The organism is Halomonas aquatica (assembly GCF_040196335.1).
GTDB classification, from domain to species: Bacteria; Pseudomonadota; Gammaproteobacteria; order Pseudomonadales; family Halomonadaceae; genus Halomonas; species Halomonas aquatica.
This window is the reverse complement of the sequence record NZ_JBEGCJ010000005.1, coordinates 1-227,784: the sequence shown is the minus strand read 5'-3', so window position 1 is coordinate 227,784 and position 227,784 is coordinate 1. Positions and strand designations below refer to the sequence as shown.

Annotated in this window: 211 protein-coding genes, 4 tRNA genes and 1 pseudogene (1 of these 216 only partly in view); 129 read left to right on the top strand and 87 right to left on the bottom strand. The window is 64.7% G+C overall.

The features are described from left to right. The 3 genes in view from ABE960_RS12255 to sppA are tightly spaced (at most 22 nt apart) and all read left to right on the top strand, a layout consistent with a single transcriptional unit that may run on beyond the window. Positions 1–278, top strand: partial view of an RluA family pseudouridine synthase gene (locus tag ABE960_RS12255; protein ID WP_349762564.1) — the 3' portion only. The gene continues 670 nt to the left of window position 1, outside the view; 278 of the gene's 948 nt are visible here — the last part of the coding sequence; its start codon lies off the left edge, out of view; the stop codon is at positions 276–278. A gap of 11 nt (positions 279–289) precedes the next feature. After that, positions 290–940 (top strand): HAD-IA family hydrolase, encoded by a 651-nt coding sequence (locus ABE960_RS12250; protein WP_349762563.1) that lies wholly within the window; start codon positions 290–292, stop codon positions 938–940. Positions 941–962: 22 nt separating this feature from the next. After that, positions 963–2,045, top strand: coding sequence for a signal peptide peptidase SppA (gene sppA, locus ABE960_RS12245; RefSeq protein ID WP_349762562.1), 1,083 nt, complete (start codon positions 963–965; stop codon positions 2,043–2,045). 28 nt (positions 2,046–2,073) lie between these two features. Here sppA and ABE960_RS12240 read toward each other — a convergent pair whose 3' ends face one another. Then, positions 2,074–2,688, bottom strand: a complete 615-nt coding sequence (locus tag ABE960_RS12240) for a Maf family protein (protein ID WP_349762561.1) — start codon at positions 2,686–2,688, stop codon at positions 2,074–2,076. A gap of 119 nt (positions 2,689–2,807) precedes the next feature. Between ABE960_RS12240 and ABE960_RS12235 the strand changes: the two genes are divergently transcribed. From ABE960_RS12235 to ABE960_RS12160, 16 genes are all read left to right on the top strand, one after another. After that, positions 2,808–3,335: a YceD family protein gene (locus ABE960_RS12235; RefSeq protein ID WP_349762560.1), complete on the top strand. Its 528-nt coding sequence runs from the start codon at positions 2,808–2,810 to the stop codon at positions 3,333–3,335. Positions 3,336–3,367: 32 nt separating this feature from the next. Then, positions 3,368–3,538 carry a 50S ribosomal protein L32 gene (gene rpmF / locus ABE960_RS12230; RefSeq protein ID WP_349762559.1) on the top strand — a complete coding sequence of 57 codons (171 nt, stop codon included), beginning with the start codon at positions 3,368–3,370 and terminating at the stop codon, positions 3,536–3,538. Positions 3,539–3,576: 38 nt separating this feature from the next. Further along, a complete protein-coding gene (plsX, locus tag ABE960_RS12225; protein ID WP_349762558.1) occupies positions 3,577–4,698 on the top strand; it encodes a phosphate acyltransferase PlsX in 1,122 nt (373 codons plus the stop codon). A 5-nt stretch (positions 4,699–4,703) separates the two neighbouring features. After that, positions 4,704–5,675, top strand: a complete 972-nt coding sequence (fabD, locus tag ABE960_RS12220; protein ID WP_349762557.1) for an ACP S-malonyltransferase — start codon at positions 4,704–4,706, stop codon at positions 5,673–5,675. A 30-nt stretch (positions 5,676–5,705) separates the two neighbouring features. Beyond that, positions 5,706–6,449, top strand: coding sequence for a 3-oxoacyl-ACP reductase FabG (gene fabG / locus ABE960_RS12215; RefSeq protein ID WP_349762556.1), 744 nt, complete (start codon positions 5,706–5,708; stop codon positions 6,447–6,449). Between the two features lie 132 nt (positions 6,450–6,581). After that, on the top strand, positions 6,582–6,815 hold the full coding sequence (gene acpP / locus ABE960_RS12210; RefSeq protein WP_008956801.1) for an acyl carrier protein: 234 nt from the start codon (positions 6,582–6,584) through the stop codon (positions 6,813–6,815). Positions 6,816–7,014: 199 nt separating this feature from the next. After that, the gene (gene fabF, locus ABE960_RS12205; RefSeq protein WP_349762555.1) at positions 7,015–8,253 is read left to right on the top strand and encodes a beta-ketoacyl-ACP synthase II; all 1,239 of its coding nucleotides are present in this window, start codon (positions 7,015–7,017) and stop codon (positions 8,251–8,253) included. Positions 8,254–8,273: 20 nt separating this feature from the next. After that, the gene (gene pabC, locus ABE960_RS12200; RefSeq protein WP_349762554.1) at positions 8,274–9,095 is read left to right on the top strand and encodes an aminodeoxychorismate lyase; all 822 of its coding nucleotides are present in this window, start codon (positions 8,274–8,276) and stop codon (positions 9,093–9,095) included. A 12-nt stretch (positions 9,096–9,107) separates the two neighbouring features. Then, complete coding sequence (gene mltG, locus ABE960_RS12195) at positions 9,108–10,112, top strand: endolytic transglycosylase MltG (protein ID WP_349762553.1); 1,005 nt, start codon at positions 9,108–9,110, stop codon at positions 10,110–10,112. 19 nt (positions 10,113–10,131) lie between these two features. After that, complete coding sequence (gene tmk / locus ABE960_RS12190; protein ID WP_349762552.1) at positions 10,132–10,785, top strand: dTMP kinase; 654 nt, start codon at positions 10,132–10,134, stop codon at positions 10,783–10,785. After that, positions 10,776–11,777, top strand: coding sequence for a DNA polymerase III subunit delta' (locus ABE960_RS12185; protein ID WP_349762551.1), 1,002 nt, complete (start codon positions 10,776–10,778; stop codon positions 11,775–11,777). Before tmk ends, ABE960_RS12185 begins: the two co-directional genes overlap by 10 nt. Positions 11,778–11,790: 13 nt before the next feature. Beyond that, positions 11,791–12,126, top strand: a complete 336-nt coding sequence (locus ABE960_RS12180) for a PilZ domain-containing protein (RefSeq protein ID WP_349762550.1) — start codon at positions 11,791–11,793, stop codon at positions 12,124–12,126. A gap of 57 nt (positions 12,127–12,183) precedes the next feature. Continuing rightward, positions 12,184–13,029: a TatD family hydrolase gene (locus ABE960_RS12175; RefSeq protein ID WP_349762549.1), complete on the top strand. Its 846-nt coding sequence runs from the start codon at positions 12,184–12,186 to the stop codon at positions 13,027–13,029. A gap of 33 nt (positions 13,030–13,062) precedes the next feature. Next, complete coding sequence (locus ABE960_RS12170) at positions 13,063–13,641, top strand: DUF1285 domain-containing protein (protein ID WP_349762548.1); 579 nt, start codon at positions 13,063–13,065, stop codon at positions 13,639–13,641. After that, positions 13,632–15,869: an ATP-dependent helicase gene (locus ABE960_RS12165; protein ID WP_349762547.1), complete on the top strand. Its 2,238-nt coding sequence runs from the start codon at positions 13,632–13,634 to the stop codon at positions 15,867–15,869. Before ABE960_RS12170 ends, ABE960_RS12165 begins: the two co-directional genes overlap by 10 nt. Next, positions 15,866–16,696, top strand: coding sequence for a sulfurtransferase (locus ABE960_RS12160; protein WP_349762546.1), 831 nt, complete (start codon positions 15,866–15,868; stop codon positions 16,694–16,696). Before ABE960_RS12165 ends, ABE960_RS12160 begins: the two co-directional genes overlap by 4 nt. 93 nt (positions 16,697–16,789) lie before the next feature. Here the strand turns inward: ABE960_RS12160 and ABE960_RS12155 are convergent, their stop codons facing one another. Next, the gene (locus ABE960_RS12155; protein ID WP_349762770.1) at positions 16,790–18,433 is read right to left on the bottom strand and encodes an electron transfer flavoprotein-ubiquinone oxidoreductase; all 1,644 of its coding nucleotides are present in this window, start codon (positions 18,431–18,433) and stop codon (positions 16,790–16,792) included. 397 nt (positions 18,434–18,830) lie between these two features. On the opposite strand from ABE960_RS12155, the gene ABE960_RS12150 reads away from it, so the two are divergent. From ABE960_RS12150 to ABE960_RS12110, 9 genes are all read left to right on the top strand, one after another. Then, entirely contained in the window at positions 18,831–19,598 is a 768-nt protein-coding gene (locus ABE960_RS12150; protein WP_349762545.1) for an electron transfer flavoprotein subunit beta/FixA family protein, read from the top strand. Then, positions 19,595–20,533, top strand: coding sequence for an electron transfer flavoprotein subunit alpha/FixB family protein (locus tag ABE960_RS12145; RefSeq protein ID WP_349762544.1), 939 nt, complete (start codon positions 19,595–19,597; stop codon positions 20,531–20,533). Before ABE960_RS12150 ends, ABE960_RS12145 begins: the two co-directional genes overlap by 4 nt. A 349-nt stretch (positions 20,534–20,882) precedes the next feature. Further along, positions 20,883–21,494 carry a superoxide dismutase gene (locus ABE960_RS12140; RefSeq protein WP_349762543.1) on the top strand — a complete coding sequence of 204 codons (612 nt, stop codon included), beginning with the start codon at positions 20,883–20,885 and terminating at the stop codon, positions 21,492–21,494. A gap of 205 nt (positions 21,495–21,699) precedes the next feature. After that, positions 21,700–22,491, top strand: a complete 792-nt coding sequence (locus ABE960_RS12135) for a DUF3450 domain-containing protein (protein ID WP_349762542.1) — start codon at positions 21,700–21,702, stop codon at positions 22,489–22,491. Further along, positions 22,488–23,873: a MotA/TolQ/ExbB proton channel family protein gene (locus ABE960_RS12130; RefSeq protein ID WP_349762541.1), complete on the top strand. Its 1,386-nt coding sequence runs from the start codon at positions 22,488–22,490 to the stop codon at positions 23,871–23,873. Before ABE960_RS12135 ends, ABE960_RS12130 begins: the two co-directional genes overlap by 4 nt. Next, complete coding sequence (locus ABE960_RS12125; RefSeq protein ID WP_349762540.1) at positions 23,857–24,390, top strand: MotA/TolQ/ExbB proton channel family protein; 534 nt, start codon at positions 23,857–23,859, stop codon at positions 24,388–24,390. The genes ABE960_RS12130 and ABE960_RS12125 overlap by 17 nt, the downstream gene beginning before the upstream one ends. After that, positions 24,383–24,790 (top strand): ExbD/TolR family protein, encoded by a 408-nt coding sequence (locus ABE960_RS12120; RefSeq protein ID WP_349762539.1) that lies wholly within the window; start codon positions 24,383–24,385, stop codon positions 24,788–24,790. Before ABE960_RS12125 ends, ABE960_RS12120 begins: the two co-directional genes overlap by 8 nt. Then, a complete protein-coding gene (locus tag ABE960_RS12115) occupies positions 24,787–25,569 on the top strand; it encodes an energy transducer TonB (protein WP_349762538.1) in 783 nt (260 codons plus the stop codon). Before ABE960_RS12120 ends, ABE960_RS12115 begins: the two co-directional genes overlap by 4 nt. 4 nt (positions 25,570–25,573) lie before the next feature. Next, a complete protein-coding gene (locus ABE960_RS12110) occupies positions 25,574–26,722 on the top strand; it encodes a hypothetical protein (protein WP_349762537.1) in 1,149 nt (382 codons plus the stop codon). Here the strand turns inward: ABE960_RS12110 and xthA are convergent. Then, positions 26,719–27,552: an exodeoxyribonuclease III gene (gene xthA / locus ABE960_RS12105; RefSeq protein ID WP_349762536.1), complete on the bottom strand. Its 834-nt coding sequence runs from the start codon at positions 27,550–27,552 to the stop codon at positions 26,719–26,721. The genes ABE960_RS12110 and xthA overlap by 4 nt on opposite strands. After that, positions 27,552–27,800: a hypothetical protein gene (locus ABE960_RS12100; RefSeq protein ID WP_349762535.1), complete on the bottom strand. Its 249-nt coding sequence runs from the start codon at positions 27,798–27,800 to the stop codon at positions 27,552–27,554. Before ABE960_RS12100 ends, xthA begins: the two co-directional genes overlap by 1 nt. Before the next feature lie 168 nt (positions 27,801–27,968). On the opposite strand from ABE960_RS12100, the gene rhlB reads away from it, so the two are divergent. Together rhlB and dinG are read left to right on the top strand one after the other, a co-directional pair. Next, a complete protein-coding gene (gene rhlB, locus ABE960_RS12095; RefSeq protein ID WP_349762534.1) occupies positions 27,969–29,243 on the top strand; it encodes an ATP-dependent RNA helicase RhlB in 1,275 nt (424 codons plus the stop codon). 6 nt (positions 29,244–29,249) lie between these two features. Continuing rightward, positions 29,250–31,394 (top strand): ATP-dependent DNA helicase DinG, encoded by a 2,145-nt coding sequence (dinG, locus tag ABE960_RS12090; RefSeq protein WP_349762533.1) that lies wholly within the window; start codon positions 29,250–29,252, stop codon positions 31,392–31,394. A gap of 95 nt (positions 31,395–31,489) precedes the next feature. Here the strand turns inward: dinG and ABE960_RS12085 are convergent, their stop codons facing one another. Continuing rightward, the gene (locus ABE960_RS12085) at positions 31,490–32,569 is read right to left on the bottom strand and encodes a 3-deoxy-7-phosphoheptulonate synthase (RefSeq protein ID WP_349762532.1); all 1,080 of its coding nucleotides are present in this window, start codon (positions 32,567–32,569) and stop codon (positions 31,490–31,492) included. A 305-nt stretch (positions 32,570–32,874) separates the two neighbouring features. On the opposite strand from ABE960_RS12085, the gene rpoE reads away from it, so the two are divergent. The 11 genes from rpoE (at position 32,875) to ABE960_RS12030 (ending at position 43,361) form a co-directional block, all read left to right on the top strand. Continuing rightward, complete coding sequence (gene rpoE, locus ABE960_RS12080; protein WP_349762531.1) at positions 32,875–33,480, top strand: RNA polymerase sigma factor RpoE; 606 nt, start codon at positions 32,875–32,877, stop codon at positions 33,478–33,480. A gap of 200 nt (positions 33,481–33,680) precedes the next feature. Next, positions 33,681–34,388, top strand: a complete 708-nt coding sequence (locus ABE960_RS12075) for a sigma-E factor negative regulatory protein (RefSeq protein ID WP_349762530.1) — start codon at positions 33,681–33,683, stop codon at positions 34,386–34,388. Between the two features lie 53 nt (positions 34,389–34,441). Beyond that, positions 34,442–35,389, top strand: a complete 948-nt coding sequence (locus ABE960_RS12070; protein WP_349762529.1) for a MucB/RseB C-terminal domain-containing protein — start codon at positions 34,442–34,444, stop codon at positions 35,387–35,389. A gap of 74 nt (positions 35,390–35,463) precedes the next feature. Further along, the gene (locus ABE960_RS12065) at positions 35,464–36,894 is read left to right on the top strand and encodes a DegQ family serine endoprotease (RefSeq protein WP_349762528.1); all 1,431 of its coding nucleotides are present in this window, start codon (positions 35,464–35,466) and stop codon (positions 36,892–36,894) included. A 178-nt stretch (positions 36,895–37,072) separates the two neighbouring features. Beyond that, positions 37,073–38,890: a translation elongation factor 4 gene (lepA, locus tag ABE960_RS12060; RefSeq protein ID WP_349762527.1), complete on the top strand. Its 1,818-nt coding sequence runs from the start codon at positions 37,073–37,075 to the stop codon at positions 38,888–38,890. A 14-nt stretch (positions 38,891–38,904) separates the two neighbouring features. Then, positions 38,905–39,708, top strand: a complete 804-nt coding sequence (gene lepB, locus ABE960_RS12055) for a signal peptidase I (RefSeq protein WP_349762526.1) — start codon at positions 38,905–38,907, stop codon at positions 39,706–39,708. Between the two features lie 84 nt (positions 39,709–39,792). Continuing rightward, positions 39,793–40,497 (top strand): ribonuclease III, encoded by a 705-nt coding sequence (gene rnc, locus ABE960_RS12050; protein ID WP_349762525.1) that lies wholly within the window; start codon positions 39,793–39,795, stop codon positions 40,495–40,497. Beyond that, entirely contained in the window at positions 40,494–41,393 is a 900-nt protein-coding gene (gene era, locus ABE960_RS12045) for a GTPase Era (RefSeq protein WP_349762524.1), read from the top strand. The genes rnc and era overlap by 4 nt, the downstream gene beginning before the upstream one ends. Before the next feature lie 19 nt (positions 41,394–41,412). Further along, entirely contained in the window at positions 41,413–42,114 is a 702-nt protein-coding gene (recO, locus tag ABE960_RS12040; protein WP_349762523.1) for a DNA repair protein RecO, read from the top strand. Positions 42,115–42,180: 66 nt separating this feature from the next. Then, on the top strand, positions 42,181–42,987 hold the full coding sequence (gene pdxJ, locus ABE960_RS12035; RefSeq protein WP_349762522.1) for a pyridoxine 5'-phosphate synthase: 807 nt from the start codon (positions 42,181–42,183) through the stop codon (positions 42,985–42,987). Beyond that, positions 42,984–43,361 carry a holo-ACP synthase gene (locus ABE960_RS12030; RefSeq protein ID WP_349762521.1) on the top strand — a complete coding sequence of 126 codons (378 nt, stop codon included), beginning with the start codon at positions 42,984–42,986 and terminating at the stop codon, positions 43,359–43,361. Before pdxJ ends, ABE960_RS12030 begins: the two co-directional genes overlap by 4 nt. On the opposite strand, the gene ABE960_RS12025 is transcribed toward ABE960_RS12030, so the two are convergent. Beyond that, positions 43,301–46,030: an ATP-binding protein gene (locus ABE960_RS12025; RefSeq protein WP_349762520.1), complete on the bottom strand. Its 2,730-nt coding sequence runs from the start codon at positions 46,028–46,030 to the stop codon at positions 43,301–43,303. The two genes, ABE960_RS12030 and ABE960_RS12025, sit on opposite strands and share 61 nt — an antisense overlap. 118 nt (positions 46,031–46,148) lie before the next feature. On the opposite strand from ABE960_RS12025, the gene cysM reads away from it, so the two are divergent. Genes cysM through ppc form a run of 5 tightly spaced genes read left to right on the top strand, consistent with a single transcriptional unit; the run spans position 46,149 to position 54,281 of the window. Beyond that, positions 46,149–47,045, top strand: coding sequence for a cysteine synthase CysM (cysM, locus tag ABE960_RS12020; protein WP_349762519.1), 897 nt, complete (start codon positions 46,149–46,151; stop codon positions 47,043–47,045). 1 nt (position 47,046) lies between these two features. Further along, positions 47,047–48,495: a TRAM domain-containing protein gene (locus ABE960_RS12015; RefSeq protein WP_349762518.1), complete on the top strand. Its 1,449-nt coding sequence runs from the start codon at positions 47,047–47,049 to the stop codon at positions 48,493–48,495. Then, positions 48,488–50,764 carry a GTP diphosphokinase gene (relA, locus tag ABE960_RS12010; RefSeq protein ID WP_349762517.1) on the top strand — a complete coding sequence of 759 codons (2,277 nt, stop codon included), beginning with the start codon at positions 48,488–48,490 and terminating at the stop codon, positions 50,762–50,764. Before ABE960_RS12015 ends, relA begins: the two co-directional genes overlap by 8 nt. Continuing rightward, positions 50,761–51,636 (top strand): nucleoside triphosphate pyrophosphohydrolase, encoded by an 876-nt coding sequence (gene mazG / locus ABE960_RS12005; RefSeq protein WP_349762516.1) that lies wholly within the window; start codon positions 50,761–50,763, stop codon positions 51,634–51,636. Before relA ends, mazG begins: the two co-directional genes overlap by 4 nt. Continuing rightward, positions 51,633–54,281, top strand: coding sequence for a phosphoenolpyruvate carboxylase (gene ppc / locus ABE960_RS12000; protein WP_349762515.1), 2,649 nt, complete (start codon positions 51,633–51,635; stop codon positions 54,279–54,281). Before mazG ends, ppc begins: the two co-directional genes overlap by 4 nt. An 86-nt stretch (positions 54,282–54,367) precedes the next feature. Here ppc and ABE960_RS11995 read toward each other — a convergent pair whose 3' ends face one another. The 3 genes from ABE960_RS11995 to ABE960_RS11985 are packed head-to-tail and all read right to left on the bottom strand — an operon-like array spanning position 54,368 to position 57,879. After that, positions 54,368–54,955, bottom strand: a complete 588-nt coding sequence (locus ABE960_RS11995; RefSeq protein WP_349762514.1) for a hypothetical protein — start codon at positions 54,953–54,955, stop codon at positions 54,368–54,370. Between the two features lie 59 nt (positions 54,956–55,014). Then, on the bottom strand, positions 55,015–55,950 hold the full coding sequence (locus ABE960_RS11990) for a ketopantoate reductase family protein (protein WP_349762513.1): 936 nt from the start codon (positions 55,948–55,950) through the stop codon (positions 55,015–55,017). A gap of 18 nt (positions 55,951–55,968) precedes the next feature. Then, positions 55,969–57,879 (bottom strand): DNA topoisomerase III, encoded by a 1,911-nt coding sequence (locus ABE960_RS11985; RefSeq protein WP_349762512.1) that lies wholly within the window; start codon positions 57,877–57,879, stop codon positions 55,969–55,971. 119 nt (positions 57,880–57,998) lie between these two features. Between ABE960_RS11985 and ABE960_RS11980 the strand changes: the two genes are divergently transcribed. Both ABE960_RS11980 and ABE960_RS11975 read left to right on the top strand, forming a co-directional pair. Continuing rightward, complete coding sequence (locus ABE960_RS11980; RefSeq protein WP_349762511.1) at positions 57,999–59,231, top strand: ABC1 kinase family protein; 1,233 nt, start codon at positions 57,999–58,001, stop codon at positions 59,229–59,231. 76 nt (positions 59,232–59,307) lie between these two features. Further along, positions 59,308–61,137 (top strand): SEC-C domain-containing protein, encoded by a 1,830-nt coding sequence (locus tag ABE960_RS11975; RefSeq protein WP_349762510.1) that lies wholly within the window; start codon positions 59,308–59,310, stop codon positions 61,135–61,137. 9 nt (positions 61,138–61,146) lie between these two features. Here the strand turns inward: ABE960_RS11975 and ABE960_RS11970 are convergent, their stop codons facing one another. Further along, positions 61,147–62,508, bottom strand: a complete 1,362-nt coding sequence (locus ABE960_RS11970; RefSeq protein WP_349762509.1) for an AmpG family muropeptide MFS transporter — start codon at positions 62,506–62,508, stop codon at positions 61,147–61,149. 196 nt (positions 62,509–62,704) lie between these two features. Here ABE960_RS11970 and rfaH point away from each other — a divergent pair, with 196 nt between their 5' ends. The 3 genes from rfaH (at position 62,705) to ccoM (ending at position 64,056) form a co-directional block, all read left to right on the top strand. Beyond that, the gene (gene rfaH / locus ABE960_RS11965; protein ID WP_349762508.1) at positions 62,705–63,247 is read left to right on the top strand and encodes a transcription/translation regulatory transformer protein RfaH; all 543 of its coding nucleotides are present in this window, start codon (positions 62,705–62,707) and stop codon (positions 63,245–63,247) included. A gap of 45 nt (positions 63,248–63,292) precedes the next feature. Then, positions 63,293–63,799, top strand: coding sequence for an FKBP-type peptidyl-prolyl cis-trans isomerase (locus tag ABE960_RS11960; RefSeq protein ID WP_349762507.1), 507 nt, complete (start codon positions 63,293–63,295; stop codon positions 63,797–63,799). Positions 63,800–63,927: 128 nt separating this feature from the next. After that, positions 63,928–64,056, top strand: a complete 129-nt coding sequence (ccoM, locus tag ABE960_RS11955; RefSeq protein ID WP_349762506.1) for a cytochrome c oxidase subunit CcoM — start codon at positions 63,928–63,930, stop codon at positions 64,054–64,056. A gap of 114 nt (positions 64,057–64,170) precedes the next feature. On the opposite strand, the gene ABE960_RS11950 is transcribed toward ccoM, so the two are convergent. The 5 genes and pseudogenes from ABE960_RS11950 to ABE960_RS11930 form a co-directional block, all read right to left on the bottom strand. Further along, positions 64,171–64,659, bottom strand: coding sequence for a transglycosylase SLT domain-containing protein (locus tag ABE960_RS11950; protein ID WP_349762769.1), 489 nt, complete (start codon positions 64,657–64,659; stop codon positions 64,171–64,173). Positions 64,660–64,837: 178 nt separating this feature from the next. After that, entirely contained in the window at positions 64,838–66,547 is a 1,710-nt protein-coding gene (locus ABE960_RS11945) for a proline--tRNA ligase (RefSeq protein ID WP_349762505.1), read from the bottom strand. A 162-nt stretch (positions 66,548–66,709) separates the two neighbouring features. After that, positions 66,710–67,888, bottom strand: a pseudogene (locus ABE960_RS11940) (vWA domain-containing protein). A gap of 3 nt (positions 67,889–67,891) precedes the next feature. Further along, positions 67,892–68,746: an AAA family ATPase gene (locus ABE960_RS11935; protein WP_349762504.1), complete on the bottom strand. Its 855-nt coding sequence runs from the start codon at positions 68,744–68,746 to the stop codon at positions 67,892–67,894. Positions 68,747–68,873: 127 nt separating this feature from the next. Continuing rightward, positions 68,874–69,770 (bottom strand): NAD(P)-dependent oxidoreductase, encoded by an 897-nt coding sequence (locus ABE960_RS11930; RefSeq protein WP_349762503.1) that lies wholly within the window; start codon positions 69,768–69,770, stop codon positions 68,874–68,876. Positions 69,771–70,318: 548 nt separating this feature from the next. Between ABE960_RS11930 and ABE960_RS11925 the strand changes: the two genes are divergently transcribed. Next, complete coding sequence (locus ABE960_RS11925; protein WP_349762502.1) at positions 70,319–72,694, top strand: DNA polymerase II; 2,376 nt, start codon at positions 70,319–70,321, stop codon at positions 72,692–72,694. Between the two features lie 42 nt (positions 72,695–72,736). Here ABE960_RS11925 and ABE960_RS11920 read toward each other — a convergent pair whose 3' ends face one another. Together ABE960_RS11920 and ABE960_RS11915 are read right to left on the bottom strand one after the other, a co-directional pair. Then, the gene (locus tag ABE960_RS11920; protein ID WP_349762501.1) at positions 72,737–74,527 is read right to left on the bottom strand and encodes an ABC transporter transmembrane domain-containing protein; all 1,791 of its coding nucleotides are present in this window, start codon (positions 74,525–74,527) and stop codon (positions 72,737–72,739) included. Between the two features lie 12 nt (positions 74,528–74,539). Then, positions 74,540–76,804: an EAL domain-containing protein gene (locus tag ABE960_RS11915; RefSeq protein WP_349762500.1), complete on the bottom strand. Its 2,265-nt coding sequence runs from the start codon at positions 76,802–76,804 to the stop codon at positions 74,540–74,542. 197 nt (positions 76,805–77,001) lie between these two features. Between ABE960_RS11915 and trxC the strand changes: the two genes are divergently transcribed. Further along, positions 77,002–77,439: a thioredoxin TrxC gene (gene trxC, locus ABE960_RS11910; RefSeq protein ID WP_349762499.1), complete on the top strand. Its 438-nt coding sequence runs from the start codon at positions 77,002–77,004 to the stop codon at positions 77,437–77,439. A gap of 187 nt (positions 77,440–77,626) precedes the next feature. Here trxC and ABE960_RS11905 read toward each other — a convergent pair whose 3' ends face one another. The 6 genes from ABE960_RS11905 to ABE960_RS11880 all read right to left on the bottom strand — a co-directional run bounded on the left by ABE960_RS11905 (position 77,627) and on the right by ABE960_RS11880 (position 83,820). Further along, a complete protein-coding gene (locus ABE960_RS11905) occupies positions 77,627–79,894 on the bottom strand; it encodes an EAL domain-containing protein (protein ID WP_349762498.1) in 2,268 nt (755 codons plus the stop codon). 510 nt (positions 79,895–80,404) lie between these two features. Further along, positions 80,405–81,409 carry a nucleoid-associated protein YejK gene (yejK, locus tag ABE960_RS11900; protein ID WP_349762497.1) on the bottom strand — a complete coding sequence of 335 codons (1,005 nt, stop codon included), beginning with the start codon at positions 81,407–81,409 and terminating at the stop codon, positions 80,405–80,407. Between the two features lie 90 nt (positions 81,410–81,499). Then, a complete protein-coding gene (locus tag ABE960_RS11895; RefSeq protein WP_432765368.1) occupies positions 81,500–82,270 on the bottom strand; it encodes an ABC transporter permease in 771 nt (256 codons plus the stop codon). A gap of 3 nt (positions 82,271–82,273) precedes the next feature. After that, a complete protein-coding gene (locus tag ABE960_RS11890; protein WP_349762496.1) occupies positions 82,274–83,212 on the bottom strand; it encodes an ABC transporter ATP-binding protein in 939 nt (312 codons plus the stop codon). Further along, entirely contained in the window at positions 83,205–83,411 is a 207-nt protein-coding gene (locus ABE960_RS11885; RefSeq protein WP_349762495.1) for a DUF6494 family protein, read from the bottom strand. The genes ABE960_RS11890 and ABE960_RS11885 overlap by 8 nt, the downstream gene beginning before the upstream one ends. 130 nt (positions 83,412–83,541) lie before the next feature. Further along, positions 83,542–83,820, bottom strand: coding sequence for a peptidylprolyl isomerase (locus tag ABE960_RS11880; RefSeq protein ID WP_349762765.1), 279 nt, complete (start codon positions 83,818–83,820; stop codon positions 83,542–83,544). Positions 83,821–84,014: 194 nt separating this feature from the next. Between ABE960_RS11880 and ABE960_RS11875 the strand changes: the two genes are divergently transcribed. The 8 genes from ABE960_RS11875 (at position 84,015) to ABE960_RS11840 (ending at position 93,907) form a co-directional block, all read left to right on the top strand. Beyond that, on the top strand, positions 84,015–84,356 hold the full coding sequence (locus ABE960_RS11875) for a YbjQ family protein (protein WP_349762494.1): 342 nt from the start codon (positions 84,015–84,017) through the stop codon (positions 84,354–84,356). 214 nt (positions 84,357–84,570) lie between these two features. Beyond that, positions 84,571–86,043, top strand: coding sequence for a class I SAM-dependent DNA methyltransferase (locus ABE960_RS11870; RefSeq protein WP_349762493.1), 1,473 nt, complete (start codon positions 84,571–84,573; stop codon positions 86,041–86,043). After that, positions 86,040–87,290: a restriction endonuclease subunit S gene (locus ABE960_RS11865; protein ID WP_349762492.1), complete on the top strand. Its 1,251-nt coding sequence runs from the start codon at positions 86,040–86,042 to the stop codon at positions 87,288–87,290. Before ABE960_RS11870 ends, ABE960_RS11865 begins: the two co-directional genes overlap by 4 nt. Continuing rightward, the gene (locus ABE960_RS11860) at positions 87,287–88,294 is read left to right on the top strand and encodes a virulence RhuM family protein/type II toxin-antitoxin system death-on-curing family toxin (protein ID WP_349762491.1); all 1,008 of its coding nucleotides are present in this window, start codon (positions 87,287–87,289) and stop codon (positions 88,292–88,294) included. The genes ABE960_RS11865 and ABE960_RS11860 overlap by 4 nt, the downstream gene beginning before the upstream one ends. Positions 88,295–88,412: 118 nt before the next feature. Continuing rightward, complete coding sequence (gene hsdR / locus ABE960_RS11855) at positions 88,413–90,821, top strand: EcoAI/FtnUII family type I restriction enzme subunit R (protein ID WP_349762490.1); 2,409 nt, start codon at positions 88,413–88,415, stop codon at positions 90,819–90,821. Positions 90,822–90,915: 94 nt separating this feature from the next. Beyond that, the gene (locus ABE960_RS11850) at positions 90,916–91,542 is read left to right on the top strand and encodes a hypothetical protein (protein WP_349762489.1); all 627 of its coding nucleotides are present in this window, start codon (positions 90,916–90,918) and stop codon (positions 91,540–91,542) included. Between the two features lie 207 nt (positions 91,543–91,749). Beyond that, a complete protein-coding gene (locus tag ABE960_RS11845; protein WP_349762488.1) occupies positions 91,750–92,370 on the top strand; it encodes a GDSL-type esterase/lipase family protein in 621 nt (206 codons plus the stop codon). A 217-nt stretch (positions 92,371–92,587) separates the two neighbouring features. Continuing rightward, the gene (locus tag ABE960_RS11840) at positions 92,588–93,907 is read left to right on the top strand and encodes a carboxypeptidase-like regulatory domain-containing protein (protein WP_349762487.1); all 1,320 of its coding nucleotides are present in this window, start codon (positions 92,588–92,590) and stop codon (positions 93,905–93,907) included. Between the two features lie 100 nt (positions 93,908–94,007). Here the strand turns inward: ABE960_RS11840 and ABE960_RS11835 are convergent, their stop codons facing one another. The 6 genes from ABE960_RS11835 to ABE960_RS11810 form a co-directional block, all read right to left on the bottom strand. Next, entirely contained in the window at positions 94,008–96,737 is a 2,730-nt protein-coding gene (locus ABE960_RS11835; RefSeq protein WP_349762486.1) for a cation-translocating P-type ATPase, read from the bottom strand. A gap of 237 nt (positions 96,738–96,974) precedes the next feature. Further along, positions 96,975–97,796 (bottom strand): PEP/pyruvate-binding domain-containing protein, encoded by an 822-nt coding sequence (locus tag ABE960_RS11830; RefSeq protein WP_349762485.1) that lies wholly within the window; start codon positions 97,794–97,796, stop codon positions 96,975–96,977. After that, positions 97,793–99,439, bottom strand: a complete 1,647-nt coding sequence (locus tag ABE960_RS11825) for a PEP-utilizing enzyme (protein ID WP_349762484.1) — start codon at positions 99,437–99,439, stop codon at positions 97,793–97,795. Before ABE960_RS11825 ends, ABE960_RS11830 begins: the two co-directional genes overlap by 4 nt. Before the next feature lie 244 nt (positions 99,440–99,683). After that, a complete protein-coding gene (locus ABE960_RS11820; RefSeq protein WP_349762483.1) occupies positions 99,684–101,075 on the bottom strand; it encodes an MFS transporter in 1,392 nt (463 codons plus the stop codon). Positions 101,076–101,205: 130 nt separating this feature from the next. Then, on the bottom strand, positions 101,206–101,529 hold the full coding sequence (locus ABE960_RS11815) for a hypothetical protein (RefSeq protein ID WP_349762482.1): 324 nt from the start codon (positions 101,527–101,529) through the stop codon (positions 101,206–101,208). Positions 101,530–101,596: 67 nt separating this feature from the next. Beyond that, positions 101,597–101,986, bottom strand: coding sequence for a gamma-glutamylcyclotransferase family protein (locus tag ABE960_RS11810; protein WP_349762481.1), 390 nt, complete (start codon positions 101,984–101,986; stop codon positions 101,597–101,599). Between the two features lie 182 nt (positions 101,987–102,168). On the opposite strand from ABE960_RS11810, the gene ABE960_RS11805 reads away from it, so the two are divergent. Beyond that, positions 102,169–102,450 (top strand): DUF503 domain-containing protein, encoded by a 282-nt coding sequence (locus ABE960_RS11805; RefSeq protein WP_349762480.1) that lies wholly within the window; start codon positions 102,169–102,171, stop codon positions 102,448–102,450. Between the two features lie 37 nt (positions 102,451–102,487). Then, entirely contained in the window at positions 102,488–103,216 is a 729-nt protein-coding gene (locus ABE960_RS11800) for an aspartate racemase/maleate isomerase family protein (protein WP_349762479.1), read from the top strand. A 57-nt stretch (positions 103,217–103,273) separates the two neighbouring features. Here the strand turns inward: ABE960_RS11800 and ABE960_RS11795 are convergent, their stop codons facing one another. The 3 genes from ABE960_RS11795 to ABE960_RS11785 form a co-directional block, all read right to left on the bottom strand. After that, the gene (locus ABE960_RS11795; protein WP_349762478.1) at positions 103,274–103,621 is read right to left on the bottom strand and encodes a putative quinol monooxygenase; all 348 of its coding nucleotides are present in this window, start codon (positions 103,619–103,621) and stop codon (positions 103,274–103,276) included. A gap of 163 nt (positions 103,622–103,784) precedes the next feature. Next, on the bottom strand, positions 103,785–104,225 hold the full coding sequence (locus ABE960_RS11790; protein WP_349762477.1) for a DUF411 domain-containing protein: 441 nt from the start codon (positions 104,223–104,225) through the stop codon (positions 103,785–103,787). A 56-nt stretch (positions 104,226–104,281) separates the two neighbouring features. Then, positions 104,282–105,001: a Spy/CpxP family protein refolding chaperone gene (locus ABE960_RS11785; protein WP_349762476.1), complete on the bottom strand. Its 720-nt coding sequence runs from the start codon at positions 104,999–105,001 to the stop codon at positions 104,282–104,284. Between the two features lie 257 nt (positions 105,002–105,258). On the opposite strand from ABE960_RS11785, the gene ABE960_RS11780 reads away from it, so the two are divergent. Beyond that, the gene (locus tag ABE960_RS11780) at positions 105,259–106,227 is read left to right on the top strand and encodes a YbgA family protein (protein ID WP_349762475.1); all 969 of its coding nucleotides are present in this window, start codon (positions 105,259–105,261) and stop codon (positions 106,225–106,227) included. A gap of 15 nt (positions 106,228–106,242) precedes the next feature. Here the strand turns inward: ABE960_RS11780 and ABE960_RS11775 are convergent, their stop codons facing one another. Next, positions 106,243–107,109, bottom strand: coding sequence for an SDR family oxidoreductase (locus ABE960_RS11775; protein ID WP_349762474.1), 867 nt, complete (start codon positions 107,107–107,109; stop codon positions 106,243–106,245). Between the two features lie 154 nt (positions 107,110–107,263). Between ABE960_RS11775 and ABE960_RS11770 the strand changes: the two genes are divergently transcribed. The 3 genes from ABE960_RS11770 to frdD all read left to right on the top strand — a co-directional run bounded on the left by ABE960_RS11770 (position 107,264) and on the right by frdD (position 109,096). Continuing rightward, a complete protein-coding gene (locus ABE960_RS11770) occupies positions 107,264–108,499 on the top strand; it encodes a methyltransferase (protein ID WP_349762473.1) in 1,236 nt (411 codons plus the stop codon). 88 nt (positions 108,500–108,587) lie between these two features. Then, the gene (locus ABE960_RS11765; RefSeq protein ID WP_349762472.1) at positions 108,588–108,731 is read left to right on the top strand and encodes a succinate dehydrogenase/fumarate reductase transmembrane subunit; all 144 of its coding nucleotides are present in this window, start codon (positions 108,588–108,590) and stop codon (positions 108,729–108,731) included. Continuing rightward, a complete protein-coding gene (gene frdD, locus ABE960_RS11760; RefSeq protein WP_349762471.1) occupies positions 108,731–109,096 on the top strand; it encodes a fumarate reductase subunit FrdD in 366 nt (121 codons plus the stop codon). The genes ABE960_RS11765 and frdD overlap by 1 nt, the downstream gene beginning before the upstream one ends. A 52-nt stretch (positions 109,097–109,148) precedes the next feature. Here the strand turns inward: frdD and ABE960_RS11755 are convergent, their stop codons facing one another. Further along, the gene (locus tag ABE960_RS11755) at positions 109,149–110,120 is read right to left on the bottom strand and encodes a ChaN family lipoprotein (protein WP_349762470.1); all 972 of its coding nucleotides are present in this window, start codon (positions 110,118–110,120) and stop codon (positions 109,149–109,151) included. A gap of 26 nt (positions 110,121–110,146) precedes the next feature. After that, positions 110,147–110,572, bottom strand: coding sequence for a secondary thiamine-phosphate synthase enzyme YjbQ (locus ABE960_RS11750; RefSeq protein WP_349762469.1), 426 nt, complete (start codon positions 110,570–110,572; stop codon positions 110,147–110,149). An 8-nt stretch (positions 110,573–110,580) separates the two neighbouring features. Here ABE960_RS11750 and ABE960_RS11745 point away from each other — a divergent pair, with 8 nt between their 5' ends. The 4 genes from ABE960_RS11745 to ABE960_RS11730 all read left to right on the top strand — a co-directional run bounded on the left by ABE960_RS11745 (position 110,581) and on the right by ABE960_RS11730 (position 113,434). Next, on the top strand, positions 110,581–110,811 hold the full coding sequence (locus ABE960_RS11745; RefSeq protein WP_349762468.1) for a hypothetical protein: 231 nt from the start codon (positions 110,581–110,583) through the stop codon (positions 110,809–110,811). 121 nt (positions 110,812–110,932) lie between these two features. Beyond that, on the top strand, positions 110,933–111,532 hold the full coding sequence (locus ABE960_RS11740) for a LysE family translocator (RefSeq protein ID WP_349762467.1): 600 nt from the start codon (positions 110,933–110,935) through the stop codon (positions 111,530–111,532). Between the two features lie 61 nt (positions 111,533–111,593). Continuing rightward, on the top strand, positions 111,594–111,776 hold the full coding sequence (locus ABE960_RS11735; RefSeq protein ID WP_349762466.1) for a hypothetical protein: 183 nt from the start codon (positions 111,594–111,596) through the stop codon (positions 111,774–111,776). A gap of 14 nt (positions 111,777–111,790) precedes the next feature. Next, positions 111,791–113,434: an MBL fold metallo-hydrolase gene (locus tag ABE960_RS11730; protein ID WP_349762465.1), complete on the top strand. Its 1,644-nt coding sequence runs from the start codon at positions 111,791–111,793 to the stop codon at positions 113,432–113,434. 133 nt (positions 113,435–113,567) lie between these two features. Here the strand turns inward: ABE960_RS11730 and ABE960_RS11725 are convergent, their stop codons facing one another. Both ABE960_RS11725 and ABE960_RS11720 read right to left on the bottom strand, forming a co-directional pair. After that, positions 113,568–115,160, bottom strand: coding sequence for a BCCT family transporter (locus ABE960_RS11725; protein WP_349762464.1), 1,593 nt, complete (start codon positions 115,158–115,160; stop codon positions 113,568–113,570). A gap of 129 nt (positions 115,161–115,289) precedes the next feature. Next, complete coding sequence (locus ABE960_RS11720; RefSeq protein WP_349762463.1) at positions 115,290–115,790, bottom strand: lactoylglutathione lyase family protein; 501 nt, start codon at positions 115,788–115,790, stop codon at positions 115,290–115,292. Between the two features lie 94 nt (positions 115,791–115,884). Here ABE960_RS11720 and ABE960_RS11715 point away from each other — a divergent pair, with 94 nt between their 5' ends. From ABE960_RS11715 to ABE960_RS11640, 16 genes are all read left to right on the top strand, one after another. Next, complete coding sequence (locus ABE960_RS11715) at positions 115,885–116,754, top strand: LysR family transcriptional regulator (RefSeq protein WP_349762764.1); 870 nt, start codon at positions 115,885–115,887, stop codon at positions 116,752–116,754. 208 nt (positions 116,755–116,962) lie between these two features. Beyond that, positions 116,963–118,033, top strand: coding sequence for an ABC transporter substrate-binding protein (locus tag ABE960_RS11710; RefSeq protein ID WP_349762462.1), 1,071 nt, complete (start codon positions 116,963–116,965; stop codon positions 118,031–118,033). Beyond that, positions 118,030–120,954: a bifunctional diguanylate cyclase/phosphodiesterase gene (locus ABE960_RS11705; protein ID WP_349762461.1), complete on the top strand. Its 2,925-nt coding sequence runs from the start codon at positions 118,030–118,032 to the stop codon at positions 120,952–120,954. Before ABE960_RS11710 ends, ABE960_RS11705 begins: the two co-directional genes overlap by 4 nt. Then, positions 120,935–122,698, top strand: coding sequence for a DUF7125 family protein (locus tag ABE960_RS11700; protein WP_349762460.1), 1,764 nt, complete (start codon positions 120,935–120,937; stop codon positions 122,696–122,698). Before ABE960_RS11705 ends, ABE960_RS11700 begins: the two co-directional genes overlap by 20 nt. Continuing rightward, positions 122,695–122,991: a thioredoxin domain-containing protein gene (locus ABE960_RS11695; protein ID WP_349762459.1), complete on the top strand. Its 297-nt coding sequence runs from the start codon at positions 122,695–122,697 to the stop codon at positions 122,989–122,991. Before ABE960_RS11700 ends, ABE960_RS11695 begins: the two co-directional genes overlap by 4 nt. Positions 122,992–123,022: 31 nt before the next feature. Then, the gene (locus tag ABE960_RS11690) at positions 123,023–123,994 is read left to right on the top strand and encodes a sensor domain-containing diguanylate cyclase (protein WP_349762458.1); all 972 of its coding nucleotides are present in this window, start codon (positions 123,023–123,025) and stop codon (positions 123,992–123,994) included. Positions 123,995–124,717: 723 nt separating this feature from the next. Beyond that, entirely contained in the window at positions 124,718–125,008 is a 291-nt protein-coding gene (locus ABE960_RS11685) for a DUF1330 domain-containing protein (RefSeq protein ID WP_349762457.1), read from the top strand. A gap of 75 nt (positions 125,009–125,083) precedes the next feature. Then, entirely contained in the window at positions 125,084–125,563 is a 480-nt protein-coding gene (locus tag ABE960_RS11680) for an MAPEG family protein (RefSeq protein WP_349762456.1), read from the top strand. A gap of 203 nt (positions 125,564–125,766) precedes the next feature. After that, positions 125,767–126,969, top strand: a complete 1,203-nt coding sequence (locus ABE960_RS11675) for a tetratricopeptide repeat protein (protein WP_349762455.1) — start codon at positions 125,767–125,769, stop codon at positions 126,967–126,969. A 126-nt stretch (positions 126,970–127,095) separates the two neighbouring features. Further along, positions 127,096–129,297: an OsmC domain/YcaO domain-containing protein gene (locus tag ABE960_RS11670; RefSeq protein ID WP_349762454.1), complete on the top strand. Its 2,202-nt coding sequence runs from the start codon at positions 127,096–127,098 to the stop codon at positions 129,295–129,297. 452 nt (positions 129,298–129,749) lie between these two features. Next, the gene (locus ABE960_RS11665; RefSeq protein ID WP_349762453.1) at positions 129,750–130,652 is read left to right on the top strand and encodes a GGDEF domain-containing protein; all 903 of its coding nucleotides are present in this window, start codon (positions 129,750–129,752) and stop codon (positions 130,650–130,652) included. A 395-nt stretch (positions 130,653–131,047) separates the two neighbouring features. Beyond that, positions 131,048–131,377 (top strand): DHCW motif cupin fold protein, encoded by a 330-nt coding sequence (locus tag ABE960_RS11660; protein WP_432765367.1) that lies wholly within the window; start codon positions 131,048–131,050, stop codon positions 131,375–131,377. A gap of 463 nt (positions 131,378–131,840) precedes the next feature. After that, positions 131,841–133,556: a putative bifunctional diguanylate cyclase/phosphodiesterase gene (locus ABE960_RS11655; protein WP_349762451.1), complete on the top strand. Its 1,716-nt coding sequence runs from the start codon at positions 131,841–131,843 to the stop codon at positions 133,554–133,556. Positions 133,557–133,644: 88 nt separating this feature from the next. After that, on the top strand, positions 133,645–133,944 hold the full coding sequence (locus ABE960_RS11650) for a YciI-like protein (protein WP_349762450.1): 300 nt from the start codon (positions 133,645–133,647) through the stop codon (positions 133,942–133,944). A gap of 97 nt (positions 133,945–134,041) precedes the next feature. Continuing rightward, on the top strand, positions 134,042–134,776 hold the full coding sequence (locus ABE960_RS11645) for a hypothetical protein (protein WP_349762449.1): 735 nt from the start codon (positions 134,042–134,044) through the stop codon (positions 134,774–134,776). Between the two features lie 238 nt (positions 134,777–135,014). Continuing rightward, positions 135,015–135,215: a hypothetical protein gene (locus ABE960_RS11640; protein WP_349762448.1), complete on the top strand. Its 201-nt coding sequence runs from the start codon at positions 135,015–135,017 to the stop codon at positions 135,213–135,215. Positions 135,216–135,441: 226 nt separating this feature from the next. Here ABE960_RS11640 and ABE960_RS11635 read toward each other — a convergent pair whose 3' ends face one another. Further along, a complete protein-coding gene (locus tag ABE960_RS11635) occupies positions 135,442–136,242 on the bottom strand; it encodes a methyltransferase domain-containing protein (protein ID WP_349762447.1) in 801 nt (266 codons plus the stop codon). 778 nt (positions 136,243–137,020) lie between these two features. On the opposite strand from ABE960_RS11635, the gene ABE960_RS11630 reads away from it, so the two are divergent. Then, positions 137,021–137,263, top strand: a complete 243-nt coding sequence (locus tag ABE960_RS11630; RefSeq protein ID WP_349762446.1) for a hypothetical protein — start codon at positions 137,021–137,023, stop codon at positions 137,261–137,263. Positions 137,264–137,561: 298 nt separating this feature from the next. Here the strand turns inward: ABE960_RS11630 and ABE960_RS11625 are convergent, their stop codons facing one another. The 9 genes from ABE960_RS11625 to ABE960_RS11585 all read right to left on the bottom strand — a co-directional run bounded on the left by ABE960_RS11625 (position 137,562) and on the right by ABE960_RS11585 (position 148,104). Next, the gene (locus ABE960_RS11625; RefSeq protein ID WP_349762445.1) at positions 137,562–138,461 is read right to left on the bottom strand and encodes a hydroxymethylglutaryl-CoA lyase; all 900 of its coding nucleotides are present in this window, start codon (positions 138,459–138,461) and stop codon (positions 137,562–137,564) included. A gap of 150 nt (positions 138,462–138,611) precedes the next feature. After that, positions 138,612–140,663, bottom strand: a complete 2,052-nt coding sequence (locus tag ABE960_RS11620) for an acetyl/propionyl/methylcrotonyl-CoA carboxylase subunit alpha (RefSeq protein WP_349762444.1) — start codon at positions 140,661–140,663, stop codon at positions 138,612–138,614. After that, positions 140,660–141,541, bottom strand: coding sequence for an enoyl-CoA hydratase/isomerase family protein (locus ABE960_RS11615; RefSeq protein ID WP_349762443.1), 882 nt, complete (start codon positions 141,539–141,541; stop codon positions 140,660–140,662). Before ABE960_RS11615 ends, ABE960_RS11620 begins: the two co-directional genes overlap by 4 nt. A gap of 7 nt (positions 141,542–141,548) precedes the next feature. Beyond that, complete coding sequence (locus ABE960_RS11610) at positions 141,549–143,156, bottom strand: carboxyl transferase domain-containing protein (RefSeq protein WP_349762442.1); 1,608 nt, start codon at positions 143,154–143,156, stop codon at positions 141,549–141,551. 12 nt (positions 143,157–143,168) lie between these two features. After that, entirely contained in the window at positions 143,169–144,338 is a 1,170-nt protein-coding gene (locus ABE960_RS11605; protein WP_349762441.1) for an isovaleryl-CoA dehydrogenase, read from the bottom strand. 239 nt (positions 144,339–144,577) lie between these two features. Then, complete coding sequence (locus tag ABE960_RS11600) at positions 144,578–145,519, bottom strand: sodium-dependent bicarbonate transport family permease (protein WP_349762440.1); 942 nt, start codon at positions 145,517–145,519, stop codon at positions 144,578–144,580. 237 nt (positions 145,520–145,756) lie between these two features. Continuing rightward, positions 145,757–146,560, bottom strand: a complete 804-nt coding sequence (locus ABE960_RS11595) for an ABC transporter substrate-binding protein (RefSeq protein ID WP_432765375.1) — start codon at positions 146,558–146,560, stop codon at positions 145,757–145,759. 117 nt (positions 146,561–146,677) lie between these two features. Next, the gene (locus tag ABE960_RS11590) at positions 146,678–147,403 is read right to left on the bottom strand and encodes an ATP-binding cassette domain-containing protein (protein ID WP_349762438.1); all 726 of its coding nucleotides are present in this window, start codon (positions 147,401–147,403) and stop codon (positions 146,678–146,680) included. Next, positions 147,400–148,104 carry an ABC transporter permease gene (locus ABE960_RS11585; RefSeq protein WP_349762437.1) on the bottom strand — a complete coding sequence of 235 codons (705 nt, stop codon included), beginning with the start codon at positions 148,102–148,104 and terminating at the stop codon, positions 147,400–147,402. The genes ABE960_RS11590 and ABE960_RS11585 overlap by 4 nt, the downstream gene beginning before the upstream one ends. Before the next feature lie 115 nt (positions 148,105–148,219). Between ABE960_RS11585 and ABE960_RS11580 the strand changes: the two genes are divergently transcribed. After that, positions 148,220–149,113: a substrate-binding domain-containing protein gene (locus ABE960_RS11580; RefSeq protein WP_349762435.1), complete on the top strand. Its 894-nt coding sequence runs from the start codon at positions 148,220–148,222 to the stop codon at positions 149,111–149,113. On the opposite strand, the gene ABE960_RS11575 is transcribed toward ABE960_RS11580, so the two are convergent. From ABE960_RS11575 to ABE960_RS11540, 8 genes are all read right to left on the bottom strand, one after another. Further along, entirely contained in the window at positions 149,103–150,323 is a 1,221-nt protein-coding gene (locus ABE960_RS11575) for an MFS transporter (protein WP_349762434.1), read from the bottom strand. The two genes, ABE960_RS11580 and ABE960_RS11575, sit on opposite strands and share 11 nt — an antisense overlap. A 103-nt stretch (positions 150,324–150,426) precedes the next feature. Beyond that, a complete protein-coding gene (locus tag ABE960_RS11570) occupies positions 150,427–151,533 on the bottom strand; it encodes a pyridoxal phosphate-dependent aminotransferase (RefSeq protein WP_349762433.1) in 1,107 nt (368 codons plus the stop codon). 66 nt (positions 151,534–151,599) lie between these two features. Beyond that, positions 151,600–152,532 (bottom strand): DMT family transporter, encoded by a 933-nt coding sequence (locus ABE960_RS11565; RefSeq protein ID WP_349762432.1) that lies wholly within the window; start codon positions 152,530–152,532, stop codon positions 151,600–151,602. A 7-nt stretch (positions 152,533–152,539) separates the two neighbouring features. Next, entirely contained in the window at positions 152,540–153,934 is a 1,395-nt protein-coding gene (locus tag ABE960_RS11560) for an FAD-binding oxidoreductase (RefSeq protein WP_349762431.1), read from the bottom strand. A 99-nt stretch (positions 153,935–154,033) separates the two neighbouring features. Continuing rightward, on the bottom strand, positions 154,034–155,647 hold the full coding sequence (locus ABE960_RS11555; RefSeq protein WP_349762430.1) for an ABC transporter ATP-binding protein: 1,614 nt from the start codon (positions 155,645–155,647) through the stop codon (positions 154,034–154,036). A gap of 24 nt (positions 155,648–155,671) precedes the next feature. Further along, on the bottom strand, positions 155,672–156,508 hold the full coding sequence (locus ABE960_RS11550) for an ABC transporter permease (RefSeq protein WP_349762429.1): 837 nt from the start codon (positions 156,506–156,508) through the stop codon (positions 155,672–155,674). Continuing rightward, positions 156,505–157,482, bottom strand: coding sequence for an ABC transporter permease (locus ABE960_RS11545; protein WP_349762428.1), 978 nt, complete (start codon positions 157,480–157,482; stop codon positions 156,505–156,507). Before ABE960_RS11545 ends, ABE960_RS11550 begins: the two co-directional genes overlap by 4 nt. Positions 157,483–157,554: 72 nt before the next feature. After that, positions 157,555–159,108, bottom strand: a complete 1,554-nt coding sequence (locus ABE960_RS11540) for an ABC transporter substrate-binding protein (RefSeq protein WP_349762427.1) — start codon at positions 159,106–159,108, stop codon at positions 157,555–157,557. A 162-nt stretch (positions 159,109–159,270) separates the two neighbouring features. Between ABE960_RS11540 and ABE960_RS11535 the strand changes: the two genes are divergently transcribed. From ABE960_RS11535 to ABE960_RS11445, 19 genes are all read left to right on the top strand, one after another. Next, entirely contained in the window at positions 159,271–159,957 is a 687-nt protein-coding gene (locus tag ABE960_RS11535; protein WP_349762426.1) for a GntR family transcriptional regulator, read from the top strand. 87 nt (positions 159,958–160,044) lie between these two features. Beyond that, on the top strand, positions 160,045–160,824 hold the full coding sequence (locus tag ABE960_RS11530; protein WP_349762425.1) for a helix-turn-helix transcriptional regulator: 780 nt from the start codon (positions 160,045–160,047) through the stop codon (positions 160,822–160,824). Between the two features lie 166 nt (positions 160,825–160,990). Then, positions 160,991–161,134 carry a hypothetical protein gene (locus tag ABE960_RS11525; RefSeq protein WP_349762424.1) on the top strand — a complete coding sequence of 48 codons (144 nt, stop codon included), beginning with the start codon at positions 160,991–160,993 and terminating at the stop codon, positions 161,132–161,134. A 12-nt stretch (positions 161,135–161,146) separates the two neighbouring features. After that, entirely contained in the window at positions 161,147–162,181 is a 1,035-nt protein-coding gene (locus tag ABE960_RS11520) for a histone deacetylase family protein (RefSeq protein ID WP_349762423.1), read from the top strand. A 26-nt stretch (positions 162,182–162,207) separates the two neighbouring features. Next, positions 162,208–162,564, top strand: a complete 357-nt coding sequence (locus ABE960_RS11515; protein WP_349762422.1) for a RidA family protein — start codon at positions 162,208–162,210, stop codon at positions 162,562–162,564. Between the two features lies 1 nt (position 162,565). Continuing rightward, entirely contained in the window at positions 162,566–163,507 is a 942-nt protein-coding gene (lhpI, locus tag ABE960_RS11510; protein ID WP_349762421.1) for a bifunctional Delta(1)-pyrroline-2-carboxylate/Delta(1)-piperideine-2-carboxylate reductase, read from the top strand. Beyond that, positions 163,504–164,649: a class II histone deacetylase gene (locus tag ABE960_RS11505; protein WP_349762420.1), complete on the top strand. Its 1,146-nt coding sequence runs from the start codon at positions 163,504–163,506 to the stop codon at positions 164,647–164,649. The genes lhpI and ABE960_RS11505 overlap by 4 nt, the downstream gene beginning before the upstream one ends. A gap of 46 nt (positions 164,650–164,695) precedes the next feature. Next, positions 164,696–165,664 (top strand): branched-chain amino acid transaminase, encoded by a 969-nt coding sequence (locus tag ABE960_RS11500; RefSeq protein ID WP_349762419.1) that lies wholly within the window; start codon positions 164,696–164,698, stop codon positions 165,662–165,664. 85 nt (positions 165,665–165,749) lie between these two features. Then, positions 165,750–166,790, top strand: coding sequence for an Lnb N-terminal periplasmic domain-containing protein (locus ABE960_RS11495; RefSeq protein WP_349762418.1), 1,041 nt, complete (start codon positions 165,750–165,752; stop codon positions 166,788–166,790). A 145-nt stretch (positions 166,791–166,935) separates the two neighbouring features. After that, the gene (locus tag ABE960_RS11490; protein ID WP_349762417.1) at positions 166,936–168,033 is read left to right on the top strand and encodes a hypothetical protein; all 1,098 of its coding nucleotides are present in this window, start codon (positions 166,936–166,938) and stop codon (positions 168,031–168,033) included. Further along, positions 168,030–168,614, top strand: a complete 585-nt coding sequence (locus ABE960_RS11485; RefSeq protein WP_349762416.1) for a hypothetical protein — start codon at positions 168,030–168,032, stop codon at positions 168,612–168,614. The genes ABE960_RS11490 and ABE960_RS11485 overlap by 4 nt, the downstream gene beginning before the upstream one ends. Position 168,615: 1 nt before the next feature. Beyond that, complete coding sequence (locus ABE960_RS11480) at positions 168,616–170,352, top strand: OmpA family protein (RefSeq protein WP_349762415.1); 1,737 nt, start codon at positions 168,616–168,618, stop codon at positions 170,350–170,352. Then, positions 170,349–170,816: a hypothetical protein gene (locus tag ABE960_RS11475; protein WP_349762414.1), complete on the top strand. Its 468-nt coding sequence runs from the start codon at positions 170,349–170,351 to the stop codon at positions 170,814–170,816. The genes ABE960_RS11480 and ABE960_RS11475 overlap by 4 nt, the downstream gene beginning before the upstream one ends. Before the next feature lie 35 nt (positions 170,817–170,851). Then, a complete protein-coding gene (locus ABE960_RS11470; RefSeq protein WP_349762413.1) occupies positions 170,852–171,727 on the top strand; it encodes a hypothetical protein in 876 nt (291 codons plus the stop codon). Further along, complete coding sequence (locus tag ABE960_RS11465; protein WP_349762412.1) at positions 171,727–172,266, top strand: hypothetical protein; 540 nt, start codon at positions 171,727–171,729, stop codon at positions 172,264–172,266. The genes ABE960_RS11470 and ABE960_RS11465 overlap by 1 nt, the downstream gene beginning before the upstream one ends. Before the next feature lie 4 nt (positions 172,267–172,270). Continuing rightward, entirely contained in the window at positions 172,271–172,981 is a 711-nt protein-coding gene (locus tag ABE960_RS11460; RefSeq protein WP_349762411.1) for a hypothetical protein, read from the top strand. Beyond that, positions 172,981–173,628: a hypothetical protein gene (locus ABE960_RS11455; protein WP_349762410.1), complete on the top strand. Its 648-nt coding sequence runs from the start codon at positions 172,981–172,983 to the stop codon at positions 173,626–173,628. The genes ABE960_RS11460 and ABE960_RS11455 overlap by 1 nt, the downstream gene beginning before the upstream one ends. Further along, positions 173,625–174,767, top strand: coding sequence for a PASTA domain-containing protein (locus ABE960_RS11450; RefSeq protein ID WP_349762409.1), 1,143 nt, complete (start codon positions 173,625–173,627; stop codon positions 174,765–174,767). The genes ABE960_RS11455 and ABE960_RS11450 overlap by 4 nt, the downstream gene beginning before the upstream one ends. After that, positions 174,764–175,396 carry a PASTA domain-containing protein gene (locus tag ABE960_RS11445; protein ID WP_349762408.1) on the top strand — a complete coding sequence of 211 codons (633 nt, stop codon included), beginning with the start codon at positions 174,764–174,766 and terminating at the stop codon, positions 175,394–175,396. The genes ABE960_RS11450 and ABE960_RS11445 overlap by 4 nt, the downstream gene beginning before the upstream one ends. Positions 175,397–175,654: 258 nt before the next feature. Here the strand turns inward: ABE960_RS11445 and ABE960_RS11440 are convergent, their stop codons facing one another. From ABE960_RS11440 to ABE960_RS11425, 4 genes are all read right to left on the bottom strand, one after another. Further along, on the bottom strand, positions 175,655–176,389 hold the full coding sequence (locus tag ABE960_RS11440; RefSeq protein WP_349762407.1) for an RNA methyltransferase: 735 nt from the start codon (positions 176,387–176,389) through the stop codon (positions 175,655–175,657). A gap of 255 nt (positions 176,390–176,644) precedes the next feature. Next, on the bottom strand, positions 176,645–178,288 hold the full coding sequence (groL, locus tag ABE960_RS11435) for a chaperonin GroEL (protein ID WP_349762406.1): 1,644 nt from the start codon (positions 178,286–178,288) through the stop codon (positions 176,645–176,647). Between the two features lie 63 nt (positions 178,289–178,351). Continuing rightward, complete coding sequence (locus tag ABE960_RS11430) at positions 178,352–178,645, bottom strand: co-chaperone GroES (RefSeq protein WP_071941560.1); 294 nt, start codon at positions 178,643–178,645, stop codon at positions 178,352–178,354. A gap of 214 nt (positions 178,646–178,859) precedes the next feature. Beyond that, positions 178,860–179,384, bottom strand: coding sequence for an FxsA family protein (locus ABE960_RS11425; RefSeq protein WP_349762405.1), 525 nt, complete (start codon positions 179,382–179,384; stop codon positions 178,860–178,862). Positions 179,385–179,603: 219 nt separating this feature from the next. Between ABE960_RS11425 and ABE960_RS11420 the strand changes: the two genes are divergently transcribed. After that, the gene (locus ABE960_RS11420) at positions 179,604–180,365 is read left to right on the top strand and encodes an SDR family oxidoreductase (protein ID WP_349762404.1); all 762 of its coding nucleotides are present in this window, start codon (positions 179,604–179,606) and stop codon (positions 180,363–180,365) included. Between the two features lie 105 nt (positions 180,366–180,470). Here the strand turns inward: ABE960_RS11420 and ABE960_RS11415 are convergent, their stop codons facing one another. Beyond that, positions 180,471–180,761: a ComEA family DNA-binding protein gene (locus ABE960_RS11415; protein ID WP_349762403.1), complete on the bottom strand. Its 291-nt coding sequence runs from the start codon at positions 180,759–180,761 to the stop codon at positions 180,471–180,473. Positions 180,762–180,975: 214 nt separating this feature from the next. Between ABE960_RS11415 and pyrF the strand changes: the two genes are divergently transcribed. Further along, the gene (pyrF, locus tag ABE960_RS11410; protein WP_349762402.1) at positions 180,976–181,677 is read left to right on the top strand and encodes an orotidine-5'-phosphate decarboxylase; all 702 of its coding nucleotides are present in this window, start codon (positions 180,976–180,978) and stop codon (positions 181,675–181,677) included. A 7-nt stretch (positions 181,678–181,684) separates the two neighbouring features. On the opposite strand, the gene lapB is transcribed toward pyrF, so the two are convergent. From lapB to ABE960_RS11395, 3 genes are read right to left on the bottom strand one after another with little or no spacing between them, the layout of a single operon-like run. Continuing rightward, positions 181,685–182,866, bottom strand: a complete 1,182-nt coding sequence (gene lapB, locus ABE960_RS11405) for a lipopolysaccharide assembly protein LapB (protein ID WP_349762401.1) — start codon at positions 182,864–182,866, stop codon at positions 181,685–181,687. Further along, positions 182,867–183,172 (bottom strand): lipopolysaccharide assembly protein LapA domain-containing protein, encoded by a 306-nt coding sequence (locus tag ABE960_RS11400; protein ID WP_349762400.1) that lies wholly within the window; start codon positions 183,170–183,172, stop codon positions 182,867–182,869. 51 nt (positions 183,173–183,223) lie between these two features. Continuing rightward, positions 183,224–183,586 (bottom strand): integration host factor subunit beta, encoded by a 363-nt coding sequence (locus tag ABE960_RS11395; RefSeq protein ID WP_349762399.1) that lies wholly within the window; start codon positions 183,584–183,586, stop codon positions 183,224–183,226. Between the two features lie 136 nt (positions 183,587–183,722). Here ABE960_RS11395 and ABE960_RS11390 point away from each other — a divergent pair, with 136 nt between their 5' ends. Both ABE960_RS11390 and ABE960_RS11385 read left to right on the top strand, forming a co-directional pair. Further along, the gene (locus tag ABE960_RS11390; protein WP_349762398.1) at positions 183,723–184,016 is read left to right on the top strand and encodes an FAD assembly factor SdhE; all 294 of its coding nucleotides are present in this window, start codon (positions 183,723–183,725) and stop codon (positions 184,014–184,016) included. Then, positions 183,976–184,374, top strand: a complete 399-nt coding sequence (locus ABE960_RS11385; protein ID WP_349762397.1) for a protein YgfX — start codon at positions 183,976–183,978, stop codon at positions 184,372–184,374. Before ABE960_RS11390 ends, ABE960_RS11385 begins: the two co-directional genes overlap by 41 nt. Positions 184,375–184,380: 6 nt before the next feature. Here ABE960_RS11385 and nadB read toward each other — a convergent pair whose 3' ends face one another. The 8 genes from nadB to ABE960_RS11345 form a co-directional block, all read right to left on the bottom strand. Then, complete coding sequence (gene nadB / locus ABE960_RS11380; RefSeq protein WP_349762396.1) at positions 184,381–185,985, bottom strand: L-aspartate oxidase; 1,605 nt, start codon at positions 185,983–185,985, stop codon at positions 184,381–184,383. Next, complete coding sequence (locus ABE960_RS11375) at positions 185,966–187,126, bottom strand: FUSC family protein (RefSeq protein WP_349762395.1); 1,161 nt, start codon at positions 187,124–187,126, stop codon at positions 185,966–185,968. The genes nadB and ABE960_RS11375 overlap by 20 nt, the downstream gene beginning before the upstream one ends. A gap of 58 nt (positions 187,127–187,184) precedes the next feature. Beyond that, a tRNA-Leu gene (locus tag ABE960_RS11370) sits at positions 187,185–187,271 on the bottom strand. Positions 187,272–187,303: 32 nt separating this feature from the next. Further along, positions 187,304–187,377, bottom strand: a tRNA-Cys gene (locus tag ABE960_RS11365). Positions 187,378–187,495: 118 nt separating this feature from the next. Then, positions 187,496–187,570, bottom strand: a tRNA-Gly gene (locus tag ABE960_RS11360). A gap of 60 nt (positions 187,571–187,630) precedes the next feature. Next, on the bottom strand, positions 187,631–188,182 hold the full coding sequence (pgsA, locus tag ABE960_RS11355) for a CDP-diacylglycerol--glycerol-3-phosphate 3-phosphatidyltransferase (protein ID WP_349762394.1): 552 nt from the start codon (positions 188,180–188,182) through the stop codon (positions 187,631–187,633). Positions 188,183–188,248: 66 nt separating this feature from the next. Further along, a complete protein-coding gene (gene uvrC, locus ABE960_RS11350) occupies positions 188,249–190,063 on the bottom strand; it encodes an excinuclease ABC subunit UvrC (protein WP_349762393.1) in 1,815 nt (604 codons plus the stop codon). A 70-nt stretch (positions 190,064–190,133) separates the two neighbouring features. After that, the gene (locus ABE960_RS11345) at positions 190,134–190,781 is read right to left on the bottom strand and encodes a response regulator (RefSeq protein ID WP_349762392.1); all 648 of its coding nucleotides are present in this window, start codon (positions 190,779–190,781) and stop codon (positions 190,134–190,136) included. 226 nt (positions 190,782–191,007) lie between these two features. Here ABE960_RS11345 and ABE960_RS11340 point away from each other — a divergent pair. From ABE960_RS11340 to ABE960_RS11325, 4 genes are all read left to right on the top strand, one after another. Beyond that, a tRNA-Ala gene (locus tag ABE960_RS11340) sits at positions 191,008–191,083 on the top strand. Positions 191,084–191,479: 396 nt separating this feature from the next. Further along, positions 191,480–192,082 (top strand): nitrilase-related carbon-nitrogen hydrolase, encoded by a 603-nt coding sequence (locus ABE960_RS11335; RefSeq protein ID WP_349762391.1) that lies wholly within the window; start codon positions 191,480–191,482, stop codon positions 192,080–192,082. A 136-nt stretch (positions 192,083–192,218) separates the two neighbouring features. Further along, complete coding sequence (locus ABE960_RS11330; protein WP_349762390.1) at positions 192,219–193,322, top strand: DUF4236 domain-containing protein; 1,104 nt, start codon at positions 192,219–192,221, stop codon at positions 193,320–193,322. Positions 193,323–193,422: 100 nt separating this feature from the next. Continuing rightward, positions 193,423–194,529 (top strand): Glu/Leu/Phe/Val family dehydrogenase, encoded by a 1,107-nt coding sequence (locus ABE960_RS11325; RefSeq protein WP_349762389.1) that lies wholly within the window; start codon positions 193,423–193,425, stop codon positions 194,527–194,529. Between the two features lie 80 nt (positions 194,530–194,609). Here the strand turns inward: ABE960_RS11325 and ABE960_RS11320 are convergent, their stop codons facing one another. The 4 genes from ABE960_RS11320 to argF all read right to left on the bottom strand — a co-directional run bounded on the left by ABE960_RS11320 (position 194,610) and on the right by argF (position 198,381). Beyond that, positions 194,610–195,659, bottom strand: coding sequence for a proline racemase family protein (locus ABE960_RS11320; RefSeq protein WP_349762388.1), 1,050 nt, complete (start codon positions 195,657–195,659; stop codon positions 194,610–194,612). After that, a complete protein-coding gene (locus tag ABE960_RS11315) occupies positions 195,656–196,792 on the bottom strand; it encodes an alcohol dehydrogenase catalytic domain-containing protein (RefSeq protein ID WP_349762763.1) in 1,137 nt (378 codons plus the stop codon). Before ABE960_RS11315 ends, ABE960_RS11320 begins: the two co-directional genes overlap by 4 nt. A gap of 265 nt (positions 196,793–197,057) precedes the next feature. Next, positions 197,058–197,363, bottom strand: coding sequence for a hypothetical protein (locus tag ABE960_RS11310; RefSeq protein WP_349762387.1), 306 nt, complete (start codon positions 197,361–197,363; stop codon positions 197,058–197,060). A 97-nt stretch (positions 197,364–197,460) separates the two neighbouring features. Further along, positions 197,461–198,381: an ornithine carbamoyltransferase gene (gene argF, locus ABE960_RS11305; RefSeq protein ID WP_349762386.1), complete on the bottom strand. Its 921-nt coding sequence runs from the start codon at positions 198,379–198,381 to the stop codon at positions 197,461–197,463. Positions 198,382–198,574: 193 nt separating this feature from the next. Between argF and grxD the strand changes: the two genes are divergently transcribed. Beyond that, the gene (gene grxD, locus ABE960_RS11300) at positions 198,575–198,925 is read left to right on the top strand and encodes a Grx4 family monothiol glutaredoxin (protein ID WP_349762385.1); all 351 of its coding nucleotides are present in this window, start codon (positions 198,575–198,577) and stop codon (positions 198,923–198,925) included. 148 nt (positions 198,926–199,073) lie between these two features. Here grxD and rnt read toward each other — a convergent pair whose 3' ends face one another. Further along, positions 199,074–199,739 carry a ribonuclease T gene (gene rnt, locus ABE960_RS11295; RefSeq protein WP_349762384.1) on the bottom strand — a complete coding sequence of 222 codons (666 nt, stop codon included), beginning with the start codon at positions 199,737–199,739 and terminating at the stop codon, positions 199,074–199,076. Positions 199,740–199,899: 160 nt separating this feature from the next. Here rnt and ABE960_RS11290 point away from each other — a divergent pair, with 160 nt between their 5' ends. The 3 genes from ABE960_RS11290 (at position 199,900) to ABE960_RS11280 (ending at position 202,866) form a co-directional block, all read left to right on the top strand. Then, entirely contained in the window at positions 199,900–201,120 is a 1,221-nt protein-coding gene (locus ABE960_RS11290; protein WP_349762383.1) for an argininosuccinate synthase, read from the top strand. A 65-nt stretch (positions 201,121–201,185) separates the two neighbouring features. Then, positions 201,186–201,503: an HlyU family transcriptional regulator gene (locus ABE960_RS11285; protein ID WP_349762382.1), complete on the top strand. Its 318-nt coding sequence runs from the start codon at positions 201,186–201,188 to the stop codon at positions 201,501–201,503. A 232-nt stretch (positions 201,504–201,735) separates the two neighbouring features. Next, positions 201,736–202,866: a DUF294 nucleotidyltransferase-like domain-containing protein gene (locus tag ABE960_RS11280; protein WP_349762381.1), complete on the top strand. Its 1,131-nt coding sequence runs from the start codon at positions 201,736–201,738 to the stop codon at positions 202,864–202,866. A 9-nt stretch (positions 202,867–202,875) separates the two neighbouring features. On the opposite strand, the gene ABE960_RS11275 is transcribed toward ABE960_RS11280, so the two are convergent. Genes ABE960_RS11275 through ABE960_RS11260 form a run of 4 tightly spaced genes read right to left on the bottom strand, consistent with a single transcriptional unit; the run spans position 202,876 to position 208,279 of the window. Beyond that, the gene (locus ABE960_RS11275; RefSeq protein WP_349762380.1) at positions 202,876–205,641 is read right to left on the bottom strand and encodes an ATP-binding protein; all 2,766 of its coding nucleotides are present in this window, start codon (positions 205,639–205,641) and stop codon (positions 202,876–202,878) included. 6 nt (positions 205,642–205,647) lie between these two features. Further along, entirely contained in the window at positions 205,648–205,842 is a 195-nt protein-coding gene (locus ABE960_RS11270) for a hypothetical protein (protein WP_349762379.1), read from the bottom strand. Next, the gene (locus tag ABE960_RS11265) at positions 205,839–207,908 is read right to left on the bottom strand and encodes a 3'-5' exonuclease (protein ID WP_349762378.1); all 2,070 of its coding nucleotides are present in this window, start codon (positions 207,906–207,908) and stop codon (positions 205,839–205,841) included. Before ABE960_RS11265 ends, ABE960_RS11270 begins: the two co-directional genes overlap by 4 nt. After that, complete coding sequence (locus tag ABE960_RS11260; RefSeq protein ID WP_349762377.1) at positions 207,908–208,279, bottom strand: response regulator transcription factor; 372 nt, start codon at positions 208,277–208,279, stop codon at positions 207,908–207,910. The genes ABE960_RS11265 and ABE960_RS11260 overlap by 1 nt, the downstream gene beginning before the upstream one ends. A 209-nt stretch (positions 208,280–208,488) precedes the next feature. Between ABE960_RS11260 and ABE960_RS11255 the strand changes: the two genes are divergently transcribed. Both ABE960_RS11255 and ABE960_RS11250 read left to right on the top strand, forming a co-directional pair. Further along, the gene (locus tag ABE960_RS11255; protein WP_349762376.1) at positions 208,489–209,166 is read left to right on the top strand and encodes a glutathione S-transferase family protein; all 678 of its coding nucleotides are present in this window, start codon (positions 208,489–208,491) and stop codon (positions 209,164–209,166) included. A 120-nt stretch (positions 209,167–209,286) separates the two neighbouring features. Next, a complete protein-coding gene (locus tag ABE960_RS11250) occupies positions 209,287–210,222 on the top strand; it encodes a sulfurtransferase (protein WP_349762375.1) in 936 nt (311 codons plus the stop codon). Between the two features lie 91 nt (positions 210,223–210,313). Here the strand turns inward: ABE960_RS11250 and ABE960_RS11245 are convergent, their stop codons facing one another. The 5 genes from ABE960_RS11245 to metG form a co-directional block, all read right to left on the bottom strand. Beyond that, complete coding sequence (locus tag ABE960_RS11245) at positions 210,314–210,583, bottom strand: hypothetical protein (protein WP_349762374.1); 270 nt, start codon at positions 210,581–210,583, stop codon at positions 210,314–210,316. 62 nt (positions 210,584–210,645) lie between these two features. Further along, complete coding sequence (locus tag ABE960_RS11240; RefSeq protein WP_349762373.1) at positions 210,646–211,404, bottom strand: YdcF family protein; 759 nt, start codon at positions 211,402–211,404, stop codon at positions 210,646–210,648. Positions 211,405–211,492: 88 nt separating this feature from the next. After that, on the bottom strand, positions 211,493–212,128 hold the full coding sequence (gene nth / locus ABE960_RS11235; RefSeq protein WP_349762372.1) for an endonuclease III: 636 nt from the start codon (positions 212,126–212,128) through the stop codon (positions 211,493–211,495). 7 nt (positions 212,129–212,135) lie between these two features. Further along, positions 212,136–212,951, bottom strand: coding sequence for an RnfABCDGE type electron transport complex subunit B (locus ABE960_RS11230; RefSeq protein ID WP_349762371.1), 816 nt, complete (start codon positions 212,949–212,951; stop codon positions 212,136–212,138). Positions 212,952–212,960: 9 nt separating this feature from the next. Next, on the bottom strand, positions 212,961–214,997 hold the full coding sequence (gene metG / locus ABE960_RS11225; protein ID WP_349762370.1) for a methionine--tRNA ligase: 2,037 nt from the start codon (positions 214,995–214,997) through the stop codon (positions 212,961–212,963). 425 nt (positions 214,998–215,422) lie between these two features. Here metG and ABE960_RS11220 point away from each other — a divergent pair, with 425 nt between their 5' ends. Then, positions 215,423–216,121: a TVP38/TMEM64 family protein gene (locus ABE960_RS11220; RefSeq protein ID WP_349762369.1), complete on the top strand. Its 699-nt coding sequence runs from the start codon at positions 215,423–215,425 to the stop codon at positions 216,119–216,121. Here ABE960_RS11220 and thiI read toward each other — a convergent pair. Next, positions 216,118–217,602 (bottom strand): tRNA uracil 4-sulfurtransferase ThiI, encoded by a 1,485-nt coding sequence (gene thiI / locus ABE960_RS11215; RefSeq protein WP_349762368.1) that lies wholly within the window; start codon positions 217,600–217,602, stop codon positions 216,118–216,120. The genes ABE960_RS11220 and thiI overlap by 4 nt on opposite strands. Positions 217,603–217,759: 157 nt before the next feature. After that, positions 217,760–218,041, bottom strand: a complete 282-nt coding sequence (locus tag ABE960_RS11210; protein WP_349762367.1) for a hypothetical protein — start codon at positions 218,039–218,041, stop codon at positions 217,760–217,762. A gap of 435 nt (positions 218,042–218,476) precedes the next feature. Here ABE960_RS11210 and ABE960_RS11205 point away from each other — a divergent pair, with 435 nt between their 5' ends. The 6 genes from ABE960_RS11205 to ABE960_RS11180 all read left to right on the top strand — a co-directional run. Next, a complete protein-coding gene (locus ABE960_RS11205; protein WP_349762366.1) occupies positions 218,477–220,702 on the top strand; it encodes a TolC family outer membrane protein in 2,226 nt (741 codons plus the stop codon). A 111-nt stretch (positions 220,703–220,813) separates the two neighbouring features. Beyond that, entirely contained in the window at positions 220,814–222,985 is a 2,172-nt protein-coding gene (locus ABE960_RS11200) for a type I secretion system permease/ATPase (protein WP_349762365.1), read from the top strand. Further along, positions 222,985–224,412 carry an HlyD family type I secretion periplasmic adaptor subunit gene (locus tag ABE960_RS11195; RefSeq protein WP_349762364.1) on the top strand — a complete coding sequence of 476 codons (1,428 nt, stop codon included), beginning with the start codon at positions 222,985–222,987 and terminating at the stop codon, positions 224,410–224,412. Before ABE960_RS11200 ends, ABE960_RS11195 begins: the two co-directional genes overlap by 1 nt. Before the next feature lie 128 nt (positions 224,413–224,540). Continuing rightward, complete coding sequence (locus tag ABE960_RS11190; RefSeq protein WP_349762363.1) at positions 224,541–225,035, top strand: response regulator transcription factor; 495 nt, start codon at positions 224,541–224,543, stop codon at positions 225,033–225,035. Positions 225,036–225,163: 128 nt separating this feature from the next. Then, positions 225,164–226,615, top strand: a complete 1,452-nt coding sequence (locus tag ABE960_RS11185) for a retention module-containing protein (protein ID WP_349762362.1) — start codon at positions 225,164–225,166, stop codon at positions 226,613–226,615. A 255-nt stretch (positions 226,616–226,870) separates the two neighbouring features. After that, the coding region (locus ABE960_RS11180; RefSeq protein ID WP_349762361.1) for a retention module-containing protein at positions 226,871–227,784 on the top strand (914 nt) is incomplete at its 3' end.

Sequence of the window (227,784 nt, the reverse complement as noted above, 5' to 3'; positions counted from 1 at the left end):
TCGACAGGGTCACCCTGGTCGAGGCAGAGCCCGTCACCGGGCGGACCCACCAGATCCGTGTGCATGCGGCCCATGCCGGCCACCCGCTGCTGGGCGACGACAAGTACGGCAGCCGAGAGAGCCAGCGCCTGGCGGCAGGGCTCGGCCTCTCGCGCCTTTTTCTGCATGCCGCATCGCTCAGCTTTCCCGAGCCTACCAGTGGCCGCCCCGTGCAGATCAGGGCCCCCCTGCCCGACGATCTCGAGGCGGCGCTCACTCGCGCCCGCCAGTCCCGCTGACAGGAGGCTTCATGCGCTACCGACTGGCCATCTTCGACTGGGATGGCACCCTGATGGACTCCATTGCTCGTATCGTCTCCTGCATGCAGGCAGCCTCTCGTGATGCCGGCTGGGGCGAGGTCGAGGCGGAGGCGGTACGCAACATCATCGGCCTCGGCCTGCCCGAGGCCATTGCCACCTTATTCCCTGGTATCGACGCCGAGCGTGCCGAACGGCTCAAGGCTCGCTACGCCTATTATTTTGTCGAAGGGGACACGACTCCCATGGTCTTCTATCCGGGGGTCGAGAGCGGCCTCGAACGGCTGCGACGCCGCGAGGGCCAGCGGCTGGCGGTGGCCACTGGCAAGAGTCGCCGTGGCCTGGATCGCATCTTCCGCGAGAGCGGAAGCGGTGACTGGTTCCATGCCAGCCGCACCGCCGACGAGACTCTCTCCAAGCCCCATCCCCTCATGCTCGAGGAGCTTCTCGCCGAGCTCGACGTCGAGGTCGGCGAGGCGGTGATGGTCGGCGATACGGAATATGATCTTGAGATGGCCAGGGCGCTGAACATGGACCGGGTCGCGGTGACCTGGGGGGTGCATGCCCCGGCCCGGCTGTCCGCCAGCCGTCCGGTGTTCACCGCCTCGGCGGTGCCCGAGCTCTTCGACTGGCTGCACGGCTAGCACACCAAGGGACAGCAATGCCATGAGTGATGACGACAAGCGAGACGACCGCTGGACGACAGGTCCGGAGCTGACCCGGGAGCAGGCGCGCCTGGCGCGCCAGTCAACGAGGGCCGATGCCTCCATGCCACGTGACGAGGACCCCGAGACGCTGCGCGAGCGCCAGCGCCTCGTCCAACTGGAGATGATGGACCGCTGGATCGGCGGTGTGCTGGCCGAGCAGCGTCGCTCGCGCCGGTGGAAGCTGTTCTTTCGTTTCTTCTTCATCCTGCTGATCCTGGCCTCGCTTTCCACTACCTTCTACGGGCTCTTCATCGCCCCAGGGGCCGGCGCGCCCGCCGAGCCGCACCTCGGGATCGTCGAGGTGAAGGGCGTGATCGACAGCGAGTCGCCGGCCAGCGCCGAGCGCATCATCGAGGGTCTCGAGCGGGCCTGGAAGGCCGAGAAGGCCCAGGCGGTTGTGCTGCACATCAACAGTCCCGGCGGCAGCCCGGTGCAGTCCCAGCGCATCTTCGATGCGGTGATGCGGCTGCGCGACGCCGGTGACAAGCCCATTATCGCGATGATCGAGGATATCGGGGCCAGTGGCGCCTACTACGTGGCAGCCGCGGCCGACGAGATCGTCGCCGCCCCGGCGAGCCTGGTGGGCTCGATCGGGGTGATCCATGCGGGTTTCGGCTTCGAGGAGGCCATCGGTCGCCTCGGAGTGGAGCGGCGAGTCTTCATAGCCGGAGAGAACAAGGCTTTCCTCGACCCTTTCTCCGATATCGCCCAGGTCCAGCGCGAGTTCTGGCAGGAGGTGCTGGCCACCACCCACCGGCAGTTCATCGGCGATGTCCGCAAAGGGCGGGGTGATCGTCTGGCCGATGACGAGCGGCTGTTCAGCGGGCTGATCTGGAGTGGCGAGCAGGCCCTGGAACTCGGCCTCGTGGATGGGCTCGGCAGCCTGGATACCCTGGCGCGCCGCTTCGAGGGGGCAAAGTTTCAAGACTACACGCCGCGCCTGGCCCCCCTGGAGCGGATCTCCCGTCAGTTCGGCCGGGTCGCCGCCGAGTGGCTGGGCGCATCGTCGGCCACCTCGCCGGTACGCTACCAGCTCAACTGATGGTGACACGCCATAAAGGAGCAAGCGATCAGGAGGCTCCTTGCTGCCGGGGTGAAACCCGGTCGCGGGGAGGATCCAGCCCTGCCTCCCGCAGCATCTCGCAGAGGCGGATCAATGGCAGTCCGACGAGGGTGTTGGGGTCGTTACCCTCGAGTCGCTCGAACAGCGCGATGCCCAGGCCCTCCATGCGAAAGCTGCCTGCACAGTCCAGTGGCTTTTCTCGCGCCACGTAGGCCGCGATCTCCGTCTCGTCGAGGCGGCGGAACACCACATCGTAGCTCTCGTGGCAGACGCGGTGTCGGCAGCGCCCCGTATCGATCAGCGCCAGGCCGGTGAGAAAGCGCACCCGTTGGCCGGAGAAGCGGGCCAACTGGGCACGGGCACTGGCCTCGTCGCCGGGCTTGCCGAGGATCTCGCCCTCGAAGAGCGCCACCTGATCGGAGCCGACGATCAGGTGGTCGGGCCAGGCCTCTGCCAGCCGCTCGGCCTTGGCCAGCGCCAGGCGATGCACCAGGGTCTCCGGCGCCTCTCCAGGGCGAGGCGTCTCGTCGATATCGGGACTCTCCCAGGCATAGGGGAGATCGAGGCGGTCGAGCAGTTGGCGCCGCCAGCGAGAGCCTGAGGCGAGGATCAGACGGGGCATGGGGCCTCCTTCGCAACACGTCGTGTGGGGCGGGTGGGCGAGGGCGTCGCCTGGCCATTGTAACCCGGGGCGATGGCGGCTTTGACAGGGGAAGGGGGACTGCCTATCATTGCGCGCCTATGTTGACCTCAAGACTCCCCGGCAGGGTCGAGCCCTACAAGCTCGCGGCCCGCGCCGAACACCTGGAAGGCCTGGTGGCGCTCGCCGAGCTGGCACGACTCGAAGAGGAAGTCGGCGCCCAGACCGGCGATGGTCAGGTGTGGCTGGATTTCGCCATCGATCCCCAGGGACGCCGGGAGATACGCGGTCACCTGGAGGCGGAGCTGCAGTTGCCGTGCCGGCGCTGTCTCCGACCCATGGCGCAGCATGTCGAGAGCGATTTCCGGCTGGGAATGGTGACCAGTGACGACCTGGCCGCCGAGCTGCCGAGCACTCATGAACCGGTGCTGGTGGAGAACGAACAGCTGAACCTGCTGGTGGTGGTCGAGGATGAGCTCATCCTCAGCCTGCCCCAGGTGGTTTACCACGACGAGGCCGAGTGTCCGGTCTCGCGCGACCAGCTGAACAGCGGGGAGTCGACCGATGAGTCGGTCGACTCCCCGGCGAGCCCCTTCGATGTGCTGCGGCAGATCAAGGGAAAACTCTGATACATCCTCGTTTCACTCTGGAGTGAGAACCCATGGCAGTTCAAAAGAACCGCAAGACCCGTTCCAAGCGCGGAATGCGTCGCAGCCACGACGCCCTGAGCGCTGCAGCCCTGTCCCAGGACAAGGAGACCGGTACCACTCACCTGCGTCACCACGTGGCGCCGGACGGTTTCTATCGTGGCCGCAAGGTCGTCGACGCCTGAATCGATAGCGCCTCGGGTGGTAATGGCTGGCCGTTGACATGCTGATCGCCATCGATGCGATGGGCGGTGATCTGGGCCCCCGGCCGGCCATCATCGGCTCTGCCGAAGCGGCCAGTGACGACCCCGATCTCGTCCTTCGGTTGTTCGGCCCCGCCGAGCTGCTGGAGGATGAGATATCGCGCCTGCCGCGGCAGCTTGCCGCGGTGGCATCGCGTCTGCAGGTCAGTGACGCCCCCGGGATGGTCTGGCAGTCTCAGCGACCCAGTGAGGCGCTGCGCCACGGGGCCGATACCAGCATGGCCAGGATGTTGGGCTGCATCGCCGATGGCGACGCCGAGGCCGGGGTCAGCGCCGGTAACACCGGCGCCTTGATGGCCCTGGCCCGGCGGGCGCTGGGGACGGTGGCGGGCATCCCGCGACCGGCCATCAGTACCGCCATTCCCACTCGTGACGGGGGGCGCTGCTATCTGCTCGACCTCGGCGCCAACGTGGAAGTCAGTGCAGCGCGACTCATCGACTTCGCCCTGATGGGTGAGGTCATGTCTCGCCATGTGGACGGCCTGGAGGCGCCGCGAGTGGCGCTTCTCAACGTCGGCGTCGAGGGCACCAAGGGCACTGGCAGCGTGCGGGAAGCCGATGCCTGGCTGCGTCAGCATCCTGGCATTGCCTACCTCGGATACGTGGAAGGCGACGGGATCTTCAGCGGCGCCGCCGATGTGGTGGTCTGCGACGGCTTCGTCGGCAACGCGGTGCTCAAGGCCAGCGAGGGCCTGGCGCGGCTGCTGGTGGGGCGGGTGCAGGCGACCTTCGAGGCCCACTGGGGCAGCCGCCTGGTAGGACTGCTTGCCCGTCCTGCACTGCGTCGCCTCAAGGGTGAACTCGATCCCGTCCGCTACAATGGTGCCAGCATGCTGGGCCTGGCAGGTATCGTGATCAAGAGTCACGGTAGCGCCGACGCCATGGGGTTCCGCTTCGCTGTGCAGCGGGCGGTGAATGAAGTGAGTCGCGACCTGCCCAGCCGGCTGGCCGCTGAGCTGGACCATCGTCGGTCCTCTGTCGATTCGGCCGCCGTCGGTCGAGTCGAGAGCGGATCCAGGCCCGAGGGGCCGATCCTGCCGGGTGCGACCGGCATCGACGACAGTCAACAAGCGCAAAGGTGATCGACATGACACAATCCCTTGCCCTCATCTTTCCCGGGCAGGGCTCGCAGCAGATCGGCATGCTGCGCGAGCTGGCAGAGCGCTACAGCGTAGTGCGCACCACCTTCGAGGAAGCCTCCGACGCCCTGGGCTACGACCTCTGGCAGGTGGTGCAGGAGGGGCCTGCCGAGTCGTTGAATGCCACGGCCTGCACCCAGCCGGCGCTGCTCACCGCCAGTGTCGCCATCTGGCGCGTCTGGCAGGAGCTTGAGGGCCCAAGGCCCGGTGCCATGGCCGGCCACAGCCTGGGCGAGTACAGTGCCCTGGTCTGTGCTGGCGCCTTGACCTTCGCAGAGGGCGTGCGGCTGGTGAAGCTGCGTGGCGAGGCGATGCAGGCGGCGGTTCCCGTGGGCGAGGGCGCCATGGCGGCGATTCTCGGCCTGGACGACGAGGCCGTCGAGCAGGCCTGTGCCAGTGCAGCTGACGGCGACGTGGTCGCCGCGGTCAACTACAATGCCCCGGGGCAGGTGGTGATCGCCGGGAGCAAGGCGGCGGTCGATCGTGCCATCGTGGCGTGCCAGGAAGCCGGGGCGAAGCGTGCCATGCCGCTGCCGGTCTCGGTGCCGTCTCACTGTGACCTGATGCGTCCGGCTGCAGAGCGTCTGGATGCGGCCATGGATGAAGTCGAGTTGCGCTCGCCGCGCTACACGGTCTACCAGAACGTCGATGCCCAGGCCCATGCCGACGTGTCGACCCTGCGCACCCGTCTGGTCGAGCAGCTTTATCAGCCGGTACGCTGGACCTCCTGCATCGAGGCGATGACCGGCAAGGGTGCCGAAGTGTTCATCGAGTGCGGGCCGGGCAAGGTGCTCACCGGGCTCAACAAGCGAATTGCACGGGGCAGCAGGGGGCTGGCGGTCAACGACCCGGACAGCCTCTCCGCGGCCCTCGAACTGGCCAGGGAAGCCGTCGACCAGTCACCGTCGGCCAATGGCTGATCCATCTCTCGGACCTAGACGGAAGAGACCATGACAACCGAGCGTAGAGTCGCCCTGATCACCGGGGCCAGTCGCGGCATCGGCCGCGCCATCGCCCATGAGCTGGGCCGTCAGGATCGCATCGTGATCGGCACCGCGACGAGCGATGCTGGAGCCGAGCGGATCGGTGCCGACCTCGCCGCGGCGGGCATCCAGGGGGCTGGCCGCAAGCTGAACGTCACCGACCAGGCCAGCGTCGATGCGCTGGTCAAGGCGGTGACCGAGGAGTTCGGCGCCCCCACCATCCTGGTCAACAATGCCGGCATCACGCGCGATAACCTGCTGATGCGCATGAAGGAGGACGAGTGGGACTCGGTGATCGACACCAACCTCAAGTCCGTCTATCGCGTCAGCAAGGCCTGCCTGCGTGGCATGACGCGGGCTCGCTTCGGGCGTATCGTATCCATCAGTTCGGTGGTGGCCACCATGGGCAATCTTGGGCAGACCAACTATGCTGCCGCCAAGGCGGGCATGGAAGGTTTCACCCGGGCGCTGGCCCGCGAAGTCGCCTCGCGTGCCATTACCGTCAATGCGGTGGCCCCCGGCTTCATCGCCACCGACATGACCGAGTCACTTCCGGAAGAGCAGCACAAGATGTTGCTCGGCCAGATTCCCCTTTCACGGCTCGGTGAGCCCGAAGAGATCGCAGCGGCGGTGGGCTTCCTGACCGGCGAGACGTCGGGCTATATCACCGGCGAGACCCTGCATGTCAACGGTGGCATGAACATGCGTTGAGGCCCTCGGGGGAAGGCGGTTGCGCCGACCTCGGGGCGTCTATAAACTACTCCGCAGCTTCCGGCTAGCGGATCTGGAACCTTAACGGCTGGTTTTCTTAACGGCCAATGTGAACGACTGGAGTACGTCATAATGAGCACCATCGAAGAGCGCGTGAAGAAGGTTGTTGCCGAGCGTCTGAACGTCAAGGAAGAAGACATCCAGAACTCCTCTTCCTTCACCGAGGACCTCGGCGCCGATTCCCTGGATACCGTCGAGCTGGTGATGGCGCTCGAAGAGGAGTTCGATACCGAGATTCCCGACGAGGAAGCCGAGAAGATCACCACCGTTCAGGAAGCCATCGACTACGTTAACGCCCACCAGTAAGGTGGCGGTCGATACCGCTTGCTGAGGCGTCCGGGGCCAAGGCCCCGTGGAGAGCCGTCCTGCTGTGGCAGGACGGCTCTCGTGCTATGTGCGACGGGATCTTGCCGAGCCCTCACAGGTCGGGGAGACTCGGGTATAATGCGCGCAATGACGACCCCGGAGTGGGGTCGTGTCACCAAGGTTGTCTGGAGGAAAGCTGATGGCTCGTAGAAGGGTTGTGGTGACCGGACTGGGTCTGGTCACGCCGGTGGGGAATACCGTGAAGGAGAGCTGGTCCAGCATTCTGGCTGGCAAGAGCGGTGTGTCTCCCATCGAACACTTCGATGTCAGCGCCTTCAACACGCGCTTCGGCGGGTCGGTGAAGGACTTCGACATCAGTCCGTATCTCAATCCCAAGGAAGCCCGCAAGATGGACCTGTTCATCCAGTATGGGATGGCGGCGGGCGGACAGGCGATTGCCGATGCCGGGATCGAGTGCACCGAAGAGAATGCCGATCGCATCGGCGTGGCCATCGGTTCTGGGATCGGTGGCTTGCCGATGATCGAGCACAACCACAATGCCCTGCTGAATGGCGGGGCGAGAAAGATCTCGCCGTTCTTCGTGCCGGGTTCGATCATCAACATGATCTCCGGCAACCTGGCGATTCAGCATGGCTTTCGCGGGCCCAATATCGCGATCACCACTGCCTGTACCACCGGGACCCATAACATCGGCTACAGTGCCCGCACCATTGCCTATGGCGATGCCGACGTGATGGTCTGCGGTGGCGCCGAGATGGCGACCACGCCCCTGGGCCTCGGCGGTTTCTCGGCGGCCCGGGCGCTGTCCACCCGCAACGACGACCCGGCCTCGGCGAGTCGCCCCTGGGATCGTGACCGTGATGGTTTCGTGCTCTCCGACGGTGCCGGTGTGGTCGTGCTCGAGGAGTACGAGCAGGCGAAGGCCCGTGGGGCGACCATCTATGCCGAGCTCACCGGCTTCGGCATGAGCGACGATGCCTACCACATGACGGCGCCGCCGGAAGACGGCCGCGGGGCCGCCAGGTCCATGCGCAATGCCATTCGTGATGCCGGTATCGATCCCTCGGCCGTCGACTACATCAATGCCCACGGCACTTCGACCGCCGCCGGCGACTTGGCTGAGAGCCGTGCCGTCGAGCAGGTAATGGGTGAGGCCGCCAAGTCGGTGGCGGTCAGCTCCACCAAGTCGATGATCGGCCACCTGCTGGGGGCCGCCGGTGCCGTGGAGGCGGTGTTCTGCGTACTGGCGATCCGCGATCAGGTGGCCCCGCCGACGATCAACCTGGACACCCCCCAGGAAGGCTGCAATCTCGACTATGTGCCGCATACCGCTCGCGAGATGAAGATCGACGTCAGCCTGTCGAATTCCTTCGGCTTCGGCGGCACCAACGGCACGCTGGTCTTCACCAGGGTGTGACTCCGCGGAGGGGGCAAGACGTGACAGCTGAGGCGGCGGAGAACGGCTGGCCGTTGGAGGACCGTGGTGCCGCTTTCGGTGATGGCCTCTTCGAGACCGTGCTGGTGCGCGACGGCGCTCCCCTGTTATGGGAACAGCATCTGGCGCGCCTGGCCCGAGGCTGCCGGATGCTGGGGATTTCCCTGCCCGCTCGGGAGCATCTGGAGCGGCCGCTGGTTGATGCCGGCGAGGGGCTCTCGGTCCTCAAGCTGATCCTGACCCGCGGTAGCGGCGGTCGTGGCTATGCGCTCCCTGACACCTCCGAGCCCCGTCTGCGTTGGCGACTGGCGCCCTTCATGCCCAGTCCAGAGCGCTGGCGCCGGGGGGTACGGGTGCGCCACTGCCGCTTGCGGCTGGGCATCCAGCCGGCGCTTGCAGGGCTGAAGCACCTCAATCGACTCGAGAATGTCCTGGCCCGGGCCGAGTGGTCCGATGACGACACGGCAGAGGGTCTGCTCAGCGACAGCGAGGGTCGTCTGGTGGAGGCAACCTGCATGAATCTCTTCTGGCAGCGTGACGGCATTCTGGAGACACCCAGGCTCGATCGCTGCGGCGTGGCCGGCACCCTGCGGACGGTCCTGCTTGATCGCCTGCCAATCCGCGAGGTCGATGCCTTCCCCCAGTTGCTGGAGCAGGTCGAGGCACTTTGGCTCGGCAATTCGCTGCAGGGAGTCTGGCCGGTAGCCTGGCTCGATGATGCGCAGGGCCGGGCAGTTCAGCGCTGGTCCATCGGGCCGCAGCATCGTCGCCTGCAGGCCGTCGCCCATGATGCGCTGGGCTTCCCATCCCGGCTTGATGACTGAACGAGGAAACGCATGCTGCGTCTGGTGAAAATCCTGCTGGTCCTGTCCGTGCTTGCGGCCGTGGCGCTGTTTGCTGGCCACCGTTACTGGCAGTCGCGACTCGCGGCCCCCATCGCGATAGACGAACCGACTCTCTACGAGGTGCCGGTCGGTGCCGGCTTCCATCGCGTGGTCGGTGAACTGGCCGAGCAAGGCATTCTCGTCGAAGACTGGGCTTTCCGCCTGCTGGTCCGCCTGGAGCCCGAGAGCCTGCCTGCCCTGCGTCCCGGGGAGTACCGGCTGATGCCCGGGATGAGTGGTCGAGAACTGTTGGCTCTGCTGGGCAGCCATGAGGTCGTCACCTATCCGTTGACCATCCCTGAAGGTTGGACCTTCAGTCAGATGCGCGAGGCGCTCGATGGTGCCCCCAAGCTTGCGCACCGCACCACCGGACTCAGTGACGCCGAGGTGATGGCGCTGCTCGACCGCGAGCAGCGCCATCCCGAGGGCTGGTTCTTCCCCGATACCTATCGCTATCACAAGGGGTTGAGTGACCTCGTGATCCTGCGTCAGGCCCTCGAGCGCATGGAGACTACCCTCGAGACCATCTGGGAGACCCGCGACGAGGACCTGCCGCTGGAGAGTGCCTACGAAGCGCTTATCATGGCCTCGCTGATCGAGCGCGAGACCGGCGCGCCCGAAGAGCGGCCCCAGATCGCTGGCGTCTTCAAGCGTCGTCTGGAGCGGGGCATGCGCCTGCAGACCGATCCCACCGTGATCTATGGCATGGGTGAGCGGTATGAGGGCAATATCACTCGGTCTGACCTGCGCGAGGCGACACCCTATAACACCTACGTTATCGATGGCCTTCCCCCGACGCCGATTGCCTTGCCGGGACAGGCTGCACTGGAAGCCGCCGTGCAGCCGGCCGAGGGCGAGACGTTCTATTTTGTCGCGCGGGGCGACGGCACTCATCACTTCTCGCGTACCCTGCGCGAACACAACAACGCGGTGAACCGGTATATCCGCAATCGCTGACCACGGAGTGGCATCCGACATGACCGAGCGTGGACGATTCATCACCCTGGAAGGTGGTGAAGGGGTGGGGAAATCCACCAACCTCGCCCTGGTGGTCGAACACCTCAGGGGCCATGGGCACGAGGTAGTGGCGACCCGCGAGCCCGGCGGAACTCCCCGGGCGGAGGACATTCGCCGGCTGCTGCTGGACCCCGTCGAGGAGGAGCCCCTGGCCCCCGATGCCGAACTGCTTCTTGTGTTCGCCGCCCGGGCCCAGCACCTGGCGAGGGTGGTGCGACCGGCGCTCGAGCGAGGTGCCTGGGTGGTCTGCGACCGATTCACCGACGCCACCTATGCCTACCAGGGCGGTGGGCGCCGCATCGAGGCATCGCGCATCGCCGAACTCGAGGCCTTTACTCAGCAGGGTCTCGAACCCGATCTCACCCTGCTGCTGGACATGCCCATGGCCGCCGCCCAGCGGCGCCTCGACGAGCGACTCCATGGCCAGGGTGAGACCCGCGACCGCTTCGAGCGCGAGCGCGCCGAGTTCTTCGAGGCGGTGCGCCAGGCCTACCTCGCCCGTGCCGCCTCGGCCCCCGATCGCATGGCGGTGATCGATGCCAGTGCCGACCTCGAGGAGGTCAAGGCCGAGCTGCTGGCCCGTCTGGACGAGCGGATGGCGACATGGCGATGACCCCCGTCGAGGTGCCTCCCCCGCTGCCCTGGCTGATGCCGCGCTGGCGCGAGCTGGTCAGGCTGGCCGAGGCCGGACGACTGCCCCATGCCCTGTTGATCTCGGGAGCTCACGGCATCGGCAAGCATTCCCTGGCCGAGGCCCTGGTGGCACGCACCCTATGCGCCTCGCCGGGCGACAACGCCTGCGGCCGCTGCCACGCCTGCCATATGCTGGCCTCGGGTTACCATCCGGACCTGCTGCGGGTAGAGCCGGAAGAGGGCAAGCGACTGATTCGCATTGCACCGATTCGCGAGGTCAATGCCTTCGTCGCCCAGACCGCTCAGCAGGGTGGCTATCGTGTGATCGTGATCGCGCCGGCCGAGGCCATGAACGTTGCGGCCTCCAATGCGCTGCTCAAGAGCCTTGAGGAGCCGGGCGACCGGACGCTCTTCGTGCTGCTCTCCGACATCCCTTCGCGACTGCTGCCCACCATCCGCTCGCGCTGCCAGCACTGGAGCCTGGCCGTGCCCGAAGAGGCCGAATGCCGGCCCTGGCTGACCGAGCAGCTGGGGGGCGAGGAAGAGGCCCACTTCTGGTTTCGGGCCGCCGGGGGGCTGCCCCTGCGCGCCCTGGAACTCGCAGAGCCGGCCTCCCGGGCACTGCGTCAGCAGCTGGTCGATACCTTCGAGGCCCTGGTTCGGGGTGCCGAGCCGGTGGCCGAGGCGGCGCGCCTGGATCGACAGTCCATCGATGCCATCCTGTGGTACGGTATCACCTGGCTTGAGGACCTGATCCGCCTGGGGCTCTCGGGTGACGCCACGGAGCTTCGCAATCCCGACCTGCTGGTGCTCTATCGCCAGGCGGTCAAGAATGCACGGGTACGCGACTGGTTTCGCCTGCTGGATTACGCCCGCGAGCAGCGACGGCTGCTCGCCGAGGGCGGCAACCCCAACCCCCAGTTGGCCCTAGAGGCCTGGCTGGTTCGCTGGTCCACGCTGCTGCGCTCTTGAAAATGGAGGCACCATGGCCGCTCAGAAAGCGCTCTCCCTCACCATCAAGGATGTCCAGACCCTGCTCTCGGCCTACATGCCAGTGCTCGAGCGTGGTGGCATCTTCGTGCCCACCCGCGAACGCTATGAACTGGGCCAGGAGGTCTTCCTGCTGCTCATGCTTCCCGGTGACGAGGAGCGGATGCCGGTCACCGGTCAGGTGATCTGGGTCTCGCCCGAGGGCGTGGCCGGCCGTCGGGTCCCCGGTATCGGCATCCACTTCGGTGTCGATGACCAGGCCGTTCGTGACCGCATCGAGACCCTGCTGGCCGGCCAGCTGGACAAGGGCGCTCCGACCTACACGCTCTGAGGGCCCCGGGCCGGTCGGCCTTCCTGAACCCACTTCCCGACTTCGGTATTCCCCTGCATGTTCGTCGACTCTCACTGCCATCTCGACCGCCTCGATCCCGGTACCCATGGCGGCGATCTCGCTGCCACCCTGGAGTCCGCGCGCGCCCGTGACGTGCGCCAGTTCCTGGCCATCGCCGTGACCCTGGAGGACATGCCGACCCTGGCCGAGATCAGCCGGGCTCATGATGACGTGGTAATCTCGGCCGGGGTACATCCCCTCCAGTGGCTAGAGGAGGAGCCGAGCGTGGCGTCGATCACCGAGACGGCCGAGCGCTTTGGCGCCGTGGCAATCGGCGAGTGCGGCCTGGACTATCATTATCTCGACAAGGCGCCCGACAAGGTGCCCCCCCGTGATGTGCAGCACGAGCGCTTCCGTCGCCAGCTGATCGCCGCCACCGAACTTGATCTGCCGGTGATCATTCACACCCGCGAGGCCCGCGAGGATACCCTGGCGCTGATCCGTGAGCACACTGACCCGGCCGTGGGCGGGGTGCTGCACTGCTTCACCGAGGATCTCGACATGGCCCGGGAGGCGGTGCGCCATGGTTTCTATATCTCGCTATCCGGCATCGTCACCTTCCGCAATGCCGAGTCGCTGCGCGATGTGGCGCGGCGAGTGCCGCTGGACCGGCTGCTGATCGAGACCGACAGCCCCTATCTGGCCCCGGTGCCGCATCGTGGCAAACCCAACGAGCCTGCCTGGGTGGTGGAAGTGGCCGAGTGCATTGCCAGCGCGCGGGGCATCAGCATCGAGGAGGTCGCCGCCCAGACCACCGCCAATTTCTATCACCTGTTCCGTGCGGCGGCCCCCGAGGCGCCGGCGAGCGTCCGCCAGGCCCTTTCCCGCGCCGGCCTGGTCTAGGCGCGGGAGACGCAACCGACAAAGGCCGCTTCCATGACCCTCGACCCACTGCTGGCACAGATCGACCCGCATGGCGAGATCCCGCCCGTGGATCGCTGGCACCCCGAGCAGCGTGGCGAGATGGATCTGACGATCGCCGCCGACGGACGCTGGCTGCATGAGGGCGAGGCCATCGCCCGCCCGCGACTGGTGAGACTGCTGTCGACCATCCTGCGCCGCGAACCCGATGGCGACCACTGGCTGGTGACGCCGGCCGAGATGCAGCGCATTCGCGTCGAGGATCGCCCCTTCCTGATCATCGATGCCGAACCCGATGAGTCGGGCGACTGGTGGCTCACCACCAACGTCGGTGACCGGGTCCGGCTCGATGAGGCGTGCCGGCTCAGCCTCAGCGATACGCCCGGCGGTGAGTCGATACCCGAGGTGCAGGTCCGCTTCGGCCTCGCCGCCCGGCTGGGGCGAAACGTCTACTACCGGCTGGTGGAGCAGGCCGAAACGCGCGCGGTCGGCGATGGCGTCTTCGAGCTGGGGCTGACCAGCCACGGTGCCTGGCAGCCCCTGGGGCGGCTGCACGAAGGCGAACGACCCGACGACGAGTTCCCATGCGGATGAACGCGTCTCCGATCCCCCCGCTGACGCTTGAGCAGCAGGCCGTGGTCGCCCACGATCAGGGGCATGCCCGGGTCGCGGCCGTTGCCGGTGCCGGCAAGACCACCACCATGGTGGCCCGCGTGCTGCACCTGCTGGCGCGCGGCGTGCCTCCGGCGCGGATTCTGGTGCTGATGTTCAACCGCTCTGCTCGCGAGGACTTCCAGGCCAGGCTCGCGGCCATGGCGCCCGCCGGTCAGGCGTTGCCCGACGTGCGCACCTTCCACGCGCTCGGCCATCGGCTTACCGCCAGCCTGAACCGTTGGGGCGCCCTGGCCCCCCGCCAGCTGCTCACCGCCGACTGGCAGCTCGAACGGTTGCTGCGACAGGCGACGCTCGCGGCGCTGGGCGAGGAGCCCGAGGCCCGAGAGACGGCGCTGGACGCCGAGCGACTCGAGGCGCTGGCCCACTTCTGTGGCCTGGTGAAGGCCGAGATGGCCTCGCCGGCCGATCTTCATGCTCGACTCGACTTCGGCGAGCAGACCGGCCATTTCGTGGCGGCCTTCGAGCATGCCGAGCGGCTGCTGGCCGATCAGGGTCTGATGACCTTCGCCGACTTGCTCTATCGTCCACTGCTGGCCCTGGAGGCAGATGCTACGCTGCGTCGTCGGGTGCAGGGCTTCCTCGATCATGTGGTCATCGACGAGTACCAGGACATCAATACTGCCCAGCAGCGCCTGCTGGCGGTGCTCGCCGGCCGGCAGGCCGAGGTCATGGCCGTTGGCGATGCCAACCAGTGCATCTACGAGTGGCGCGGCGCCCATCCCGACACCATGCTGGAGAACTTCACCGCCACCTTTGGTGCGGCCCGCGACTATCCTCTCTCCACCACCTTTCGTCATGGTCATGCCCTGGCGCTGGCCGCCAACCATGCGATCGCCGCCAATCGGCGACGCCCCGACCAGCTTTGCCTGGCGGCGCCCGGGAACCCCCGGACCGGTCTGTCGGTGGGGCAGGGCAGCCGGGGGCTTCTCGATGAGATCCGTGCCTGGCGTCACCAGGGCCGCGGCCTCGACGAGGCCTGCCTGCTGGTTCGCAGCTGGGCGCTCTCGGTGCCGTTGCAGCTGGCGCTGCTGCGTCAAGGCATTCCCTTCCGGCTGGCCCGGGAGGACCGCTTCGTCTTCCGGTTGCCGCTGGTGGAGGCCCTGGCCGGCTACCTGCGGCTGGCACTGGAGCCCCTGCGGCTCCAGGATCCTGGGCATCTGGCCATGCTGCTGGCCCATCCTACCTGCTTTGTGGCCAGGGAGCGGATCGCCGCCCTGGCCACCCGGTTGTCCGAGACCCAACGCTGGCCGGAGCGCCACGACACCCTGCTGGAAGGGCTCAAGCCCCACCAGCGGCGAACCCTCAAGCGACGCTGGTCGTTGCTCTGCGAGTTGCCCCGGATGTCCGCCTGGCCGCCGGCCCGGCTGCTCGAGCATGTACTCCAGGCCGTGGAGGCCGAGAAGGTGCTGAAGCGGGCGGCCGCCCGGCGTGACAAGGGCGAGGAAGACGTGCGTCTGATCGACGTGCTGGTCGAGCAGGCCCGTGAACTGGGCGATGACACCGCCGCCTTCATCGAGCTGCTGTGTCGACCGGTCGAGAATCGTCAGGACGGCGTGCTGATCACCACCGTGCATGGGGCCAAGGGGCTCGAATGGCCGCTGGTGTTGGTGGCCGGCACCAACGAGGAGGACTTTCCTCACTATACTCGCGACAACCCCCTGACCCCGCGACGGCTGGAAGAGGAGCGACGGCTCTTCTACGTCGCCATCACCCGGGCTCGGGAGCGCCTGGTGCTGCTCCATGATGGCGGGGACCATCGCCCCAGCCGCTTCATCGGTGAATCCGCCTGGGAAGACGGCCAGCGGGTGGCTCGACGGCTGGCCGAGGAGGACGCGGTCGAGCCGGATGCCCCGCTGGAGGTCTCAGACCCGGAACTGGTCGAGAGCTACCTGGTGTCGCTGGGGCATTCACTGCCATTGGCCAAGTCCCGATCGGTGCGAGGTGAGCCGGGCTCCGGGCCGTCAGTGCCGGCTCACTTCCGGGTTGGCCAGGCAGTCCGTCACGCGGTGTTCGGCGAGGGCAGGATCGACGTGGTGGAGGGAGACCCGGACAATCCGGTGATCGAGGTACGTTTCCGCACGGCTGGCCGGCGCCGCCTGATCGCCTGCCGGGCGCCTATCGAACTTCTGGACGGAGTCGACGCATGACACAGCCACTGATCTCGGCCGGCACCCTGGCCGCTGCCCTCGGGGGGCGCAACCCGCCCCGCCTGCTGGATTGCCGCGCCCGTCTGGGAGCCCCCGATGACGGCCGCAGATTGTGGTGGGAGGCCCATCTGCCGGGCAGTTACCACCTCGACCTCGACCGCGACCTGGCCGGGCCGCCGGGGGAGGGGGGCCGACATCCGCTTCCCGCGCCCGAGGCCTTCACCGAGGTCCTTCAACGCCTGGGGATCACGCCACAACAGCCCGTGGTGGTCTATGACGACATGGGTGGGCAACTGGCGGCGGCGCGGGCCTGGTGGATGCTCGCCTGCTGGGCGGGGCATCCCGACGTGCGCCTGCTCGATGGTGGAATCAAGGCCTGGCTGGCAGCGGGTGGGGAGCTTCACGAGGATGGTGATCCGGAAGTCATGCCGGCAGCGTCTCACTGGCAGCCGACGTATCGTGACGCGGCGCGTATCGAGGTGGACGAAGTCATTGCCGAGGGGGCGATGATGCTCGATGCCCGTAGCCACGAGCGCTTTCGGGGCGAGGCCGAGCCCGTGGACCCGGTGGCAGGACACATTCCCGGCGCGGTGTGTCGCCCCAGCGCCGATAACCTCGATGAGATGGGGTTCTTCAAGAGCGCCAGGGTACTGGCAAGCGAAATGCCCGAGGCCGAGTCGATCATTGCTTACTGCGGCTCAGGGGTGACCGCCTGCCACAACATCCTGGCCTGCGCCATCGCCGGCCGACCCTTGCCCAGGCTCTATGTCGGCTCCTGGAGCGAGTGGATCCGGGACTCCTCCCGGCCCGTCGCCACCGGCGACTGAGCTGCCGTTTCCCAGGCGCTGTCCATGAAAACGCCCCGCAGGCACTTTGCCTGCGGGGCGTTTTGCGTTCCGCTCCTCTGCAAGGAGGTTCCTTCACATGTTGGGGTAGTTCGGTCCGCCGCCACCCTCGGGTGCCACCCAGGTGATGTTCTGGGCCGGGTCCTTGATGTCGCAGGTCTTGCAGTGCACGCAGTTCTGAAAGTTGATCTGGAACCGCGGCTTGCCATCGTCACCCTCGATCACCTCGTAGACCCCGGCCGGGCAATAGCGGCTGGCCGGCTCGGCATAGTCGGGCAGGTTGTCGCGGATCGGCAGCTCGGGGTCGTCCAGCCTCAGGTGGCAGGGCTGGTCCTCCTCGTGGTTGGTATTCGACAGGAACACCGAGGAGGGCTTGTCGAAGGAGATCTTGCCGTCGGGCTTGGGGTAGTCGATCTTCTCGCTCTCGGCCGCCTTCTTCAGCGTCGCGTGGTCCGGCGTGGTGTCGTGGACGTTGGGCAGCTTGCCGCCGAGGAGCTGGTCGAGGAAGTTGTAGGCGCCGCCCCCGACGGTGCCGTACTTGTGTATCGCCGGGCCGAAGCTCGCGCTCTCCTTGAGCTCCTGATAGGCCCAGCTCGCCTCCCAGTGGTCGGTGAAGGCGGTCAGCTCGTTGCCGCCCTCGTCACCTTGCTGCAGGGCCGCGAAGACCGCCTCGGCCGCCACCAGGCCGGACTTCATGGCGGTGTGCAGGCCCTTGATCTTGGCAAAGTTCAGGGTGCCGGCGTCGCAGCCGATCAGCAGGCCGCCGGGGAAGGTCATCTTCGGCAGGCAGTTGAGTCCGCCCTTGGCGATGGCTCGGGCGCCGTAGGCCACGCGCTTGCCGCCCTCCAGGTGCTGCTTGAGCACCGGGTGGTGCTTCATGCGCTGGAACTCGTCGAAGGGCGACAGCCAGGGGTTCTGGTAGGAGAGGTCCATGATCAGGCCGACCACCACTTGAGCGTTCTCGGCGTGGTAGAGGAACCAGCCGCCGTGGGTGTGGCTGTCCAGCGGCCAGCCGGAGCCGTGCAGCACCAGCCCCGGCTCGTGTTGCTCGGCGGGGATGTCCCACAGTTCCTTCAAGCCGATGCCGTAGTGCTGCGGGTCCTTGCCCGCGTCGAGCTTGAATTCATCGATCAGTCGCTTGCCCAGGTGGCCGCGTGCGCCCTCGGCGAATAGGGTGTACTTGGCGCGCAACTCCATGCCCGGCATGTGGCCATCCTTGGGCTGGCCATCCGCGCCCACGCCCATGTCGCCGATCAGGATGCCGCGCACTGTGCCGTCCTCGTCCTGGATCACCTCCTGGGCGGCAAAGCCGGGGAATATCTCCACGCCCAGCGCCTCGGCCTGCTCGCCCAGCCAGCGGCAGAGGTTGCCGGCACTGATCACGTAGCGGGTCTGGTCGCCGCCGGTGTTGTGCATGGTCTTCGGGACCAGGGCATTGGGCAGCTTCTGGGCCTTCTCGGCGTCCTTGAGCAGGTAGAGCTCGTCACGGGTCGCGGGAGTGGTCAGCGGTGCACCGCGCTCCTCCCAGTCGGGAAACAGCTCCTGAAGGGCGCGGGGCTCGAAGACGGCTCCGGAGAGAATATGGGCGCCTACCTCGGAACCCTTCTCCACCACGCACACGGAAAGCTCCTGGCCGGCCTCTCCCGCCTGCTGCATCAGGCGAGCAGCCGCAGAGAGACCCGAGGGCCCGGCACCGACGATGACCACATCGAAGTCCATGGAATCGCGTTCGACTTGTTCTTCCACCTGCTCTCTCCTTGCTGTCGCCGAGAACGTGGCCACTGGATGCGACCAACGTCTGAAGAATTTAAAACGGTCGTTTGCTTCTAGGCCTGCTTCATGATAGGCATAATAGCGGTAACGGGTCATCCCCTGCGATGGTGCAGTGCTCCAGGGCCCCCGGCGGAGGCCCCGGAAGGCCCGGGGATTGTTGATCTGGACCCGCCTATGGCACATTGAGAAAGTTTTTTGGTCCAGCGCCTATCAAACGCTTGCATGAAACACATAAGGGTATGCCAGCCGGTTCCAAGCAGGCGCGCTTCCCCCCGCACCGGATCGGGTGAAGAGGCCGCTTCTCCAACCATCAGGTTCCCAGAGTGAACCAAGCGAGGACACTATGAAGGTACTCGTCGCGGTCAAACGCGTCATCGACTACAACGTCAAGATTCGGGTCAAGCCGGACAACTCCGACGTCGACCTGACCAACGTCAAGATGGCCATGAACCCGTTCTGCGAGATCGCCGTGGAAGAGGCCGTGCGCCTGAAGGAGAAGGGCGTGGCCAGCGAGATCGTCGTGGTCACCGTAGGCCCCAAGGCCGCCCAGGAGCAGTTGCGCACCGCTCTGGCGCTGGGCGCTGATCGCGCCATACACGTGGAGACCGATGAGCGTGTCGAGTCCCTGGGTGCTGCCAAGGTGCTGGCCAGGGTAGTCGAGGAAGAGCAGCCTGGCCTCACGATCCTCGGCAAGCAGGCCATCGATACCGATAACAACCAGACCGGCCAGATGCTGGCGGCGCTCAGCGGCCTGCCCCAGGGCACCTTCGCCTCCGAAGTGGCTGTGGATGGAGACAAGATCAAGGTGACCCGCGAGATCGATGGCGGCCTGCAGACCGTCGAGCTTTCTCTGCCGGCCATCGTCACCACCGACCTGCGTCTGAACGAGCCGCGCTACGCCAAGCTGCCCGACATCATGAAGGCCAAGAAGAAGCCGATGGACGTCAAGACCCCGGCAGATCTCGGCGTCGAGGTGGCCTCCAGGGTCAAGCTGCTCAAGGTCGAGCCGCCGGCCGAGCGCCAGGGCGGTGTCAAGGTAGGCTCCGTGGACGAGCTGGTCGATAAACTCAAGAACGAAGCCAAAGTGCTTTCAAAGGAGCTGATCTCATGAGCATTCTGGTCCTTGCCGAACATCATGATGGCGTGCTTGCCGGCGCCACCGCCCATGTGGTTGCCGCGGCCCAGCATATTGTCAGAGACAGTGGCGGCGATATCGATGTGCTGGTGGCGGGCGAGAACGTCGGCGCCATCGCCGAGGCCGCCGCCAAGCTCGATGGCGTGAGCAAGGTGCGCGTGGCCGACCATGCCGTCTATGCCCACCAGCTCGCCGAGCCGATGGGCGCGCTGCTGGTGGCGCTCGCCGACGACTACAGCCACCTGCTGGCGGTGGCCTCCACCACCGGCAAGAACGTGCTGCCCCGCGTCGCCGCCCTGAAGGATGTCGCGCAGATATCCGAGATCATCGCGGTCGAGAGCGTCGATACCTTCAAGCGCCCGATCTACGCCGGCAACGCCATCGCCACCGTGCAGAGCGAGGATGCCCTCAAGGTGATCACCGTGCGCTCGACCGGCTTCGATGCTGTGGGCGAGAGTGGTTCCGCCGCCATCGAGGCGGTGGACTTCGTGGCGGATAACAATCAGTCGGCCTTCGTCGGGGAGGAGTTGGCCCAGAGCGATCGACCAGAGCTGGGCGCCGCCAAGGTGGTCATCTCCGGCGGCCGTGGCATGGGCAACGGGGATAACTTCAAGCTGCTCGACGGTATCGCCGACAAGCTGGGAGCGGCCATCGGTGCCTCTCGCGCCGCAGTGGACGCCGGCTTCGTGCCCAATGACATGCAGGTCGGCCAGACCGGCAAGATCGTTGCCCCGGACCTCTACATCGCCGTGGGCATCAGTGGTGCCATCCAGCACCTGGCCGGCATGAAGGATTCAAAGGTGATCGTTGCCATCAACAAGGACGAGGAGGCGCCGATCTTCCAGGTCGCGGATTATGGTTTGGTTGCCGATCTCTTCGAGGCCCTGCCGGAGCTGGAGCAGAAGCTCTAGAGTCGATCGAGCGAAGATCGGGATCTTCCAGGTGGCGCTCTCGATGGTCATCGGCCTGGTTGCCGATCTCTTCGAGGCCCTGCCGGAGATGGAGCAGAAGCTCTAGAGTCGATCGAGCGAAGATCGGGATCTTCTAGGTGGCGCTCTCGACCATCGTCGGCAGTGATCCTCTTCCCCTGCAAGGCCGGCCCGCGCGGGCCGGCCTCGTCGTATCCCGTAGAAGAGCCTTGATTAACGATAACTATACGAGGGATAACGAGAACTATTAGCAACAAGCGCGCTTCTCTGCCATCCTTGAGGGTGAGTCGGGGCGAATGGCCCCATCTGACAGCATCAAGGAGCAGTGATCATGGCGCATACCCTTCCTGACCTACCCTATTCCTACGACGCCCTGGAACCGCACATCGATGCGTTGACCATGGAGATCCACCACTCCCGTCACCACCAGACCTATGTCAACAACCTCAATGCCGCTCTGGAGGGCACCGGTCTAGAGGATGTGCATGTCGAGGAGCTGATCGCGAATCTCGATCATGTACCGGACGGCAAGCGTCAGGCGGTGATCAACAATGGTGGCGGACATGCCAACCATTCGATGTTCTGGCAGATGATGTCGCCCAAGGGTGGCGGCCTGCCCCAGGGCAAGGTGGCCGAGGCCATCGAAGGCGATCTGGGCGGCTTCGACGCCTTCAAGGATGCCTTCACCAAGGCAGCCCTGGGTCGGTTCGGCAGCGGTTGGGCCTGGCTTAGCGTCACCCCCGGGGGCAAGCTGGTGGTGGAGAATACCCTGAATCAGGACAGCCCGATCATGGAGGGCAAGACACCGGTTCTGGGGCTGGATGTGTGGGAACATGCCTACTACCTCAAGTTCCAGAACAAGCGCCCGGATTATGTTGCCACTTTCTTCAATGTCATTGACTGGGAAGACGTGGAGCGTCGCTACGTGAACGCCACCGGCTGAAGGCCGGGCGTCTCTCCCCTTCACGAGCCGCGTCCCTGGAGGCGCGGCTTCTTCGTGTCTGTAAGTGCGGTGGCGTATCGGGTCATCTAGGTTGGAGGCCCTTCGCCCTCGGCCTGCGCATCGGGAGCCTGCGACTGGCACAATGGAGGCATGATGGGTCGTTGCCGTGTTGCCCCCTTGCTCGTGATGATGACGGAGAACCCCCTTGAAGACCTTTCGCGTTCACCTGTCGCTCGGCCTTGCCATCGGAATGCTGGCCGTCGAAATGCTGACCGCCGGCGCGCTCCAGGCTCAGGCGCCCCTGGTGGAAGCGTCCCACCAGGCCCAGCGCAGCCAGGCTGAGCTGCAGGCCCGCATCGACGAGGCCGATGGCGAGACTCGCGAGTTGCTGGATGAATTGCGCCGAGTGGAGGCCGAGACCCGGCGGCTCGAGGCGCATAATATCGCGCTGGCCCCGCGCCTGGTCGAGCGGGAGGCTTCGCTGGACCGCCACGCGGCGGCACTGGATGGCCTGGAAGAGACGCGTGCCGCCTTGCCGGCCCTGAACCATGGCCTGCAGACGCGGCTGGATCGCTGGCTCGACGAGGATCTGCCCTTTCTGATCGATGAGCGCCGGGCACGCGTGGAAGGCCCGCGAGACGCTGCCGTGCCGCCCACCGAGCGTCTGGCGCGGCTGCTGTCGGTCTGGCGAAGCGAGCTCGCCTATGGACGCGAACTGGATGCCTGGCGCGGCTACCTGTCCGAGGGCGAGCGCCGGCGTGCGGTGGACTTCCTTCGTCTGGGGCGGGTAGGGCTCTACTACCTGACGCCCGATGGCCAGCAGGGCGCGGTCTGGCGAGCCGAGGAAGCTCGCTGGCAGGCGCTGGAAGCTGGCGCGCGAAAGGAGGTTCGCAAGGGGATGCGGATCGCTCGCGGCCAGCGCGCCCCCGAACTGCTGGAACTGCCGGTGTCCCGTGACATCGAGCGGCGCGACGTCGAACGGGGAGAGCGCTCATGACCCGGCGCCTGCTCTCGTCGCGGCCTCTTCTGCTGCCTCTTCTCCTCATGTCCCTGGCCGCTCCCCTGGCCGGTGCGGCACCGTCCGAGGTGCTTGTCACGCTGAGTGCCGACCGAGAAGCCGCCGAGGCCCGGGACCACGAACGACTGGCGGCGCTGGTCGAGGATCGCGAGGCCCTCGAGGCTGCACTGGCCAGGGCTCGCGAGGCTCGGGATGAAGCCCGGCGATGGCGTAACGATCTTGACGCTCAGCGCGCGACGCTCGCCGCACGTCATGCTGCGCTGGAGACGCGACGCGAGGAGCAGGGCCAGGAGCTGACCTCGTTGCTCTCCACCCTGCAGCGCCACAGCACCGAAATGCGCGATATCCTGGCCGACAGCTGGCTGACCCTGGGTGGCGCGACACTGCCGCCTCGTCTCGATGAGGTCGAGGTGCTGGAGCTGGCCCATGTCGAGGAACTGGCCGATAGCCTGCTGGAACTGACTGTCCAGAGCGGACGGGTCGTCGCCCTCGAGGCCCCGGTAGCCGGAACCGATGGTGAGGTGACCCGGCGCGAACTGGTGCTCCTGGGCGATATGGCGGCCTTCTCCGGTGGCCAGATGCTCCGCCGCGGGGCCGATGCCGATATCCCCTCGGTGGTGTCTCATACCCCGCCTTCGGCCGGCGAGAGGCTGGCCGCCTTCCAGGCCGGCGATCGGCGCGCCCTGGCCCTGGACCCGACGCGCGGCACTCTGCTGGAGGCCCTGGCCCGAAGGCCGACGCTGATCGAGCGTTTCCACCAGGGTGGAGCGGTGGGCTACGTCGTGGTGGCCCTCGGCGCACTGGGGCTGCTGGTAGCGCTGGCCCAGTATGGGTACCTGCTTCGGGTGAGCATGGCGGTTCGCCGGCAGCGGCGGCAAATCGACCAGTGGCGCGACGACAATCCCCTCGGCCGTGTGCTTTGCCGCTTTCGCCAGTTGCCTGACGGGCTCGCGCCGGAGGCTCTCGAGGCGCGCCTCGACGAGGCGATGCTGGCCGAGCAGCCCAGGCTCGAGCGCGGCCAGGCCCTGGTCAAGCTGCTGGCCGCCGTGGCCCCGCTGCTGGGGCTGCTGGGGACGGTGACCGGCATGATCGTCACCTTCCAGTCCATCACCGTGTTCGGCACGGGGGACCCGCAGTTGATGGCCGGCGGCATCGGCCAGGCGCTGGTCACCACGGTGCTGGGGCTGATCACCGCCGTCCCCTTGCTGTTCGCCCATACGGCCCTCGTCTCGCGCTGCCGACAACTGATCGGCATCGTCGAGGGCGAGGCCAGTGCGGCCCTGGCGGAGCATCTGGAGGCGCGTGTGTCTCCGTCGGGGCAGGGCGTCGAGCCGAGGAGCCACCATGCCAGCCTGGCGTGAACCGCTCGAGCGGCTGGCCGAGGCGGGCGGTCCGGTGCTCCTGGGCATCGCCCTGGTGGCCGTGCTGCTCTTCGCCCTCTGCCTGGAGCGGGTCTGGTACTTTCGCATCGCCTACCGCCGGGCACGGTGTCGCCTGGTCAATCGCTGGACCTCACGCACCGACCATCTGAGCTGGAGCGCCCTGACACTGCGTGAGGTCTGGACGCGGGAGCTGATCGCCCGGCTGCGTCGCCCGCTGCCCTGGCTGAAGCTGCTGGTGGCACTATGCCCGCTGCTCGGGCTGCTGGGCACCGTCACCGGCATGATCACCGTCTTCGACGGCCTCTCCGCCGGGGAGGTCAACCAGGCCCGCGCCATGGCCGACGGGGTGGCGAGGGCGACCCTACCCACCCTGAGCGGCATGGCGGTGGCGGTGGTGGGGTTGCTGTTCGTCAGCCGACTGGAACACATCATCCGGCGCGAGGACCAGCGGCTGCATGATCGTCTGGCCCGCGCCGTGGAGGAGAACCATGCGTAGGCGCCGTCTGGGCAGCGAGAGCAGCGACGCCGGCGAGATCAACCTGACGCCGATGCTGGATGTTGTCTTCATCATGCTGATCTTCTTCATCGTCACCACCAGCTTCGTCAAGGAGAGCGGGGTGGAGATTCAGCGTCCCGAATCCAGTTCGGCCACGCCGCTGCCGGACGCCCAGGTGATGGTGGCGATCTCCGCCAGGGGCGCCGTCTGGGTGGACGGCGAGGCGGTGGATGCCCACCGCGTCGGTGAGCGTGTCGCCGCGCTGGCCGGTGGCCAGAGCGGGGTGGTGATCCAGGCCGACCGCGAGGCCACTACCGGCCTGCTGGTGGAGGTGATGGACCGCCTTCGCCAGGCAGGCATCGAAGATGTGGCGGTAGCCGCGACACGGAGCGGCCTGTGATACGGGGAGGTGTCTCCCTGCTGGCGGGTGCGGCTCTGGCCTTGCTGCTGTTCTGGGGGCTGGCACTGCTGGTCGCCCCGCCCGAGCCGGATGTCCAGGTCGAGGCGGCTGCCATGCGCCTGTCCCTGGTCCAGGCGCCGGATCGCGTTACCGGTCAGGCGAGCCCCTCCGCGGTCGCGTCACTGCCCGAGCCCTTGCCCCCAGTCGAACCCGCTCCGGCGACGATAGCCCCCGAGCCGGTTCCGCTGCCTGACAGTCGCCTGGCGCTGCCGGACCCGGAGCCTTTGGTGAAAGAGCGCGAGACGCTGGCCATGGAGGAGACCCTGCCGGCGCTCCGGGAGCAGGCGCCGACCCGCCCGCCGGATCCCGAACCCGCCCCCGACCCCGACCCTGAGACGACATCGGCCCCCGAATCGACCCTGCCGACAGGTGAGAGCGCGTCACAGGCCCCGGCCGGATCCGCGACTCCCGCCTTCGCGGGCGGCGAGCCGCAGGCCGAGCAGGGCGCGTCGGTGGACCCTGCCCCGGCCATGCCGACGCGCCGGGTGCCGCCCGACTATCCGTCTATCGCCCAGCGACGCGGCCTGGAGGGTCATGTGCAGCTGGAATTTCTCATTCGCCCCGATGGCCGGGTCGACCCTAGTTCGATTCGCGTGGTCGAAGCCCGCCCGAGCCAGGTCTTCGATCGGGCCGCCCGACGGGCGATCTCCCAATGGCGCTTCGAGGCGAGTGGACAGCGGCGACGCGTTCGACAGCGACTAGAGTTCCAGCTGAGGTAGTGCCATGAGGAACCGGATCCTTGCGTGTTCACTGCTGGCCGGATGGCTCGCGATGCCGGCACTTGCCGAGCCGGCTCTGCCCGGCGACATCATCGCCGACCTCCAGGCGCTTCAGGCCCTTCTGCATGAGGGAGAGGCCTCCCGGGTGCTGAAGCGGGCCGAGACTCAGGCCCAGCGGCTGGCCGGGGGCAATGGCGCGGATCGCTGGTCACGGGCGCTCTACCTGCAGCTGGCCGCCCAGGCAGCGTCCCGGGCCGGGCGGCCAGCCGAGGCCGCCGACCGGCTGCGCGAGGTGCAGGCCATCGCGCTGGCCCCCGAGACCTGGCGCCTGTCACGCCTCAGGGAGGAGGCGGGGCTTCGCCATTCGGCGGGGCAGGGGAAGCAGGCCGTGGCCCTGCTCCAGGCATGGCTGGACCGGACCGGCGGGGACGCGGCCTCACGCTGGCGGCTGGTCGTCTGGCTGGCGGAGCTGGAGCGGTTCGACGAGGCGGCGGGCCATCTCGAGGCGCTTGAGGCGGCGGAGGGACTTACCACCGAGCAACGAGCCCTGGCGGTCTCTCTCCATCGGCGTGCCGATCATGAGGCACAGGCCCTGTCTGTGTTGTTGGCCGGTCTCGATGCGCAGGCGCCGGCCGAGGACTGGCGAACGGCGGCTGCCCTGGCGCAGCGGGTCGGCGATGCCGGCCGCGCCGCGGCGATCTGGGAGACGGGATGGCGCCTGGGGGCGCTGGCCGGTGAGGCGGACCTGCTTCGGCTGGCCAGGCTGCACCTGACTGGGGGTACGCCGGCCAGGGCCGGCGATCACCTTGCCCGGGCACTGGAGACTGGCGCGCTGGCCGACTCACTCGAGACCCGTCGCCTGATGGCCCGGGCCTGGGAGGCGGCCCGGGACCATGACCGGGCGTTGGCCGCCTGGCGCCGGGTAGCCAAACGCAGCGATGCCGGCGACGACTGGCTGCGGCTGGGCCGGCTGGCCCTGGCCTGGGGCGATGAGACCCTTGCCCACACGGCACTCCGGCAGGCCAGCCGGCGGGGTATCGCCCAGGCCGATCCCTGGCTTGACGAGATGCGAAGGGAAAGGGCCGTTCAGCGAGCCCAAGAGGGCGTGGAGGCGTCGTCAAGGGAGGCGCCGGCAAACGAGAAGGGTGACTAGTCCCGAAGGTCGAGCTCGGTCCAGACCGGGGCGTGGTCGGAAGGCTTCTCCAGGGCTCGCAGGGCATAGTCGATGCCAGCATCGCGGACCAGGTCGACGAGTGGCGCGCTGACCAGGATATGGTCGATGCGAAGTCCACGCCTGGGCTCACGCTCGAAGCCGCGTGAGCGGTAGTCGAACCAGCTGAAGCGATCGTTCACGTCCGGGTAGCACAGGCGGTAGCTGTCGGTCAGCCCCCAGGCCTTGATGCCGCTCAGCCACTCGCGCTCAACGGGCTGGAAGCTGGTCTTGCCCTCGCGCAGCCAGCGCCTGCGATTGGCCTCGCCGATGCCGATGTCGATGTCCTCGGGGGAGACGTTGAAGTCACCCATCACCGCCAGGCGCTCGTCGGCAGGGTGCTGCGTCTCCAGCAGGCGCTTGAGCTGTGCATAGAATTCACGCTTGAGGGGAAACTTCACCGGATGCTCGACATTCTCGCCCTGGGGGAAGTAGCCGTTCCATATCGTGAGGGGGGCGCCGCCGGCCGGGTGCAGCCGCACGCCGATCATGCGTCGCTGGGCCTGCTCCTCGTCGTCGGGGAATCCGTAGAACACCGCTTCCGGCTCCCCGCACTGGGCCGTGTCGACCATCAGGGCCACGCCGTAGTGGCCCTTCTGGCCGTGGAAGTAGACCCGATATCCCATGGCTTCCACGGCCGCCACGGGAAACTCGCTGTCCTGGACCTTGGTCTCCTGCAGGCCGATCACCGCCGGGTGATGCGCCGCGACCAGCGCCTCCAGTTGGTGCAGGCGGGCACGGATGCCATTGATGTTGAAGGAGACGAGGCGCATCAGTCACGATCATCCTTTTCGCTGGTGCCTTCCCTCTCGGGATGGATGGCGATCGGCTGCCCCGCCTCCTGGCGGGCCTGCTTGCGGGCCGCCTGCAGCTTGCGCTGCTGGCGCTTCTTCTGGGTAAATCGCGTCGACGAGGTCACCTGGTCGGGATTCTCGTGGCGCCATTTCTTGAAATCCTTGCGCTTGCCGGTGCGGATATGCACCTTGTCGGCGAGCGAACGGGTCTTCTTTTGGCGTGTCATGATGCAACTCCTGCATGAATGGGCGCCATTCTACCAGCCGAGGCCGCCGTGCCGACAGCGATGAACCACCGGCAGGCCGACGGGGCGCGCCCTCGTCGCCGGAGGCTGTTACAATGTCGGTTTGCGTCATGCACCTCATCCACCGATACGGACAAGACAGCACAGCCTATGAGCGAGTCGGAACAGACCACAGCACCGGCCCAGAACCGCAAGCCCAAGCGTCGTCGGCGCAAGCCGCGGCGTCGTCAGTCGAACTGGGATCTTCGCCAGTTCCAGGTACCCGTCGTGGCGGGCAAGTGGCGCTTCCATGACTTCGACCTGCCATTGCCGCTGATGCGGGCGATCCATGCCCTGGGGTTCGAATACTGCACGCCGATCCAGGCCGAGGCCCTGGCCCAGACCCTCCTCGGGGGTGACGTGGTGGGCAAGGCTCAGACCGGCACCGGCAAGACCGCAGCCTTCCTGATATCGATCATGGCCTACTTCCTCGAGGAGGAAACGCCCAACGGCCAGAAGACGGGGGCACCGCGCGCACTGATCGTGGCGCCGACCCGCGAACTGGCGCTGCAGATCGAGAAGGACGCCAAGGCGCTCGCCCGCTTCACCGACCTCAAGGTGGCAAGCGTCGTGGGGGGCATGGACTACCAGAAGCAGCGCGACGCGCTGGGTGACAAGGTCGACATCCTCGTCGCCACCCCGGGTCGGTTGCTGGATTTCCACGAGAAACGCGACGTCGACCTGACCCAGGTGGAAGTGCTGGTACTGGATGAGGCCGATCGCATGCTCTCGATGGGCTTCATCCCCGACGTCAAGCGCATCATCCGCCACACGCCGAACAAGGAACAGCGCCAGACCTTCCTGTTCTCGGCCACCTTCAGCCAGGACATTCTCAACCTGGCCAGCCAGTGGACCCATGAGCCGGCCCATGTGGAGATCGCGGTCACCGTCGACAACGCCGCCGACATCGATCAGCGCGTCTATCTGGTCGGCGACGAGGACAAGCAGCGCCTGCTGGTCAACCTGCTAAAGCAGGAGAGCTTCGACCGGGTGATGGTGTTCGGCAACCGCCGTGACCTGGTGCGCAAGCTTGATGACCTGCTCCAGAAGGCGGGCATCAACGCCGCCATGTTGTCCGGCGACGTTCCCCAGAACCAGCGCATCGAGACCCTCGAGAAGTTCCGCGAAGGGCAGATCCAGGTACTGGTGGCCACCGACGTGGCGGGCCGTGGCATCCATATCGAGGACGTCAGCCACGTGATCAACTACACCCTGCCGGAAGATCCCGAGGACTACGTCCATCGCATCGGGCGCACCGGCCGTGCCGGCGCCAAGGGTGTATCGATCAGCTTCGTCGGCGAGGAGGACGCCTTCTCCCTTCCTGAGATCGAGCGCTACATCAGCGACAAGCTGCCCTGCGAGCATCCGCCGGAAGGGCTGCTCTGACGGCCCATGCTTGACGAGGCGCTCAAGGCCGAGATTCAGGAAGCCTATCGCCGGGTGCTCGAGGGCCTCGACCTCACCCCTCGTTATGGCCAGCGTCTGATGATCGCCGAGATCGCCCGCACCCTGGCGGGTATCGAGGCCGACGATGCCGGCCGGCGGACCAGCGACGAGCATGTCTGCGTGCTGGAGGCCGGCACGGGTACCGGCAAGACGCTGGCCTACCTGCTCGCTGCCCTGCCGGTGGCCAAGGCCCGCGGCAAGCGCCTGGTCATCGCCACCGCCACCGTGGCCCTGCAGGAGCAGGTGCTCCATCAGGACCTGCCCTCGCTGAAGGCCCACAGCGGTCTTGCCTTCGATTTCGCCCTGGCCAAGGGGCGTGGTCGCTATGTCTGCGTGGCACGCCTCGACCAGGCCATGGACGGCGGCGAGGAGAACCCCACCCTGTCACTCTTCGAGCAGTCGCTGGCCAGCGGCGGGGATGACTTCCAGGCCCTGGTGAAGGAGCTGGGTGAGGCCTACGGCAACGGCCGCTGGGAGGGGGATCGCGATAGCTGGCCCGAGGCCATCGATGACAGCCACTGGCGCCGCCTCACCGTGGACCATCGCCAGTGCACCAACCGCCGCTGCGGCCACTTCGCTGCGTGCGCCTTCTTCCGTTCCCGCCGGCATCTCGACAGCGCCGACGTCATCGTCGCCAACCACGACCTGGTGCTGGCGGACCTGGCCCTGGGAGGCGGCGTGGTGCTTCCGGACCCGGCGGACTGCATCCATGTTTTCGACGAGGGGCATCACCTGCCCGACAAGGCCCTGCAGCACTTCACCCATCGCTTCGCCATCGGCGGGGCGCTGCGCTGGCTGCGCACCCTGAAGTCCTCCCTCACCGAGCTCAACCAGGCGCTGGCCGTGCAGCCGACCCTGGCCCGCCTGCTGGCCGGGTTGCCGGAGGCGATCAATGTGCTGGAGCCGCGGCTCGGCGAGGCGTTCGCGCTGGGTCACCAGCTCGCCGGCCGTCCCCAGGGACTGGCCGAGGGCGAGGAGAGCCGGCACCACCGCTTCGCGATGGGCCGTGCGCCTGACGCGCTAAGGGAGCAGGGTGACGGCCTGCGGGTGATCTTCGCCGAACTCTCGCGCACCCTGGAGAGCATGGGGGACATCCTTCGCGAGAGCCTCGACCCGGACAAGCACACCGGGTTGCCGCGGGAACAGGCCGAGGCCTGGCTGCCGCTGGTGGCGTTGCTGCATGGCCGGGCCCTCGAGGCCCACGCCCTCTGGCAGGCCTTCGCCGAGACGGATCCCGAGGGCGAGCCGCCCCGGGCCCGCTGGCTGACCCTGGAGCGCTTTGGCGGCGACCCCGAGCTGACCTTCTCGGCGAGCCCGGTCTCCGCCGCACACACCCTGGCCCGCAACCTCTGGGGCCGCACCCATGGGGCCGTGGTCACCTCGGCGACCCTGACGGCGCTGGGCCGATTCGAACGGCTACAGGAACGGGCAGGGCTGGCCAACCGCTACCGCTACCAGCGTCTGCCGAGTCCCTTCGACTATTCACGGGCCGTGCTCAGCGTGCCCCGCGAGGCGGTCGACCCCGCCGACCGGGACGGGCATGAGCGGGCCATTGTCGACTTCGTCGAGGCCCTCGGTGAACAGGAGGCGGTGCTGATGCTGTTCTCGTCGCGGGCGCAGTTGCGCGGCGTCGAGAAGGCGCTATCGAAGGCGCGTCTCGAGCGGGTGCTGGCCCAGGACCGCTTGCCCAAGCGCGAGCTGATCACCCGGCACCGGGCGCGGGTGGATGCGGGGGAGGGCAGCATCATCTTCGGCCTGGCGAGCTTCGCCGAGGGCATCGACCTGCCCGGCGACTACCTGACCCACGTGGTGATCACCCGGCTGCCCTTCTCGGTGCCGGACGATCCTGTGGGCGCGACGCTGGCCGAATGGATCGAGAGTCGCGGGGGCAATCCCTTCATGCGCATCAGCGTGCCCGATGCCTCGATCAAGCTGGTGCAGGCCTGTGGCCGGTTGATCCGCAAGGAGGACGATCAGGGACGCATCACGCTGCTCGACCGCCGGGTACTGACCCGCCGCTACGGCCGAGCACTGCTCGACGCCCTGCCGCCTTTCGTACGCGAGATCGACGGGGTGGTGCAGGGCGAGTAGGGCCAGCGAGGCCTGATGCTTGGGCCAAATGAGACGGGCCCGCCATTCGGCGAGCCCGTCTCATGTCATGGCCGCACTCGCGCAGGGAAGGGCTTTCAGGCGGCCTGGCCGCGCTTGGCCAGAACCGGGGCGAGCTGCTCGTTCATGTGCTTGAAGGATTCGACGGTGGTATCCCAGTCGATGCAGGCGTCGGTGATCGACACCCCGTATTCCAGCTGGCTGGGGTCATCGGTCATCTTCTGGTTGCCCCAGCCGATGTTGGATTCCACCATCAGCCCGATGATCGAGTGGTTGCCCTCGAGGATCTGGTTGGTGACGTTTTCCAATACCAGCGGCTGCAGGCCCGCATCCTTGTTGGAGTTGGCATGGGAGCAGTCGATCATGATGTTGGGCTTCAAGCCGGCCCTGCTCAGCTCCTGCTCGGCGAGTGCCACGCTGACGCTATCGTAGTTGGGCTTGCCGTTGCCTCCGCGCAGGACCACATGGCCATAGGCGTTGCCACGGGTGCGAATGATCGCCACCTGGCCGGCCTGGTCGATGCCCAGGAAATTGTGTGGGTGAGACACCGACTGAAGGGCATTGACCGCGACATCGAGGCTGCCGTCGGTGCCGTTCTTGAAGCCCACCGGGCCGGAGAGGCCGGAGGCCATCTCGCGGTGGGTCTGGGATTCGGTGGTGCGTGCGCCGATGGCCGACCAGCTGATGCAGTCCTGCAGGTACTGCGGCGAGATCGGGTCCAGGGCTTCGGTGGCCAGGGGCAGGCCCATTTCGGCGAGGCCGACCAGCAGGCGGCGGGCGATGTGCAGGCCCTCCTCTATCTCGAAGGAACCGTTGAGGTGGGGGTCGTTGATCAATCCCTTCCAGCCCACGGTGGTGCGAGGCTTCTCGAAGTAGACGCGCATCACTATGTAGAGGCTGTCCTGGACCTCGTCGGCCAGGCTGCGCAGGCGACGGGCGTAGTCAAGCGCCGCATCCACGTCATGGATGGAGCAGGGGCCTACCACCATCAGCAGGCGAGGGTCGCGGCCGTCGAGGATGGCCTGGATGGTCTCGCGGCCCTCGATCACTGTCCGTTCCGCGGCCTCGGTCAGGGGAACTTCCCGCTTCAGGGCCTCGGGGGTGATCAGGACGTCCTGGGCGAGGACGTTGAGGTTATTGACCTGCTGTTCTGACATTGTGCTTCCTGTGTCGTGTCTGCGCTGATGGCGAAATTCGTTGGTATCTACTATCGCGTGCGAGGCCGCCAAATTCAATCGTCGCGGGAACCCTTAGAGCCGGTGACGGTCTCATCGCCGGCGGCGGGGGAGCCGAATGGCTTGATGGACGTTCAAGAAACAGGAACACTTGTAGTTATCGAGTACACGACCCTGACCATTCAGCGGCTCCAGGCCCAGGTTGACACCATATGCCAGCGAAACCAGACCTTTCGCGACCCTTGCTCGGGTCGTCATCCACGCCTTTCCTTCCAGGGAGGGCCTGAATGGGCACCCGGGAAACCGACCAGCAGCTCGTCGAGCGGGCCCAGAAAGGGGATAACCGCGCCTTCGACCTCCTGGTGAAGAAGTACCAGCACAAGATCATCGGCCTGATCAGTCGCTACGTGCACGACCACTCGGAGGTGCAGGACGTGGCTCAGGAGGCCTTTATCAAGGCCTACCGTGCACTGGGCAAGTTCCGCGCCGAGAGCGCGTTCTATACCTGGATGTACCGCATCGCCATCAATACCGCCAAGAACCATCTGGTGTCCAAGGGGCGCCGGCCGCCAGGCAGCGACCTCGACATCGTCGATGCCGAGATCGTCGATCACAGCGGACGGCTGGCCGATTCCGAGTCGCCGGAGGCGGCCATGGCCCGAGATCAGCTCGAGTCAGCCATCTTCGAGGCGATCGAGGCCCTGCCCGACGACCTGCGCACGGCGATCACCCTGCGCGAGCTCGACGGGCTCTCCTACGAGGACATCGCCGCCATCATGCAGTGCCCCGTGGGCACCGTCCGCTCCAGGATATTCCGGGCCCGCGAGGCCGTGGACCAGCATATCCGTCCGCTGGTGACCACCTCTCGCAATCAGGAATCGCTGATCGAATGAGCCATTTGAAACGAGGAACTGCATGTTTTTTGACGATTTGCTGAACTGTCCGGCATCTGTGACGTCATAAGCGGTGACCTGCCCGCCACCCGCGGGCGAGAATGTGCCGACATGGCCATGGCGACGCGTGTCTATGTCGGGATCAACAGGCTGTCAAAGGACCCTGAACGGGTCGCCTTGTCGAGTGTGAGGTGTGAAGAATGACTCAGAACGCACGAGAATCGCTTTCTGCCCTGATGGACAACGAGGGAGATGAGCTCGAGCTGCGTCGGGTACTGAAATCAATGGACGATTCTCCAGACGCGGCCGAGACCTGGCGGCGTTACCATCTCATGCGAAGCCTGATGCGACGTGAGCAGGAAGTCGATGTCGACACCGACCTTTCGGCCGGCATCATGGCGAGGCTGCAGAATGAGCCGCTGCCGTTGGTTGAGTCCGGCCAGCGGTCGGGCCGTTCCATGTCACTGGCTCGCGGTGCCGGGATCGCGGCCGCCGTTTCCCTGATGGTCATCACCGGCGTGCAGTTCTATCACGGTGGTGTCGGCTCCGGGCAGGTTCCTGCCGAGGTGGCTTCTCAGGGTTCGGCTGGCACCGACCTGCAGGCGAGCCCAGTCGCTCTCGGCGGGTCTGATCTTGCCGCCTCGCGCGTCGACAATAGCCCCTCGCTCGCCGACCTGCCCCTATTCCAGACGTCTTCCGGCGATAACCGCGGCCTGATGACGGTAGGCGCCGGTGTCGATTCGCCGCTGGTGCTCTCCCCGCGGCAGTCCGCCCGGATCAATCAGCAGCAGGCCCAACTGCTGCAGTCCTACCTGGATCGTCATGCCGAAGGCGCGGCCTATGGCAGTGGTGATACCTGGATGCCCCTGTTGCGTGCCTCCGGCAGCGAGTCACTGGGACAACGTTGATGGGTTCGGGGCATTCGACCGTCGGGTTCGGTTGGCTGTTGGCCGTCGGTCTGATGTTGGTGTCGACCGCGGCCGTGGCCCAGGTGCCGCCCGCCGATGAAGTGGTCGGCGAGCGCTTCGATTGCCTGTCCCTGTCCGAGCAGCCTCCCCCCGAGACGGCCCGGGCCTGGCTACATCGAAGTCTCTGGGCCAATCACTGCTATGCCTTCAAGGCGCGGGCCGTGCGCATCGGCAGCGACGGTGTCCGCTCACTGGCGATCTCCCACGACGTCGTGGAGGGTGTCGAACGCGAGGTGGCGAGGTTCCTGGATGGTCCGCCGGTGGTCTTCGAACGGCGCGGGCGCATCGGTCGTCTGAACTGGGCCGAGGGCGAATCCCCGGTGCCGGCCTCGCCTGAGGGAATCGCCGAGCATCTCGAGGGTCTCTACCGCCTGCAGCTCAGCGGTGAGGAACGTCTCGCCAACCGCAATACCGTTCGCCTCGACATCGAGCCCCTGGATGGCCTGCGCTATGGTCATCGATTCTGGCTGGACAAGCTCACGGGTCTGCCACTGAAGCAGATCCTGCTGGACGAGCAGGGGCGCGTGGTGGAGACCTTTCAGATCACCCAGTTGCATCAGCCTCGACTTCATCGGGGTGCGATCGACCTCGATCGCCGCCGCCCTCCGCCCGACTATTTGTGGCATCCCACCTGGTTGCCAGAAGGGTTCATCTCCAAGCCGGTGGAGATACGCAGCCCTCGACATGACGATGACATCGGCCACCGGGTCTACAGTGACGGGCTTGCCACCATCAGTGTGTTCGTTGAGCCCATGGCGGGCACGGATCAACTGATCCCGGGTCTGCATCGTCTCGGGGTGTCCCATGCCGCCGTTCGCCATCGTGAACTGGGCGGCCAGACCCGCCAGGTGGTGGCGATGGGTGAGTTGCCGCCGCGGGTGCTGATTCGCGTGGCCGATTCGGTGGAATGGCAGGCCCCCGTGGCTGGCACCTCGCCCTGAGCGGAACCTTTTGATGTGCAAACGGTAAGAGTTAGCATCCTTTCTTTCATCCCCATTCGATGCAGGAGCCCTTCATGAAACGCATGATGAGACCTATGTCCCTCTTGATGCTGCTCGCCGCGGCACTGCTGGCCTGGCAGTCGGCCATGGCGCGTGACCTGCCGGACTTCACCGAACTGGTCGAGCAGGCCGCTCCGGGCGTGGTCAATATCTCCACCACCCGGATGGTGGTGGGGCGCGGGCCGTCCATGCAGGGATTCGGGGGGCGGGAGATTCCCGAAATCTTCCGTCACTTCTTCGGCGACCAGTTCGAAGACCGTTTTCCGAGCCCGCCTGAGGGTCGCCAGAGACCCAGCGAGGAGCGCCAGTCGCTGGGGTCGGGCTTCATCATCGATGAGGACGGCTACATCATGACCAACGCCCACGTCGTCGATGGGGCCGACGAGATCATGGTGCGCCTCAATGATCGCCGCGAGCTACAGGCGGAACTGGTGGGCGCCGATGCCAAGACCGACGTCGCCGTGCTGAAGGTCGATACCAGCAACCTCCCCACCCTGTCACTGGGGAACTCCGACGAACTGCGCGTCGGCCAGTGGGTGGCGGCGATCGGTTCACCCTTCGGCTTCGATCATTCGGTGACCGCCGGCATCATCAGCGCCATCGACCGAACGCTGCCGCGGGATACCTATGTGCCCTTCATCCAGACCGATGTGGCCATCAACCCGGGCAACTCCGGCGGCCCGCTGTTCAACCTCGACGGCGAGGTGATCGGCGTCAACTCCCAGATACTCACCCGCAGCGGTGGTTACATGGGGCTCTCCTTCGCGATCCCGATCAACGTCGCCATGGATGTGGCCGACCAGTTGAGGGACGACGGTCAGGTCAGCCGGGGCTGGCTCGGGGTGATGATTCAGCCGGTCTCCCGTGACCTGGCCGAGTCCTTCGGCATGGACAACGCCGAGGGCGCACTGATCGCAGACCTGGATCCTGAGGGGCCGGCGGCTCGCGGTGGGCTCGAGGCCGGAGACGTGATCCTGTCCGTCAATGGCAGTGAGGTGGACAGGTCCAGCACCCTGCCGCGACTGATCGGTCAGGTGCCCCCGGGCAGCGAGGTAGAGCTTACCTTGCTGCGTGACGGAGAGCGTCGCCAACAGACCGTGACCCTCGGTGAGTGGCCCGATATGCGAGGCGAAGGTAACGCTGCCGATCGGGATGAGGAGCCGAGCCAATTGGGCGTCGCCGTGCAGCCCCTGCAGGATACCGAGCGCGAGCAGTTGGGGATCGAGAACGGCGTGCGCATCGTCGAGGTCGACCCGAGCGGTGCAGCTGCCTCGGCGGGACTGCGTGCTGGCGACATCCTGGTCAGCATCGACCATCGTGCGGTGGAGAGCCCCGACCAGCTCGCCACCCTGGTGTCCGATCTTCCCGAAGACCGTGCGGTGCCGGTGCGCCTCTACCGCGACGGCCGCTCGATGTTCGTGGCCATGCGGCTTTCCCGCGACTGAACCGGGCCCCTGAGGCCCCGCCGTGACAGCGACCCGACGGCTGCCGCCGTCGGGTCGCTGTATCTGACAGGCGCATCCCGCTACAATGGCGCCCATTCCGATCAGACCCCGCCAGCCGACCGCATCGTGATCCGTCGGGTCGGCCGTGGCCCGACACCCACAAGGCAGAATCGACTCGATGTCCCAAGACGCAACCTCCGAGCCCCTCAAGCACATCCGCAACTTCTCGATCATCGCCCACATCGACCACGGCAAATCCACCCTGGCCGACCGGCTGATCCAGACCTGCGGAGGCCTGACCGAGCGTGAGCTCAAGGAGCAGGTGCTGGACTCCATGGATCTCGAGCGCGAGCGCGGTATCACCATCAAGGCGCAGTCGGTGACGCTGGACTACCATGCCGAGGACGGCAACACATACCAGCTCAACTTCATCGACACCCCCGGCCACGTGGACTTCTCCTACGAGGTGTCCCGCTCGCTCTATGCCTGTGAGGGGGCCCTGCTGGTGGTGGATGCCGGCCAGGGCGTCGAGGCCCAGTCGGTGGCCAACTGCTATACCGCCATCGAGCAGGGGCTCGAGGTGCTGCCGGTGCTCAACAAGATGGATCTGCCTCAGGCCGACCCGGACAAGGTCGCCCACGAGATCGAGGAGATCATCGGCCTGGACGCGACGGACGCCTGTCAGGTCTCGGCCAAGAGCGGGATGGGCATCGAGGCGCTGCTCGAGCGACTGGTGCGCGATATCCCGCCCCCCAAGGGTGACCCTGAGGGTCCCCTTCAGGCACTGATCATCGACTCCTGGTTCGACAACTACCTGGGCGTGGTCTCGCTGGTGCGGATCTTCGACGGCACCTTGAAGAAGGGCGAGAAGATCCGCATCAAGTCCACCGGACGCGACTGGCAGGCCAACGAGGTGGGGATCTTCACGCCGTTGCGCAAGGAGACCGGCGTCCTGCGTGCCGGTGAGGTGGGCTTCATCGTGGCCGGGATCAAGGAGATCCAGGGTGCCCCGGTGGGCGATACCATCACCCATGCCAAGACGCCGGATGTCCCACGCCTGCCCGGCTTCCAGAAGGTCAAGCCCCAGGTCTACGCCGGGATGTTCCCGGTGAGCGCCGACGACTACGAGGACTTCCGCGACGCACTGGAGAAACTGGCGCTCAACGATGCCTCGCTGGACTATGAGCCGGAGAACTCCGACGCCCTGGGCTTCGGCTTCCGGGTCGGATTCCTCGGCACCCTGCACATGGAGATCGTCCAGGAGCGCCTCGAGCGCGAGTACGACCTGGATCTGCTCACCACGGCGCCCACCGTGGTCTACGAGCTGGCCATGAAGAACGGCGAGATCACCTACGTCGCCAACCCCTCCAAGCTGCCCGACATGGCCGACGTCGAGGAGATGCGCGAGCCCATCGTGCGGGCCAGTATCCTGGTGCCTCAGGACTTCGTCGGAAACGTCATCACCGAGTGCGAACAGCGGCGTGGCACCCAGCTCGATATGCAGTTCCTCGGCAGCCAGATCCAGCTCACCTACGAGCTGCCCATGAGTGAAGTGGTGATGGACTTCTTCGATCGCCTGAAGTCGATCTCCAAGGGCTATGCGTCTCTCGAGTACAACTTCGAGCGCTTCCAGGAGGCCAAGCTGGTGCGCCTCGATGTGCTGATCAACGGCGATCGCGTCGATGCCCTGGCAGTGATCATCCATCGTGACCACGCCCACGGGCGAGGGCGCCTGCTGGTCGAGAAGATGAAGGAGCTGATCCCGCGTCAGATGTTCGACGTGGCCATCCAGGCCGCCATCGGCGGGCAGGTGGTGGCGCGATCCACCGTCAAGGCGCTGCGCAAGAACGTCACCGCCAAGTGCTACGGCGGAGACGTGAGCCGCAAGAAGAAACTGCTCGAGAAACAGAAGGCGGGCAAGAAACGCATGAAGCAGGTCGGCCGGGTGGAGATTCCCCAGGATGCCTTCCTCGCCGTGCTCAGGGTCAACGACTAAGGACGGATAACTGCATGGACTTCTCTCTGATGCTGGTGGTGGCGGTGGCCGTCACCGGAGTGATCTGGCTGCTCGATCTGCTCTGGTGGCGTCCCGCGCGCCGGCAGCGACTGGCCACGACAGAGGCCGGTACCACCGAGGGGCTCGAGGAGCGGGCCCGCGAGAAGGCGCTCAAGGAACCCTGGCCGGTGGACTATGCCCGCTCCTTCTTCCCGGTGCTGCTGGTGGTGCTGGTGCTCAGGAGCTTCGTGGTCGAGCCGTTCCAGATCCCCTCCGGGTCGATGCGTCCGACCCTCGAGATCGGCGACTTCATCCTGGTCAACAAGTTCGCCTATGGCTTGCGGCTGCCGGTGATCGACACCCGGTTCGTCGAGGTCGACGACCCGGAACGCGGGGACGTCATGGTGTTCCGCTTTCCCGACGAGCCCGCCGTGAACTTCATCAAGCGGGTCGTCGGGCTGCCGGGCGACCGGATTCGCTACGAGGACAAGCAGCTCTTCGTCAATGGCGAGGCGGTCCCCAAGCGACTGCTCCAGGAAGGGCCCGCCAAGGCGCCCACCGAGCTGCTGATGGCCGAGCAACTGGGCGCTCGTGAGCACGGTATCTACAATAATCCTCGGGACCCAGGGCCTCAGGTGCGCGAGCTGGTGGTGCCGGAGGGTCACTACTTCACGATGGGCGACAACCGTGATCACTCCAACGACAGCCGCTACTGGGGCTTCGTCCCGGAAGAGAACATCGTCGGCAAGGCCTTCGCCGTCTGGATGCACTGGGACGGTGGCCTGCCCAGCTTCACCAGCGTGCGTCGTATCCACTAGGCAGGGCACACATGCCGGGTCAGGCGGGTCGCCTGACCCCTCGGCAGCACATTCATCTTCGACACCGACTTATCCAGGAGCTTCGTGAGCAACTCCCTCAACGCCTTCAGCCGACGCATCGGCCATACGTTCGCCGATCCCGGTCTGCTCGAGCTGGCCATGACGCATCGCAGTTACGGTGGCCAGAACAACGAACGCCTCGAGTTTCTCGGTGATTCGATCGTCAACTTCGTCATCGCGGAGGCGCTCTTTCGGCGCTTTCCCCAGGCGCGGGAAGGGCAGCTGTCGCGTCTGCGCGCGCGCCTGGTCAAGGGCAAGACCCTCGCCGAGCTGGCCCGGGAGATGGCCTTCGGCGAATGCCTGCTGCTCGGCTCCGGCGAGATGAAGAGTGGGGGGCACCGCCGCGACTCTATCCTCGCCGATGCCGTCGAGGCGGTTCTCGGAGCGATCTATCTCGATGCCGGCATGGAGACGGCAAGGGCCCGGGTATTTTCCTGGTACGCCGAGCGCCTGGAGGCCATCAGCCTCGAGGATACCCAGAAGGATCCCAAGACCCGCCTGCAGGAGTTCCTCCAGTCACGCCAGGTGCCCCTGCCGCGTTATGAGGTGACCTCGGTGGAGGGTGAGGCGCATGCCCAGACCTTCACCGTCGAGTGTCACATCGAGGTGCTCGATGAGCAGACTCGAGGCGTCGGTTCGAGCCGGCGCCACGCCGAGCAACAGGCCGCCGAACAGGCCCTGTCCCTGATCGAGCCGGGCAAGTCCAACGGCACGGAGGGCCGCTCATGACCACCACCTGCGGTTTCGTGGCCATCGTCGGCCGTCCCAACGTCGGCAAGTCGACCCTGATGAACCGGATCCTCGGCCAGAAGATCTCCATCACCTCGCGACGCCCCCAGACCACGCGGCATCAGGTGATGGGGATCAAGACCGAGGGAGAGGCGCAGTTCATCTATGTCGATACTCCCGGCATCCACATCATGGCGAAGGATCGCAACAAGGCGATCAACCGCTTCATGAATCAGGCGGCCGTCCAGGCCCTGCGCGACGTCGACTGTGTGGTGTTCATCATCGATCGCACTCGCTGGAGCGACGAGGACCAGGTGGTGCTGCAACGCCTGGAACATGTCGAGGCGCCGGTGATCCTGGCCGTCAACAAGGTCGACCGGCTTCAGGACAAGGCCAGCCTGCTGCCGTGGCTGCAGCAGGTCGGGGCGCGGCGCGACTTCGCCGCCATCGTGCCGATTTCCGCCAAGCACGGGACCAACGTCCCCGAGCTCGAGGGCGAGGTCGCCAAGCACCTGTCCGAGAGCGTGCACTACTTTCCCGAGGATCAGGTTACCGACAAGAGCCAGCGCTTCCTGGCCGCGGAGCTTGTGCGCGAGAAGGTGATGCGACAGCTCGGTGACGAGTTGCCCTACCAGATGACCGTGGAGATCGAGGAGTTCCGTGACGAGGGGCGGGTGGTGCATATCAGTGCCCTGATCCTCGTCGAGCGGGCGGGACAGAAGAAGATACTGATCGGCGAGAACGGCGAGCGAATCAAGAACATCGGCCGCGAGGCGCGTCTCGATATGGAGCGGGCGCTGGATGCCAAGGTGATGCTCAACCTCTGGGTCAAGGTCAAGCGTGGCTGGTCCGATGACGAGCGGGCCCTGAAGAGCCTGGGCTACGACCTGGACTGACGCCATGGGGCCGAGCGAGATGAAACCCGAGCCGGCCTTCCTGCTTCACAAGCGCCCCTATCGCGAGACCAGCGCCCTGGTCGACCTCCTGACCCTTCATCATGGGCGGGTGCGGGCGGTGGCCCAGGGCGTGCAGCGTCCGGGCAGCCGGTCTCGTGGCAGGCTGCAGCCCTTCGCCCCGATGCACGTCACCTGGGTAGGCGAGGGCGAGCTCAAGCGCCTGCGACTGATGGAAGGGCGCGGCAGCGCGGCGCTGCTCGCCGGCGAGGGCCTGCTCTGCGGACTCTATGCCAACGAGCTGCTGACCCGGGTACTGCCGGTGGAGTTCGAGGTCGCCGAGACGTTTGCGTTCTACACTGCCATGCTGGAGGAGCTGCCGCGACCGGATGGGCGGGCCGCGGCGCTGCGTCGCCTGGAAGTGGCGGTGCTCGAGGCGCTGGATGCCCTGCCGCGCTTCACCGACCCCGAGGGAGGCGAGCTCGACCCCCAGCAGCGCTATGTCCTCGAGCCCGGGTCGCGGGCCTTCGTGGTCGCCGAGGGCGGCATCGATGGCCGCACCCTGCGGCTGCTGGCCCGGGGAGGCTGGGGCGAGCCAGGGCTCGCCGGCCCCGCGAAGGCGGTGACCCGGCGGGCCCTGGCGTCGCTGCTCGGCTCGCGCCCGCTGCGTTCGAGGGAGCTGATGCTCGAGCTGGCCGGACGGCGTCGCCCCCCTCACACTTGATCCTGACTTTCACTCTTTCGAGTATTTCGACTATCCCCCTTTAGCCCTTCAGCCAGGAGAGTCTGCATGCATCCCCCGCGCATCCTGCTCGGCGTCAATATCGACCACATCGCCACCCTTCGCCAGGCGCGAGGTACCCGCTACCCCGATCCCGTTCAGGCGGCCCTGCTGGCCGAGGAGGCGGGTGCCGATGGCATCACCGTGCACCTGCGCGAAGACCGCCGACATATCCAGGAGCGCGACGTGCGCCTGCTGGCCCAGTTGCTCAACACCCGCATGAACCTCGAGATGGCCCTCACCGAGGAGATGCTGCGCCTGGCCGAGGAGATTCGCCCAGCCCATGTCTGCCTGGTGCCGGAGAAACGTGAGGAGCTGACCACAGAGGGGGGGCTGGATGTGGCCGGGAGCGCTGATGCCATCCGCGAGGCCTGTCGGCGGCTGGCGGCAGCGGGCTGCGAGGTCTCGTTGTTCATCGACCCGGAGCCGGCGCAGATCGCCGCCGCCGCGAAGGCCGGGGCTCCTGTGATCGAGCTGCATACCGGTGCCTATGCCGAGGTCACGGGCCCGGCCGCCCGTCACGAGCATGCGCGGCTCGCCGCTGCCGCCGAGATGGCCCTCGATCTCGGCCTCACCGTGAATGCCGGCCATGGCCTCAACTACCACAATGTCGAGGCCGTGGCCGCGCTGCTCGGCATCCACGAACTCAACATCGGCCATGCGATCATCGCTCGGGCCCTGTTCGTGGGACTCAAGGAAGCCGTGGCCGAGATGAAGCGACTGGCCATCGCCGGCCAGGAGGCCGGCCTGCTGGCGGCGCTCGATGATCACGACCATGACCACGATCATGACGGTGAGGCTGGCTGCTGCCGATGATCATCGGAATCGGAACCGACATCGCCAGAGTGGCCCGCTTCGAACGGGCCATGGGACGCCATGGCGAGCGCTTCTCGCGGCGTCTGCTCGGTGAGTGGGAACTGGAGCGGTTCCGCGATCATGTCCTGCCGGCGGCCTTCCTGGCCAAGCGCTTCGCCGCCAAGGAGGCCTTCGTCAAGGCACTGGGGACGGGGCTGCGCCATGGCATGCGCTGGGTCGATATTCAGGTGGTCAACGATGCCCAGGGGCGCCCCTCACTGGTGCTCACCGGCAAGGCTCAAAAGCTGGCCGAAGCGGCCGGCGTGCGCTCCCTTCACCTTTCACTCTCCGACGAGGACGCCCTGGCCGTGGCCTTCGTCATACTCGAAGGCTGATCCGCCTGCCAGCGGCGCAATCCCATCATGGCGGCATAGAGGTCCGGGAGCAGTGGCGCCACGGCGTGCATGCCCCTTGACCTCAGGCGGGTCTCCAGGGTCTCCGCCAGCAGCCCCAGGCGTGGAGTGCCGCAGTATCGGCAGGCCCCGTTGAGGGCATGCAGGGCATCCAGCAGGGCCTCCTCGTCGGCCCGGTCGAAGGCCTCGCGGATGGCCTGCTCGCTACCCGGCAGGGAGTCGGCCAGTTGTGCCAACAGCTCAAGCGCGAGCGGCTCGCGTCCTCCAGCCAGGCGCGTTCCCATCTCCAGGTCGACCACCGCGTGCTCCTGCTCCTCCTCCGGTGCCAGTTCGCCGCCCTTCGTCGTCCCGACATCGGTGAGGGGCTGCGGCGGTTCGAGTCCCAGGTGCTCCTCGAGCAGCCGGGCGAGACGCTGGGGCTCCACCGGCTTGATCAGCACATCATCGAGCCCGCTCTCGCGCAGCAGCCGTTGCTGTTCGTCCCGTGCATGGGCGGTGACGGCGATGATCGGTACCCGTCCCCAGGCCCCCTCGAGCCGTCTCAGCGCCCGGGTCGTCTCCAGGCCATCCATACCGGCCATGCGGATATCCATCAGTACCAGGTCGAAGTCCCGATGACGGGCCAGGGCAAGCGCCTCTGCGCCGCTCGCCGCCAGGGTGACCGTGACCCCTGAGTCGGCCAGCAACTCGCGCAGCAACAGTCGGTTGGACGCGTTGTCGTCGACCACCAGCAACTGGGGCGATGCGGGCAACGGTGTGGTGTCAGGCGGAGCCGGAAGAGCCCGCTGTGTCCGTTTCAGATGGCGCAGCAGCGCCTCGGTCAGGGCCGCCCGCGGTACCGGCTTGGCGATGATCTCACCGCCATGAGGCAGAGGCAGGTCGGGGAGGTCAGGCGGACTGGCGTTGACCAGCAGCAGGGCGGGGCAGCCCAGTCTGTCCAGTCGTTGCCGCCACGCGGCGAGTTGCTCCTCGGAGAGGTCATCGGCACCTAGCGCCGCCACGACCATCGAGGCCCGGGTGCCGTCGGGGACCCCTGCCTGCGTGGTGACCCGAGCCCCCCAGCTCGTCAGAAGGTGCTTGAGGGCCCGGCGGGTGGGCAGGTGGGGTTCATCCAGCACGATGATATCGCCGTGCAGGTAGAGCTCGGGGCTGCGGTCGGCCTTCCCCTTGCTGGCCATCGGCAAGGTGAATGAGAAGGTCGAACCCTCCCCGGGCGTGCTTTCGACAAAGATCTCACCACCCATCTGCTCGACAAGCTGATGGCTGATGGCCAGCCCCAGGCCGGTGCCGCCGAATTGTCGAGAGTGGCTGATATCGCCCTGGTGGAAGGCCTGGAACAGGCGCTGGCGTACCTCCTCGGTCATGCCCATGCCGGTATCGCCGATGCTGACCCGCAGAATGACCCGGTCGGCCTCGGCCTCCTCGAGCATCACGCGCACAATCACCTCTCCCCGGTCGGTGAACTTGAGGGCATTGTTGACCAGGTTGGTGATGACCTGGCGGGTCCGCATGGGGTCGCCCTGCAGGTCGGCCGGCACGTCGTCGTAGACCAGGCCGAGAAGCTCAAGACCCTTCTGCTGGGCCAGCGGTGCCTGAAGGCCCAGCACATCGTCGACCAGGGTGACCATGTCCAGAGGCAATGTCTCCAGCTCGACCCGCCCGGCCTCCAGTTTCGAGAAATCGAGGACGTCGTTGACCAGCATCAGCAGGCTGTCACACGCTCGCTGCACGTGGTCCAGCCATTCACGCTGGCGCGGCTCCAGTCGCGAGCGCCCGAGAAGGCGGCAGAAGCCGACGATGCCGTTGAGAGGGGTGCGGATCTCGTGGCTCATGTTGGCCAGAAACTCCGACTTGACCCGGTTGGCCTCCAGGGCCCGACGATGGGACATGTCCAGTTCGATGTTCTGGACCTCGATGGTCTCCATGGATTCCCGGAGCTCGTCGGTGGTCTGTTCGATCTGGGCCTGCATGTCGTACCGAGCCGATGCCAGGTGATCGACGAGGTCGTTGACACGCTGGGCCAGCCCCAACAGCTCCGGCGACGCCGGGAGAGTCAGCCGCTCCGGCACCACCCCGAAGGCGAGGTGCTCCAGGACACGGTCGGCATCCTTCAGCGGTTGGGTCACCCGCCTTGCGGTGGCGAAGCCTGCAAGGAACAGCAGCAGGCCGGCAAGCAGCAGGGTCAGTCCTGCACAGGCCATGAGGTGATAGCGGGCTAGCAGCAGGGGCGTGGTATCAATGGCCAGTGTCAGCCAGGCTGGCGTCTGCCCCCCGCTCGGCAAGGGAGTCTGCAGCAGCCACTGGCGGTCATGCTCCAGCAGGCGCGTGGCCGCGCGCTCGGGGGTCGCCGGCAGATCGCGCAGTCCGCCACGCGCCAGGCGGGGTTGCCCCCGGCCATCCTGAACACTCAGCGCACGGACATGAGGCAGCGCCAGCAGGCGGTCGGCCAGGGGGTGAAGCGCCTGTTCATCGCCTGCCGCCAGGGCCTTGCCCATGGTCGGGGCGAGCAACTCGGCGCCATGGGTCAGGGTCTCGCGAAGCGCCGCCTGGCGCTGCCGGTCCTCGACGGCCAGGGTCACGCCGGCCAGGAGTGTCAGCAGCAGCATCGGCAGGCCGAGGATCGACAGCATCAGTCGCGTCTTGAGGGACATCGGCGGGCTCGTCAGACGATGAATCGGTCTCCAGTATGCCACAGTGAGGGCGGGCGTCTGTCCTGAATGAAGTGGCAGGGATATAATGGGGAAACGACGTTTCCATCAGGAAGGTTTCATGCATTTCCCCACTCTCGAGGAGACCGTCGGTCATACGCCGCTGGTCCGTCTCAAGCGCATCACCGCAGGGCGCGGCAATACCCTTCTGGCCAAGCTGGAGGGCAACAACCCCGCCGGTTCGGTCAAGGACCGTCCGGCACTTTCCATGATCAAGCAGGCCGAGGCCCGGGGCGAGATCGCCCCCGGTGACACCCTGGTCGAGGCTACCTCCGGAAACACCGGCATCGCCCTGGCGATGGCGGCCGCCATCATGGGCTATCGCATGGTGATGATCATGCCCGAAAGCGCGTCCGCCGAGCGCAAGCAGGCCATGGCCGCCTACGGGGCCGAGCTGGTCGAAGTCAGCAAGGAAGGCGGCATGGAGGAGGCCCGTGACCTGGCCGAGGCCATGGTCGCCCGTGGGGATGGCAAGCCGCTGAACCAGTTCGCCAACCCCGACAACCCCCTGGCTCACTACCGAACCACCGGCCCGGAGTTGTGGGAACAGACCGGCGGCACCATCACCCACTTCGTCTGTTCCATGGGCACCACGGGCACCATCATGGGCGTGTCGCGCTACCTCAAGGAGCGTAACCCCGAGGTGCAGATCATCGGCCTGCAGCCCGAGGATGGGGCCAGCATCGCCGGCATTCGCCGCTGGCCGCCGGAATACCTGCCGAGTATCTTCGATCCCAGTCGCGTCGATCGGGTGCTGGACATCGGCCAGCACGAGGCCGAGGAACACATGCGTCGCCTGGCCAGGGAAGAAGGCATTCTGGCCGGTGTCTCCTCAGGCGGCGCACTGGCCGGGGCGCTGCGGGTGGCTGCCGAGGTCGAGAACGCGGTGATCGCCTTCATCGTCTGTGACCGCGGTGACCGCTATCTTTCCACCGGACTCTTCGCCCCGGAGCGCTGAGATGGCCATGCTGGGCAAGCGCCGACCGAAACGCGCACCATCGGGCGTCTCGGGGCTGCAGGGACGCCAGTCAGACTCTCGCACCGCACCGGCCGCCCCCCTGGAGCACGATGTCCTGGAGATCCAGGGCATGGCCCATGATGGGCGAGGCGTCGCCCGCTCCTCCCAGGGAAAGACCGTATTCGTCGATGGCGCTCTTCCGGGCGAGCAGGTGCGGGTCGCCGTGCATCGCACCCGCAAGCGCTTCGACGAGGCGCACGTCCGGGAGTTGCTGACGCCCTCGACCGAGCGTGTGGAGCCCCCCTGTCCCCACTTCGCTCGCTGCGGTGGCTGCGACCTTCAGCACCTCGCCCTGCCGGCCCAGCGCCGCCACAAGCAGGTGGTCCTGGAGGAGCTGTTGGGACGCCAGGGCATCACGCTGGCCGCCTCCCCTGAGTTGCTGGCCGGGGCGGGTGAGGGCTATCGCCGCCGCGCCCGCCTGGGCGTCAAGGTTGATGCCGATGGCCTCGTGCATCTCGGCTTTCGCGCCCGTCACAGCCATCGCCTCATCGACATCGCCGCCTGCACCGTCCTGGTGCCGGCCCTGGAGGCGTTGCTGGCGCCTTTGCACCAGCAGCTGGCGGACCTCGAGGCTCCGCGCCAGGTAGGCCATCTCGAGCTGCTCGATAGCGATCAGGGGGCGGTACTGGTGGTCCGCCAGTTGCGCGACCATCCGGGCGACACCCGCCGCTGGGAGGCCTTCGCCGAGGCCCAGGGGATCCACCTGGCCCGCTGGCTCGGCCGAGAAACCCCTGATTTTCAATGGCTGACGCCCGTTCCGGATCTCGATTGCCGGGTGCCTGGGCCGGCCGGGGATATCTCGCTTCGCTTCGCGCCCGGGGACTTCCTCCAGGCCAATGCCGAGGTCAACCGCCTGATGGTGGGGGCCGCCCTTGCCTGGCTCTCGCCGTTGGTCGATGGTGCCCGGGTGCTCGACCTCTTCGCCGGGGTCGGCAATTTCAGCCTGCCACTGGCCGCTGCCGGCGCCCGGGTCACCGCGGCGGAGGGCAGTCACGCGATGGTCGAGAGGCTGACCGAAAATACCCGGGCAAATTCACAAGGGCGGGATCTGGAGCTCGAGGCGCACCAGGCGGACCTCGCCTCCCCAGAGGCCGTGCGCGACCTGCTCGCGACCCTGCGTCCGCGGGTGGTGGTGCTGGATCCGCCAAGGGAGGGTGCCGAGGCGGTGTGCCGGGCCCTTACGGAACATCCGGTGCCGCATTTGCTCTATATCTCCTGTGATCCGGCGACCCTGGCGCGGGATGCGGCACATCTTGTGCATGTTGGTTACCGGATCGTGCGCGCCGCGGTGGCCGACATGTTCGTGCAGACCTCTCATCTGGAATCCATGCTGCTGTTCGAGTTCACGGGCTCGACGCGGCCCCCCCAAGGAGCGCCAAGCGATGGTTAAAGTGCGTGAGGATCAGCCGTTGTCCCAGGACGGGACGGTCGACATCGACCAGTGGCTGACGCGCCTGCAGGACGATGTGAAACTCCGTGACGTCGAGGAGATGCGCCAGGCCTGTGCGCTCGCCCAACACCTGGAGCTTGAGTCCAACCGGCCTCACAAGTCCTGGCTCAAGGACGGTTCCAGCTTCCGCATGGGTCTCGAGATGGCCGACATCCTCGGCGAGCTGAAGCTCGACCAGCCGGCGCTGGAGGCCGCCGTGCTCTATCGGGCGGTTCGCGAGCGGCTGATCAGTCTCGAGGAGGTCGAGAAGCGTTTCGGTCTCGAGGTCGCTAAGCTGATCGGCGGCGTACAGCAGATGGCCGCCATCAGCACCTTCCAGGCTCCCAGCCAGGGCCTGCTCCAGCACGACCAGCAGGACAACCTGCGAAAGATGCTGGTCAACCTGATCGACGACGTGCGCGTCGCCCTGATCAAGATCGCCGAACGCACCTGTGCGTTGCGTCAGGTACGTGATGCCCCTCGTGAGAAGCGCATGCAGGTGGCACGTGAGGTCTTCGATATCTACGCTCCCCTGGCTCATCGCCTGGGGATTGGACAACTCAAGTGGGAGCTGGAGGACCTCTCCTTTCGCTACCTGCATGAGGCCGAATACAAGACCATCGCCCAGCAGTTGGCCGAGAAGCGCCTGGACCGCGACCGCTACATCAGCGAGGTGGTGGATACCCTCAAGTCGCTGATGTCGGCCCAGGGGATCGGTCGCTACCAGGTCGACGGCCGCGCCAAGCACATCTATTCGATCTGGCGGAAGATGAAGCGCAAGCGCATCGACTTCTCCCAGGTCCATGATATCCGGGCGGTGCGCATCCTGGTGCCCGAGGTGACCGACTGCTACACGGTGCTGGGGATCGTCCACTCGCGTTGGCACCACGTCCCCAACGAGTTCGACGACTACATCGCCAATCCCAAGAAGAACGGCTATCAGTCGCTGCATACCGCGGTACTCGGCCCGGAGAACAAGGTGCTGGAGATCCAGATCCGCACCTTCGCCATGCACGAGGAGGCCGAGCTCGGGGTCTGCGCGCACTGGCGCTACAAGGGTCACGATACCAGCGCCCGCAGCGCGAGCTACGAGGAGAAGATCGCCTGGCTGCGCCAGGTGCTCGAATGGCACGAGGAGGTCGGCGATTTCGGCGACCTGCGCGAGGGGCTGACCAGCGACGTGGCCCCGGACCGTATTTATGTGTTCACCCCGGATGGCCACGTCATCGACCTGCCGCGGGTCTCCACCCCCATCGATTTCGCCTACCGGGTGCATACCGAGGTCGGGCATCGCTGTCGGGGGGCCAAGGTCAACGGGCGCATCGTGCCGCTCACCTACCGGCTCAAGACCGGCCAGCAGGTCGAGATCCTCACCGCCAGCAAGGGCGGTCCGAGTCGTGACTGGCTCAACCCCAACCTGGGATATGTGCGTACCTCTCGGGCCCGGGCCAAGATACAGTCGTGGTTCAAGCTGCAGGCGCGCGACCGCAACCTCGAGGAGGGCCGGGCGCTGTTCGAGCGCGAGATGAAGCGTCTCGACGTCGAGGACATGAACCTCATTCGCCTGGCCAACAAGGTCAACTATCCAACTCCTGACGACATGTATGCCGCCCTGGGGGCCGGCGATCTGCGCATCGGCCAGTTGCTGCACCAGGCCCAGCAACTGTTCGGCGAGAGCGATGACCAGGAGCAACTCGACCGCCTGCTCGCCAAGCCACGCAAGGCCAGCGGGAAGGGCTCCGGCAGCGACATCACCGTGCTCGGCGTGGGCAACCTGAAGACCAGCATGGCCAACTGCTGCCACCCGGTGCCCGGCGAGTCCATCGTCGGCTTCATCACCCAGGGGCGTGGCGTTACCGTGCATCGGCAGGACTGCCCCAACATCCTCCAGCTGCGCCTCGACGAGCCCCAGCGCATCATCGAGGTGGAGTGGGGGGAGCGCGCCCGGACCCAGTACCCGGTGGACATCGAGGTCCTGGCCTGGGACCGCTCGGGCCTGCTGCGTGATGTCACCGGCGTGCTCAGTGACGACCGCGTCAACGTGCTGTCCGTCAATACCCTCACCGATACCGACGAGGGCATCGCCCGCATGTCCATCACCGCCGAGGTCGATGGCCTGGAGACCCTGGGGCGGCTCTTTTCGCGCATCCAGCAGTTGTCCAACGTCATCGAGGTGCGGCGTCTTCGCAGCGGGGGCAAGAAGGGCAAGAGCAAGAGGAGGGCCACATGAACGACCCCCGCCACGACCTCGATCACCTGCTGGAGCTGATGGCCGTGCTGCGCGACCCTGCTCAGGGCTGCCCATGGGACGTCAAGCAGGACTGGGATTCCATCGTGCCCCATACCCTGGAAGAGGCCTACGAGGTCGCCGACGCCATCGAACGGCGCGCCTGGGATGAGCTTCCCGGCGAGCTCGGCGACCTGCTCTTCCAGGTGGTCTACTACAGCCAGTTCGCGGCCGAGGAAGGGCGCTTCGACTTCCATGATGTGGTGCACGTCCTCACCGACAAGATGCTGAACCGCCATCCCCACGTCTTCCCCGACGGGACCCTGGCCTCGCGACGCGAAGGAGTCAGCGCCGCCGAGGTGGAGACGCAGCAGGTCCATTCGCGCTGGGAATCCCTCAAGGCCGAGGAGCGCGCCGAGCGTGCACGCGGTGACGCCGAGGCCCACTCGGTGCTGGATGATGTTCCCCGGACCCTGCCGGCGCTCTCGCGGGCCGCCAAGCTCTCCAAGCGGGCGGCCCGGGTCGGCTTCGACTGGCCCGATACCCAGGGCGTGCTGGCCAAGATCCGCGAGGAGCTCGATGAGGTCGAGCAGGCCCTGGCCGAGAATGATCGGGACCATGCCGCCGAGGAGGTTGGTGACCTGCTGTTCGCGGTCACCAACCTGGCGCGGGCCCTCAAGGCCGATCCCGAGAAGTGCCTGCGCAATACCAATGCCAAGTTCGAGCGGCGCTTTCGCCATGTGGAGGCGGCCCTGGCCGTCGAGGACGTGCCGCTGCGCGAGGCAGGCCTCGAGGCGATGGAGCGGCACTGGCAGGCGGCCAAGCGCCACGACGTCCCCCTCAAGGAATCGCCGCAAGGAGAGACCCGGCCATGAGCCATGACCTGCATGAATCGCTGCGTGACAATGTCCGTATCCTGGGCGATAGCCTCGGGCGTACCATCGCCGATGATCTGGGCCAGGGGTTCGTCGACCGCATCGAGGCCATCCGCAGCTTCGCCAAGCGCGGGCGCCAGGGAGAACAAGGCAGCCAGCGTGAGCTGATCGAATATCTGCGCAAGTTGCCTGATCGCGACCTGCTGCCGGTCACCCGTGCCTTCAACCAGTTCCTCAACCTGGCCAACATCGCGGAACAGCACTATCGGGCGCGCTTCCGTCGGGTCGAGGACTACCGGCCCGGAACCCAGCCGGTGCTGTCCGAGTTGCTCGAGCGGGCGAGGGGCGCCGGCCACTCGCCGCGCAAGCTGGTCGAGAGCCTCGCCGGCATGCGGGTCGAGCTGGTGCTCACCGCCCACCCCACCGAGATCATCCGGCGGACCCTGATCCAGAAGTACGACGCCATCGATGACTGCCTGACCGCCATCGAATCCTCCGGTGACTACCCTGAGCGTGGCGTGCGTGCCAAGGGGCGCCTGGAGGAGCTGATCAGCCAGGCCTGGCACACCGATGAGATCCGCCATGAGCGTCCGACCCCGGTGGACGAGGCCAAGTGGGGCTTCGCGGTGATCGAAAACTCCCTGTGGCAGGCGGTGCCCGATTTCCATCGTGACCTCGACAACCTGCTGCTCGAGACCGCCGGTGAGCGCCTGCCGCTGGATGCCGCCCCGATTCGCTTCGCCTCCTGGATGGGCGGCGATCGCGACGGCAATCCCAACGTCACGGCCAAGGTGACCCGGGAGGTGCTGCTGCTTGGCCGCTGGATGGCCGCCGACCTCTATCTGCGCGACCTGGAGCAGCTCAAGGCCGAGCTGTCCATGTGGAAGGCCAACAGCGCGCTCAGGGCCGAGGTGGGCGACGTAGCCGAGCCCTATCGCGAGCTTCTCAAGCGCCTGACGACACGCGTCGAGGCGACGCGGGACTGGGCCAAGGCCGAACTGGATGGGCGCAGCATCGAGGACGGCCCGATCATCGAGACCCGCGACCAGCTCTATGCACCCCTGCTGGCCTGCTACCGTTCGCTGTGCGACGTCGGCCTGGATACCATCGCCAACGGCGTGCTGCTCGATACCCTGCGCCGTGTCGCCGTGTTCGGTGTGACCCTGACCAAGCTCGACCTGCGCCAGGAGGCCAGTCGTCATGCCCAGGTGATGGAGGAACTCACCCATGGCCTCGCCCTCGGCCACTACCGCGACTGGGATGAGGCGAAACGCCAGGAGTTCCTGCTCACCGAACTGGCGTCCAGGCGTCCGCTGATCCCGAGGCGCTGGGAGTGCTCGACGGAGTCACGCGAGGTCATCGACACCTTCCGCGTCATCGCCTCGGAGCATCGCGAGGCACTCGGTACCTACATCATCTCCATGGCCGCCAAGCCCTCGGACGTGCTGACCGTGGCGCTGTTGATGAAGGAGGTGGGAGGAACGGTTGCCCTGCCCATCGCGCCGCTGTTCGAGACCCTCGACGATCTTGACCATGCCGGCGAGGTCATCGACCACCTGCTGTCGCTGCCGGGCTATCGCGCGCTGGCCGGCGACAGTCAGGAGGTGATGATCGGCTACTCGGATTCCGCCAAGGACGCCGGGCAGTTGGCCGCCGCCTGGGCCCAGTACCGTGCCCAGGAGACGCTGGTGGAGGTCTGCCATCGCCATGGCGTCGACCTGACACTCTTCCACGGTCGCGGCGGCACCGTGGGTCGCGGAGGCGGCCCGGCGCATGCGGCCATCCTCTCTCAGCCGCCGGGCTCGGTGAATGGCAGCCTGCGGGTGACCGAGCAGGGCGAGATGATTCGCTTCAAGTTCGGCCAGCCGGAGATCGCCCTGCGCTCCATGGAGATCTATGCCTGCGCGGTGCTCGAGGCGAGCCTGTTGCCTCCTCCGGCTCCCCGGGCGGAGTGGCGCAAGGAGATGGACCATTTGGCCGAGGTGGCTCACGGCGCTTACGTGAGCGTGGTGCGCGAGGATCCGGATTTCGTCCCCTACTTCCGTGCGGTGACCCCGGAAGGGGCTCTCGGCCGCCTGCCGCTGGGCTCACGGCCTACCAAGCGTCGCCAGGACGGCGGAGTGGAGACCTTGCGGGCCATACCCTGGATCTTCGCCTGGACCCAGACTCGCCTGATGTTGCCGGCCTGGCTGGGCAGCGGCGAGGCCTTCAGTGAGCGCCTGGATGAGCCGGGCGGCCTGGAGCTGCTCCAGGAGATGCGCGTCCAGTGGCCCTTCTTCGGCACCTACCTGGACATGCTGGAAATGCTGCTGGCCAAGGCCGACGTGGACATCGCCGCCTACTACGAGCACCGCCTGGTGGACGAGCCGGCGCTGAAGGCGCTGGGCGTGAGGTTGCGGACGCGCTTTAGCCGACTCCAGGGCGCGGTGCTGCAGGTGCTGGACCAGCAGGAACTGCTGCAGGAGACGCCGCTGATCCGTCAGGCCATCGACGTGCGCAATCCCTACATCGATCCGCTGCATGGCCTCCAGGCCGAGCTGCTGCAGCGTAACCGAGATGCCGACGGGGCCATCAGCGCGGATCTGTCCCGGGCCCTGATGGTCACCATGGCGGGCATCGCGGCCGGGCTGCGCAATACCGGCTGAGGCCGTCCCGCCCGGCGGGCCCCGCCAGGAAACGACATCGCCCCGGCCAATCGGCCGGGGCGATGTCGTGGAAGGCAGCATCGGGCTCAGAAGGGGTAGTGAACCGATGCGGTCATCAGGTTGAGGTGGTCCATGGCCGGAGCATCGATTGCCTCGTACTCCAGGCGGCTGACCAGATGGCGCATCTGCAACCGGGCACCGAAGCCCGAGATCCTGGTCGTGCCTCCGCTACCTCCGATGCTTTCGGCCTGGTCATCCCTCACGGCTAGGTTGCCATGCCACTCCGCCACGCCTGATTTGGCATACAGGCCCAGTGGACCGAAGCGCACTCCCGCCATCAGGCTGCCGCCCATGCTGGTGGTGTCGAGGAGCCGCCCGCCACTTTCGCCGGCGTTCGGCACATCGTCACTCTGCCGATAGCTGAACTCGGCGCCCAGGTCGAGGTATGGCAGGGTGCGGGGACTGAAGCCGGCGGTCAGGCGAAAGCCGGAGGTATAGCCATCGGGGGTCGCGACGTCGTCGCCCTGCACGATCATGCCGTTATCCAGCAGCACAAGCGACTGGGCCATTCCGCCGTAGGAAGGTGACTCGGCGTCGATTTCGGCCTGGCATGGCATGGCCACCGCCGCCAGAATGGCACCCAAGATCAGGAAACGGCGTGAATCCGGAAGCATGGTATTCGACCTTGAGTCGGCAGCGGGAGGTGCCGGCCCTGAATCATAGTCATTTCAATCTAGCAAGCGGTTGGCGGTTTCGCCAATGTGTCGGCCCGGTCGCGCAGCACCTCGAGATGGTCGGTCAGGCCGGGGGTCGCCAGTCGGTGCTTCTCGGCCGCCGCGATCAGCGGGGCCAGGATCGCTTCGTGCTCGGTGGCCCGCCCCGCCTGAACATCCTGCAGCATGGAGGCGCGATTGGCGGCCGTGGCCTCGATGACCTGCCACACCAGGTGCCGCCAGCCCGCGAGGCCTTTCCCGTCGGGCGGCGTGATGCCCTCGGCGGAAAGGGTCGTCGCGACCTCGGCGATCAGAGTCTCGACCAGGGCGCGGAAGGGGCGGTCCCGCAGCTGACCGTTGCGGATCCTGAAGCGGGCCACCAGCGGGTTGATGACCGCATTGACGGCGAGCTTGCGCCATAGCCTCACGCGAATGTCGTCCACCGCCTCGGCCGGCAGTCCGGCGGACGTCAGAGTTGCGGCCAGTCCTGCGGCGAGTTCGCCATGCTGGCCATCGAGGCTTCCCAGGAAGGTGTGGCCATGCCCGGCATGGGTCACCTGCGCGTCATCCTGGACATGGGCCCCCTCGGTCGTGCTGGCACAGAGCACCGGTCCCGCATGGCGTTCGCTCAGTCGAGGCTGGCAGCCGAAGCCGTTTTGCCACAGCACCAGCGGGACCCCGGCAGGCAGGTGGTCGGCCAGGGCGCCATGAGCCGCCTCGGCACCATGCGCCTTGGTGGTCAGATGCACGACATCGGGGGCCTCCCGGGGCAGGGCGTCGATCCGGGCCACCTCGACCCGGCGGACCAGCGATGCCTGCTCCGGGGTGATCAGTGTCTGGACGGCAGGGAGAGTGCGTCGTCCGATCAACGTCACCTCGGCCTCCTCAGCCAGTCTCAGGGCGATCAACCGGCCCAGGGCTCCGGGTCCGACGATCCAGTGTCGTGTCATGGTCATGGCGGGCCTCCTTCTGAGTCAGCTGCGGCGGGGTCGTCGGGTGGTGCCGGTCCGGCGGCGGGGGCCGCCTCGCCGCTTGCCCCGGGCGGCCGGGGCCTGCTCGCCCCGGGCACTGTCCAGGGCCGCGCGGACCCTCCCGGCATCCGCGGCATCGAGCAGGCCACGCAGGTCCTCGATCAGCGCAGAAAGGAAGGGGGCCGGATCGTCCTCCTGTTCGGCAATGGCGCCCAGTCGCTGCTCCCATTGCGCGGTGCGCTCGGGGCGGCCCACCGCCTCGGGCAGCGAGGCGATCAGCGCGCTGCCCAGCCGGCTGGCACGCAGCGCCCTGGCCTGGCGTACCAGGTAGCCGCGCTCCAACAGGGTCTCGATGATGCCGGCTCGGGTCGCCTCGGTGCCCAGGCCGTCATGCTCGCGCAGGGTGCGTCGGACGACCGGATCGTCGACATAGCGGGCGATGTTCATCATCGCCTTGATCAGGCTGGCGTCGTTGAAGGGCTCGGGCGGGCGTGTCTCGCGATCCTCGACGGCGCTCTCCTCCACTCGGCAGGCTTCCCCCTCGTCCAGCGTTGGCAAGGGCGGCGCCTCCTCTCGGGTGGTGAACAGGGGCTTCCAGCCAGGGTCGAGGACCTCCTGTCCCTTGGCGCGGAAGTGTTCATCGAGAATCAGGAAGTCAGCCTTGACCTCGCGCACGGCGAGAGGCGGGTAGAACTGGGCCAGCACGTTGCGCGCGATCATCCGGAAGACATCGGCCTCGGCCTTCTCGAGCCGCGCGAGGTCGGCGGGCTTGCCGGTGGGCGCCAGGGCATGGTGGGCGCCGACCTTCTTGTCGTTCCAGGCCTTGGAGCGCCGCGAGAAGTCCGCGCCGGCGAGCCAGCCGCCAAGGCTCTCGTCGGGTCCGCAGGCCCCCTCCAGGGTGGCCCGGGCGGAGGCGAAATGTTCCTCGGGCAGGTAGCGACAGTCAGAGCGCGGGTAGGTGATCAACTGATGGCGCTCGTAGAGGCGTTGGCAGATATCCAGGGTCGCCTTGGCCGAGAGCCCGTGGCGGCGGGCGGCGTCCACCTGCAGCGCCGATAGCGAGTAGGGCATGGGAGCGGCCTGGCGACGCTCGTGGCGCTCGAGAGTGGTGAGCCTGCCCTGGGCGCCGGGCAGGCGCTCGGCCAGCTCAGCGGCGGGTTCCCTGGCCAGAAGACGTCCCTGATCGTCGAGGGGGTGGACCTCGCCAGGCTGCCACCAGGCGCGCAGCCGGCCGCGCCCGACGGCAAGCTCGGCCCACAGCGCGAAGAAGGGTCTAGGTTCGAAGTCGCGGATCTCGGCGTCGCGGCGGACCACCAGCCCCAGCACGGGGGTCTGCACCCGTCCCACCGAGAGCACCCCGTCGTGGCCGGCCTGGCGCCCGGTCACCGTCCAGGCGCGGGTCAGGTTGATGCCATAGAGCCAGTCGGCCCGGGCACGTGACTGGGCCGCCCGGTAGAGAGGGTCGAAGCGGGCATTGTCCTCGAGCCGAGCCAGTGCCCTCTGCACCGCCGGGCGGTTGAGGTCATTGACCAGCAGCCGTGACACCGGGCCCTTCCAGCCCAGGTGTTCGATCACCTCCTGCACCAGCAGCTGGCCCTCGCGGTCCGGGTCACCGGCGTGAACCACCTCGCGGGCGTCCTTGAGCAATTTGCGGATCACCGCCAGCTGGCCACGCGCCTTAGGCCGGGGCATCAGCTTCCAGCGGCTCGGCAGGATCGGCAGGCGGTCGAGGCGCCACTGCTTGAGGGCCGGATCGTAGGCATCCGGCGGTGCCTGCTCAAGCAGATGGCCAAGGCACCAGGTGACTGTGGTCTCTCCCACCACCAGGGCCCCGTCCTGGCGACGTGGGCTGCCGGGAAGCGCATCGGCAATGGCCCGGCCCAGGCTCGGTTTCTCGGCGATGATCAGGCGCATGACGGCTCGTCGGGGAGAATGTCATGGACATTCTTCCAGTATTTTAGAGGCCTTGCCAGGTGTAACATGCTCCATTTCCTGTACAATGTATGTATAACTATTATCAGAGGAGAGAGGCGATGCGCGAACATGGCCGCACCCGGCGCCTGCTGGGGCTAGGTGCCCGAACCGGAGGCGCGCTGATTCGAACCCGTCTCGGCGGTCAAGCCGACTGGCGGGCCCTGGGAGAAGCCCTCTTCGAGGGGTTGTCCGAACTGAAGGGGCCGGCCATGAAACTGGCCCAGATCATGTCCCAGTGGGACGATCTGCTGCCGCCGGATCTTGCCGAGGAGCTCGCCCGGCTGCAGCGCCAGGCCGAGCCCATGCCATGGGAGGGCATCCGTCGCACCCTGGTCGAGGAGTACGGTGACCTCGAGGCCCGCTTCCGGGAGATCGAGGAGCGACCCTTCGCCAGTGCCTCCATGGGCCAGGTGCATCGTGCCGTGACTCACGACGGCGAGACCCTGGTGCTCAAGATCCAGTACCCCGGCCTCGCCGAGGTGCTGGAGAGTGATCTTTCACAGGTGCGGCGACTGATGCGCCTGGGCCGGTGGTTCAAGGTGCCCCAGGCTCGCCTCGATGCGCTGTTCGAGGAACTGGCGGTGAGCCTGCGCGGCGAGCTGGACTATCACGCCGAGGCCGAGGCACTGGCCCGCTATCGCCAGCGCTATGCCCATCTCGATCGCCTGGTGATCCCCGAGCCGCTGCCGGACCTCTCTGGTCCCAGGGTACTGGCCATGCGCTACGTGGCGGGCACTCCGCTGCGCGACCTGGAGGACGCCGACGTCGAGCGGCGCCAGCAGGTGGCCACGACCCTGGCAGACTGGCTGACCGAGGAGCTCTTCACCCACGGCGAACTGCATGCCGATCCCCACGCCGGCAACTTCGCCGCGGATGAGCAGGGTCGCCTGGTGATCTACGACCTGGGGGCGGTGATCCCGGTGCCCGAGGCACGCCTGGTGGCGATGATGCGTCTGCTCCAGGCGACCCTCGAGGGTGACCCGATGGCCATGGACACGGCCCTGCTCGAACTCGGCGGTCGCCAGGGGCAGGGCGCTCCACTGGCGCTCTACCGGGAGGCGGCCGAGGCGGTCTCGCCGCTGTTCCAGCCCGGTGAGCAGGACTTCGGCGACGTGCGGGTGCACCGTCGCCTGCGCGACCTGAGCCCCAAGGTATGGGCCGCCATGGACCGCCTGCAGCCCCCGGCGGACACCCTGCTGCTCTCGCGCACCCTCAACGGCCACTACTGGAATCTGGTGCGCCTCGGCGCGCGGCTCGACATGGCCGCCAGGACCCGGCCGCTGTTTCCTTGACCGCAGGCCTGAGCCACCTGCCCAGCATGGCGACGGGCTGTTAGACTGTGCCATTTTCTGGATTGCGGAGACTGTGATGCTGGCCGTATGGGTGGAACAGCTGCTGGGCTTTGCCACGGGTGCCCTGGCGGCCATTCGCGAGGACGAGCGCTATCCTACGCTGATGGCCTGGGCCCGCGATCAGGGGCCGGCGCTGGTCGGCGGTGACCTGTCACTGGCCCAGGCGCTGGCGCCGGAGCTGTGGTCGCAGACCCCGCTGGCACGACTCGATTTCGCCGCCGAGCCGCTGGCCCGGCCAGGGCGTAACGAGCCCTGCTGGTGTGATTCCGGACGCATGACCAGGCACTGTTGTGGGGCGGTCAGCCTGCCCGGCCATGTGCCGCCCCACCTGATGTGGATGCTTTCACTGCGCGACTGGAAGGGTGATACCCTCAAGGCGGCGCTGGCCAGCGGCCGTGCCCCGGCTCAGGCCCTGCTGGAGGCGGGCCTGATCGCGGCCGAGTCCGGCCAGCGCGGGCGCGCCCAGCAGATTCTCGAGTCCCTGTTCGAGCGTGCCGACTGGCTGACCCTACCCGAGCAGGCCGAGCCTGCCTTCGAGATCCTCATCGACCTCTACCAGGAGCGCGGTTTTCACCGCAAGCGCGAGGCGCTGCTCGATGCGGTGCTCGACCGTGGACCGCTGTTCCTGCGCGGCGTGGCCCTAGAACGGCTCTGCCTGATGCACCTCGACAACGACGACCTGGACAGCGCCAGGGCCGCCTTCGTGCGCGCCCAGCAGGCGCTCCCCGACTCCCCGACGCTGGCCTATATCGAGGCCATGCTGCTGCTCCACGAGGGTCATGAGCAGGAGGCCGCGGAGCGTTCGCGTTTCTGGTTCCGCCGCCTGGCTCGCCAGGGGGATCTGGATCCCGACCAGTTGCAGTTCCTGGCCGATCTCGCCGAGAACCCCGGCGCGACACTGGCCGACCAGCTGCTCAGTGCCGAGGAGGACCTGGCCGAACCGCTGGTGGCCCTGCAGGCGCTGCTCGAGTCGTTGCACGTCGCCCCACGGCTGGAGATCCGCCGCAACGATGAGGACCACCTCGAGTACCATTCCACCGCCCGGGAGGACACCCTGTTTGCCGCCTGGCAGAAGGTCTTCAGGGCTCGGGTCGAGAGCGAGGCTCCCATGGGCTTCGATGACGACCCCTGGCCCCATGCCGGCGAATGGCTGCCCGCGCTCTGCGCTCATCCCGAGTGGCTGGATGCGCCGGCCGTGGTGCAGTCCCTGGCGCTGGCGCTCGCCAGCCGCTTCGGCAGCCTGCCGTGGATGGCGCCGAGCCTGTTCGAGCCGCTAGCCAGTCGTCTGGAACGCTGGCTCGAACAGGTGCGCTCCGAGGGCGAGGGGAACTTCCCCTGGGATGACGCCGACAACGCCATGCTGCTGCGAACCGGTCTGGCCCTGGTGGTGGGCATGGAGCGCGGTGCCAGGGCCCGCTCGCGGGAGCTGGCCGAACGACTCCTGACCCTGGATGACCAGGACAGCCTGGGCTTGCGCGAACTGGTGCTCGACCAGCTGCTGCGAGAAGGGCGTGACCGTGCGGCCCTGGAGCTCAGCGAACGGGAGCTGGGTGGAGAGGGAGACGAGACCCCGCCGCTGGGGTTGTTGATGGGGCGTGTGCTGGCGCTCTATCGCCTGGAGCGTCCTGACGAGGCCAGCGAGGCGCTGGCCGAGGTCCGTCGCCACAACGCCCATGTCCTGGCCATGCTGTGCGCCGAAAAGCCCCGGCCGGTCGGCAAGGGGGGTGACGGCGTCGCCGAGCCAGGTTCCCGTGCCGAGGCCTGGCAATACCGGACCCTGATGCGCGACCAGTGGCGAACCACCTCGGGGGCACTGGCGTGGCTGCAGGCGCAGATGGCCGACTGAATCGAATGTTCAGGCGGCCTTCGGTGCCGGCGTCAGCTCGCGGTCGCGGCTGATCCAGATCGCCAGCAGTATCGCCGGCAGGCCGAGGACGGTGGAGATCAGGAAGAAAGTGGCATAACCTTCGCCGGTCACCACCAGGCCGCCGAAGCCGCTGAGGAACTTGCCGGGCAGGGTCATCAGTGAAGAGAAGAGCGCGTACTGGGTAGCCGTGTATGCCCGTGAGGTGAGGCTCGACAGGAAGGCGATAAAGACGGCGCTTGCCAGGCCGTTGGCCAGGTTGTCGCCGACGATGGCCATCACCAGCATGGGCACGCTCTGGCCGGCCATCGACAGGGCCACGAACAGCAGGTTGGTCAGCGCCGCGGCGCCGGCGCCCAGCACCAGGATGGGTCCGATGCCATAGCGGACGACCAGCAGTCCCCCCAGGATCCCCCCGCTGATGCTCATGGCGATGCCGAAGATGTTGGTGACGTTGGCGATGGTCGCCAGGGTGAAGCCCAGGTCGATGTAGAGCGGGTTGGCCATGGATGCCATGGCCAGGTCGCTGATCCGGAACACCGCCACGAAAAGCAGCAGCCAGATCGCCTTGCGGCGGTGGCGCGAGAAGAAGTCGGTGAAAGGGCAGACGATGGCCCCGATCACCCAGGCCCCCAGACGACGCAGCGTTCTCGAGCGGCCGCGGGACGCCCGCAGGAAGGCTCGTACGCGGGGTTCATGGATCAGCTGGGTGGTCAACGAGAGACGCTCGGGTTCCGGGCGCAGCAGCACCGTGATCACCCCGATCCCCACCAGCGCCGCCATGGCCAGGTAGGCCGCCTCCCAGGAGGCCAGCGAGGCCACGTAGAGGGCTCCCGCGCCGGCGGCCAGCAAGCCACCGCGATAACCGATGATATAGGTCGAGGCCATGGCGGCCTGGACATCGTCCGGGGCCGACTCGATGCGAAAGGCATCGATGGCGATGTCCTGGGTCGCCGACCCGAAGGCCACCAGCAGCGCGAAGCCCGCCACCAGGGGCAGATTGCCTAGCGGATCGACGCCGGATAGCCCCACGAGGCCGGCGGCGATCATGGCCTGGGCCAGCAGCATCCAGCCCCGACGCTGACCGAGGGTGCGGGTCAGCACCGGCAGGGCGAGCCGGTCCACCACCGGGGCCCAGAAGAACTTGATCGAGTAGAGCATGCCGATCCAGGCGAAGAAGCCGATGGCCGCCACCTCGACGCCGCTGCTGCGCAACCAGGCCGAGAGGGTCGAGAACACCAGCAGGAAGGGCAGGCCGGCGGAGAAGCCCAGAAACAGCATGGTGATGACCGGCGCGCGCAGGTAGATCAACAGGGCGTCGCGCCAACTGCGGTGAGCGGTGGGGGGCGGCATGTCGGGCAGCACTCCTTGCGGTATGGCTCGATGGAGGCCACGCAGGTCCTTGCCATCGATGATAAAATCCAGAATCGGCAGCCGGGTCGTTTCCGTCCGTCCCTTGTCACCCGAGCGCTATCGGCCGGGTCAGGCATGCGGTGGGATTGTTGCAGAGCGCCGGCAGTGATACCAGCAGGAACCGATCAGGAGCGACATGAGCGATTCCGAAATTGATCAGGCCGAGGCCGATGATGCCGTGCCCCGCTGGTATGTGATCCAGTGCAAGGGCGGGGAGTCCTTTCGTGCCGCCGAGCACCTGGCCAACCAGGGCTACGAGACCTTCCATCCCGTGCTGCAGGTCCAGAAGAAGCGCCGCGGCAAGCTGGAGTGGGTCAACGAGCCGCTCTTTCCCTACTACCTGTTCATTCGCCTCGACCGCCTGGCCAGCAACTGGCGCCCCATCCGCTCCACCCGAGGGGTGCTGAAGATCGTCACCTTCGGCCTGTCGATGCCGGTGCCCGTCAGTGATGCGCTGGTGGAAACCCTGCGCGAGCATGGCAGCGGCGAGGACGATGCGACCTCGAACGTCTACTTCCGAGCCGGCGATATGGTGGAGATCACCGAGGGCGCCTTCAAGGACCTGCAGGCGGTGTTTGCCAGTCACAAGGGCGAGGAGCGGGCCATCGTGTTGCTCAACCTGCTGCATAAGCAACAGCGCCTCGAGATGCCCGTCGGCCAGCTGCGTCGCCGTGACTAGGCGACGACCTCGCCGCCATCCACCCACTTCGCGTCAGGAGATCCCATGACCATCGCCCCCCAACGGGTTGCGTCACTGCACTACGTGCTCAGCGATCAGGACGGCAACGTCCTCGACGACTCACGGGCTCGCCAGCAGCCCCTCGAATACCTGCATGGCCACGGCAACATCATGGCCGGCCTGGAGCGTGCACTGGAGGGCCAGTCTGCCGGCGCCGAGCTGTCCGTTACCCTGATGCCCGCCGATGCCTATGGTCTTCGCGACGAGGCGCTGGTGCGCGAGGTCGGGCGGCATGCCTTCCCGGCGCCCGACCTCGCCCCCGGCATGCGCTTCCAGACCCCAGGTGACGACGGCCCCGAGATCGTCACCATCCTCGAGGTGCGTGACGACAGCGTGCTGGTCGACACCAACCACCCGCTGGCCGGACAGACGCTGCGCTATCGCCTAGAGGTGCTCGAGGTCCGTGAGGCCACCCGGGCCGAACTGGCCAAGGGCCATCCGCTGCCGCCCGGCACCGCGCCGAGCGAGGTGGAAGACAAGAAGATGCCGTGAAAACTGACCTGGATCAAAGGATTCTCCGTGTCCTGATGGGGTACTGGGGAAACTTGATTCAGGTCAGTTCCCCCCCTCCCTCGACGGGTTAAGGTCCCACCAACACATCGAGACGACAGGACACCACCATGTATCTGGATGACGCCGTGATCTTCGGAATCGTTACCGTCTCATTGATGTTCGTATTCATGGGTAGCTGGACCGCATTCATCGTCCGCGATCACCGTCGCAGTAAAGAGTGCAGGGAAGAGCGCTGATCCAGCCGCTTCAAGATTCGTCAGGGGAGGGGGGAGCTTTCCCCCCAGTAGCCGACCCACTTGGGTCGGCTTTTTTTGTCTGTCGTTTTCTGTATGTGTGAGGAGACAGCCGACTCAGCGCTGCGCCGTGTTGCGGGCTGGGTCATTCAGTGACCATTGGCGGGCCAGGGCCCGCATCACCCGTTCCGGATACCAGGTCTTGCCCAGGCTGCCGTTGTAGCGCGCCAGCGCACGGGTCAGGTCGCCACGCTCCACGGCAAGGTAGTGGGCGAGGATCGTGCAGCCATAGCGCAGGTTGCGATGCGGGTCCTTGAGGTCATCGGCAGGTAGCCCCAACTCGCGGATCCAGAACGGCATGATCTGCATCAGGCCCACGGCGCCGGCCGAGGAGACGGCCTCGGCCTTGAAGGCACTCTCCACTTGGATCACCGCCAGTACGAGTTCCGGTGCCAGTCCGGCCAGCCGTGCCTCATGATGGATGCGGCCCAGCATTTCCCGCCTCCGGTTCGCGTCCTGGACGTAGCGGGAGAGCCGCGGCTCCATGTCATTGAGCCACTGACGGGCGGCCCAGATGGCGGCGGGAGCCACGGGAGCGGAGCGGATGCTGTCGAGGGTGCCTCGCAGGCTCGCGGGCGTCGCCGGCAGGGCCTGCACGAAGGGGGCGGGGCGATCCGGCGACAGCGAGACAGGCAGGGCGGCAAGGAAGTCCCCTTCGCCTTCGCCCAGGGCTGTCGTGGAGGGCAGGCAGCAGGCCACCGCGAGAGCGGCGGCCCGGCAGCGCTCAGATATCGACCTTTTCGCGCAGGAAGTCGAGGATCTCCCCGGCCGGTACCATGGTGGCGTCAGTGTCACGGCGTCCCTTGTATTCCAGTTCGTTCTTGTCCAGGCCTCGGTCACCGACGACCAGACGGTGGGGAATGCCCATCAGCTCGTGGTCGGCGAACCGCACGCCGGGGCGCAGGTCACGGTCATCCAGCAGCACCTCGAGTCCGGCGGCGGTGAGGGCCTGGTAGAGTCGCTCGGACTCCTCGCGTACCCGCTGCGACTTGTGGGCGTTCATCGGCACCATCGCGATCTGGAAGGGTGCGATGGCGTCTGGCCAGATGATCCCGGCGTCGTCGTGGTTCTGCTCGATGGCGGCGGCCACGACCCGGGTCACTCCGATACCATAGCAGCCCATCCAGGGATGCACGGCACGACCTTCGTCACCCAGCACGGTGGCATTCATCGCCTCAGAGTACTTGCGCCCAAGCTGGAAGACGTGACCGACCTCGATGCCGCGCTTGATGGCAAGCACGCCCTGGCCGTCCGGCGAGGGGTCGCCTTCCACCACGTTGCGGATGTCGGCGACGCTGGGCAGCGCGACGTCCCGCTCCCAGTTGATGCCGAAGTAGTGCTTGCCGTCGGTATTCGCCCCGGCACCGAAGTCGCTCATCAGGGCGACCGAGCGGTCGATGATGATCGGCAGATCGAGGTTGACAGGGCCCAGCGAGCCGGGGCCCGCGCCCACCGCGGCACGAATCTCCTCCTCGGTGGCCATGGTCAGCGGCGATGCCACCTCGGTGAGGTTCTCGGCCTTGACCTCGTTTAGCTCATGGTCGCCACGTATCAGCAGAGCGACCAGGCCGCCTCCCTCGCCCTGGACCAGCAGGGTCTTGATGGTCTTCTCGATGGGCAGGTCGTGCTGCTCGACCAGCGCCTTGATGGTCTTGGCATCGGGGGTGTCGACCAGGCGCAGTTCCTCGGTGGGCGCCTCGCGCTCGCCCTGGGGCGCCAGCGCCTCGGCCTTCTCCATGTTGGCGGCATAGTCGGACTCGGTGGAGAAGACGATGTCGTCCTCGCCGGAGTCGGCCAGCACGTGGAACTCGTGGGAGCCGGTGCCGCCGATGGCGCCGTTGTCGGCGATCACCGGGCGGAAGTCGAGGCCAAGCCGGGTGAAGATGCGCACATAGGCGTCATACATCACCTGATAGGTCTCCAGCAGCGACGCCTCATCCACGTGGAAGGAGTAGGCATCCTTCATGATGAACTCGCGGGAGCGCATCACCCCGAAGCGCGGCCGGATCTCGTCGCGGAACTTGGTCTGAATCTGGTAGAAGTTGGCCGGCAGCTGCTTGTAGCTGGAGATCTCCTTGCGCACCAGGTCGGTGATCACTTCCTCATGGGTCGGGCCGACGCAGTAGTCGCGGTCATGACGATCCTTGAGGCGCAGGAGCTCCGCTCCGTACTGATCCCAGCGGCCGGACTCCTGCCACAGCTCGGCGGGTTGTACCGCCGGCATCAGCACCTCCTGGGCGCCGGCACGATCCATCTCCTCGCGCACGATGCGCTCGACCTTGCGCAGGGTCTTGAGGCCCATCGGCAGCCAGCTATAGAGGCCGGAGGTCAGGCGGCGGATCATCCCCGCGCGCAGCATCAGCTGATGGCTGACGACTTCTGCATCGGCGGGAGTTTCCTTGAGGGTGGCGATCAACAGTTGACTGGCGCGCATGGGTCCGGCGTTTCCTCGATCGTGTTCTTGTACAGAAGACAGTGGCGGGGCCGTGCTGGGCAGCGGCAATGATCAGGCATTGTACGGTCAGGGGCCCCATGGCGGCAAAAAAGCCTGTCCTCGGACTCCGTGCGCACGGGCCCTTGCCTCCCGCTCACATGCCTACCGGGCCAGCTCGCGCATGGCGCGCTCCAGTCCCTCCAGGGTCATGGGATACATGCGGTCCTCGATCAGCTCGCGGATCAACCGGGTGGAGTGGGTATACTCCCAGGCACGCGGGGCCATGGGATTGAGCCAGACGAGACGGGGGAAGTGGTCGGCCAGGCGCTTCAGCCAGGCGGCGCCCGACTCCTTGTTGAGGTGCTCCACGCTGCCGCCGGGATGAGTCACCTCATAGGGCGACATCGCCGCGTCGCCGACGATCACCACCTGATAGTCGCTGCCGTAGGTATGCAGCACGTCCATGGTCGGGATGCGCTCGCTGCCGCGCCGCCGGTTGTCGCGCCAGAGTCCCTCGTAGGGGCAGTTGTGGAAGTAGTAGGGTTCCAGGTGCTTGAACTCCGAGCGTGCCGCCGAGAAAAGCTCCTCACAGGCCCGCACGTGGTCATCCATTGAGCCGCCCACGTCGAGCAGCAGCAGCACCTTTACCGCATTGTGGCGCTCTGGGCGCATGCGCACGTTGAGCAGTCCCGCATCACGTGCCGTCTCGCGGATGGTGGCGTCGACGTCGAACTCCTCCGCCGCCCCCTGGCGGGCGAACTTCCGGAGCCGTCTCAGGGCCATCTTGATGTTTCGCGTGCCGAGTTCCAGCGAGTCATCTTAGTCGCGGAAGCGCCGCTCGTCCCACACCTTGACGGCGCGGCGATGCTGCGAGCCGCCCTGGCCGATGCGGATGCCCTCGGGGTTGTAGCCATGGGCGCCAAAGGGGCTGGTGCCTCCGGTGCCGATCCACTTGTTGCCGCCGGCATGGCGTTTCTTCTGTTCCTCGAGGCGCTGCTTGAAGGTCTCGATCAGCTGCTCGAGCCCGCCCAGGGACTCGATCTTCGCCTTCTCCTCATCAGAGAGCTGCTTCTCGAACTCGCGGCGCAGCCAGTCGTCGGGAATCATCGCCTCGATGGCGGCGTCGAGGGTCTCCAGCCCCTCGAACCAGGTGGCGAAGGCGCGATCGAAGCGATCGAAGTGGCGCTCGTCCTTGACCATCACGGTGCGCGCCACCCGGTAGAAGGCCTCCATATCGGCAAACATCACGCCGCGCTCGACCACCGCATGAAGGTCGAGCAGCTCGCGCAGGGAGACAGGCACCCCATGGCGCTTAAGGTTCTCGAACAGGCCGATGAACATCCGTCAGCCCCTCGGGTTGCCCTGGCGGCGCAGCATGAAGGCCAGCCGTTCCAGCAGTTGGGTATCCTGCTCGTTCTTGACCAGTGCCCCCGCCAGCGGCGGGATCGCCTTGACCGGGTCGCGCTGGTAGAGCGCCTCCCGGGCCAGCTCATCGGCCATCAGCAGCTTGAGCCAGTCGACCAGCTCCGAGGTGGAGGGCCGCTTCTTCAGTCCCGGGGCCTGGCGCAGCTCGAAGAACACTTCCAGCGCCTCGCCGACCAGCTTGGGGGCAATGTCGGGGAAGTGCACGTCGACGATCGCCTGCATGGTCTCTCGGTCGGGGAACTCTATGTAGTGGAAGAAGCAGCGCCTCAGGAAGGCGTCGGGGAGCTCCTTCTCGTTGTTTGACGTGATGACGATGATCGGGCGGTGCGTCGCGGTGATGGTCTCGCCGGTTTCATAGACATGGAACTCCATGCGATCCAACTCCTGGAGCAGGTCGTTGGGGAACTCGATGTCCGCCTTGTCGACCTCGTCGATCAGCAGCACCACCCGCTCACCGGCGGTGAAGGCCTCCCACAGCTTGCCGGGGCGGATGTAGTTGGCGACGTCCTCCACGCCCTCGATCCCCAACTGGGAGTCACGCAGCCGGCTGACCGCATCATACTCGTAGAGCCCCTGGGCGGCCTTGGTGGACGACTTGATGTGCCAGGTGATCAGCCGGGTGTCTAGGGAAGCGGCCAGCTCCTCGGCCAGCAGGGTCTTGCCGGTGCCCGGCTCGCCCTTGATCAGCAGGGGCCGCTCCAGGGTCACGGCGGCATTCACCGCCTGCTTTAGGGCCTCGGTGGCCACGTAGGTGGAAGTGGAATCAAACGCCATGGATCGTGCCTCGGAGTCGTGGTCGTCGGGAATCAGAAAATTCTACGGAAGGGCAGGATGGCTAACAAATGGTGGGGAACAAACCACCGACACCCCCCGTCAGTAATTCCCCCCCCCCCGCGACAGGTCATCCGCCCGACGGCGCGGCGAGCGGCCGATAGGCCTCGACCAGGATGGCCGGGTCGTGCTCGGCATGCCCGCGGACGGCCTGGGCACGCATCAGCTGCGCGGCCAGACCGCTCATCGGCGTGGCGCTGCCGATGCGCTGGCTCTGGGCCACCGCCATGTCCAGATCCTTGAGCAGGGTGCGCAGGTGCCAGGGCGGGTCGGCGAAGTCGCTCTCTGCCATGCGCGGGGTGAGGATACGAAACGGCGTCGAATCGGCGAAACCGCCGGCGAGCGCCTCGGTGAGCCGGCGGGCCTCCACCCCACTGGCCTCGGCCAGGGCCACCATCTCGGCGATCACCGCTGCCTGGCAGCCGACGATCATCTGGTTGCATACCTTGGTCACCTGGCCGCTGCCCACCGGGCCCATGTGGGTTACCCGGGCGGATAGCGGCGCCAGCAATGGCCGGATCGCCTCGATATCCTCGGCGTCGCCACCGCACATGATCGCCAGGCTGCCCGCCTCGGCGCCGGCGACGCCCCCGGAGACGGGGGCATCCACCCAGTGCATCCCGCATTCGCTTGCGAGCCAGTCGGCGAAGTCACGGGTCGCCGCCGGGTCGCTGCTGGAGAGGTCCACCAGGCGCTGACCGGTGCGGCCGTGCTGGGCCACGCCGCCCTCGCCGAACACCACGTCCTCCACCACGGCGGTATTGGCCAGGCAGAGCAGCACGATGTCGACCCCGTCCATCAGCTCCTCGATGGAGCCGGCCACCCGGGCGCCGGCCGCGGCCACGCCGGCGGTCTTGTCGGGCGAGCGGTTCCAGACGCTGACATCGAAGCCTGCGTCCAGAAGGCGGCGAGTCATGGGCTCGCCCATCAGGCCGATCCCGATGAAGCCGAGTCGAGGTTGAGTCATGCGGAAGTCTCCGAAAAGAAGCCTTGGGCAACGAGCGACAGGTTAGCCCGTTAAGCTAGCTCGTTGAGAAAGCCCGTTAAGCTAGCCCATATAGAAAGATAGCCTGCTGTGATGGAGGGCCGAGTGGCAAGAGCTCATCGTTTTTGGATGCACCTTCCGAGGCGGCTCTGATGCGCCGCGATGGCGCCATCGCGGACGGTGAGGTCCTCGTTTGGTGCACTGCAGCAGGGAGGGCTGCTCCCTCTGCCAAGATGCGTCTCGGGAATTATTCTATAAATTGCTGATTTAAATATACATATTATTCATTGGCACGGATGCCGCAATGTAATGGACAGAACGTCAACGAGTTCAAGCGACCGAACCCGATGACACATCGCCCAACGGCAGGCCCGACCTGTCGTGGGCGATACACCGAGTGAGCTGGCGTGCTCCACCTGGTCCCCTTCGGGGGGCCTTTTTTATGTCCGCATTTTATGTCCCCAGGCGAGGTGTGAGACATCGCCGGGGGCGGTAAGATCACCTCCTCACGCAGAAAACCAGGAGCGGCGGTGGTTTCACGGCAGGGATTCATCCTGACACGACACTGGCGGGAGTCGGCCCAGGGCACCGAGGTCACGTTCTGGCTGGCGACCGATCAGGGGCCGCTCAGGGTGAGCGTGTCGCCGCCGTCGTCGGTGGCCTTCCTGCCTGCCGTGCAGCGCGAGCAGGCACAGGCCTTGCTCGCCGGCGAGCAAGGCATCGAGCTGCGGCCGCTGTCGCTGCGTGACTTTCACCATCGCCCCGTGCTGGGCCTCTATTGCCGCCATCACCGCCTGCTGGGCAGCGTGGAGCGTCGGTTGAGGGCGGCCGGCGTCGAGGTCTTCGAGGCCGATATCCGCCCGCCGGAGCGCTACCTGATGGAGCGCTTCATCACCGCGCCGGTGGAGGTCACCGGGATACCCGATGGGGAGGGCCACCTGGCAAAGGCGCGACTGCGGCCCGCGCCGGACTACCGCCCGAGGCTGCGCACGGTGTCGCTGGATATCGAGACCAGTGCACGGGGCGATCTCTATTCCATTGCGCTCGAGGGCTGCGGGGCGCGCCAGGTGTTCATGCTGGGCCCGCCCAACGGCGCCGCCGAGGGCTTCGACTTCCGGCTCGATTACTGCGACAGCCAAACGGCGCTGATCGAGGGGCTGAATCAGTGGGTTGTGCAGCACGACCCGGACGCCATCATCGGCTGGAACCTGGTGCAGTTCGACCTGCGCATCCTCCACGAACATGCCCGCAGGCTCGGCGTGCCCCTGAGGCTGGGGCGCGACGGCAGCGAGATGGAGTGGCGGGCCCATGGCCGCCAGGCCAACCACTACTTCGCCTCGGCGGCGGGGCGACTGATCATCGACGGGATCGAGGCGCTGCGCTCGGCCACCTGGCACTTCCCCTCCTTCAGCCTGGAGAGTGTGGCCCAGACGCTGCTTGGCGAAGGCAAGGCCATCGACAACCCCTACCAGCGTCTGGACGAGATCCTGCGCATGTTCGCCGAGGACAAGCCCGCCCTGGCGCGCTACAACCTCAAGGACTGCGAGCTGGTGACGCGGATCTTCGAGGCGACCGAGCTCTTCGCCTTCCTGCTGGAGCGGGCCAGCGTCACCGGACTGGAGGCCGATCGCAGCGGCGGCTCGGTGGCGGCGTTCACCCACCTCTACCTGCCACGCCTGCACCGACTGGGTTTCGTGGCGCCCAGCCTTGGCGAGGGGGAGCCCGCCGAGAGTCCCGGCGGCTTCGTCATGGACTCCCGGCCCGGCCTCTATGCCTCGGTTCTGGTGCTCGACTTCAAGAGCCTCTACCCCTCGATCATCCGTAGCTTCCTGATCGACCCGGCGGGGCTGGTGGAAGGGCTCGCCGAGCCTTCGGACGAGGCCTCGGTGCCGGGCTTTCGCGGGGCACGGTTCTCGCGCACGCATCACGCCCTGCCGGCCATCGTGGCGCAGGTCTGGGAGGGGCGGGAGGCCGCCAAGGAGGCCGGCAACGCGCCGCTCTCCCAGGCCCTGAAGATCATCATGAACAGCTTCTACGGGGTGCTGGGCTCGAAGGGCTGTCGCTTCTTCGACGCCCGCCTGGCCTCCTCCATCACCATGCGCGGCCACGCGATCATGCACCGAACCCGCGAGCTGATCGAGGCTGAGGGGTATACCGTCATCTACGGCGATACCGACTCCACCTTCGTCTGGCTCGGCCGCGAACATCCCGAGGCGCAGGCAGCGGCGATCGGTCGGCGCCTGGTGGCACGCGTCAATGCCTGGTGGCGCGAGCACCTCGCCGCCGAGTACGGCCTGGAAAGCGTCCTGGAGCTGCAGTTCGAGACCCACTACCGGCGTTTCCTGATGCCCACCATTCGCGGCGCGGAGGCGGGCAGCAAGAAGCGCTATGCGGGGCTGGTGCGGGATGCGGCGGGGGAGGAGCGGATGGTCTTCAAGGGACTGGAGACGGTGCGCAGCGACTGGACGCCGCTGGCCAAGACCTTCCAGCAGGAGCTCTACCGACGCATCTTCGAAGGCGAGCCATGGCGAGATTACGTGCGCGACTATGTCGGCGATTTCCTGCGCCGCACCCGGGAGGGAGGGCATGATGACCGTCTGGTCTATCGCAAGCGGCTGCGTCGGCGCCTCGATGACTATCGCCGTAACGTGCCGCCCCATGTACGTGCCGCGAGGCTCGCCGATGAGCTCAACGACCGGCTTGGACGGCCCCGCCAGTACCAGCACGGGGGCTGGATCCGCTACGTGATGACGTTGTCCGGGCCGGAGCCCCTGGAGCAGCATCAGTCGGCGATCGACGCCGACCACTACCTGACGCGACAGCTCCAGCCCGTGGCCGATGCCATCCTGCCCTTCGTGGGCGATGACTTCACGACCCTGATCGACCGTCAGCTGGGGCTTTTCTGAGCCGTCAAGGACGGCGGCGCCCAGGGCGGCGGGTCCTCGGTCTCAGCTGCCATCGGCGTGGGGAGGCATGGCATGCCGGCCGAACTGCAACTCGGCCAGGTGGCGATAGAGGGGGCTTGATTCGAGCAGGTCCTCGTGTGAACCGGCGGCCACCAGGCGGCCGGCGTCGAGCACCAGCAGATGGTCGGCGGCGACCACGGTGGCCAGGCGGTGGGCGATCACCAGAGTGGTGCGGCCGTGCATCAGACGGTCCAGGGCCTGCTGGACCAGGCGCTCACTCTCGGCGTCCAGGGCGCTGGTGGCCTCGTCGAGCAGCAGCACGCGGGGATCCTTGAGGAGTGCCCGAGCGATGGCCAGACGCTGGCGCTGGCCGCCCGAGAGCTGCACGCCGCCGGGGCCCAGCGGGGTATCAAGACCCTGAGGGAGTGCTTCGATGAAGTCCAGGGCATTGGCATCCCGGGCCGCGGTGCGCAGCTCCTTCAGGCTGGCATCGGGCTTGCCATAGCGCAGGTTCTCGGCGGTGGTTCCGGTGAATAGTGTGGGTTGCTGGGCGACCAGGCCCAGGTTGCGCCTCAGGTCTCGCGGGTCGAGGTCGCGCAGGTCGATCCCGTCGAGGCGAATGACGCCGCTGTCCGGATCCTGGAAACGCAACAGCAGCGAGAGCAGCGTGCTCTTGCCGGCGCCGGAAGGCCCCACCAGCGCCACCCGCTCACCGGAGCGCACATGCAGTTCCAGCCCTGCCAGAGCGGGTTGTGTCCGCCCCGGATAGGTGAAATCCACGCCTTCCAGGCGGATATCGCCCTGCACCGGCTCCGGCAGGGGTGTAGGGGCGGGCGGCGCATGGATGGTCGGTCGGGTATCCAGCAACTCGAGCAGTCGCTCGGCGGCGCCGGCGGCGCGCTGAACGTCCCCGGCCACCTCGGCCAGGGTGGCCACGGCCCCGGCCGTCAGAACGGCATAGAAGACGAAGGCCGAGAGTTCGCCGCCGGTCATGCTGCCGGCGAGCACCGCCTGGCCGCCCTGCCAGAGCATGACTCCCACTGCGGCGAAGACCACCAGCATGGCGATGCCGGTCAACCAGGCGCGCTGGCGAGTGCGCTCCACGGCACTGGCGAAGGCCTCTTCCACCCGCTGACCATAGTCGTGGCGATCGATGCTCTCGTGGCGGAAGGCCTGGACGGTGCGTATCCCCGAGAGGGCCTCGCCGGCATAGCGGCCCAGCTCCGCCACCCGGTCCTGGCTGAAGCGCGACAGGCGGCGAACCCGTCGACCGTACCAGAGGATCGGCAGCACCGTGGCGGGAGTGCCCAGCAGCACGATGGCCGAGAGCCAGGGCTGGGTCACCAGCATCAGGATCACCGACCCCACCAGCATCAACAGGTTGCGAACCGCCAGCGACAGCGATGAACCGAAGAGGGTCTGCAGCACGCTGGTGTCCGCCGTCAGTCGTGAGGTGATCTCGCCGGCCCCGCCGCCTTCATCGCCGCTGGCCTCGAAGAAGCCGGGCTCGAGTTCCAGCAGGTGGTCGAAGACCCGGCGGCGCAGGTCCCCGGCCAGTCGCTCGCCGATCCAGGTGACCAGGTAATAGCGCAGCGCGGAAGCCAGCGCCAGGACACTGATCACGATGAGCAGCATCCCCAGTGCCTGGTTCAGCCGACTCCGGTCCGCCGCCACGAACCCCTGGTCGATGACCAGCCGCAGGCCCTGGCCCAGCACCAGCACACTGGACGCCGCCAGCAGCAGGGCGACTCCCGCCAGAAACAATCGCCAGCGATAGGGGCGCAGCAGGCTAAGCAGGCGCAGCAGGATTCGTGGATCGGGGCGTTGGGTCATCCGGATCTCGTATCAGGAAGGCACAGGTCTTGCTCCGGCCTGGTCACGCAGGAAGTCGGTGCAGTCCTGTGCCGACATCGGCCCGGCGAAGAGATAGCCCTGGCCGGCATCGCATTCCAGGGAATGCAGGTAGCTGGCCTGCTCCTGGGTCTCGACCCCCTCGGCCAGTACCTCGAATCCCAGGCGCTTGCTCATGCTGATGATGGCACCCGCGATGGCGGCATTTTCCTGGTCGAGAGGCAGACCCCGGATAAGGGAGTGATCGATCTTCAGACGATGGATGGGGAGCTTCTTGAGATGACTCAGGTTTGAGTAGCCGGTGCCGAAGTCGTCGATGGACAGTCTGACAGCGGATGAGGGTAGGGTTTCCAGTGTCTGCATCACCCGGTCTAGCTCTTGCATGACGACGCTCTCGGTCAATTCGAGTTCGAGATGCCGCGCCGGGAGGCCGCTTCTGGATAAGGTGTCGGTTACCAGCTCGATGAAATCCGGCTGGCGCAACTGTTGCAGGGACACGTTCACCGACATGCTGCCATCGGTGAGGCCCTCGGCCACCCAGGCGGCCTGCTGGCGGCAGGCGGTCTCGAGGACCCAGGCGCCGATCGGCTCGATCAACCCGTTTTCCTCGGCCATGGGGATGAACTGTTCGGGCAGAACCAGTCCCAGGGTCGGGTGCTGCCAGCGTGCCAGGGCCTCCAGGCCGATGACCCTACGTTGAGTGAAATCGAACTGAGGCTGATAGGCCAGAAACAGCTGGTTGCCCTCGATGGCACGGCGCAAGTCGGCCTCCAGCGACAGGTGCTGCTGCAGTCGTTCGTTCATCTCCGGGGAGTAGAACTGATAGCGATTACGCCCCAGGTCCTTGGCCACGTACATGGCCGCATCGGCATTGCGTATCAGGGCATCGGTATCCCTGCCATCCTCCGGGTAGCAGGCGATGCCGATGCTGCCGCTCAATACCATCTCTTCGTCGCCCGGGGAGAAGGGCTTGGCCAGGGTCTCCAGCAATTTACGGGCCACCGGTATGGCCTCTTCGGGTGAGGCGATATCCGGCAGCAAGATGAGGAACTCATCTCCACCCTGACGGCTCAGGGTATCGGAGGCCCGAACGCAGGCCTTCAGGCGCTGTGCCGCCTCGCGCAGCACCTGGTCACCGAGATCGTGCCCCATGAGGTCATTGACCTGCTTGAAACGGTCGAGATCCAGAAACATCAGTGCCAGCGACTTGCCCAGACGCTTGGCCTGGGCGATGGCCTGTTCGAGTCGATCGCCCAGCAACAGGCGGTTCGGCAGCTCGGTCAGGGCATCATGCTGGGCGAGATAGGCCAGCCGTGCTTCATTGCGCTTGCGCTCGGAGATGTCACGGATGAGCATGCTGGTGCGCAGTTCACCGTTGTGTGTCTCGAATACCGACGTGGAGAGCTCGGCCGTGAAGTGCTCCCCATTGTATCGCACCATGGTCAATTCACCGCTGAAACTGCCGGTTCGCTTTCGCTCTTCTATGGCAGCCGCCAGCCTCGGGTCATTGGTATCCACCAGGCCGTTGCGTCCCAGGCGCTGAATGTCACTCTCGGCACATCTGAAGATCCGGCAGGCGGCGTGGTTGGCAGAGAGGATTCGCCCGTCGGGGGCGGTCAGCAGGATCGCATCATGGGAGTTCTCGACGAGCTTCCTGTATCTATCCTCGCTTTCACGAAGGAGATCCTCGGCTTGCTGTCTGGCGGCTTCCTGGGTGAACCTGCCGAGCCCGTAACTGATCACGGTGGCGATCTTGCCGAGCAGCTCCCGTGTCTCCTCGTCGAAGGGGTTCTGCTGGGTCAGGTAGAGGTTGAGGGCGCCGATGACGCGGCCTTCGCTGTTGGTAAGAGGCAGGGCAGCGGAGGCGCTCCAGCCGAAGCCTTTGCCGATGGCATGCCACTGTGCGGTCTGCGGGTCTTGCATGATGTCGTCACACCAGACCGGATGCCCCTCGCGAAGAGCCGTTCCCGTCGGGCCGCGGCCTCTGGGATCCTCGGCATCCAGCGAGACTTGCATGCCTTCCAGACACTCCACCCCCCGACCGAAGTGTTCGGCTACCCTGACGGTGCCGGTCTGAGGATCGATCATTGCCACCCATGCCAAGGCCAGTTCGCCCGCTTCCACGGCGATCTGGCAGGCCGCGGCCAGCAGATCGGATTCGCTGGTCGCTTCGAGCACGGCGCCGTTGCAGCGGCTGAGGGTCAGATAGAGTCGACTGAGCCGATGGATCTTGGCGTGGATATCATCGAGTTCAGGCATCATCTGGTTCCATCCCTTGGTTGCTCAAGGAGAGAGGCAACGTTGTTCGTCATCCCTGCATGCCGCCTTGAGCGACGGGATCATCGTCTCATCTTTAAGAAGTACGCGCATGTCAGCAAGCGTCGGTACACTTCCTTGAAGCCGCTCTCAAGCAAGGCCATATTCAAACCATATACTCCGCTACAGGAAGCGTCCTCGTGTCAGATGCCATGATTCTCGATTGTCCCCATTGCAGCGCCTTCAACCGCGTCAGCCGTGCGCGTCTCGAGGATGGCCCGGTCTGCGGCAAATGCAAGCAACGCCTCTTCACCGGAGAGCCGGTGCCACTCACTAGCGCCAATTTTCACGCCATGGTGGAGCGGAGCGACCTGCCGGTAGTGGTGGATTTCTGGGCCAGCTGGTGCGGGCCCTGCAAGATGATGGCGCCGATCTTCGCAGACGCCGCCCGGGAGCTCGAGCCGCGTCTGCGTTTCGCCAACCTGAACACTGAGAGTGAGCAGGCCCTGGCGGCGCGTTTCGGCATCCGCAGCATTCCCACCCTGATCGTCTTCAGGAACGGCGCGGAGGTCGCTCGCCAGCCGGGTCTTCTGCAGGGGCCGGAGCTGCGGCAGTGGCTCCAGCCTTACCTGGCCTAAGGGCCGGGTGGTGTCGACGTCATATGGGCACCGCTCGAAAACTAGAGTGCTATCGGCCGAGGAGCGAACGTGATCAGTCGGTGTATTAGATCTACCAAGATTTGCTGCAGAAAATAGTGTTTCGATCAATCCGCTGCCGCTCGATGACGACGACCCGTCTCCGTGATAGAAGGGTGAGAACCACAGGCTAGATATTTAATAATTTTTCAAATTCCATGGCGGGCAACGGCTTGGAAAATAGGTAGCCTTGCCCAAAGTCACAGCCAGCGGCTATCAACAACCTTTTTTGATTTTCAGTTTCTATGCCTTCCGCGATTACTTTCAGATCAAGCTTGTGCGCCATGACGATAACGGCCTCACATAAAGCCAAATCATTAGAATTTGGCGCTATGCCGTCTACAAATGACTTGTCGATTTTTATATAGTCAATATCGAGCTTTTTCAGGGAAGATAGTGATGAATACCCTGTGCCAAAATCATCGATTGATACCTGAATATTGGCATCTCTAAAATCGAATAATACCTGGTCGATACTGGCTCTTGATTCCATCAATGTCCCTTCTGTGATTTCAACCGTAATAGCATCTCCCGGTAACTTCATCACATGCAGATGTTCGAGCCAATCTCTTGCATTGAAATTATCACTTTTATATTGTACGGGCGAAGTGTTGATACTAATCTGAAAGTTCGGCTGGAAGGAGGAGCGCCAGCGAACCGCCTGCCGACTGGCCTCATGAAACACCCAGTCACCGATATCCACTATCAACTTCGTCTCTTCCGCAATCGGAATAAACTCGATTGGCCCGATCAAACCTCTTTCAGGATGCTGCCACCGTATGAGTGCTTCAGATTTATGAATGGCGCCACTCATCAGATTCACGATGGGTTGGTAATACAGTTTGAACTGATTTTCAGCCAAGGCAGTGCGCAAATCATTAATCAAGGCCATTCTAGATACTGCGCTTTTCTGCATCGATGGCGTAAAATATTGGAATCTATCACCGCCACTATTCTTGGCTGCGTACATTGCTTGATCTGCATTTCTCAGCAATGCAATTGGATCCGAGGCATCTTGTGGGTAAAGTGTAATACCGACACTGGCTGAAATATAGGCTAATTCTTTTCCAAGATTTAACGGCTCTGCCATTTTTTTAACTAAATCATTTGCAATCAGATCAACTTGATCTGTGCTATCGATCCCACCAATAATGATGACAAATTCATCTCCTCCAAATCGCGCAATGGTATCGATTTCTCGTAGATGACTGCGTAGGCGCTTCGCTACCTGAATTAAAAGTTTGTCACCAATATCGTGACCACGTGCGTCATTGATATCCTTGAATCTGTCAAGATCGAGAAAGAAGAAAGCAACACTCGTATTCGAGCGATCGGCTACTTTAATCTTTTGCTCAAGATGTTCATCAGCCATTTTACGATTAGCGAGTCCTGTGAGCGAATCGTAGTGTGCCTGCTCCCAGATAATCTGCTCTGATTTTTTTCGAGAAGTAACATCCTCACAGAGAGAAGCAACCGCAATCAGTTTTCCTTCTTCATCCAGAATGGATGTATTATACCATTCGCAACTAATTTTTCTGCCATCTTTGGTGACGTTTTCGTTACTGCTGCGCTCTCCACCTTGTTGTTCCCATAACGCAATAAAAACCTGATTAACATCATGCTCTGATTTTGAACCAGTTTCCAATATTAGGTCTTTAGCATGTTTTCCTATGGCTTCATCTGCAGTATATCCAAAAATATCTTCGGCCGTTTTATTCCATTGCATAACATTGAAGTTTCTGTCCCATGTTATAGCAGCTAAAGGTGTGTTGTGCAGATGGTGCGACAGTCTAGATGAAATCTCCTTGTATGAAAGTTCTGTTATTTTGAGGTTTTCGATATTCTTCAATAGCAAGCCTAATAATGTTATTGCTATTGTAAAGATAAAAAATCGTGGAATCGCAATGCTCTGCATTAGTTGCTTGTAAGCGGTTTCTGGTAACTGGGTTGCTAACAAGAGTAGGCTAAGCTGAACTAATGATCCGAACAGAAATAGTTGTAATACATTGATTTTCAACCAGTCTTTTTTAACACAGTGCCGGTAAGCCAATCCCAGGAAGGTCGATACTATGACAATACTTAATCCTACATATACACCGTCTCCACCGAGAACTAATCGATAACCCCCCCCAATGGAGGCCGCAATAACTGCTCCGATGGGGCCACCGAACAGACCTGCGATGCTCAGGACTACGGACCGAGGGTCGATAATAACGCCGTTGGCGAGCTCAATTGGCGAAACCATACCCAAAACACAAATTCCGCCAAACAAGGCACCTGTCAATACTTGCTTGGTTACAATGCTTGCGTAAAAGTAATGAACAATTAGGCCATATAATAAACTAAGCGACAACAAGAGTGTTACAGAGAAAATTAGGTCGTCTGTCATATGAGTCATGAATTTTCGCCATTGAACTTTTTCTGGCCCATTTCGTGAGGCTAGCCAGTTAGAGCTGATGAATTGTCATAAAAAAGCCCTCTATATCTTGAATCCGTGGGGTAAGGCCGTAATCTTTCCTGTCTTTCTTCCTGAGTATTTTTTAACCACTCGACTCGCATGTTTCAGGATGCTCAGCTTCCTTTCTAACACTAAACCCTGCCTCTACCTAGTGAATCAGAGTGCTGCGGTTATTCAATTAACACAGAATAGACAGCAGAGATGAAGAGGAGGCTTGACCCTTTTACTACGACTAAAGGATATACGTTGAACATTGTTATCCGGATGCTCTGCATGGGTACGCATTGTTTAGCAAATTCGCATCATCAATGCAACAGGGACTATTTCACTCTGTTCTGGCAGGTGGCGAAAACGAGGATTGGAGCTGTGAAGACAATGCCAATTCAACACCAATGCTTATGCGATAATACTTATGTATATGATGATAAATGCCCTAATATCAATAGCTTGTTATCTTTTCTTGATCTGTTCTCGCAACTGCCCGGGCACCTGCTTGATGATCAGGCGGTCCCGATCCTCGTCATACTCCACGCTGGAGCCGAGCAGGTGGGAGTCGAAGCTGATCGACACCCCGCCCGAGCGGCCTGTGAAGCGTCGGAACCGGTTGAGGGTGCGCTTGTCCGGGGGGATCTCCGGGGAGAGGCCGTAGTCGGCATTGCGGATATGATCATAGAAGGCCTTCGGCTGCTGCTCGTCGAGCACCTCCGATAGCGCCTCAATGGTCATCGGTTCGCCGCGGCGGGCCTGGTCGCTGGCGTAGTCGATCAGTGCCTCGGTCTTCTCGCGGCTGGCCTCTTCCGGCAGGTCCTCCTTTTCCACGAAGTCGCTGAAGGCCTTGAGCAGGGTGCGTGTCTCGCCGCTGGCGTCCACGCCTTCCTCGGCGCCGAGCAGGGAGGCGAAGCCCTCGGCGAGCTTCTTCCCTCCGCGGTCACGGGTCCAGGACAGGTACTGCCTGGAGGGCGAGTCACTGCGCCAATGGCTGAGGTTGAAGCGTGCCGCCAAGGTCATCTGCGCCAGGTTCAACTGGCGTACCGGCACGATGGAAAGCGCACCGTCGACGCCGAACCCCTCCCGGTGATGCAGCAGCGCCAGGCTCAGGTAGCGGGTATCCCCGACGCGATGGTCGAGCATCAGCAGGTCGCCGGAGAGTGAAAGGTGGTCACCGATCAGCTCGGCGATGCGCCGGGCCACGTCGCGGGTGAAGGTGGCGAAGTCACGGCTCTCGTCGAGGTAGTCGACCAGTTCACTGGCGAAAGGCGAGCTCAACTCACCGTCGGGCGTCGATTCGACGAAGTGGCCCCAGGCCTTGGGCTTGGCATTGAAGGCGTCGTTGAAGCCGGCCAGCAGGTCGTCCAGGGCCGGGGAGGGAGCCAGTTCCTGCGTGGCGGGAACCAGCGTCGGGGTCTCACCGGAGGCCGTGTCGATGCGGTGGATGATGCTGTGCAGGATCGGCATGGGAGCTCCGCGGTGAAGGGACGAGGATGGGGATGATACCCGCCGCGGGCGTCACTCGATAGCCGGCCCATCCTCAGCTCCCGCCTCGGATCAGGGCTTGAGCCGATAGCCGCTCCTGAAGATCCAGCCCACCACGGCGAGCGCCACCCCGAGGAACAGCAGGATCACCAGCAGGCTGACCAGCGGGCTAACATCGCTGATGCCATAGAAGCTCCAGCGGAAGCCGCTCACGAGGTAGACCACCGGGTTGGCCAGTGTCACCAACTGCCAGAAGCGCGGAAGCATGTCGATGGAGTAGAAGGTGCCGCCAAGGAAGGTCAGCGGAGTGATCACCAGCAGCGGGACCAGCTGCAGCTTCTCGAAGCCGTCGGCCCAGATGCCGATGATGAAGCCGAGCAGGCTGAAGGTCACCGCCGTGAGCACCAGGAATACTCCCATCATCAGCGGATGATCGATGGAGTAGGGCACGAACAGCCGCGCCGTGAGCAGCACGATGGCACCGAGGATCAGCGACTTGGTCGCCGCCGCCCCCACATAGCCCACCATCACCTCGACATAGGACATTGGCGCCGAGAGGATCTCGTAGATCGAGCCCGAGAAGCGCGGGAAGAAGATGCCGAAGGAGGCGTTGGAGACGCTTTGGGTCAGCAGCATCAGCATGATCAGGCCCGGCACGATGAAGGCGCCGTAACTCACCCCGTTCACTTCGCTGATCCGGGTGCCGATGGCCGCCCCGAATACCACGAAGTACAGCGAGGTGGAGATCACCGGTGACACCATGCTCTGCAGGATGGTGCGCAGGCTGCGGGCCATCTCGGCGAGATAGAGGGTCTTCACGGACTGCAGGTTCAAGCTCTTCATGTTTCAGCGACGCTCCTGGACCAGGCTGACGAAGATGTCCTCCAGCGAACTCTGGCGGGTATTCAGATCCTTGACCTTCAGCCCCACCGCCTCCACGTCCGCCAGCAGTCCGGAGATGGTCGAGCCGCCCTCCTGGCTGGCCGCATCGTAGCTGTAGACCAGCGCATGGCCCTCGTTGGCGAGTGCCAGGCCGTGGCCCGACAGGGATTCCGGCACCGCCTCCAGGGGCTGCTGCAGGTGCAGGGTCAGCTCCTTGTTGCCGAGCTTGCGCATCAGGGCGCGCTTGTCCTCCACCAGCACCAGCTCCCCGCGGCGGATCACGCCGATGCGGTCGGCCATTTCCTCGGCCTCCTCGATGTAGTGGGTGGTGAGGATGATCGTCACCCCCTGGTCGCGCAGACCGCGAACCACTTCCCACATCTCACGGCGCAGCTCCACGTCCACCCCGGCGGTGGGCTCATCGAGGAAGAGCACCTGGGGCTCGTGAGACAGCGCCTTGGCGATCAGCACGCGGCGCTTCATGCCGCCGGAGAGTTCCAGCAGCCGGTTGTTGCGCTTCTCCCACAGGGTCAGCGAGCGCAGAACCTTCTCGATGTGCCCCGGATTCTTGGGCTTGCCGAACAGCCCGCGGCTGAAGCTGACCGTGTCCCACACCGTGGTGAAGGCCTCGTTGGTCAGCTCCTGGGGCACCAGGCCGATCAGCGCCCGGGCGGCGCGGTAATCGCGGACGTTGTCGTGGCCGTCCACCATTACCCGGCCCTCGCTCGCATTGACCAGCCCGCAGATCACGCTGATCAGGGTCGTCTTGCCCGCGCCATTGGGGCCGAGCAGGGCGAAGATCTCGCCCCGATGGATCTCGAGGTCGACATCCACCAGCGCCTTGAAGCCATCGGAAAAGGTCTTCGATAGCTCCTCGACACGGATGATCGGCGCGTCACTCAAGGGTGATGTCTCCCGTGAACTCGAGGTCCAGCTCCAGGCCCGCCACCTCGACCTTCACGCTTGCCGGCAGCGTCTCGTCGCCCTGCAGGCGACCATCGGCCAGCGCCTGCTGCACGGCCTTCTCGATCTCCTGCTGGGTGTTCACGCCGACATTCTTCAGCAGCCTGCGGATGCTGTGATTGAAGCTCTCTTCGTTCATGCGCTGCTACTCCTTGCATCATCCATGGCGCCTTACATCCTAGCGCGACTGGCTGCATGATACAGGGGCTGTACAAGGAAAAGCCGTGCATGGCAGCCATGCACGGCGTCTATCGGCGCGAGGCTGGCGCTCAGCTGCGTTCGGTGACTTCCAGCAGGTGGTAGCCGAACTGGGTCTTCACAGGGCCCTGGACCGTCCCCACCTCGGCGGAGAACACCACCTTGTCGAACTCCGGCACCATCTGGCCCGGGCCGAAGCTGCCCAGGTCGCCGCCCTGGCGGCTGGAGGGGCAGCTGGAGTTCTCGCGAGCCACCTCGGCGAAGTCGCGACCGCCCTCGATCTCGGCCTTGAGTTCGTTACACTTCGCTTCGCTGTCGACCAGAATATGACGTGCGCTTGCCTTGGCCATGATGCTCTTCTCCTTCGGTTCGGCATGGGTGCCGGTGGTTGATCCGGCGAGCATATCACGCCACCCCTCATTGATGTCCCGCCCCCGCGAACTGGTTCGCGCTTACCTTTGGTGACATGCTGACGGCAGCAGGGGTGACGGTCAGGACAGTGAGCGCCCACCCGGAAGCATCAATCATCAACGCAGAGCGTCCCATGTCCGAACGAGTCATTCTGACCACCTCGTCCCACCTCGAGGGCTACCGCGTGACCGAGCATATCGATATCGTCTCGGCCGAGTGCGTGTTTGGCATGAACATCCTCAAGGACATGTTCGCCGGTTTCCGTGACTTCTTCGGCGGGCGCAACAAGTCGTCCCAGGATGCCCTGCGCGAAGCCAGGGTGGCGTGCCTGGATGAGCTGCGTCGAGAGGCCAGTGACATGGGAGCCAACGCCGTCATCGGCATCGACCTCGACTACAGCGAGATCTCTGGTGGCGGCAAGTCGATGCTGTTCCTGGTCGCGACCGGCACGGCGGTGAAGGTCGCCAAGGCCTGAACCGCCACATCTGGCACCCAACAGGTCTTCGTGGGAGCGCTGCTGGCAGCGCGATTCTTGGCTTCGTCTCCGCACTCGCCCTTGGCACCCAACAGGTCTTCGTAGGAGCGCTGCTGGCAGCGCGATGCTCTCATCAACCGCCTATTGGCGCCCCGGGGCACCCCGGCGTAGCATTATTCCCACGATTTCTCATCGCAAGGACCCGCGACCTCCCATGTTCGAGCAGACCTTCAAGAACATCGACGATGTGCTGTGGAAAGAGGCCGGCTGCGCCACCGAGCTGGACTACACCGAACAGACCTCCTGGCTGCTGTTTCTCAAGTACCTGGATGACCTCGAGCAGCGCCGGGCCGTCAACGCCAGCCTTTCCGGCAAGCCCTTCGACTTCATCATCGACACAGCCTATCAATGGTCGAACTGGGCGGCGCCCCGCAAGCGCGACGGCACCCTGGACCATGACAGCGCCCTGACCGGCGATGACCTGCTCGACTTCGTCAATCGCGAGCTCTTCCCCTACCTGCAGGGCTTTCGCGAGCGCGCCAGCGGCCCCGATACCATCGAGTACAAGATCGGCGAGATCTTCGGCGAGGTGCGCAACAAGTTCCAGAGCGGCTACAGCCTGCGCGATGCCCTGGAACTGGTGGACAGCCTGCAGTTCCGCTCCCAGGCCGAGAAGCACGAGCTCTCGCACCTCTATGAAGCCAAGATCAGGAACATGGGCAACGCCGGGCGCAACGGCGGCGAGTACTACACGCCCCGTCCGCTGATCCGCGCGATGATCCAGGTGATCGATCCCAGGATCGGCGAGCGCCTCTACGACGGCGCTGCCGGCTCGGCGGGCTTTCTCTGCGAGGCCCACGACTACCTGCGCTACGGCTTCGGCAGCGACGAACCGCGAAAGCTCACCACCAAGCAGCTCGACACCCTGCAGAACCGCACCTTCTCCGGCAAGGAGAAGAAGAGCCTGCCCTATGTCATCGGCATCATGAACATGATCCTGCATGGCATCGAGGCGCCCAACCTGGTGCACACCAACACCCTGACCGAGAACCTCGCCGACCTGCAGGAGAAGGACCGCTTCGACGTGATCCTCGCCAACCCGCCCTTCGGCGGCAAGGAGCGCAAGGAGGTCCAGCAGAACTTCCCGATCAAGACCGGCGAGACGGCCTTTCTCTTCCTGCAGCACTTCATCAAGCGGCTGAAGGCCGGCGGTCGCGCCGCGGTGGTGATCAAGAACACCTTCCTGTCGAATGCCGACAACGCCTCGAAGGCGCTGCGCCAGGAACTGCTGGAGGGCTGCAACCTGCACACCATCCTCGACTGCCCCGGCGGCACCTTCCTCGGCGCCGGCGTGAAGACGGTGGTGCTGTTCTTCGAGAAGGGCGCCCCCACCCGCGACATCTGGTACTACCAGCTCGACCCCGGCCGCAGCCTGGGCAAGACCAATCCCCTCAACGACGATGATCTCGCCGAGTTCGTTGCTCTGCAGGCCAGCTTCGCCGACTCCGACAACTCCTGGAAGGTCAGCGTCGATGATCTGGACCGCGACACCTTCGATCTCTCGGTGAAGAATCCCAACAGGGCCGAGGAAGCTCCGCTGCGGGACCCGGAGGTGATCATCAACGAGATCGAGACGCTGGACCGCGAGGCCGAGGAGATCCTGGAAGGCATTCGGGGGATGTTATGAGAGAGCAGTGGAAGCGCAAAAAGGTTGCTGATCTCGTTGAGCCGCTGACAACCATTGATCCGAGGAAGGAACCAGGTAAGAACTTTACCTATATCGATGTTTCTTCCGTTTCACGTAGTGCATGCAAAATAGATGCGACAACCTTAGTCAAGGGCTCTGATGCACCCAGTCGAGCTCGTCGACTGGTTAAAGCTGGTGATGTTATATTTGCAACCATTCGTCCAACATTGCAGCGTATTGCGGAAATTCCTAATTCGCTGGATGGTGCTGTATGTAGCACTGGATATTTTGTATTAAGACCTAAGCCTGAAATACTGTCAAAGTTTCTTTTCTATAGCTTGTTTGCCCCAGAATTTTTTTATGCGATGGCTGCTTTGCAGCGGGGCGCTGCCTATCCGGCAGTTAGTGATGGCGATGTTAAGGGTCAAGAGTTATTCATCCCACCCCTCCCTGAACAAAAACGCATCGTCACCATCCTTGATGACGCCTTCGAGGAAATTGATACTGTCGTTGCCAATACCGAAAATAACCTCGCAAACGCCCGAGAATTGTTCGACAGTTATCTGAATTCGGTGTTCAGCCAGCGGGGTGAGGGATGGGTTGAAATGAGACTGGAAGAGATAGTATCTTCAACACAAATTGGGCTTGTCAGAAACCGAAAGGAGCAAGGAGAAAACTTAGAGCATGGTTACGTTAAAATGGATAACATCACGCCTTACAATCGTTTTGACGGTAAAAATATAGTTCGCGTTGAGGCCGATAAGCCAGAGGTTGAAAAATATCGGCTTAAAAAAGATGATCTGCTATTTAATACCCGAAATAGTTATGAGCTCGTCGGGAAAAGCTGTCTGTATGACATCGACAAAGAAGAGCCGGTTTTGTTTAATAACAATATTATGAGGATCAGGTTTGTGGGGGAGATTTACCCCAACTTCGCTGCCTATCTTTTTTATTCTCCAAAAGTGAAAAAGCAGTTGGAAAGCATGAAGAGCGGCACCACGAATGTGTCGGCTATATACTATAAATCACTTAAGGATATTCGCTTGGCATTTCCAAGTCTTGATACCCAGAAGACGATATGCCGGCGGCTGGATGAAATGAGTGCAAGGACCCAGAAACTTGAGGCTATCTACCAGCAGAAACTCACCGCCCTTGCCGAACTCAAGCAGTCCCTGCTTCACAAGGCCTTCTCCGGCGAGCTGACGGTCGAGCGCGCCGAGTCGGCGGTGGAGGAGGCAACGGCATGAGTAACGAGAGCCAGGCCCCCATCGTCATCTACCAGGAGGTCGGCCAGGCGGTCGAGGTGCGGTTGGATGCCGAGCGGAATACCGTCTGGCTGACACAGCGGCAGATGGGCGACGTCTTCGATTCGACGCCCGAGAATGTCCTGATGCACCTGAAAAATATCTATGCGGACAAGGAGTTGGAAGAACCGGCAACTGCTAAGGATTTCTTAGTAGTTCGAACGGAAGGTAAGCGTCAGGTGCGCCGAAAGCTTCAGCATTACAACCTCGATGCCATTATTTCGGTGGGCTATCGCATCAACTCTCGACGCGCCGTGCAGTTCCGTCAGTGGGCCACCCGTGTACTGCGTGAGCACCTGACACAAGGCTGGACCCTGAACCGCCAGCGCTTCGAGGAGAACGCCCGCGAGCTGGAGGCCGCCATGGCGCTGGTGCGCAAGACGGCCGGCAGCCCGGCGCTGGATGCGGCCAGCGGCCGTGGCCTCGTCGATATCGTCACCCGCTACGCCCAGACCTTCCTGCTGCTGCAGCGCTACGACGAGGGCCTGCTCACCGAGCCCCATGCCCAGGCCGGCGGCCGACTGCCGACGCTGGAGGAGGCACGCACGGCGCTGGCTTCGCTAAAGTCCGAGTTGATCGCCAAGGGCGAGGCCACCGACCTGTTCGCCCTGGAGCGCGGCGACGGCCTCGATGCGCTGCTCGGCAACCTCGACCAGACGGTCTTCGGCGAACCGGCCTACCCCTCGGTGGAGTCCAAGGCGGCGCACCTGCTGTACTTCGTGGTCAAGAACCACCCCTTCGCCGACGGCAACAAGCGCAGCGCGGCCTACCTCTTCGTGGACTTCCTCTACCGCAACGATCGCCTGCTCAATGCTCACGGCGAGGTGGTGGTGAATGACGTGGGGCTCGCCGCCCTGACGCTGCTGATCGCCGAGTCCGATCCTGCCAACAAGGAGACCATGGTCCGGCTGATCATGAACATGCTGGCAAGCCCGGGAGACGCCTGAAGGACCGGCTGATTCCGAAGGGCCTAAACTGGCTTTGCTCAGCAGAAACTCATATGTTGTGAAGTGTTACGGAGCCTGAAGGCTCCTGATCGCGCACCGACCGGACAAGGATTGACCGATGAACGAGGCCGATACCCGCGCCGAGCTGATCGACCCCGCCCTCAAGGAAGCCGGCTGGGGCGTGGCGGCGGGCAGCCGGGTGCGGCGCGAGGTGATCACCCTGGGGCGGTTGCAGGGCGCGGGCCAGCGCACCCGCGGCGACATCGCCGACTACGTGCTCTTTTACCAGGGCCAGAAGCTGGCGGTGATCGAGGCCAAGAAGCGCGATCTTCCCGTCACCGAGGGCCTGGCACAGGCCAAGCGCTACGCCGAGCGGCTGCAGGCCCGCTTCGCCTATGCCACCAACGGGCTGGGCCTCTACCGGGTCGACATGCACACCGGCGAGGAAGGGCCGGTAGCCGGCTATCCCACGCCGGATGAACTCTGGGCCGAGACATTTCCCGAGCCGAACGCCTGGCGCGAGCGATTCGGCGAGGTACCCTTCCACGACAACAGCGGCCAGTGGCAGGCGCGCTACTACCAGCACAACGCCATCAACCAGGCGCTGGAGGCCATCGCTGCCGGCCGCCGTCGCGTACTGCTCACGCTGGCCACCGGCACCGGCAAGACGGCCATCGCCTTCCAGCTTGCCTGGAAACTGTTCCACAGCCGCTGGAACCTGGCGGCCTGGCAGGGCGACGAGGCCACCCGTCGCCGGCCGCGCATCCTCTTCCTGGCCGACCGCAACATCCTCGCCGATCAGGCCTACAACAGCTTTTCCGCCTTTCCCGAGGATGCCCTGGTGCGCATCGCGCCGGACGCGATCCGCAAGCACGGCCGGGTACCCAAGAACGGCAACCTCTTCTTCACCATCTTCCAGACCTTCATGACCGGCCGCGACGAGCAGGGCAACCCGGCGCCCAGCTTCGGCGAGTACCCGCCGGACTTCTTCGATCTGATCATCATCGACGAATGCCACCGTGGTGGCGCCAACGACGAGAGCAGCTGGCGGGCCATCCTCGAGTACTTCGCCCCGGCGGTGCAACTGGGCCTGACCGCCACGCCCAAGCGCACCACCAATACCGACACCTACGCCTACTTCGGCGAGCCGGCCTACGTCTACTCGCTGAAGGAGGGCATCAACGACGGCTTCCTGACGCCCTTCAAGGTCCGCCAGATCGCCACCACCCTGGACGACTACGTCTACACACCCGACGACAAGGTGATCCAGGGCGAGGTGGAAGAGGGCAGGCGCTATGCCGAACCCGACTTCAATCAGATCATCAGGATCAAGGAGCGCGAACAGTACCGGGTGCAGGTGTTCATGGAGATGATCGACCAGCGCGAGAAGACGCTGGTGTTCTGTGCCAACCAGGCCCACGCCCTGGCCGTTCGCGATCTGATCAACCAGCTCAAGACGAGCCCGGAGCCCAACTACTGCGTGAGGGTGACGGCCGACGACGGCGCCGAGGGCGAGCGCTTCCTGCGTCTCTTCCAGGACAACGAGAAGACCATCCCGACTCTGCTCACTACCTCGCAGAAGCTCTCAACTGGGGTGGACGCCCGCAACATCCGCAATATTGTGCTGATGCGCCCGGTCAACTCGATGATCGAGTTCAAGCAGATCATCGGCCGTGGCACGCGCCTGTTCGACGGAAAGGACTACTTCACCATCCTCGATTTCGTCCGCGCCTACGAACACTTCAACGACCCGGAGTGGGACGGCGAGCCTTTAGCGCCCGAGCCCTGCAGCCGCTGCGGCGAGAGCCCCTGCGCCTGCGTGGTCAGCCCGCCTGAGCCCTGCGAAGAGTGCGGCAACCGCCCCTGTACCTGCGAGAAGGAGCCGCCGGAGCCGTGCCCGGTCTGCGGGGAAACCCCCTGCCAGTGCGGCGGAGGGAAGCAGGTCGTCGAAGTCGAACTGGCGCCGGGCAAGTTCCGCCAGCTCCAGCACATGAGCGCCACCACCTTCTGGAGCCCGGATGGCAAGCCGATGTCCGCCGCCGACTTCATCCGTGAGTTATTCGGTGAACTACCGGCACTCTTCCATGACGAGGACGAGTTGCGGCGGCTCTGGAGCCGACCGGACACCCGCCAGGCACTGCTCGATACCCTGGCCGAGAAGGGCTATGGCACCCAGCAGCTCAAGGAGATTGGCCGCATGGTCGATGCCGAGCATAGCGACCTCTTCGACGTGCTGGCCTACATCGCCTTCGCGTTGCCACCGCTCAGCCGCGAGGAGCGCGTGGCCATGCACCGCAACCGGCTCTTGTCCGACTACGACTACCGCCAGCGCGAATTCCTCGGTTTCGTGCTGGGCCACTACATCCAGGACGGCGTCGGCGAACTCGCCCAGGACAAGCTGCCCCGGCTGATCGAACTCAAGTACCAGACCCCGACGGATGCCATCGCCGAACTCGGCAGTGTAGAGAACATCCGCGAGGTCTTCATCGGCTTTCAGGCGAGGCTGTATGAGCCTGCCGAGGCTTGAAGTCAGGAAGAATCGCGAATCAACACCGTAATTTCCTGCAGTATCACCGGGACCATTTCTTCAAGTCATATAGTACCGGGGCAAGGAGCGGATAATGGCGTTGCAGAACCGTGTCGATCCCTGGGGACAGATACTGGCGTCACCCGCGCGGGGCACCCTGATGGGCAACCGTGGGATCCTTCATGATGATGATCAAAACGTCAGGAAGACCCATGCCCACCAGAATTGGGTCATCTGCGTGCTGGATTTCAAGGGTAAGCGTCGCCAGTTGATGGCGCCCGGGCGTTACACCGAGCTCTTCTTCCCTGACGAGGCCACGGCACTGGCTGCGGGACATCGCCCCTGCATGGAATGCCAGCGTCACAGGGCGCTCGAATTCAAGCACTATTGGGCACTGGCCAACCGGCAGGAGGCCTCTGATCAAGTGCGCATGCCCGACATGGATCGGCATCTGCACCGAGAACGGATCCATCGGCGGCAGAAGGTCACTTGGCAGAGTCCAGTGGACGCGTTGCCCGATGGTTCTCTCTTCGAGCATGGGGGCCTGGCCTATCTCGTCTGGAAAGGGACTTTCTGGCGGTGGTCTTTTGAAGGGTATCAGCAGGCTGAGCCTTCGTTTACGAGAGAAACCGTGGACGTTCTGACGCCGCGGTCGGTGGTGCTGGCCTTTGAACAGGGGTTCATGCCTCGGGTCGTGTTGGCTGGTGCGGGCGTACCCTAGGCATTATGCCGAAGCTCCATGGCGAGCCTGTTAAGCTGGGCGTCAAGAAAACTGGAGTGACCGCCATGGTATCCCCACGACGTGTCGCCAGCATCGAGGCTGAAGAAACAACTCTTTGGCTAGCGGTTCCCATTGACGCCGACAATGCGAAAGCGTCTGTCATTGAGGGGTTGATGTTTAAAACATCAGGGTTTGGAAATGAGTATAATGTTTCATTTAAATAGAGTTTTTAAATTCCTCGCCGTTCTTGTCGTTACAGTTTTATTGAACGGTTGCAACGACCCAAAATTGGATCCTATCGCAAGGGGTGGGACGATTCTGGCCTTCGGTGATAGCCTGACGGAAGGCGTTGGTACGACCAGGTCAAGAAGTTATCCTGCCGTGCTCGCCGATCTCACGGGGTTGAATGTGATCAATGCCGGTGTTTCCGGTGAAACAACCGATAAAGGTCTGGAACGATTTCCAGTGGAGCTTGAGCGGTCTTCCCCTGATTTGGTGATTCTGATTGAGGGTGGTAATGATATCCTTCGAAATAAAAGTCACTCTTCGATCAAGAAGAATCTGAGGATGATGATCGAGATGGCGGAAAGTCGAGGTATCCCGGTAGTACTGGTTGGTGTTCCGAAGAAGAGCTTGTTTTCCAGTTCTGCGCCATTTTATGAGGAGCTCGCCGAGGATTTTGATCTGGTGTATGACGGATCTCTGATCGTTGATTTGCTACGCAACCCATCCTTGAAATCCGATCAGATTCACTTTAATGAGGCGGGATATCAAGAGATGGCGGAGTCAATTCATGCGTTGATGAAGAATAATGGTGCCCTGCCATGAAGAACGCTTGAAAGTGCATTCTTTCGGGATGACGTAAACCACCATTGTTTCTTCGCTACGCTAAAAAGCAGCTTTTACCGAGTCGTTGTTGCGGGATGATGATATATAAAAAATATAGTACAGCAGATGCCGGGACAATCCTGGACCATGGTTCCCCATGGTCTTGATGGCAGCACCATGTTGCTATGCTGCGTGCATTCGTGAGACATGACGCGCCATGAGCGGCGTTCCCGAACCTTTCCGCCGTCTTGCCGGGTTGCTGCTCGCCACCCTTGGCACCCTGGCGCTGCTGGTGTGGCTGGCGCTTTGGTGGCTGTCGCCGTCTGCTGTCACGGGCCAACTGGTCGAGTATGGCAGCGATGCGCCGATGGTCGGTGCCACCATCACCGCGCACCGTCAGGGCTGGGGCCTGAGCGATCACGACGGCCAGCTGATCTGGGACAAGCGCTATTCGGCTACTGCGATGACCGACGCGGACGGGCGCTTTCGTGTGCCCTTGCCGGGGCCGGTGTGGCTGGTCGGCACGGGCGGCGGCAGGCTCAAGGCCGAGGCGCAGGGCTATCAGACCCTGGATATCGGCCATGCGGCGCCGGGTGCGGTGTTGACCCTGCAGACCGTGGCCAACCGCGACGAGCGCCTGCCCGGCGGTACCGCCTATCTGGGCTGGGACGAGGCCGGCGAGCCTTTCGGCTGGTCGTTCATTGACCATGGCCCGCATCATGATCTGGCGCGAGTCGATCTCTACCCCCTCGAGTTTCGGCGTGAGCCCTTCGAGGTCACCCTGGCGGTCGCCGATGGGGGAGGGCTTCACTTCGTGCCGGCCGAGGCCCAGGGCATCGCTACCCCCAGCCGGGGTTACCTTCTACGCTACCTGGATGCCTCGCACGCGCCACCCTCGGCGACGAGGCTGACGCTTGACGACACTCCCGGTACGCTCTTCCTGCGCACCCCCCAGGGGCGCTACGCCAAGCTGGCCTGGGAGCCGCGAGAGGTGATGTCGATGTCTGGCAGTGTGCCGGGCCTCGATGTCAGCAGCGAGCGGCTGCTCTCGTTGCGCTTCGTCTATCGTCCCGAGCCGGGGCGTGAACTGCCGTATCAGCCTCCGCTGTTTCCGGTTGAGCCCGTCCGCGCCGCGCTGCTGGCGACCCTGCCCGATGAGGGCGCGCCCTATGCGGGGCCGCGCGCCTACCGGCTGGTGGTGACCGATGCGGAGGGCAGGGAACTGGAGCGGCAGCGCTTCGAGCTTGCCCCGGGTGTTGCGCTGGATCTGGCGAGCTGTGCCGACGACGCACCGCTGACATGGCGCTTCGATTCGCTGCGCCTGGAGTACGATGAGGAGGGATTGCCGCGCCTGCAGATGACGGTGGATGGCGAGCGGTTCGTTTACCACTCCGCGCCACTGCTGGTCGGCCGGCGCGATGATGCCGTCGTCGAGGTGATGGCCTTCGATACCGACTACCGGCGCCATGATCTCGAGGTTCGCCTGCGTGAGCTGGCCGCTGACGCTGGCCCCACCGGCTGTCTACCCTCGTCCTGAGTCAGGGCGAAGTGGCGGAGAAATATTGTCCCGCCCATTCGATGTCATGTGCTCGCTTGGCAACTAGCGCTGGCCGTAATGAAGGGCATGTCTTGAACTATCAGTTTTCGTCGCCGGGCTGATCGGATTGCCGGCGGTTGGAGGCTGTCGATGTCTTTCCCGCTGGTGCCAGGCCTTGCTGTCGACGCAACCAGAGCTTGTGCAACTCCTCGACAGCAAAGAGCAGCAGTGCCACTACCAGCAGTATCGACCATTGCTCGAGACTGATGGGCTTGATCGCCAGGATATCGCTGATGCCGGGCGTGTACATCGCGGCGATGTGGACCAGCTGGGCGAGGGGCACGGCCAGCACCAGGAAGGGGTTGGAAAAGAAGCGGATCTGGAAGAGTGAACGGGTCTCGGAGCGGCTGCTGAGTGCATGGATATTGCCGAACAGTACCATCAGCATCAGAGTCAGGTTGCGGGCATCCCCCACATCGCTGCCTGTGTGCATGAGGTAGGCATAGGTGGCAAAGGCCAGCACACCCATGGTCGTGCCGGTGACCAACACGTGCTGGATAATATGCTTCTCGAATATCGGCTCGTGAGGATTCCTGGGATGCTGGTCCAATTCGCCGCCCTCTCCGGGCTCAAAGGCCAGGGCCACGTCCTGGAAGCCGTTGGCCACCAGATTCAGCCACAACAACTGAACCGCGATCATGGGCATGGGTAGGCCGGCAAAAACGGTCAGAAAAAACAGCAAGAGTGCGGAAAACCCCGTGGCTGTGAGCAGGGCGATGACCTTGCGGATATTGTTGTAGACAATCCGGCCCTGTTCGATACCGTCGACTATCGAGGCGAAATTGTCATCGGTAATGATCAGGTCGGCAGTTTCCTTGGCCACATCGGTGCCCCGTTTGCCCATGGCGATTCCGGCATTGGCGCGGCGCATGGCCGGGGTGTCGTTGACGCCGTCACCGGTGACCGCCACGAAATGGCCCTTGCGGATCAGTCTGTCGACGATCTGTTCCTTCTGGGTGGGCTCGATTCGGGCAAATACGCGGGTGGGACGGATCAGGTCATCCAGGGCCTTGACGCCTTTAGTCGTGGCCTCGCGAATCATGGCGCCGGTCACCACCGGATCCTCCTCCCGGCACAGGCCCAACTCCAGCGCGATGGCTCGGGACGTGGCGGGGTGGTCCCCGGTGATCATCGCCACCTGGATGCCGCCCTGGCGACAGCGCTGCACAGCCTCTTTGGCCTCCGGGCGAACCGGGTCGATCATGGCGACCATGCCCAGGAAGGTCATTTGCCCCAGATGCTCGATGGCCGCCTCGTCATCCGTGTGATACCGCGCCAGGGCAATCATGCGATAGCCCCGGGTTGCCAGGTCTTCGAACTGGGCCTCGATGGCGGCCCTGCGGAGGGGGACATCTCCATCCGGCATGCTCATATGGCTGCACATGTTCAGCAATTTTTCGGGACTGCCTTTCACGTGCAGGACATAATGCTCGTGTTCGTCGCCTTTATTGAGGCTGCCGCTGAAGGCGCGTTCGGATTCATAGGGAATCAGATCCAGCCGGGCCCGCCGTTCCCGGATATCGCTTAGCGAAAGCCCCAGTTTTTTTGCCAGCACCAGGAAGGCGACATCCACGATATCCCCGTCCGAGACCCATTCGCCGCCGGAATAATCCAGGTAACTCTCGTTGGCCAGCAGGCCGGTAATGCACATGTCCTCGAGCCGGGAGGGGTCTTCCCCGATAACCTCGCCACCCGGGGCCACCCCCTCGCCAGTGATGTTGTAGGTGGAGCCGTCGGCCAGGACGGCATGTCGGATGGTAAGGTCGTTGACGGTCAGGGTCCCCGTCTTGTCGGAACAGATAAAGGTGCAGGAGCCCAGAGCCTCTACCGCCACCAGCCTGCGGATAATCACCGAATGCTGGGCCATGCGCCGCATGCCGATGGCGAGGGCCACCGTCAGCGCTGCGGGCAGGCCCTCGGGAATCGTGGACACCGCCAGGCCGATGGCCATAAGCATCATGCCTTCGGTGCCGTAACCCCCGCGCACGAACATCAAGCCGACAAGCAGCAGGAGCGCAACAGCGATGGCGCCGGCCATCTGGTAGGTAAACCGGCGAATACGAATTATCAACGGTGCCTCAGACGACTCGGTGTCGTTCACTGCATGGGCAATATGGCCCAGTTCGGTATCGAGGCCGGTGGTGGTGACCACCCCCTGGCCACGGCCGTGAGTCACCGTCGTGCCGGCAAAGCACTGATTGGACCGTTCCGCCAGCGGCGCCTCATGCGGAACCTCAGCCTGGGCGTTCTTCGTCACGGCCAGGGATTCGCCGGTCAGCATCGACTCGTTGATGCTCAGGCTTTGGCTGGTCTCCAGGCGGATATCCGCCGGCACCTTGTCGCCGGAGGAGAGCAGCACCAGATCCCCTGGCACCAGTGCCTCGACATCGATGCGCCGGGCGATGCCGTCGCGGATCACGTGGGCCTCGCCGCGCACCATGTTGCGCAGGGCGGACGCCGAGCGCTGGGCGGAATACTCCTGGATAGTGCCGATGATGGCGTTGAGCAGCAACACGGCCATGATAAAGACGGCATTAGATAGCTGTCCCAGGAAATAAGAGACCAACGCGGCAATCAGCAGAATATAGATGAAGGGACTTAGAAATTGCCGGAAAAAAATCGCAGCGAGCCCGGGAAGTGGCGCTTCGGGCAGCTTGTTGGGGCCGTACTCCCGGAGACGGCGTTCCGCCTCGGGGCTTTCGAGGCCCTGGGCCTGTGACTGGAAAGGTTGAACGTCGGAAGCGGCGTCATGGCTTTCTTGGTTGGTCATGGTCCGGCCTCTAATTCCCGCGTCAGAGTGACTCTACATGACTCGCTTGCGTAAAACATACATGTTGGCATCAATGCGGGAGATTACAGAGCCATACAATCGATTTCGCCGGCCGGGTTCTGGGGTGTGGTTGTCGCCTACTATCTCAGCCTTGTCGGATCAGGATTCAATCCCTCGCTGGAACTCCGAGGACACCTCGCTGATTGATGAAGAACAAAAGCTGGGGGCTACTTCAGATCAGGCCGACGAGTATTTCGTCACCGGGCGTAATTGCAGCAGGTACGGAATCTCGCGCTCGAACGCCCATTCTATGTCATGTGGACCAGTACCGAACACGCTCTCGCACTGCGACACAAGAACGTGCAGCGCAGCCAGTTTTTCCGCATCCAGGCAGGGATGCTCGACAAGATGCTCCGCGACGGCTTCCTTGGCGGTCAGGCCTCCGGGCAACCGCTGAATACGGATATCCTTGACGCCTGGGCGGCATTCGATGAGGCATCCGGCACGATCCATGCGATAGCAATCGGGGATGACAAGACCCTGCACAACCGCTTCACCCAGCCCCCACACGGCCTCGACGACACGCTCGTCTTGTCCGGTCACGGGGTTGCAGGTGAACAGCACCCCGGCCACCTCCGCGGCGACAAGACGCTGAATGACCACGCCCATGCGTATGTCCGTGTCCACCCCGACTCGGTCGCGATACGCGCGGGCAGACTCCGTCCACGCCGATTTCCGCACTACCATAACCGCGTCCGACACAGCCTCGAAACCCATGACGTTGAGAACGGTAGCATGCTGTCCGGCGAAACTCGCACCACCCGAGTCTTCGCCGATGGCCGAGGATCTGACCGCCACCGGACCGGGTATCTGCGCACATATTCCAGCAAGTTCCGCCCGTGCGCCGGGGTCATCCGATGCGATCGCATCAACGAACGCGGTGTCGAGCGCGCAACCTTCGGGCACAGGAAGCCCGGCGCGGATCGCCGCGCCGAGTTGCGTCGCCTTTCCGCCGTAGGCCTGCTCATCGCAGGCCGACGACAATGGAATCGGTGTCATGGAGCGTCAAACCGGACTTCGCCTGTCGTTCCGTCCACTGTCACAGGTGTTCCGTCCGCGATCCGCGCAGTGGCGTTGCGGGTCCCGACGACGGCGGGGATGCCATATTCTCGCCCCACGATGGCGGCATGGGATAGCAGGCCGCCTGCATTCGTGACGATGGCCCCGAGCAGGGGAAGGACGATGTTAAAGGAATCGGTGGTCGCGGCCGTGATCAGCACATCACCCTCTTCGAGGCGACCGAGATCTTCGGTACTGTCGATGACACGCGCGATCCCACTGTAGGTGCCGGGGCTTGCCCCGATTCCCTTGACGACGGTAGTGTCGCGATTGTCTTGAGGCTCGGCCCCGAGGGATTGAATGGCCGTCCCCAGGGCGGTCATCACACGTATCACCTCTGGTGGCAGGCCGTCCATGGGGGGTGGCGGAGAGGCGGGATCGCCAAGTTCAGAAGGCGCATTCTCGGCACGCTGCTCCTTGCGATACCTGGCGCGTTCCGCGAGTTCCGCAGCACCGGGGCCGCCATTTCGGCTGAGAAGGGCCTGGATTTCCTTGTAACTTGCCTCGACGAGATGTGCCGCCGCTTCGATCCGACCCTGTGCGGCAAGCCTCGCTCCGGCGGCAAGCAGCGCACGTCTCATGACACCGCCCGCCCAGACGTCGCTGTAGAAGCCACGCTCGTCACGCAGCCGCGACATCAGACGCACCTCGTCGAGAAGCTCATCGAACTGGGCGCGGTGTTCGGAGGGAATCTTCTCTCGCAGCCTGGACACTTCCGCTTCGGTCACGGCCACGTCCTGATGCTCGTGCTGCTGTACGGCCATCCTGATCCGGGCGATTAGCGCCTCGGGCACTTCGATGGCCGAGGGTTCGCCGGTATCAAGGCTGTTGAGCAGTCGGTCGCCGACCACGCCAAGATAGTCTCTCGTCGCTTTACCCAGCGAACTCGGCTGATTGCAGAGCCGTTCGAGGATGTCCGCACTCGCCTGACCGGATTCCAGGAGTTTGCGGGCATCCGGGCTGTTGCGTATTTCCTCGGCCAGTCGATCCATCTCCGGAAAGGATCCGGCGGATTCCGGTGCCGATCCACGCGTCAGCGCGAGAAACTCGCCCATCGGCAGGCCTGTCCATGCGCCGACATGGGCCATGAAATCGCCCACCGGAAGAATCGCCGCCAGGTTGAAACTGTGATGTTGATGAATCATGCGTTGCAGGTTGTCTCGGCAACGATCGACATAGGTCATCAGTTCGTCGTCTGACAATGTGGCGGGGTCTACGGCCAGAAGCGCCTGATGTGTCTTGATTGACGCAGGCTTCACTTCGCGGTCCCAGCGCGCGAGGTCCTCTCTCCAGATCTTGTTTCGGAACACATCTTCGGCGGCCTTGAAACGCGCCGGAATTTCCGCCTCGGCCGCGGGTACGACGGAAGAGTAGGCGAAACCGTTCACAAACCGAAAGTCCAGGGTGTCGATCAGCAACCCATAGCGGCGCGCGCACTCCAGAAACCCGCTGGTTATGCCTTGTGGATGGATCTCGGCCTGAAAATGCGACACCGGGCGCGGGAAATGCGCCGCGTCTACGGACCAGGATCCCGGTCCGGGTGCTTCAAATGCTGTCGGGGCGGACGGAGTTGGACTGTTCATTGTTATGTCCTGCCATCAATGAAGATCGAAGGGAGTATCGGGTACTAGATAGATGCTAGCAGACTTCAGGTCATTGGCATGGCTGCTTTATCTCGACTCTCGAAGGGGCACTTTCGAAGGGTCTCTCTCGAAGGGTCTCTCTCGAAGGGGCTCTCTCGAAGGGGCTCTCTCGAAGGGGCTGGTCAGGCACGCACGTCGGGCATTACCGGAGGCGTCGGCTGAAGGTAGCCGAAGGGAAGCGACGTCAGGGGGATTCTGCTGCCGCATTACCCGTGCCCAGCAGTCTCTGGCTCATGAGGGCGGACAGTACGATGGCAATGGTAAACAGCCAGATCATGACGTCATGGCGCGTTACGCTGACGATGGTGTCGGCTCCCAGGACCGCGGCGAGAACCAGAATGCTCAGAATTCCGCCGAGGTAGCGCATCGTGGAACTGACCCCGGCCGCCATTCCGGCCTGTCCTGATGTTACTGCGCTCATCAAGGATGCCTGCGCAGGCGCGTTGCACAGGCCAAGGCCCAGCCCGAAGATCAGCAGCGCAAGCATCGCGTCCTGCGGGGATTCAAACGAACCCAGATCCCAGAGCTGTACAATGCCCGTCAACAGCAGCGCACACCCCAAAAGCGCCGCACTCCGTGCGCTGATCCGGTCGGTCAGGTGTCCACCCACCGGGGCGGCAATCACCATGCCGATCATCATGACGAAAAGCATGTAGCCAATGTCGCGTGGATGCGCCCCGCGGAACACGGAAAAGAATTGCGGCAACTGGTACAGCAACCCGTACATCGCAAAGTTCTGCAAGGCGATCATCATGGTTCCCGCGGCAAAGGCTGGCAGAGAAAACAGATGCGGATCAAAGACGGGGGCCGCTGCATTCGCTTCCCACTTGACAAAGGCCACGCCGACGACAGCCGCCGCCAGAACCACGGCGATAAATACCGGGCCATCGAGCTTGCTCGCCACGATCAGGCAAGCCAGTGACAGCGCCAGCAGGCCGATGCCAACAAGATCCAGCGATCTGGTCAGTGCCCTCAGGGAACGCTTTGGCGGGGTGTGGCCCGCAGGCAAGGGATACAGGTGCAACAGCAGGGCCGAGAGAGCCAGAAATGGCAGATTGGCAATGAAAACAGTGCGCCAGCCGAACAGGCTGACGATCTCACCACCCAGGGCGGGACCACCTGCTGCGGCAATTCCCATGGTCGCGCCAAACAGGCCAAAGATACGACCACGCCGCTCCTTGGGCACATGAAGGCGCAACAGGGCGAGTGTTGCGGGAACCACAAGCGCACCGGCTGCCGCCATCGCACAGCGCGACACGAACAAGAGGCTGACACCCTGTGCCACAAGCCCGAAACCCGCGCCGATGACGTAGAGACCAATCCCCGTCCACAGGATGCGCGAATGCCCGACGAGATCGCTTATCTTTCCCGCAGGCCCCTGGCAGACCACGTTGACCACCAGATAACCGGTGACCAACAGACCCGTGATCAGGACGAGATCCGCACCGATCCCGATGCCGATTGACGGGAGTGCCACGGCAATCAGGGTTGAACCCAGTGGCGCCTGCGCGGACGCGATCAGCAAGGCCGCAGTACTCGCAGCAGACATCCGGGTGGCAGCGTCGGTGGAGCTCAAGGTGGCGTCCCGTCATTATCACGATGCGTATAGCGCATACTTTCCGGTCACAAGCGTCGTCTTGCTGAGCCCGGCACACGATGGTGTTCGCCGACATGCCGATCGATATCGGCCGCCTGCCGGCCAGGGCTCAGCCGCCTGAACCGATGCTGAGCCGGAACGCCTGAAGGCTGTCGAGCTCGATGCGGTAATCCTCCGAGAAGGCCGGGTGGCCGATCACACGGATGTCGAGGCTCGCTGCGGCGCTGCCGTAGACCACCTCAGCGGTGATATGGGCATCTTTGACCAGCGGCGCCATGGTGTCGAAATCGATCCTTTTGACCTCCACGGCGGTGAGTCCGAGGTCGTCGAGGTGGTCTTTCAAGGAACGCTCCACGCTGATGTCGTAGTAGAGGTAGAGCCCGCCATAGCCCAAACCGGCCAGCAGACTGAGATAGAAAATGAAGCGGACCATGACCGTCTCCCTGGGAGCATTCCGAAGGGGCTTCCTTCTTCATCGCGTTTATATCACAGGCGTGGCACTAGCGGGGTAGCCATGACCCCTCGCGGATCACCGGGTAACCGGCCACTTGCCGGTTGTAGAGGTAGAGCCAGGCGGGTCCGAAGGTGGTCGTGGTGATGAGGCGGTCGTAGTCACCGTCCTTCGGTTTGCGGACGCGGTAGTCTTCCAGCCGGTCGAGACCCGTCAGCAGGCGGGCATCCACCCTGAACACCTCCACATCGATGCCCCGAGAGGGTTCGGGCTTGGCGGCGGGGTAGGGGCCCAGGTCATAGAGCGTGGCGCTGGTAAGGCAGTCCTCGCCGAGGAAGTCGGCGCCTTCCAGCCAGTGGTGGTTGCGCAGGCCGCGCTTGAGGGTGCCATAGACGGCGACCAGCGGCGTGCGGATGACGGCGAGGGCGGGGGTGTGCATGGCCGTGGCCTTCTCCGTGAAGCGGTCGAATATCCGGGATGATTCTACCTCGCTCGGGCGGCTCAGGCCACGCCGTCACCGGGCCGTGGCAGGCCTCGGGCATCGTGCAGCCACCGCTGCCATACTGCTGGCAGGGCCGTCGAGCCGCCTGACGGTCCCACATAGAGGGAAGGAAGTCCTGCGTGCATATCACCATCCTCACACTGACGTTTGCCCTGCCGGGCTGCCGCTCGCTCAAGGAGAAGCGACAGCGCATGGGCGGCCTGCATGAACGCTTCGGTCGCAACCCGGCGATCGCCGTCTGCGAGAGCGGCGATCACGACCGCCACGATGCCAGCGAGTGGAGCTTCGTGGTGGTGGGTGGCACGTCGCGGGACGTCGCATCGCTGTGCAGCGAGATCGAGGACAAGTGCCAGCGCACGGTGGACGGCCGGGTGATGGATGTCTCCCGGGAGCTGCTGTGAATCGTGTTTCATATCATCCCTGAATGGATTTCCTGACATGAGCCAAGACAACTGCCTGGGCATCCTGCTTCCCGACGACGGGCCGGATGACTACGAGTGGTACACCCTGGCGGAGCAGGCCGTTGACCTGCCTCGCATCGCGGTGGGCAAGGTGCCCAGTGACGGCCACCACGCGCCGGGGGCGCTGCTGTCGCTGGGCGACGTGGAACGCCTGGCCCCGGTGGGCGAGAGTCTGGTCGAGCAGGCCGGGGCCCGCGCCGTGGTGTGGGCCTGCACCAGTGCCAGTTTCATCGGCGGCCTCGCCTGGGCCCGAGAGCAGTGTACCGGCCTGGAGGCGCGACTGGGGGTGCCGGTGACCAGCACGGCGCTGGCCTTCCTCGAGGCGCTTTCCCGTCTTGGGCACGATCGAGTGGACCTGTTGAGCCCCTATCCGGATGACGTCACCTTGCGGCTGGTGAGTTTCCTGCGCGAGGGCGGGGTCGGCGTGGTCAACGACCACGCCCTGGACTGCCCCTATGCCGAGGATTCGCATCGTGCCGATATCCTCGGCGAGGTTCGCCGCTTCCGCGAACGCTATCCCGACACGTCGCGGCCGTTGCTGATCCCCGATACCGCGATCAACTCACTACGCTTACGCGAGGTGATGAACCGGGAGGCCGGACGCGAGGTACTGACCGCCAACCAGGTGACCCTCTGGGCCGGCCTCAGGCGGCTGGCCGGAGCAGAACCGCCGCAGGCGCTGCTCGGGCGCCTGGCCGGGAACTGAGGTGGCGATCTCCTGGCAGGGAATGGCGCTGCGGCCCCGACCGGGTGAACGACGGTGTCAGAGGCGGGGGGCGTCGTAGTCGGCCGGTTCGTCGGTATAGACACAGACGTTGGCATCCTCGATGTCGCCGCTCGGGTCCTCGAGGTGGGTGGCGAAGAATTCCTGAATCTCCCGACGCTGGCAGTGCGCCTCGAAGGCCTCAAGATTGGCCCATGTCTCATGGAAGACGATCGGATAGCTCTCGCCCTGGGCGAAGGGGTTGTCGATCTGGCGGGTGACGGTGTACTTCAGGCAGGCATCCTCGCGATGAGCATTCGGCTCCAGGGCCTGCAGTGCCTTGAAGACGGCGTCTTCCTTGCCGGGCTTGGGCTTGAAACTCGCGATGCAGTAGATCTTCCGGGACATGATGGCTCCTGTTGGTGAAATGCCGCGACGACGATACCAACAAGCCCCCACCGCCACCAGCGCGAGATCATGATCTCCCCTCGATGGACATCATCGGCAACCACCACCCGCATGGAGGCGCCCACGAAAGAGCGCTCCCGGCGTCGGCCGGGAGCGCTGAGCATTAGAGCGTCATGAACGGAGAGTCCCGATGGTCATCGAACTGGTAGACCTGATAGGGCTCGCTCTGGGGGCCGGGCATGCCGGGCGTGCCGATGGGCATGCCGGCGAGGCCGATGCCGTCGATATCGGGGCGCTGCTCGAACAGGGCCTCGACCGCCGCAAGGGGCACGTGCCCCTCGATCACATACTCCCCCAGCACGACCGTATGGCAGGCGCCGAGGCTATAGGGCACCCCGGAGTCCTCCTTGACCTTGCCCAGTTCGACGTCATCGACGACGGTGACTTCGATCCCCATCGCCTCGAGGTGCCTGGCGTAGCCGTCGCAGCAGCCGCACTGGGGATTCTTGTACAGGGTGGCCTCCTTGGGGAGGGCGGCCTGGGCGGAGGCTGCGCCCAGCAGCATAGCCCCGGAGAGCAGCAGGGATGTGGTCGCACGGTTCATGTGTAGTCTCCGTATCCGGCACATGGCATCCATGGGCCGGACACTGTGTGTGGTCGTCAGCGTGTAGCGCCGCCAGGATAGAGTTGCTGGCGCTGTTCGTCGGTGAGGAGGTCCTGCATGGCATTATGCAGCCCCAGCCGTTCGAGCATCATCTTGCCATGCAGTTCAGCCATGCGCGCGTTCATCGATGACAGCTCGTCGGCATCCGGCCGCTCCTGCTGCATAAGAGCGATCATTTGCGCTTGCAGTTCCCGCATCTGGTTCATGCGCTCGATCTGGCCGGGCCAATGCGCCTCCATCAGCTCACGCATCTTCTCACGTTGCGCCTCATCGAGCAGCGGCGTGATGCCGCCCGACCCGTATCCGATCATGCCGGGCCCCATCTGGCCCATGTGACCATAGCCTGGCCCCATCATCATGCCGGGCCCCATCTGGCCCATGTGACCATAGCCCGGCCCCATCATCATGCCGGGCCCCATCTGGCCCATGTGACCATAGCCCGGCCCCATCATCATGCCGGGCCCCATCTGGCCCATGTGACCATAGCCCGGTCCCATCATCATGCCGGGCCCCATCTGGCCCATGTGACCGTAGCCCGGCCCCATCTGGCTGTAGCCGGGGCCGTATCCCATCATGCCGGGTCCCATCTGGCCGTAGCCGGGTCCCATCACTGCGCCTGGTCCCATCATTGCGCCTTGGCCCATCTGGCCATGGGCAGAGGCGGATCCCAGGGCAATGGCAAGGCCCAGGGCGAGCGTATTAAGGCGAAGGTTCATGGAGTATCTCCTCTCGAGCCAGGCTGGCTCGTTTGCGGTCATGGCGGACTCGACTCGACCGGTCTGTCCGGGTCGTGAGCTGTCATCCAGCATAGCCGTTCATGGGATGGGCACGATTGACGTGCATCAACCTCCGGCGAGCCGCTGAGCCGTGACTGGCAGCGCGGCCGTGCTGTGCCACAATGGCGATGCCCTGCGGGCCATGTCCGGTGCTGATGCAGAGTGAGCACAGGATAGAAGTGAACAGGAGAGCGGCAATGGCGGAACAGGCGGCAAGCAGGGAAGGGATCCCGGTCGGCATCAGTGCCTGCCTGATGGGTGAGCAGGTGCGCTACAACGGCGGTCACAAGCGTTCCCGCTACTGCCTGGAGGTCCTTCAGGACCGCTTCGCCTTCGAACCCTTCTGCCCGGAGCTCGAGGCCGGGCTCGGTGTCCCCCGCGAACCCATCCGCCTGGTCGGGTTGCTGAACGAGGAGCCGCGGGTGGTGGGCACCAAGGATCCGAGCCTCGATGTCACCGACCGCCTGGATGAAGTCAGCGAGGCCTTCGTCGACGCCCACCGTCACCTGCGCGGTTTCATCCTGATGAAGGGCTCGCCGAGCTGCGGGCTCGAGCGGGTAAAGGTCTACCATCCCAACGGCATGCCCAGCCATGCCGACTCGGGGGCCTTCGTGCGTGCCCTGCGCCGCCACTTCCCGGAATTGCCGCTGGAAGAGGAGGCCCGGATGAACGATGCCGTGCTGCGCGAGAACTTCATCACCCGCGTCTACGCCTTCGACGACTGGAAGCGCCAGGTGGAGGCCGCCCCCAGCTACCATGCCCTGCTGCAGTTCCACAGCCGCCAGAAGTACCTGTTGATGGCCCACCATGTGGAATCCTATCGCGAGCTGGGGCGCTACCTGGCCGAGTCGAGCAAGCGGCCGCTGCAGGAGGCCATGGCCCACTACCTGCAGGGCTTCATGGCCGCGCTGGGCCGGCCGGCCACCCGCAAGACCCACGCCAATGCGTTGATGCACGTGCTGGGTTACCTCAAGGAGGCGGTGGACGGCGAGACTCGCCAGGACCTGCTGTCGGCGATCGATGATTACCGGCTGGGCCATGTGCACCTGGCGGTGCCGATCCGCCTGCTCAAGCACTACGTGAAGCGCCACGGCTCGGACTACATCCTCGAGCAGACCTATCTCGATCCGCACCCCTATGAACTGGGCCTGCGCAACACCATCTGACGGTCTTTCCGGCCCTCAGGGCTGGCGCTCGCCGCGGGTCGCCCGCAGCAGAACGCGGTCCAGCATCCGGGTGCCGAGCAGGCGCTTCAGGGTGCCGAACAGGTGGGTCGGCAGGGTCACGTAGTAGCGCGCCCTCGGACGCGGGCTCTCCAGGGCATGTACGAGCTTGTCGACCACGGCCTCGGCGCCAAGGGTGAAGCGCCCGCCGCCGTCGTCGCTGGCCAGTCGCGCTTCCACGGTGCGGTAGGTGTCGGCGTGGGCGCTGTTGGCGGTGTCGATGTTGGCCTTGAAGGCGCGGTAGGCATTCTCGCGGAAGCGGCTGGTGATGGGCCCCGGCTCGATCAGGCTGACGTGGATGCCACTGCCGGTGAGTTCCTGTCGCAGGGTGTCGGTCAGCCCCTCAAGGGCAAACTTGGAGCAGACGTAGGCGCCTCGGTAGGGCATGGCCGCCAGGCCCAGCACCGAGCTGTTCTGCACGATGCGACCGGCGCCCTGGCGGCGCATCACCGGTAGTACCCGGCAGGTGAGCTCATGGGTGCCCAGCAGGTTGGTCTCAAGCTGTGCGCGCAGCACCTCGCGCGACAGGTCCTCCACCGCTCCGGGCTGGCCATAGGCGGCATTGTTGAACAGCGCATCGAGCCGCCCATCGGTCGCCTCCAGTACCGCCGCGAGGCAGGCGGCGATCGAGTCGCTGTCGTCCAGGTCGAGGGGAACTGTCGAGAGACCCTCGTCACGCAGCCGCACCAGGTCCTCCTCGCGCCGCGCGGTGGCGAACACCCGCCAGCCGCGTCGGGCCAGGGCATGAGCGGCAGCATGGCCGATGCCGCTGGAGGCGCCGGTAACCAGCACGCTGCGGGAGGATGAATCGGGAGAGGCGGGCATCGGTCTGGCTCCTGGCAGTCGAGGGGCGGGCTCGTCGGCAGCGCCGGTTCGGTGCAACCCCGCACTCTGTCGCCTGGCGCCCGGCCATGCAAGTCGGTCGGGAAGCTCCTACAATGCGGCATTCTCCCGAGACCGCGATCCCATCCGTTATCCCATGTCTCCGTCCCTCCCCCATCCGCTCCTCTCCCATACGGAACGCTTCGCGCGGCTGACCGAGCGGCTGGCCGAATGGCAGGACCTGTGGCGTCCGCTGCCGTTCCAGCATCGCCGCCCACCCTGGGGTGAGGCGTGGCCTGGGCTGGAAACGGCGTTGCTCAGGCTTTCCGACGCGTCCGCGGCTCGCCTGCAGGACACCCCCTTCCGTGAGTCGCCGCTAGCCGACTGGCTGCCGGTGGCGGAGCTTGCCCGCCTGGTGGATCTGCCCGAGCTTGCCGGCGATGCCTGTGAGCTGCCGGTGGCCTGGGCCGCCCATGTGGGCGGGCGCAAGTGGTCGCAGATCGAGGCCTTCCTGCCCCGGGTGGGGGCCTCGCCCGACGAACGGCTGGTGGAGTGGTGCGCGGGCAAGGGGCACCTCTCCCGAGCGCTGGCCCAGCGACTCGATGCCGAGGTGACGGCCCTGGAATGGCAGGCGACGTTGTGTCGGGAAGGTCAGCGGCTGGCCGACCGCCAGGGCGCAACGGTGCACATGGCCGAGCAGGACGTGCTGGCGCCCGGGGCCGGGCGGTGGCTCTCGTCCGATACCCGGGTGGCGGCGCTGCATGCCTGCGGCGACCTGCATGGCCGGTTGATCGAGCTTGCCGCCGAGCACGGCAGTTCCGTGACCCTGGCGCCATGCTGCTATCAGCGCACTACCGATGCCCACTACCGGCCCCTGTCACGGCAGGGCCGCGAGCTGGCGGCGGCCAGCGGGCTCATCCTCACCCGTGAGGACCTGGCCATGGCAGTTCAGGAGACCGTGACCGCCCCGCGCCATGTGCGCCGTCGGCGCGAGCAGGCCAATGCCTGGCGGCTGGGGTTCGACCTGCTGCAGCGCGAGGTGCGGGGCATCGATGCCTACCTGCCGGTACCGAGCCTGGCCTATGGTCGATTGCCCGACAGCTTCGCGGAATTCTGCCATTGGGCGGCCGAGCGCAAGGGGCTGGGCCTGCCGGCCGGCATCGACTGGCCGGCATTCGAGTCGGCCGGGGAACGGCGCCGAGTCGAGGTGACGCGAATGGAGCTGGTGCGCCACCTGTTCCGCCGCCCGCTGGAGGTGTGGCTGGTGCTGGATCGCACCCTGAGGCTCGAGGAGGCGGGGTTCTCGGTGGAGCTCGGCACCTTCTGCGAGCGCGAGCTGACTCCGCGCAACCTGCTGCTGAGAGCATGCCGGCCTTGCGCCCGAGAGGCTTAAGGGCCGCCGGCCCGGGGCGAGCCATGATTGAACTCTGATCGAGCCCTGATCGAGCCCCTTATAGAGAGAAAAAACGGTAGGGGGCATCATGGCCAAGCAAGCCAGTCATTCTCCCGAACTCAAACGCACCTGGTGGCTGAAACACCGCTACTTCAGGGTCTACATGGCGCGCGAAGCCACCGTGTTGCCGTTGATATTCTTCATCGCCTGGATGCTGGGAAGGGGGCTTTGATGAATACATCCGCAAAAAGAAGCGACGAGCCCATCTGGTGGGCCCTGTTCAGTGCCGGTGGTGTCTGCTTTGCCGTCTTCATTCCGGCGGTGATTCTGTTCATCGGTGTGCTGATTCCGCTAGGGGTGATGTCCCCTGAGGCCCTGAGTTTCGAGCGCGCGCATGGCCTGCTCTTCAGCTTTCCCGGCCTGATCTTCATCGGCGTGGTGATCTGTCTGCCACTGTTTCATGCCGCTCACCGCATTCGCCATGGGCTTCACGATCTGAAAATCGGCCGCAACACAGCCAACAAGATCGCCACCTACGGCGCGGCCGCTCTGCTCAGCGCCCTGGCGCTGCTTGGCTTCGTGCTCGGCGTGATGTGAAGGTGTCTGCAGGATGGCCCGACAGGGCAGGCTCAGGAGGACCTGCAAATCTTCATCGATCCATGCCCCCTGTCACTGTGATTCGGGATTCGGAGTCAGTGGGGGGCTCATCGCCGAGCAGGAAGACAGCATCGGCGTAGCCTGACGCCGGGAGACGGCACTCCGGACCTGGAGAGATGGGGATCAGGCTGCGGTGGCTGGTCATGCCGAGGTCATCGAGTTGATGGGGGACGCCATGGCCATGGGTCAGATGGCCCTGACCGATGAGCCCCACCACGAGGGTGTTCTCCTTACTGGCGTTGGCCAGGCCCGTTGCCATGGCGCGATCCCAGACCAGCTGGGCGGCGATGAACCGCTCGAGGCCCGAGGTGTCGTCGTTGCGTTCGGCATGCTGGTCGTAGATCGCCGTGAGGCGTTCGCGATAGGTCGGCGAGGCGGGGGCCGGCGGGGTAATGCCGAAGCGCTCCTCCGGCGGGACGGTCTCCCAGCCCTCCACGGCCAGCCGACCGCGCAGCGCGGGCGTCACGTTGAGGGCCACCAGCGGGATCCGCTGCATGCGCGCGAAGTGGAGAATCGGCAGGTAGAGGTCGGGATCGAAGCCCCAGGCTTGTTGCCAGTCGCTGGCCTCGAGGAAGCCGGGCTCGTCGAGCTCGCCGGCCACCCAGGCGTCCAGCGCCGGTTGTGCCTCACGGGGCAGCATCTCAAGGCCTATCACCATGGTCGGGCGGTAGGCATGCAGGGCGGCCAGGGTGTAAAGCTGCCAGCGGTGATGATCGACCCGGTCGTGACGCTCGCCGAGCAGCAGCACCCTGTGATCGGCGAGCTTCGGCATCAGTTCTGCCGTGGAAAGATGCTCGTCGTCGCGGGTCTGCCACTGGCCGGGAGCGGGGCATTCATCGGCCAGGACGGCGACAGGTAACGCGAGGGGCAGCAGGAGCCCGGCCAGCACGGCCCGGCGGCAGAGGGAACGACAGCGTGAGCGGAATCGCAAGGAGCGGAAACGCAAGTAGCGAGATCGCGGCATGGGTGACTCTCGGATATCCCGGCGGGTCATGTCCGGCTTCCCTGGAGCGTGACGATCAGACGGCGGGTGCCTCCATGGTCACGGTGCTCGCCAAGCCAGATACCCTGCCAGGTCCCCAGTGCCAGGCGGCCCTCACGCACGGCCACGGTCAGCTGGGTGCCGAACAGGCTGGCGGCGACATGGGCCGGCATGTCGTCATCGCCCTCCAGGGTGTGGCGGAAGTAGGGCAGTTCGCCGGGCACCAGGTCACGCAGGAAGGCGTCCATGTCATGGCGCACGTCCGGATCGGCGCTTTCGTTGAGGGTCAGCGAGGCCGAGGTGTGCAGCAGCTGCAGGTGCACCAGTCCCATCCGACATTCGGGCAGCCTTGGCATGCCGGCGACGATCTCGTCGGTGACCCGGTGAAAACCCCGCGGGCGGGGTGACAGGGCGATCTCGCGTTGGTCCCACATGATGGTCGTTGTCTCCCGTCGTCGAACAGGCGTCCAGCATAGGGAAGGCCGGGGCAACATTCACCCCAAGCCAGGGCCGCCAGGTGCTCTCGACGGGCGTCGACGTCCATGCCAACCTTGTCCATCGGCTCCGCCGCCAGACGCAGGCGGGCCTGCTGGGAGGCGAAGACGAAACCGGGATAGGCCAGGGCATCGCCGGCTACCAGCTTGTCGAGCTGGGTCTCGCTGCCGGCCTCTGACTGGTAGTCGGTGGCAGGCTGAAGGGCTTCGGGGTCCTCGGCGATCGTGCGCAGCGCCCGCTGCGATGAACATGTCGCGTTAAAACCAACGAATAATCTTGAATTGTATGGGTGCAATTGTATGGAAACCCTGGCCTTCCTGGGACCCGCGTCCCTGTTCATGATCTCCATGACCCTCACCCCCGGCCCCAACAACGTGATGCTCACCGCCTCCGGGGCCAACTATGGCTTCCGCCGGACCCTGCCGCACCTGCTGGGCATCATGGGCGGCTGTTTCCTGCTGTTCGGGGCCATCGCGCTGGGCCTAGGCATCGTCTTCGAGCGTTTCCCGATCGTACAGACCCTGCTGCGCATCGTCGGCAGCCTCTACCTGTTGTACCTGGCCTGGGGCATCGCCACCGCACCGCCGCCGGAGTTCGGCCATGCCGTGGGGCACCCACTGAGCTTCTGGCAGGCCGCTGCCTTCCAGTTCGCCAACCCCAAGGCCTGGGTGATGGGGCTGACGCTGATGGCGAGCTTCCTGCCTGAGGAGGGCAACACCTTGGTCAACGCCCTGCTGCTGGCCGGCGTGGCCGAGCTGGTGGCGTTGCCCTGTATCTCACTATGGGCGGGGTTCGGCATGGCGATCGGCCGCTGGCTCAAGGGGCCGCGTTCCTGGCGGGTGTTCAACGGCACCATGGGCGCCCTGACCGCGGCCTGCGTGATCTTCATCCTTGGCTGACGCCAGGCGCGTCTAAGAGCTGAGGACCTCACCGTCAATGACCACTTCCCGGAGCCTGCCGATGACCCAAGCCCCCGACTTGCCGCCTGCCGTCGCCGACCACCGCGCCGAGATGGAGTGCACCTTGCCGGCGGCGCCCTTCATCGGGGCCCTGATCGTTGATTCCGAGCGCCATGGTGGCGTCGTCGCTGATTGCCTGTTGCCCAGGGCCAAGATGACACTGACCGTGGTCACGTCGCGGTGATGGCCGGCGAGCGCATGTCCGAGATTCGTCCCGCTGCCACCCTGGCCCTGCTTCGAGACTCCGCGCAGGGCCTGGAAGTCCTGATGCTTCAGCGCACCTGGCAGGCCGCCTTCCTGCCCGGCTATTTCGTCTTCCCCGGCGGGGCCGTGGATCGCCAGGATCGTGACGGCAGGGCCTGCATGACGGGTGTCAGCGATGCCACCATCAGTCAGACCCTTAGCCTGGATGAGGGCGGGGCCGACTACATGATCGCGGCCCTGAGAGAGTGCTTCGAGGAGGCGGGACTGCTGTTGGCAACCGATGCCCGGGGGCGACTGCCGGCGGGCGATCACCCCATCCTGACGGCCGGCCGGAATGCGCTGCGACGCGGGCAGACGAACTTCCGCGCCCTGTGCGAGCAGCATGGCCTCGGCCTGCCGCTGGACCGGCTGGCCTACCTCGGCCATTGGGTCACTCCCAGGGGCGCGCCGCGGCGCTTCGATACCCGCTTCTTCGTCGCCCTGGCGCCGCCTGGCCAGCAGGCGACGCATGACGGCAGCGAGACCATCGCACATGCCTGGCTGACGCCGGCCCGGGCCCTGTCGGATCATCGGGCGGGCCGCCTGGCGCTGGGGTATCCCACCCTCCGTACTCTGCGCATCCTCGCCGACTTCGCCACCGGCGAGGCGCTGATGCGCCATGCTCATGCCAACCCGCCGACGCCTCGGCCCAGCCGCCCCTGGCCGGCCCGCAAGGGCGGCGCCGACTGTCTGGTGGAGCCGGATGCCCCGGCCTACGCGGAAGTGAGTCGCCTCGACCCCGGCCGACACGGGATGGCCAGCGCCGAGATCGTGCCCGGCAGGGGGGTGGCGCTGGCTCCGGGCGTCACTCGGGTCACCGCGCCCAACCCGGGGGTGATGACCGGCCCGGGGACCAACAGCTACCTGCTGAGTGATGGCGATGAGCATGTCGTGATCGATCCCGGCCCCGAGTTGCCCGAGCACCAGGAGCGTCTGCTGGCGCTCACCGGCGGACGAATATCGCAGATACTGGTCACCCATACCCACCGCGATCATTCCCCGGGCGCAGCCTGGCTCAAGGCACGCACCGGTGCCCGGCTGGTGGGCCTGCCGGCGCCGGTGGGGGAGGGGCAGGACGCCGGCTTTGAGCCGGACCACCGGCCCCGGCATGGCGAACGTCTAGAGACTCCCGCGGGCCCCCTGACGGTACTGCACACGCCGGGGCATGCCTCCAACCACCTCTGCTACCTGCTGGAGCCCGCGCGCCTGTTGTTATCGGGCGACCACGTCATGCAGGGCTCCACGGTGGTGATCAATCCGCCTGATGGCGACATGGCCGCCTATCTGGGCGCGCTTCATGACTTGAAGGATCAGCCCTTCGATCACATCGCCCCCGGGCACGGCTTCCTCATCGGCGAGGCCCATGCCGCCATCGACTTCCTGATCACCCACCGCCTGGCCCGGGAACACAAGGTGTGCCGGGCGCTTCAACATCATGGCCCGGCGAACCTGGAGACCCTGACCCTCCATGCTTACGACGATGTGCCGGAGGCCCGGCAGGGGGTCGCCGCCCGCTCGGCGCTTGCCCACCTGCGCAAGCTGGAGGGCGAGGGACGCGCCCTCGAGCGCGAGGGACAGTGGTTCCCGCGGGAGCCCTGATGCCCCGGGACATCAGCCAGACGAGACCAGGCCAGACGAGAAAGGCCCCGAGCCAACCGGCTCGGGGCCTTGCGCTTCACGGCCTCTTGCATCAGGGCGCTTGCATCGGGGCTCTTGCATCGGGGCTCTTGCGTCAGCGGTGTGTGGCGGCACTCGCTGTGGCGCGTGGTGCCAGCACACCCTGCTCGCGCGCCATGGCATAGGCGGCCTGGGGGCCGGTCCACAGCGAGGGCAACAGCACCAGGGAGACCGGGATCGCCGTGATCACGATGAACTGCTGCAGGGCGCTGATCTGGCCCGCGCCCATGTAGAGCAGTATGCCCGCCATCAGGGCCATGGCGATGCCCCAGAAGGCGCGTACCAGGCGATGCGGTGCATCGTGGCCGGTGCAGACCACGGCGATGGCGTAGCTCATGGAGTCACCGGTGGTGGCCACGAAGATGCTGGTCAGCAGCAGGATGGCCATCGCCATCAGGCTGCCGCCGGGCAGCGCCTGGGCCACGGTGAGGGTCGCCACGTCGAACTGGAAGTTGTTGAGCGCCTCGGTCAGGTCGATGGCGCCGGTCAGCTGGTAGTGGATGCCGGAACCGCCGAGCAGGGTGAACCACAGGGTGGTGGCGATCGGCGCCATCACGGCCACGGCCAGGATCATCTGGCGGATGGAGCGGCCCCGCGAGATGCGCGCCACGAAGATCGCCATCAGCGGACCGTAGCCGATGAACCAGGCGAAGAAGAACACCGTCCACCACTTCATCCACCAGGCCGGGGCGGTCTCGGATGTCATGGTCGCCATGGTGAAGAACGAAGAGAGGTACTCACCGAAGCCCTGGGTGAAGGCATTGACCAGGAACAGCGTGGGGCCGAAGACCGCGATCACCGCCGCGATGCCCAGCGCCAGGAAGACGTTGAAGCGGCTGAGCATCTGTATGCCCTTGTGGATGCCGGTCATCGCCGAGGTGACGTAGACGGCAGCGAGCGCCACCAGGATGGCCAACTGGGTTCCGAAGCCCTCGGACGCTCCGAACAGCTGATGCAACCCGAAGCTCACCTGGGTGGCCAGGAAGCCGATGGGGCCGACGGTGCCGGCGACCACGGCGATCACGCAGCAGGCATCGACCACGCTGCCGAACCAGCCCTTCATGACCCGCTCGCCGAGCACCGGGTAGAGCAGGGTGCGCGGCTGCAGCGGCTGTCCCTTCACGTAGTGTGCATGCGCCAGCACCACGGCGGTGAGTGTGCCGAGCACGGCCCAGGCCAGGAAACCCCAGTGCATGAACGACTGGGCCAGGGCACCGGCCACCGCCTCGGCGGTGCCGGCCTCGGTGTCGAAGGCCGGCGGGGTGACCACGAAGTGGTAGATCGGCTCACCCGCGGCGAAGAACACGCCGCCGCCGGCCAGCAGGGTACACATGATCATCGACAGCCACTTGAAGGTGCTGATCTGTGGCGCATCGAGATTGCCCACCCGGGCCTCACCGGCAGGGGAGACCGCCACTCCGATACCGACCAGGAAGGTCAGCAGCAGCAGCAGCTGGAAATAGGTGCCGAGCTTCGCGGCCGTCCAGGTAAAGCCGCTGGCGATGACGTCGGCTACGCCCTGGATGTCATACAGGGAGAGCCCCACGAAGGCGATGATGAAGCCCACGGTGAGCAGCAGGACGAGAGGATCGCCGAAACGTGACAGTAGCCCCGTCCGTGAGTCGGCGGTCTGGTCATTCTGGGACATGGCGGATGCTCTAGTTGGGAGAATGTTCGGCGGCGGGGGACGCAACGCCGACTAGAGCGCCAGCATTCTACCAGACCTTAGACCAAGGTCTAAAGGGTCGTCGTCGATGTCGTCCGTGAGGGGGGCGCCTCAGTAGGCGCCCTCGCTGTAGGTCAGTTCATAGCTGTGGCTGTAGATCTCGAGGATGTTCCCGAACGGGTCTTCCATGTAGATCATGCGATACGGCTTCTCGCCCGGGTAGTAATAGCGGGGCTTCGCCATGCGCTTCCTGCCGCCGGCGGCGACGATGCGCTCGGCCAGTTCCTCGACGTTAGGGTCCTGCACGCAGAAGTGGAAGACACCAGTCTTCCAGTACTCGAAGTTGTCCTCCGGGTCCTCGGCGTTGTTGAACTGGAACAGCTCGACGCCGATCCGGTCGCCGGTCGAGACGTGGGCGATTCGGAAGCTGCCCCAGCCGCTGCCGAACACGTCGGTGCACATCTCGCCGATGGCGCTGTCGTCCTCGACGACCTCCGACGGTTCCATGATCAGGTACCACCCCATCACCTCGGTGTAGAACTCGACCGCCTTGTCCAGATCCGGCACCGAGATGCCGATGTGTGAGAAGTTTCTCGGATAGACGCTGTGCATGACCTGTTCTCCTGTGTGGATGTCGGGAGTAGTGTACGAAGGAGTTTCGATCACCTAAAATTATCATTCAAGATATATATGAGATTGATACGTGATGATGAATCCAGTCTGGTTGCGCACCTTCTGCACCCTGGTGGAGGTGGGGCATTTCACCCGTACCGCCGAACGCCTGCACATGACCCAGTCCGGTGTCAGTCAACAAGTGCGCAAGCTCGAAGAGCAGTTGGGGCGCCCATTGCTGGTGCGGCAGGGCAAGCGGTTCACGCTCACGGATGCGGGGGAACGCCTGTATCGGGAGGGGCGACAGATCGTGCTGTCACTGGGTAACCTCGAGCGACGGCTGGGGGAGGATCCGGCCTTTGAGGGTGTCGTCCGGGTGATGTCCCCCGGCAGTGTGGGGCTCAAGCTGTATCTCCACCTGCTGGAACTGCAGCGTCGGCATCCGGCGCTGGTGATCGACTACCGTTTTGCCCCCAATGCCGACGTGGAGAGGGCCGTCGCCGGAGATGCTGTCGATATCGGGTTCATGACGACCCCCTCCACGCTGGAGGAGGTCAGTGGCAAGCCGGTGGCCAGAGAGCCGTTGTTGCTGGTCACGCCGGTTGACGCGACCGAGCCCGACTGGGAGACATTGCGCCGGCTGGGGTTCATCGACCACCCCGATGGCGCGCACCATGCCGGCTTGCTGCTGGGCGCCAACTACGCCGAGTTCGAGCACATCCATCAACTGGAGAAGACCGGGTTCTCCAACCAGATCAACCTGATCCTCGAGCCCGTGAGTCTCGGCCTGGGGTTCACGGTCCTGCCGGCCCACGCGGTCGAGGCCTTTGAGAATACCCGGCGGATCAGGATTCACCCGCTGAGACATCCGGTCAGCGAGACGCTCTACCTGACGACCCACCGCCGCAAGGCCATGCCGAATCGGGTGAAGACGGTGCTGTCCGAGGCCATGGAGTCGCTCTAGCTCACGGGCGACAACAGGGCTGAAGATGGCGGTCAGACGAACCGGTAGCGAGGCAGGTCTGCTTCCCGTTGGCCACCGTTTAGTTTTCTAGTCGTTTAGTTGGACTGACTGCGCTAATCTAGGTTAAGTAAACGGTCATACTTTTTTAGCGTGAATCTGGTCTTGTCTCGTCTCATTTAAAACTGCGCACATAATGAATGCTCCCGTAATGAACAAACATGGTCTCGGCTGGCGTGGGCTTTCATGGTGCCTTTTGCTCTTGCTTTTCCTTTCTTTCGTTGCATGCCGCGACGCCGCCGTTTCCTCGATCAACGTTCGTCTTGCCTGTGTCAATTATCCCTTCGATCTTCCCACTCTGGTCGCCGAGCAAAAGGGAATATTCGAGCGTGATGGCCTGAATGTGGAAGTCACCCGCCATGATGAAGAGAGATTCGTTCTGGAGGCCCTGAAAGAGGGGCGTGCGGATTTCGCCCTGATGTCACTCTCCACGCTGGTTCTCGAACAGCTCTCAGCCATCGGGCCTGAACGCCCCGAGGATCCGGTCATCCTGGCGAGCCTGATCTATTCCCACGAGTTGAACCAGGTGTTGGTGAAGGCCTCCGGAGCCATACGCGAGCCTTCTGACATGGAGGGGCGCCGGGTGGGGCTGGGTGAGGGCAGTGGTGCCGAATATTTCTGGTGGCTCTATGCCCTCCATCATGGGATCGATACCTCCCGGGTGAGCCTGGTCGATGTGCCTCACGACGCGCAGCCTGATGTGCTCCTGAACGGCGAGGTGCAGGCCCTGGTGACCCTGGACGCAGAGAGATATCGCATCGCCAACTATCCTGAAGGCAAGCTTGAGGTGCTCGCCGGAAATCCGCTCTATGCCGACAACTGGGTACTGGTTACCACGCGAGACACGGCCACACGCCGCCAGGACATCAGCCGTCGGGTGCTTCAGGCCTATCATGAGGCCATCGAAGACATCCAGATTACTCCCAACGATGCTCGCAAGATGTATCTTGCCTCCGTGGCCCTCGATCCCGGGGCGAGCGACAACAAACTACAATTGCCGCCTTTCGGAATGAACCTGGACTGGTCGTTACTGTTCAATACGCAGCAGCTGCTCCGGTGGACCGTGAACAGTGAGGGCGGGCGCCACGAACCGCAGAGTGTCCTCAACTGGATCGAATCGGCTCCCCTGCGCGATCTGATGCCCTCCCACGTCGGTATTCCTCCCCCCCTGCATCACGCAAGTGTTGAGGACGCAAGTGCTGAGGAGGCACGAACGCCATGAGGCTCTCTCGTCTCCTGCTTTTCAGCATCATCGGCTGCCTGGCCGGCCTGGTCTCCGTCGGGCTGGTCGGGGGCGTCATGCTGGTACAGGTGAATGCCAAGAACGCGGAGATGGAATCGCTGATGGCCCTGGAGAAGCGGATCGACAGCTTCTCTGCGGCAAGTAACGGCCTGCTCATCCGGTGGGCCGATGCAGAGGTATGGGACGCCTTCCGCGCCGATGCGGCCTCCCTTCAGAGGACCTTGAGGCAACAGGAGGGAGAGTTCCGCGGCGCACAGCGTGCGATCCAGCATATCGACAATATCGTCGAGATCCTTACCGATGTGTATTCCCGAGAACAGGATCGCGTCGCCCTGGGCAACCCCAGTGCTGGTGAGGGTGCCGTCAAGCTCTCGAGGACAGACCGCATCCGGGTCGATCGAGTCGCGGGGGAGGGCATCGCGCTCGATACGGCGCTTGGCTCGGTTGCCAACCATCACCGGTCGGTAATCATCAACAATGTCAACTGGATGGTCTTTTCTTTCGCCGTTGCCATCATCCTGTTCGGTGGCTTCTGCATGGTGTCCTTCACCTATCTCTATCGACGTATTCATGGCCCCTTGCAATCACTCACCCAGGTCGCCAGCGAGATCGAGCAGGGACAACAGGGCAGTCGCGTCACGCTAAAGGGGAGAGATGAATTCGGCGAGCTGGCCCGCACCTTCAACCGCATGCTCGACCGCCAGGATGCCGACAGGCAACGCCTGGAGATGAAGACGCGCCTGCTGAAAACCGCAGGCAACGTCGCCCGCTTCGGAGGCTGGTGGGTAGACCTGGACAAGAATCATGTTGACTGGTCCGAAATGGTGGCCGAGATCCATGAGTTGCCCCATGACTTCGCTCCGTCTGTCGAGGAAGCCATCAACTTCTATGACCCCGAGCATCGCCACCTCATCCGCGAGTGTTTTTCCGCCTGTGTAGAATCGGGCACGCCCTATGACGTGGAACTCCAGATCGTCACTGCCCAGGGTCGGCATGTCTGGGTGAGAACCACCGGCGTTCCGGTGCGCGACGACCAGGGAAGGATCGTCAGGGTCGAGGGCGCTTTCCAGGATATCTCTCGGTACCATGACATGACGCAGCATCTTGAAGATGCCCTGAGACTTCGCCATGCCCTGCTCAATTCCCTGCCGGCACACATCGCGCTCATCGATGCAGATGGCAATGTCGCGGACATCAACGAGCGGTGGCGGCAGTTCGGCGAGAAAAACGGCTTTCGTGACCATTCCATCGGGTTGGGCACCAACTATCTCGACGTCTGCCGCTCGGCAGAGGGAATAGACTCCGAGGGCGCTCAGGAGGTGGAAGAAGGACTCCGTTCGCTGCTGCAAGGGGATCAGGACAGGTTATTGCTGGACTATCCCTGCCACTCGCCGACCCAGCAGCGCTGGTTCCGCCTGATGGCGAGCCGTGTGGAATCTGGTGCCATGGCCGATAGGCGACTGGGCGCCGTGGTCATGCATGTCGACATCACCGAACATAAGCAAGCCCTCCAGCGGCTGGAGAAGCTGGCCTTCGAGGATCCCCTGACCGGTCTCTGGAACCGCAGGGGCTTCACCATGGCCATCGACAGTTACCTGCATGAACAGGGTTGGCAGGAGCAGGCACTGGTCGTGGTGCTGGACATCAAGGCGCTGAGCAACATCAATGATGCCCATGGCTATGAGGTCGGTGACCGTCTCCTCGCCCAGGTCGGCCATCGGTTCGCACAGGTTGTGGGGCATGATCGGCTGGGCTGCACCAACGGCGACTCCTTCCTCATTTTCCTGGCCGGGGAAGGCTCGGACAGCCCCGAGCAGCATTATCACTGGCTGGCCAGCCTTCTTGATGCGCCCTTCCTTCTCAACGAGATCGCCATCGATGTCTCCGCGCGTTTCGGTGTCACCTTGCTGGGCGAGGTGCCGCGCGATGTCGAGAAACTCATTCACGAGGCGGAGGCCGCGTTATTCGAGGTGCGAGATCGCGGCATCCGCGACTGGGGACTCTATACACCGGAGCTGGATCATGTGATCCATGAACGCATATCACTGGCCAGTGATATGGTTCGGGCCCTGGAAGAGGGCCAGTTCGAGCTGCACTTCCAGCCCAAGGTCGACCTGAAGACCGGCAAGGTGATCGCCTGCGAGTCGCTGTTGCGCTGGCTGCATCCCGAGCGGGGCATGCTGTCGCCGGGCGTTTTCATCCCTGTTGCCGAACAGAGCCAGCTCATCGGCCCGATCGGCAAATGGGTGCTGTTCGAGGCATGCCGGCACCTCCGGGCATGGCAGGACGCCAATCTCGAGGTGGTTCAGGTGGCCGTCAATGTCTCGGTGGTCCAGTTCGAACTGGGTGGTTTGCTTGAACAGGTGCGCGAGGCCATCACCCTGTATGACATCGATCCCCAGAGCCTGATCATAGAGATCACCGAGAGCGTCTACGCGCGCCAGTCGAAGGCGCTACTCCAGCAGATCCACGATCTGCATGAGTTTGGTGTGCGGCTTTCGCTGGATGACTTCGGCACCGGCTATTCTTCGCTGCTTTACCTGCAGAACTATCCGTTCGACGAGATCAAGATCGACATGGGCTTCGTGCGGCGCATCGTGGAGGATGATTACAGCCGCCGGATCGTCTCCACCATCCTGGGGATCAGTCAGGTGATGGGCGCCGATTCCGTGGCGGAAGGCATCGAGCGCCCGGAGGTCAGAGATGTGCTCATCGACATGGGGTGCGGTATCGGCCAAGGCTACTATTTCAGCATGCCGTTGGCGGCCGAGGACTTCCAGTGGCTGCTGGAAAAGCATGCCACACTGCCGCTGAGCGTCCCTGCGTCGACCGAGCCAACCGCTCCGGCCCCGAGTTCGAACCCATCCAAGAGGAGTTCCGATGACACAAGTGGAAGATGATCAGGCGCCCAATGGGCTCGTCAAGCGGCCGACAGGCATCCCCAGTATCGACATCGCGACCTGCGGGGGGCTGCCGGCTCATCGTGCCACTCTGGTGCTGGGGCAACCCGGGTGCGGCAAGACGATCCTCGGGCTGCAGGTGCTCGCCTGTGCCCTGGACCGAGGCGAGGGTGGTGTCTTCGTGTCGTTCGAGGAGTCGCGGAAACAGATCCTGCGTGATGTCGCGGCCTTCTCCTGGGCCGACCGGTTCGGCGAAACGTCACGCTGTGAAATAATCGATGCCCAGTCAATGAAGGGCGCAGAACTCTCGGGGCCCTTCGATATCGATGGCTTGCTTGCCGTGCTCGCCATGTGTGCCGATCGGGTTGATGGATCCCTGATCGTGCTCGACGGCATCGACCAGTTGCTGCGTCGTCAGCCCGACCCGCTGATTGCCGTCGAGCAGGTCCGCCAGATCAACGACTGGTGCGACCAGCGGAGTTGCACCCTGCTGCTGACCGGAAAGCAAGCTCAAGGTGGTAGCCAGTTTGCCAGTCCGGATCATCTCCCCGGTATCGAATTCCTGCTGTCGACCATCTTCACCCTTTCCACGGAACTGGTGGACCGGAGTCTGCACCGCCGCTTCCGTATCGCCAAGTACCGCGGCAGCAAGCACAACGGAGATGAGCTGGCGATGGTCATCGATCAAGACGGCATTTGCCTTCCCTATATCAACAGCCCTTCCGACAAGGTAGGCGGTAGTGCCACCAGCGAGCGCATCAGCACGGGCATCGAGCGCCTCGATGATGTGCTGGGAGGCGGTATTTACCGCGGCTCCACCACTCTGATCTCCGGCCAGCCCGGCACGTCCAAGACGACCCTGGCAGCGGCCTTCGGCGTGGCGGCGTGTCAGCGTGGCGAACGCGTCCTGTACGTCAGCTTCGATGAGCACGGGTCGAACATCGTGCGCAATCTGACCTCGGTAGGCCTCGATCTACAGCCGCACATCGATGGTGGCCTTCTCGCGCTGCATGCTCGCAAGTCGTGGGACGTGGTGGCGGAAGAGCACTTCATGGCCCTTCAGCAGATGATCGAATCCTTCAAGCCTGACTGCCTGGTCATCGATCCGGCTTCGTCGCTGCTCAAGTCTTCCACCTCACATAGTCCCTATGTTGCCCTTGAGCGTCTTCTCGAGAACACCACCAGGCAGGGTATCACCGCCCTGCTGACCTCGATCGCCTCTGACGACGATCCCAGCGACGAAGCGACCATGGCGCAGGTGTCCACCCTGGCCGATACCTGGATGGTGGTTCGCTTCCGGGTCCATGGCGGCGAACGGAATCGCTCGCTCTCGGTGGTCAAGTCTCGAGGTACGGCCCACTCCAACCAGGTGCGTGAGCTGGTCATTTCCTCAGAGGGTCTGGCGCTGGCGGACGTCTACGAGTTCGGAACTGAGGTGCTCATGGGCACGGCCCGGGTGGAGAAGGAGAGTGAGGAAAAAATCGCCTTGAAACTGAGGGAGAGGGAGCGTGAGCGTCGCCGCCAGACCCTCGACCAGGAGATCGAGAAGACGCGGAACCAGATCACTCAGCAACAGAACGATCTGGCAAGGCTAGTCGATGAACTCAAGTATGAGTCTGTTTACGACGACATCCTCGAACAGGAAGTGAGCCATTACCAGGACCGTATTCGCTGGCGTCGGGAGCCTAATGGACAGGCCACTGCACACGATCGGGAGAAAGACCACCAGGGAGGTGACACATGAGCGAGGAGCTGGTAGCTGACAACTCGCTGTCTTCAAAGCTTATTCTCTTCGTGACGGATGGGGCGCCGCGTTCCGGTCGGGCGCGCGACAATTTGTCAGCCGCTCTCATTCAGAAGGGCCTCGATGGCTGGCCACGTGAGATCGACCTCTTGAAGGAGCCGGGCCAGGCCCTCGCCTTCGGCATGTTCGCCACGCCCGCGCTGCTTCGCATTGGTGCTGACGGACCGAAGGCCGTGCTCTATGGTGACTTCTCCGACACAGGTTCGCTGATGCGATTTCTTGAGGCACTATGATGCTCGTGGAACGTCACGGCAGGGGGATGCTTTGAAGAAGCCTGGCAATCCGATGGATGAAGAGGCCCGGATCCAAGCACTCTGGTCCCTCGATATCCTTGATACTCCCGGCGAGGAACGGTTCGATCGCCTGACGCGCCTGGCAAGACACGTCTTTGGGGTGCCTATTGCGCTGGTCAGCTTTGTCGACGAACACCGGCAGTGGTTCAAGTCCGCTCAGGGACTGGACGTCAGTGAAACCGCCCGGGACGTGTCATTTTGCGGGCATGCGATCCTTAAGGACGAAGTGTTCATTATCCCCGATGCGCTTGAGGATGAGCGCTTCGCCGACAATCCGCTGGTATTGGGGGAGCCCCATATTCGCTTCTATGCCGGATGCCCGATCACCGACATGGAACACCACAATCTGGGTACGTTCTGTATCCTCGACCACAAACCACGCGAGCTTTCCCGGGACGATATCGCGGCCCTGAAGGACCTGGCGGCGATCGCCGAGCGTGAGCTGGCCATCGTGAAGCTGGCCAATATGGATGAGCTGACCAGCCTGGCCAACCGGCGTGGTTTCATGGCGCTGGCACAGCATAGCCTGGACCTCTGTAGCCGCCACGATATGCCTGCCACCCTGGTCTTCATCGACCTTTTCAAGTTCAAGGCCATCAACGACTCGCATGGGCACCAGGAAGGTGATCGAGCATTGGTGACCTTTTCGAACATCCTTCGCGGCACATGCCGACGTGTGGACATCATTGCCCGGCTGGGGGGAGATGAATTTGTCGTCTTCCTGCCGAACACGACGAGGCTCACCGCAGAAAGCTACATCTCTCGACTGGCCCAGTCGCTGGAGAAGCGAAACCGAGAAGCCAATCGGGGCTACGAGATCAAGTTCTCACACGGCATCGTGGAGTTTCGTAGCGAGCATCACGAGTCCATCGACGACCTGTTGGCGGAAGGGGACGCCTTGATGTATGCGGAAAAGGAACAGGACGAGGTCGAAGGGACGTGATGACTCGGCCCAACCGGAAGAGCCATCCGACTTGCAGTTGTGGATGGATGCCGATGGGATGATGAAAGCGCAGGCAGTTTTCGCCGTCATGAAGATACGAAGAAGAACCTTCTCAGCCTTGCATCTTATCCCGTGATGACTATTTGATATTGCAGGAAGGGATGGCTGTGTGGGATGGGTTTGTCAGCAACAATTTTCGATTCTCGGCCCATGATTCAACATTCCGCTGTGCATATATCATCAATACTGCTGAGCTCTATCAGTTTATTTTTCTTCACTATCTAGAGCTTTATTGCCACAAGGTATTTCCATCTGGCATCGATGGAGCTCGCCATCCTGCTGACATTTATAGCGCTGATGTTCTATGTTCATAAGACGTCCAATGTCATGAATGCTTCTTACGTTTTTTCTTTCTCTCTTTGTGATGCTTGCCGTATTTATAGATATCATTGAAAATCGAAAATATTCACTCTACTGGCTTATTATTTTTTCGCCTGTTCCCATTTCCCCCTGGGTCGAAAGGCTGGGCCGGTGTCCAACGATATTTTTATAGACTACTCCGCCTAGCGCAAGGCCGCCGAGTGGGACTAGACTGCAAGTCATAGATCTCCCTCAGGGTGATGGCATTGGCGCCATCATGTCGTGCAGGCAAGCCTATGCGTGCGCGAGTGCCAGGGTGGCCAGGGAGGTGGCCACGCTTACGTGGTATCAGGGGGACGCAACATGTCTGCTTATTTTGTCTTCAACTATCGCATCAATGATCGAGACGCCTACGACCCCTACCTCGCGGCGGTACCGGCCATCCTCGAAGCCCATGGCGCGGAGATTCTGGCCGTAGATTTCGACAGTGAAGTCGTGGAAGGCGATGCCAGGCACGTGACGGTGGTGCTGATGTTTCCCTCGAAGGAAGCGGCCAGGGGCTGGTACGACTCGCCCGAGTATCAGGACATCATCGGGTTGCGGCTGGACAACAGCGATGGAATGGCCGTCCTGGCCAACGGGGTTGGCAACTGATGTCGTGAGCCAAGGGTTGGTGCCTCCATGCCATGCCGTTCCTGATCACCACGAAGGTAACGGGGGTAACCGCTGATGGAAACCGAAATGGCCATGTTGAGCCTGGACAACCCGGTATTCGTCACCTACATGATCACGGCTGGGATCATGCTGCTCAAGCTGATGCTGCAGCCGTGGATGACCGTTTATCGCATGATGAAGGTGCGAGCAGGGTTTCGCAGTCCTGAAGACGCGCAGAAGAGCCTTATCAACCCGACGCCTTCCTCCGACCAGCTGAAACCCAATGAGTACGTCGAACGATCGAGAAGGATGAACCTGAATGACCTGGAGAGCATTCCGGGGTTTCTCCTTGCCGGCTTCCTGTTTGTCCTGACGGGGCCTTCGTTGCTCCTGGCCCAACTGCTCATGTGGGGGTATGTTATTGCCAGGGCGGCGCACTTCATGGCCTATTCGACTGCCCAGTTGCACGACATCCGAGCAACCTGCTGGACGCTTAGCTCCCTTCCGGTCCTCGCCATGGCGGCATATGCCCTGCTGAGTGGATTGTCGGCCTGAGCGATCGTGCGAGCCGAAGCCATGGCAGGGGGGAGGTGGCCGCACGCTCTGAACGCCTCGAGGTGCTGAGCCAGCATGGCGTGAATGTGCAAGATCCCCATGACGCCTGACTCAGGCGTGGTTCGGTCCAGTGGGCCAGGGATGTCCAGACCCTCCACCCGGCAGTGCCTCCGGTATCACAAGCCCCTTGATGAGGAAGTCCCATGATCGAAGTGCGCACAGGCCACCCGGTATCCAGTGATTCCGTTGAGGCCGTCAACCTCTATCAGGATGCGGTTGACCGGATACTCGGTTCGGAGTCCGGAGCAGCCGACACCCTGGACAGGGCGATCGAGCTCGACGAGGACTTCGCCCTCGCCGCCGCGGCCCGTTATTACCTGGCAAAGGATGCGGGCGAGCCAGGGGCCGATGTCCATCGCGATCGGGCGGAGCGCTCAGTTCTTCAGGCGAGCGACTGGGAGCGTCAGCATGTCGAGATGGTGATCGGCTTGCTCGACCAGCCGGGCGCGACCCTGGACAGGGCAGAGGCCTACCTGAGGACGACGCCCGCCGACATGCTGGTAGTGTCGCTGCTGACGGGGAACCGGTTCTTCTACGGTGGCCCCACCAAGCAGCAGGCCGTGCTGTCGATCTTCGAGTCCGTGCAGGAAGCGCTGGGCGACGACTGGGCCTTCCTGGCCCGGCTGGGCTTTGCCGCCAGCGAGGCGGGCCAGCGTGAGCGCGGGCGCGAACTGATCGAGCGAGCCCTGGCGATTCGCCCCCAGTCGCTCTTTTCCATTCATGCCCTGGCGCATATGCTCCACGACGACGGGGCCGCCGAGGAGTCGGCCAGGCAACTGGATGACTGGCTCCGCCTGTATGGGCCCGGCGCACGCGATGGCCAGATGTACGGGCACGTTCAATGGCACCTGGCGCTGGCCGAGTTCCAGACGGGTGAACGCGAGGCCGCCATGCAGCGCTACCTGGCGTACTGTTCCCCGGCCACCACCACCTGCGGCCCTGTGCTGACGCTGGCGGACTGCGGTGGCTTCCTGCTCAGGGATTACCTGCAAAGTGGCCTGCAGCGCCCGCTGGACGGCGCGGTGACCCGCCATATCGAACGCGTCTGGGGCATGATCGGCCATCCCTTCATCGCCCTGCATGTAGCCGCCCTTTATGCCACGGCGGGGGATCTCTCCGGGCTGAAGCATTGCGAGGAGGCCATTCAGGCCACACCCGAGGGGGCCAATCGAGACGTCTCCCTTGCCCTGGTCCATGCCCTGCGTGACCACGTGGCCGGCGACTACCCGGGTGCGTTGCAGACCCTGGCCACCCTGTCTCCGGGAGCGAGAATCGGGATCGGCGGCAGTAACGTCGAGCGAATCCTCGTCGACCTGGTCGAGGCGAGCAGCCAGCGGCGACACTAGGCAGGGACCACATCTGTTCTGCGGGTCGGTGTCTTTTGGCAAGGCGCCCAAGACGAAGGACCGGTAAAGCTGGATAATGGCGGGTTACGCACGACTCGCCTCATCTCTATATCCGGTGCCCCGTCCATGGAAATCAAGGTCAACTATCTCGACAACCTCCGTCTGGAGGCCAAGTTCGACGACTTCACCGTCATCTCCGATCAGCCCATCCGCTACAAGGGTGATGGTTCGGCCCCCGGCCCGTTCGACTACTTCCTGGCCTCCTCGGCCATGTGCGCGGCTTACTTCGTCAAGGTGTACTGCAACGCGCGCGACATTCCCACCGAGAACATCCGGCTGTCGCAGAACAACATCGTCGACCCGGAGAACCGCTACAACCAGATCTTCAAGATCCAGGTGGAGCTGCCGGCGGACCTCTCCGACAAGGATCGCCAGGGCATCCTGCGCTCCATCGACCGCTGCACGGTCAAGAAGGTGGTGCAGACCGGGCCCGAGTTCCAGATCGAGACCGTCGAGAACATCGACGAGGACGCCCAGGCGCTGCTGCTGGGCACGTCAGAGGGTGAGGGCGCCACCTGGATCGAGGGCAAGGACCTGCCGCTGGAGCAGACCATCGCCAACATGACCTCGATCCTGGCGGACCTGGGCATGAAGATCGAGATCGCCTCCTGGCGCAACATCGTGCCCCACGTATGGTCGTTGCACATTCGCGATGCCGCCTCACCGATGTGCTTCACCAACGGCAAGGGCTCCACCAAGGAAAGCGCGCTGTGTTCGGCGCTGGGCGAGTTCATCGAGCGCCTGAGCTGCAACTTCTTCTACAACGATCAGTTCTTTGGCGAGCAGATCGCGGGCAGTGAGTTCGTTCACTATCCGAACGAGAAGTGGTTCAAGCCGGGGCCCAACGACGAACTCCCGGAAGGGATACTGGATGACCACTGCCTGGCGATCTACGACCCGGACGGTGAGCTCGGCGGCTCCAACCTCATCGACACCAACTCCGGCCAGGTGGAACGCGGGATCGTCTCCCTGCCGTACGTGCGCCAGTCGGACGGCGTGGAGGTCTACTTCCCCTCGAACCTGATCGAGAACCTCTTCCTCAGCAATGGCATGAGTGCCGGAAATACCTTGCACGAGGCCCAGGTGCAGTGCCTGTCCGAGATCTTCGAGCGGGCGGTCAAGCGGGAGATTCTCGAGCAGGAAATGACGCTGCCCGATGTGCCCCGGGAAGTGCTGAGGAGGTACCCCGATATCCTCGAGGGTGTCGAGGCCCTCGAGGCGCAGGGCTTCCCGATCCTGGTAAAGGATGCCTCTCTGGGCGGTCGTTTCCCGGTCATGTGCGTGACCCTGATGAACCCCAGGACGGGCGGCGTTTTCGCCTCCTTCGGGGCGCACCCGAGCTTCGAGGTGGCCCTGGAGCGCAGCCTCACCGAACTGTTGCAGGGACGCAGCTTCGAGGGGCTGAATGACTTCCCGCCGCCGACCTTCAGCTCGCTGGCCGTGACAGAGCCCAACAACTTCGTCGAGCACTTCATCGACTCCTCAGGCCTGGTGTCCTGGCGCTTCTTCAGCGCGAAGTCCGACGTCGAGTTCGTCGAGTGGGACTTCTCCGGCAGCGGTTCCAACAGTACGGAGGAGGAGGCGGCGACGTTGTTCGGCATCCTCGCGGAGATGGGCAAGGAGGCCTACGTCTCCGTCCATGATGACCTGGGCGCGCCGGTGTGCCGGATACTGGTGCCGGGCTACTCCGAGGTCTATCCGGTGGAGGACCTGGTCTGGGACAACACCAACATGGCCCTCGACTACCGCGAGGAGATTCTCCACCTTCACGATCTGAGCGATGAGCAACTGGCCGACCTGCTGGAACGCCTGGAAGAGACCCAGCTCGATGACCATATCGACATCATTACCCTGATCGGTATCGAGTTCGACGAGAATACCGTCTGGGGGCAGCTCACCATCCTCGAGCTCAAGCTGCTGATCAACCTGGCGCTTGGCCAGCATGAGGAGGCGCTGGAGCGGGTCGAGATGTTCCGGCAGTTCAACGACAACACGGTCGACCGCGGGCTTTTCTACCAGGCCATGCAGGCGGTGCTGGAGATCACTCTGGATGACACGCTGTCACTGGACGACTACCGCCACAACCTCACGCGCATGTTTGGCGAGGCGACCATGGAGGCGGTGGTGGGCTCGGTGAATGGCACTGTGCGCTTCCATGGCCTGACCCCGACCAACATGGCGCTGGATGGCCTGGAGAAGCACCAGCGCCTGATCGAGAGCTACCAGAAGCTGCACGCCGCACGCTCCGCCAAGGCCGCAATGCCATGAGCCGTTAGTCGCGAACGCCCACCCTGGTCGCGCCCATGCAACGCCCCGGAGACAGGAAACTGACTCCGGGGCTCTGCGTGTTGGCCGTGTCAGTGCATGGCACTGATTGCCACTTTTGCATATGCTGACTGTGCATGGGGTGTTCAGAAGGTCCAGGTTGTTGAGGTGACAGGGTTGACGAGAAGCATCACGGGAACGAAGAGAGTAGCGCATGGGTGGCAGAGAGCCATCACGGCTTGCCGGCTAGGGGAGGTGACGTGGCGGTTCCCTTTGTGGTGATATCGTGTTTGCCAGATCACTCTGGAGGGCTTTACCTCCATGATGGTCTTCACTCACTCCTAAGAATCGTTGATCTTCCGTGTGCCCCCAGCCGCTGTTTTCCGGTTGCAAATATTATTGTGGCAGGTGTTTGATGTAAGGCGATGGTCCAGAAAAATAAAAAGAGTGATTTCATGATCAGTGTCGACCAGATGGCCCTTGTGCTGAATTCATTGCCGGACCCTACCTTTATCTTGACGCGAAGTGGAAGGTATGTGGCGGTGTTTGGCGGTCGTGATTTGCGCTATTACCACGATGGCAGTGGTCTTGTCGGTTTGAATATTGTCGATGTGGTGGATCCTGAGAAGGCGCATTGGTTTCTGGAGCAGATCGAGCTGGCGCTGGAATCCGGAAAGTTGCTGATCAAAGAATACGAATTGAGCAACAGCGATGTAGATGGTTTGCTCGAGGAAGGGCCTGACCAACCTATATGGTTCGAAGCGCGTATTCAGGCTCTCGATTTCCAGGTTGATGGTGAAGCTGTGGTGCTGTGGGTGGCGAGCAACATTTCAGAGCGGCACGACATGGAAAGCAAGCTGCGTGTGCTCGGTGACACCGATCAGCTCACCAGGTTGTTCAATCGAAGAAAACTCGAACACGATCTGTCACTTCATCATGAGATGTTTGATCGATACTCGGTTCCGACTTCCATCTTGATGTTTGACATCGACAACCTCAAGAATATTAATGATAGCCTGGGTCATTACGCAGGCGATGAAATCATCATGGCGGTTGGTAATGTTTGTCGTGCAGAGCTAAGAAAGACGGATATCGCCTGTCGCTTTGGTGGTGACGAGTTCGTAGTCGCATTGCCGAATATCGGACTGCAGAATGCAGTGAGTTTTGCCCATCGGCTGCGCGAGCGAATCAATGGAGAATTGAGCCGATTTTCTACTGAAGAAGATTCCTCCACCGTCAGCATTGGTGTGGCGGAAATGCTTCCGGAAGACCGCTCCTATGAAGATACCTTGAAGCGTGCGGATGGTGCATTGTATCAAGCGAAACGCAATGGTAAGAATAGGGTCATGGCAGGTTGATTACGCAGCACCTTTCGGGGGAGAAAGTTTCAGGAAAAGCATGCGTATAGGTATCTTGATGATTGTTGTCGTTGGACTTTTAGGAGCGTGTTACAGTTACTTTGAGCTCGCTTCGGCTACACTTCCCTATCAGGATCCAACGCCAGAGATGCTCGAGAGACAATCCGATCGGATTCAATTCTGGGGGCTTTTTCTGCTGATGAATATTTTGCCTCTTATGATTGGATTCCTGGGGATGTGGCGGTTCAGCCGCAAGAATTAGTCAACTGTTCGATGGCGCTAAGCAAATGCAATTCGAAAATTCATGCCAGTCAATAAATGGTACTCTCCCAGTTTTCCTGGCGAGTCGCTGGTGTGAACTGATTGAAGATTTATATGTTTGAGGAGGGGTGGTTTTGAAGATCAACGATTTACCTTTCGGTATTACTGACTGGTCGGAAGTGGAGAAAACCGAGCACTCGGGAGAGCAGGGCATGGCGTACTGGAAGACTCGAAACTTTGGCAATATTCGAGTGAGAATGGTCGAGTACAGTCCAGGCTATCTGGCCGATCATTGGTGTGCCAAGGGCCACATACTGCTTTGCCTGGAAGGCGAGCTTCATACTGAACTGGAAGACGGTCGGTGTTTCGTGTTGATTCCCGGTACGAGTTATCAGGTCGCCGACGATGCAGAGCTTCACCGTTCATCGACGAAGCAAGGAGCCAGGCTGTTCGTTGTCGACTAAACCCCCATGACCAGGCCATGCACTTGATGCACCAATGACTAACTGGTTTCAGAATACCCGAGGCTGGGCGCTTACATGGTGTTATCGGCAGAATGAAGAGTGTGAGAAGAATATTATTGGGTTTTCCCGTCAAGTGTTATGTACCAAGCACCATACGGATTGACGCGCTACGGGTCAGGGCGTGCGTTTAGCGCTTGTAGGATGAAAAGAGCATCGCTAATCTGAATGCTCATATACCCAGAGAGGGCATCACGACCAGTATTCCTCTCTCTTTCACTCTCATGGTCTTTCTCATTGAACGATGAATGTCTTGATGGCTTTTCAGGAAGCGTGTCTTTCCCCTGAACCTAGGCAGAAGTTTGGTAAAATTCTGGAAAAAATGAATTTGCCATGTTGTCTGAATTAGTCAAAATTGGTGAAGATATTGCGCGAGAATCTTACAAGCAAACAGGGTATAAATGACTTGTCAGATGCCCTGACTATTTCCGAGCGGCGCAGGCGCGAGTCTCAGCGTCTCTCAGGCGTTGGCTTCTGGGAGCTGAACCACAAGAAGGGTACGCTATACTGGTCAGAGGAGATCTTCGCAATTTACGAGCTCCAACCAGATGTTCTGGAACCCAACTATGAGGTTTTCGTCAGTCTCATTTTCGACGACGATCGTGAGTTTGTTGATGCTGCCTACAAGGCTTCCGTCGAGTCCGGCAATGAATACGACATTCGCTACCGCATTAAGGCCGGTTCAGCTGCCAAATGGATTGAAGCTCGAGGCGTCACCTACTACGACAGTGAAGGAAATCCTGAACGCTCCATCGGTACGGCACAGGACATCTCCGAGATCATGGATGCTCAGCAAGCCCTGGAGCATCTCGCACTGCATGATGCGCTTACAGGGCTTCCCAACCGGAAACTGTTCTCAGACCGAATATCTGCGGCCCTGAGCCTGGCGAAACGTCACGGTTTTTTTCTTGGCGTATTGTTCATAGATCTGGATAATTTCAAGAGGATAAACGATCGTCAGGGGCATAGCCTCGGTGATGAGGTTCTGGTGTGTGTCGCCAGGCATCTGGAGCATAGTATTCGGGCTGAGGACACATTCGCACGCATTGGCGGTGATGAATTCGTGGGCCTTCTCACCGGAGAAAACGAGCAGGACATTCAAGAAGGGGTTCAGCGGGTAAAGAAATCAATCGAAGGGAACTATTCAACGGAATTCGGAAGCTTCGCGATTACCGCGAGTATCGGTGTCACGATCTATCCACACGACAGCGATGAACCCGACGAGCTACTCCGCCATGCCGACCATGCCATGTACGAAGCCAAGGAATCCGGCAAGTCCCGTATCTGCTATTTTGATGCCAAACGGCATCAGTCGAACAGATCACGCAATCAATTACTGATCGATATTGAAAAGGCAATCGAGAACGACGAGTTTATCCTGCACTTTCAACCTAGAATTTGCCTTCGAGATGGTTCGCTATCTGGCGCAGAAGCACTGTTACGTTGGTTCAGAGACGATAACCCGACGCCCCCAATCGAGGTGATTTCGGCAATAAGGGGAACGTCCCTGGAGTGGAAACTGGATGCCTGGGTGATGAAGCAGGTTCTGGCACAGGTCAGTCGGTTCCGTGCACTCGGCTTGGAGGGTCCTTTCAGCTTGAATGTCCTCCCCAGTACCTTCGAAGATAGAGACCTGCCGTCATTTCTGAGAAAACTCCTTGATGAAACGCCCATCTCCGGTGAAAACCTGGAGATCGAGGTTCTGGAAATCTCATCGATCAGAGACTTCAAACTTGCCAGTGAGATAATGGGGCTCTGCAAGGAGCTCGGCATAAGGTTTTCACTCGATGACTTCGGTACAGGGTACGCGTCGCTGACCTATTTCCACTCGCTTCCGGTGGACAAGTTGAAGATTGATCAGCGATTCATCAGAACGCTTCTTTCCGATGTGGGAAGCCTCGCGCTTGTGAAGAGCATTCTGGCAATCTCTGAAGCCAACAACTGTTTCGTGGTGGCCGAGGGTGTCGAGACCTATTCCATCGCGAGTGCGCTAAAGCACCTCGGTTGTGATTACGGCCAGGGTTTTGGCCTCGCAAAACCCATGTCGGCAGACGACTATATTGCCTGGGCCAATGAGTGGGACGCCCAGGCATTCATTGACCTGATGGGTGCCTCCGATTGAATGAATCAGTCATGGCCTCTGGTTTCAAGATCACCGAGATCAAAACGCGTCTTGGTTTGGTGTCTTCTGATAAAGTGGAGATATGATCATGCATTATATCCTTTTTTATGAATACGCCTCTGACTATCTGGAGCGACGTGGGGAGTTCCGAGATCAGCACCTTGCCCTGGCAAGGGCATCCATCAAGCGAGGGGAATTCTTCCTCGGAGGTGCTTATGCCGATCCGGCGGATGGGGCCGCCATTGTCTTCAAGGGAGACTCACGAGAGGTCGCAGAGTCCTTCGCGGAAGCGGATCCTTATGTCATCAACGGTCTCGTGACCGCCTGGCATGTGCGTGAATGGACTACCGTCGCGGGGAAGGACGCCGAACACCCTGTCGTGTCGTGACAGCCATTCATCCCGAGAAGCTATCTGTTATCTTTAGCGCCTTGCATGTTGATACCAACGCAACCCTGAAAGGGGCAAGCGCCAAGCCGACAGTCCCATGAACGATACCCCCCTCACATGGTCACGCGACGAGATTTGCCTTTGCCCCGCTTCGAGGGACCCGAGGTCGATCGCCGCTGACCTCTACCGCCGGACATGTCGCATCAATTTCGACGAGCCGGGCTTCTGTGTTCTCGACCTGGGTCGAAACATCGATTCCTTTGCCTTCCGGCAAGTGATGGTCGACCTCAAGCGCGAAATGGCAGCGATCCATGAATCCACCACCGGTAATTCGCTGGCATACCTGTCGGCCGCACGCTTCGATCAACAGGAAACCACACGGCCGCATCTTGATGGCGGGCCGGATGAGTGCTTCTTGATGCTCGGCTACGAGCCATCCGCAATAGATTCCGACATTGATATCTTCGACTACGCAAGATGTGCGTTTGATCATGACCTCCCCCCAAAGGAGTTCATGGAAAAATACAACCCAATGTTCAAGCCTGGCTATGACATCTTGCGCCCTTACGCAACACGCGTGCCTTGTTTTTCTAAAACCGGGTACCACATCATCTGTATCAACAACTCGTGTTCGCCATACTCCGAATCTCAACCGGCGTGGCAGGGCACCCTGCATACCGCGACGATTCTGTCACCTGACGAATCGGAACGCCGTGTGATCAACTCAACAATGATCGTTTCCGTACCCGCGGGCACCTCGGATATGATCGATGACGATCAGATTCACGACTTCCTGACCACTTCCGCTATCCGTCGATACGCTGACGGCTAACGGCACCGCAAATAAGACGCCTGATCCATCGATGCGCGCATAGCCTCGCTTGGGACATGTGATATCGCGCAAGGCCACGGGCTACAGGCGTCTCGCCGCCCATGCCCCAGGTGGCATGAAGCACGGCCACCCCCACCATGATCATGGTCCGTGACACGAGAATGCCGCGAGCTGGGTCACACGCACGGGGGCGTTGCGGTGCCGCCGATCGAGGAGGCCATCGCGGCAGGAGGCCGAGGTGCCCAACGGCAACTATTACACCGAGCCCCATTCGGCGCCGCTGCGCCAGCTGATCAGCGAACGGCTCGGCGTTCCCGAGCGGCTCTTTCACATCAACGCCGTCTCCGAGCTGATCCTGCGCCAGCTGTTCGATCGCTTCGGCCAGCGTGTAGCCGGTCTTGTCCTTATGGACACGGACGCCGGCGCGGAAACCACCTGACGCCCCTCGAGCAACCGGAAAGGGTCAGCGCGGCCGTGCTGGCATTTCTGGCGACACTGACGCATCCCCGCGCCGAAGTTGAGGCGGCGTCGGGGCTGGCCAGGCCGCTCTCCGGACGCGATGGGGCCGGCTGAGGGGGTAGGCTACCATCCCGATGCAGGCTGTGATGGCGATCGACGCGGCGGGCAAACGCCTTCCTGCCGTGGTTCAAGGAACAGCCTCTCCGCTATTTCGAACACGTGTACAGGAAGCGTAACAAACGCCTCTCGGTAGTTAACGTATGAACGCATTCCAGAAATTGCTGCACACCCAGGAAATTGTCCTTACCTTCATGTTCGATGAGTGCGTCTTTACGTTTTTCGCGCGCATCGTGCCAACGTTTGGACAATAGCGCACAATTTTCCGTGGTATCACGAGCTTCAAGCAGCTTGAGACCGGATTCCTGTATCAATTGCTCATTGACGCCAGGGGGGCTAAAAAAATACTGCCCGTCTGGGCATCGATTCTCGAGCTCATCGATTGAAATCATCCCCCCAAGAACCAAGGCGTCACTGAAAACGAATCTTCCCCCGGTCTTGAGAAGCTTGTGTGTGTTGGAGAGCACTTCTCTGCGAAGAGGAACATGGCACATGACATCGGTAGAATAGATAGCGTCAAACGAGCCATTTTCATAGGGTAATGCCTTGGACGCATCCTGCAGCTCAAAGGTTACGAGGTCGGTGACATTCTCGCTTTCAGCCAGAGAATTGGCGGTTTTCACACCCGGCGCATTTATCTCAAAGCCTACCACCCGACAGCCGATACGTTTTGCCAAGCCTACCGCGTACCCTCCAGACCCACACCCAATATCCAGGACCGATGAATCGGGAGTCAACTGAAGCAGCTCAGGTATCTCATGAGATTCCTCAGTCGACACCCAGCTGGTTTGCCCATAGTCCTCCCCATAGGTCTCGCGCCGGATCTCACTGTAGGTTTCAAGTGAATAATTGCTGTAAGAGCTATTATAAAGATCGACATTTTCGGTCATGGGTCCATCCTTTTTTGAGCTGACTGTTTTCAGAGCAAACCGCAAGGTTGTTGTGAGGTCATGTTTTTTTCACTATCGCGTGGCGACATTGCTCCGCTGGAAGGTTCAGATGAGAAGGTCGAGGCTTGGCTAAACGAACGAGTGTGCCCTGTTCCTGTAAGCTAGCACTTGGGAAATCTCGTTGACAGCGAAGTCGCCTGATCGCAAGGCGACGGTCGCTTGACCTGAGGGCGAATGACAGTCAGCGATCATTCATGATGTCAGCTTAAGTTGACGTGCTAAAAACTGCAAAATTGGGGTCTGTCCCCGATTACTCCCCTGGCTGTAGCGCTTGACCCACATAGTGGCCTCCACGCGATCCATCAGCTTGGGTGGTCTGTTGTGAACGTCCATACGTTTCTGCCTGAAGACATGGATGTAAATACAGTATTATTGGATCTGGCAAAACACGCAAGCGCGCGAATTCTGCAGAGGTAGTCGAGCTATCCTTAGGGATTCTTGCTATCAATGGGTTAGAAGAAAATTACGCGCTTGATAATATTGTTGAGCGTGTCATCGCGGTCAAGTCAATAAAGGAGCACGCTGTTTAATCACTGTTAGGAATAAGGAAAAGTATGGGTATTGTATTATAAACTATAACGGGCTTTCTGGTTTCTTTTCTCGTTGTTATATTTCTTTACACGTTAAAGCCAAGAATTGAAATTTCCCCATACATTGCAAAAAAAACGAAAATGATTAATGCCAGTTTAAAATAATCAATAAGACTCCGTATTCAGTTTTGAATGTAAAGATTGAGCTCTATCTAGTCACTCCAGAAAACACACCGAACGGAAGGGCTGACTCGCTTCAACTAATGTCATCTGTTGCAGTAGCTGAAATGGATGGTTTTAAAGAAAAAGAGGAGTATTTTGGTAAAGACTTTTTCTTTCATTATCCAGAGAGGCTTGAATCGCATTGGGATGATGAAAGTCAGTATCTTATGTTTGTAGTAAATTCTCGCCATAGTCTTTCAAAGTTTTGAAAGTAACAAAGGCTAAGCTCTATAGTAAAGGGTCTAATATCCAGAAAGGTAAGTTCGAAAACGGACTAAATATGGAGGTGATAGCAAATGCCTAACAAGACATTTAAGAGTGGCTCATAATGCTTAGCGATCTCACTTCAGGTTCATTTTTGTGTCTGCGGCACAATGGTTTAGGTAAGGTTTTAGCATTGTTCACCTCTTGAATTGGCGTTGAACTCTAGCAAGAGTAAATGACCGTAACAAGAAAGCCCCCGAGCCAGTGTCCTGGCTCGGGGGCTTGTCGTTACGACGGGGGTGCTTACTTTGCAGCCAGCGCTACGCTCGCCTTGGAGCGGTTGGGCCGGCCGATGGCCTGGGTGATCCAGGTGCCGGTGGCGGCGAGGGCGTTCAGGTCGATACCGCTCTCGATGCCGAGGCCGTCGAGGAGGTAGACCACGTCTTCGCTTGCCACGTTGCCCGAGGCGCCCTTGGCGTAGGGGCAGCCGCCGAGGCCGGCCACGGAGCTGTCGATCACCGCCACGCCTTCCTCGAGCACCGCGTAGAGGTTGGCGAGGGCCTGGCCGTAGGTGTCGTGGAAGTGGGCGGCGAGCTTGTCCATGGGGATGTCGCGGGCCACCGCCTCGATCATGCGCTTGGCCTTGAGCGGGGTGCCGGTGCCGATGGTGTCTCCGAGCGAGACCTCGTAGCAGCCCATGTCATAGAGCGCCTTTGCCACCTCGGCCACCTTCGCCGGGGCGATCTCGCCCTCGTAGGGGCAGCCGAGCACGCAGGAGACGTAGCCGCGCACCCGGACGTTCGCCTCGCGGGCGCGCTCCAGCACCGGCGCGAAGCGATCCAGGGATTCAGCCACCGAGCAGTTGATGTTCTTCTGGGAGAAGGCCTCGGAGGCGGCGCCGAACACCGCCACCTCCTCGACGCCGCACTCCAGCGCGGCCTCGAGCCCCTTGAGGTTGGGGGTCAGGGCCGAGTAGGTGACGCCCTCGCGGCGGCGGATGCCCTGCATCACCTCGCGGTGGTCGGCCATCTGCGGCACCCACTTGGGCGAGACGAAGCTCGCCGCCTCGATGTAGCTGAGGCCGGCCGCGCCGAGGCGCTCGATCAGCTCGAGCTTGGTCGCGGTATTGATCGGCTCCGGCTCGTTCTGCAGGCCGTCGCGGGGGCCGACCTCGACCAGGCGCACGGTTTGGGGAAATGCCATGTCTTCTCTCCTGTCATTCTGGCGGTGTTCCGGCGACAGGTCCTATCGCGGAGGCGCTGTGAACCCATCCTTGGGCGCTACCTCTGCCATCCCTGGCAGAGGACCTCCGCTTCGACCTGTCCCCGGTGTCGCCCGCCTGCGCGCGGTGTCTTACTCGTCGGCGGCGAATTCGAGCAGCACGTCGCCCTGGCCCACGGTATCACCGGCCTGGAAGTGGAAGCTCGCCACGTGCCCGTCGGCGGGGGCGGACATGGTGTGCTCCATCTTCATGGCCTCCATGACCATCAGCGGCATGCCCTTCTCGACGCGGGCGCCGGCCTCGACCAGCAGCGCCACCACGGTGCCGTGCATGGGCGCGGTGAGGGTGGACTCGGCCTCGTGGTGGCCGTGGTCGATGGCGTCGATGCGGCGCCAGAACAGGCGGGTCTCGCCGCGCGGGTCGACCATCACCACCACGTTGCGCTCACTCCCTTCGCCCACCAGACGCGCCTGCAGGCGACGGCGGTGGCCGTCCAGGGTCATGGCCACGGCATCCCCGGCCAGCGGGTCGAGGCGCGCAGTGAGCGTATCGTCGCCGATGGTCAGGTGCCAGGCGGCGTCGTTACGCTCGCGGGTGCCCTCGACCACCACCACGGCCTCGGAGTCGTCGTCATCCTGTGCATGTGCCGGGTCGCAGAGCGCGATGCGGATGGTGTGCGGGGCGTTGACCCGGAAGCCGTCGTGGCGGTCCCAGGGCGAGTCGGTCTCGCATTCGCGGGCGAGTTGGTTCAGGCCCACCAGGGCGGCCCCGGCATACTCCTCGGTGGAGTAGCAGCGCGGCGCGAAGAGGGTCTCCTCGTGCTTCTCGATGAAGCGTGTGTCCAGCTCGCAGGCCTTGAAGGCCGGGTGGGTGGCCAGCCGCTGCAGGAAGGCGCGGTTGGTGACCACGCCCTGCACGTCCAGCGCCGCCAGGGCCCGGTTCAGGGTCGCCAGCGCCTGGTTGCGGTCGTTGCCATGGACGATCAGCTTGGCGAGCATCGGGTCGTAGTGCATGGAGACGACATCGCCGGTCTCCACGCCGCTGTCCAGACGCACGCGTGCCGGGTCCAGGCCGGCGCCTTCCAGGTCCATGGCGAAGCGGGTGAGGGTGCCGGTGGCGGGCAGGAAGTCCTGCTCCGGGTCCTCGGCATAGAGCCGCGCCTCGAAGCTGTGGCCGGTGATGGTCAGCTCGTCCTGCGCCAGCGGGAGGCGCTCGCCCATGGCCACACGCAGCTGCCACTCGACCAGGTCCTGGCCGGTGATCATCTCGGTGACCGGGTGCTCCACCTGCAGGCGGGTGTTCATCTCCATGAAGAAGAACGACCCATCGGCATCCAGCAGGAACTCCACCGTGCCGGCGCCCACGTAGCCGATCTCGCGGGCGGCGCGCACGGCAGCCTCGCCCATCTCGCGGCGCAGGGCCTCGCTCATGCCCGGGGCTGGGGCCTCCTCCAGCACCTTCTGGTGGCGGCGCTGCACGGAGCAGTCGCGCTCGAAGAGATAGACGCCGTTTCCGTGGCTGTCGCAGAAGACCTGGACCTCTACGTGGCGCGGCTGGGTCAGGTACTTCTCGATCAGCATGCGCTGGTCGCCGAAGGCGGCCTGGGACTCGCGGCGGCAGCCGTCCAGGGCAGCCTGGAAGCCCTCGGTGGACTCCACCACGCGCATGCCCTTGCCGCCGCCGCCGGCGCTGGCCTTGAGCAGCACCGGGTAGCCGATCTTGTCGGCCTCGGCCTTGAGCAGGGCGTCGTCCTGGTCGTCGCCGTGGTAGCCGGGCACCAGCGGCACGCCGGCGTTGGCCATGCGCGCCTTGGCGGCGGACTTGTCGCCCATGGCGGCGATGGCCGAGGCGGGCGGGCCGACGAAGACGATGCCGGCCTGGTCCAGTGCCTCGACGAAGGCGCCGTTCTCTGAGAGGAAGCCGTAGCCCGGATGGATGGCGCCGGCGCCGCTGCGCCGGGCGGCCTCCACTACGGCCTCGACCTTGAGGTAGCTCTCGCGCGCCGCGGCGGGGCCGAGGCGGATGGCCTCGTCGGCCTCGCGCACATGGCGGGCGTTGGCGTCGGCGTCGGAATAGACGGCGACGGTGCGCAGGCCCATGGCACGTGCCGTGCGCATCACCCGGCAGGCGATCTCGCCGCGGTTGGCGACCAGCAGGGTGTCGAAGGTGTTCGAACGGCTCATGAGCGGCGCTCCGTGGCGGTCTTGTCAGGGGCGGTGTCGGGGGCTGTGTCGGGGGCTGTGTCGGGGGCTGTGTCAGGGGCCTCGGGCGTCCAGGCGGGGCGGCGCTTCTCGAAGAAGCTGGCGAGCCCCTCCTGGCCTTCGGCGCTGACGCGCAGCTCGGCGATCACCCGGCAGGTATGCTCGCGGGTGGCCTTGCTGTCGGGTTCCCGGGCGACCTCGGCGAGCAGCGCCTTGGTGGCGCGCTGGGCCTGGGGCGAGCCGGAAAGCAGCGTCTCGAGCATGGCGTCGACGGCGCCGTCCAGTTCGTCAGGGGCGACCACCTGATGCACCAGGTCGAGGGAGCGCGCGGTGGGGGCGTCCATGACCTCGGCGGTCAGGGCATAGCGGCGCGCCTGCCGCTCGCCTAGGGCGCGCTGCACGTAGGGGCTGATCACGGCAGGCGACAGACCGATCTTGACCTCGGAGAGGCAGAACTTTGCCTTTTCGGAGGCGACCACCACATCGCAGCAGGCGGCCAGGCCCACGGCCCCGCCGAAGGCGGCGCCCTGCACGCGGCACAGGGTGGGGCAGGGCAGGGTGTCCAGCCGGTGCATCAGGGTCGCGAGCTTGCGGGAGTCGGCCAGGTTGCCGTCGAGGTCGTACTCGACCATGCGCTTCATCCAGCCGAGGTCGGCCCCGGCGGAGAAGCTCTTGCCCTCGGAGCCCAGCACCACCACGCGCACCTCGCCGTGGTGCGCAGCGTCGTGCAGGTGCTCGAGGTGAGCGTTGAGCTCGGCGATCAGGCTGTCGTCGAAGGCGTTGTGGACGTCCGGGCGCTCCAGCGTGAGCCGGGCCACGCCGCGCTCGTCGATCGTCAGTCGGGAATATGTCTGCGTCATCTCGACCTCACATCCGGAACACGCCGAAGCGGGTCTCTTCCACTTCGGCATTCATGGCGGCGGCCAGCGACAGGCCGAGGATCTCGCGGGTCTGTATCGGGTCGATCACGCCGTCGTCCCACAGCCTGGCGCTGGCGTAGTAGGGGTGGCCCTGGTGCTCGTACTGCTCGCGGGTGGGCTCCTTGAAGGCCGCTTCCTCCTCCTTGGACCACTCGCGGCCCTCGCGCTCGATCTGTTCGCGCTTCACCTGGGAGAGCACGCCGGCGGCCTGCTCGCCGCCCATCACCGAGATGCGGGCGTTGGGCCACATGAACAGCAGGTTGGGCTCGAAGGCGCGGCCGCACATGCCGTAGTTGCCGGCGCCGAAGCTGCCGCCGATCAGCACGGTGAACTTGGGCACCCGAGCGCAGGCCACCGCGGTGACCAGCTTGGCGCCGTGCTTGGCGATGCCCTCGTGCTCGTACTTCGAGCCGACCATGAAGCCGGTGATGTTCTGCAGGAACACCAGGGGGATCTTGCGTTGGGCGCACAGCTCGATGAAGTGGGCGCCCTTCACCGCGGACTCGGAGAACAGCACGCCGTTGTTGGCGACGATGCCTACCGGGTAGCCGTGGATGTGCGCGAAGCCGGTGACCAGGGTGTCGCCGTAGTAGCGCTTGAACTCGTCGAAGTCGGAGTCGTCGACGATCCGCCCGATCACCTCGCGCACGTCGTAGGGCTTCTTGAGGTCGGTGCCGACGATGCCGTAGAGCTCGCTGGGGTCGAGGCGCGGCGGCCTGGGCGCCTGCATGGCGAGCTGGCCGCGCTTCTGCCAGTTGAGCCGCGAGACGCAGCCACGGGCCAGCTGCAGGGCATGGGCGTCGTTCTCGGCATAGTGGTCGGCCACGCCGCTGACCTTGGCGTGGACGTCGGCGCCGCCCAGGTCCTCGGCGCTGATGCTCTCGCCGGTGGCGGCCTTCACCAGGGGCGGGCCGCCGAGGAAGATGGTGCCCTGCTCCTTGACGATGATCGACTCGTCGGCCATGGCCGGCACGTAGGCGCCGCCGGCGGTGCAGGAGCCCATCACCACGGCGATCTGCGGGATGCCCTCGGCGGAGAGCGTCGCCTGGTTGTAGAAGATGCGTCCGAAGTGGTCGCGGTCCGGGAAGACCTCGTCCTGGCGGGGCAGGAAGGCGCCGCCGGAGTCGACGAGGTAGATGCACGGCAGGCGATGCTTGCGGGCGATCTCCTGGGCGCGCAGGTGCTTCTTCACGGTGAGCGGGAAGTAAGTGCCGCCCTTTACCGTGGCGTCGTTGGCGACGATCACGCACTCGACCCCCGACACGCGGCCGATGCCGGTGACCACGCCGGCGGCGGGCACCGAGGTGTCGTAGACCTCATGGGCGGCCAGCGACGAGAACTCGAGGAAGGGCGAGCCCTCGTCGATCAGATGGTCGATGCGGTCGCGCACGAACAGCTTGTCGCGGGACTCGTGGCGCTGGCGGGCCTTCTCGCCGCCGCCCTGGGCGATGGCCGCGGTCAGCTCGCGCAGCTTGCCGACCTCGTGGCGCATGGCGACGTCGTTGGCCTGGAAGACGTCGCTGCGCGGGTTGATCTGGGTCTGGAGGATGCTCATGGAACGCCGCCCTTACTTGGATTCGTTGAAGATCTCGCGGCCGATCAGCATGCGACGGATCTCGCTGGTGCCGGCGCCTATCTCGTAGAGCTTGGCATCGCGCAGCAGCCGCCCGGTCGGATACTCGTTGATGTAGCCGTTGCCGCCGAGCAGCTGGATGGCGTCCAGCGCCACCTGGGTGGCCTTCTCGGCGCAGTAGAGGATCACGCCGGCGGCGTCCTTGCGGGAGGTCCGGCCACGGTCGCAGCCGGCGGCCACGGCATAGAGGTAGGCGCGGCAGGCATTCAGGGTGGTGTACATGTCGGCGATCTTGCCCTGAACCAGCTGGAACTCGCCGATGGACTGGTCGAACTGCTTCCGCTCGTGGATGTAGGGCACCACGATGTCCATGGCCGCCTGCATGATGCCGATGGGGCCGGCGGCAAGCACGGTGCGCTCGTAGTCCAGACCGCTCATCAGGACCTTGACGCCGCGTCCTACCTCGCCGAGCACGTTCTCCTGCGGCACCGCGCAATCCTGAAACACCAGCTCGCAGGTGTTCGAGCCGCGCATGCCCAGCTTGTCGAGCTTCTGGGCGGTGGAGAAACCGGCCATGCCCTTCTCGATGATGAAGGCGGTGATGCCCTTGGAGCCAGCCTCGGGGTCGGTCTTGGCGTAGACCACCAGCACGTCTGCGTCGGGGCCGTTGGTGATCCACATCTTGTTGCCGTTGAGGATGTAGCGGTCTCCGTCCTTGCGGGCGCGCAGCTTCATGGAAACCACATCCGAGCCGGCACCGGGCTCCGACATGGCAAGCGCGCCCACGTATTCACCGCTGATCAGCTTCGGCAGGTACTTGGCCTTCTGCTCGGCATTGGCGTTGATCTTGAGCTGGTTCACGCAGAGGTTGGAGTGCGCGCCGTAGGAGAGCCCCACCGAGGCGCTGGCCCGGGAGATCTCCTCCATGGCGATGCAGTGCGCCAGGTAGCCCATGCCGCTTCCGCCATCCTCGTCCGACACGGTGATGCCGAGAAGGCCCATGTCGCCGAACTTCTGCCAGAGGTCGTTGGGAAACTCGTTCTTCTCGTCGATCTCGGCGGCGCGCGGCGCGATCTCGTCCCGGGCGAAGGCGTTGACGTGGTCGCGCAGCATGTTCAGCTCGTCGTCGAGGCCGAAATCCAGGGGGTGGTAGGGCGTGTGCATGGCATGGCTCCCGTTCTTGTCAGGTCAGGCGCCGACCCATGCTAGCGGGGGCGCCACAGGCAAACTGGTGTCATCAAAATGGCAGATGCGACAAGACTAGGCGAGGTTGACGTTAACGTAAAGTGCAGCATGGCGTAGCTTAGACGAAGGTGGCAGTGGTGGGGGCGGGCGCCCTCATGGGCCGCAGTGGCGGCCGGGCATGGGAACGGTTGGGAAGGCCGTCGGAGGGGCGCGAGGGCTCAGCCGACGATCGCCGAGATCACCGCGTGGTAGAGCGGGATGCCGAAGATCACGTTGAGGGGGAAGGTCAGCCCCAGCGAGGCGAGCATGGCCAGGCCGATGTTGGCCTGGGGGATGGCGGCGCGCATGGCGGCCGGGGCGGCGATGTAGGAGGCACTGGCCGCCAGCGTGGTCAGGATCAGCACCGAGCCCTCGGGCAGGCCCAGCGCCAGGCCGACCAGCAGGCCGGACATGGCCAGCAGCGGCGGCGTGACCAGCGCGAAGCTGAGCAGGCGCCAGTGGTGCCAGGGCAGGGGGCGCAGCGTCTCGGCGGCGGTGAGGCCCATCTCCAGCAGGAAGAGGGCGAGCACGGCATGGAAGGCCCCGGTCAGCAGGTCGGTGACGCTGGAGCCCTCCTGGGGCCCGTACAGGGCGCCGATCACCACGCCACCGGCCAGCAGGATCACCCCGCGGTTGGTCAGGGTCTCGTGCCACAGGCCGGTGATCGCCTCACCGCCCTGGGCGCCGCGGTAGCGGCGGTAGAGGGCGATGGCCACCATGATCGCGGGAAGCTCCAGCATCACCAGGTAGAGGGTCACCTCGGCCCCGGTGGTCAGGCCGCGCCCCTCGGCAAAGGCCAGCGCCACGGCGAAGGTGCCGGCGCTCACCGAGCCGTAGTGGGCGGCGATGCTGGCGCTGTCGGCCGCCGAGAGCCGCACCAGGCGCCGCAGCACCGGCATCAGGGCCAGGGGGATCAGCGCGCCGAGGGCGGCCACTGCCCCGAGTTCCGGCAGCAGCGACCAGCGCAGGTTGCCATAGAGGGCCATCCCGCCCTTGATGCCGATGGTCAGCATCAGCAGCAGGCTCAGGGTGTCGTAGGCGGCCTTGGGAATGGTCAGGTCGGACTTCACCACCCCGGCGAGCACGCCGAGCAGGAAGAACATCACCACGATATCGGGCATGGCAGGGATCTCGTACCGAAGGAAACATGTGCGGCAAGTGTGCGGATTCCGACACACTATGACCAGAAATGACTGTTGGAGCCCATCATATATGAGCCGCCACGATACTGGCGCCGAGGCCGCCGCCATGAGCGCCGCCGCCCGTTCACGGCTCGAGGATGCACACGGCCGCGGCAGACCCCCGGGAGAGACGATGACCCTGTGGATGCGAGGCGCCCTGGCCGGCCTGCCACGGGCCTACTCAGCGTTGGCTTCGTCGCCGGTGGCGGTGTGGGCGTTGGGGAAGAACAGCTGCTGGCCCTTCACCTCGAAGTCGGCGATGGCCTGCTGGCCCGCCTCGGAGAGCAGCCAGTCGTGCCACTGTGAGGCCAGCTCATGCTTGAGATGAGGGTGGCGCTTCTCGGAGATCAGCAGGCTGCCGTACTGGTTGAATAGCGCGTCGTCGCCCTCGAACAGGAGGTCGAGGTTCTGTCGGTTGTCGAAGGCGACCCAGGTGGCGCGGTCGGACATTACATAGGCGTCCATGCCGGCGGCGGTGTTCAGGGTCGGGCCCATGCCGCCGCCGAGCTCGCGGTACCAGTCGCCATCGGGGGTGATGCCGGCGGCGACCCACAGGCGCAGCTCGGCACGGTGGGTGCCGCTGTCGTCACCTCGCGAGGCGAAGGGGGCCTCGGCCTCTGCGATGGCGGAAAGCGCCTGTTCGACGGTGTCGCCGTCGCGGATGCCGGCCGGATCGTCGCCGGGACCGATGATCACGAAGTCGTTGACCATCACGTCGGCGCGCTCGCTGCCGTAGCCCTCGGCGACGAAGCGCTCCTCGCCGGCGGTGTCGTGCACCAGCAGGCTGTCGGCGTCGCCCCGACGGACGATCTCGAAGGCCTGGCCCGTGCCCACGGCGACCACCCGCACATCGATCCCGCTGGCCTCGCTGAACAGGGGGAGGAGGGCATCGAACAGGCCCGAGTTCTGGGTCGAGGTGGTGGAGGCCAGGGTAATGAAGCGGTTGTCGTCCTGGGCGCTGGCGCCGAGCGAGAGGCCCATCAGGCCGAGGGCGACGAGGGTGAGTCCTGTCCGTTGCATGGTGGCTTTCCCTCTCATGATTATGTTCCTTGTCATGATCCCGTTCCTTTCTCGTCGCAAGGTGCGATGGGCAAGCCGTTACCAGATGCGCTCGCCTCGGATGAAGGCCCGCGCCTCGGCGGAGGCGGGAGCCGTGAAGAAGGTCTCGGCCGGGCAGTGCTCGATGAGCCGGCCGTCGAAGAGCAGCACGATGTCGTCGGCCAGGCGGCGGGCCTGGTTCAGGTCATGGCTGGTCATCACGATCCGCGTACCGCGGCGGTGGAAGTCGTTGACCGCATCCTCTACCGCCTTGATGGCGGCGGGGTCGAGTGCCGAGGTGGGCTCGTCGAGGAACAGAACCTCTGGCTCCACCAGCCAGGCTCGCGCCAGCGACAGTCGCTGCTGCTCGCCGCCGGAGAGCACCCGGGCCGGCCGCGTCTCCAGGGCAGCCAGGCCGAAGCGTTCCAGGGCCTGGCGGGCAAGCGACTTGCGCTGGCGGCGGGGTGTGCCGTGGATCGCGAGGACATAGGTCAGGTTGGCCAGCGCCGAGCGTCTCAGCAGCACCGGCCGCTGGAAGACCATGGCCTGGCGCGGCAGGCGGCCCTCCCAACGCACGCGGCCGACCGTGGGTGCCAGCAGGCCGTGGGCCAGGCGCATCAGCAGGCTCTTTCCCGCGCCGTTGGGGCCCATGATCAGGGTGCGTCGGCACCCTTCCAGACGCAGGTCGACCGGGTGCAGCAGCGACTGGCCGCGGTGGTGGAAGCCGACGCCCTCCAGGGCGAGCAGGGGAGTGGCCGTGGCGTCCAGGCGGGTCATCTCGTTCATCCCAGTCGCCTCCGCGCCGACTCGCCGACCAGGTGCGCGGCGGCGTTGACGAGTGCCACCAGCCCGAGCAGCACCATGCCGAGCCCCAGCGCCAGAGGAAGGTCGCCCTTGCTGGTCTCCAGCACGATGGCGGTGGTCATCACCCGGGTGACGCCGTCGATGTTGCCGCCGACGATCATCACCGCCCCGACCTCGGCGCTGGCGCGGCCGAAGCCGGCCAGCATCACGGTGGCCAGCCCGAAGCGGGCATCCCATAACAGGGTGGGGATCCGGCGTGCCCGCGAGACGCCCATGGAGGTGAGTTGCTCGCGGTAGTCGACATGGAGTTCCTCGACCTGCTGGCGGGTCAGGGCGGCGATGATCGGCAGCACCAGGATCACCTGGGCGATCACCATGGCTCCCGGGGTGAACAGCAGGCCCAGTTCCCCCAGCGGTCCCGCCCGGGAGAGCAGCAGGTAGACTGCGAGCCCCGCGACAACGGGCGGCAGTCCCATCAGGGCATTGAGCACCACGACAAGTCCCCCGCGGCCGGGGAAGCGCCATAGCGCCAGGGCCGCGCCCAGCGGCAGGGCGATGAGCGCGGCGATCATCACGGCGGACAGCGAGACCTTAAGCGACAACGCGACGATCCCGATCAGATCGGGGTCGCGCCCCAGGATCAGGGCCAGGGCGGTCTGGAAGGCGTTGGCGTCGTCGGGCATCGGAATCTCCTGCGGTCTTCATGCATCATGTGCGTTGAAGCGCGCGGGTGCATCCCACGGTGGAATCAATGCAGTAAAATGCAGGAAAACGCCGAATCTATATGAGGTGAGCCCCATGGAGCGCGGCCCGGAACATGCCTACCTGACCACCGCCGAGGTGGCCGACTATCTGCGCCTCAAGGAGCGCAAGGTCTACGACCTGGTGCGCCAGGGCGGCATTCCCTGCGTGCGAGTCACCGGCAAGCTGCTCTTTCCACGCCAGGGCATTGACCTGTGGCTGATGAGCCACCTGGAGGGCGACCAGGCGAGCAGCCGCCCGGTGCCGCTGGTGCTCGCCGGCAGTCAGGATCCCTTGCTGGAGTGGGCGGTCCGCGAGAGTGACGCGGGGTTGGCGCTGCTCTGCCACGGCAGTGGCGATGGGGTGCGACGAATGCTGTCGGGCGAGGCGATGGTGGCGGGGCTTCACCTGCTGGATGAGAGTGGCGGCGGCTACAATCGGCCCGAGGCACTGGGGCTTTCCGGCATGCGCGACCTGGTGATGGTGCGCTGGGCCAGGCGTCGCCAGGGATTGCTGCTGGCGCCGGACAATCCGCTCGGCATCACTTCCCTCGAGCAACTGGCCGGGGGCCGGGTGTGCGTGGCCCATCGACAGTCCGATGCCGGGGCCCATCGGCTGCTGACCTGGCTGCTGGCCAGGGCTGGGGTCGATCACGCCGGGCTGCGCTTCGCCGAGCATCCCTCGCTGTCCGAGGACGACCTGGCGCTGGCCATCCGCCAGGGCGAGGCCGACGTGGGGCTGGGCGTGGAGGCCGCGGCTCGTCGCCAGGGGCTGGGCTTCGTGGCGCTCCACGAGGAGGCCTTCGACCTGGCCATGCGGCGGCGCAGCTACTTCGAGCCGCCGATGCAACGCTTGCTGGCCTTCGCACGGGAACCCCGCTTCGCCGAGCGCGCCGAGGCCCTGGGCGGCTATGACATCGAGGCGCTGGGGCGGGTGAGTTTCAACGCCTGATCAGGCGTCCGGCGCCTGCCGCGGGAGCGCGCTCCACCGGCGTCTCGCGGATGAACGCATGCAGGACGGCGGCCATTACCGAGAGTAGCACTGCCAGCTTCCAGACCAGGGCGTAGTCGCCGTGGAGGTCGTAGAAGTAGCCGCCGAGCCAGACGCCCATGAAGGAGCCGAGCTGGTGGAAGAGGAAGACGATGCCGCCGAGCATGGACAGGTGACGCACGCCGAAGACAGAGGCGACGATGCCGTTGGTCAGCGGCACCGTGGAGAGCCACAGCAGGCCCATGGCGATGCCGAACAGATAGGCGCTGGTCGTGCTCAGCGGCACCGCGATGAAGGCGGTGATCACCACTCCGCGGATCAGGTAGAGCCAGGTCAGCAGGCGCGGCTTGGAGTAATGGCCGCCGAGCCAGCCGGCGCTGTAGGTGCCGACGATGTTGAAGAGTCCCACCAGGGCCAGCACGGTGCTGCCCACCTGCAAGGCGATGCCGTTGTCGACCAGATAGCCGGGCAGATGGACGCCGATAAACACCACCTGGAAGCCGCAGACGAAGAAGCCCAGGCAGAGCAGCCAGAAGCCGCGATGCGCGGCGGCCTCGTCCAGTGCCGCCCGCAGGGACAGATCGCTGGCCTGGCGGGGAGAGGGGCGGTCGCGCAGCATCCCGCCCAGGAGCACCATCAGGGCGGCCAGGGCGCCCATCGCCAGCAGGGCGGCGGACCAGCCGAGCCATTCCAGCAGGCCCAGGGTGCCGGGCAGCATCGCGAACTGGCCGAAGGACCCCGCGGCGCTGACGATGCCCATGGCCAGGCTTCGCTTCTCGGGCGAGACGGCTCGCCCCACGGCGCCGAGGATCACCGAGAAGGTCGTGCCGGAGAGGCCGAGTCCGATCAGCAGCCCCGCGCTGACCGACATTCCGAGCGCGGAGTCCGAGAGCCCCATCATGGCCAGCCCCAGGGCATACAGCACGCCCCCCGCCACCACGACCCTGGCGGCACCGAAGCGGTCGGCCAGGGCGCCGCTGAAGGGCTGTGTCAGGCCCCAGACCAGGTTCTGCAGGGCCAGGGCGAAGGCGAACACCTCGCGGCCCCAGCCCAGCTCGCTGCTCATAGGCTCGAGGAACAGGCCGAAGCCATGACGCAGGCCCATGGCCAGCGAGATGACCAGGCCGCCAAGGACGATGATCAGCAGGGTGTGGCGTCGCAGCGCATCCATGTAGGGGTGACCTGTTGGCAGACCAATGACGGCGCATTATACGGGACTGCTCGTTATACGGGACAGCTCGCGACGTTGCTGACTGCATGGGCGCCGGCGGGGCTCAGGTTTCCCTCAGGGCATCTTCCAGCAGCTTCAGCCGGCCCGGCACCAGGGCATCCTCCACGGCGGTGATGCGCAGCACATGGCCCAGCCCTGGATGGGCGGGCCGGGCGATGAGCCGTCCGGCCTCGAGCAGTTCCCGGTTGACCCGCTCGGCGAGCTCGGCACTGGGCATCCTGATCCCGATGAAGTTGGTGGCGCTCGGCAGCACCTCGGCACCGAGCCCACGCAGGTACTCTGACAGGCGTGCCCGGCGCCGGTGAACGGCGGCGATATGCTCGCGGGTCTCGTCGGGGTGGTCGAGCACCACCTCGGCGGCGGCCAGGGTCAGGGTCGAGACCCCATAGTGGATGCGGACCTTCATCATCATCGCCAGGGTCTCGGGTTCGGCGATGGCATAGCCGATTCGCAGCCCTGCCAGGCCATGAGCCTTGGAGAGAGTGCGCAGCCGGATCACGCCGGGCAGCACCTCCCGGGCGAAGGGCGTGTCGGCGTCCTCGCGGAAGTCGTGATAGGCCTCGTCCAGGAGCAGCCAGCAGTCGTCGGGCAGCGCCTCTCTCAGGCAGCGGATCGCCTCGTCGCCGTGGAGATGGCCGGTGGGGTTATCGGGGTTGGCGAGATAGACCAGCCGCGCCTGCGACTGGCGGGCGGTATCCACCAGGGCGTCGAGGTCCGGTGCGAGGCGACCGGGCGATTCCTCGTAGGGTAGCTCGAGCAGCCGGCAGCCCTGGCCCCTCGCGAAGTACCCGAAGGTGGGGTAGGTGCCGGCGGTGGCCACCACCGTGGTACCCGGCTCGGCCACGGTGCGCAGGGCGAGCGCGATCAGGCTGTCGGCGCCGGCGTCGACCAGCAGCGCGTCGAGCGGGATGCCCTGCTGGTCGGCGAGTCGCTGGCGCACGCCCAGGGCCTCCGAGTCCCCGTAGCAGTAGGCATGCTCCACCATGGCGTCGCCGAAATGCTCACGCAGGGCACGGTGGGGCATGTCCAGCCCCTCGTTGGAGCCCAGGCGGTGGGGGATCTCTCGGCCCAGGCGCCGCTCCAGCACGCGGATTCCGGGGAAGGGGTTGGTCGGGCCATCGCCGGTCAGGTGGTCGGGGAAACGGGGCATCGGATACTCCCAGTCAGGTGTGGTCGATAGGGGATTGAGGCACGCTCTGCCGGCGGCAGGGTGTGATCAAGGCGGCGGTCGCCTGCCGAGCATGACGATGGCGATCGCGCCGAGTATCAGCAGCAGCGCCACCACCACCTGCAGGGTCAGGGGCTCGCCCAGCAGGAGGCTGGCACTGCCGACGCCGATCACCGGAATGATCAGGGTGCTGATGGTCGACTCGCCGAGGGTGAGACGATTGACGTTGCGAAACCATAGCATCTGCGCCAGGCAGATCGAGAAGACCAGATGATAGCCGAGTGCCAGCCAGGTGGCGCCGTGCCAGTCGGTGGGCGACGGGGGAGACTCCCGCCAGAGCATCAACACCACCATCGGGACTGCACAGACCGCGAACTGCCAGCCGGTGATCACCACGGCATGGCTCTCCCAGGGACCGCGCCGCTTGATCAACACGGTACCCATTGCCCAGGAGACGGCCGCCCCCAGTACGATGACGGGGCCGACGAGGTCCTCGCCGCGAGCGGCCAGCGCCGCGGGCCCAAGCAGCACCACCAGCCCCAGCTGTCCGGTAGTGAGTCCCAGCCACTGGCGGGGCCGCACCCGCTCGCCGAGCAGCCCCCAGCCCAGCAACAGGGCCCAGCAGGGCATGGTGAAGGCGATGATCGCCGCCTGGGAGGTCGGCATGCGCAGCTGAGCGAAGGCGGTGCCCAGATTGAAGCCGAGGATCGTGAACAGCCCTGTCACCACCAGCCACGGCCATTCCCTGGCGCCCACGCGCCATGACAAGCCGCGCCAGCGGGCCCAGCCCAGCAGCATCAAGGCGCCGGCGGTGAAGCCGATGGCTCGCAGGGTAAAGGGCGGCAAGTCACGGAGAATGAAGCGGACCGCCGGCCAGTTGCCTCCCCAGAAGACACCGATGGCCAGGATCAGGGCCAGGGTGCCGAGCGCCGGTCGGGCGGCCATGGCGAGCCGCAGACGGTGAACAGGAAGGTGGGCCATGGCGGTCTCAGTCGCCCTCCGGAGCCAGCACCTTGTGACGGTTGAGCAGTCCATGCGGGTCGAGGGCCCGCTTGAGGGTATGCATCAGGTCGATCTCCTCGGGAGTGCGTGACAGGGCGAGGTAGTCGCGCTTCTCCAGGCCGATGCCATGCTCGGCCGAGATAGAGCCGCCGAGTTCGGCCAGGGGCGTGTAGACCAGGCGTTCCACGGCGCGCCGCGTCATCGGATCAGCGCTGCCGGTGCAGATGGAGATATGCAGGTTGCCGTCGCCCAGGTGGCCGAAGGTGACCATGCGCGCACCGGGCCAGTCTCTTTCCAGTGCCGCCTCCAGGTGGGTGACATAGCGCTCCATCGCAGGTATCGGCAGGCTGATGTCGAAGGTGAACAGCGGCGAAAGCGCCTGGATCAGCCCCTCGATGTCCTCGCGGATGGCCCAGAGGGCCTGACGCTGGCTGCCCGACTGGGCGAGCACCGCGTCGCTGACGACTTCGCTCTCAAGCGCCCCCTCGAGGGCGCGGGAGAACTGCATTGCATGAGATTGCGGATCATTGCCCAGGGATTCCAGGATCACGTAGTAGGGCGAGTCCGTCGCCAGCGGCGGCCGATGCCGTGCGCTTTCCTCGGTGAGCAGCCGGTAGTGGCTCTGCCACATCACCTCGAAGGCCGCCAGGCTCCCGCCGAGCGTCTGGCCAAGATGGGCCAGCAGGCCGGTGACCGCCTCGAAGGAGGGACAGGCCACCAGGGCGGTCTGCATGTACGGCGTTGGAGGCTGAAGGTGCAGCACGGCCCGGGTGACGATCCCCAGCGTGCCCTCGCTGCCGATGAACAACTGCTTGAGATCGAAGCCGGCATTGTTCTTGAGCATGCGATTCATCGAGCTGACCACGGTGCCGTCGGCCAGCACCGCCTCGAGCCCCAGCACCTGCTGTCGCATCATGCCGTATCGGATCACCCGAATGCCGCCGGCATTGGTGGCGATGTTGCCGCCGATGGTGCAGCTGCCTCGGGCTCCCAGGTCGAGGGCAAACTGCAGGTCGACCGCCTCTGCGGCCTCCTGAACGCTCTGCAGGGGCGCGCCGGCCTGCACCGTCAGGGTGGCGCCGATGCGATCGACATCCTCGATGGCGGTCATGCGCTCAAGCGATATGGCCAACTCGTCTGCGCTCGCCTCGGCACCGTGTACCAGGCCGGTTAGGCCGCCGTGGGTGACCACCGGCTGTCGCGCGGCATGGCACAGGCGCATCACTTCGGCGAGCTCAGCCGTCGAGCCCGGCCGCACGATGGCTCCGGCTCGGCAGGGGGCTCCGGAGAGCCAGTCCACGCGGCGCTCGCTGACCGTCTCGCCGGTGAGTACGTTGACGTCGCCGACGACGTCGGCGATCTGCCTGAGCAGAGCATCCATTGCCTGTTCCTTCTTCGTTGTTCCTTCTCTATTCATCGCTGGCGGGGGTCCCATCATCCATCGGCTGACGGGGGTCCCATCGGCTGATGCGGGTCGGGGTCATGCCCCGACGAGGGCGTGGCCGCGTCCGGGGATGGCCTCGACCAGCTCACGGGTATAGGCCGCTTGCGGCGTGAGGAATACCTCCCGGGCGGTGCCCTGCTCGACGATGCGGCCGTGCTGCATGACGATGATGCGATCGCAGATCTGGGCGGCGACGCGCAGGTCATGGGTGATGAACAGCAGCGACAGCGACAGCTTCTGCTTGAGCTCTTCGAGCAGCTCGAGGATCTGCGCCTGGATCGAGACGTCCAGGGCCGAAACGGCCTCGTCGGCGACGATCAGCTCAGGGTCCAGGGCCAGCGCCCGGGCGATGCCGATGCGCTGCCGCTGGCCCCCGGAAAACTCGTGGGGGAAGCGGTCGGCGACGCCACCCAGCCCCACCAGTTCGAGCAGTTCGTCGGCACGTGCCAGGGCCTGGGCCTTGGGCACGCCGTTGGCGACGGGCCCCTGGGCGATGGCCATGCCCACTCGGGTGCGCGGGTTGAGCGAGGCGTAGGGGTCCTGGAAGATCATCTGCACCCGCCGGCGCTCGCGACGCAACGCCTCGCCCGCCAGCGACGAGAGGTCGATGCCGGAGAGCGACAGGCTGCCGCTGTCGGGACGCTCGAGGCGCACCACACAGCGGCCCAGGGTCGACTTGCCGGAGCCCGACTCACCGACGATTCCCAGGGTCTCCCCCGGGGCGAGGGTGAAGCCGACATCGTGCAGGGCCTGCACCTCACGGGCCGGCTTGAATAGCCCACCCCTTGAACGGAACACTTTCCGCAGATTGCGTACCTCCAGCAGCGGGGCGGGCGTCTCGCCGGTCCGGGTCTCGGGGATGACGCTGCCGGGGATGGCCGCGATCAGATCGCGGGTGTACTGGTGGCGGGGATGGTCCAGCACCTCCCGGGCAGTGCCTAGCTCGACGATGCGTCCCTCGCGCATCACGCAGACTCGGTTGGCGATCTCGGCCACCACGCCGAAGTCATGGGTGATGAACATCACCGCCATGCCGTGGCGCTGCTGAAGGTCGCGGATCAGCTCGAGGATCTGGGCCTGGGTGGTGACGTCCAGCGCGGTGGTCGGCTCGTCGGCGATCAGCAGCTCGGGCTCGAGTGCCAGGGCCATGGCGATCATCACCCGCTGTCGCTGTCCCCCGGAGAGCTCGAAGGGATAGGCCCGAATGGCCTTCTCGGGCTGAGGGATGCCTACCTCGATGAGCAGCTCCAGGGCGCGGGCCTGTCGCTCCTTGCCGGTCAGGCGGCCATGGGCCTCGAATACCTCGCTGATCTGGGCCCCGACGCGCATCAGCGGATTGAGGGCCGTCATCGGCTCCTGGAAGATCATGCTGATGCGCAGGCCACGCAGGGCACGGTGCTGCTTCTCGGTCATGCGCAGCAGGTCCTTTCCGTCGAAGATCGCCTCGCCGGCGGTGGGGCGCACGCCCTTGGGCAGCAGTCCCATGACGGCGTTGGCCGCCATGGACTTGCCGGAACCGGACTCGCCGACCACGCAGAGGATCTCGCCGCGCTGCACGTCATAGCTGACCTCCTCCACGGCATGAGGGCGGTCGGCGCCCTTGGGCAGGGACAGGGTCAGGCCGCGCAGGCTCAGTACGGGTTCGCTCATGAGATGCTCCGTGGGTGCATGGGCCTACTGACGCTCGCGGGAAAGCTTGGGGTTCAGGGCATCGTCGAGGCCTTCGCCCACCAGGTTGAGCGCCAGTACCGTGAGCAGGATGGCGACGCCGGGGAAGAAGCTCAGCCACCAGGCCTGGCGGATCACCGTCCGGGCGGCGCCGATCATGTAGCCCCAGGACATGACGTTGGGATCCCCCAGGCCCAGGAAGGAGAGGGCGGACTCGAGCAGGATGGCGGTGGCCACCATCAGCGAGGCCAGCACGATGATCGGCGAGAGGGTGTTGGGCAGGATCTGGCGCAGGATGATGGTCAGGTTGCCCTGGCCGACCAGCCGCGCGGCCTCGACATATTCGCGGTGTCGCAGCGACATGAACTCGGCACGCACCAGGCGCGCGACCGGTGGCCAGCTGACCAGCGCGATGGCCAGCACGATGGAGGTCACACTGGGCTGCATGATTGCCACCAGCACGATGGCCAGGGCGAAGTTGGGGATGGTCTGGAAGAACTCGGTGAAGCGCATCAGGGCGTCATCGACCAGACCGCCGTAGTAGCCGGCCACGGCCCCCAGCGGCACCCCGATGAGCAGCGCCACCGAGGTCGAGACCAGCCCGATCAGCAGCGAGACCCAGGCACCATGCATCAGCCCCGAGGCGACATTCCGACCCATGGTGTCGGTGCCCAGCCAGAAGCCATCGACTTCCAGGGGCGACAGGAAGGGGCGCTGGACCATGCGCCAGGGCGAGTCCGGGAAGAGCAGCGGGGCGAGGATCGCCATCAGTACGATCAGCGACAGGATGATCAGGCCGATCAGGGCGCCTCGGTTCTGGGCGAAGCGGGCGAAGAAACTCATGACCCCTCCTTGATGCGCGGATCGGCCAGCCGATAGACGAGATCGGTCACGATGTTGAACACGATCACCAGGGCCGCCGAGAAGAAGAAGATGCCGAGCAGCAAGTTGTAGTCACGCTGCTGAAGGGCCTCGTACATCAGCCTGCCGATGCCTGGCCAGGCGAAGACCGTCTCGGTGAGGATCGCTCCGCCGACCATCTGACCCGCCTGCAGGCCGGCCAGGGTGATGATCGGCAGCAATGCATTGCGCAGCACATGACGTCGCTGGATCACCCGGGGGGCGAGTCCCTTGGCGCGGGCGGTCTTGACGTAGTCCTGCTGGGCGGCCTCGAGCATGGAGGCACGGGTCATGCGGGTGTAGATGGCCATGAAGAACAGCGCCAGCGTGGTGGCCGGCAGGATAAGGTGCTTGCCCACATCCAGCGCCATGGCAAGGCCAGTGTGCCCGGCGCCGACGGTGTACATGCCGTAGGCGGGCAGCCAATCCAGGTAGACCGAGAAGAGCACCACCGCCATCAGGGCGACCCAGAACAGCGGCGTTGCATAGAAGACCAGGGCCAGTGCCATGATCAGTGAGCCTGAGGGCTTCTTGACCCGGGCGGCGGCCAGCGAGCCAGCGACGATGCCAAGCACCAGCGAGAGCACGAAGGCGGTGCCGGTGAGCAGCAGCGTGGCGGGAAGGCGTTCGAGGATCAGGTCGAGCACCGGCACCTGCTGGCGGTAGGAGAAGCCGAAATCAAGCATTGCCACGCCGGAGACATAGCGCCACAGCTGAACGTGGAGGGGCTGATCGAGGCCGAAGCGCTCGGTCAGCTGGCGCAGGAACTCGGCATCGGTGGCCCCGGCCTCACCGGCCATGATGGCGGCCGGATCACCCGGTGCCATCTGGATGAGGAAGAAATTGAAGATGATGATCAGAAACAGCACGATCACGGCCTTGAACAGCCGTGATGCGATCAGCCTGGCATAGAGCATGCCATTACCCCCTGGCGATCTGGGACGCGATGGAACGAAGCAGGGGCGACCGAGCCGGCCGCCCCCTGTGGCTTACTTGTCGAGCCAGGCGTCCTTGAAGCCGTCGTTGACGCCCACCCCGGAGGTCACCAGGTTCTTGACGTCGCAACGGTAGATCGTCGGGAAGCCGAGCTCGAGCAACCAGCCCACCGGAACGTCTTCCTGGAGGATCTCTTGAACCTCCTGGTAGAGTGCCTCGCGCTTGGCTTCCGGGTGAGCCGTGGCGGCCTGGTTGAAGAGCTCATCGACCTTCGGGTTCTCGTAGCCCTCGACGTTGTTCCAGGGCGAGCCCTTCTCGATGTTGCTGGAGAGGTAGGTGCGCGAGATGCCGAGTGCAGGGTCGCCATACTGGTAGAGGTAGGTGAAGGCCAGGTCGTAGTCCCAGTCGCCGAGACGCTGGTTCCAGCCGCCCACGTCGGTGGCCTCGGTGCGCACGTTGATGCCCACCTCCTTGAGGTTCTGCTGTACGGCCTCGGCCCAGCGGGTCCAGGTCTCGCCGTAGGGCAGGGGCAGCAGGCGCACTTCCTCTCCGTCGTAGCCCATCTCGTCGAGCAGTTCGCGAGCGCGGTCCGGGTCGTGATCGAAGGGGGCGAGGTCCTCGTTCTGGAACTTGGCATTGGAGCCGAAGGCGCCCAGCGGCACCGTGCCGAGCCCGTTCCACAGGACGTTGCGGGCGAACTCGCGGTCCATGGCATACATCACCGCCTGGCGGAAGCGCTTGTCGGCGGTGGGGCCTTCACGGTTGTTCATCCACAGCATGGCGAAGGGGCTGAAGTATTCGTTGCCATGATCGGTCACACAGGTGTTGTCCATCTCGGTCAGGCGTGGGATGTCGAAGTTCTCCACGGTGCCGTAGGGCAGCACATCGATGGTACCGTTCTCGTAGGCCACGGCGCGGGAGGCGCCGTCGGGAATGATGTGCCAGTTGATGCCGTCCAGGTAGGGCAGGTCTTCCTCGTAGTAGTCCTCGTTCTTGACCAGTTGGATGACGGTGCCGCGGTCCCACTTCTCGAACTCGAAGGGGCCCGTGCCGATCGGGTGGTTGTTGGCCTCGTTGTCGCGGAATTCGGTCCCTTCATAGATGTGCTTGGGGACCATTGTGAAGGTCCCGGCCTCGAAGGAAATCAGGAAGGGGCCGAAGGGCTCCTTGAGGGTGAAGGCCACGGTGTAGTCATCGATGGCCTCGATGGATTCCACATGTTGCAGTACCGCCCGGGCGCTGGGATTGAGCTCGCGGTGGAAGACATCGGCGGAAAACACCACGTCCTCGGCGGTGAAGTGCTCGCCGTCATGCCAGCTGACATCATCACGGAGGTGGAAGGTCCAGGTCCGGCCATCGTCGCTGACCTCCCAGGACTCGGCTAGCTGCGGCATCGGTTCGAGGTCGGTGGTGTAGCGCAGCAGGCCTTCGTAGATGTTGCCGGCGACCGTTCGGGTGGGGGCATTCTGAATCATGCCCAGCACCAGGCCCGGGGGCTCTGGTTGGATGATGGTGTCGATGACTCCGCCTTCTCTGGGCTCCTCGGCGACGGCAGAGGTTGCGGTCAGGGCCGCGGCGGCGATGGTGATGGCCAGTGGTGTCTTCATGAAGCTGCTCCCGTATTGAGCGATTGTTGTTGGCGATGGGCAGTCACTCAATAGAACCTAGCAGGCGATGTACAAGCTGTCGACAGTCGGCAATCGACGGTCGACAAATATCATCCTTTCGCCATACTGGTTAAACGCCACCCCTACACGAGTCCGAGCCGCATGCCGTCATCTCGAGCCTCCGTTCAGCCCGTCATCATCCAGCAGCGAAACCTGGTGGATCAGGTGGCGGACTATCTCACCCAGGCCATCATCGGCCAGCGTTTCATGCCGGGGGAGCGGCTATCGGAGGTGCAGCTGGCCCGCGACCTGGGGGTGAGTCGGGCGCCGGTACGCGAGGCGGCGAGGCTGCTCGAGAGCCGTGGCCTGGTGGTCTCGCAGCCGCGCCGTGGCTTCTTCGTGCGCGTCCTGGATCCCGGTGAACTGGTGGATATCTTCGATCTGCGCCTCTGCCTGGAACGCCATGCCATGGAGCGACTCGCCGAGGCCTGCCTGCCCGAGACGCTGGCAGCACTGCGACACCAGGTCGAGGTGTTGTGCGCTGCGGCGGCGAGCGGCGACGAGACGCGGCGTATCGAGGAGGATCTGGCCTTCCATCGTCTGTTGATCGCCTCGGCGGGTAATCAGCGGTTGCTCAGGACCTTCAATGATCTGGCCCATGAGCTGAGGCTGTGCATCACCCTGATCACCAAGACCCATGAAGCCCCTGACTCCATTGCCGAGAGCCACCACCATCTGCTCGATGCGCTGGCCAGCGGCGACGGAACGCGTTGCCGCGAGGCCATCGATTACCATATCGGTGTGGCGAGGGATTACGTGATCCAGGGCATCGAGGAGGCGCGCGCATGAGCGGCCGGCTCCAGGGGGAGGTTTGCTTTTCAGGGTCGTTCGCGGCATGTTTACGAGGTTGATGGCGACTGCGAACCGATACTGCCGATGTCTTTTCTCGACCTACGCACCGCCACCCTCGGGCAGGAACACGTGGCCCATGCCCATGGGCATCACCAACTTATCCTGGCTACCCGAGGCACCACGGAGCTTTCCATCGAAGGGCAGGGCGACCGCATCACCGCCAGCCGCGGCTGCTTGATTCCCTGCGGCCGTCATCATGATTATCGGGGCGATGGCCACAACCGTACCTTCGTGCTCGACATTCCAGCCGATAGCCTGTCGGCTCTGCGGGATGGTGACGAGGTCGAGCGCCTGTTCGATCGCCCCTGCTTCTTTGGCGTGCCTCCTCGACTCAACCGCCTGTCCGCGAGCCTGATGCAGCAGCTCGAGGTTTGCCCGGCCCTGCACAGCGATGTTGCCACGTTGCTGCTGAGAGCCATCTACCTGCACCTCGAATCCGAGTCCCTGTCGGCGCACGTCGAAGGGCTTGCCTCCCCGGACTTCAGCGAGCGGCTCGATCTGATGCGCCTGGATGCCTGGATCGACCGTCATCTCGCCGACGAGGTCCGGGTCGAGCAGATGGCGGCGCTCTGCGCCCTGAGCGCCGGGCATTTCCATGCCTGCTTTCGGGAACTGACCGGCATGACACCCCTCGCCTATGTCCAGCGGCGTCGCCTGGATCATGCCCAGACCCTGGTCATCCACAGCGGCCTGAGCCTCGGCCATATCGCCTCACTGGTAGGCTTCCGCGACCAGGGCAGCTTCTCCCGCGCCTACCGTCGTCGCTTCGCGGCGTCCCCCTCTGAAGTGCGCCGTGCCAGCTGAGCATTCCCGAGTCCCGGGCAAGATCACCGCAGCCCCGGGCAAGCACCCCTGCCTGACGCGGCCTAGTCTGAACGTCAGTGTCCCGGTCGGGCGGTCATCTGCATGGGTGTTGCGGCTCTGGCATAGCGGATGCGACAACGAAAACCATGACGCCGCGACGCCTCCGATGACCGCGACGAGGATCGCCAATGTGCCCTTCGAACGGGCGATCATGGCCTCGCTGCCGTTCTGTGTCGCTTTCATCGTGGTGATCCTGCTGCTGGTCATCATCCCAGGGCTTTCCACCTGGATCCCGTCGCTGCTGGACTGAGGAACGTCACAGATGAAGCTGTTCTACCATCCCGATCAGGAACGCCACGCGCCGCCGACCTTCCTGCTGCGCGGTCGCCCGGTGGACTCGCCGGAGGGTCCGCTGCGGGCCGAGCTTCTGACACAGGGCCTGGCGGCCATGGGGCTTTCGATGACGGCACCCACCGAGGTCGACAGCCCGCGGCTGCGACGGCGCCTGGCTGCCATCCATGCTCCGCGTTATCTCGACTTCCTCGAGACCATCCATGCTCGCTGGCGTGCGCTGCCGGATGCCGCCGAGATCGTGGCGCCCAACGTCCACCCCTGCGGTGGCGGGTATCACTATCCCCGGCACCCGGTGGGGCTGGTGGGCTGGCACATGCACGATATGGCCTGTCCGATGACCGCCGACAGCTTCGCCGGCATCCTGGCCAGCGCCGCCTGCGCCGAGGCCGCGGCGGACTCGGTACTGACCGGGGAGCCCTCGGCCTATGCCATGTGCCGTCCGCCGGGCCATCATGCCGGTCCCGAGCGGGCCGGTGGCTTCTGTTTCCTCAATAATTCTGCCCTGGCCGCCTCGGTGCTTCGTGAGCGACATGACCGCGTGGCAGTCCTCGACGTCGACCTGCACCACGGCAATGGCACCCAGGACATCTTCTATCGCCGAGGCGACGTCTGGACCGGTTCCCTGCATGCCGACCCGTCGGATTTCTACCCCTTCTTCTGGGGCGGCGCCGACGAGACCGGAGAAGGAGAGGGGGCGGGCGCCAACGTCAACCTTCCGCTGTCCCTGGGCAGCGACGGCACGGCCTTCCTGGCCAGCCTGGATCGCCTGCTCGAGCGCCTGGTCGAGTTCCGTCCTCAGGCACTGGTGTTGGCGCTGGGGCTGGATGCCCACAAGGACGACCCGCTTGCCGGCCTGGCCCTCGAGACCGATGATTTCATCGCCGTGGGGCAGCGCATCGCCGCCCTCGGCCTTCCTACCGTCCTGGTGCAGGAGGGGGGCTACCCCACCGAGCATCTGGGCGACAACCTGGCCGCCTTCCTGGGCGGCTATACCGCAGACTGACTGCCACCAAGACGAGAGACCATGCCATGACCGTCACCTATCACGACAGCAATGCCCGCATGAGCCAGATCACCGTGCATAACAACACCGTCTATCTGGCAGGGCAGGTGCCGTCGGATTCCAGCGACAGCATGCGCGGCCAGACAGAACAGGTGCTGGCCCGCATCGATGACCTGCTGGCCAAGGCCGGCACCTCCAAGGAGCACCTGATTGCCGCCCAGATCTGGGTCACCAGCATGGCCGAGTTCGACCAGATGAATGCCGCCTGGGACAGCTGGGTGGTGCCGGGTCGCCCGCCGGTGCGGGCCGCCGTCGAGGCCAAGCTCGCCAAGCCCGAGTGGAAGGTCGAGATCATGGTCACCGCTGCACTCCCGGAGGGCTGAGATGCGAATGATCACCGCCGAGGAGGTGGCGACCTCGCTGGCCTGGCCGGCGCTGGTCGAGCGGCTGGCGACGACCTTCCGAGAGGGCGTGGAGTCGCCGCCGCGTCACCACCACGCCATGCATCGTCCCGACGGCGAGGCCACCATGCTGCTGATGCCTGCCTGGGAACCTGACGGCTACATCGGCATGAAGATGGTCAACGTCTTTCCGCAGAATGCCGAGCACGGCTTGCCGGCCATTTCCGGTGTCTACCTGCTCAGCGAGGGCGCCCATGGGCGCCCTCTGGCCTGCCTCGACGGCAGCGAGCTGACTCGTCGGCGCACCGCCGCCGCCTCGGCGCTGGCCGCCCGGGAACTGGCCCGCGACGATGCCTCGACCCTGCTGGTGGTAGGCACCGGCAAGCTGGCCCCGATGGTGATCGAAGCCCACGCCGCGGTTCGCCCCATTGAGAAGGTGCTGATCTGGGGGCGCCATGCCGACAAGGCCGAGCGGCTGGCTGCCGAGTATGCCGATCGCTTCGATACCGCCGCCGTCACCGACCTCGAAGCGGCGACCCGGGACGCCGACCTGATCAGCTGTGTGACTCTCTCCACCAAGCCGCTGATCCATGGCGAATGGCTCTCCCCCGGCACGCACCTGGATCTGATCGGTGCCTTCCGGCCGACCATGCGTGAGACCGACGCCGAGTGTCTGGCCCGCAGCGAGGTGTTCGTGGACACCTATGCAGGGGCCAGGGGCGAGGCGGGCGATATCCTGCAGGCCATCGACGAGGGGCGCTTCGCCTTCGATGACATCCGGGGCGAACTCGTCGAGCTGCTACGCGGCGAGCGCCCGGGGCGCTCCTCTCGTGACGCCATCACCCTGTTCAAGTCGGTGGGCGCCTCGCTTGAGGACCTGGCCGCGGCCATCGAGGTATGGGAGCGTCTGGAGGCCGGTTCATGAGTGTTGGCCGCTCGGGCACGCCTGCCGCAGAATCCCCTGCCTCGGGCTTTTTCTGGCACGAGCGCTGCTTCTGGCACGACCCGGGGGCCATCGGAGTCTTCTCGGCCCCCAGGGAGTTCCTGCAGCCCCAGCCGGCCTCGGAGAGCCCCGAGAGCAAGCGACGCCTGAAGAATCTGCTGGAGGTCTCCGGCCTGATTGATGAGCTCGATGTGCGCAAGCCGGCCATGGCGCGGCGCGAGGACCTCGAGCGCTTCCACACATCCCGCTACCTCGATTCGCTCGAGGCCGGGGATCGGGCCCTGGGCGGCAACGCCGGCGACTGCGCACCCTACACGCCGGGCAGCCTGTCCGCCGCGCGCCAGTCGGCGGGCCTTGCCATCGCCGCGGTCGAGGCCGTGGCCACCGGCGAGCTGGGGCGCGCCTATGCGCTGTGTCGGCCGCCCGGGCACCACGCCGAGGCCGACCGAGGGCGGGGCTTCTGCCTGCTGGGCAACATCCCGGTCGCCGTGATGCGCGCCCGCGCCCTGGGGCAGGTGGGGCGGGTGGCGATCATCGACTGGGACGTGCATCACGGCAATGGCCAGCAGGCCGCCTTCTACGACGACCCCGAGGTATTCACCGTCTCGATCCACCAGGCGGGCAACTTCCCGCTGGAGACGGGAGGCTTCGACGAGCAGGGCGACGGAGAGGGGAAGGGCGCCTGCCTCAACCTGCCGCTGCCGCCGGGCTGTGGTCTCGGCGCCTATGACCACGCCATGTCGAGGCTGGTGCTGCCTGCCATCGAGGCCTTTCGGCCTGAGCTGATCGTGGTGGCCTGCGGCTATGATGCCTGTGCCAAGGATCCGCTGGGCAAGATGCTGCTCAACAGCGGGGCCTTCGCGCGCATGACCCGCCAGCTCCGTACGCTGGCCGATCGGGTCTGCCGGGGGCGACTGGTGATGGTCCACGAGGGGGGCTATTCGGAGGGCTATGTACCGCTGTGTGGCCATGCCGCGATCGGCGAGCTTGCCGGCAGTGCCCTCCATGTGCCCGACCCGCAGAATGACGAGATTGCCGCCTGGCCCTACCAGGCGCTGCAACCTCATCAGCGCGAACTGATCGACGGCTGGCAGGCGGCCTGGGCCGAGGCCGGCCGGCTGTGAAGCCGATTTCGATGACCGACCCCTTTCACGACAGGAACGCCCGACCATGACACCGCTCTATGATCGCGACGGCTGGCTCTGGCATGACGGCGAGTGGTTGCCGTGGCGCGACGCCCGCACCCACCTGCTGACGCATACTCTGCACTATGGCATGGGCTGCTTCGAGGGAGTGCGCGCCTATGAAGGGCCCCGCGGCTCGCACCTGTTCCGGGTGGCGGAACACACACGCCGCCTGGCCGACAGCGCCCATGCGCTGGACATGCCGCTGCCCTTCGGCGAGGCCGAGTTGGTCGAGGCCCAGCGGCAGTGCCTGACGAGGAACGGCCTGGCCAATGCCTACCTCAAGCCGACGGTCTACTTCGGCGCCGAGGGTCTGGGGCTAAGGGCCAAGGGTCTGACCACCCACGTGATGATCGCCGCCTGGAATCTGGGCGACTACATCTCGCCCGAGGCCGCCTCTATCGGCCTGCGGGCCCTGACCTCTTCCTGGGCTCGCCACCACGTCAACATCAGCCTGTGCCGGGCCAAGACCAATGGCCACTACGTCAACGCGATGCTGGCGTTGAATACCGCCATCAAGGCGGGATTCGACGAGACGATCATGCTGGATCCTGAGGGCTATGTCGCCGAGGCCTCGGCGGCCAATGTCTTCCTGCTGCGAGACGGCGTGCTCCACACCCCCGAGGTGACCTCCTGCCTGCAGGGCATCACCCGGGACAGCGTGATTCGCCTGGCTCGCGATGTGCTGGGGCTCGAGGTACTCGAACGTCGCATCACCCGTGACGAGCTCTACATCGCCGACGAGGCCTTCGTCACCGGCACTGCCGCCGAGCTCCTTCCGCTGCGCGAGCTCGACGGTCGCCACATCGGCGCCCGTGCCGGGGCGCCCACACCGGACCGGCCCATCGATGACGATTCGGTGACCGCCCGGCTGCAGCGGCTCTATCGGCGGGTCACCCGGGGCGATCTCGGCGATGACCTACAGGGCTTCGCCGGCTGGCTGACCCCCGCCTGAGCCTCCCGGCGGGCCGCGTTCACCCCCTCCTCAGGACCGGCCGTGGTAGCCTCGTGCCATCTCGCTCGCAAGGACGTCGATGATCATGGCACTGCTGGATGGCCTGCTGTTCCTGGTGGTGCTGATGGCCACGTCCTGGGGTGCACTGGCCCTGGGACATCGCCTGCCATTTCCGCGGCCCTGGCGGTGGTGCGCAGTAGGGCTCTGGATGCTGGCGGCAGTGAGCTGGTGGCTGATGGCCTGGCAGGGGGCGCGGCTCGGTTCCCTCCTCGGCATGGGCGTCCAGATGGCCGTGCTGCTGGCCTGGTGGCGTCGGCTGACGCCCGCCAAGGACCTGGACTGGGCCGAGGATGTGGCCCACCTCGCCACCGGCCGGGTCGAGGGGGAGCGGCTGACCCTGGACCATGTTCGCCATTTCGACTGGCAGGCCCCGGGCGTCGCCACGGGAAGCTGGGAGCGGCGCACCTATGACCTCGAGCGGTTGAGCGCGCTTGACCTGTTCGTGTCGAACTGGGGGCGGCCCGGCATCGCCCATGTCCTGATCTCCTTCGGCTTTACCGGCCGCGACGGCCAGGCCAATGATTTCGTCACCTTCTCGGTGGAGGTGCGTCGAGAACGCCATGAGCGCTTCTCGGAAATCGGTGGCTTCTTCAAGCAATACGAGCTGGCGATCATCGCGGCCGATGAGCGCGATGCCGTGCGTTTGCGCAGCAACGTGCGTGGCGAGCGAGTGACCCTCTATCACGTCACCCTGGCGTCCGAGGCCCGTCGCCGGCTGCTGCTGGAACTGGTGGGCTCGGCCAACGACCTGGCGTGCGAGCCGCGCTTCTATCACACCATCACCGCCAACTGCGCCACCCTGGTGTTCGCCATGATGCGGCGGATCATCGAGGGGCTGCCGCTGGATCATCGCCTGCTGCTCAGTGGCCTGCTGCCGGGGTATGTCCATGATCATGGAGGCCTCGTCGAGGGCTATCGCCTCTCCGAGCTGCGCCGCCTCGGCGACATCACCGAGCGCGCGAGGCAGGCCCATGACGCTCCCGATTTCTCGCGGCAGATCCGCCGGGGCGTGCCGGGGTGGTATGACGAAATGGATTCGCAGCGCATGACAAGACTGCCTTCATGAGTTTGACGGTTCTGGGCCTCTGACTTAGCTTCAAGGCATGTTTAGCTGATTCGGCGCCCCGCCTCGCCGATGACCGTGACAGGCCATTCGACCCCCGAGGCGCCCAATCCCCATGACCACGGACGCTCGTGGAAGGAGAGTGGGGGTGACACGCTCGGCCATGCACCATGAACGTCATCAGGTGGTCGTCACCTCGCCCGGTGACGTGACTCCCCCGGCTCTGCGGGCCGTCGCCGACGGTCTCGCCAGGCCCGTCGCCGAAGTGGCCGACGCCATCTTCCGTTCTCCGACCGTGCTCGTCGATGACCTTGACGCCGATACCGCCTCGGCCCTCGACCGGCTGCTGGCATCACTCGGTCTCGAATCCCACGTTGCCCCCCACGGGGAGGCGCTGCAGGATGACGCCCCCCTCGATGTGGCCGTCCAGGTGCAGGATGCCGCGCGGATCGCGCCGGTGGCAGAGTCGCTCGCGTCCTTCCTCGGAGTCTCCACGCAGCGTGCCTTCGGGTTGCTGGCAACGCCACCCGGGGTGGTGCTGGGTGGAGTCGGCGTGGCGGCGGTGGAGAGCCTTTCCCGACGACTCGGCCCGGGCGTCCTGGTTGCACAGGCCCCCAGCGATACCGGTCCCTTCGATCTTCATCTCGGCCCGGGCGCCAGCGTGCCGGCCTGGTTGCAGGCGCGACTGCGCGAGAGGGTGCAGGCGGTTCGTCCGGGGTGGCTTCCGCTCGGGCTGTCCTATGCAGAGGCCCGCTCGCTCTGGTCCTCCCTCGGTCGGGAGGGCGGCATCCGGCTGGTGAATCGCGCCCTGATGCGCTGGGATCTGGTGTTGACCGCCCAGGCCGCACCCGACAGGGACGTGCTGGTCTGGCTCGAGGAGCGCTTCGGCATTCCGCCACAGGTGGCACCTCGCGTCCTCGCGCATCCTCCCCTTGCCCTCGCCGAGGCCTGCGACGAGACCCACGCCCGAGAATGCCTAGACGAGGCCCGCTGCCTGGGACTCTCGGTCGACAGCGAGCCGAGCGGCTTCGGCCGTGCCGGCATCGAGCTGCTGGCCGCCCGGGACATGGCGCGATTGAAGGCCGTGCTGGCCCGTTTCGGGTTGAGCGAGACGGTGCGGATCCCCTCGCTCATCGTGACCGACCTTTCGGACCTGGAGGCCAGGGTGCTGGCCCGGGAACTGGAAACGGTCGGGGCTCGGACCCGCTTCGTCGATGCGGTCAGCCCACCTGGAGACATGACATGACGTCTACGCAACCGGACCATGGGTCGCCGCATCTCCGGCATCTGGCCATCGCCGAGAAGGGCAAGCTGGCCGCCCTGGCCGGCGACCATGGGCGTGCCCTCGAGCTCTATCGGATGGCGCTGCGAATGGCCGGCGAGATGGCGGCACCGACGCCCTTCGCTCGCCACTACACCGACTGCATCCTCGAGAGCCTTGAACGCGAGGGCCGGCATGCCGATGCCTTGGCCCTCACCGTTGCCGCCTGCGAGGAACTGGAGCGGAGCGGAACGGCATCACCCCTGCAGCGCCGCGATCACGCGACCCTGACGCTGCGGCGGGCGATCCTGCTGCTCTTCCTCGGGCGTGAAGCCGAGGCCGACGATCAGCTGAAGCAAGCGGTCGCCATCGCCCATCCCGGCCAGCTTGCCCTGGCCGCGGAACTCCAGGCCTGGCGGCGGCGGGCGCTGACCATCACCGCCCAGACCCTGGCTGACGCCTTGACGCGACACGGCTACTACACCGTTCGCCGCACCCGGGTGCGGCCCGATCTGGCGCGCAGGGCAGTCCTGCCGCCCGACCTCTCCCGACAGGAGGTGACATGACATGGCCAACTACGACGGCATGACGCCCGGCGAGGTGCTGGCGGATGCCAGTGTGGCCGAGTTCATCAAGGAACTCGGACTGGGCATCGCCAAGGCTCAGAAGGATCTCGACGAGAACTCGGTGCGCCAGATGAAGGCCTTCACCGAGGTTCAAGACTCCCTGGGGGAGCGCTCTCTGCTGGAACTGGGCTTGTTGCCCGCCTTCTACCACTACCAGCATGCCGATATATCGGTATCCCTTCAGCTACGCCTCGAGGTGGGCAAGACCGACGAGTTCGGTTTCGCGGCCAACGCCAGCCTGGGCGATACCCGCCAGCGGAGCGCCGCGTCGTCGGCGTCTGAATCGGAAACCGAGAGCGGCACGCGGGTCGAGACGCGCCAGGCCCAGCTCGAGTACCAGGCCGATGCCACCGGAACGCTTACGATAAACGGGACCCAGGTGGTACCCGCCGGCCAGGCGCCTCGCGCCCGACTCGGTAGCCTGCGTGACCAACTGGTGGAAGGGCAGGGGGTCGAGGCGCTGGTCTATTCGCCGCCGGACACCTCCCTGGCCATCTCCAGTGACGCGCCGGAGAGCCAGGTGTTGACGACATCCCGATCGGTAGCCTTCATCTTCACCAGTCGGTCCAACGGGCTGGTGGCCATCCGCGACAACGCCGCCACCGATTATGTGCTGAATTCCGGGACGACGGTCTCGACCAGCACTCAGGGCGACCTCGCGGCCTATGCCGAACACGTCAAGACCCAGGTCGATGCGGCCGGTGGCTTCACCACGAAACTCCATCCACCGCATCAGGAGGGAGAGGCCACCTTCGGCGTCTACTTCGACACCGGCAAGGCGGAGTTTCGCAGCGAGGAAGACCGACTCGCTCTGGCCGAACTGGCGCGCGGCTTTGTTGCCATGGGCACCCGGGTCCGATTGGAAGGCATGACCGACCGACAGGGTTCGGCGCAGAAGAACCTGACGCTCGGCGAGGCCAGGGGGCGCTTCGTGCACGACTTCCTGATCGCCAATGGGGTCAGCGCGAGCCAGATCGACCTGGTGGACAGCCGAGGCGAGGGGCGTGCTGACGACGCCGACGATGACGATGGGCAGTCCAATCAGCAATGGCGAGTCACCTGGATCATGACGCCCGAGCGCGACTACTACTGGCTGTCACTGCGCAGTGAGGGGAGTGCACAGCTGGATAACGTCACCCCTGACCTTCGCACCGGTGGTGGCGGCAACGGCTTCGTGTTCCTGTGGCAACCTGCCTCGCCCGACCTGTCGGGGCTCTCCGTTACCGTCGAGGGGCAGGCGTTTCCCCTCAACGGCGCTGCGGTGGCGGGGCATACGGAGAATGCCGCCGAGGCTTATGCGCACCACCTGGCAGCCGATCTCAACGCCACCAGCACCCTGCGCGCCAACCAGCTGGGCCATGTCGTCGAGCTGATGCGCGCCAGCGATACCTATGACATCAAGCTGTTCAGTGCCACGAGTGAGCAGATCGAGCTGACGGGCAGCGAGGGGCTCACCGTGACCCGGCAGTTCTCGCGGTCACGGACGCGCCAGGTGGAGAGTCGCGAGGGCTCCAGCACCGCCATGGCGATCGGGGTCAGCGTTAATAAGCGCGAGACCCGGCAGTTCAACATGGCGGTGACCGGGAATAGCCAGATCTCCGCCCGGCTGGCCTCCGTGCCGCCGCCGGATCTCTTCGTCGAGGCGATTCATGCCCTCCAGCGGGAGCGTCGATCATGAGTGCCGGGACCCAGACGACTCGTGCCCTGGTCACGGCGCCGCTACCACAGATCGTCGAGCGTCTTGGCATGGCCATCGCCGAGGGTCAGTTCGCGCTCGATCGCAATGCCGTGGAGATGGCCAAGGTGATGGGCGAGACGGAGGTCGAGGTCGGCGGCGAGACCTACAGCCTGCTGGCGCTGGGCTTCACGCCGAGCTTCTACGCCTACACCGAGGCGACCGTCGAGGCGCGGCTCAGCTTCACGGTGAGCGAATCGACCGATACCTCCGTCGGTGCCTCCATCAGCGGCGGCGTCAATACCGGGGTCTACATGGCGGCCGCCACCGTGTCGGTCAGCTACGCCAGGAAGTACGCCATGGAGGCGTCCGGCATGTCATCCATCGCTGCCCGGCTGGTGTCGCTGCCCCCGCCCGAGCAGTTCATGGCGCTCCTGCGCCAACAGCGTAACGCCGACAGCGAGTGAGCCGGCCTCGCCGGTCAACAACAAGGAGAACGACCATGAGCATTGGACAGGATCTTCTCGATGTTCCCATGGGGGACATGATCCGCGACATGGCCTTCGCCATCGCGGACAGCCAGTATCAGCTCGACCAGAGTTCGATGCGCACCGCCGAGATGATGGGCGGCCTGCAGTCGGTGATCGATAGCCGAGGCAACCAGACCTTCGACGACAGCCGGGTGTTCTTCGGTTACGAGTACATGACCGTCGAGCAGGCGCTCTACTTCGCGATCTTCGACGATGCCCTGACCGGCATGCTGGATGAGGACACGATCCGGCTCAAGGAGGTGGTGCTCGACATCATCGAGGAGATGGCCAAGGCCGAGGGCGGTAGCGCCAGCACCGTGACACCCCTGAGGGGGATCGGCAAGAAGGAGGACATCGCCTCGGCGCTGGACGGCATCACTATCGGCGGGGAGCCCGTGGCCGACAAGGTGATCCGGGTACCGACGCGACTGTCGATGATGGAACTCGGCTTCACCCCGACCTTCTACCAGTTCGTCGACACCATCATCGAGGTCAAGATCGCCATTCGCATGACCCGTGAGCGTGCCTACGAGCGCACCACCTCGAATGCCTCCAGCGACCGCCAGCGCAGTTCCGGTCGCAGCACCCGGGTGGGGCTGACCTGGCCGCCGGGCGTCAAGAGGTCGAAGACCTATCGCAGCAACAGCTCCGTGCAGACGACCCAGGTGGACGCTACCTACTCCCAGAAGTACAGCTACAGCGCCGAGGGGGCGAGCCTGTTGCGGACCAAGATGGTGCCCGTGCCTCCTCCCGCCGTGCTCACCGAGCGCATCCGGGGCTTCATGGAGATCGAGGAAGAGGCGCGTCGGCGCCGCCTTGAGGCCCTCTATCCCGAAGGAGAAGAGTGATGGCCGTCGGACAGGATCTGCTCAACGTCCCCTTCCCTGAGATGGTCAAGTCCATGGGGGTGGGGATCGCCGAGGCGCAGTACGAGCTCGACCTCACGTCGTTGAAGATTGCGCGGCTGATGGCCGGCTATGCGCCGGAGGACGAGGAGGAGGGCACGGCCTCCGGCGATCGACCCAATCTGGTCAAGATCGGGGATGACAGCCCGGATGGCTATTCGCTGCTGGAGCTTGGCTTCACGCCGACCTTCTACCAGTTCGTGGATACGCTCATCGAGGTCAAGATGTCGATCTCCATGGCTACCGAGAGCGAGAGCAAACGCAGCAGCACCACGGTCAACGCCTCGGTGAGCGGGAAGGTGGGCTTCCTCTCGGCGAGCGCCAAGATGAAGGTCTCCACTGTGTCGGCCAGCTTCTCGAGCAAGTACCAGTATTCCGCGGAAGGGAGCTCGCTAATGCGTACCAAGCTGGTCACGGTGCCCGCGCCAGCCATCCTGGAGGAGCGCATCCGCGCCATGCTCACCGAGCCCCAAACGGAGTAGATCGATGCCGCGTAACAGTTGGGCGTCCCTCCAGGAGGAGACTGCGCCGGACACTGAGGCCTCGGAGGTCGCCTCACCGCCATTGCCCGAGTCCCTGGTCGCCCTTCAGCGGGAGCGTGCCCAGCTCGAGGACAGGATGCATCGCCTCGCCTCCGGCGGGGCCGAGCCGCCCGGGGAGGCCGATGCCCGCTTTCCCGTCACCCCGCTCTCGCTGCGCCGCAGGGCCGATGCGGCCTGGGCGTCTCAGCGTGATGCCCTGATCGATCGATCCCCCGGTCGCGAGCTAACGGAGGCCCGGGAGCCATCGCCCGAGCGCTCCGGAGACGCCCCGTCGCTGCCCCTGCGAACCGGACAACGCCTGCTGGGTGATCCTCCGTTACGAAGCGGGTTGCGGGATCAGGGTCGGTCGTTGGCCGATACGCAGGCCCTCGACGGCGGGGCACGTCGGGTCACAGGTCCTCTAGACGAGTGGGAGCGTCGTCGACGCGAGGCGCTGGAACCGCCGTTGCCGGCCGCGCCCACCCGTACCTATGAGGCGAGGCGAGAACGGCTGCTCTCGGTGGTGGAGGGGGGCTGCGGCGACCTCGAGAAGCGGGCCGAGCGTGCGCGGGAACTGGCGCTCGAGCGGCGGCGATCGTGGCGGCGCGAGCAGCAGGCCGATGATCGGCGTCTCACCCGAGCGCGCCAGCAACGACAAGCCCAGGAGGACGTGTGATGAGCAAGGGAGGCCAGGTCGCGGCCGATGCGGTCAGGGACATGCTGGTGGGGCTCGCGGATGCCCTGCAGGATGCCCAGGGAACGCTGACGGAAGCGGCGCGTACGAGCGATGCCGGGCATGGCTACGAGATACCCTATCTCGATTTCGCCTTTGAGGTGGAGTTCACCGAGGAGACCGAGGCAGACAAGCCGACCAGGCTCAGACTGCTGCCCAAGGCGCGCCGCGACGTCGATGATGCCGGGCGGGAAACCCGCATCAGCTCGTCGATCTCCGGCCGCCTGGCCACGGTGCCGGCGCATGGCGGACGGCCCGAGACGCTTCTGGACCTGGGGTTGTCCGCCTTGGAGGGGCGCGCCAAGCGCCAGCGGCTGGACATCCAGGTATCCAGCATGGCGGGCGAGCGTCTGGGAGGGGTACCCGTCTCCCTGCAGGTGGATGTCGAGATGACCGAGCGACTCCTCGGCTACCGACCCTCGCCCCAGCAGCGCCTGTCGCTGCTGTCGTCGCAGCGGCTGACCACCAGGGAGGACGGCAGCACCCACCTGGCCGTTGACATCGCGCCGCTGAGAGGAAAACAGGTGGTCGTGCAGGTGGAGTCGCGCGGGGCGATCGGGCGGGTGCTGCTGCCGGGAGAGCTCTCATGACCATCAAGCTTCGCGTAACCGCCAGCCTGCTGGATGCCGCCCGAAAGCCTGTTCCCCGTCAGGTGGTGGAGCTTCAGGTGTATCAGCTCGGCAGCGGATGGGAGGGGCTGAACAGGTCCACTACCGACGAGGAAGGAAGGCTTGCCATCGGCACCGCGCTGCGGGGAGAAGGCAAGCTGGCGCCGGTGCTGCGGCTGGTCAAGGCGGATACCGACCCGGCAGAAGTCCTGGCCCAGCAGGGCACCTACCACATGGCGCGTACCGTGCTGAATGTCTCCTTCGGCGAGGTGGTGATATTGCCGGGCGTCGGCGTGTCGGCGCCCTCCGTCCTGCGCCGTCGTCCCGAACGGCTCTCAGGGATGAACGTCAACATGGCGGACCTGGTGCTGGATACGCAGATCCATACCCTGTCGCCCGACAGCCTCAGGCCGGGTCCCGGTAGCACGATCGAGTCGGCCAGGCCGGAGACCGGCGGGATGGCGCCAGGCATGCTGGAGACGCGCAAGACTGCGGTCGTCATGGAGATGCTCAGCGCCGAGACCGCCAAGCGTGAGCAGCTGCAGGTCCAGGTCGATCTGCGTCAACATCGCATCCAGGAACTCGACCAGGCGTTGCAGAAGAGTGAGGACCGGAGTGAACAGCTGGCTCGCCAGCTCGGCCAGTTGCGCAAGACGGTGGCGACGTCTCCGCCCATGGAGCGGCTGACGTCGACCATCTCCGGTGCCCTGGACCTGGCAAGGGCCGAGCAGGGTATGGAGCTTGCCTCCGCCGAGCTGCGCATTCGGGGCCTGGTCATGGAGGGCGGCAAGAGTTTCCACCCGCTCGACAGCGCAGAGGCCAGGGAGATGCTGTCGAGCAACGTCTCCGAGCTGGTGCTGCGGCTTAATCCGCCACGGAACGCCGGTACGCCAGCATCTGCCGAAGTGCCCGACCTGATCGGCCAGACCCTCGAGTCGGCCAGGCGACAGGCCCTGGCCGCGGGGCTGCGGCTGGATGTGATCGAACGGCACAGCCAGCGTCACCCATCCGGCGCCATCGTCGAGCAGCAGCCTGCCGCTGGGGCAGCGCTGTCGGAGGCCAATGGACGGCTCGGGGTTGTCGTCGCCGTGGGATCAGACACCGAGGAGGCAGGGCCATGAGTGATATCAAGCGGTTGATCAACGACACGGCGGCAGCCCCACTCGGCCAGATCATCGCCTCGGTGGGCCAGGGAGTCGCACAGGCTCAGCGCGCCCTGGATGAGCAGGCGCTGGCCCAACTGGAAGCGCTGTACCAGGAGGGTGACGAGGCGATGGCGCTGCTGCGGCGGAGTGGCTGGCAGCCGACCTTCTATACCCTCCCCGAGACCGAGGGGGAGGTGAAGGTGGCGCTCTCGCTCTCGGGACAGGGGGAGGCGAGCCGGCAGACGAGTTCCCCCCCGGGACGACTTGCCAAGTCGCGCATCGCGCTCTATGCGGCCCCCGTTGATGCAGGGTACCAGAATCGCTTCGGTTACCAGGCCACCATCGGGGCATCGCTGCGTTTTCGCATCGTCCCGGTGCCTCCTCCCCCGGAGGCCGAGGACCTGCCGATCGTGGCGGTGCCTCGGCTGGTCACCATGCCGAGTGACGAGGCGCAGCAGCTCCTGTCCGAATTCCGCCTCGAGATGCAGGTCGATCCCTCTGGTGCCTCTTCGGGAGTGGTCTTGACGCAGGTCCCGACCCCGGGCGAGGTGTTGCGCCGCGGCGATATCGTCACGGTTACCCTGGCGTCGGATTCCGACACCTGACAAAAACGCCACGACGCAGGCGTCGTGGCGATATGCCTCCTCCCTGGGCATCGTCCCGATGCCGTTCTCCCTGTTGGGCCTCCTGGCTCCTTGCTTCCCTGTCACCGTGCGCGGCTGTCTCCCCCGCCTGGCCCGTTATCGCCGAGTCCCATGACAGCGCGATGACAGCGTCATGAGGATCCGATGAAGAGGGGGTCGAGGGAATGCACCAGCGCTGACAGCGTCCAGGACGGCCGCCGTTCGTGTCTCGCGAGAGGCTCAATCCTCGGGCAGGTGCCGCTCCAGCGAACCAAGCAGGCCGCGAAGCAGCGAGAGCTCACGGCGAGAGGGGCGCGCCCGGGCGAACAGCGCCTGGAGGTGTGCCTCTGTCCGGGCGTGGGGCTGGGTGATGAAGCCGCTATGCTGCATCACCCGGCTCAGGTGGTCGTGGAAGTGGTCCAACTGCTCGCGGGTCGGCTGGCGCTCAGTCGCGGGCAGGGCAGGGCGGTAGTCGCTGTCGGGCCGACGGCGCCAGGCGGTGAAGACCTCATGGGCCAGCACCTGAACGGCCTGGGACAGGTTGAGGATGCCATAGTCGGGGTTGGCCGGGATGCTGACCTGATGACTGCAGCAGCGGATCTCGTCATTGGTCAGGCCGAAGCGCTCCCTACCGAAGACCAGCGCCACGGGATCATGAGTGGCGTTTTCCACCAACTCCCTTGCCATCGCATCGGGCTCATCGAAATGGGGCAGCGGCAAGCTGCGTAGCCTTGCACTGGCGCCGATCACCTGGACGCAGTCGGACACGGCCTCCTGCAGGGAGCCGACCACCCGGGCATCGTCGACGAGGTCCTCGGCCCCGGCGGCCAGGCGCGAGGCCTCGGGGTCCGGGAAGCGGCGCGGGTTGACCAGCGCCAGATCGGTGAGGCCCATGGTCTTCATGGCGCGAGCCGAGGCGCCGATATTGCCGGGATGGTAGGTCTGGACGAGGACGATACGGATATTGGCGAGCATGGGATCTCGGAGAGGACTGGTGGTGAGGTGGCCTGGAAGAAGTATTTTACCTTGCCAAGCCGCCAAGCCGCCAAGCCGCCAAGCCGCCAAGCCGCCAAGCCGCCAAGCCGCCAAGCCGCCAAGCCGCCAAGTCGCCAAGCCTTGCTCTGGGTTACTTGGCGCTTGTGGCCCGACGCTTGGCGCTGGCCATAAAAAACCCCGCCGGTCTCCCGGCGGGGTTCGTCTCAGGCGAGGCCTGGGTCGACGGGGGTCGGCTTACATCATGCCGCCCATGCCACCCATGCCACCCATGCCGCCCATGTCCGGGCCGGATTCCTTCTCGTCCGGATCGTCAGCGATCATGCACTCGGTGGTGATCATGAGGCCGGCGACGGAGCCTGCGGACTGCAGGGCGGAGCGGCTGACCTTGGCCGGGTCCAGCACACCCATCTCGAACAGGTCGCCGAACTCGCCGGTCTGGGCGTTGTAGCCGAAGTTACCTTCGCCGTCCTTGACGCGGTTCAGGATGACGGAGGCCTCCTGACCGGCGTTGGTGACGATCTGGCGGAGCGGGGCTTCCATGGCGCGCACGGCGATGGCGATGCCGTGGGTCTGGTCCTCGTTTTCACCCTTGAGGCCGGCGATCTTGGTCAGCACGCGCACCAGGGCGGTACCGCCACCGGGCACCACGCCTTCCTCGACGGCGGCACGGGTAGAGTGGAGGGCGTCCTCGACGCGTGCCTTCTTCTCCTTCATCTCCACCTCGGTGGCAGCACCGACGCGGATGACGGCGACACCGCCGGCCAGCTTGGCGACACGCTCCTGGAGCTTCTCGCGATCGTAGTCGGAGGAGGTCTCCTCGATCTGGGCGCGGATCTGGTTGACGCGTGCCTCGATGTCACCGTCGTTGCCGGCGCCATCGATGATGGTGGTGTTCTCCTTGGACATGGTCACGCGCTTGGCGGTGCCCAGATGGTCCAGGGTCGCATTCTCGAGGCTCAGGCCTACTTCCTCGGAGATCACGGTGCCGCCGCTCAGGATGGCGATGTCCTGCAGCATGGCCTTGCGACGATCACCGAAGCCCGGTGCCTTGGCGGCGGCGACCTTTACGATGCCGCGCATGGTGTTGACCACCAGGGTGGCCAGCGCCTCGCCTTCGATGTCCTCCGCGATGATCACCAGCGGCTTGCCGGCCTTGGCCACGGCTTCCAGTGTCGGCAGCAGCTCGCGGATGTTGGAGATCTTCTTGTCGACCAGCAGCAGGTAGGGGTCTTCCAGCTCGACCGCCATGGTGTCCTGGTTGGTGACGAAGTAGGGCGACAGGTAGCCGCGATCGAACTGCATGCCTTCCACGACGTCCAGCTCGTCCTCGAAGCCACGGCCTTCATCAACGGTGATGACGCCTTCCTTGCCGACCTTCTCCATGGCTTCGGCGATGATCGCGCCGATGCGGGCATCGCCGTTGGCGGAGATGGTGCCGACCTGGGCGATCGCTTTGGAATCAGTGCAGGGGACGGCCAGGGCCTCGATTTCCTTGACGGCGGCGATCACGGCCTGGTCGATGCCACGCTTGAGGTCCATCGGGTTCATGCCGGCGATGACGCCCTTCAGGCCTTCGGTCACGATGGACTGGGCCAGCACGGTAGCGGTGGTGGTGCCGTCACCGGCGACGTCGGAGGTCTTGGAAGCGACTTCCTTGACCATCTGCGCGCCCATGTTCTCGAACCGGTCCTTGAGCTCGATTTCCTTGGCCACGGAAACGCCATCCTTGGTCACGGTCGGCGCGCCGAAGGACTTCTCGAGTACCACATTGCGACCCTTGGGACCCAGGGTGGCCTTGACGGCGTTGGCCAGGACGTCGACGCCACGGGCCATGCGGTTACGGGCATCATCGGAGAACTTGACTTGTTTCGCTGCCATTTTCGTTATCTTCCTGTGAGTTCGTGAACGTCAGAATCGAACGGTTGCGGATCGTGTCCGGGCTCAGCCCTCGACGACGGCCAGAATGTCGGATTCGCTCATGATCAGGACTTCCTCGCCGTCGATCTTCTGCTTCTCGACGCCGAAACCTTCCTTGAAGATCACCGTGTCACCGACCTTCACGTCCAGCGGGCGGACATCACCGTTGTCGAGAATCCGGCCGTTACCGACCGCGAGGATCTCGCCTCGAGTCGGCTTTTCCTGGGCGTTGCCCGGAAGCACGATGCCGCCAGCGGTCTTCTGTTCTTCTTCCACGCGACGGATCACGACGCGATCGTGCAAGGGACGGATGTTCATTGCTCACGTTCTCCTGACTGGTTTGCTGTGCCGGAATATCGTTCCGGCGGTTTTCATCATCACCTCGCAGGCCTGCTGCGCGGTGTGGAGGCGGTCATCGCCTTCCTAATCGATGGCCCGGTTGGAAGCCCCCGAGCCGATTCGCGATGCTGTCGGATAAGTGGGGCTCGGCTGGGGGCTTTCAAGGCCCAGCATCAAAATTTTTTGCCCCCGATCAGCGCGAGTCGTTACGCGAAATGAAATCGCCTTCCAGGGGGCGGTCCTCGCCAGCGGTTGTCTCTTCCTGATTCCGGCCTGAAGGGGATTCCCGGTTCGGCCCGGCCTGCTGCCAGTCGGCATCGGATCCCTGCCTTGGACGATAGGTCTCGGCATGAATGTGCAGGCCCTTCACGCGCACCCCCAGCCAGGCCAGCGACTTGGCCAGCAGGCGTCGCGCATCGGGGATCAGGCACATGAATCCCAGGGCATCGGAGATAAAGCCTGGTGCCATCAACAGGGCCCCGCCGAAGATCAGGGCCGCACCGGTCAGCAGCTCGCCCGACGGGATTTCTCCCTGGGCCATGCGCTCCTGGGCGCGGGCAAAGGTGGCCACGCCTTCCCGTCGGATCAGGTGCAGGCCGATGAAGCCGGTGGCCAGGACCAGCGCCAGCGTGGTGAGCAGGCCGATATGGCTGCCGACGGAGAAGAGGATGACGAAGTCGAGCAGGGCGAAGAGGGTGAAGATGACGAGGAAGGGCATGATGGCTCCGCAGATGTCGGTTCCGCAGGTGATGGGGGCAGTAATGCAGAAGTCAAGGCGTCAAGGCGTGGGATAGAAGCTATGGAATACCCTTGCAGGATTCGATATGATAATGTTGCATTGCACAATAACAAGGTCGTGCCGACTGCCGGCTCTTGAGCCGGCCGCTACTCGGCGATCGTCCCGACAGCACGCCTTACCATCCTTGGAGAAGCACTCATGAAACTCGATAACAGCGTTATCGCCATTACCGGCGGCGCCCGTGGCCTTGGACTGGCCATGGCGCAGCGGCTAGGTCGGCAGGGTGCGCGCCTCGCCCTGATGGACATGGATGGCGACGCTCTCGACGAGGCTGTTTCCTGTCTGCATGCCGAGGGGATCGAGTCTAAGGGGTTCCTCGTCAACGTGGCAGACGAGGACTCGGTTCAGCAAGCCTTTCATGACATCCTGGTTTCAATGGGCCCGGTCAATGGCCTGGTAAACAATGCCGGGATCGTGAAGGACGGGCTGCTGGTCAAGGCCAAGGACGGCAAGGTGGTGAAGGCCATGCCCCTGCAGCAGTGGCAGCAGGTGATCGACGTCAACCTCACCGGGGTCTTCCTTTGCGGCCGTGAGGCGGCCACGCAGATGATCGAGGCGGGGCATGAGGGCGTGATCGTCAATATCTCCAGCATCTCGCGGGCCGGCAACATGGGACAGAGCAACTACGCTGCGGCGAAGGCCGGCGTGGTGGCGTTGACCACGACCTGGGCGGGGGAACTGGCGCGCTACGGAATTCGCGTGGGCGCGGTGGCGCCGGGATTCATCGAGACCGAGATGACGGCCTCGATGCGAGAGGACATGCTCGAGAAATTGACCTCGGGGGTGGCGCTCAGGCGTCTCGGCCAGCCTGAGGATATCGCCGAGAGCGTGGCCTTCATCATGACCAATGAGTACTTCACCGGCCGGGTGATCGAGTGCGACGGTGGGCTGCGGCTCTAGCGCCCTGTCCCCTGGTTTCACCACGGCTGGCCAGGCCAGTCGCGGGAAAAGGCCCCCGGTCGCTCGTTGGACCGGGGGCCTTGCATGACGGGAGGCCAGGGCCGATCAGAACGTCACTTGATCGGTGATGCCTTCCACGGTGGCCTCACCGATACCACTCACCCGCGCCAGGTCCTCGGCGCTTGCGAAGGGGCCGTTGGCCTCGCGGTCCTCGACAATCGCCGCTGCTCGAGTTTCTCCGATACCTGGCAGTTCAGCCAGCAACTCGGCGTCGGCACTGTTGACGTTGATAGGCTCCATCTCCTGCGCCAGGGCCTGGCTGGCGACGAAGGGGGCGAGACCCAGTAGCATCGCCAGCAGGAGGGAGGACAGGCTGTGCTTGATGGCAGTCTTCATGATGGTTCTCCTCGTGTCGGGGTGGCCAGACCGGCACCGCCTGGCGCCAGCCTGCCTCCTTCAAGCTAGTGCGCCTGTCGCAAAACCCTTGTCATCGATCACGTCAACGTGGCGTCAGTCATGACAGGTAGATTGTCGGCGACTTCGACGACCTGCGGTGTAGGCCATGGCTGATATACTTACCGGATCACTTCGCCCGGCCAGGAGCCCTACCGTGTCCACCGCTTCTCCCCTGATCATTGCCCTCGACTATGCCTCCCTGGATGCCGCCCTGTGCATGGCCGATCGTCTCGATCCCTCACGCTGCAGACTCAAGGTGGGCAAGGAGCTTTTCACCCGCAGTGGGCCGGATGTCATAGAGGCCCTCCATGGGCGCGGTTTCGAGGTGTTCCTGGATCTCAAGTTTCACGACATTCCCAACACCGTGGCCGGGGCGGTCCAGGCCGCGGCCGAGCAGGGGGTGTGGATGGTCAACGTGCACGCCGGTGGGGGGAGGCGGATGATGGAAGCCGCCCGGGAGAGGCTTGATCGCCGCGGGCTGACGATGCACTTGATCGCGGTGACGGTGCTGACCAGCATGGAGGAGGCAGATCTGGCCGAGGTGGGGATATCGGCGACCCCTGCCGAGCAGGTCGAGCGCCTGGCCTTGCTGGCCCGGGACAGCGGCATGGATGGTGTGGTCTCTTCGGCATGGGAGGCTCGCCGCCTCAAGGAGCTCTGTGGCGCGGACTTTCTCAAGGTGACGCCTGGTATCCGGCCTGGCTTTGCCGCTGCCGGGGACCAGCGGCGGGTCATGAGCCCAGCCGATGCCATGTCCGCCGGCAGTACTCACCTGGTGGTGGGACGACCCGTGACCCGGGCGGAGGAGCCGATGGAGGCCCTGGCGGCCATCGAGGCGGAGTTGGCCGCCGGCTGAAGCGAGCCTATTCTCCCTCGGGGGGGATGATCGGTTTGGTGGTTCCCCAGCTACGGCAGCGTGGGCACTGCCAGTGCAGCTTCTCGGTGGCGAACCCACAACGTCGGCAGCGGTGGCGGGGGTGGGCCTGCACCAGAGCAAGGGTGTAGCGCTGAAGCAGGTCGATGCGCTCGTCGTCTTCTCCTTGCTCGTTGTGCCGGTACAGTGTCAGCAGGTAGTGGATCGCTTCCAGGCTCGGCTGCCGTTCGAGTTGATCACGGATCAGCGCGAGAGCGTCCTGATCATTGCCCTGGTGGCGCAGTGTCTCTGCCAGCAAGGTGATCACGGCCGTGGAAGGGGCCTGGTCGAGCAGTTCATTCAGGCAATGGACCAGCCCCGCCTCGTCGTCCAGCAGTCGATAGGCGCGGGCGAGTGGTTCGAGCAGGGTGGAGATGAAGGCCCGGTCCTGGTCGGGAATACGTCGCAGCAATCGGATCGCCTGCTTGTACTGGCCCGTGTCCTGCTCCATGGCGGCCAGCAACAGGTTGGCGCGCACACAGCGGGGATCGGTGGTCAGTGCCTGGCGCAAGTGTCGCCTGGCCAGCACGGGGCTCGCCGAGTGACGTTCCTGCTCGGCCAGCTCGCAGAGCCAATGGGCCGCCGCGCGGCGAATGTCGTCATGCTGGCGGGTCATCCTCGGCAGGGCCACATCCAGTGCGGCCTGCCACTCTCTCTCTCGCTCCAGCAGGTCGATCAGCAGTCGCCTGGCCGAGTCGCGCAATTCCTCACCCTGGCCGTCGCGTACGAGGCCTTGCAGCAGGCGTTCGGCACGGTCGAGCAGGCCCAGGGCGAGGAAATCACGGGAGAGCTCGAGCTGCACTCGATCGCTCTGATCGGCGGTCAGCGTCGGGCGGGCGAGCAGGTTCTGGTGGATCTTCAGTGCCCGATCGGCCTCGCTCCGGTTGCGGAAGAGGTTGCCCAGGGCCAGATGAGTCTCAATGGTGTCGCTGTTTACCTCCAGCGCGCCGATGAAGGTCTCGATGGCCTGATCCTGCTGATCATTGAGCAGGTAGTTGAGGCCGACGAAGTATTCACGCGCCAGCGCCGGCGCCTGTGACGCCTCGCCAGCACCTCGGCGTTCCCGTCGGCCCAGCCACCAGCCGGTGGCGATCGCCACCAGCAGAAGGGCCAGCAGGAGAACATCGGGCATCTAGGGGAGTTCCTTCATCTCCTGGACGCGCAGGCGATCGAGCTCCTTGCGCTGCTGCTGGTTGTGTCGCTGGGCACGAGTCAGCAGGGTGCGCAAGCGCAGGTAGACGCCGCTCATGGCGAGCATGCCGAGCAGAACGCCCACGGCCAGTGAGGCCAGCAGCCAGACGGAGAGCGAGACTGCGGGAAGCTCGATCCAGATCAGGTTCAGGGGCAGGGCCTGCTGGTTGTTGACGGCAAAGAGGATGCCGATCAGCAGTACCGCCAGCAGGATGATGGCCAGTATCAGGCCTTTGAGCCAACGCATGTGCATGTTCCCATGTCGGTTGAAGGAGTGACGGCGGTCATTGGAGGCCGTTCAGTAGCCGAGCGCGCGGCTGGCATCCACCTGTTCGCGCAGCTCCTTGCCGGGCTTGAAGTGTGGCACGAACTTGCCATCGAGTGCGACCGGTTCGCCCGTCTTGGGGTTTCGGCCGACCCGGGGCTCCCGGTAGTGCAGGGAGAAGCTGCCGAAGCCTCGGATCTCCACCCGTCCTCCCTCTGCCAGGGTGTCTGTGATGTCGTCGAGGATCAGGCGCACCGCCGCCTCGACCTCCTTGACCGACAGCTCTGGCTGTCGCATGGCGATCTGTTCGATCAGTTCGGACTTGGTCATCGGCTCGTCTCCGTGAGGTCCTGCCTGGGTCTGCGCAATCCCAGCGTTGTTGTTTTCTCCAAGCATACTGTGCAAGTCTCGATAAAACAACGCACTACGACCTTTTCTCGACCCGGAAGAGAGAGATGAGGTAATGGGCTGCCGGTGGTGAGGGGGCTCGGGTATACTGGCGCCTCATCCATCCGACTCAACGAGGCCGATCTTGAACGACGATTCGTCTGCGGAAGCCGCTACACGCAAGCGCCTCTACTGGCACTCACGTCGCGGCATGTGGGAGCTGGACCTGCTGCTGATTCCATTCCTCGACCAGTGCTACGGCGATCTGGAAGAGTCCGATCAGGCGGCGTTCAGGTCGCTTATCGACGAGGAGGACCAGGATCTCTTCGTCTGGCTGATGCGTCGGGAGTGGCCCGAGGATCCGGCGAGGCGTCGCATCGTCAAGTTGATCATCGAGCATGCCGAGACCACCGACAACGATCGCTATCGCAACCTCTAGGCTATCGCTGGCCGCTCAGGGCCTGGTGGCCGCGGCGGCCGCCGGCCTGGTGGTGGGCGTGGCCTCGCCATGGACTGGCGCGTTCGCGGTACTCCTGCTGGCCTTGGTCATGGTGACGGTCGCCCGGCGTCGCCTCAATGGACAGCTGCTCATCACACCGAAGGCGGCAGGCAGGGCGAGCTGGGCCTGGCGTGATCACGGGGCACAGCCCTGGCGGCCGGTCAGTCTGAGCTGTGATTATCTGGGTCCCTGGTTGATCGGGCTGAGGGTCGACGGACGTCGACTGTGGCTCTGGCCTGACAGCAGCGACCCCGAATCCCTTCGGCGGCTTCGTCAGGAGTTGCTGCCCCTGCCCTGAACCGGGTCATCTCATTTCGTCTCGAGGTGCTTCTTTTGTCTCGAGGTCCTTCAGCCAGATCCGAGAAGGGTGCGGATGCGCGTCACCGTGGACAGGGCAATCCGGGTTGTAATGCAGTCCGCGGGATTCTCGTCGTGCCCGGGCGCAGGCCACGGTGAGGCGCGCCAGGCGCAGGGCATGCCAGAGGTTTGATAGCGCCACCGAGGGGGCGGCCTCCCGGACCCGATTGGCGAGGTCCTGATACAGCACGGTCAGCTCACGGGCGGCCTCGTCTAGGCCACGGTCGGTGCGCACGATCGCCACGCGGGCACTCATCAGCTGGCGCACCTCGTCGCGAATCGTCCCGATGATCTCCGGGGCCACCACCTGGCTGCCCCATTGCAGCGGCACAATGTCGGCGTCTGGCCTGGCCTGGGCCGCAAGCAGACGCTTTCCGCAACTGCGGGCATACACCAGGCACTCCAGCAGCGAGTTGCTGGCCATGCGATTGGCACCATGCAGGCCGGTGCAGGCGACTTCGCCGATGGCATGTAGTCCGGGCACCGTGGTGGCGCCCTCCAGGTCTGTGCTTACGCCGCCGCAGCTGTAGTGAGCGGCCGGCACGACAGGGATCGGCTGGTGGACGATGTCCAGTCCCCGGACGGCACAGTGGGCGTGAATGGTCGGGAAGTGCCGGCGGATGGCGGTCTCGCCGAGGTGGCGGATGTCCAGGTAGACGTGATCAGTGCCGGTACGCTGCATCTCGGCATCGATGGCTCGGGCGACCACGTCGCGAGGGGCCAGCTCGGCCCGGGGGTCCACTGCCGGCATGAAGCGCTCGCCGACGGCGTTGAGCAGCAGGCCGCCTTCGCCCCGCACGGCCTCGCTGATCAGGAAGGCCGGACCCTCGGGGTCGTAGAGGCAGGTGGGGTGGAATTGCTGGAATTCCAGGTTCATCAGTTCGGCCCCGAGCTCTGCGGCCATCACCATCCCTTCTCCGCTGGCCGGCTGGGGGCTGGTGGTGTGGCGATAGAGGCCGCTGGCGCCGCCGGTGGCGAGTACGGTGTCTTCGGCCGTGAGTTCGTGCAGCCGGCCTTGCGAGTCCAGGCATCGTGCTCCCCGGCAGCGGCCTCTGGCGTCACCGATCAGGCCAATGGCCGTGAGATCACCGCGCAGCGTGATCTGCGGGTGTGCATCCACATGCCGCCAGAGGGTCTCGACCATGGCGCGGCCGGTGGCATCGTCGGCATGGATGATGCGGCGGGCGCCGTGGCCCCCTTCCCGAGTCAAGTGGTAGGGGTAGCCGGCGTCGGGGCTGGCGTCCGGGGTGAAGGGGACCCCCAGTGACAGCAGCCATTCAATGGCGGCAGGACCCTGCTCGACGGTGAAGCGGACCGCTCGTTCGTCGCACAGCCCATCACCGGCCACCAGGGTGTCGGCGACATGGGCCTCGATGTCGTCCTGTGGGGAAAGCACGGCGGCGATGCCGCCCTGGGCCCAGCGACTGGCACCCTGATCGTCGCTGGCTGGCCGCAGCAGCGTGACCCGGCGATGGTCGGCCACCTCCAGAGCCAGTACCAGCCCGGCGACCCCGCCGCCGATGACCAGCACCTCATGCTTGGTGTCTGTCATCTGCCTTTCCTTCTTGCGTTGTGGCTCGCTCGATGGCCGATGGGTCCTCGATGAGGCCGTGATGGGGTGCTTGTCGCCTCAGTCGCCGGCTGGGCAGGCGCTCGAGCCCGCCGAGGCGCTGGGTGAGGTCGGCGGTGAGGCGCGCCAGTTCTCGATTGAGCCACAGGTAGCCGCCGGGGCTGAAGAGCATGCGGCCATCGTCGTATCGGGCACTGCCGGCCAGTGCGGCGTGGCGCTGCAGGTCGAAGGGGGTGATCGTCACATCGACCGGCTGGCCGGTGCGCACCTGGAAGGCCAGGGTGCCTATCCCTCGGGCCAGGGTATGCTGCTCTTCGCGGAGTCCGGTCATGGCGTCGATGCGCTCGTGCCCATCATGACTGGTCCAGTGGGTCTCGAGCAGCAGTTCGATGGTGGAGAGCATGCGCCGCTGCAGCGAGATGATGTCGTCCAGCTCCTGCCGGCTCAGGCGCCGTTCGCGATGGATGGCATCCACCAGGCCTCGCTGCTTGACCAGCAGGCTGCTGGTGGCCTTCAACAGCTCGCGGGCATCGATGTCAGGCGCCGCCGTGGCCGAAGTGTGAGCATGGTAGAGGCGGGCCATGCGGTCCAGATTATCGGCCAGCATGAAGCGCATCATGTCGGTGGCCTTCTGGGGCAGCACCAGCAGGGTGACTGCGATGCCCACCAGGGTGCCTAGCAGTACGTCGAAGGCACGCCACAGAGCGATGCCGAGCTCCTGGGTGCCGTCGCCGATCACTAGCAGCAGGCTGATGGCAAACATCAGGCCGCTGTAGCCGTGCCGGTTACCGAAGGTCAACCAGGTGGCGGCACCAATTCCGGCCAGGGCGCCGATGGGCACCAGGTATGGCCACGGCAGGGGTGTCACGATCAGCAGCAGGCCCCAGCTGGCGCCGAGGACGGTACCCACCAGGCGCTGGCGCCCCTTGTCGAGCACCCCTCCGATGTGCGGGAGATTGCCCATCACCATGATGGTGCTGACCAGGGCCCAGCCGCTGTGCTGGATGGAGAAGGTCTCGATGATGACGAATGTTATGCAGAGGGCCAGCACGACGCGCAGCACATGCAGCTTGCGGCGATGCTGATAGTTGAAGTATGGGTCGTGCAGGCGCGGCAGGATCATGACATGGCGTCCCGTTGGAGGGTCACGCCCGACGATTGCCGGAAGAGAGCGGGTAAGCTGGTGCCCGGAGCCGGGCTCGAACCGGCACGGTGTTGCCACCGAGGGATTTTAAGTCCCTTGCGTCTACCAATTTCGCCATCCGGGCGGCACGGTTCCGAGCGGGCAACTGGTGAATAATGGAGGCTGGAGTCGGAATCGAACCGGCGTACACGGAGTTGCAGTCCGCTGCATAACCACTCTGCCATCCAGCCTCAGGAGTCGTGCCATTCGTGGGGAATGGAGCGGGAAACGAGATTGGATCGGACCGGCGTTCCGGCTCGCGACCCTCACTGTCGCACGCGTTGACTCTTTTTTGGTGCTCTTTGAGTCTGGAGCGGGAAACGAGATTCGAACTCGCGACCCTCGCCTTGGCAAGGCGATGCTCTACCACTGAGCTATTCCCGCCTGACTCGAGAGCGAATTATACGGATAAGTCGGTGACTGTCAAACACTTTTTGTGAATATTCAATGCATGGAACTGCTCAGGTGAGGCCAAGCCGCCCTGAGGTAGAGGATCATCGACCAGAGCGTCAGCAGGGCGGCCACATAGAGGGTCACCATACCCAGCAGGGCGATGGGGCTGCCGGGGACGAACGCCAGCAGCACCAGCAGGGCAACCATCTGCAGCGTGGTCTTGACCTTGCCGATCCATGAGACCGACACCTGGCCCCGTTTGCCCATTTCGGCCATCCATTCACGAAGGGCGGAGATGACGATCTCGCGGCCGATGATCACCAGCGCCGGCAGAGTCAGCCAGACCGCATCATAGCGCTCGATCAGCAGGGCCAGGGCCACGGTGACCATCAGCTTGTCGGCCACCGGGTCGAGGAAGGCGCCGAAGGGGGTGGACTGGTTCCAGCGCCGCGCCAGGTAGCCGTCCAGCCAATCCGTCACGGCTGCCAGGGCGAACAACGCGGCGGCCAGGGGCATGCTCCAGGTGAAGGGCAGGTAGAACAGCACCACCAGCAGTGGAATGAAGAGGATTCTGGCCAGGGTGAGGAGGTTGGGTATGTTCATCGGGAGCTGCGGTCCTTGCCTTGGGGGTGCCGGGAAACTCCCTCATTCTATCCGTCCGGGCCCGGCTCATCCATGCAGGGCGCGATGAATCGTCTCGGCCAGGGTGGCACTGATGCCCGGAACCCTGGTCAGTTCCTCGCGACTGGCTTGCCTGACCCCCTGCAGGCCACCGAAGAAGCGCAGCAGCTCTCGGCGCCGGCGCGGGCCGATTCCCGGGATGTCCTGAAGGGTTGAAGTACGCCGGGTCTTGTCCCGTCGCGCCCGATGGCCCGCGATGGCGAAGCGATGGGATTCGTCGCGGATATGCTGGATCAGATGCAGGGCCGGGGAGGCGCCATCGAGGTCCAGGCTGCGTTCTACGGTTTCGACGAACAGCGTCTCCAGGCCCGCCTTGCGGGTGGTGCCCTTTGCCACGCCGAGCAGCGTGACACCGCTGACGTTCAGTTCGCCGAAGACCTCACGGGCCATGCTCAGCTGCCCCTTGCCGCCATCGACGATCAGGATGTCCGGCTTTTCGCCCTCTCCTTCGGCGAGGCGCTTGAAGCGACGGGTCAGGGCCTGGCGCATGGCGGCATAGTCGTCGCCGGCGGCCACGCCCTCGATATTGAAGCGTCGATAGTCGGACTTGCGCGGACCGTTCTCGTCGAACACCACGCAGGAGGCCACGGTGGCCTCTCCATGGCTGTGACTGATGTCGAAGCATTCCAGCCGCTGCGGCGTGATCTCGAGGTGCAGTGCCTCGCGCAGTGCCTCGAAGCGCTTGGACAATTGGGTCTGGCTGGCCAGTTGGCTGGCCAGCTGTTGTTCTGCATTGGTGCGGGCCAGCTCGCGCCATTGCGCACGATGGCCGCGGACCTGGTCGGTCAGGCGAATGTGCTTGCCGGCACGTTCGCCCAGGGCCCGGGCGATCAGGTCGGCATCGGGCACCGGATGGCTGGTGATCACCTCGGCAGGAATCTCTCGGGCCTGGCCCAGGTAGAACTGGCTGAGGAAGTCGCCGAGCAGCGCCTCGGGCCCAAGGTCCAGTCCGTTGGCCGGGGCATGGTGCCGGGCCCCCAGCAGTCGGCCCTGGCGCACCGTGAGCACCGAGATGCACAGCGCGCCGGGCCTGCTGGCCAGGGCGAAGACGTCGGCATCGCCGCTTCCGGTGTCGACGAACTGTCGCTGCTGCATCTGGCGCAGGTGCTGGACCTGGTCACGAAGCCGGGCGGCCTCCTCGAAGTCCAGGCAGGCGCTGGCGGCCTCCATGGCGTCGCTCAACTCCCGGGTCACCGCCTCGCTTTTGCCCTCCAGGCACATCACCGCATGTTCCAGGTCGCGCCGATAGTCGGCTTCGCTGATGTAGTCCACACAGGGCGCACTGCAGCGTTGGATCTGGTACTGCAGGCAGGGCCGGGTGCGGTGGGCGAAGACGCTGTCCTCGCAGTTGCGGATGCGAAAGATCTTCTGCATCAACGACAGGCTCTCGCGAACGGCACCGCTGCTGGGGTAGGGCCCCAGGTAGCGCCCGTCGTCACGACGTACTCGGGCGCGCTTGTATTCAAGGGCCGGGAAGGGGTGGCGGTCGGTGACGAAGACGAACGGGTAGGACTTGTCGTCGCGCAGCAGGATGTTATACGGCGGTCGCAGTTCCTTGATCAGCGTCTGTTCGAGCAGCAGCGCCTCGGTCTCGCTGTTGGTCACCGTGACCTGGATGTCGGCGATACGGCCCACCAGGGCCTGGGTCTTGGTGTTCAGCGCGCCACGGAAGTAGCTCGCGAGGCGCGCCCGAAGCCTGCGGGCCTTGCCGATATAAAGGGTTTCGCCCTGCTCGTCGAGCATGCGATAGACCCCAGGTGACTCGCTGACGCTGCCGAGGAAGTCGCGGGAATCGAAGCTCATGGTCGCGGCGTGCCGGAAGAGAAGAAATCGGAGTGATCATTCTATCAGACCCGGCCTGGAGCATAAGGGCTCAATCGGGGGTGGTGAAGCCGTCCACCAGGCCATGGCGAAGTCCCAGATGGGTCAGCTCGACATCGGAGGCCACGCCGAGCTTCTCGAAGATGCGATAGCGGTAGGTGTTGACGGTCTTCGGGCTGAGAAACATGAGGTCGGCGATGTCGGCGACGCGCTGGCAATTGACGACCATCATCGCCACCTGGAGTTCGCGCTGGGACAGCTCGTCGAAGGGATTGACCGGCGCATCGATGCGCGACAGCACCAATCGCTGGGCGATCTCGGGGCTGACATAGCGCTTGCCGTCGAACACGCAGTGGATGGCCTCGATCATCTCGTCCTGGTGGCAGCCCTTGCTGATGAAGCCGTGGGCTCCGGCCTCGAGCAGACGCTGGGCAAATGTCTCCTCGATGAAGGCCGTCAGTACCAGGATGCGGATATCACCGGCGAAGCGGTTAATCTTGCGCGTAGCCTCCAGCCCCCCGATTCCGGGCATGCGGATGTCCATCAGCACGATGTCCGGCTCGAGCTTGCGCGCCTTGATGACCGCCTCCTCACCATTGACGGCCTCGCCGACCACGCGGATACCGCGCTCGGCATTCAGCAGGTGGGCGATACTGGTCCGTACCAGGTGGTGGTCATCGGCGACAAGAACCCTGATCAACGAGGATGCTCCTCAAACGGAATGAGTGTGAGTCGTCTCCAGACGAGTCCGGTACGAGGCCTCGCCTGCGTGTTGACCGGCTCGATGTTACATTGGCACTAGGGTGGCACATTCTAATGCTAAGTGTAATTGGCACAATGGAGAAGGGATGAGCAGCGTCTTCGGGCTTGACGAATGCCAATGCTCATCGTAGAATTCGCCCCGTTCTCGCAAGGCGAGACGTAGTGGGGCCTTAGCTCAGCTGGGAGAGCGCAACACTGGCAGTGTTGAGGTCAGCGGTTCGATCCCGCTAGGCTCCACCAACAAGTTTCAAAGAATCAGCCGCTTGATGCACTGCATCAAGCGGCTTTTTCGTGTGTTCGAAAAAGTTGGCAGCATTGTCATAGGGGCTCCGGCCTGTCGACAGAGAGAATTCATGGCTTGCCTACCTACCTGCCCTACCGTAAGAAACCAAAGGCTTAACAAGCGCAAGGCGTAAGACGCTCGAGGCCCCGAATGCCGGTGGCAGGAGGCCTTAAGCGCTGGCTCTAATGCACTGGGTCTAGCGCACTGGCCTGTTCGGCGAGCCACCACTGCTAGGCAGCACATGACCAGGTTGAGCGTGGTCGCCATCAATAAAACGGGGGAAGAAGCCTTGGCTTCTTCCCCCGGGACTTGCGTCGCGCTGGTGCCACGCCACAGTCATGAGGCGTGGCCAGGTGCGGCAAGGCTTACTCGCTGGCCTCGTCGATGGCCGCGGCGACATCGTCGGCAAATACCGCAAGGTGCATCTGCCCGGTCATCATGAACATGAACCCTGGCGCCCGTTCCAGCATCTCGAGAAGCGCTACTTCGAACCCGGCAACCAGGGCTTCGGCACCTGGCAGGCCTTCGGCGGCACCATGGGCATGGCGTTGTGCAACGACCGTCGCTGGCCGGAAACCTACCGCATGCTGGCTCTGCAGGGGACGGAACTGATGATGCTCGGTTACAACACCCCGATTCACTACCCGCCGGTGCCGACCCATGACCACCTGCAGGGCTTCCATAACCAGCTTTGCATGCAGGCGGGAGCCTACCAGAACGGCATGTGGGTGGTTGGCGTCGCCAAGGCGGGCAGGGAAGAGGGCTGCGACCTTCTGGGTGAGAGCTGTATCATCGCGCCCACCGGCGAGATCGTCGCCCAGGCCGATACGCTGGAAGACGAACTGCTCAGCTATCCATGCGATCTGGATCGCACTCGCGAAATCCGCGAACACATCTTCAACTTCAAGCTGCACCGCCGCCCCGAGACCTACGGGTTGATCACCGAACCGACCTGACCTCGTCTCGGACCCTTCAAGGGCTGCGGTAACGAATCACTGTGACGATTTGGCCCCATTTGGGATCATCCTCCTATCACGACGCACGGGCGCTGCAGTAGGCTATAGCCTTGATCAGGCCATAGGGGAGGTCATCGTGGAGTCTCGCTTCCAGCGTCGCATTCGTCTCGCACCCGGTGCGCGACTCATCACCACCAGGCTTCGCCCGGGCCTCTCGGTCGGCCCGCCTGGCATCAGCCTGGTGGTCAGGCGGGGGGAGGAAGGCGAGGGACTGCCGGTCAACCTCGAGATCACCGCCAGCGGTGAGATCCGTTATCGGAATGCCGATGGCTCCCGAATGAACACGTCCGGGGCTCGCGAATTGCGGCGTGATGCCGAGGAAGACCTCCGCGATGCACTTCAGGCGCACTGCGATCGCCTCAATGCTGATCTCGAACGGCTCGGCCGGATGCATGAGCAGACCCCGTCGCCGGATTCCATCGGGTATCAGCCATGCAGCTATCCGGAGCCACCTCCCTTGCCGGTCGCTCTGATACGGCCTTCCTGGTGGCAGGACATCTGGACCCCGGCTCGGCAGCGGGTTCAGCAGGAGAATGCCTGGCGCCAGGCCGAGCATGAAGAGGCCTATCGTGCCTGGGAGTGGCGCAAGGCCAAGTTCGATGCCCGAGAATTCCAGCGGCAGCAACGAGAAGACAATGCGACCTTTGACGACCCGGAGGCCATGCAGCAGACGCTGGCCGATCGACTGGAGGAGATCGACTGGCCCCGCGAGACGCTGATAGATTTCGATCTGGTTGACGATTTTCGCACCATCGCGGTGGATATCGACATGCCCGGCGAGGAGGAAATGCCCGACCGCCACTGGAGCATGCCCGCCAAGCGGATCAAGCTCTCGCCGCACAAGCTGACGGTCACTCGGCAGCATCAACTCTATCGGGACTACCTGTATGGCGTGGCCTTTCGCGTGCTGGGGGCGGCATTCGCGCGATTGCCCCGGATCGAGCTCGCCCTGGTGTCGGGCTATCGTCGGGTCACGGACCCGGACGCCGGTGACAGCCCCCAACGCTACCTCTTCAGCGTCAAGGTCACCCGCGAGCAGTGGGAGCGACTCGACTTTGACCGACTGGAGCACCTCGATCCGGTCGAGGCCATCGAAGCCTTCACCCTGCGCCGCGACATGACTCGCAGCGGGGAATTTCGCGATATAAAGCCCTTCGAGCCGGACTGGCGCTGGCGCTAGGCCACAGGCGATGGATGGTCGGCAAGGAGGCTACTGTCCCTCCGCCCCCGGGCGAAGCCTGCTAGCTTGATCTCAAGGGCGCGATAATGGGGGGACGATGATGGACGATGCCTTCGAACTAGCCGACGATCTGGGGCCGGAGAAGGTCCTCTACCTGCATGACCCGGCGACCGGTCTCAGGGGCATTCTGGTGGTCGACAACGTGGCGGCCGGTCCGGCCATCGGCGGGACGCGCATGGCACCCGACGTGAGCCTGGAGGAATGCGCGCGGCTGGCCCGTGCGATGACCCTCAAGAACGCGGCGGCGGGGCTGCCCCATGGCGGCGCCAAGGCGGTGATCTTCGCCGACCCGAAGATGCCGGCCGCCGACAAGGAGCGGCTGGTGCGCGCCTACGCCCATGCATTGAAGGACGTGCAGGACTACATCCCCGGTCCGGACATGGGCACCGACGAGACCGCCATGGCCTGGGTGCACGACATGATCGGCCGCTCGGTGGGGCTTCCACGTGAGATTGGCGGCATTCCGCTGGACGAGATCGGCGCCACCGGATTCGGCCTCGCCGTGGCACTCGAGACGTCCGCGCCCTTCGGAGGTCTCCCCCTGTCCGGGGCACGGGTCGCCCTGCAGGGGTTCGGAGCGGTCGGCATGCATGCGGCGCGCTTTCTCGCCGAGCGGGGCGCCCTGATCGTGGCGGCCTCGGATTCATCGGGGTGCCTTCATCATGCCGAGGGCCTCGATGTGCCGGCGTTGATCGACTGGAAGCGGAGGGGCCAGCCGGTGGCGGACTTCCCGGGTGGGGAGGCGAGGCCGCGGGATTCGATCATCGATGCCGAGTGCGACATCTGGATCCCTGCGGCACGGCCCGACGTCATCCACGAGGGCAATGTGGAGCGCCTGCGTGCCCGGGTCGTGGCGGAGGGGGCCAATATCCCGCTGACCGAGGGGGCCGAGAGGCGGCTTGCCGAGCGCGGCGTTCTGGTGCTGCCGGACTTCATCGTCAATGCCGGTGGGGTGATCTGCGCGGCGGTGGAGTATCACGGTGGCCGCCAGGGAGAGGCACTTGACAGCATCGCGGAGAAGATCCGCGCCAATGTCTCGGAAGTGTTGCGCCGGGCCGAGCGGGGGAGGGTGCTGCCGCGCCACGCCGCCGTCGAGATGGCCAGGGAGCGGGTCCTGGCCGCCATGCGCTATCGCCGGACCTGCTGAGCCTCGGGTACATTGCTCTCCGGCGGGTCCAACGACCGGCCGAAGAGGTCACGCACGGGGAAGTCCGTCGTGAGAAGCCGTCAGTCTGACGCGGCCTTGCCCCCGGTGAGGATATGCTGCAGGCCGGCGCACTCCACCAGGGGGTCGTCGCAGTTGACCACGATGTCGGAGTGGGCCAGCACGTAACTCTTGCCGGTGATGGTGTTCTCCACGACCGTATGGGGCCCTTCCTGTCGCGTATCGGTGAACTCGCCGATGAAGCCGGTCTCGCGCAACGAGACGGTTTCCAGCCGGTCGCCCGGCTGGATGCTTCCCTCATGTTGCATCAGTGCCAGCCGGGCCGAGGTGCCGGTGCCGGTCGTGCTGCGGCAGATTACCCCCGGGTGCACATAGGTGGTGGAGCGGGAGCGGTAGAAGTCGTTGGTGACCCGCTCGACGGGCCCCATGAAATGCAGGAAGGGCAGAGGCCCCACGTCGCCCAGGGTGTAATGCGAGAAGTCGCGCTCGGCCCGGATCGCCTCGACGATCCGGTGGGCGCACTCGGCCAGTGCCCGCTCCTCCTCGCGCACCAGGGAGAAACCCAGTTCGGTGGCGTCCACCAGGGCGTAGAAGCCGCCGCTGTAGGCAACGCTGTAGGTCACCTCGCCCAGGGAGGGCACATGGACGCTGGCGCGATAGGTGTCGATATAGCTCGGCAGCCCTGCACAGGTGATCGCTTCCACCACTCCGTTCTCGACCACTGCCTCGATCTGCACCAGCCCTGCCGGGGCCTCGAGCTTGAAGTGCTGGCGTCCCTCCTGCTTGGGGACCAGGCCGCTCTCCAGTACCGCCGTGGCGGTACAGATGGTGTTGGAGCCGGAATAGATCGGGTAGCCCATCACCTCCATGATGATGTATCCCACCACGGCCTCGGGGTCGCTTGCGGGCACCAGCAGGTCCACCGACATCTCGGGAATGCCGTAGGGTTCCTCCAGCAGCAGCCGGCGCAGGCCGTCCGCGTCGTCGCGCAGGTAGTGCATCTGGTCGCGGACGGTGGCGCCGGGCAACGGCTCTATGCCGCCGACCACGATTCGGCTGACATCGCCGCCGGCATGGGTGTCGATCAGTCGCAGGGTCAGTTCCTGGCTCATGATTGTCCCTCGAGTGCGAAAGGCTCGCCATGCTCGGCCCATTGCGCGTCGGGGACGATCACGATCTTCCCCAGATAGTTGCTGCCGCGGTTGACGAAGTAGCGTTCGGCCTCACGCAGCTCGGAGAGCCGGAAGGCGGCATGCAGTATCGGCCTGAGCTGGCTCGAGCGTATCCAGGCCACCAGCTGTTCGGCCTCCTCGCGGGTGCCATGGGAGACACCGAAGATCTGCACCTGATAGAGATAGACGCGCGTCCACATGATCTCGCTGAGGTTCCCACCGCTGGCCCCGGCGATGGACAGGCGCGGGTAGGTGCTGCGCTTGTGCATGTAGACGATCATGGTATCGATGAAGCGGTCGGTCATCTCGCCGCCCACCAGATCCATCACGGCGTCGATGGGGGCGCCTGCGGTGGCCTCGAGCACCCGGTCGACGAAGGTCGGCAGATCTCCGCGGTCGATGACCGCCTCGGCGCCCATTGCCAGCAGGGCGTCGGCCTTGTCCGGCTGGCTCACCGCAAAGGGGATGGCGCCGACGATCCGGCACAGCTGGATCAGAGCCGTGCCCACGCCACCGCTGGCACCGGTGACCAGTACCCGCTCGCCTGCGGCGACGCGGGCCGAGGTCATCATGTGATAGGCGGTCTGGTAGGAGCACATGCCCATGGCGGCGAGCTCGGCATCGGCGAGCCCGGGGTTCGGCACGTGGTGGAACTGGTCCGCCGGCACCGCTACGTACTCGGCGAAGCCGCCATCGGCGCCATGGCCGTAGTAGTCCGGCATCAGGTTGAGGTCGCGCCGGTCATCGGGATAGAGGTTGAAGTCCAGCAGGCCCCGCTCGCCGATGCGCGACGACTCGACGCCTTCGCCCACGGCGGCGATGCGTCCGGCCACATCGGCCCCCTGGATGCGCGGAAAGGTCAGGGTCGGCGAGCCGCCCATGGCGAAGGAGGTCACCTCGCCCTTGTCCTTGGTGGGGTAGAGTCCCTCGCGGGCCTTGCGATCGGTATTGTTCTTCGCCGTCGCCGTGACCCGGACCAGCACCTCACCGGGCCCGGGCTGGGGTACGGCCACGTCCTCGCGATAGATCAGCTTATCTACGTCGCCATGCCCTGTCAGCAGCATGGCCGCCATGGTCTCGGGAACTCTCTCGCTGCTCACGGGGTGCCTCCTTTCATAAACTTCTCGGTTCGAGCAGACGATAGCAGACTTCTTCGTTCCGGAGTCATCCCTATCGGTCTCCCCAAAGAGTCGGTCATGTCCGTCGGTGTGAGGCCGGAGCATCCGGGCGTTTTCCCATCAGCCATCCAACTGCAGACATGATGGAACAGGCTGGATGACGAAGTGAGGCGGGCGTGAAGTACGCTTGTTCCCTAGGCAGGCATCAAGCTGATCAGGTTCAAGCGCAGTCGGCGGCGCCCTCGCCGAACATATCGAACAGCAGCTCTCGGCCGAGGCTGGTCAGCACCAGTCGTTGCTGGTCGTTCCAGGTAGCGGCCTGGCTGTTTTCGAGGATGCGCTGGCAGGGGGGCCAGTCGCTGGAGGCAGCGTTCAAGGCCTTGAGTGCGTGGTGGTCTAGGCCGCGGTGGGCGACGGTGACCGTCTCGAGGACATGGCCTTGGCGGTAGAGCATGGCGGCCATGTTGGAGAGGCACTGCCGCAGGCTGCGTTGCATGCCGTCGGTACTGGGGAGGTCGTGTCTCATGCTGCCGCATCTCCTGAGTTGGATTCTGCTGCAGTGCAGTATACATGAGACTAAGGTCTATGTCATACCAAGGTCTACATCCTCCGCTGCCGCCCCGTCAGCTCTCCACCGGCCCCAGCAGGAGGAATTCGAGCAGTGCCTTCTGTGCGTGCAGGCGGTTGCCCGCCTCCTGCCAGACCACGGCACGCGGATCATCGAGCAGGGTCATGCTGATCTCCTCGCCGCGGTGGGCGGGCAGGCAGTGGAGGAAGAGCACATCCTCCCTGGCGCGATCGAGCAACGCCTCGGTGACCTGCAGGCCCCTGAAGTCCGACTCGCGTTTCGCCTGCTCCTCCTCCTGGCCCATGGAGGCCCAGACGTCGGTGGTGACCAGATCGGCGTCCATCACGGCCTCCATCGGGTCGCGCAGGATACTCACCCTGTCACCGGCGGCGGCCAGGATGTCCTGGCGGGGCTCGTAACCCTCCGGGCAGCAGATGCGTAGCTGGAAGTCGAACTGGCGTGCGGCATTGATCCACGAGTGGCACATGTTGTTGCCGTCGCCGATCCACACGGCGGTGCGTCCCTTGACGCTGCCACGCAGCTCGGTCCAGGTCATGACATCGGCGAGTAACTGACAGGGGTGGTAGTCATCGGTCAGGGCGTTGATCACGGGCACCGTGCTCGCGGCCGCGAAGGTCTCCAGGCCTTCATGGGCGAAGGTGCGGATCATCACCGCATCGACCATCTCCGACAGTACGCGGGCGGTGTCGCCGATGGGCTCGCCACGGCCGAGCTGGGTGTCCTTAGACGACAGGAAAAGCGCATGGCCGCCGAATTGCGCCATGGCGGTCTCGAAGGAGACCCGGGTGCGGGTCGAGGACTTCTCGAAGATCATCGCCAATGTGCGATTGGCGAAGGGCGTGTAGGTGGGCCCGTGGGTCTTCAGGCCGTTCTTGATCGAGATGGCGCGCTGGATCAGGTAGCGCAACTCGTCCGGACTGAGGTCGAGCAGGTTGAGAAAGTGGCGGGTGGCCATGGGATCGCTCCACGGGAAAAAACGACCATCCTAGCCAGCCCACGGGGGATGCGCAACGCGCTCGGCATGAGTAGAATGGCCCCATACATAAGGCTGACCAGCGTACTCGGGTATTGCCAGGACGCTGCCGCGGCCTCTATCAACAGAGATTCAGTCTAGCCAGACTCACGTCAAGCGAGAAGAGGGAGACGTCATGAGCACTACCGTCGAGAACATCCAGCGTCAGATCGGTGAGAACCCCATCCTGATCTACATGAAGGGCAGCCCCCAGATGCCCCAGTGCGGCTTTTCCGCCCAGACCGTCCAGGCCCTGATGGCCTGCGGTGAGCGCTTTGCCTTCGTCAACGTGCTGGACAATCCGGACATCCGCGCCGAGCTGCCCAAGGTCGCCAACTGGCCGACCTTCCCGCAGCTGTGGGTCGAGGGTGAACTGGTGGGCGGTTGCGACATCGTCGCCGAGATGCACGAGTCCGGCGAACTGGAGACGCTGATCAAGGCAGCGGCTGCCCGTGTCCAGGCCGACGAGGGCGATGCCCAGGCCTGATGCCATCGGTCCAGGCCGTGACACAGAAATCCCCCGCAGGCTTGGGCCTGCGGGGGATTTCTGTTCTGGGGGCTCTGTCTTGAGGGCCGTGTCATTTGACCTCAGCCTTGGTGGTCGTATCTGAGGGGCCGGGCCAATGATCTGGGCGCTACGCCTCTTCCACTCCTTGTTCCCGCTGGGCCAGTGCCCAGCCGCCCAGGTCCTTGTAGCGATTGACCATGGCGCAGAACAGCTCGGCGGTTCGCTCTGTGTCGTAGCGGGCCGAGTGGGCGGCGCTGTTGTCGAATTCGATGCCGGCGGCCCGGCAGGCTCGGGCCAGCACGGTCTGGCCGTAGACCAGGCCGCCCAGCGATGCGGTATCGAAGCTCGAGAAGGGGTGGAAGGGGTTGCGCTTGATGCCGCAGCGGGCCACGGCCGCATTCAGGAAGCCGTGATCGAAGGCCGCGTTGTGGCCGACCAGCACGGCGCGGGTGCAGCCATGGGACTTGATGGCCTTGCGCACGGGGCGGAAGATCTCGCCGAGGGCCTCGGCCTCGCTGACGGCCACCTGCTGGCGGAGCGGGTCATCGAGGCGGATGCCGGTAAAGTCCAGTGCCGACTGCTCCACGTTGGCCCCCTCGAAGGGCGTGACATGATAGGCATGGGTGGCATCGGGCAGCAGGTTGCCTTCCGGGTCCATGGTCAGGGTCACCGCGGCGATCTCGAGTATCGCATCCCCTTCGGGGTTGAATCCGCCGGTTTCCAGGTCCACCACCACGGGCAGGAAGCTGCGGAAACGCTGCGCCATGAGTTCGCGGGCCATCGCCTCGCTCATGCACCTCTCCTTGTCTGGGCCATCGTATCTCTAGACCGCGAAAGTCTATCAGCTTGGCTGCAGCGAGTCCCGTCGCCGGTATTCGCTGGAGGCTCGGCGCGCTATAATCCCAACCCTTCAATTTTCCCCCTTCATGATCGTTAGCTAGAGGAGCCTCAGCATGTCCGATGTCAAGAAGGTCGTGCTCGCCTATTCCGGCGGCCTGGACACGTCCGTCATCGTCAAGTGGTTGCGGGAAACCTATGACTGTGAGGTCGTGACCTTCACCGCGGACATCGGTCAGGGCGAGGAAGTCGAACCCGCGCGTGCCAAGGCCCAGGCTCTGGGCGTCAAGGAGATCCACATCGAGGATCTTCGCGAGGAGTTCGTGCGCGACTACGTCTACCCGATGTTCCGTGCCAACACCCTCTACGAGGGCGAGTACCTGCTGGGCACCTCCATCGCCCGCCCGCTGATCGCCCGTCGCCTGATCGAGATTGCCAACCAGACCGGCGCCGATGCCATCTCCCACGGCGCCACCGGCAAGGGCAATGACCAGGTGCGCTTCGAGCTCGGCGCCTATGCCCTGAAGCCGGGCGTCAAGGTGATCGCGCCGTGGCGCGAGTGGGACCTCAACTCCCGCGAGAAGCTGATGGCCTACTGCGAGCAGCACGACATCCCGGTGGACTTCTCCTCCAACAAGAAGAAGTCACCGTATTCAATGGATGCCAACCTGCTGCACATTTCCTACGAGGGCGGCATTCTCGAGGATCCCTGGGTCGAGGCCGAGGAGGACATGTGGCGCTGGAGCGTCTCGCCGGAAGCAGCGCCGGACACCCCCACCTATATCGACCTGACCTACGAGCGGGGCGATATCGTGGCCATCGACGGCGTACCGATGAAGCCCCATGATGTGCTCGAGAAGCTCAACAAGTTGGGTGGTGACAACGGCATCGGCCGTCTCGATATCGTCGAGAACCGCTATGTGGGCATGAAGTCACGCGGTTGCTACGAGACCCCGGGGGGCACCATCATGCTGCGCGCCCATCGCGCCATCGAGTCGCTGACCCTCGACCGCGAGGAGGCCCACCTCAAGGACGAGCTGATGCCCAGGTACGCCGAGGTAATCTACAACGGCTACTGGTGGAGCCCGGAGCGTCGCATGCTGCAGGCCGCCATCGACGAGACACAGAAGAACGTCTCCGGTGTGGTGCGCATGAAGCTCTACAAGGGCAGTGCCGTCGTGGCCGGTCGCAAGTCCGACGCCTCGCTCTTCGACGAGTCCATCGCAACCTTCGAGGACGATGCCGGCGCCTACGACCAGAAGGATGCCGAGGGCTTCATCAAGCTCAACGCCCTGCGCCTGCGGATCGCCGCCGGCAAGGGTCGTCGTCAGGACTGATGTTCCCCCGACGTCGGCTGCGTGCCGGCGTCTTCCTGTTCAGGGGTTCTATTTCAGGAGGTTCCATGCTGAAGAAGCTGCTGTCCGGCCTGCTTGGGGGTGGTGGAGAGGGCGAGCCGAAGGGCGCGCCCGCTGCCGAGCCGGTGGAATACAAGGGTTACCTGATCGTTTCCGAACCCGCCGACCAGGGGGGGCAATATCGTGTCAGCGGCTGGATCCGCAAGCCGGTTCCCTCGACGGAGGGTCAGGTCGGCGAGATGCTGGAGCATCGCTTCGAGCGTTCCGACATGCTGTCCGGGCGTGAGGACTGTGACCAGCTGATGGTCAGCAAGGCTCAGCGCTTCATTGACGAGCTGGGCGACGACATCTTCTCGTCGCGATGACCCCCTATGGATGGCAAGCATCGATGACAGGCGTCGATGACAGTCGTCGATGACAGTCGTCGATGACGGACCTCGCTCGATGAAGAGTGTTGATCACAGAAGCCGGTGAGGGGGCGAGTCGCATTCCTCGCCGGCACCTTCCTTCCAGCCTGCTCCTCTCGCCCGCGTGTCGCCGTCGGGCGAGTTCGCTAGACTTCAGGACAGACGATCCGTGACATGACCCGGAGGGTTCATGCGCCTGTTGCAGCGTTCCTCGTCCTGGCTATCGCTCTTTGCCGCCGATGCGCTTCCTGACCCTGCCGCCTGGCCTTCTCTGCTGGACCCCCTGCGCGAGGCCCTCGAGAGCCTTGGCCCCCATCCCGAGCTCGCCGCGGCCCACGCCTGGCAGGGCGAACTGGTGGAGGCCCTGGACCGTCTCGAGCTGCCCGCGTGGCTCATCTGCCAACTGATCAGCGCTCACAACGACTGGCTCTACCGGCGAGCCATCGACCTTTCTCTTGCGGAGATGCAGGCCCAGGGGTGGGGCGCGCCTCCGGCCTCCTTCTGCATGCTGATGCTGGGCTCGGGAGCCCGAGGCGAGAGTCTGCTGGCGCCTGATCAGGACAACGCCATGATCATCGCCGACTATCCGGACGCGCGGCATACCGAGATCGACGGTTACTTCCAGTCCCTTGGGGAGCGTTTCACGGCGCGTCTCGACGACGCGGGCATTCCGCTGTGTCAGGGCCATGTCATGGCGCGCTGGCCGATGTGGCGAAAGCGGCTCTCGGAGTGGTGCGCGCAGCTGGAGATATGGACCGCAGAGCGGCGCGTCAAGCGCGTCCAGCAGGCCAATATCCTGTTTGATTTTCGTCCCGTCTTCGGCGAGGCGGTGCTGGCTGAGGCGCTGTCCGAGGAGGTGGCACGACAACTGCCTCCCTCGCACCTCTTCCTCGACGAGATGGCCAGCCTGCTCGATGAATTGCCACTGGCGCTGGATCGCCTGGGCCGGCTGAGCGGTGACGGTGATGGGGCCCCCCACGATGGGGCCATCGACCTCAAGCATCAGGGGATGCTGCCGCTGGTCAATGCGGTGCGCCTGCTGGCGCTGCGCCACGGCGTGCGGCCGCCAGATACCCGCTCGCGTCTGGTGGCGCTGGTGATGATGGAGGTGATCACCGCCGAGCGGGCCGAGGCCCTGACCGCCGCGCTCGAGCGGCTTCAGGCCCTGATGCTGCAGGGGCAGCGCCGGGCACTTGCCGAGGGTCGCTCCCCAGATGGCTGGGTGGACACCACTCGCCTGAGAGATGATCAACGCCGACTGCTGCGTCGTGACCTGCTGGATATCCGTTCGCTCATCCGCCAGGCCCGCCGGGCGGCCTGAATCGGGCGCTCATGTCTCGGCGATTTCTTCCCCGGTTCCTGGTGCCTCGGCTGGTGCCTGGGGAAGCTCCATCACCAGGCAGGCGCCGCCCAGGCGCGCCGCCCCCTCGACCCATAGCCGCCCGCCCAGGTGAGCGACGATTCCGCGACTGATGGGCAGGCCGAGACCGCTGCCCCGGGGGCGACCGCGGGTTTCGCCGCTTTCCTGATGCGCGATCTGGTGGAACTTCTCGAACACCCGTTCGCGCTCATCCGGTGAGATGCCGGGGCCGTTGTCCTCGACGGCGAGGCGATAGTGGTCCTTGTGGCGATCTAGGCGCAGCAGCACCCGTGGGGCGTCATCGGCCGCGAACTTGCCGGCATTGTCGAGCAGATTGATGATCACCTGCTCGAGGCGGTCCGCATCACCGATGACAGGGGCGGTCTCCGGGCCGATCACCACCTCGAGGGTGACGCCGCGGTTCTCCTGAAGCCGCTGCACCGCATCGACGCTGTGGTGGACCAGAGTCACCAGGTCGAGGCGTTTCGGTTCCAGGGTCAGGCGCCCGCTCTCGAGCCTGGCCAGATCGAGGATCTCCTCGATCAGCCTCGATAGCCGCTGGCTTTCGCGCACCACCACGTCGAGAAAATGTCGGCGCTTCTCGTCGGGGAGGTCCTGATTGTCGCGCAGGATCTCGGCGAAGGCGCGTATCGAGGTGAGCGGCGTGCGCAACTCATGGCTGACCATGGCCACGAACTCATCCTTGAGTCGGTCGAGCTCACGCAACCGGTCGTTGGCCGCACGCAGCTCCTCGCTGGTGCGGGCCAGTTCGGTCGACTTCTGCTCGAGGCGGCGGTTGACCTCAAGTGTCTCGGAGGTCGTGTCGAGGATGCTGAGAATCGATGCCAGGTCGGGGGGCTCGCCGCGCACCACCGAGTCGGTGAGTACCCGCGCCGAGGCGCTGCCCAGCGAACCGGCCAGGGCCTGCTCGGCACGCACGGTGAGAGCCGCGGGCGCGGGCTGGCTGTCGTCGGTGGCCGCGCCGGGATGTTGGGCGAAGACCCGGGCGGTGGCGGCATCGCCCAGGTAGCGGCCCAGCAGTGCGCGCAATTCCCCACGGGTGGTCTGACCCTGCCATAGTGAGGCCTGCATCAGGCCGGGACGCAGGGCCTCGGTGAACAGCGCCGCCTGGGTCTGCTCCAGCGGCGACGGGCGGGTGAACAGCGAGACGCCCACCAGCAGGCCGACATTGGCACCCAGGCTCCACAGCAGCGAGTGGGTGTAGATGTCCCAGCCCTCGAGCCCGAACATCGCATAGGGCCTCAGCCACTCAAGGCCCCAGGGGCCATGCTCGAGGAAGCCGGGGTCCAGCCAGCCGGACTGCGCGAAGCCCGGGATCAGAAGGGTCCAGGCCCAGAGCAGGAAGCCGACGCTCATGCCCAGCGCCGCCCCCCGGCGGTTGGCGCCGCGCCAGTACATGCCGATCAGCAACGCCGGGGCGAACTGGCTCGCCGCGGCGAAGGAGACCAGGCCGATGGTCACCAGGCTGTAGGTCTCGCCGATCAGCGCATGGTAGAGGTAGCCGAGCAGCAGGATCAGCAGGATGGCCACCCGGCGTATGCCCAGCAGCCAGCCGGCGAATTCGCCTCTGGTGCTCAGGTGGAGCCGACGCGAGCGCAGCAGCAGCGGCATCACCAGCTGGTTGCTGACCATGGTCGACAGGGCAATGGTTTCGACGATCATCATGCCGGTGGCGGCCGAGAGCCCTCCGATGAAGACCAGCAGTGGCAGCCCCGCGAGGCCTGCGGAGAGCGGCAGGGTGAGCACGAAGCTGTCCGGGTCGCCGGCACCATCACCCAGCAGAAGCCCGGCCAGGGCGATCGGGATGACCAGAAGGTTGATCACCAGCAGGTAGAGCGGAAAGAGCCAGCTGGCGCGTCTGAGGTGGCGCTCGTCGACGTTCTCGACCACCAGGACCTGGAATTGCCTGGGCAGGGTGAGGAAGGCCAGGAAGGCCAGCACCAGCATGCCCACCCAGCCGAGGGCACCACCGGGCACCGCCTCCAGACTCAGCAGTCGGGTGAGCTCGGGCATCTCGCTGACCCGGGAGAAGAGGTCCGCGGGGCCGTTGAACAGCACGAAGACGGTGAAGATGCCCACCGAGAGGAAGGCCATCAGCTTGACCAGCGATTCGAAGGCGATGGCGGCCACCATGCCCTCGTGCCGCTCGCTGGCGTCCAGGTGGCGGGTGCCGAAGAGGATGATGAACACCGCCAGCACCAGGGCGACCCAGAACGACCCGTCGGTCCAGAATCGCTCGTCGGCCAGGTGCAGCTCGGCGGCCTGAGGGTAGTTGACCAGCACGGCGTGACTGACGGTGATCGCCTTGAGCTGCAGGGCAATGTAGGGGGTGATGCCGATCAGGGCGATCAGGGTCACCAGGGCGCCCAGGCTCGAGCTCTTGCCGTATCGGGCACTGATGAAGTCGGCGATGGAGGTGAGGCGCTGGGCGTTGGCGATGCGTACCATCTTGCGGATCACGAAGGGGGCCATCAGCATCGCCAGGGTCGGGCCCAGGTAGATCAGCAGAAAACTGGGGCCGAACTGCGCCGCACGACCGACGCTTCCGTAGAAGGTCCAGGCGGTGCAGTAGACGGCGATGGAGAGGGCGTAGACGGTGGGTGAGCCGATCAACGAACGTCCCTGTTCGGCGCGGCGATCTCCCCAGGCCGCGATGACGAAGAGCAGCGCCAGATAGCCGAAGGCCAGGAGCAGCACCACGAGGCCGCTTCGCATGTCGTGTCAGTCCTCTTCCCGGCGTTCCATCAGCCATGCCATCAGGCCGATCACCGTCCCCCAGGCGAGGAAGACATATATCACCAGCCAACCGTGTGCGGCCGGCGCCGCGTCAGCGATCAGCAGCAGGGGTGGGGAGAACAGCAGCGCCCCCAGCACGACCAGTGCCACCAGGCGCTCTCTCTGATGAGGTGCGTTCACGAGGCGTAGGCGTCCTCTTTGTCCAGGGCACTGGCCTGAAGGGCCAGGGCCTGTTCCAGGGTCTCGACCCCACGGGCCTCCAGCCGAGGCAGCAGCGACAGCCACAGCTCTGCGGTGACCCGTGCATCGCCCAGGGCGGTGTGGCGAGTACCCGGCGGGAAGCTCAGGTCATAGCGGTCGGCCAGGCTGTCCAGGTCGTGGCCATCGAGACTCTCGTCCAGTGCCCGCGACAGCAGCAGGGTGTCGAGGACCGGCATATTGAAGTCGATGCCCCCGCCGGGCGGCTGGATGGCCAGCAGGTCGAAGGCCGCGTTATGGGCCAGGATCACCGCCTCGCCGATGTAGTCGCGGAAGCGTGGCAGGGCCACGCCCAGCGGCGGGGCGCCGGCCACGTCATCATCGGTGATGCCGTGGATGGCGGTGCTGGCAGGGGGAATAGGCCGACCCGGGTCAACCCTCAGGTCGAAGGTGTCGCTGGCCAGCAGCCGCCTATTGACGATTCGGCAGGCTCCGATGCTGACCACGGTGTCACCGCGGCGCAGCTCCAGCCCGGTGGTCTCGGTATCGAAGGCCACGACTTCCAGGGTCCGCAGGGGGCGTGCCGCCAGCTCGGTATCCGGGGCCGGCATCTCGGCGATGCCGAAGTCGTGGAATTCCGGACGCGGCGGGGTGCGCGGGCGGGGGGCACCGACCCGGTCAGCCGCGGGAAGCGGCAGGCGCAGTCGGGCATGCTCGCCGTCGTCGTCGGCCAGGCTCCAGGTATCGCTGGTGTGCTGCCGGAGCACATCCCCGACCCGAGGTGAGAACGGCAGGGCGTCCAGTCGCTCGCCGCGCCACTCGTCCAGCAGCTGTTCGCCGAGAGGATGGCCCCGCCAGATCAGGTCCAGGTAGACCCGGCGGTTGCCCAGGCAGGCTTCGGCCTCGAGCTCGCTGTGCCCGGAGTGCGTGGCCAGCCGGGGGAGCAGCGAATCGAGCAATGCCAGCAGTGCCGAGGCGTCGCCCTGCAGCCAGGCGGGCATGCCGATGGGCGTGATGTGCAGCCCGTTCTTGCCGTGGCGTTCGCCGAGCGAGGACCAGAGGTCATTGGACCACAGCGGTACCAGTCGCTCACCCTGGCGGTGCATGTCCTCCATCACTCGGCCCATGTGCTCGAGCTGGCGGCCCAGCGCCTGGCCCTCCTCGTCGATCACGGCCTCCAGCCGCCGGCCGAGTGCGCTATCAGGCGTCTCCGCGCGGACGCCGACGAGGGCGTCCGCGGCACTGGTCAGGCTCGCGCTGTGGCGCCGCAGGGACGGCAGCATCTCTGCCAGCTCGGCGCGGGCTCCCATCTCGCTTGACCAGGCAGCGGTGGTGTCGGTCAGGGTCAGCAGGGTCTCGTTGTGACTGTGGGGAACACGGCGCAGCACCACGTGCAGCCAGCGCTCGTCGCAGGGCACCAGGATCTCACGGGGTGTCCCGTCCTCGGGTAGCTGACCCAGTGCGTCCTCGAGGCTCGCGATCGGAAGCAGGGCGCCGAGTCGCTTGCCGAGACCCAGGCCGGCATGGCCCTCGAAGAGCGTCTCGGCGGCCTGGTTGAAGAGCAGCAGTCGACGATGGTGGTCACAGAGCAGCAGCGGAGTGTCCAGGACCTGGAGCAGGGTCTCGAGTTCCTGACGGATGCGAGCCGCGCTGCGGGCGCCCTCTGCATGGGCGGTGGCCAGGCGGTCACGATCCTCCCGCCAGGCCTCTCGGACGCGCATCAGGTCGGGTCCGAGGCCCCTCAGCCAACCCTCGGGGGGGTAGTCCTGACGGGCATCTGGGTTGGCCACCAGTCGAGCCAGTTGCACCTGCAGGTGCCGCAGGGGAGTGAACAACTGGCGTTCGAGGATCAGGCCGACCAGGAAGATGGTACCGCCTCCCGAGAAGCAGCCCAGCCACAGCCACAGCCGAGCCATGCCCTCGAGTCCGGCGATGCTGTCCAGCCACAGGCCGAACACCGCGCCACCGAAGATACTGATGCCGCTGAGCAGCAGCCACAGTCCGATCAGTCGCTGGCGCCGGGGAAGGCGTGAGCCACGCTTCACCATCAGGACACCTCGGCGAGCAGCGTCTTGACCTTCTCTACCAGTGCCTGGGTCGAGAAGGGCTTGGTGATGTAGTCGTCGGCGCCCAGGGCGATTCCCTTCTCACGCTCCACCTCTCGTCCATGGGCGGTGAGCATGATGATCGGCAGCCGGGCATGGGCCGGGTCGGCGCGCAGGCGCTCGAGGACATCGAAGCCGCTGATGCCGGGCAGGCTGATGTCGAGCAGCAGCAGATCGGGAGCACCCTCGGCGATGCGCGCGAGGGCGCTCTCCCCATCACCGGCGGTGTCCACCTCGAAGCCGGCCTGCTGCATCAGGAACTCAAGGGACAGGACGATGTTGGGTTCATCGTCCACCACCAGCACCTTGGCCATGGTGCCCTCCTCATGTGTGTGATGTCTCTGCGTGTGCGGTCTTTCGTGCCTGCTTTCATGCAGTGTTTCCGATCATTCTAGTGGCCGGTCGGATACTGGCAAAGACGACCTTTGCAGGAGATGATCCCGCCAGCAGACTAGCTTGGCAGGGGCGTGCTAGGGTGCAGGGATTGCCCCTCGCTCCCGGGGAAGGCGCCTAGGAGATTGGCATGATCAAGGTTCATCATCTGGAGAATTCCCGTTCCCAACGGGTCCTGTGGCTACTCGAGGAGTTGGGAGTCGCCTACAAGGTCGTCACCTATCGGCGTGATCCTCGCACCAAGCTGGCCCCCGCCTCGCTGCGCGCGGTCCACCCGCTGGGCAAGTCACCGGTGATCACCGACGAGTCGCGCGGCGGTCGGGTGGTGGCGGAGTCCGGCGCGATCATCGATTACCTGATCGAGCGATTCGATACACAGGAGAGGCTGGTGCCTGAAGCGGGCAGTGAGGCCCGGGAGCGCTACCGATTCTGGCTTCACCATGCGGAAGGGTCGGCCATGCCGCCGCTGGTGATGCGGCTGGTCTTCGCGAGCCTTGGCAGGCCGCCGGTGCCGGCCCTGGCCAGGCCCATCGGGAGGCTCTTCGCGCGGGGCGTGGAGCAGCAGTTCCTGGCGCCACAGATCCGGCTACTGACCGACTACTGGGAAGCCGAGCTGGAGCACGCTCCCTGGTTCACCGGTGAGGCCTTCACCGCGGCGGACATTCAGATGAGCTTCCCGCTGCTGGCCCTCGAGGCCGGCCGAGGGCTGGTCGGGTATCCTATGCTGAGAGGCTTCCTTGAGGCCTGTCGCTTGCGTCCGGCCTATCGCAGGGCGGTGGAGGCAGGGGGAGAGTTCTCGTTGTCATGATCTTTTTTATAATTTAACGAAATTAAAAACTGTTTAATTATTTTAATACATCATATTGATGTCCCTCTGACATGTCCGGATAATGGTCAGCTTCCATACCCTAGTAAGGAGGTCGGAAACATGATCAAGTCCGTGTTCATGGGGCTGGGCCTGCTGGCAGGGGCCGCTCAGGCATCCGCCGCCGATGTCGATCCACTGGTCGAGGCCGGCTGGCTCGTCGAGCGCCTCGGCAGTGAGGACCTGGTGGTGCTGGATGTTCGCTCCGGGATCGACGACGGCGGCGATCGTTCCAGCTTCGATGCGTCGCATATTCCCGGCAGCGTCTACAGCAGCTATACCGACGCCGGCTGGCGCGAGGCTCGCGACGGCGTGGCGGGTCTGTTGCCGTCGCTGTCGAGCCTCGAACAGCTGATCGGCGGCCTCGGTATCGACAACGATGACACCATGGTCATCGTGCCCGCCGGCACCGGCGCCACCGATTTCGGCAGTGCCGCCCGGGTCTACTGGACCTTCAAGGTGCTGGGGCATGAGGAGGTGGCGATACTCGATGGCGGCTTCGCCGGCTGGCAGGCCCAGGGACACGAGGTGGCCAGTGGTGCGACCGTCCAACCCGAAGCGGCAGACTTCCAGGGTGAGCTGGACGAGACGCTGATCGCCACTACCGAGGAAGTGCAGGCCGCCCGGGAGAGTCAGGCGCAGCTGGTGGATGCCCGTCCGGCGGATTACTTCCGCGGCGAGAACCAGTCCCCCGCGGCTGCGGCCCCCGGCACCATTCCCGGCGCACGTAACCTGCCGTACCATCGCCTGCTGACACAGCGCCAGCAGGCCTGGTACCTGGATACCGCGGTGTTAGGTTCGCGTATCAACGAGGCCGAGCTGGATGGCGAAGCACCGACCGTGGCCTTCTGCAATACGGGTCACTGGGCGGCCACCGACTGGTTCGTGCTCAGCGAGATTGCCGGCTTCGACAACGTCAGCCTCTATGACGGCTCGATGGCCGAGTGGACACGGGACAAGAGTCTCCCGCTGGCATTTGCCGACCGGGTGCTCGACTAGCCGTCGTTTCGAGTCGGGTTTCAGCAGTGATTGTCGCCGCGGCCTTGCCGCGGCGGCTTGCGTTGTGATGTTCATCAGGCGCTGTTTTCGTTCAGTCCCGATGCCGATCGGTCTTCGGCCCGAGCGGCCCCAGCCATAGCCAGACCTGGAGGACCACCAGTACCGGCAGCAACCAGAGCGGCGCGCCGGTCACCCTGTTCAGCACCAGGTGGATGAAGAAGTCCGTGATGCCGGCGGCCAGGCCCACGATCGGGAAGCGCAGCGGTCGCTCTCGTCCAGGCAGCCGTGTCAGGCGGAACAACAAGCCGACGAACGCGCCGAAGGCGGCCGACAGGCTCAGGGGAAGCAGCAGGTCCAGCATGTCGAGTCTCTTGCCGAGGGTGAAAGGCAGGTCGTGTCCGCCTGAATGGGGCCCCGTCGGGGTCAGTCGCCACGACGCAGCAGGTGGTCTCGAAGGGCCAGTTCGGCACGTCCCAGCCACTCGTGCAGGGCGCGGGTGCTCTGGTGCAGGTGGTAGGCGCGGGGCAGCCAGTCGTCGATGCCGCCTTGCGGCGGACTGGCAAACTCGGTGGGGGCGGCCGTCACGCTCAGGCCGGCGCGCTCGAACTCTGCCACCGCCCGGGGCAGGTGCCAGGCCTGGGAGACCAGTGCGACGTGATCGATGCCGTCCGCGCCCAGCATCTCGGCGGTATAGCGAGCATTTTCCGCGGTATCGCTGCTGCGTCCCTCCATCCAGCGTACCGGCACCTTGAACACCTCGCGCAGCGCCGCGGCCATCAGGCTCGCCTCGGCGCTGTGCTCGTCATGACCCCGGCCGCCGCTGACCAGGATCGGCAGCCGGGTCTGACGGTGCAGGTGGGCGCCATAGGCCAGCCGTCGCCAGCTGGCATTGGCCGGGGCGTCACCCCAGCCGAACTCCGGGGCGTCATAGTCGCGACCACCCCCCAGGATGACGATGGCCTGGGCCTCCCGTAGCTGGCTCGCACCGACCAGCGCGGGCGGTTCGAGTCCCTGGCGCAAGGCGTGGCTGGCCACCGGTGTGGCAAGGACCAGCAGCCCGCCCAGGCCGAGCAATACCAGCAGGCCGCCCACCAGCCGCATCCGCGACCACAGCATGATGCCCAGCAGCGCCAGCAGCACATTGGCCAGAGGAGGGAGCAGCATGATCTTGAATATCGCCATGGCGGTTGGGGCCTCTTATCGTCCCGCATTCACGATGCAGGTCACATTAGCAGAGCGCCCGGTGTGGCGCATGAACTGCCGGCTCGACCTACAGGTCGACCTTGTCCTTGAACTCGCAGAGGTCCTCGATGACGCAACTGCCGCAGCGAGGCCTGCGTGCCAGGCAGGTGTAGCGCCCGTGCAGGATCAGCCAGTGGTGAGCATCCTTCAGGAACTCCCTGGGCACATGACGAAGCAACTTCCTCTCCACCTCGACCACGTCCTTTCCCCTGCCGATTCCGGTGCGGTTCGCCACACGGAAGATGTGGGTGTCCACGGCGATGGTGGGCTCACCGAAGGCGGTATTGAGGACCACGTTGGCCGTCTTGCGGCCCACCCCCGGCAGCGCCTCCAGGGCCTGTCGGGTACGGGGGACCTTGCCACCATGCTGCTCGACCAGGATCCGGCAGGTCTTCATCAGGTTCTCGGCCTTGGTGTTGTAGAGGCCGATGGTCCGGATGTGCTCCTTGAGGCCGTCGATCCCCAGGTCGAGGATGGCCTGGGGGGTGTTGGCCACCGGGAAGAGGCGGGCCGTCGCCTTGTTGACGCCCACATCGGTGGCCTGGGCCGAGAGCAGCACGGCGGTGAGCAGTTCGAAGGGAGTGCTCCAGACGAGTTCGGTGGTCGGTTCGGGATTGTGGTCGCGAAGCCGCGTGAAGATCTCGTGGCGTTTGTGGGCGTTCATGTTCGGCTCATCGGGAGGAGGCCTGGTGGAGTGAGGCGTCTTGGAGGGCCGCTCGAGCGTCGTCGAGGAGTCGACGGGCGGTTTCGACCTGCTGACCTGCCGCTTCGATGGCAGCCGCCGCTCCCTGGCGTTCGGCGTGGGCCATCTGCTGGCGAGCCCGGCGCAGCGCCTGCTCCGCCGCCTTGACGGCCATCTGGCGTTGGCGATGCTGACCGGCGCCGGCCGAGGTGCTCGAGTCCGATCGCTGGCGCTGCCGAATCAGCCGCTTCTGGCGCTCCATGCGCTTCTCCCGGGCCTCCCGGGCCAGGCGTCGCTGTCGGGCGCGATGGCGACGGCGACCCAGCGTGGCGCGGCGTGCCAGGTAGGCATCGCGCTCTTCGTCGGTGTCGGCGGCCTGCCAGGATGGGTGGGGCAGCAGGTCGATGCAGTCCACGGGGCAGGGGGCCACGCAGAGCTCGCAGCCGGTGCATTCCTCGGCGATGACCGTGTGCATCCGCTTCGAGGCCCCCAGGATGGCATCCACCGGGCAGGCCTGGATGCACTTGGTGCAGCCGATGCACTCTGCCTCGCGGATCGAGGCCACCAGCGGCGACTGTGCGGGCTCGGCCAGGGGCAGCGGCTCGCGACCGGTCAACTCGGCCAGTCGGGCCACCGTCTGTTCACCGCCGGGGGGGCAGCGGTTGATGGCCTCGCCGGCGGCGATGGCATCTGCATAGGGGCGGCAGCCGGGTTGGCCACACTTGCCGCACTGGGTCTGGGGCAATTCGGCATCGATCGCCTCGATCAGCGCGACTCCAGGCTTTGTTCTATCGGTCTCCGTCACCACGGCGGCTCAGCGAACCCGCTGGCCGGGCTCGGCGCCGGAATCGGGACCGAGCAGGTAGATGCCCTCGTCGTCGCCGGCGGCGAGGACCATGCCCTCGGAAACGCCGAAGCGCATCTTGCGCGGAGCCAGGTTGGCCACCATCACGGTTAGGCGACCCTCGAGCGCCTCGGGCGCATAGGCAGCGCGGATGCCGGCGAAGACGGTGCGTGTCTCGCCACCGAGATCCAGCGTCAGCTTGAGCAGCTTGTCGGCCTTCTCGACATACTCGGCACTGGCGATGCGGGCGATGCGCAGGTCCACCCTGGCGAAGTCGTCGAAGGCGATCTCGTCGGCAATGGGGTCCTCGGCCAGGGGGCCCTTGGCGGCCTCCTTCAGTTTCTGTTCTTCCACCAGATCCTCCTTCGAGGCCTCCATCATGGCCTCGATCTTGTCCCGCTCCACGCGGGTCATCAGCGGCTTGAACTTGGCGATCTCGTGGTCTGCCAGCAGGGTGTGGCGGCTGTGCCAGTCGAGACCCTCGAGCCTGAGGAAGTCGCAGGCCTGGTCGGCCATGGCCGGCACCACCGGCGCCAGGTAGACCATCAGCTGGCGGAACAGGTTGATCCCAACGGAGCAGATCTCGAGCACCTCCTGCTCGCGGCCGGCCTGCTTGGCCAGCACCCAGGGCTCCTTCTCGGCGATGTAGGTGTTGGCCTCGTCGGCCAGTTCCATGATGCGGCGCATGGCGCGGCCGAATTCGCGTGCCTCGAAGTCCTCGGCGATCTCGTCGCCGGCGGCGATGAAGCGGGCCACCATCTCGGGCTCGCTGCAGTGGGCGGCGAGTTGCCCGCCACCGAGCTTCTTTACGAAGCCGGCGCATCGGCTGGCGATGTTGACCACCTTGCCGACCAGGTCACTGTTTACTCGCGCCGCGAAGTCCTCCAGGTTGAGGTCCAGGTCATCGACTCCGGAAGTCAGCTTGGCGGCAAAGTAGTAGCGCAGGTACTCGGGATTCAGGTGGTCGGCGTAGGTGGCCGCCTTGATGAAGGTGCCGCGGGACTTGGACATCTTGGCGCCGTTCACCGTCACGAAGCCGTGGCAGTTCACGGCCGTGGGGGTGCGGAAGTCGGCCCCGTGCAGCATGGCCGGCCAGAACAGCGCGTGGAAGTAGACGATGTCCTTGCCGATGAAGTGGTAGACCTCAGCGTCGGAGTCGGGGACCCAATAGGCGTCGAAGTCCAGCCCTTGGCGCTCGCAGAGGTTCTTGAAGCTCGCCAGGTAGCCGATCGGCGCGTCGAGCCAGACGTAGAAGTACTTGCCTGGTGCATCGGGGATCTCGAAACCGAAGTAGGGGGCGTCGCGGGAGATGTCCCACTCGTTGAACCCCGACTCGAACCACTCCATCAGCTTGTTGCGAATCTGCGGCTGGACGTGGTCATCGTCGATCCAGGCCTTCATGAAGTCGGCGAAGTCCGGCAGCTTGAAGAAGTAGTGGGTGGAGCTTCTCACCTCGGGGGTGGCGCCGGAGATCGCCGAGACCGGGTCGATCAGCTCCGCCGGGGTGTAGGTGGCCCCGCATGCCTCGCAGTTGTCGCCGTACTGGTCCTCGGTCTTGCACTTCGGGCAGGTGCCCTTGATGAAGCGATCGGCCAGGAAGAGCCCCTTCGCCGGGTCGAACATCTGCTCGATGTCGCGGGTGGCGATGTGCCCCTTGTCTCGCAGCCGGGTATAGATCAGTTCGCTGAAGTGGCGGTTTTCCTCGGAGTGGGTCGAGTGGTAGTTGTCGAAGGCCACCCCGAAGCGGGAGAAGTCGGTCTGGTGGTCGCGAGAGACCCGCTCGATGAGCGCCTCGGAGGTGATGCCCTCCTGCTCCGCGCGAAGCATGATGGCAGTGCCGTGAGCGTCGTCGGCGCACACGTAGTGACATTCATGGCCGCGACTCTTCTGGAAGCGCACCCAGATGTCGGTCTGGATGTACTCCAGCAGGTGGCCCAGGTGGATGGCGCCGTTGGCATAGGGCAGGGCGCTGGTGACCAGGATCTTGCGCGGGGCGGTATTCGACATGGTGGATCAGAGGTTCCCGTAAGCGTGGTACATGGCGGCCGACTCGACGCCGGGGCGAAGTCGAGGCCGCCATACGAAATGTCCGTGAAACAAGGTCACGATTGTAGCATCTTCGTCTTCCACTGCACCCGCCCGGTGACGAGGGCTCGGCGGACCTCGGGTCGCCTGCCTGGGGTGTCGCCCCCCCTGTCGGCCGGACTCGCCTCTGGAGGAAAATGCCAGGGAAGAGGAGAATGCCAGGGTGTCGAGACACTGCCCCCGGCAGATGCTGACCAGCGAGACGTTTGAAATACTTTTCAGTAATACCTTCAGTAATACCTTCAGCAATACCTTTCAGGAATATATTCAGGGAATGCAATTCCTTGCTGTCGTGTCGATCGTTACCCGCCATGAGGCGGCCGAGCTGGGGTAGAGGGATGGCGAAGATGCACATCAGGCCAGGCCACTGGAAGAACGCACTGCTGGCAGGGGTATTGCTGGCGGGGCTGGTGGCCCTGGGCGTCTGGCTCTACCGGTCGGGCTTCATCGAAGTCGGTCGCCTGGAGGAGCTGAGTCGGACCCTGGGGCCCTGGGGTCCGCCGGTGCTGGCGGGGGTAATGGCGCTCACCGTGGTGGTCGGCCCCATTCCCACCATGGTGGTCAGCGTGGCGGCGGGGATGCTCTATGAGCCCTTCCTGGCTTTCATGATCAGCATGATCGGGGCCCTGGTGGGGGCCGGATTGAGTTTCTGGATCGCCCGATGGGTGGGGATGCCGGTCATCGAACGACTCTTCCATGGGCACGTCGCGCTGTTCCCCGAGTGTCCACAGGACATCCTCTTCGGCATGGTGCTGCTGGCGAGGTTGATTCCCGTCGTATCCTTCGCGTTGATCAGCTATGCGGCGGGTCTCACGGCGCTCACCACTGCCCGCTTCCTGATAGCGAGTGCCCTGGGCATGTCGCCCATGACGCTGATATACGTGCTGGCCGGGAAGGGCATCGCCATCGACAGCGGTTGGGCGATAGCGACAGGTCTGGTGGTCATCTGCCTGCTGGTCGCGCTGCCGAGGATGGTCGATGCCGGCTGGATACCCTTGCCGAAGCGCTGGCGGACGTTCGTCGATCACCTTCGGCACCCTCACTAGCCCGGCGTCGCCGTGCGGCGATAGACCCCGAAGTGTGCCAGTCCGCGGTCGGCCAGGTGCAATGCCTGCATGCGGCTCATCACGCCCTGGTCACAGTAGAGCAGGTACTCGCGGTCGTCGGGCAGCGTCTGGGCCTGGTCCTGGAGCTCGTAGAAGGGGATCTCCAGGCAGGGCACGTCGTCCAGTTCGAGGGGCACCGCCTCGCACTCGTCCGGCGGGCGGATGTCGATGACGCTGACCGCCGGCATTTCGGCGAGGATCGCCGGGGAGTCGACGACGGTCACTTCACCGGGCGCTCGATGCTCCTCCATCAGGCGATTGGCGCGAGTCACGGTGGCGGCCTCGACGGCGGCATCCAGTACCGTGAAATCGAAGTCGGCCTCGGCGGCCAGCACCAGGTCGGTGGGGGCACTGGTATGGGGACGACGCGAGATGACGCCACAGTACTCCGGCATCTGCTCGGCAAACCGTGCGGTATCGATGCGGCGCGCCGTGTCGATGATCTCCTGCTTGTCCTCGGTGACCAGCGGGCGCAGGATCGGCCGTTCGCTGGCGGCATCGATCACTGCCAGATTGGTGAGGGTCTGGCTGGAGACCTGGGCGATGGCATCCCCGGTGACCAGCATCGGGATGCCCGACCGGGCCGCGATACGGCTGGCCACCCGCACCATCATGCGCTTGAGGATCACCCCCATCAGGCCGTCGGGAATGCTGCGCAGGATCTCTCCGACCACGGGCTCGAAGGGCACCGAGGTGAAGTCGACGTTATGCGAGGCGCTGTAGCGTTGCCAGAGATGGTGGGTGACCTCCTTCACCCCCGTCTCATGGGCCGGTCCGCCCAGGTTGAAGAACAGGAAGTGGGTCTTGATGCCGCGGCGAAGCATGCGCCAGGCGGCGACCGGGGAATCGAAGCCTCCCGAGACCAGTGCCAACGCCTCGCCCTGTACCCCCAGTGGATAGCCGCCGAGGCCCGGGCTACGCGAGCGGATCAGCTGCAGCCGATGCCGGGTCAGTTCCATTGATACCACGACCTCGGGATGCTTCAGGTCCACCGTGGCCGAGGGTTCGGCCGCCAGCAGGGCGCTGCCGAGGTGGCGCTCCAGGTCCATGGAGGAAAAGGCATGGTCGCCGCGGCGCTTGGCGCGGACCCGAAAACGGCGTCCGGCGATCGCCGCCTTCCAGTGGGGCACGATCCAGTCGGCGGCCTGTGCCAGTGAGGTGCAGTGAACCTCCTCGGTGGCCAGCACCTCATGGATGCCGGGGATCCGCGTCAGAGCCTCTTCCAGTTCGCGCTCCCTTTCGGGAGCAAGCGTCTCCGGGAGGCGGACGCGCAAGGCATCCCAGCCCACCTTGACCCGCACGCCCTCATCCAGCTGTCGCAGGGTGTTGCGCACATTGCTGGCCAGGCAGCGGGTCATGTGCTGGCGGACGGAACGGGACTTGATGGTGATCTCGGGATGAAGCTTGAGCAGATAGGTCATTCGCAGGGAGCAGCAGTCACGATGTGACGCCATTCTATCAAGCGCAGGTTCGGCTCGCACGGTCCCGGGCCGGAGAGGGCTCGACAACCAGGCCCGGCTGAGGGCTGTGGGTACAAGGGCCGGGCCTGGTCAAGAGGATCGAGTCGTGGCGGTGGCCTCAGTAGAGCGCCTGTTCCTCTCGGGCGACTTCCTTGAGCAGCTCCAGGAAGAGCCGGTCGGCCTCGGAGTGTTCCTCGGGATCCTCGGGGATGTGCACGCTGGTCGTGTCGGAGATCTCGTTGGCGATCCGGGCCATCACATCGCCCTGACCCGGCTCACTGAGCTGGCGTCTGGTGATCTCCAGTGACTGCTCGAGGATCTTCGGATCCTGCAGGAGTTTCTTGATGAAGCCCCGCAGCTCGTTGATCACGCGGGTCTTCTGGATTTCCGATGAGGCCATGCCGTTCTCCTTGGGGTAACCATGCCGTTTCGGGGATCGAGAAGACGATACCACGTTTGCCGGCGAGCGTGCCGCGTGACGGCTCGCACCGTCGGCTCGCAAACCGTGACCTGTATCAAGCCTTTTTGGTCATTCCCCGGCATCTGTCAATCTTCACAGTGAAAAAATCCCGCTATTAGATTACTCTGCATTACAAACAGACACATCATGCAAAGCCATGAGGCGTCTGTTGACTTCTGCCGTTTCTGGGCTGGTTCAACGGAGTATTTCGGGGACGCGACATCAGCCCTTGAAAGAGCAAAGCGCCATTTACCCGCATGGGGCGAGGCGCCTTGTTACGACACGAAGAAGAGTCACGACAGGAAGAAGACCTCATCGCCTGGCAGCGCCGTCCGTACTGCGGGCATGTCGCCACCCCCACGCAAGGGAAAACTCATGAAACTCAACGCCGATCCCGTGAACATCGCCCACGTCCGCCGTCTCGCCGGCACCGTTGCCATGGGCGCCTCCCTGACGCTGCTGCCGCTCGTCGCGGCGGTGGCCCAGTCGCTGCCGCCGGGCCTGTCGTCGCCCGGGAGCACAGATCTGCGCCAGGTCGTCCAGCGGGCGATCTCGACCAATCCCGAGGTCAGGGCCGCATGGAACGGCCTCCGAGCGGCCGGAAATGATACCGGCGTGGCCTGGGGCAACTACCTGCCCAGCGTCGATGTTTCCGCCGGCATCGGCCTCGAAGATCGCGAACTCGACGCGCGAGGCAGCTACGACACCAGCTATGCCGAACTGACCATCACCCAGATGCTCTGGGACGGCCTCGCCACCAGCAGCGAGGTCGAGCGTCTCGACCGTGCCGAGCTGGTGAGATACTACGAGTTGCTGGGTGCTAGCGAAGAGGTGGCTCTTGGAGCAACCCGCGCCTATCTGGACGTTCAGCGCTATCGGGAACTGGTGGGCCTGGCCCAGGAGAACTATCGCCAGCACCTGCGAGTGTTCAACCAGATCGAGGAGCGGGTGGCGTCGGGAGCGGGGCGACGCGTCGATCTGGAACAGATCAGTGGCCGCCTGGCGCTGGCCGAATCGAACCTGATGACCGAGGCCTCCAACCTCCATGATGTGACGGCCCGTTATGAGCGTATCGTCGGCAACCTCCCGGCCGACGACCTGGCTCCGCCTCCGCAGATGGATGAGCGCTTGCCTGCAGATGTCAGCCAGGCACTCGAACTGGCCTTCCAGGGCAATCCCGAGTTCCATGCTGCCATCGAGAACATCGAGGCCACCCGCGCCGAGCAGCGCGGGACTCGCTCGGGCTTCCAGCCGCGGCTCGATCTTCGCGGTAGCACCGGCACCTACGAGAACAGTGACGGCAGCTATGACGTGGTCGCCGACGGCGATTATCGGGATCGCCACAGCATCGAGCTGGTGGCCAGCATGAACCTCTATCGCGGTGGCAGCGACCTGGCCTCCTTCCGTGCCGCCAGCGACCGGGTCGAACAGGCCATCGACCTGCGCAACAAGGCCTGCGTCGACGTGCGCCAGACCACCCAGATCGCCTTCAACGATACCCAGCGCCTGCGCGAGCAGTTGCAGTATCTCAACGACCATCGCCAGACCATCGACCGGGTCCGGGGTGCCTATCAGCAGCAGTTCGATATCGGTGAGCGGACCCTGCTCGATGTGCTGGATAGCGAGAACGAGTACTTCGAGGCCAGCAGGGCCTACGCCAATGCGCAGTATGATGTGTCCCTGGCCGATGCCCGCACCCTGGCTGCCATGGGCCAGCTGATGCAGGCGCTGGAAGTGCGGCGCGAAGACGTGCCGACCCTGGCCGAACTCGGCAGCGACGGGGTGGAGATCAACCCCGAGGTGACCTGCCCGGCCCAGGGGCCCCTGGGCTTCACCCTGGCCGACTTCACCGGTGGCATCGAGGCCCCGACCCGAGCACCGGATGTCACCCTTTCCGCCGATGCCCTGTTCGAGATCAACAGCGCCGAACTCAGCAGCAATGCCCGTGGTGAGCTCGACGACCTGGCCTCCAAGATCCGTGGCATGAACAACATCACGCGAGTGTTCATCGCCGGGCATGCCGATATCACCGGCAATGACGCCATCAATGATCCGCTCTCCCAGGCGCGCGCCGACAGCGTGGCGGGCTACCTGGTGAGCAGGGGTGTCGACCGGGGCCTGATCGAGACTCGCGGCTATGGTTCACGTCAGCCGGTGGCCAGCAATGCCACGGTGGAAGGACGCCGCCAGAATCGTCGTGTCGAGGTGACACTGGAGCGTGTCGGTGAGAACCTCGATCTGACCGGGTACGACTTCGATGGAAATGACGCCACCCCTGCGCTGGTCAGCAACATGGATGCGGACTGGACCGCCGCACCGGTAGGCCTCTACAGCGAGGTGGACGCCCGTGTCGCCGAGCCGGTGGCACTGGAGCGTCGGGAGGGGAGCTTCCTGCAGGTGGCTGCCCTGGCCAGCGAGGAGCGTGCCAGCGGCCTGGGTGAGCGCCTGGGCAGCGTGCTTGATCTTCCCGTGAGGCTTGACTCCACCGGGAATTTCCATCGTGTCCAACTGGGTCCGATCGACGACCCCGACATGATGCAGCCACTACGTCAGCAGCTGGCGGCCATGGGATACAACGGAAGCTATGTGGTGAGTGGCTGAGTGGCTGAGTGGTGATTGGCTGACCATGATGATGGTCTCCGGCAGGCGCGCCTGCCGGTATTTTTCGCCCCGCCGTGACCACGGCGGGGCGTATCGATTGTAGAGGTGGTTGTGTCGCAGAAAGAAGATATTGACTCGGGACCGGGGCCCTCCCGGTCGGCTGTGCATGACGAGTTGCTCGAATGCCTGCAGGCCATCGCTCTGGTTCATGACCGCGCGGTCACTGCCGAGTCGCTGACCGCTGGCCTGCCCCTTGAGGAAGGTCGCTTGACCCCCGGTGTCTTTGCCCGCGCTGCGTCCCGCGCAGGGCTCACCGCCAGAATCATCCAGAGTCGACTGGTTCAGCTCAATCCTGCCCTATTCCCCGCTGTGCTGCTGCTCGAGTCTGGACGTGCCTGCGTGCTGTTGGCCCTCGATCTCAAGGCGCGCCGCGCCAGGGTGATCTTTCCCGAACTGGGCGAGGCCGAGACCGAAGTAGACCTGGATGGACTGCAGGCGAGCTACAGTGGCCAGGCCATCTACGTGCGTCCGCGCTTCCAATTTGATGCTCGCGGACCCCAGGTCAACCGCCAGCGATCGCGCCACTGGTTCTGGGGTGTGATCCGCGAGAACCGCAAGCTATACCGCGACGTCATCGCCGGCTCGGTGGTCATCAACCTCTTCGCGGTGGCGATGCCCCTGTTCGTGCTCAATGTCTACGACCGGGTGGTGCCGAACCATGCCACCGAGACGCTCTGGGTGCTGGCGGCCGGCATCTTCATCGTGCTGTGCTTCGACCTGGCCCTGCGGCTAATGCGCAACGCCTTCGTCGACCTGGCCGCCAGTCGTGCCGACGTCAAGCTGTCGTCGTCGATCATGGCCCGGGCACTGGGGCTGCGCATGGAGGCTCGTCCGGCCTCCACCGGGTCCTTCGCGGCCACCCTGCAGTCCTTCGAGTCGGTGCGGGCCTTCATCGGTTCGGCCACGGTGGTGGCGCTGGTCGACCTGCCCTTCGTTCTGATGTTCGCGGGAATCATTGCGTTGATCGGCCCTCCGCTGGTGATCCCGGTGCTGGTGGGCATCGTCTTCGTGCTGCTCTATGCCATGGCGGCCCAGGGCAAGCTCCACGAGCTTTCCGAGACCACCTGGAGGGTGGGGGCCCAGCGCAACGCCACCCTGGTCGAATCCCTCTCCAACCTGGAGACGGTCAAGACATTGCGGGCCGAGAGCCGCATCCAGGGGAGCTGGGAGAAGGCCTCTGCCTTCCTGTCACGCACTTCCGCACAGCTGCGCCTGGTCAGCTCTTCGGTCTCCAGCGTCGCCCTCTGGGCTCAGCACAGCGTGGCGGTGTGCGTGATCATCATCGGGGTCTACCAGATCATCGAGGGCAACCTGACCCAGGGGGGGCTGATTGCCGCCTACCTGCTGTCATCTCGGGCCATGGCCCCGATCAGCCAGGCGGCGGCGCTGCTGGCGCAGTACCACCAGTCCTCCACGGCGTTGCAGTCGCTCAATGCGGTGATGGAGCGCCCGGTGGAGCGTCCCGATGGCAAGACCTTCATCGACCGCCCGGTGGTGCGCGGCGAGATCCATTTCGACAAGGTGTCGTTACGCTACCCCGATACGGAACGCGATGTTCTTGCCAGCGTCACGATCAAGGTCGAGCCGGGCGAGAAGGTGGCGTTTCTGGGGCGCGTGGGGTGTGGCAAGACCTCCCTCAACAAGCTGCTGCTGGGGCTCTACCAGCCCACGGCCGGCTCGGTGATGATCGACAACGTTGACATCCGCCAGTTCGATCCCTTGCAGCTTCGTCGCCATATCGGCTACGTGCCCCAGGACGTCAGCCTGTTCTTCGGTTCGCTGCGCGACAACATCATCGCCGGTGGTGGCAGCGACGGGGTAGATGACGAGGCGCTGTTGCGGGCCATCAAGCTGAGTGGCCTCGATAGCCTGGTCAATGCACACCCCGAGGGCGTCGACCTGCCGGTGGGGGAACATGGGCACATGCTCTCCGGTGGCCAGCGACAGGCCGTGGCCATCGCCCGAGCCCTGGTCCACGACCCGAACATCCTGCTGCTCGACGAGCCTACCAGCGCCATGGACCATGCCAGCGAGGAGGCCTTCAAGGCCAATCTCAAGGCCTACGGTCAGGGCAAGACCATGATCATCGTCTCCCACCGGACCTCGTTGCTGTCGCTGGTCGATCGCATCATCGTCATCGATGCCGGCAAGGTGGTGGCCGATGGGCCGCGAGACAAGGTGGTGGAGGCCCTGCGCAAGGGCCAGATCGGGAGGGCCAACTGATGGCCAACTCCCGCAAGACCGCCGAACAGCAGGGCTTCGAGGCCATCGGTCGCTTCTCCGAGGCAGGTGGCCGGCCGTTTCGCCCCTTCATCGACCGACTCTTCGCCCGCCGGGTCAGTTCGGCCCACCTGAACCGCGACTGGGCGAGCGACGCCGACTGGGCACGCCTGCAGCAGGATCCGATTCGGGCTCGGGCCTTTCTCTATGTGGTGCTGCTGGCCGTGGCGGCCTTGATCACCTGGTCCTACTTCGCCTCCATCGACGAGGTGACCCGCGGCACGGGGCGGGTGATCCCCTCCAGTCAGCTACAGCGGGTGCAATCCTACGACGGTGGGGTGGTTCAGGATATCCTGGTTCGCGAGGGGCAGCAGGTCGAGGCTGGTGAGCTGCTGATGCGTATCGACCCCACGCGGTTCCTGGCCAATTTCCGCGAGAACAGGGCCACGGCACAGTCCCTGCAGGCGCGTGCGGAGCGATTGAGGGCCCTGGCCACCGGCTCTCCGTTCACCCCCTCGGATCAGCTGGTCGAGCAGGCTCCGGCTATCGTGGCCCAGGAGCGCGAGCTCTTCGATAACAGTCTCGAGAAGCTGTCCGAGAGGCAGAGCATTCTGCAGGAGCGGCTTTCCCAGCGTCGCGCCGAGCTCGATGAGGCCCAGTCGCGGCGAGACACCGCGGCCCGGGAGCTGGGCATGGCCAGTCAGGAACTCAACCTCACCCGGCCACTGCTGCAATCCGGCGCCGTATCCGAGGTCGATGTGTTGCGGCTGCGGCGAGACGTCTCCCGTGCCAGCGGCGAGCGAACCCAGGCTGCCGCTCAGGTGGAGCGGCTGCAGTCGGCCATTGAGGAAGCCCAGTCGCAACTTCGCGAAGTGGAGCTGGAAGCCCGCAACGAGTGGCGCACCGAACTCTCGCGGACCCTTGGCGAGCTGGCGGCGCTCGATGAGTCCAGCTCCGGGCTCGAAGACCGGGTCCGCCTGTCGGAGATCCGTTCGCCGGTGGATGGCGTGGTTCAGCGTCTGGCCATGAACACCCTCGGTGGGGTGGTCCAGCCCGGCCAGGAGGTGGTCGACATCGTGCCCACTGACGATGCCCTGCTGGTGGAGGCGCGCATCGCGCCCCAGGACATCGCCTTCCTGCGCCCCGGCCAGCCGGCGACCATCAAGCTGACCGCCTACGACTTCGCCATTTATGGCGGGCTGGAGGCCGAGCTCGACCTTATCAGTGCCGATACCATTACCGATGACGAGGGCAATACCTTTTATCTGGTCCGGGTTCGTACACTGGAAGATACCCGGCTGCAGCGCGAAATGGACGTGATTCCTGGCATGACGGCCCAGGTGGACATCATGACCGGCAAGCGCACCGTGATGCAGTACCTTCTCAAGCCTGTGCTGCGGGCCTGGGAAAATTCCATGGGAGAACGATGATGGCTGAGCTTTTTGTCTGTCAGGGAAGTGACGAGCTCCCTCGCTGGCGTGAGGCCTTTCCCCAGGCGATAAGGGTGCCGCCGTCCCAGGCGCGAGCACAGGTAATGCATGGGGATCGAGTCTGGGTGATGAGCAACCTCGAAGGCTGGACCTCGCTGGTCACTACCCTCAGCCAGCGGGGTGCCATCCTGAGGGTGCTCAGCTATACACCCAACTCGGCGGAAGCCTTCCAGGCCCTTGATGCCGGGGCACGGGGCTATGCCCATGCCCTTTCACCTGCGCCCCTGCTGCAGCAGGTTGAACTTGTCACCGCCAATCAGGGCATCTGGGTCCCGGCCGAGTTGTTGGCCCAGGTGGTCGGCGGCGCCTTCAAGGCGCTCGGGGGGGAATCGCGTCTCCAGGAAGATGCGCTGGCCCTGCTGACCGAGCGGGAGCGAGCGGTCGCCCTGGCGGTGGCGGAAGGCCAGACCAACAAGGAAGTGGCGCGTCGCCTGGATATCACCGAACGTACCGTCAAGGCCCACCTCGGCGCGATATTTCGCAAGCTCGGAGTCCGTGATCGCCTGCAGATGATCCTCAGGATTTCCCGCCAGGACGCGCGAGTGACTGATCCAGGTCAATGATCCTCTCGGATTGTCCATCAGGCCAATGTTTTTGCCCTCGTTTACCTCCATTATCAAGTAAAGAACTGGCAAGTAAGGAACTGGGGTCATGAATATGTCGTGACTCGCCTTGATAGGGAGGACTCGCCATGAACACAGCGACACTGCTTATGCTCCTTGGGCGTGCCTGGGCACGGGGTGATGACGGCCAGCTCCGCGAGCTGCGCGTGGGCGATACCCTTCAGCCGGGCGAGACCCTGGTCACCGAGGAAGGTGCCAGAGTCATCCTCAGCTTCCCGGGGCAAGGCGATCCGATTCTCGTCGATGGCGGTCAGGAAGTGGCTATTGACGAGACCCTGGCCACGGGGCTGGTCAACACCGATATCGAGAACAGTGGGCCTTTGCAGGCATTACTGGCGGCCCTGCAGGATCCCGCCGTTGACCTGCTGGATGTGCTGGATGCGGCGGCGGCCGGGCTTGGTGGCGACGGTGGCGCCGCTGGAGATGAAGGCGGCCATGGATTCGTGCGCCTGCCCCGCATCGTCGAGAATGTCTCTCCGCTCAGTTTCGATTATGAGCTCGCCGAAGACGATGAACTCGACCTTCCCACCGGTGCAGCCCCGAGTGAGGGCGCGGATCCGGCAACGCCGGTTATTGGTGCCGTTGATCCCGACGACCCCGTTGGTCCCGACGACCCGGATGACCCGGATGACCCGGATGACCCGGATGACCCGGATGACCCGGATGACCCGGATGACCCGGATGACCCGGACGATCCCGATGGGCCTGTCATCCTCGCGGCCACCGGCCATACCGTGGGCAACAGCAACCAGGGCACCATGGCCAATGCCATCAGCCTCAAGGCAGCGCCTCACCAGAGTGCCTTCGTCGTCATGTCCGATGATGGCATGTATTCCATCGACCATCAGGGCAACGATGATCCCGACGCCATCGAGTCCAATGAGGCCATCCTGTTCGAGTTGGCTCAGGCGGTGCAGACCCTTTCCGTCGAGGTGACCGGACCGTTCTCCGGCGCGAGCTATCATCTCTATGATGCCGATGGCGATCGTATTCTGGAGGGCGACCTGGAGGACCTGACATTCCAGGACGGGCTCGTGGTCATCGAGCACGATGAGCCGTTTTCCTACATTGCCTTCCTGGGCGGATCCAGTGGTCCGGGTAACAGCGGTGACGAAAGCGCCTTCGCCGTCAGGCCGGTGTCACTGGATGTCCTCCCGGAGGTGACCACCAGCAGTCTCGAAGAACCCGATGCCGAGACCCTCAGCTGGAGCCTGGCCGACGGCAGGGCACCTGTACCGGACTACGATGAATCGGTCACCAGCTATCGGCTGGGCGAGGGGGATTCCCTGGATCTGCGTGACATGCTCAGCCAGTGGGATGGGCAGAGCGATACGCTGGATGCCTATCTCCAGGCGGCGCCTGCCGACGATGGGGCTACCCTCCTGCACATCAGTACCGATGGTCAGTTCAGTGATGGGGGGCTCGATCTCGCCAATCAGTGGGTTCTGCTCGAAGGCATCGGCTATCACGAGAGTATCCTCCAGCAGCTTCTCGATGACGAAATGCTCGAGATCGAGTGATGTGTGCCTGATGATGGAGGAACAGCGCCCGGCCCTGCCGGGCGCTGTTCGTTTGATCTTCGTTCGTCATGACGAGCAGATCAGAACGGCGATTCATGTGGATGCCGATCAGATATGTCCATCGGTCCAATACCCGTCGGACACGATCCTGCGTAATGTCGCTGTCATAAACCGTAATCGGTTGTGTTCTTTCGTATGGCAATGAGCCATTGAGGCGACGCTACCGACCATGATCATCACGTTGGGAGCCACATCATGCCTATTGCAACAGTCATCGCCATCATCGGTCAGGCCTGGGCGCGCGACGCCGATGGTAACCTGCGCGAACTCAGCGTCGGTGACATCCTTCAGGAAGGCGAGACCCTGGTCACCGCCGATAACGCCCGTGTCGAGCTCGACTTCGGCGACAACACCGGCCCCACCGTGATCAGTGGTGCCCAGCAGATCGTGATGGCGCCGGAGCTCGCCGCCGGCCAGGAGGTCGCCGCGGAGGATGCTAGCGTTCAGGACGCGGGCCTCGAAGCCCTGCTCACGGCCATCGACCAGGGATCGGGTGATCTGCTTGAAGGCCTCGATGCCACCGCAGCCGGTGGCGACGCTGGCGCCGGCGGGCCGGGCGACGGCCATGACTTCGTGCGCCTGGTCCGCATCGTCGAGAACCTCGACCCGCTCACCTTCCAATTCGGCCAGACCTCTCTCGACGAGCCGACGTTCATTGAGGGGCAAACCGAGGAAGTGCCTGTCGAGGAAGAGCCTGTCGACGGCCAGCCAAGCATCGACATCAACATCAGTAGTCAGCCCATTGTCTTGATTACCGGGGATGTCGATACCATTGAGGGCGCCGGAAGCGATTCAACCAGCTTCACGGTCGGCTTCCAGGTCGACAGTTCCGATTATGGTTCCGATGGCGCGGGCAGCATCACCTGGCAATACAGCCTCGGCCTGGTCAGCGGCGGACCGAACGGGGTCGATTCCGGCCTGACCAGTGGTGATGACACCATCTACCTGCATGACATCGATGGCACCATCGTTGGTTCCACCGAGCAAACTACCGCCATCGTCAATGACGGCAATACTGTCTTTACCATTGACGTCGATGCCGGTGGCGTCGTGACGCTGACGCAGCTTCAGCCGATCGATCACGACCTGTCCACTTCCGGTGACTTTGC

Bases quoted from the DNA above. Each gene is read 5' to 3' on its own strand.
- ABE960_RS11840 (WP_349762487.1), top strand. From the start codon at position 92,588: ATGAGCGGCGTTCCCGAACCTTTCCGCCGTCTTGCCGGGTTGCTGCTC.
- ABE960_RS12015 (WP_349762518.1), top strand. From the start codon at position 47,047: ATGGCCATGCTGGGCAAGCGCCGACCGAAACGCGCACCATCGGGCGTC.
- ABE960_RS11875 (WP_349762494.1), top strand. From the start codon at position 84,015: ATGTCCGAACGAGTCATTCTGACCACCTCGTCCCACCTCGAGGGCTAC.
- relA (WP_349762517.1), top strand. From the start codon at position 48,488: ATGGTTAAAGTGCGTGAGGATCAGCCGTTGTCCCAGGACGGGACGGTC.
- argF (WP_349762386.1), bottom strand. From the start codon at position 198,381: ATGGCCACCCGCCACTTTCTCAACCTGCTCGACCTCAGTCCGGACGAG.
- ABE960_RS11575 (WP_349762434.1), bottom strand. From the start codon at position 150,323: ATGGATGCGCTGCGACGCCACACCCTGCTGATCATCGTCCTTGGCGGC.
- ABE960_RS11245 (WP_349762374.1), bottom strand. From the start codon at position 210,583: ATGCTGGACCTGCTGCTTCCCCTGAGCCTGTCGGCCGCCTTCGGCGCG.
- pgsA (WP_349762394.1), bottom strand. From the start codon at position 188,182: ATGAACATACCCAACCTCCTCACCCTGGCCAGAATCCTCTTCATTCCA.
- ABE960_RS11540 (WP_349762427.1), bottom strand. From the start codon at position 159,108: ATGAAGACACCACTGGCCATCACCATCGCCGCCGCGGCCCTGACCGCA.
- ABE960_RS11930 (WP_349762503.1), bottom strand. From the start codon at position 69,770: ATGACTCAACCTCGACTCGGCTTCATCGGGATCGGCCTGATGGGCGAG.
- ABE960_RS11635 (WP_349762447.1), bottom strand. From the start codon at position 136,242: ATGACCGAAAATGTCGATCTTTATAATAGCTCTTACAGCAATTATTCA.
- ABE960_RS11810 (WP_349762481.1), bottom strand. From the start codon at position 101,986: ATGCACACCCCCGCCCTCGCCGTCATCCGCACGCCGCTGGTCGCCGTC.
- ABE960_RS11505 (WP_349762420.1), top strand. From the start codon at position 163,504: ATGAGTGTTGGCCGCTCGGGCACGCCTGCCGCAGAATCCCCTGCCTCG.
- ABE960_RS11530 (WP_349762425.1), top strand. From the start codon at position 160,045: ATGTCTTTTCTCGACCTACGCACCGCCACCCTCGGGCAGGAACACGTG.
- ABE960_RS11595 (WP_432765375.1), bottom strand. From the start codon at position 146,560: ATGGGCCTCTCGCTCGGCGCCAGCGCCCAGGACGACAACCGCTTCATT.
- lhpI (WP_349762421.1), top strand. From the start codon at position 162,566: ATGCGAATGATCACCGCCGAGGAGGTGGCGACCTCGCTGGCCTGGCCG.
- ppc (WP_349762515.1), top strand. From the start codon at position 51,633: ATGAGCCATGACCTGCATGAATCGCTGCGTGACAATGTCCGTATCCTG.
- ABE960_RS11770 (WP_349762473.1), top strand. From the start codon at position 107,264: ATGTCTCCGTCCCTCCCCCATCCGCTCCTCTCCCATACGGAACGCTTC.
- ABE960_RS11960 (WP_349762507.1), top strand. From the start codon at position 63,293: ATGACCATCGCCCCCCAACGGGTTGCGTCACTGCACTACGTGCTCAGC.
- era (WP_349762524.1), top strand. From the start codon at position 40,494: ATGACCACCACCTGCGGTTTCGTGGCCATCGTCGGCCGTCCCAACGTC.
- metG (WP_349762370.1), bottom strand. From the start codon at position 214,997: ATGTCGAATACCGCCCCGCGCAAGATCCTGGTCACCAGCGCCCTGCCC.
- ABE960_RS11835 (WP_349762486.1), bottom strand. From the start codon at position 96,737: ATGACCAACCAAGAAAGCCATGACGCCGCTTCCGACGTTCAACCTTTC.
- ABE960_RS11265 (WP_349762378.1), bottom strand. From the start codon at position 207,908: ATGGTGAAGCGTGGCTCACGCCTTCCCCGGCGCCAGCGACTGATCGGA.
- ABE960_RS11375 (WP_349762395.1), bottom strand. From the start codon at position 187,126: ATGATCCTGCCGCGCCTGCACGACCCATACTTCAACTATCAGCATCGC.
- ABE960_RS11995 (WP_349762514.1), bottom strand. From the start codon at position 54,955: ATGCTTCCGGATTCACGCCGTTTCCTGATCTTGGGTGCCATTCTGGCG.
- ABE960_RS11845 (WP_349762488.1), top strand. From the start codon at position 91,750: ATGTTTCATTTAAATAGAGTTTTTAAATTCCTCGCCGTTCTTGTCGTT.
- ABE960_RS12145 (WP_349762544.1), top strand. From the start codon at position 19,595: ATGAGCATTCTGGTCCTTGCCGAACATCATGATGGCGTGCTTGCCGGC.
- lapB (WP_349762401.1), bottom strand. From the start codon at position 182,866: ATGCCCGATGTTCTCCTGCTGGCCCTTCTGCTGGTGGCGATCGCCACC.
- ABE960_RS11860 (WP_349762491.1), top strand. From the start codon at position 87,287: ATGAGTAACGAGAGCCAGGCCCCCATCGTCATCTACCAGGAGGTCGGC.
- frdD (WP_349762471.1), top strand. From the start codon at position 108,731: ATGAATACATCCGCAAAAAGAAGCGACGAGCCCATCTGGTGGGCCCTG.
- ABE960_RS11990 (WP_349762513.1), bottom strand. From the start codon at position 55,950: ATGACCATGACACGACACTGGATCGTCGGACCCGGAGCCCTGGGCCGG.
- ABE960_RS11880 (WP_349762765.1), bottom strand. From the start codon at position 83,820: ATGGCCAAGGCAAGCGCACGTCATATTCTGGTCGACAGCGAAGCGAAG.
- ABE960_RS11755 (WP_349762470.1), bottom strand. From the start codon at position 110,120: ATGCCGCGATCTCGCTACTTGCGTTTCCGCTCCTTGCGATTCCGCTCA.
- acpP (WP_008956801.1), top strand. From the start codon at position 6,582: ATGAGCACCATCGAAGAGCGCGTGAAGAAGGTTGTTGCCGAGCGTCTG.
- ABE960_RS11475 (WP_349762414.1), top strand. From the start codon at position 170,349: ATGAGTGCCGGGACCCAGACGACTCGTGCCCTGGTCACGGCGCCGCTA.
- ABE960_RS11195 (WP_349762364.1), top strand. From the start codon at position 222,985: ATGGCCAACTCCCGCAAGACCGCCGAACAGCAGGGCTTCGAGGCCATC.
- ABE960_RS11465 (WP_349762412.1), top strand. From the start codon at position 171,727: ATGGCCGTCGGACAGGATCTGCTCAACGTCCCCTTCCCTGAGATGGTC.
- ABE960_RS11645 (WP_349762449.1), top strand. From the start codon at position 134,042: ATGAACGATACCCCCCTCACATGGTCACGCGACGAGATTTGCCTTTGC.
- ccoM (WP_349762506.1), top strand. From the start codon at position 63,928: ATGTATCTGGATGACGCCGTGATCTTCGGAATCGTTACCGTCTCATTG.
- lepA (WP_349762527.1), top strand. From the start codon at position 37,073: ATGTCCCAAGACGCAACCTCCGAGCCCCTCAAGCACATCCGCAACTTC.
- ABE960_RS11710 (WP_349762462.1), top strand. From the start codon at position 116,963: ATGAACAAACATGGTCTCGGCTGGCGTGGGCTTTCATGGTGCCTTTTG.
- rnt (WP_349762384.1), bottom strand. From the start codon at position 199,739: ATGAGCGAGGCGATGGCCCGCGAACTCATGGCGCAGCGTTTCCGCAGC.
- ABE960_RS11545 (WP_349762428.1), bottom strand. From the start codon at position 157,482: ATGCTCTATGCCAGGCTGATCGCATCACGGCTGTTCAAGGCCGTGATC.
- ABE960_RS11945 (WP_349762505.1), bottom strand. From the start codon at position 66,547: ATGCGCGCCAGTCAACTGTTGATCGCCACCCTCAAGGAAACTCCCGCC.
- ABE960_RS12070 (WP_349762529.1), top strand. From the start codon at position 34,442: ATGTTGGTGTCGACCGCGGCCGTGGCCCAGGTGCCGCCCGCCGATGAA.
- fabD (WP_349762557.1), top strand. From the start codon at position 4,704: ATGACACAATCCCTTGCCCTCATCTTTCCCGGGCAGGGCTCGCAGCAG.
- ABE960_RS11400 (WP_349762400.1), bottom strand. From the start codon at position 183,172: ATGCGTTGGCTCAAAGGCCTGATACTGGCCATCATCCTGCTGGCGGTA.
- ABE960_RS11600 (WP_349762440.1), bottom strand. From the start codon at position 145,519: ATGCCCGATATCGTGGTGATGTTCTTCCTGCTCGGCGTGCTCGCCGGG.
- ABE960_RS11520 (WP_349762423.1), top strand. From the start codon at position 161,147: ATGAAGCTGTTCTACCATCCCGATCAGGAACGCCACGCGCCGCCGACC.
- ABE960_RS11430 (WP_071941560.1), bottom strand. From the start codon at position 178,645: ATGAACATCCGTCCCTTGCACGATCGCGTCGTGATCCGTCGCGTGGAA.
- ABE960_RS11250 (WP_349762375.1), top strand. From the start codon at position 209,287: ATGATCAAGTCCGTGTTCATGGGGCTGGGCCTGCTGGCAGGGGCCGCT.
- ABE960_RS11750 (WP_349762469.1), bottom strand. From the start codon at position 110,572: ATGTGGGACCAACGCGAGATCGCCCTGTCACCCCGCCCGCGGGGTTTT.
- ABE960_RS12175 (WP_349762549.1), top strand. From the start codon at position 12,184: ATGTTCGTCGACTCTCACTGCCATCTCGACCGCCTCGATCCCGGTACC.
- mazG (WP_349762516.1), top strand. From the start codon at position 50,761: ATGAACGACCCCCGCCACGACCTCGATCACCTGCTGGAGCTGATGGCC.
- ABE960_RS12240 (WP_349762561.1), bottom strand. From the start codon at position 2,688: ATGCCCCGTCTGATCCTCGCCTCAGGCTCTCGCTGGCGGCGCCAACTG.
- grxD (WP_349762385.1), top strand. From the start codon at position 198,575: ATGAGCACTACCGTCGAGAACATCCAGCGTCAGATCGGTGAGAACCCC.
- ABE960_RS11705 (WP_349762461.1), top strand. From the start codon at position 118,030: ATGAGGCTCTCTCGTCTCCTGCTTTTCAGCATCATCGGCTGCCTGGCC.
- ABE960_RS11185 (WP_349762362.1), top strand. From the start codon at position 225,164: ATGAACACAGCGACACTGCTTATGCTCCTTGGGCGTGCCTGGGCACGG.
- ABE960_RS11315 (WP_349762763.1), bottom strand. From the start codon at position 196,792: ATGGCGGCCATGCTGCTGACAGGGCATGGCGACGTAGATAAGCTGATC.
- ABE960_RS11420 (WP_349762404.1), top strand. From the start codon at position 179,604: ATGAAACTCGATAACAGCGTTATCGCCATTACCGGCGGCGCCCGTGGC.
- pdxJ (WP_349762522.1), top strand. From the start codon at position 42,181: ATGCATCCCCCGCGCATCCTGCTCGGCGTCAATATCGACCACATCGCC.
- ABE960_RS11445 (WP_349762408.1), top strand. From the start codon at position 174,764: ATGAGTGATATCAAGCGGTTGATCAACGACACGGCGGCAGCCCCACTC.
- ABE960_RS11740 (WP_349762467.1), top strand. From the start codon at position 110,933: ATGGAAACCCTGGCCTTCCTGGGACCCGCGTCCCTGTTCATGATCTCC.
- ABE960_RS11830 (WP_349762485.1), bottom strand. From the start codon at position 97,796: ATGACACCGATTCCATTGTCGTCGGCCTGCGATGAGCAGGCCTACGGC.
- ABE960_RS11850 (WP_349762489.1), top strand. From the start codon at position 90,916: ATGGCGTTGCAGAACCGTGTCGATCCCTGGGGACAGATACTGGCGTCA.
- lepB (WP_349762526.1), top strand. From the start codon at position 38,905: ATGGACTTCTCTCTGATGCTGGTGGTGGCGGTGGCCGTCACCGGAGTG.
- ABE960_RS12250 (WP_349762563.1), top strand. From the start codon at position 290: ATGCGCTACCGACTGGCCATCTTCGACTGGGATGGCACCCTGATGGAC.
- ABE960_RS12085 (WP_349762532.1), bottom strand. From the start codon at position 32,569: ATGTCAGAACAGCAGGTCAATAACCTCAACGTCCTCGCCCAGGACGTC.
- ABE960_RS12120 (WP_349762539.1), top strand. From the start codon at position 24,383: ATGCGTAGGCGCCGTCTGGGCAGCGAGAGCAGCGACGCCGGCGAGATC.
- ABE960_RS11580 (WP_349762435.1), top strand. From the start codon at position 148,220: ATGGAGCGCGGCCCGGAACATGCCTACCTGACCACCGCCGAGGTGGCC.
- ABE960_RS11800 (WP_349762479.1), top strand. From the start codon at position 102,488: ATGAGCCAAGACAACTGCCTGGGCATCCTGCTTCCCGACGACGGGCCG.
- ABE960_RS11440 (WP_349762407.1), bottom strand. From the start codon at position 176,389: ATGCTCGCCAATATCCGTATCGTCCTCGTCCAGACCTACCATCCCGGC.
- ABE960_RS11680 (WP_349762456.1), top strand. From the start codon at position 125,084: ATGGAAACCGAAATGGCCATGTTGAGCCTGGACAACCCGGTATTCGTC.
- ABE960_RS11290 (WP_349762383.1), top strand. From the start codon at position 199,900: ATGTCCGATGTCAAGAAGGTCGTGCTCGCCTATTCCGGCGGCCTGGAC.
- ABE960_RS11415 (WP_349762403.1), bottom strand. From the start codon at position 180,761: ATGAAGACTGCCATCAAGCACAGCCTGTCCTCCCTCCTGCTGGCGATG.
- ABE960_RS12130 (WP_349762541.1), top strand. From the start codon at position 22,488: ATGACCCGGCGCCTGCTCTCGTCGCGGCCTCTTCTGCTGCCTCTTCTC.
- ABE960_RS11795 (WP_349762478.1), bottom strand. From the start codon at position 103,621: ATGTCCCGGAAGATCTACTGCATCGCGAGTTTCAAGCCCAAGCCCGGC.
- ABE960_RS12140 (WP_349762543.1), top strand. From the start codon at position 20,883: ATGGCGCATACCCTTCCTGACCTACCCTATTCCTACGACGCCCTGGAA.
- plsX (WP_349762558.1), top strand. From the start codon at position 3,577: ATGCTGATCGCCATCGATGCGATGGGCGGTGATCTGGGCCCCCGGCCG.
- thiI (WP_349762368.1), bottom strand. From the start codon at position 217,602: ATGACCTATCTGCTCAAGCTTCATCCCGAGATCACCATCAAGTCCCGT.
- fabG (WP_349762556.1), top strand. From the start codon at position 5,706: ATGACAACCGAGCGTAGAGTCGCCCTGATCACCGGGGCCAGTCGCGGC.
- sppA (WP_349762562.1), top strand. From the start codon at position 963: ATGAGTGATGACGACAAGCGAGACGACCGCTGGACGACAGGTCCGGAG.
- ABE960_RS11970 (WP_349762509.1), bottom strand. From the start codon at position 62,508: ATGCCGCCCCCCACCGCTCACCGCAGTTGGCGCGACGCCCTGTTGATC.
- ABE960_RS11650 (WP_349762450.1), top strand. From the start codon at position 133,645: ATGCATTATATCCTTTTTTATGAATACGCCTCTGACTATCTGGAGCGA.
- ABE960_RS12160 (WP_349762546.1), top strand. From the start codon at position 15,866: ATGACACAGCCACTGATCTCGGCCGGCACCCTGGCCGCTGCCCTCGGG.
- ABE960_RS11455 (WP_349762410.1), top strand. From the start codon at position 172,981: ATGAGCAAGGGAGGCCAGGTCGCGGCCGATGCGGTCAGGGACATGCTG.
- ABE960_RS11790 (WP_349762477.1), bottom strand. From the start codon at position 104,225: ATGAACCGTGCGACCACATCCCTGCTGCTCTCCGGGGCTATGCTGCTG.
- ABE960_RS12235 (WP_349762560.1), top strand. From the start codon at position 2,808: ATGTTGACCTCAAGACTCCCCGGCAGGGTCGAGCCCTACAAGCTCGCG.
- ABE960_RS11570 (WP_349762433.1), bottom strand. From the start codon at position 151,533: ATGCCCCGTTTCCCCGACCACCTGACCGGCGATGGCCCGACCAACCCC.
- ABE960_RS11865 (WP_349762492.1), top strand. From the start codon at position 86,040: ATGAGAGAGCAGTGGAAGCGCAAAAAGGTTGCTGATCTCGTTGAGCCG.
- ABE960_RS11685 (WP_349762457.1), top strand. From the start codon at position 124,718: ATGTCTGCTTATTTTGTCTTCAACTATCGCATCAATGATCGAGACGCC.
- ABE960_RS11190 (WP_349762363.1), top strand. From the start codon at position 224,541: ATGAGCAACCTCGAAGGCTGGACCTCGCTGGTCACTACCCTCAGCCAG.
- ABE960_RS11730 (WP_349762465.1), top strand. From the start codon at position 111,791: ATGTCCGAGATTCGTCCCGCTGCCACCCTGGCCCTGCTTCGAGACTCC.
- ABE960_RS11720 (WP_349762463.1), bottom strand. From the start codon at position 115,790: ATGCACAGCGTCTATCCGAGAAACTTCTCACACATCGGCATCTCGGTG.
- ABE960_RS11935 (WP_349762504.1), bottom strand. From the start codon at position 68,746: ATGGCGTTTGATTCCACTTCCACCTACGTGGCCACCGAGGCCCTAAAG.
- ABE960_RS12170 (WP_349762548.1), top strand. From the start codon at position 13,063: ATGACCCTCGACCCACTGCTGGCACAGATCGACCCGCATGGCGAGATC.
- ABE960_RS11675 (WP_349762455.1), top strand. From the start codon at position 125,767: ATGATCGAAGTGCGCACAGGCCACCCGGTATCCAGTGATTCCGTTGAG.
- ABE960_RS12065 (WP_349762528.1), top strand. From the start codon at position 35,464: ATGAAACGCATGATGAGACCTATGTCCCTCTTGATGCTGCTCGCCGCG.
- ABE960_RS12100 (WP_349762535.1), bottom strand. From the start codon at position 27,800: ATGACACGCCAAAAGAAGACCCGTTCGCTCGCCGACAAGGTGCATATC.
- dinG (WP_349762533.1), top strand. From the start codon at position 29,250: ATGCTTGACGAGGCGCTCAAGGCCGAGATTCAGGAAGCCTATCGCCGG.
- ABE960_RS11590 (WP_349762438.1), bottom strand. From the start codon at position 147,403: ATGAACGAGATGACCCGCCTGGACGCCACGGCCACTCCCCTGCTCGCC.
- ABE960_RS12125 (WP_349762540.1), top strand. From the start codon at position 23,857: ATGCCAGCCTGGCGTGAACCGCTCGAGCGGCTGGCCGAGGCGGGCGGT.
- rhlB (WP_349762534.1), top strand. From the start codon at position 27,969: ATGAGCGAGTCGGAACAGACCACAGCACCGGCCCAGAACCGCAAGCCC.
- ABE960_RS11525 (WP_349762424.1), top strand. From the start codon at position 160,991: ATGACCGCGACGAGGATCGCCAATGTGCCCTTCGAACGGGCGATCATG.
- ABE960_RS11285 (WP_349762382.1), top strand. From the start codon at position 201,186: ATGCTGAAGAAGCTGCTGTCCGGCCTGCTTGGGGGTGGTGGAGAGGGC.
- cysM (WP_349762519.1), top strand. From the start codon at position 46,149: ATGCATTTCCCCACTCTCGAGGAGACCGTCGGTCATACGCCGCTGGTC.
- ABE960_RS11765 (WP_349762472.1), top strand. From the start codon at position 108,588: ATGGCCAAGCAAGCCAGTCATTCTCCCGAACTCAAACGCACCTGGTGG.
- ABE960_RS11205 (WP_349762366.1), top strand. From the start codon at position 218,477: ATGAAACTCAACGCCGATCCCGTGAACATCGCCCACGTCCGCCGTCTC.
- yejK (WP_349762497.1), bottom strand. From the start codon at position 81,409: ATGCCGATCCTGCACAGCATCATCCACCGCATCGACACGGCCTCCGGT.
- ABE960_RS12075 (WP_349762530.1), top strand. From the start codon at position 33,681: ATGACTCAGAACGCACGAGAATCGCTTTCTGCCCTGATGGACAACGAG.
- nth (WP_349762372.1), bottom strand. From the start codon at position 212,128: ATGAACGCCCACAAACGCCACGAGATCTTCACGCGGCTTCGCGACCAC.
- ABE960_RS11775 (WP_349762474.1), bottom strand. From the start codon at position 107,109: ATGCCCGCCTCTCCCGATTCATCCTCCCGCAGCGTGCTGGTTACCGGC.
- ABE960_RS11725 (WP_349762464.1), bottom strand. From the start codon at position 115,160: ATGTCCCAGAATGACCAGACCGCCGACTCACGGACGGGGCTACTGTCA.
- ABE960_RS11905 (WP_349762498.1), bottom strand. From the start codon at position 79,894: ATGACTCATATGACAGACGACCTAATTTTCTCTGTAACACTCTTGTTG.
- ABE960_RS11255 (WP_349762376.1), top strand. From the start codon at position 208,489: ATGATCAAGGTTCATCATCTGGAGAATTCCCGTTCCCAACGGGTCCTG.
- tmk (WP_349762552.1), top strand. From the start codon at position 10,132: ATGACCGAGCGTGGACGATTCATCACCCTGGAAGGTGGTGAAGGGGTG.
- ABE960_RS11610 (WP_349762442.1), bottom strand. From the start codon at position 143,156: ATGAGCATCCTCCAGACCCAGATCAACCCGCGCAGCGACGTCTTCCAG.
- ABE960_RS11615 (WP_349762443.1), bottom strand. From the start codon at position 141,541: ATGACGCAGACATATTCCCGACTGACGATCGACGAGCGCGGCGTGGCC.
- mltG (WP_349762553.1), top strand. From the start codon at position 9,108: ATGCTGCGTCTGGTGAAAATCCTGCTGGTCCTGTCCGTGCTTGCGGCC.
- ABE960_RS11625 (WP_349762445.1), bottom strand. From the start codon at position 138,461: ATGGCATTTCCCCAAACCGTGCGCCTGGTCGAGGTCGGCCCCCGCGAC.
- uvrC (WP_349762393.1), bottom strand. From the start codon at position 190,063: ATGAGCTTCGATTCCCGCGACTTCCTCGGCAGCGTCAGCGAGTCACCT.
- ABE960_RS12180 (WP_349762550.1), top strand. From the start codon at position 11,791: ATGGCCGCTCAGAAAGCGCTCTCCCTCACCATCAAGGATGTCCAGACC.
- xthA (WP_349762536.1), bottom strand. From the start codon at position 27,552: ATGCGCCTCGTCTCCTTCAACATCAATGGCATCCGTGCCCGCCTGCAC.
- ABE960_RS11425 (WP_349762405.1), bottom strand. From the start codon at position 179,384: ATGCCCTTCCTCGTCATCTTCACCCTCTTCGCCCTGCTCGACTTCGTC.
- ABE960_RS11975 (WP_349762510.1), top strand. From the start codon at position 59,308: ATGCTGGCCGTATGGGTGGAACAGCTGCTGGGCTTTGCCACGGGTGCC.
- ABE960_RS11220 (WP_349762369.1), top strand. From the start codon at position 215,423: ATGCACATCAGGCCAGGCCACTGGAAGAACGCACTGCTGGCAGGGGTA.
- ABE960_RS11485 (WP_349762416.1), top strand. From the start codon at position 168,030: ATGACGTCTACGCAACCGGACCATGGGTCGCCGCATCTCCGGCATCTG.
- ABE960_RS11670 (WP_349762454.1), top strand. From the start codon at position 127,096: ATGGAAATCAAGGTCAACTATCTCGACAACCTCCGTCTGGAGGCCAAG.
- nadB (WP_349762396.1), bottom strand. From the start codon at position 185,985: ATGACAGACACCAAGCATGAGGTGCTGGTCATCGGCGGCGGGGTCGCC.
- ABE960_RS11395 (WP_349762399.1), bottom strand. From the start codon at position 183,586: ATGCTTGGAGAAAACAACAACGCTGGGATTGCGCAGACCCAGGCAGGA.
- ABE960_RS11480 (WP_349762415.1), top strand. From the start codon at position 168,616: ATGGCCAACTACGACGGCATGACGCCCGGCGAGGTGCTGGCGGATGCC.
- ABE960_RS11240 (WP_349762373.1), bottom strand. From the start codon at position 211,404: ATGGCGATATTCAAGATCATGCTGCTCCCTCCTCTGGCCAATGTGCTG.
- ABE960_RS11555 (WP_349762430.1), bottom strand. From the start codon at position 155,647: ATGAGCGAACCCGTACTGAGCCTGCGCGGCCTGACCCTGTCCCTGCCC.
- ABE960_RS11450 (WP_349762409.1), top strand. From the start codon at position 173,625: ATGACCATCAAGCTTCGCGTAACCGCCAGCCTGCTGGATGCCGCCCGA.
- ABE960_RS11280 (WP_349762381.1), top strand. From the start codon at position 201,736: ATGCGCCTGTTGCAGCGTTCCTCGTCCTGGCTATCGCTCTTTGCCGCC.
- ABE960_RS12155 (WP_349762770.1), bottom strand. From the start codon at position 18,433: ATGGACTTCGATGTGGTCATCGTCGGTGCCGGGCCCTCGGGTCTCTCT.
- ABE960_RS11470 (WP_349762413.1), top strand. From the start codon at position 170,852: ATGAGCATTGGACAGGATCTTCTCGATGTTCCCATGGGGGACATGATC.
- ABE960_RS12185 (WP_349762551.1), top strand. From the start codon at position 10,776: ATGGCGATGACCCCCGTCGAGGTGCCTCCCCCGCTGCCCTGGCTGATG.
- rfaH (WP_349762508.1), top strand. From the start codon at position 62,705: ATGAGCGATTCCGAAATTGATCAGGCCGAGGCCGATGATGCCGTGCCC.
- ABE960_RS11980 (WP_349762511.1), top strand. From the start codon at position 57,999: ATGCGCGAACATGGCCGCACCCGGCGCCTGCTGGGGCTAGGTGCCCGA.
- rpoE (WP_349762531.1), top strand. From the start codon at position 32,875: ATGGGCACCCGGGAAACCGACCAGCAGCTCGTCGAGCGGGCCCAGAAA.
- ABE960_RS11985 (WP_349762512.1), bottom strand. From the start codon at position 57,879: ATGCGCCTGATCATCGCCGAGAAACCGAGCCTGGGCCGGGCCATTGCC.
- ABE960_RS11735 (WP_349762466.1), top strand. From the start codon at position 111,594: ATGACCCAAGCCCCCGACTTGCCGCCTGCCGTCGCCGACCACCGCGCC.
- ABE960_RS11665 (WP_349762453.1), top strand. From the start codon at position 129,750: ATGATCAGTGTCGACCAGATGGCCCTTGTGCTGAATTCATTGCCGGAC.
- ABE960_RS11560 (WP_349762431.1), bottom strand. From the start codon at position 153,934: ATGGATGCTCTGCTCAGGCAGATCGCCGACGTCGTCGGCGACGTCAAC.
- ABE960_RS11385 (WP_349762397.1), top strand. From the start codon at position 183,976: ATGCCGAGACCACCGACAACGATCGCTATCGCAACCTCTAGGCTATCG.
- ABE960_RS11515 (WP_349762422.1), top strand. From the start codon at position 162,208: ATGACCGTCACCTATCACGACAGCAATGCCCGCATGAGCCAGATCACC.
- ABE960_RS11915 (WP_349762500.1), bottom strand. From the start codon at position 76,804: ATGCCTGAACTCGATGATATCCACGCCAAGATCCATCGGCTCAGTCGA.
- fabF (WP_349762555.1), top strand. From the start codon at position 7,015: ATGGCTCGTAGAAGGGTTGTGGTGACCGGACTGGGTCTGGTCACGCCG.
- ABE960_RS11920 (WP_349762501.1), bottom strand. From the start codon at position 74,527: ATGACCCAACGCCCCGATCCACGAATCCTGCTGCGCCTGCTTAGCCTG.
- ABE960_RS11260 (WP_349762377.1), bottom strand. From the start codon at position 208,279: ATGGCCAAGGTGCTGGTGGTGGACGATGAACCCAACATCGTCCTGTCC.
- ABE960_RS12165 (WP_349762547.1), top strand. From the start codon at position 13,632: ATGCGGATGAACGCGTCTCCGATCCCCCCGCTGACGCTTGAGCAGCAG.
- ABE960_RS11815 (WP_349762482.1), bottom strand. From the start codon at position 101,529: ATGGTCCGCTTCATTTTCTATCTCAGTCTGCTGGCCGGTTTGGGCTAT.
- ABE960_RS11870 (WP_349762493.1), top strand. From the start codon at position 84,571: ATGTTCGAGCAGACCTTCAAGAACATCGACGATGTGCTGTGGAAAGAG.
- ABE960_RS11565 (WP_349762432.1), bottom strand. From the start codon at position 152,532: ATGGCCCACCTTCCTGTTCACCGTCTGCGGCTCGCCATGGCCGCCCGA.
- ABE960_RS12110 (WP_349762537.1), top strand. From the start codon at position 25,574: ATGAGGAACCGGATCCTTGCGTGTTCACTGCTGGCCGGATGGCTCGCG.
- ABE960_RS11585 (WP_349762437.1), bottom strand. From the start codon at position 148,104: ATGCCCGACGACGCCAACGCCTTCCAGACCGCCCTGGCCCTGATCCTG.
- ABE960_RS11500 (WP_349762419.1), top strand. From the start codon at position 164,696: ATGACACCGCTCTATGATCGCGACGGCTGGCTCTGGCATGACGGCGAG.
- ABE960_RS11535 (WP_349762426.1), top strand. From the start codon at position 159,271: ATGCCGTCATCTCGAGCCTCCGTTCAGCCCGTCATCATCCAGCAGCGA.
- ABE960_RS12030 (WP_349762521.1), top strand. From the start codon at position 42,984: ATGATCATCGGAATCGGAACCGACATCGCCAGAGTGGCCCGCTTCGAA.
- hsdR (WP_349762490.1), top strand. From the start codon at position 88,413: ATGAACGAGGCCGATACCCGCGCCGAGCTGATCGACCCCGCCCTCAAG.
- ABE960_RS11325 (WP_349762389.1), top strand. From the start codon at position 193,423: ATGGACGATGCCTTCGAACTAGCCGACGATCTGGGGCCGGAGAAGGTC.
- ABE960_RS11460 (WP_349762411.1), top strand. From the start codon at position 172,271: ATGCCGCGTAACAGTTGGGCGTCCCTCCAGGAGGAGACTGCGCCGGAC.
- ABE960_RS11780 (WP_349762475.1), top strand. From the start codon at position 105,259: ATGGCGGAACAGGCGGCAAGCAGGGAAGGGATCCCGGTCGGCATCAGT.
- ABE960_RS11275 (WP_349762380.1), bottom strand. From the start codon at position 205,641: ATGCGAAGCGGCCTCGTGGTGCTGCTCCTGGCCTTCGGCTATCTGGCG.
- ABE960_RS11895 (WP_432765368.1), bottom strand. From the start codon at position 82,270: ATGAAGAGCTTGAACCTGCAGTCCGTGAAGACCCTCTATCTCGCCGAG.
- ABE960_RS11695 (WP_349762459.1), top strand. From the start codon at position 122,695: ATGAGCGAGGAGCTGGTAGCTGACAACTCGCTGTCTTCAAAGCTTATT.
- ABE960_RS11620 (WP_349762444.1), bottom strand. From the start codon at position 140,663: ATGAGCCGTTCGAACACCTTCGACACCCTGCTGGTCGCCAACCGCGGC.
- ABE960_RS11550 (WP_349762429.1), bottom strand. From the start codon at position 156,508: ATGAGTTTCTTCGCCCGCTTCGCCCAGAACCGAGGCGCCCTGATCGGC.
- ABE960_RS11310 (WP_349762387.1), bottom strand. From the start codon at position 197,363: ATGAGACACGACCTCCCCAGTACCGACGGCATGCAACGCAGCCTGCGG.
- groL (WP_349762406.1), bottom strand. From the start codon at position 178,288: ATGGCAGCGAAACAAGTCAAGTTCTCCGATGATGCCCGTAACCGCATG.
- rpmF (WP_349762559.1), top strand. From the start codon at position 3,368: ATGGCAGTTCAAAAGAACCGCAAGACCCGTTCCAAGCGCGGAATGCGT.
- ABE960_RS11605 (WP_349762441.1), bottom strand. From the start codon at position 144,338: ATGCACACGCCCTACCACCCCCTGGATTTCGGCCTCGACGACGAGCTG.
- ABE960_RS12025 (WP_349762520.1), bottom strand. From the start codon at position 46,030: ATGTCCCTCAAGACGCGACTGATGCTGTCGATCCTCGGCCTGCCGATG.
- recO (WP_349762523.1), top strand. From the start codon at position 41,413: ATGAAACCCGAGCCGGCCTTCCTGCTTCACAAGCGCCCCTATCGCGAG.
- ABE960_RS11885 (WP_349762495.1), bottom strand. From the start codon at position 83,411: ATGAACGAAGAGAGCTTCAATCACAGCATCCGCAGGCTGCTGAAGAAT.
- ABE960_RS12150 (WP_349762545.1), top strand. From the start codon at position 18,831: ATGAAGGTACTCGTCGCGGTCAAACGCGTCATCGACTACAACGTCAAG.
- ABE960_RS11320 (WP_349762388.1), bottom strand. From the start codon at position 195,659: ATGAGCCAGGAACTGACCCTGCGACTGATCGACACCCATGCCGGCGGC.
- ABE960_RS11700 (WP_349762460.1), top strand. From the start codon at position 120,935: ATGACACAAGTGGAAGATGATCAGGCGCCCAATGGGCTCGTCAAGCGG.
- ABE960_RS11495 (WP_349762418.1), top strand. From the start codon at position 165,750: ATGGCACTGCTGGATGGCCTGCTGTTCCTGGTGGTGCTGATGGCCACG.
- ABE960_RS11210 (WP_349762367.1), bottom strand. From the start codon at position 218,041: ATGGCCTCATCGGAAATCCAGAAGACCCGCGTGATCAACGAGCTGCGG.
- ABE960_RS11715 (WP_349762764.1), top strand. From the start codon at position 115,885: ATGATGAATCCAGTCTGGTTGCGCACCTTCTGCACCCTGGTGGAGGTG.
- ABE960_RS11825 (WP_349762484.1), bottom strand. From the start codon at position 99,439: ATGAACAGTCCAACTCCGTCCGCCCCGACAGCATTTGAAGCACCCGGA.
- ABE960_RS11785 (WP_349762476.1), bottom strand. From the start codon at position 105,001: ATGAACCTTCGCCTTAATACGCTCGCCCTGGGCCTTGCCATTGCCCTG.